At 74.8% G+C, this 228,389-nt stretch carries 201 protein-coding genes, 6 tRNA genes, 1 other RNA gene and 1 pseudogene (2 of these 209 cut by a window edge); 106 read left to right on the forward strand and 103 right to left on the reverse strand.

Annotated features, from left to right (window positions below; all coding sequences use genetic code 11):
• The 6 genes from mmsA to araA all read left to right on the forward strand — a co-directional run.
• Positions 1-243, forward strand: the 3' end of a protein-coding gene (gene mmsA, locus ACGBYP_RS14600; protein ID WP_411585302.1) for a multiple monosaccharide ABC transporter ATP-binding protein. 1,296 nt of this gene lie to the left of the window's left edge; only the last 243 of its 1,539 coding nucleotides appear in the window; its start codon lies beyond the left edge, outside the window; it ends in the stop codon at positions 241-243.
• The gene (mmsB, locus tag ACGBYP_RS14605) at positions 240-1,496 is read left to right on the forward strand and encodes a multiple monosaccharide ABC transporter permease (protein WP_411585304.1); all 1,257 of its coding nucleotides are present in this window, start codon (positions 240-242) and stop codon (positions 1,494-1,496) included. Before mmsA ends, mmsB begins: the two co-directional genes overlap by 4 nt.
• Before the next feature lie 91 nt (positions 1,497-1,587).
• On the forward strand, positions 1,588-2,625 hold the full coding sequence (locus tag ACGBYP_RS14610) for a LacI family DNA-binding transcriptional regulator (RefSeq protein WP_411585306.1): 1,038 nt from the start codon (positions 1,588-1,590) through the stop codon (positions 2,623-2,625).
• 114 nt (positions 2,626-2,739) lie between these two features.
• Positions 2,740-4,398 (forward strand): xylulokinase, encoded by a 1,659-nt coding sequence (locus tag ACGBYP_RS14615; RefSeq protein WP_411585308.1) that lies wholly within the window; start codon positions 2,740-2,742, stop codon positions 4,396-4,398.
• Positions 4,395-5,069 (forward strand): L-ribulose-5-phosphate 4-epimerase, encoded by a 675-nt coding sequence (locus ACGBYP_RS14620; protein ID WP_411585310.1) that lies wholly within the window; start codon positions 4,395-4,397, stop codon positions 5,067-5,069. The genes ACGBYP_RS14615 and ACGBYP_RS14620 overlap by 4 nt, the downstream gene beginning before the upstream one ends.
• An 11-nt stretch (positions 5,070-5,080) precedes the next feature.
• Complete coding sequence (gene araA, locus ACGBYP_RS14625; RefSeq protein ID WP_411585311.1) at positions 5,081-6,583, forward strand: L-arabinose isomerase; 1,503 nt, start codon at positions 5,081-5,083, stop codon at positions 6,581-6,583.
• Between the two features lie 135 nt (positions 6,584-6,718).
• Here araA and ACGBYP_RS14630 read toward each other — a convergent pair whose 3' ends face one another.
• Positions 6,719-7,930, reverse strand: coding sequence for a cytochrome P450 (locus ACGBYP_RS14630; protein ID WP_411585312.1), 1,212 nt, complete (start codon positions 7,928-7,930; stop codon positions 6,719-6,721).
• Between the two features lie 41 nt (positions 7,931-7,971).
• Between ACGBYP_RS14630 and ACGBYP_RS14635 the strand changes: the two genes are divergently transcribed.
• Both ACGBYP_RS14635 and ACGBYP_RS14640 read left to right on the forward strand, forming a co-directional pair.
• Entirely contained in the window at positions 7,972-8,907 is a 936-nt protein-coding gene (locus ACGBYP_RS14635) for a DUF5926 family protein (RefSeq protein ID WP_411585313.1), read from the forward strand.
• A gap of 199 nt (positions 8,908-9,106) precedes the next feature.
• Positions 9,107-10,111: a cytochrome c oxidase assembly protein gene (locus tag ACGBYP_RS14640; RefSeq protein WP_411585314.1), complete on the forward strand. Its 1,005-nt coding sequence runs from the start codon at positions 9,107-9,109 to the stop codon at positions 10,109-10,111.
• Positions 10,112-10,158: 47 nt separating this feature from the next.
• On the opposite strand, the gene ACGBYP_RS14645 is transcribed toward ACGBYP_RS14640, so the two are convergent.
• Positions 10,159-10,713: a sigma-70 family RNA polymerase sigma factor gene (locus tag ACGBYP_RS14645; RefSeq protein ID WP_411585315.1), complete on the reverse strand. Its 555-nt coding sequence runs from the start codon at positions 10,711-10,713 to the stop codon at positions 10,159-10,161.
• A gap of 48 nt (positions 10,714-10,761) precedes the next feature.
• On the opposite strand from ACGBYP_RS14645, the gene ACGBYP_RS14650 reads away from it, so the two are divergent.
• A complete protein-coding gene (locus ACGBYP_RS14650; RefSeq protein WP_411585316.1) occupies positions 10,762-11,553 on the forward strand; it encodes a zf-HC2 domain-containing protein in 792 nt (263 codons plus the stop codon).
• Positions 11,554-11,564: 11 nt separating this feature from the next.
• On the opposite strand, the gene ACGBYP_RS14655 is transcribed toward ACGBYP_RS14650, so the two are convergent.
• Both ACGBYP_RS14655 and ACGBYP_RS14660 read right to left on the reverse strand, forming a co-directional pair.
• Positions 11,565-12,806 carry an arginine deiminase gene (locus ACGBYP_RS14655; protein WP_411585317.1) on the reverse strand — a complete coding sequence of 414 codons (1,242 nt, stop codon included), beginning with the start codon at positions 12,804-12,806 and terminating at the stop codon, positions 11,565-11,567.
• Positions 12,807-12,901: 95 nt separating this feature from the next.
• Positions 12,902-14,404, reverse strand: a complete 1,503-nt coding sequence (locus tag ACGBYP_RS14660) for a DUF3352 domain-containing protein (protein ID WP_411585318.1) — start codon at positions 14,402-14,404, stop codon at positions 12,902-12,904.
• Positions 14,405-14,604: 200 nt separating this feature from the next.
• Between ACGBYP_RS14660 and ACGBYP_RS14665 the strand changes: the two genes are divergently transcribed.
• Positions 14,605-14,856, forward strand: a complete 252-nt coding sequence (locus ACGBYP_RS14665) for a hypothetical protein (protein WP_411585319.1) — start codon at positions 14,605-14,607, stop codon at positions 14,854-14,856.
• A gap of 6 nt (positions 14,857-14,862) precedes the next feature.
• Here ACGBYP_RS14665 and ACGBYP_RS14670 read toward each other — a convergent pair whose 3' ends face one another.
• Entirely contained in the window at positions 14,863-15,201 is a 339-nt protein-coding gene (locus tag ACGBYP_RS14670) for a lipid asymmetry maintenance protein MlaB (RefSeq protein ID WP_411585321.1), read from the reverse strand.
• A 37-nt stretch (positions 15,202-15,238) separates the two neighbouring features.
• On the reverse strand, positions 15,239-16,942 hold the full coding sequence (locus tag ACGBYP_RS14675; RefSeq protein ID WP_411585322.1) for an FAD-binding oxidoreductase: 1,704 nt from the start codon (positions 16,940-16,942) through the stop codon (positions 15,239-15,241).
• Between the two features lie 110 nt (positions 16,943-17,052).
• Here ACGBYP_RS14675 and ACGBYP_RS14680 point away from each other — a divergent pair, with 110 nt between their 5' ends.
• Positions 17,053-17,910: a class I SAM-dependent methyltransferase gene (locus tag ACGBYP_RS14680; RefSeq protein ID WP_411585324.1), complete on the forward strand. Its 858-nt coding sequence runs from the start codon at positions 17,053-17,055 to the stop codon at positions 17,908-17,910.
• Here the strand turns inward: ACGBYP_RS14680 and ACGBYP_RS14685 are convergent.
• From ACGBYP_RS14685 to ACGBYP_RS14700, 4 genes are all read right to left on the reverse strand, one after another.
• Positions 17,907-18,239 (reverse strand): TfoX/Sxy family protein, encoded by a 333-nt coding sequence (locus ACGBYP_RS14685; protein WP_411585326.1) that lies wholly within the window; start codon positions 18,237-18,239, stop codon positions 17,907-17,909. The genes ACGBYP_RS14680 and ACGBYP_RS14685 overlap by 4 nt on opposite strands.
• Before the next feature lie 39 nt (positions 18,240-18,278).
• Entirely contained in the window at positions 18,279-19,526 is a 1,248-nt protein-coding gene (locus tag ACGBYP_RS14690) for an MFS transporter (protein WP_411585327.1), read from the reverse strand.
• A 64-nt stretch (positions 19,527-19,590) separates the two neighbouring features.
• Positions 19,591-20,679 (reverse strand): FUSC family protein, encoded by a 1,089-nt coding sequence (locus ACGBYP_RS14695; RefSeq protein ID WP_411585329.1) that lies wholly within the window; start codon positions 20,677-20,679, stop codon positions 19,591-19,593.
• A gap of 141 nt (positions 20,680-20,820) precedes the next feature.
• Complete coding sequence (locus tag ACGBYP_RS14700; RefSeq protein ID WP_411585330.1) at positions 20,821-21,582, reverse strand: MerR family transcriptional regulator; 762 nt, start codon at positions 21,580-21,582, stop codon at positions 20,821-20,823.
• A 97-nt stretch (positions 21,583-21,679) separates the two neighbouring features.
• Between ACGBYP_RS14700 and ACGBYP_RS14705 the strand changes: the two genes are divergently transcribed.
• Positions 21,680-22,588, forward strand: coding sequence for a haloalkane dehalogenase (locus ACGBYP_RS14705; protein ID WP_411585332.1), 909 nt, complete (start codon positions 21,680-21,682; stop codon positions 22,586-22,588).
• 44 nt (positions 22,589-22,632) lie between these two features.
• On the opposite strand, the gene ACGBYP_RS14710 is transcribed toward ACGBYP_RS14705, so the two are convergent.
• From ACGBYP_RS14710 to ACGBYP_RS14730, 5 genes are all read right to left on the reverse strand, one after another.
• Positions 22,633-23,220 carry a diguanylate cyclase domain-containing protein gene (locus tag ACGBYP_RS14710; protein WP_411585333.1) on the reverse strand — a complete coding sequence of 196 codons (588 nt, stop codon included), beginning with the start codon at positions 23,218-23,220 and terminating at the stop codon, positions 22,633-22,635.
• Positions 23,221-23,336: 116 nt separating this feature from the next.
• Positions 23,337-23,600: a hypothetical protein gene (locus ACGBYP_RS14715; protein WP_411585334.1), complete on the reverse strand. Its 264-nt coding sequence runs from the start codon at positions 23,598-23,600 to the stop codon at positions 23,337-23,339.
• 27 nt (positions 23,601-23,627) lie between these two features.
• Positions 23,628-24,227: a TMEM165/GDT1 family protein gene (locus tag ACGBYP_RS14720; protein WP_411585336.1), complete on the reverse strand. Its 600-nt coding sequence runs from the start codon at positions 24,225-24,227 to the stop codon at positions 23,628-23,630.
• A gap of 217 nt (positions 24,228-24,444) precedes the next feature.
• Complete coding sequence (locus ACGBYP_RS14725; RefSeq protein ID WP_411585338.1) at positions 24,445-27,249, reverse strand: diguanylate cyclase domain-containing protein; 2,805 nt, start codon at positions 27,247-27,249, stop codon at positions 24,445-24,447.
• 104 nt (positions 27,250-27,353) lie between these two features.
• The gene (locus ACGBYP_RS14730) at positions 27,354-29,117 is read right to left on the reverse strand and encodes a diguanylate cyclase (RefSeq protein ID WP_411585340.1); all 1,764 of its coding nucleotides are present in this window, start codon (positions 29,115-29,117) and stop codon (positions 27,354-27,356) included.
• Positions 29,118-29,242: 125 nt separating this feature from the next.
• Here ACGBYP_RS14730 and pheA point away from each other — a divergent pair, with 125 nt between their 5' ends.
• Positions 29,243-30,211: a prephenate dehydratase gene (gene pheA / locus ACGBYP_RS14735; protein WP_411585341.1), complete on the forward strand. Its 969-nt coding sequence runs from the start codon at positions 29,243-29,245 to the stop codon at positions 30,209-30,211.
• A 143-nt stretch (positions 30,212-30,354) separates the two neighbouring features.
• The gene (locus ACGBYP_RS14740) at positions 30,355-31,290 is read left to right on the forward strand and encodes a quinone oxidoreductase family protein (protein WP_411585343.1); all 936 of its coding nucleotides are present in this window, start codon (positions 30,355-30,357) and stop codon (positions 31,288-31,290) included.
• A gap of 114 nt (positions 31,291-31,404) precedes the next feature.
• Here ACGBYP_RS14740 and ACGBYP_RS14745 read toward each other — a convergent pair whose 3' ends face one another.
• Complete coding sequence (locus ACGBYP_RS14745) at positions 31,405-31,758, reverse strand: hypothetical protein (RefSeq protein WP_411585345.1); 354 nt, start codon at positions 31,756-31,758, stop codon at positions 31,405-31,407.
• 272 nt (positions 31,759-32,030) lie between these two features.
• On the opposite strand from ACGBYP_RS14745, the gene ACGBYP_RS14750 reads away from it, so the two are divergent.
• The gene (locus tag ACGBYP_RS14750; RefSeq protein ID WP_411585347.1) at positions 32,031-33,053 is read left to right on the forward strand and encodes an NAD(P)-dependent alcohol dehydrogenase; all 1,023 of its coding nucleotides are present in this window, start codon (positions 32,031-32,033) and stop codon (positions 33,051-33,053) included.
• A 10-nt stretch (positions 33,054-33,063) separates the two neighbouring features.
• On the forward strand, positions 33,064-33,594 hold the full coding sequence (locus ACGBYP_RS14755; protein WP_411585349.1) for a MerR family transcriptional regulator: 531 nt from the start codon (positions 33,064-33,066) through the stop codon (positions 33,592-33,594).
• Here ACGBYP_RS14755 and ACGBYP_RS14760 read toward each other — a convergent pair.
• Genes ACGBYP_RS14760 through ACGBYP_RS14770 form a run of 3 tightly spaced genes read right to left on the reverse strand, consistent with a single transcriptional unit; the run spans position 33,585 to position 35,712 of the window.
• A complete protein-coding gene (locus tag ACGBYP_RS14760; RefSeq protein WP_411585351.1) occupies positions 33,585-33,923 on the reverse strand; it encodes a GroES family chaperonin in 339 nt (112 codons plus the stop codon). The two genes, ACGBYP_RS14755 and ACGBYP_RS14760, sit on opposite strands and share 10 nt — an antisense overlap.
• Before the next feature lie 14 nt (positions 33,924-33,937).
• On the reverse strand, positions 33,938-34,285 hold the full coding sequence (locus ACGBYP_RS14765; RefSeq protein ID WP_411585353.1) for a metallopeptidase family protein: 348 nt from the start codon (positions 34,283-34,285) through the stop codon (positions 33,938-33,940).
• Positions 34,282-35,712 carry a GuaB1 family IMP dehydrogenase-related protein gene (locus ACGBYP_RS14770; protein ID WP_411585354.1) on the reverse strand — a complete coding sequence of 477 codons (1,431 nt, stop codon included), beginning with the start codon at positions 35,710-35,712 and terminating at the stop codon, positions 34,282-34,284. The genes ACGBYP_RS14765 and ACGBYP_RS14770 overlap by 4 nt, the downstream gene beginning before the upstream one ends.
• Before the next feature lie 193 nt (positions 35,713-35,905).
• Between ACGBYP_RS14770 and serS the strand changes: the two genes are divergently transcribed.
• From serS to ACGBYP_RS14800, 6 genes are all read left to right on the forward strand, one after another.
• Positions 35,906-37,210, forward strand: a complete 1,305-nt coding sequence (gene serS, locus ACGBYP_RS14775; RefSeq protein ID WP_411585356.1) for a serine--tRNA ligase — start codon at positions 35,906-35,908, stop codon at positions 37,208-37,210.
• Entirely contained in the window at positions 37,207-38,190 is a 984-nt protein-coding gene (locus tag ACGBYP_RS14780) for an HAD family hydrolase (RefSeq protein WP_411585357.1), read from the forward strand. The genes serS and ACGBYP_RS14780 overlap by 4 nt, the downstream gene beginning before the upstream one ends.
• Positions 38,183-38,992, forward strand: a complete 810-nt coding sequence (locus ACGBYP_RS14785; protein ID WP_411585358.1) for an HAD family hydrolase — start codon at positions 38,183-38,185, stop codon at positions 38,990-38,992. Before ACGBYP_RS14780 ends, ACGBYP_RS14785 begins: the two co-directional genes overlap by 8 nt.
• A 120-nt stretch (positions 38,993-39,112) precedes the next feature.
• On the forward strand, positions 39,113-40,762 hold the full coding sequence (locus tag ACGBYP_RS14790) for a methyl-accepting chemotaxis protein (RefSeq protein ID WP_411585360.1): 1,650 nt from the start codon (positions 39,113-39,115) through the stop codon (positions 40,760-40,762).
• Positions 40,763-40,947: 185 nt separating this feature from the next.
• Positions 40,948-43,773, forward strand: a complete 2,826-nt coding sequence (locus ACGBYP_RS14795; protein ID WP_411585362.1) for a PAS domain S-box protein — start codon at positions 40,948-40,950, stop codon at positions 43,771-43,773.
• 2 nt (positions 43,774-43,775) lie between these two features.
• The gene (locus ACGBYP_RS14800; protein WP_411585363.1) at positions 43,776-45,311 is read left to right on the forward strand and encodes a chemotaxis protein CheW; all 1,536 of its coding nucleotides are present in this window, start codon (positions 43,776-43,778) and stop codon (positions 45,309-45,311) included.
• A 43-nt stretch (positions 45,312-45,354) separates the two neighbouring features.
• Here ACGBYP_RS14800 and ACGBYP_RS14805 read toward each other — a convergent pair whose 3' ends face one another.
• Positions 45,355-45,633 (reverse strand): hypothetical protein, encoded by a 279-nt coding sequence (locus ACGBYP_RS14805; protein WP_411585364.1) that lies wholly within the window; start codon positions 45,631-45,633, stop codon positions 45,355-45,357.
• Between the two features lie 123 nt (positions 45,634-45,756).
• Complete coding sequence (locus tag ACGBYP_RS14810; protein WP_411585365.1) at positions 45,757-46,293, reverse strand: bacterial proteasome activator family protein; 537 nt, start codon at positions 46,291-46,293, stop codon at positions 45,757-45,759.
• Positions 46,294-46,370: 77 nt separating this feature from the next.
• On the opposite strand from ACGBYP_RS14810, the gene ACGBYP_RS14815 reads away from it, so the two are divergent.
• Positions 46,371-47,588, forward strand: coding sequence for a cysteine desulfurase-like protein (locus tag ACGBYP_RS14815; RefSeq protein ID WP_411585366.1), 1,218 nt, complete (start codon positions 46,371-46,373; stop codon positions 47,586-47,588).
• A gap of 40 nt (positions 47,589-47,628) precedes the next feature.
• Here ACGBYP_RS14815 and ACGBYP_RS14820 read toward each other — a convergent pair whose 3' ends face one another.
• The gene (locus tag ACGBYP_RS14820; RefSeq protein ID WP_411585367.1) at positions 47,629-48,615 is read right to left on the reverse strand and encodes an NAD(P)H-quinone oxidoreductase; all 987 of its coding nucleotides are present in this window, start codon (positions 48,613-48,615) and stop codon (positions 47,629-47,631) included.
• A gap of 10 nt (positions 48,616-48,625) precedes the next feature.
• Positions 48,626-49,588, reverse strand: a complete 963-nt coding sequence (locus tag ACGBYP_RS14825; RefSeq protein ID WP_411585368.1) for an alpha/beta hydrolase — start codon at positions 49,586-49,588, stop codon at positions 48,626-48,628.
• Positions 49,589-49,683: 95 nt separating this feature from the next.
• On the opposite strand from ACGBYP_RS14825, the gene ACGBYP_RS14830 reads away from it, so the two are divergent.
• The gene (locus ACGBYP_RS14830) at positions 49,684-50,259 is read left to right on the forward strand and encodes a DinB family protein (RefSeq protein WP_411585370.1); all 576 of its coding nucleotides are present in this window, start codon (positions 49,684-49,686) and stop codon (positions 50,257-50,259) included.
• Here ACGBYP_RS14830 and folP read toward each other — a convergent pair.
• A complete protein-coding gene (gene folP / locus ACGBYP_RS14835) occupies positions 50,256-51,116 on the reverse strand; it encodes a dihydropteroate synthase (protein WP_411585371.1) in 861 nt (286 codons plus the stop codon). The genes ACGBYP_RS14830 and folP overlap by 4 nt on opposite strands.
• A gap of 25 nt (positions 51,117-51,141) precedes the next feature.
• Between folP and ACGBYP_RS14840 the strand changes: the two genes are divergently transcribed.
• Entirely contained in the window at positions 51,142-51,681 is a 540-nt protein-coding gene (locus ACGBYP_RS14840) for a DinB family protein (RefSeq protein WP_411585372.1), read from the forward strand.
• A 119-nt stretch (positions 51,682-51,800) separates the two neighbouring features.
• Here the strand turns inward: ACGBYP_RS14840 and ACGBYP_RS14845 are convergent, their stop codons facing one another.
• Positions 51,801-52,754, reverse strand: a complete 954-nt coding sequence (locus ACGBYP_RS14845; protein ID WP_411585373.1) for an acetamidase/formamidase family protein — start codon at positions 52,752-52,754, stop codon at positions 51,801-51,803.
• Positions 52,755-52,905: 151 nt separating this feature from the next.
• Positions 52,906-53,193: an HU family DNA-binding protein gene (locus tag ACGBYP_RS14850; RefSeq protein WP_237492505.1), complete on the reverse strand. Its 288-nt coding sequence runs from the start codon at positions 53,191-53,193 to the stop codon at positions 52,906-52,908.
• A 345-nt stretch (positions 53,194-53,538) separates the two neighbouring features.
• On the opposite strand from ACGBYP_RS14850, the gene ACGBYP_RS14855 reads away from it, so the two are divergent.
• Positions 53,539-54,462 carry an aldo/keto reductase gene (locus tag ACGBYP_RS14855; RefSeq protein ID WP_411585375.1) on the forward strand — a complete coding sequence of 308 codons (924 nt, stop codon included), beginning with the start codon at positions 53,539-53,541 and terminating at the stop codon, positions 54,460-54,462.
• Positions 54,463-54,517: 55 nt separating this feature from the next.
• Here the strand turns inward: ACGBYP_RS14855 and ACGBYP_RS14860 are convergent, their stop codons facing one another.
• Together ACGBYP_RS14860 and ACGBYP_RS14865 are read right to left on the reverse strand one after the other, a co-directional pair.
• Positions 54,518-54,691 carry a DUF1059 domain-containing protein gene (locus ACGBYP_RS14860; RefSeq protein ID WP_411585377.1) on the reverse strand — a complete coding sequence of 58 codons (174 nt, stop codon included), beginning with the start codon at positions 54,689-54,691 and terminating at the stop codon, positions 54,518-54,520.
• Positions 54,692-54,750: 59 nt separating this feature from the next.
• Entirely contained in the window at positions 54,751-55,845 is a 1,095-nt protein-coding gene (locus ACGBYP_RS14865) for an EAL domain-containing protein (protein WP_411585379.1), read from the reverse strand.
• A 146-nt stretch (positions 55,846-55,991) separates the two neighbouring features.
• Here ACGBYP_RS14865 and ACGBYP_RS14870 point away from each other — a divergent pair, with 146 nt between their 5' ends.
• Positions 55,992-58,832 (forward strand): SpoIIE family protein phosphatase, encoded by a 2,841-nt coding sequence (locus ACGBYP_RS14870; protein ID WP_411585381.1) that lies wholly within the window; start codon positions 55,992-55,994, stop codon positions 58,830-58,832.
• Positions 58,833-58,838: 6 nt separating this feature from the next.
• Here ACGBYP_RS14870 and ACGBYP_RS14875 read toward each other — a convergent pair whose 3' ends face one another.
• The gene (locus tag ACGBYP_RS14875; protein ID WP_411585382.1) at positions 58,839-59,546 is read right to left on the reverse strand and encodes a trimeric intracellular cation channel family protein; all 708 of its coding nucleotides are present in this window, start codon (positions 59,544-59,546) and stop codon (positions 58,839-58,841) included.
• A 319-nt stretch (positions 59,547-59,865) separates the two neighbouring features.
• Between ACGBYP_RS14875 and ACGBYP_RS14880 the strand changes: the two genes are divergently transcribed.
• Positions 59,866-63,285: a glycoside hydrolase family 3 N-terminal domain-containing protein gene (locus ACGBYP_RS14880; RefSeq protein WP_411585383.1), complete on the forward strand. Its 3,420-nt coding sequence runs from the start codon at positions 59,866-59,868 to the stop codon at positions 63,283-63,285.
• Positions 63,286-63,520: 235 nt separating this feature from the next.
• Here ACGBYP_RS14880 and ACGBYP_RS14885 read toward each other — a convergent pair whose 3' ends face one another.
• Together ACGBYP_RS14885 and ACGBYP_RS14890 are read right to left on the reverse strand one after the other, a co-directional pair.
• On the reverse strand, positions 63,521-65,563 hold the full coding sequence (locus ACGBYP_RS14885; RefSeq protein ID WP_411585384.1) for an acyl-CoA dehydrogenase: 2,043 nt from the start codon (positions 65,561-65,563) through the stop codon (positions 63,521-63,523).
• Positions 65,564-65,572: 9 nt separating this feature from the next.
• Positions 65,573-66,211, reverse strand: a complete 639-nt coding sequence (locus ACGBYP_RS14890; RefSeq protein ID WP_411585385.1) for a TetR/AcrR family transcriptional regulator — start codon at positions 66,209-66,211, stop codon at positions 65,573-65,575.
• A 90-nt stretch (positions 66,212-66,301) separates the two neighbouring features.
• On the opposite strand from ACGBYP_RS14890, the gene ACGBYP_RS14895 reads away from it, so the two are divergent.
• The 5 genes from ACGBYP_RS14895 (at position 66,302) to ACGBYP_RS14915 (ending at position 71,181) form a co-directional block, all read left to right on the forward strand.
• Positions 66,302-67,585 carry an acetyl-CoA C-acetyltransferase gene (locus ACGBYP_RS14895; protein ID WP_411585386.1) on the forward strand — a complete coding sequence of 428 codons (1,284 nt, stop codon included), beginning with the start codon at positions 66,302-66,304 and terminating at the stop codon, positions 67,583-67,585.
• Positions 67,586-67,698: 113 nt separating this feature from the next.
• Entirely contained in the window at positions 67,699-69,039 is a 1,341-nt protein-coding gene (locus tag ACGBYP_RS14900) for a 3-oxoacyl-ACP reductase (RefSeq protein ID WP_411585388.1), read from the forward strand.
• Positions 69,036-69,869, forward strand: a complete 834-nt coding sequence (locus ACGBYP_RS14905) for a MaoC family dehydratase (protein WP_411585390.1) — start codon at positions 69,036-69,038, stop codon at positions 69,867-69,869. Before ACGBYP_RS14900 ends, ACGBYP_RS14905 begins: the two co-directional genes overlap by 4 nt.
• A 104-nt stretch (positions 69,870-69,973) precedes the next feature.
• The gene (locus tag ACGBYP_RS14910; protein ID WP_411585391.1) at positions 69,974-71,020 is read left to right on the forward strand and encodes a class E sortase; all 1,047 of its coding nucleotides are present in this window, start codon (positions 69,974-69,976) and stop codon (positions 71,018-71,020) included.
• A gap of 2 nt (positions 71,021-71,022) precedes the next feature.
• Complete coding sequence (locus ACGBYP_RS14915) at positions 71,023-71,181, forward strand: hypothetical protein (RefSeq protein ID WP_269177671.1); 159 nt, start codon at positions 71,023-71,025, stop codon at positions 71,179-71,181.
• 90 nt (positions 71,182-71,271) lie between these two features.
• Here ACGBYP_RS14915 and ACGBYP_RS14920 read toward each other — a convergent pair whose 3' ends face one another.
• On the reverse strand, positions 71,272-73,065 hold the full coding sequence (locus ACGBYP_RS14920; protein WP_411585393.1) for a helicase-related protein: 1,794 nt from the start codon (positions 73,063-73,065) through the stop codon (positions 71,272-71,274).
• Between the two features lie 370 nt (positions 73,066-73,435).
• Here ACGBYP_RS14920 and ACGBYP_RS14925 point away from each other — a divergent pair, with 370 nt between their 5' ends.
• The 4 genes from ACGBYP_RS14925 to ACGBYP_RS14940 all read left to right on the forward strand — a co-directional run bounded on the left by ACGBYP_RS14925 (position 73,436) and on the right by ACGBYP_RS14940 (position 78,099).
• Positions 73,436-75,259: a hypothetical protein gene (locus tag ACGBYP_RS14925; protein WP_411585394.1), complete on the forward strand. Its 1,824-nt coding sequence runs from the start codon at positions 73,436-73,438 to the stop codon at positions 75,257-75,259.
• 316 nt (positions 75,260-75,575) lie between these two features.
• Positions 75,576-75,662 (forward strand) — tRNA-Ser (locus ACGBYP_RS14930).
• 402 nt (positions 75,663-76,064) lie between these two features.
• Positions 76,065-76,967, forward strand: coding sequence for a hypothetical protein (locus ACGBYP_RS14935; RefSeq protein WP_411585395.1), 903 nt, complete (start codon positions 76,065-76,067; stop codon positions 76,965-76,967).
• A 106-nt stretch (positions 76,968-77,073) separates the two neighbouring features.
• Positions 77,074-78,099: a GGDEF domain-containing protein gene (locus tag ACGBYP_RS14940; protein ID WP_411585396.1), complete on the forward strand. Its 1,026-nt coding sequence runs from the start codon at positions 77,074-77,076 to the stop codon at positions 78,097-78,099.
• Positions 78,100-78,215: 116 nt separating this feature from the next.
• Here ACGBYP_RS14940 and ACGBYP_RS14945 read toward each other — a convergent pair whose 3' ends face one another.
• Genes ACGBYP_RS14945 through ACGBYP_RS14955 form a run of 3 tightly spaced genes read right to left on the reverse strand, consistent with a single transcriptional unit; the run spans position 78,216 to position 80,135 of the window.
• Positions 78,216-79,334, reverse strand: a complete 1,119-nt coding sequence (locus tag ACGBYP_RS14945; protein ID WP_411585397.1) for an NAD(P)/FAD-dependent oxidoreductase — start codon at positions 79,332-79,334, stop codon at positions 78,216-78,218.
• An 11-nt stretch (positions 79,335-79,345) separates the two neighbouring features.
• Positions 79,346-79,525: a hypothetical protein gene (locus ACGBYP_RS14950; protein ID WP_411585399.1), complete on the reverse strand. Its 180-nt coding sequence runs from the start codon at positions 79,523-79,525 to the stop codon at positions 79,346-79,348.
• Positions 79,526-79,565: 40 nt separating this feature from the next.
• Positions 79,566-80,135 (reverse strand): TIGR00730 family Rossman fold protein, encoded by a 570-nt coding sequence (locus ACGBYP_RS14955; protein ID WP_411585400.1) that lies wholly within the window; start codon positions 80,133-80,135, stop codon positions 79,566-79,568.
• A 208-nt stretch (positions 80,136-80,343) separates the two neighbouring features.
• On the opposite strand from ACGBYP_RS14955, the gene ACGBYP_RS14960 reads away from it, so the two are divergent.
• Both ACGBYP_RS14960 and ACGBYP_RS14965 read left to right on the forward strand, forming a co-directional pair.
• Entirely contained in the window at positions 80,344-82,044 is a 1,701-nt protein-coding gene (locus tag ACGBYP_RS14960) for a PHP domain-containing protein (protein ID WP_411585401.1), read from the forward strand.
• Positions 82,044-82,652 carry a hypothetical protein gene (locus tag ACGBYP_RS14965; RefSeq protein WP_411585402.1) on the forward strand — a complete coding sequence of 203 codons (609 nt, stop codon included), beginning with the start codon at positions 82,044-82,046 and terminating at the stop codon, positions 82,650-82,652. Before ACGBYP_RS14960 ends, ACGBYP_RS14965 begins: the two co-directional genes overlap by 1 nt.
• A 55-nt stretch (positions 82,653-82,707) precedes the next feature.
• On the opposite strand, the gene ACGBYP_RS14970 is transcribed toward ACGBYP_RS14965, so the two are convergent.
• Positions 82,708-83,001: a hypothetical protein gene (locus tag ACGBYP_RS14970; protein ID WP_411585403.1), complete on the reverse strand. Its 294-nt coding sequence runs from the start codon at positions 82,999-83,001 to the stop codon at positions 82,708-82,710.
• Positions 83,002-83,065: 64 nt separating this feature from the next.
• Entirely contained in the window at positions 83,066-83,422 is a 357-nt protein-coding gene (locus tag ACGBYP_RS14975) for a VOC family protein (RefSeq protein ID WP_411585404.1), read from the reverse strand.
• Positions 83,423-83,511: 89 nt separating this feature from the next.
• Between ACGBYP_RS14975 and ACGBYP_RS14980 the strand changes: the two genes are divergently transcribed.
• On the forward strand, positions 83,512-83,973 hold the full coding sequence (locus tag ACGBYP_RS14980; protein WP_411585405.1) for an NUDIX domain-containing protein: 462 nt from the start codon (positions 83,512-83,514) through the stop codon (positions 83,971-83,973).
• A 9-nt stretch (positions 83,974-83,982) separates the two neighbouring features.
• Here ACGBYP_RS14980 and ACGBYP_RS14985 read toward each other — a convergent pair whose 3' ends face one another.
• A complete protein-coding gene (locus tag ACGBYP_RS14985) occupies positions 83,983-84,777 on the reverse strand; it encodes an endonuclease/exonuclease/phosphatase family protein (RefSeq protein ID WP_411585406.1) in 795 nt (264 codons plus the stop codon).
• 106 nt (positions 84,778-84,883) lie between these two features.
• On the opposite strand from ACGBYP_RS14985, the gene ACGBYP_RS14990 reads away from it, so the two are divergent.
• From ACGBYP_RS14990 to ACGBYP_RS15000, 3 genes are all read left to right on the forward strand, one after another.
• Positions 84,884-85,774: a 1,4-dihydroxy-2-naphthoyl-CoA synthase gene (locus tag ACGBYP_RS14990; RefSeq protein ID WP_411585407.1), complete on the forward strand. Its 891-nt coding sequence runs from the start codon at positions 84,884-84,886 to the stop codon at positions 85,772-85,774.
• Positions 85,775-85,787: 13 nt separating this feature from the next.
• Positions 85,788-86,120 (forward strand): hypothetical protein, encoded by a 333-nt coding sequence (locus ACGBYP_RS14995; protein WP_411585408.1) that lies wholly within the window; start codon positions 85,788-85,790, stop codon positions 86,118-86,120.
• Between the two features lie 114 nt (positions 86,121-86,234).
• A complete protein-coding gene (locus ACGBYP_RS15000) occupies positions 86,235-86,864 on the forward strand; it encodes a TetR-like C-terminal domain-containing protein (RefSeq protein WP_411585409.1) in 630 nt (209 codons plus the stop codon).
• A gap of 11 nt (positions 86,865-86,875) precedes the next feature.
• Here ACGBYP_RS15000 and ACGBYP_RS15005 read toward each other — a convergent pair whose 3' ends face one another.
• On the reverse strand, positions 86,876-87,418 hold the full coding sequence (locus tag ACGBYP_RS15005) for a DUF5946 family protein (protein WP_411585410.1): 543 nt from the start codon (positions 87,416-87,418) through the stop codon (positions 86,876-86,878).
• A 92-nt stretch (positions 87,419-87,510) separates the two neighbouring features.
• On the opposite strand from ACGBYP_RS15005, the gene ACGBYP_RS15010 reads away from it, so the two are divergent.
• Positions 87,511-88,176, forward strand: a complete 666-nt coding sequence (locus tag ACGBYP_RS15010) for an HAD family hydrolase (protein WP_411585412.1) — start codon at positions 87,511-87,513, stop codon at positions 88,174-88,176.
• A 51-nt stretch (positions 88,177-88,227) separates the two neighbouring features.
• Here the strand turns inward: ACGBYP_RS15010 and ACGBYP_RS15015 are convergent, their stop codons facing one another.
• From ACGBYP_RS15015 to ACGBYP_RS15055, 9 genes are all read right to left on the reverse strand, one after another.
• Positions 88,228-89,220 carry a glucosyl-3-phosphoglycerate synthase gene (locus tag ACGBYP_RS15015; protein WP_411585413.1) on the reverse strand — a complete coding sequence of 331 codons (993 nt, stop codon included), beginning with the start codon at positions 89,218-89,220 and terminating at the stop codon, positions 88,228-88,230.
• A 166-nt stretch (positions 89,221-89,386) separates the two neighbouring features.
• The gene (locus ACGBYP_RS15020; protein WP_411585414.1) at positions 89,387-91,525 is read right to left on the reverse strand and encodes a phage holin family protein; all 2,139 of its coding nucleotides are present in this window, start codon (positions 91,523-91,525) and stop codon (positions 89,387-89,389) included.
• Positions 91,522-92,151 (reverse strand): DedA family protein, encoded by a 630-nt coding sequence (locus tag ACGBYP_RS15025; protein ID WP_411585415.1) that lies wholly within the window; start codon positions 92,149-92,151, stop codon positions 91,522-91,524. Before ACGBYP_RS15025 ends, ACGBYP_RS15020 begins: the two co-directional genes overlap by 4 nt.
• Positions 92,148-92,975, reverse strand: coding sequence for an MBL fold metallo-hydrolase (locus ACGBYP_RS15030; protein WP_411585416.1), 828 nt, complete (start codon positions 92,973-92,975; stop codon positions 92,148-92,150). Before ACGBYP_RS15030 ends, ACGBYP_RS15025 begins: the two co-directional genes overlap by 4 nt.
• Positions 92,976-93,047: 72 nt before the next feature.
• On the reverse strand, positions 93,048-94,610 hold the full coding sequence (locus ACGBYP_RS15035) for a LamG-like jellyroll fold domain-containing protein (protein WP_411585418.1): 1,563 nt from the start codon (positions 94,608-94,610) through the stop codon (positions 93,048-93,050).
• A 52-nt stretch (positions 94,611-94,662) separates the two neighbouring features.
• Positions 94,663-95,286 (reverse strand): hypothetical protein, encoded by a 624-nt coding sequence (locus ACGBYP_RS15040; RefSeq protein ID WP_411585420.1) that lies wholly within the window; start codon positions 95,284-95,286, stop codon positions 94,663-94,665.
• A gap of 124 nt (positions 95,287-95,410) precedes the next feature.
• Positions 95,411-98,017, reverse strand: coding sequence for a diguanylate cyclase domain-containing protein (locus ACGBYP_RS15045; protein ID WP_411585421.1), 2,607 nt, complete (start codon positions 98,015-98,017; stop codon positions 95,411-95,413).
• Positions 98,014-100,677, reverse strand: coding sequence for a putative bifunctional diguanylate cyclase/phosphodiesterase (locus ACGBYP_RS15050; protein ID WP_411585423.1), 2,664 nt, complete (start codon positions 100,675-100,677; stop codon positions 98,014-98,016). Before ACGBYP_RS15050 ends, ACGBYP_RS15045 begins: the two co-directional genes overlap by 4 nt.
• A gap of 92 nt (positions 100,678-100,769) precedes the next feature.
• A complete protein-coding gene (locus ACGBYP_RS15055) occupies positions 100,770-100,898 on the reverse strand; it encodes a hypothetical protein (protein ID WP_411585424.1) in 129 nt (42 codons plus the stop codon).
• 345 nt (positions 100,899-101,243) lie between these two features.
• Here ACGBYP_RS15055 and fdh point away from each other — a divergent pair.
• The 4 genes and pseudogenes from fdh (at position 101,244) to ACGBYP_RS15075 (ending at position 107,975) form a co-directional block, all read left to right on the forward strand.
• Positions 101,244-104,546 (forward strand): annotated as a pseudogene (fdh, locus tag ACGBYP_RS15060) (formate dehydrogenase).
• Positions 104,547-104,598: 52 nt separating this feature from the next.
• Positions 104,599-105,669 carry a 4Fe-4S dicluster domain-containing protein gene (locus ACGBYP_RS15065; protein WP_411585426.1) on the forward strand — a complete coding sequence of 357 codons (1,071 nt, stop codon included), beginning with the start codon at positions 104,599-104,601 and terminating at the stop codon, positions 105,667-105,669.
• A 42-nt stretch (positions 105,670-105,711) separates the two neighbouring features.
• Positions 105,712-106,932 (forward strand): NrfD/PsrC family molybdoenzyme membrane anchor subunit, encoded by a 1,221-nt coding sequence (gene nrfD / locus ACGBYP_RS15070; RefSeq protein ID WP_411585428.1) that lies wholly within the window; start codon positions 105,712-105,714, stop codon positions 106,930-106,932.
• 62 nt (positions 106,933-106,994) lie between these two features.
• Positions 106,995-107,975 carry a D-alanine--D-alanine ligase gene (locus ACGBYP_RS15075; protein ID WP_411585430.1) on the forward strand — a complete coding sequence of 327 codons (981 nt, stop codon included), beginning with the start codon at positions 106,995-106,997 and terminating at the stop codon, positions 107,973-107,975.
• 18 nt (positions 107,976-107,993) lie between these two features.
• On the opposite strand, the gene ACGBYP_RS15080 is transcribed toward ACGBYP_RS15075, so the two are convergent.
• The 7 genes from ACGBYP_RS15080 to ACGBYP_RS15110 form a co-directional block, all read right to left on the reverse strand.
• Positions 107,994-108,203 (reverse strand): hypothetical protein, encoded by a 210-nt coding sequence (locus tag ACGBYP_RS15080; protein ID WP_411585432.1) that lies wholly within the window; start codon positions 108,201-108,203, stop codon positions 107,994-107,996.
• Between the two features lie 202 nt (positions 108,204-108,405).
• Positions 108,406-108,918 carry a diguanylate cyclase domain-containing protein gene (locus tag ACGBYP_RS15085; protein WP_411585433.1) on the reverse strand — a complete coding sequence of 171 codons (513 nt, stop codon included), beginning with the start codon at positions 108,916-108,918 and terminating at the stop codon, positions 108,406-108,408.
• Positions 108,919-109,149: 231 nt separating this feature from the next.
• A complete protein-coding gene (locus ACGBYP_RS15090) occupies positions 109,150-110,268 on the reverse strand; it encodes a hypothetical protein (RefSeq protein WP_411585435.1) in 1,119 nt (372 codons plus the stop codon).
• A gap of 55 nt (positions 110,269-110,323) precedes the next feature.
• Positions 110,324-111,847: a Mur ligase family protein gene (locus ACGBYP_RS15095; RefSeq protein ID WP_411585436.1), complete on the reverse strand. Its 1,524-nt coding sequence runs from the start codon at positions 111,845-111,847 to the stop codon at positions 110,324-110,326.
• Positions 111,844-112,590, reverse strand: a complete 747-nt coding sequence (locus ACGBYP_RS15100) for an alpha/beta fold hydrolase (RefSeq protein ID WP_411585437.1) — start codon at positions 112,588-112,590, stop codon at positions 111,844-111,846. Before ACGBYP_RS15100 ends, ACGBYP_RS15095 begins: the two co-directional genes overlap by 4 nt.
• A gap of 107 nt (positions 112,591-112,697) precedes the next feature.
• Positions 112,698-112,874, reverse strand: a complete 177-nt coding sequence (locus ACGBYP_RS15105; RefSeq protein ID WP_411585438.1) for a hypothetical protein — start codon at positions 112,872-112,874, stop codon at positions 112,698-112,700.
• Positions 112,875-112,980: 106 nt separating this feature from the next.
• Positions 112,981-114,063 (reverse strand): LCP family protein, encoded by a 1,083-nt coding sequence (locus ACGBYP_RS15110; RefSeq protein ID WP_411585440.1) that lies wholly within the window; start codon positions 114,061-114,063, stop codon positions 112,981-112,983.
• 296 nt (positions 114,064-114,359) lie between these two features.
• On the opposite strand from ACGBYP_RS15110, the gene ACGBYP_RS15115 reads away from it, so the two are divergent.
• Together ACGBYP_RS15115 and ACGBYP_RS15120 are read left to right on the forward strand one after the other, a co-directional pair.
• Positions 114,360-115,679, forward strand: coding sequence for a UDP-glucose dehydrogenase family protein (locus ACGBYP_RS15115; RefSeq protein ID WP_411585442.1), 1,320 nt, complete (start codon positions 114,360-114,362; stop codon positions 115,677-115,679).
• A gap of 36 nt (positions 115,680-115,715) precedes the next feature.
• Positions 115,716-115,991 carry a hypothetical protein gene (locus ACGBYP_RS15120; RefSeq protein ID WP_411585443.1) on the forward strand — a complete coding sequence of 92 codons (276 nt, stop codon included), beginning with the start codon at positions 115,716-115,718 and terminating at the stop codon, positions 115,989-115,991.
• A 243-nt stretch (positions 115,992-116,234) separates the two neighbouring features.
• Here ACGBYP_RS15120 and ACGBYP_RS15125 read toward each other — a convergent pair whose 3' ends face one another.
• On the reverse strand, positions 116,235-117,116 hold the full coding sequence (locus ACGBYP_RS15125; RefSeq protein WP_411585445.1) for a hypothetical protein: 882 nt from the start codon (positions 117,114-117,116) through the stop codon (positions 116,235-116,237).
• 763 nt (positions 117,117-117,879) lie between these two features.
• Here ACGBYP_RS15125 and ACGBYP_RS15130 point away from each other — a divergent pair.
• From ACGBYP_RS15130 to ACGBYP_RS15150, 5 genes are all read left to right on the forward strand, one after another.
• Positions 117,880-118,719: a hypothetical protein gene (locus tag ACGBYP_RS15130; protein ID WP_411585447.1), complete on the forward strand. Its 840-nt coding sequence runs from the start codon at positions 117,880-117,882 to the stop codon at positions 118,717-118,719.
• Positions 118,720-118,938: 219 nt separating this feature from the next.
• Positions 118,939-119,691, forward strand: coding sequence for a phytanoyl-CoA dioxygenase family protein (locus ACGBYP_RS15135; protein ID WP_411585448.1), 753 nt, complete (start codon positions 118,939-118,941; stop codon positions 119,689-119,691).
• 184 nt (positions 119,692-119,875) lie between these two features.
• The gene (locus ACGBYP_RS15140) at positions 119,876-120,862 is read left to right on the forward strand and encodes a glycosyltransferase family 2 protein (RefSeq protein ID WP_411585449.1); all 987 of its coding nucleotides are present in this window, start codon (positions 119,876-119,878) and stop codon (positions 120,860-120,862) included.
• Between the two features lie 392 nt (positions 120,863-121,254).
• On the forward strand, positions 121,255-122,442 hold the full coding sequence (locus tag ACGBYP_RS15145; protein ID WP_411585450.1) for a hypothetical protein: 1,188 nt from the start codon (positions 121,255-121,257) through the stop codon (positions 122,440-122,442).
• Between the two features lie 43 nt (positions 122,443-122,485).
• On the forward strand, positions 122,486-123,631 hold the full coding sequence (locus ACGBYP_RS15150) for a glycosyltransferase family 4 protein (protein ID WP_411585451.1): 1,146 nt from the start codon (positions 122,486-122,488) through the stop codon (positions 123,629-123,631).
• A gap of 51 nt (positions 123,632-123,682) precedes the next feature.
• Here the strand turns inward: ACGBYP_RS15150 and ACGBYP_RS15155 are convergent, their stop codons facing one another.
• From ACGBYP_RS15155 to ACGBYP_RS15170, 4 genes are all read right to left on the reverse strand, one after another.
• Positions 123,683-124,582, reverse strand: coding sequence for a glycosyltransferase (locus ACGBYP_RS15155; RefSeq protein WP_411585452.1), 900 nt, complete (start codon positions 124,580-124,582; stop codon positions 123,683-123,685).
• A 3-nt stretch (positions 124,583-124,585) separates the two neighbouring features.
• Entirely contained in the window at positions 124,586-126,451 is a 1,866-nt protein-coding gene (locus ACGBYP_RS15160; protein ID WP_411585453.1) for a glycosyltransferase, read from the reverse strand.
• Positions 126,441-127,931, reverse strand: a complete 1,491-nt coding sequence (locus tag ACGBYP_RS15165; protein WP_411585454.1) for a lipopolysaccharide biosynthesis protein — start codon at positions 127,929-127,931, stop codon at positions 126,441-126,443. Before ACGBYP_RS15165 ends, ACGBYP_RS15160 begins: the two co-directional genes overlap by 11 nt.
• A 295-nt stretch (positions 127,932-128,226) precedes the next feature.
• Positions 128,227-129,096, reverse strand: coding sequence for a glycosyl hydrolase (locus ACGBYP_RS15170; RefSeq protein ID WP_411585455.1), 870 nt, complete (start codon positions 129,094-129,096; stop codon positions 128,227-128,229).
• A 353-nt stretch (positions 129,097-129,449) separates the two neighbouring features.
• Between ACGBYP_RS15170 and ACGBYP_RS15175 the strand changes: the two genes are divergently transcribed.
• Genes ACGBYP_RS15175 through ACGBYP_RS15190 form a run of 4 tightly spaced genes read left to right on the forward strand, consistent with a single transcriptional unit; the run spans position 129,450 to position 133,736 of the window.
• Entirely contained in the window at positions 129,450-130,472 is a 1,023-nt protein-coding gene (locus ACGBYP_RS15175) for a glycosyltransferase family 2 protein (RefSeq protein WP_411585457.1), read from the forward strand.
• A gap of 34 nt (positions 130,473-130,506) precedes the next feature.
• Positions 130,507-131,481 (forward strand): hypothetical protein, encoded by a 975-nt coding sequence (locus tag ACGBYP_RS15180; protein WP_411585458.1) that lies wholly within the window; start codon positions 130,507-130,509, stop codon positions 131,479-131,481.
• Positions 131,482-131,495: 14 nt separating this feature from the next.
• Complete coding sequence (locus ACGBYP_RS15185; protein WP_411585459.1) at positions 131,496-132,797, forward strand: hypothetical protein; 1,302 nt, start codon at positions 131,496-131,498, stop codon at positions 132,795-132,797.
• 60 nt (positions 132,798-132,857) lie between these two features.
• Positions 132,858-133,736, forward strand: a complete 879-nt coding sequence (locus tag ACGBYP_RS15190; protein ID WP_411585460.1) for a hypothetical protein — start codon at positions 132,858-132,860, stop codon at positions 133,734-133,736.
• Between the two features lie 11 nt (positions 133,737-133,747).
• On the opposite strand, the gene ACGBYP_RS15195 is transcribed toward ACGBYP_RS15190, so the two are convergent.
• Positions 133,748-134,899, reverse strand: coding sequence for a glycosyltransferase (locus tag ACGBYP_RS15195; protein WP_411585461.1), 1,152 nt, complete (start codon positions 134,897-134,899; stop codon positions 133,748-133,750).
• Between the two features lie 747 nt (positions 134,900-135,646).
• On the opposite strand from ACGBYP_RS15195, the gene ACGBYP_RS15200 reads away from it, so the two are divergent.
• Positions 135,647-136,642 (forward strand): glycosyl hydrolase, encoded by a 996-nt coding sequence (locus ACGBYP_RS15200; RefSeq protein ID WP_411585463.1) that lies wholly within the window; start codon positions 135,647-135,649, stop codon positions 136,640-136,642.
• 172 nt (positions 136,643-136,814) lie between these two features.
• Here the strand turns inward: ACGBYP_RS15200 and ACGBYP_RS15205 are convergent, their stop codons facing one another.
• Entirely contained in the window at positions 136,815-137,945 is a 1,131-nt protein-coding gene (locus tag ACGBYP_RS15205) for an acyltransferase family protein (protein WP_411585464.1), read from the reverse strand.
• Between the two features lie 198 nt (positions 137,946-138,143).
• On the opposite strand from ACGBYP_RS15205, the gene ACGBYP_RS15210 reads away from it, so the two are divergent.
• Genes ACGBYP_RS15210 through ACGBYP_RS15230 form a run of 5 tightly spaced genes read left to right on the forward strand, consistent with a single transcriptional unit; the run spans position 138,144 to position 144,108 of the window.
• The gene (locus ACGBYP_RS15210) at positions 138,144-139,673 is read left to right on the forward strand and encodes a hypothetical protein (protein ID WP_411585466.1); all 1,530 of its coding nucleotides are present in this window, start codon (positions 138,144-138,146) and stop codon (positions 139,671-139,673) included.
• A 2-nt stretch (positions 139,674-139,675) separates the two neighbouring features.
• Positions 139,676-141,187, forward strand: a complete 1,512-nt coding sequence (locus ACGBYP_RS15215) for a lipopolysaccharide biosynthesis protein (RefSeq protein WP_411585468.1) — start codon at positions 139,676-139,678, stop codon at positions 141,185-141,187.
• Complete coding sequence (locus ACGBYP_RS15220; RefSeq protein ID WP_411585470.1) at positions 141,184-142,512, forward strand: O-antigen polymerase; 1,329 nt, start codon at positions 141,184-141,186, stop codon at positions 142,510-142,512. Before ACGBYP_RS15215 ends, ACGBYP_RS15220 begins: the two co-directional genes overlap by 4 nt.
• Positions 142,512-143,600 (forward strand): glycosyltransferase family 4 protein, encoded by a 1,089-nt coding sequence (locus ACGBYP_RS15225; protein ID WP_411585472.1) that lies wholly within the window; start codon positions 142,512-142,514, stop codon positions 143,598-143,600. Before ACGBYP_RS15220 ends, ACGBYP_RS15225 begins: the two co-directional genes overlap by 1 nt.
• The gene (locus tag ACGBYP_RS15230) at positions 143,587-144,108 is read left to right on the forward strand and encodes a hypothetical protein (RefSeq protein ID WP_411585473.1); all 522 of its coding nucleotides are present in this window, start codon (positions 143,587-143,589) and stop codon (positions 144,106-144,108) included. Before ACGBYP_RS15225 ends, ACGBYP_RS15230 begins: the two co-directional genes overlap by 14 nt.
• Positions 144,109-144,112: 4 nt before the next feature.
• On the opposite strand, the gene ACGBYP_RS15235 is transcribed toward ACGBYP_RS15230, so the two are convergent.
• From ACGBYP_RS15235 to ACGBYP_RS15245, 3 genes are all read right to left on the reverse strand, one after another.
• Positions 144,113-145,729 carry a glycosyl hydrolase family 28-related protein gene (locus ACGBYP_RS15235; RefSeq protein WP_411585475.1) on the reverse strand — a complete coding sequence of 539 codons (1,617 nt, stop codon included), beginning with the start codon at positions 145,727-145,729 and terminating at the stop codon, positions 144,113-144,115.
• 417 nt (positions 145,730-146,146) lie between these two features.
• The gene (locus ACGBYP_RS15240) at positions 146,147-147,262 is read right to left on the reverse strand and encodes a right-handed parallel beta-helix repeat-containing protein (RefSeq protein WP_411585476.1); all 1,116 of its coding nucleotides are present in this window, start codon (positions 147,260-147,262) and stop codon (positions 146,147-146,149) included.
• Between the two features lie 233 nt (positions 147,263-147,495).
• A complete protein-coding gene (locus ACGBYP_RS15245; RefSeq protein WP_411585477.1) occupies positions 147,496-148,608 on the reverse strand; it encodes a glycosyltransferase in 1,113 nt (370 codons plus the stop codon).
• A 396-nt stretch (positions 148,609-149,004) separates the two neighbouring features.
• Between ACGBYP_RS15245 and ACGBYP_RS15250 the strand changes: the two genes are divergently transcribed.
• From ACGBYP_RS15250 to ACGBYP_RS15260, 3 genes are all read left to right on the forward strand, one after another.
• Positions 149,005-150,459 (forward strand): sugar transferase, encoded by a 1,455-nt coding sequence (locus ACGBYP_RS15250; RefSeq protein ID WP_411585478.1) that lies wholly within the window; start codon positions 149,005-149,007, stop codon positions 150,457-150,459.
• A gap of 258 nt (positions 150,460-150,717) precedes the next feature.
• Positions 150,718-151,008, forward strand: coding sequence for a hypothetical protein (locus ACGBYP_RS15255; protein WP_411585480.1), 291 nt, complete (start codon positions 150,718-150,720; stop codon positions 151,006-151,008).
• Positions 150,995-151,756, forward strand: coding sequence for a 3'(2'),5'-bisphosphate nucleotidase CysQ (locus tag ACGBYP_RS15260; RefSeq protein WP_411585482.1), 762 nt, complete (start codon positions 150,995-150,997; stop codon positions 151,754-151,756). Before ACGBYP_RS15255 ends, ACGBYP_RS15260 begins: the two co-directional genes overlap by 14 nt.
• Here ACGBYP_RS15260 and cysC read toward each other — a convergent pair.
• The 3 genes from cysC to ACGBYP_RS15275 form a co-directional block, all read right to left on the reverse strand.
• Positions 151,715-152,743: an adenylyl-sulfate kinase gene (cysC, locus tag ACGBYP_RS15265; RefSeq protein ID WP_411585483.1), complete on the reverse strand. Its 1,029-nt coding sequence runs from the start codon at positions 152,741-152,743 to the stop codon at positions 151,715-151,717. The genes ACGBYP_RS15260 and cysC overlap by 42 nt on opposite strands.
• A 57-nt stretch (positions 152,744-152,800) precedes the next feature.
• Positions 152,801-152,944, reverse strand: coding sequence for a hypothetical protein (locus tag ACGBYP_RS15270; RefSeq protein ID WP_411585484.1), 144 nt, complete (start codon positions 152,942-152,944; stop codon positions 152,801-152,803).
• 125 nt (positions 152,945-153,069) lie between these two features.
• Positions 153,070-153,234 carry a hypothetical protein gene (locus ACGBYP_RS15275; RefSeq protein WP_411585486.1) on the reverse strand — a complete coding sequence of 55 codons (165 nt, stop codon included), beginning with the start codon at positions 153,232-153,234 and terminating at the stop codon, positions 153,070-153,072.
• 140 nt (positions 153,235-153,374) lie between these two features.
• Here ACGBYP_RS15275 and ACGBYP_RS15280 point away from each other — a divergent pair, with 140 nt between their 5' ends.
• Entirely contained in the window at positions 153,375-154,088 is a 714-nt protein-coding gene (locus tag ACGBYP_RS15280; protein WP_411585487.1) for a hypothetical protein, read from the forward strand.
• An 18-nt stretch (positions 154,089-154,106) separates the two neighbouring features.
• On the opposite strand, the gene ACGBYP_RS15285 is transcribed toward ACGBYP_RS15280, so the two are convergent.
• Together ACGBYP_RS15285 and ACGBYP_RS15290 are read right to left on the reverse strand one after the other, a co-directional pair.
• Positions 154,107-154,238 (reverse strand): hypothetical protein, encoded by a 132-nt coding sequence (locus ACGBYP_RS15285; RefSeq protein WP_411585489.1) that lies wholly within the window; start codon positions 154,236-154,238, stop codon positions 154,107-154,109.
• 47 nt (positions 154,239-154,285) lie between these two features.
• Positions 154,286-155,389 (reverse strand): hypothetical protein, encoded by a 1,104-nt coding sequence (locus ACGBYP_RS15290; RefSeq protein ID WP_411585490.1) that lies wholly within the window; start codon positions 155,387-155,389, stop codon positions 154,286-154,288.
• A 151-nt stretch (positions 155,390-155,540) separates the two neighbouring features.
• Between ACGBYP_RS15290 and ACGBYP_RS15295 the strand changes: the two genes are divergently transcribed.
• Positions 155,541-156,419, forward strand: a complete 879-nt coding sequence (locus ACGBYP_RS15295; RefSeq protein ID WP_411585491.1) for an ATP-grasp fold amidoligase family protein — start codon at positions 155,541-155,543, stop codon at positions 156,417-156,419.
• Here ACGBYP_RS15295 and ACGBYP_RS15300 read toward each other — a convergent pair.
• The 8 genes from ACGBYP_RS15300 to ACGBYP_RS15335 all read right to left on the reverse strand — a co-directional run bounded on the left by ACGBYP_RS15300 (position 156,384) and on the right by ACGBYP_RS15335 (position 162,310).
• Positions 156,384-157,436: a PHP domain-containing protein gene (locus ACGBYP_RS15300; RefSeq protein ID WP_411586057.1), complete on the reverse strand. Its 1,053-nt coding sequence runs from the start codon at positions 157,434-157,436 to the stop codon at positions 156,384-156,386. The two genes, ACGBYP_RS15295 and ACGBYP_RS15300, sit on opposite strands and share 36 nt — an antisense overlap.
• Positions 157,433-157,981: a DoxX family protein gene (locus ACGBYP_RS15305; RefSeq protein WP_411585493.1), complete on the reverse strand. Its 549-nt coding sequence runs from the start codon at positions 157,979-157,981 to the stop codon at positions 157,433-157,435. Before ACGBYP_RS15305 ends, ACGBYP_RS15300 begins: the two co-directional genes overlap by 4 nt.
• Positions 157,982-158,093: 112 nt before the next feature.
• On the reverse strand, positions 158,094-158,282 hold the full coding sequence (locus ACGBYP_RS15310) for a hypothetical protein (RefSeq protein ID WP_411585495.1): 189 nt from the start codon (positions 158,280-158,282) through the stop codon (positions 158,094-158,096).
• Positions 158,283-158,337: 55 nt separating this feature from the next.
• Positions 158,338-158,520, reverse strand: a complete 183-nt coding sequence (locus ACGBYP_RS15315) for a hypothetical protein (RefSeq protein ID WP_411585497.1) — start codon at positions 158,518-158,520, stop codon at positions 158,338-158,340.
• A 146-nt stretch (positions 158,521-158,666) separates the two neighbouring features.
• Complete coding sequence (locus tag ACGBYP_RS15320; protein ID WP_411585498.1) at positions 158,667-159,155, reverse strand: hypothetical protein; 489 nt, start codon at positions 159,153-159,155, stop codon at positions 158,667-158,669.
• 416 nt (positions 159,156-159,571) lie between these two features.
• Entirely contained in the window at positions 159,572-160,111 is a 540-nt protein-coding gene (locus ACGBYP_RS15325; RefSeq protein ID WP_411585500.1) for a hypothetical protein, read from the reverse strand.
• A gap of 164 nt (positions 160,112-160,275) precedes the next feature.
• Positions 160,276-161,706, reverse strand: a complete 1,431-nt coding sequence (locus ACGBYP_RS15330) for a bifunctional phosphatase PAP2/diacylglycerol kinase family protein (RefSeq protein ID WP_411585501.1) — start codon at positions 161,704-161,706, stop codon at positions 160,276-160,278.
• Between the two features lie 73 nt (positions 161,707-161,779).
• A complete protein-coding gene (locus ACGBYP_RS15335) occupies positions 161,780-162,310 on the reverse strand; it encodes a CGNR zinc finger domain-containing protein (protein ID WP_411585503.1) in 531 nt (176 codons plus the stop codon).
• A 90-nt stretch (positions 162,311-162,400) separates the two neighbouring features.
• Between ACGBYP_RS15335 and ACGBYP_RS15340 the strand changes: the two genes are divergently transcribed.
• From ACGBYP_RS15340 to ACGBYP_RS15350, 3 genes are all read left to right on the forward strand, one after another.
• Positions 162,401-163,621, forward strand: a complete 1,221-nt coding sequence (locus ACGBYP_RS15340) for an MFS transporter (RefSeq protein ID WP_411585505.1) — start codon at positions 162,401-162,403, stop codon at positions 163,619-163,621.
• A gap of 98 nt (positions 163,622-163,719) precedes the next feature.
• Positions 163,720-163,808, forward strand: a tRNA-Ser gene (locus tag ACGBYP_RS15345).
• Between the two features lie 22 nt (positions 163,809-163,830).
• Positions 163,831-163,903 (forward strand) — tRNA-Arg (locus ACGBYP_RS15350).
• Between the two features lie 73 nt (positions 163,904-163,976).
• On the opposite strand, the gene ACGBYP_RS15355 is transcribed toward ACGBYP_RS15350, so the two are convergent.
• Together ACGBYP_RS15355 and ACGBYP_RS15360 are read right to left on the reverse strand one after the other, a co-directional pair.
• Entirely contained in the window at positions 163,977-164,255 is a 279-nt protein-coding gene (locus ACGBYP_RS15355) for an MSMEG_0570 family nitrogen starvation response protein (protein ID WP_411585507.1), read from the reverse strand.
• 175 nt (positions 164,256-164,430) lie between these two features.
• Entirely contained in the window at positions 164,431-165,720 is a 1,290-nt protein-coding gene (locus ACGBYP_RS15360) for an alpha-hydroxy-acid oxidizing protein (protein ID WP_411585508.1), read from the reverse strand.
• 198 nt (positions 165,721-165,918) lie between these two features.
• Here ACGBYP_RS15360 and ACGBYP_RS15365 point away from each other — a divergent pair, with 198 nt between their 5' ends.
• From ACGBYP_RS15365 to ACGBYP_RS15405, 9 genes are all read left to right on the forward strand, one after another.
• Positions 165,919-167,016: a hypothetical protein gene (locus ACGBYP_RS15365; protein ID WP_411585509.1), complete on the forward strand. Its 1,098-nt coding sequence runs from the start codon at positions 165,919-165,921 to the stop codon at positions 167,014-167,016.
• 95 nt (positions 167,017-167,111) lie between these two features.
• Entirely contained in the window at positions 167,112-167,618 is a 507-nt protein-coding gene (locus ACGBYP_RS15370; protein WP_411585510.1) for a MarR family winged helix-turn-helix transcriptional regulator, read from the forward strand.
• Between the two features lie 209 nt (positions 167,619-167,827).
• Entirely contained in the window at positions 167,828-169,327 is a 1,500-nt protein-coding gene (locus ACGBYP_RS15375) for an HAD-IIIA family hydrolase (RefSeq protein ID WP_411585511.1), read from the forward strand.
• A complete protein-coding gene (locus tag ACGBYP_RS15380) occupies positions 169,324-170,322 on the forward strand; it encodes a glycosyltransferase family 9 protein (RefSeq protein ID WP_411585513.1) in 999 nt (332 codons plus the stop codon). Before ACGBYP_RS15375 ends, ACGBYP_RS15380 begins: the two co-directional genes overlap by 4 nt.
• Positions 170,319-171,284, forward strand: a complete 966-nt coding sequence (locus ACGBYP_RS15385; protein WP_411585514.1) for a glycosyltransferase — start codon at positions 170,319-170,321, stop codon at positions 171,282-171,284. Before ACGBYP_RS15380 ends, ACGBYP_RS15385 begins: the two co-directional genes overlap by 4 nt.
• A complete protein-coding gene (locus ACGBYP_RS15390; RefSeq protein ID WP_411585516.1) occupies positions 171,281-172,519 on the forward strand; it encodes a glycosyltransferase in 1,239 nt (412 codons plus the stop codon). The genes ACGBYP_RS15385 and ACGBYP_RS15390 overlap by 4 nt, the downstream gene beginning before the upstream one ends.
• Positions 172,516-173,184 carry an SIS domain-containing protein gene (locus ACGBYP_RS15395; RefSeq protein WP_411585517.1) on the forward strand — a complete coding sequence of 223 codons (669 nt, stop codon included), beginning with the start codon at positions 172,516-172,518 and terminating at the stop codon, positions 173,182-173,184. Before ACGBYP_RS15390 ends, ACGBYP_RS15395 begins: the two co-directional genes overlap by 4 nt.
• Positions 173,181-174,584 (forward strand): D-glycero-beta-D-manno-heptose 1-phosphate adenylyltransferase, encoded by a 1,404-nt coding sequence (gene rfaE2, locus ACGBYP_RS15400; RefSeq protein ID WP_411585519.1) that lies wholly within the window; start codon positions 173,181-173,183, stop codon positions 174,582-174,584. The genes ACGBYP_RS15395 and rfaE2 overlap by 4 nt, the downstream gene beginning before the upstream one ends.
• Complete coding sequence (locus ACGBYP_RS15405; protein WP_411585521.1) at positions 174,581-175,504, forward strand: glycosyltransferase family 9 protein; 924 nt, start codon at positions 174,581-174,583, stop codon at positions 175,502-175,504. Before rfaE2 ends, ACGBYP_RS15405 begins: the two co-directional genes overlap by 4 nt.
• A 46-nt stretch (positions 175,505-175,550) precedes the next feature.
• Here ACGBYP_RS15405 and ACGBYP_RS15410 read toward each other — a convergent pair whose 3' ends face one another.
• The 4 genes from ACGBYP_RS15410 to ACGBYP_RS15425 all read right to left on the reverse strand — a co-directional run bounded on the left by ACGBYP_RS15410 (position 175,551) and on the right by ACGBYP_RS15425 (position 179,742).
• The gene (locus ACGBYP_RS15410; protein WP_411585523.1) at positions 175,551-177,227 is read right to left on the reverse strand and encodes a VWA domain-containing protein; all 1,677 of its coding nucleotides are present in this window, start codon (positions 177,225-177,227) and stop codon (positions 175,551-175,553) included.
• Positions 177,228-177,372: 145 nt separating this feature from the next.
• Positions 177,373-178,365 carry a UDP-glucuronic acid decarboxylase family protein gene (locus ACGBYP_RS15415; protein ID WP_411585525.1) on the reverse strand — a complete coding sequence of 331 codons (993 nt, stop codon included), beginning with the start codon at positions 178,363-178,365 and terminating at the stop codon, positions 177,373-177,375.
• 163 nt (positions 178,366-178,528) lie between these two features.
• On the reverse strand, positions 178,529-178,765 hold the full coding sequence (locus ACGBYP_RS15420) for a DUF2630 family protein (protein ID WP_411585526.1): 237 nt from the start codon (positions 178,763-178,765) through the stop codon (positions 178,529-178,531).
• A gap of 29 nt (positions 178,766-178,794) precedes the next feature.
• The gene (locus tag ACGBYP_RS15425) at positions 178,795-179,742 is read right to left on the reverse strand and encodes a prephenate dehydrogenase (RefSeq protein WP_411585527.1); all 948 of its coding nucleotides are present in this window, start codon (positions 179,740-179,742) and stop codon (positions 178,795-178,797) included.
• Between the two features lie 12 nt (positions 179,743-179,754).
• Here ACGBYP_RS15425 and ACGBYP_RS15430 point away from each other — a divergent pair, with 12 nt between their 5' ends.
• The 3 genes from ACGBYP_RS15430 (at position 179,755) to ACGBYP_RS15440 (ending at position 180,903) form a co-directional block, all read left to right on the forward strand.
• Positions 179,755-180,279, forward strand: coding sequence for a tRNA adenosine deaminase-associated protein (locus ACGBYP_RS15430; protein ID WP_411585528.1), 525 nt, complete (start codon positions 179,755-179,757; stop codon positions 180,277-180,279).
• Positions 180,280-180,348: 69 nt separating this feature from the next.
• Entirely contained in the window at positions 180,349-180,807 is a 459-nt protein-coding gene (locus tag ACGBYP_RS15435; protein ID WP_411585529.1) for a nucleoside deaminase, read from the forward strand.
• A gap of 10 nt (positions 180,808-180,817) precedes the next feature.
• Positions 180,818-180,903, forward strand: a tRNA-Ser gene (locus tag ACGBYP_RS15440).
• A 78-nt stretch (positions 180,904-180,981) separates the two neighbouring features.
• Here ACGBYP_RS15440 and ACGBYP_RS15445 read toward each other — a convergent pair.
• Complete coding sequence (locus tag ACGBYP_RS15445; protein ID WP_411585530.1) at positions 180,982-182,703, reverse strand: serine/threonine-protein kinase; 1,722 nt, start codon at positions 182,701-182,703, stop codon at positions 180,982-180,984.
• Between the two features lie 34 nt (positions 182,704-182,737).
• Positions 182,738-183,085, reverse strand: a complete 348-nt coding sequence (locus tag ACGBYP_RS15450) for a hypothetical protein (protein ID WP_411585531.1) — start codon at positions 183,083-183,085, stop codon at positions 182,738-182,740.
• Positions 183,086-183,228: 143 nt separating this feature from the next.
• Between ACGBYP_RS15450 and ACGBYP_RS15455 the strand changes: the two genes are divergently transcribed.
• The 10 genes from ACGBYP_RS15455 (at position 183,229) to ACGBYP_RS15500 (ending at position 193,726) form a co-directional block, all read left to right on the forward strand.
• A tRNA-Ser gene (locus ACGBYP_RS15455) sits at positions 183,229-183,313 on the forward strand.
• Between the two features lie 66 nt (positions 183,314-183,379).
• Positions 183,380-183,475, forward strand: an RNA gene (gene ffs, locus ACGBYP_RS15460) — signal recognition particle sRNA small type.
• Positions 183,476-183,542: 67 nt separating this feature from the next.
• Positions 183,543-184,268 (forward strand): YceI family protein, encoded by a 726-nt coding sequence (locus tag ACGBYP_RS15465; protein ID WP_411585532.1) that lies wholly within the window; start codon positions 183,543-183,545, stop codon positions 184,266-184,268.
• Between the two features lie 91 nt (positions 184,269-184,359).
• Positions 184,360-186,624, forward strand: coding sequence for a DNA polymerase III subunit gamma and tau (locus ACGBYP_RS15470; RefSeq protein ID WP_411585533.1), 2,265 nt, complete (start codon positions 184,360-184,362; stop codon positions 186,622-186,624).
• 255 nt (positions 186,625-186,879) lie between these two features.
• Positions 186,880-187,215 (forward strand): YbaB/EbfC family nucleoid-associated protein, encoded by a 336-nt coding sequence (locus ACGBYP_RS15475; protein WP_411585535.1) that lies wholly within the window; start codon positions 186,880-186,882, stop codon positions 187,213-187,215.
• A gap of 57 nt (positions 187,216-187,272) precedes the next feature.
• On the forward strand, positions 187,273-187,872 hold the full coding sequence (recR, locus tag ACGBYP_RS15480) for a recombination mediator RecR (RefSeq protein WP_411585536.1): 600 nt from the start codon (positions 187,273-187,275) through the stop codon (positions 187,870-187,872).
• A 259-nt stretch (positions 187,873-188,131) separates the two neighbouring features.
• A complete protein-coding gene (locus ACGBYP_RS15485) occupies positions 188,132-189,757 on the forward strand; it encodes an ABC transporter substrate-binding protein (protein ID WP_411585538.1) in 1,626 nt (541 codons plus the stop codon).
• 129 nt (positions 189,758-189,886) lie between these two features.
• Entirely contained in the window at positions 189,887-190,987 is a 1,101-nt protein-coding gene (locus tag ACGBYP_RS15490) for an ABC transporter permease (RefSeq protein ID WP_411585540.1), read from the forward strand.
• Between the two features lies 1 nt (position 190,988).
• The gene (locus ACGBYP_RS15495; protein ID WP_411585541.1) at positions 190,989-192,008 is read left to right on the forward strand and encodes an ABC transporter permease; all 1,020 of its coding nucleotides are present in this window, start codon (positions 190,989-190,991) and stop codon (positions 192,006-192,008) included.
• The gene (locus ACGBYP_RS15500; protein WP_411585543.1) at positions 192,005-193,726 is read left to right on the forward strand and encodes a dipeptide ABC transporter ATP-binding protein; all 1,722 of its coding nucleotides are present in this window, start codon (positions 192,005-192,007) and stop codon (positions 193,724-193,726) included. The genes ACGBYP_RS15495 and ACGBYP_RS15500 overlap by 4 nt, the downstream gene beginning before the upstream one ends.
• A gap of 34 nt (positions 193,727-193,760) precedes the next feature.
• On the opposite strand, the gene ACGBYP_RS15505 is transcribed toward ACGBYP_RS15500, so the two are convergent.
• Complete coding sequence (locus ACGBYP_RS15505; protein ID WP_411585544.1) at positions 193,761-194,117, reverse strand: Rieske (2Fe-2S) protein; 357 nt, start codon at positions 194,115-194,117, stop codon at positions 193,761-193,763.
• Between the two features lie 138 nt (positions 194,118-194,255).
• Here ACGBYP_RS15505 and ACGBYP_RS15510 point away from each other — a divergent pair, with 138 nt between their 5' ends.
• Both ACGBYP_RS15510 and ACGBYP_RS15515 read left to right on the forward strand, forming a co-directional pair.
• Positions 194,256-196,376, forward strand: a complete 2,121-nt coding sequence (locus ACGBYP_RS15510) for a TPM domain-containing protein (protein ID WP_411585545.1) — start codon at positions 194,256-194,258, stop codon at positions 196,374-196,376.
• Positions 196,377-196,595: 219 nt separating this feature from the next.
• The gene (locus ACGBYP_RS15515) at positions 196,596-197,945 is read left to right on the forward strand and encodes a glycoside hydrolase family 6 protein (RefSeq protein WP_411585546.1); all 1,350 of its coding nucleotides are present in this window, start codon (positions 196,596-196,598) and stop codon (positions 197,943-197,945) included.
• A 37-nt stretch (positions 197,946-197,982) separates the two neighbouring features.
• Here ACGBYP_RS15515 and ACGBYP_RS15520 read toward each other — a convergent pair whose 3' ends face one another.
• The 6 genes from ACGBYP_RS15520 to ACGBYP_RS15545 all read right to left on the reverse strand — a co-directional run bounded on the left by ACGBYP_RS15520 (position 197,983) and on the right by ACGBYP_RS15545 (position 204,643).
• Entirely contained in the window at positions 197,983-198,978 is a 996-nt protein-coding gene (locus ACGBYP_RS15520) for a glycoside hydrolase family 88 protein (RefSeq protein ID WP_411585547.1), read from the reverse strand.
• 2 nt (positions 198,979-198,980) lie between these two features.
• The gene (locus ACGBYP_RS15525; protein WP_411585548.1) at positions 198,981-199,691 is read right to left on the reverse strand and encodes an SDR family NAD(P)-dependent oxidoreductase; all 711 of its coding nucleotides are present in this window, start codon (positions 199,689-199,691) and stop codon (positions 198,981-198,983) included.
• On the reverse strand, positions 199,688-201,079 hold the full coding sequence (locus tag ACGBYP_RS15530) for a GH1 family beta-glucosidase (RefSeq protein WP_411585549.1): 1,392 nt from the start codon (positions 201,077-201,079) through the stop codon (positions 199,688-199,690). Before ACGBYP_RS15530 ends, ACGBYP_RS15525 begins: the two co-directional genes overlap by 4 nt.
• Positions 201,080-201,274: 195 nt before the next feature.
• Positions 201,275-202,177, reverse strand: a complete 903-nt coding sequence (locus ACGBYP_RS15535; RefSeq protein WP_411585550.1) for a carbohydrate ABC transporter permease — start codon at positions 202,175-202,177, stop codon at positions 201,275-201,277.
• 8 nt (positions 202,178-202,185) lie between these two features.
• Positions 202,186-203,172, reverse strand: a complete 987-nt coding sequence (locus tag ACGBYP_RS15540) for a carbohydrate ABC transporter permease (RefSeq protein WP_411585551.1) — start codon at positions 203,170-203,172, stop codon at positions 202,186-202,188.
• Positions 203,173-203,317: 145 nt separating this feature from the next.
• Positions 203,318-204,643, reverse strand: coding sequence for an ABC transporter substrate-binding protein (locus tag ACGBYP_RS15545; RefSeq protein WP_411585552.1), 1,326 nt, complete (start codon positions 204,641-204,643; stop codon positions 203,318-203,320).
• A 200-nt stretch (positions 204,644-204,843) separates the two neighbouring features.
• On the opposite strand from ACGBYP_RS15545, the gene ACGBYP_RS15550 reads away from it, so the two are divergent.
• The 4 genes from ACGBYP_RS15550 to ACGBYP_RS15565 all read left to right on the forward strand — a co-directional run bounded on the left by ACGBYP_RS15550 (position 204,844) and on the right by ACGBYP_RS15565 (position 209,512).
• Positions 204,844-205,872, forward strand: a complete 1,029-nt coding sequence (locus ACGBYP_RS15550; RefSeq protein WP_411585553.1) for a LacI family DNA-binding transcriptional regulator — start codon at positions 204,844-204,846, stop codon at positions 205,870-205,872.
• A gap of 87 nt (positions 205,873-205,959) precedes the next feature.
• A complete protein-coding gene (locus ACGBYP_RS15555; protein WP_411585555.1) occupies positions 205,960-207,627 on the forward strand; it encodes a circularly permuted type 2 ATP-grasp protein in 1,668 nt (555 codons plus the stop codon).
• The gene (locus ACGBYP_RS15560; RefSeq protein WP_411585557.1) at positions 207,621-208,571 is read left to right on the forward strand and encodes an alpha-E domain-containing protein; all 951 of its coding nucleotides are present in this window, start codon (positions 207,621-207,623) and stop codon (positions 208,569-208,571) included. Before ACGBYP_RS15555 ends, ACGBYP_RS15560 begins: the two co-directional genes overlap by 7 nt.
• Before the next feature lie 2 nt (positions 208,572-208,573).
• Positions 208,574-209,512 (forward strand): transglutaminase family protein, encoded by a 939-nt coding sequence (locus ACGBYP_RS15565; RefSeq protein WP_411585558.1) that lies wholly within the window; start codon positions 208,574-208,576, stop codon positions 209,510-209,512.
• On the opposite strand, the gene ACGBYP_RS15570 is transcribed toward ACGBYP_RS15565, so the two are convergent.
• Together ACGBYP_RS15570 and ACGBYP_RS15575 are read right to left on the reverse strand one after the other, a co-directional pair.
• A complete protein-coding gene (locus tag ACGBYP_RS15570; RefSeq protein WP_411585560.1) occupies positions 209,509-210,198 on the reverse strand; it encodes a hypothetical protein in 690 nt (229 codons plus the stop codon). The genes ACGBYP_RS15565 and ACGBYP_RS15570 overlap by 4 nt on opposite strands.
• Positions 210,195-211,601, reverse strand: a complete 1,407-nt coding sequence (locus ACGBYP_RS15575; protein WP_411585561.1) for a hypothetical protein — start codon at positions 211,599-211,601, stop codon at positions 210,195-210,197. The genes ACGBYP_RS15570 and ACGBYP_RS15575 overlap by 4 nt, the downstream gene beginning before the upstream one ends.
• 257 nt (positions 211,602-211,858) lie before the next feature.
• Between ACGBYP_RS15575 and ACGBYP_RS15580 the strand changes: the two genes are divergently transcribed.
• Positions 211,859-213,712 carry an ABC-F family ATP-binding cassette domain-containing protein gene (locus tag ACGBYP_RS15580; protein ID WP_411585562.1) on the forward strand — a complete coding sequence of 618 codons (1,854 nt, stop codon included), beginning with the start codon at positions 211,859-211,861 and terminating at the stop codon, positions 213,710-213,712.
• A 40-nt stretch (positions 213,713-213,752) separates the two neighbouring features.
• Positions 213,753-214,691, forward strand: coding sequence for a serine hydrolase (locus tag ACGBYP_RS15585; protein ID WP_411585563.1), 939 nt, complete (start codon positions 213,753-213,755; stop codon positions 214,689-214,691).
• A gap of 18 nt (positions 214,692-214,709) precedes the next feature.
• Here ACGBYP_RS15585 and leuA read toward each other — a convergent pair whose 3' ends face one another.
• Together leuA and ACGBYP_RS15595 are read right to left on the reverse strand one after the other, a co-directional pair.
• The gene (gene leuA / locus ACGBYP_RS15590; protein ID WP_411585565.1) at positions 214,710-216,443 is read right to left on the reverse strand and encodes a 2-isopropylmalate synthase; all 1,734 of its coding nucleotides are present in this window, start codon (positions 216,441-216,443) and stop codon (positions 214,710-214,712) included.
• Positions 216,444-216,657: 214 nt separating this feature from the next.
• Positions 216,658-218,262, reverse strand: coding sequence for a phospholipase D family protein (locus ACGBYP_RS15595; protein WP_411585566.1), 1,605 nt, complete (start codon positions 218,260-218,262; stop codon positions 216,658-216,660).
• A gap of 131 nt (positions 218,263-218,393) precedes the next feature.
• Between ACGBYP_RS15595 and ACGBYP_RS15600 the strand changes: the two genes are divergently transcribed.
• Positions 218,394-219,656, forward strand: coding sequence for an aspartate kinase (locus tag ACGBYP_RS15600; protein WP_411585567.1), 1,263 nt, complete (start codon positions 218,394-218,396; stop codon positions 219,654-219,656).
• Complete coding sequence (locus tag ACGBYP_RS15605; RefSeq protein WP_411585568.1) at positions 219,653-220,720, forward strand: aspartate-semialdehyde dehydrogenase; 1,068 nt, start codon at positions 219,653-219,655, stop codon at positions 220,718-220,720. The genes ACGBYP_RS15600 and ACGBYP_RS15605 overlap by 4 nt, the downstream gene beginning before the upstream one ends.
• Before the next feature lie 95 nt (positions 220,721-220,815).
• Here ACGBYP_RS15605 and ACGBYP_RS15610 read toward each other — a convergent pair whose 3' ends face one another.
• The 5 genes from ACGBYP_RS15610 to ACGBYP_RS15630 all read right to left on the reverse strand — a co-directional run bounded on the left by ACGBYP_RS15610 (position 220,816) and on the right by ACGBYP_RS15630 (position 226,292).
• Positions 220,816-222,627 (reverse strand): prolyl oligopeptidase family serine peptidase, encoded by a 1,812-nt coding sequence (locus ACGBYP_RS15610; protein ID WP_411585569.1) that lies wholly within the window; start codon positions 222,625-222,627, stop codon positions 220,816-220,818.
• A 61-nt stretch (positions 222,628-222,688) separates the two neighbouring features.
• Entirely contained in the window at positions 222,689-223,783 is a 1,095-nt protein-coding gene (locus ACGBYP_RS15615; RefSeq protein WP_411585570.1) for a hemolysin family protein, read from the reverse strand.
• Complete coding sequence (locus ACGBYP_RS15620; protein WP_411585571.1) at positions 223,780-225,150, reverse strand: hemolysin family protein; 1,371 nt, start codon at positions 225,148-225,150, stop codon at positions 223,780-223,782. Before ACGBYP_RS15620 ends, ACGBYP_RS15615 begins: the two co-directional genes overlap by 4 nt.
• 85 nt (positions 225,151-225,235) lie before the next feature.
• Positions 225,236-225,312, reverse strand: a tRNA-Pro gene (locus tag ACGBYP_RS15625).
• Between the two features lie 71 nt (positions 225,313-225,383).
• On the reverse strand, positions 225,384-226,292 hold the full coding sequence (locus ACGBYP_RS15630) for a metallophosphoesterase (protein WP_411585572.1): 909 nt from the start codon (positions 226,290-226,292) through the stop codon (positions 225,384-225,386).
• Positions 226,293-226,360: 68 nt separating this feature from the next.
• Between ACGBYP_RS15630 and ACGBYP_RS15635 the strand changes: the two genes are divergently transcribed.
• Positions 226,361-226,813, forward strand: a complete 453-nt coding sequence (locus ACGBYP_RS15635; RefSeq protein ID WP_411585574.1) for a GatB/YqeY domain-containing protein — start codon at positions 226,361-226,363, stop codon at positions 226,811-226,813.
• 89 nt (positions 226,814-226,902) lie between these two features.
• On the opposite strand, the gene ACGBYP_RS15640 is transcribed toward ACGBYP_RS15635, so the two are convergent.
• Positions 226,903-228,389, reverse strand: the 3' portion of a protein-coding gene (locus tag ACGBYP_RS15640) for a penicillin-binding protein (protein WP_411585576.1). Its footprint extends 913 nt past the window's final position; 1,487 of the gene's 2,400 nt are visible here — the last part of the coding sequence; the start codon falls outside the window, past its right edge — the gene reads right to left on this strand; it ends in the stop codon at positions 226,903-226,905.

The following is a 228,389-nucleotide window of genomic DNA, read 5'->3' on the forward strand; positions in this document are numbered from 1 at the left end:
GACGAGCCCACCCGCGGCATCGACGTCGGCGCCAAGTACGAGATCTACACGATCATCAACCAGCTGGTGGCGGCCGGGAAGGCCGTCATCATCATCTCGTCCGAGCTCCCCGAGCTGCTCGGCACGTGTGACCGCATCTACACGCTGTCGGCCGGCCGCATCACCGGCGAGCAGTCGGTGCACGAGGCCACCCAGGAGAGCCTCATGAAGCTGATGACCAAGGAGAGGGAGCTCGCAGCATGAGCACGTCCGTGGGTTCCACCCAGACCAACAACACCCCGCCCGAGGTCCCCGACGCCTCGGCCAAGGCGCTGAAGACCGGGACGAGCGACCTGCGCGACCTGCTCACCCGCAACCTGCGGCAGAGCGGCATCTACATCGCGTTCTTCGCGGTCGTCGTGCTGTTCGCGGTGCTCACCGGCGGGACGTCGCTGAGCCCGGGCAACATCACCAACATCATCCTGCAGTACTCCTACGTGCTGGTGCTGGCCATCGGCATGGTCATCGTGATCATCGCCGGCCACATCGACCTCTCGGTCGGCTCGGTCGTCGCCCTCTCGGGCGCGGTCTCGGCCGTCCTGGTGATCAAGAACGGTGCCCCCTGGTGGGTCGGCATCCTCGCCGCGCTGGCCGTCGGCATCGCGGTGGGCATGTGGCAGGGCTTCTGGGTCGCCTACGTCGGCATCCCCGCGTTCATCGTGACCCTCGCCGGCATGCTGATCTTCCGCGGCGCCACCCAGCAGGTCCTGAACAACACCTCGCTGTCGCCCTTCCCGGCGGAGTACCAGAAGGTGGCCAGCGGCTTCCTCAACGGCCTGCTCGGCGGCAACGGCTACGACGCGTTCACGCTGCTCATCGGTGCCCTCGCGGTCGCCGGCTACGCGGTGAGCGGCTTCCGCACCCGCGTCGCCCGGATCCGCTACAAGCAGCCGGTCGAGAGCTTCCCGCTCTTCGTCGCCCGGGTTGTGCTCGTCGCCGTCGTCGTCATGGCCTTCGCCTGGCAGCTGGCCCACGCCCGTGGCCTGCCGATCGTGCTGATCATCCTCGGCGTGCTGATCCTGGCCTACTCGACGATCACCAAGCGCTCGGTCTTCGGGCGCCAGGTCTACGCCATCGGCGGCAACCTGGCGGCGGCGACGCTGTCCGGCGTCAAGGTGAAGGTCGTCAACTTCTGGATCTTCGTCAACATGGGCTTCCTGGCCGCGGTCGCGGGGATCATCTTCTCCTCGCGCTCCAACGGTGCCCAGCCCGGCGCGGGCAACAGCTTCGAGCTCGACGCCATCGCGGCGGCCTTCATCGGTGGCGCTGCCGTCACCGGTGGTGTCGGCACCGTGGTCGGCGCGATGGTCGGTGGTCTGCTCGTCGGCGTCATGAGCAACGGCATGCAGCTCATGGGCGTCGAGCAGCAGATCCAGTCGGTCGTGAAGGGGCTCGTGCTGCTGCTGGCCGTGGCCTTCGACGTCTACAACAAGCGGCGCGCCGGCTCCTCCCGCTGAGGCAGTCAGCAGTTCCACCGGCGGGGGGCGGCACCGACGCCGCCCCCCACACCGGGGGCGGCAACGGTGCCGCCCCCTCGGAGGGAGAACCGTGCTGCCCGAGAGTGTGCCGCGCGCGCTGGGCCTGTCCGACGTCGCTGCGCGCGCCGGTGTCTCGCACCAGACGGTGTCGCGAGTGGTCAACGGCCACCCGAACGTCGCACCGTCGACCAGGGAGCGCGTGCAGCGAGCCATCGCCGAGCTGGGCTACCGGCCCAACGCGGCCGCCCGCGCCCTGGTCACCGGGTCCACCCGCACGCTCGGGCTGGTGACCTCGCACATCAACCAGTACGGCCCGGCGCAGACCCTGCTCGGCCTGGAGAAGGCCGCGCGGGCGGCCGGGTACTCGCTCAGCGTCGCCGTCCTCGACGAGGACAGCGAGGTGGCGATGCGCGAGGCGGTGGACCGGTTCGTGGCCCAGTCGGTCGACGCGGTCATCGCTCTGTCCACCTACGGCCAGGCGGTCGAGGCGCTGCGGCGCTTCGAGTCGCCGGTGCCGCTGATCGCGGTCCAGGTGGGCCGCGACGAGGCCCGGCCCACCGTCTGGGTCGACCAGGAGGTCGGCGCCGCGCTGGCGACCCGGCACCTGCTCGAGCTCGGGCACCGCACGGTCCACCACGTCACCGGGCCCACCGACTCCATGGAGGCCCGCGGCCGACTGGTGGGGTGGCGGTCGGAGCTGCTGGCCGCCGGCGCGCCCGTGCCGGAGGTGGTCTGCGGCGACTGGTGGCCGCAGTCCGGGCACGACGCCGGCCGTGAGCTGGTCGCCCGGATGCAGCACGGCGTGGGGCCGGAGGTCACCGCCGTGTTCGTGGCCAACGACCAGATGGCGCTGGGGCTGCTCAACGCCCTGCACGACGCGGGGCTGTCGGTGCCCGGCGACATCAGCGTGGTCGGCTTCGACGACGTCCCGGAGGCCGGGTACTTCACCCCGCCGCTGACCACCGTGCGCCAGGACTTCGCCGAGCTGGGCCGCCGCGGCGTGCAATTGGTGCTGGCCCGGCTGAGCGGTCAGGCCGCCGAGGCCGAGCCGGTCCTGCCGCGGCTGGTGGTCCGCAGCACGACGGGTCCGGTCCACCCGCGAGGGTGACCGGGGCGTTTGACGGGCCTCTTGTTAGCGCTAACAATCGACCACCGTGCCGCGCCCGCGGCCTCCCCGATCGCTGAGACAGCCCATCCACGATGGGCGGAAGGAGCGCCGCACATGGCAGGCGTCGACACGGTGGGGGACGCTGCGGCGGCGATCACCGCGGGCCGCACGGCCCTGGGCATCGAGCTCGGCTCGACCCGGATCAAGGCCGTCCTGATCGGGCCCGACCACGCCCCGCTGGCGGTGGGCAGCTCCGACTGGGAGAACCAGCTCGTCGACCGGGTGTGGACCTACTCGCTGGAGGCCGTCTGGGCCGGCGTGCAGGAGAGCGTCGCGGCCCTGGCCGCGGACGTGCAGCGCCGCCACGGGGTCGAGCTGACCGGCGTCGGCGCGCTCGGGGTCTCGGCGATGATGCACGGCTACCTGGCCCTCGACGCCGACGGTGAGCTGCTGACGCCGTTCCGCACCTGGCGCAACACCAACACCGGCCGGGCGACCGAGCGGCTGAGCGCCGAGTTCGGGGTCAACATCCCGCACCGGTGGAGCGTCGCGCACCTGTTCCAGGCCGTGCTCGACGGCGAGGAGCACGTCGGCCGGATCGACCACCTGACCACCCTCGCCGGCTACGTGCACTGGCAGCTCACCGGCGAGAAGGTGCTCGGCGTCGGCGACGCCAGCGGCATGTTCCCGATCGACCCCGCGACCGGCGCCTACGACGCCACGATGCTGGCCCGCTTCGACGAGCTGGCCGCCGAGGCGGGCGCCGAGCTGGGCCTGGCCGGGCTGCTCCCGGCCATCGCCGTCGCCGGCGAGCCGGCGGGCACGCTCACCGACGCCGGCGCGCGGCTGCTGGACCCCAGCGGCCGGCTGCGCCCGGGCGCGCTGCTGTGCCCGCCCGAGGGCGACGCCGGCACCGGCATGGTGGCCACGAACTCCGTGGCGCCCCGCACCGGCAACGTCTCCGCCGGCACGTCGATCTTCGCGATGGTCGTGCTCGAGGGCGGGCTCGGCGCCGTGCACCGCGAGCTGGACATGGTGACCACGCCCGCCGGCGACCCGGTGGCGATGGTGCACTGCAACAACGGCGCCAGCGAGCTCGACGCCTGGGCGGGGCTGTTCGGCCAGTTCGCCCGCGCGCTGGGCGCCGAGGCCGACTCCGCGACGGTGTTCCGCACCCTGTTCACCGCCGCGCTCGACGGGGCCGGCGACGGCGGCGGGATGCTCGCCTACAACTACCTCTCCGGCGAGCCGATCACCGAGCTCGAGGAGGGCCGCCCGCTGTTCCTCCGGTCCCCGGACAGCCCGCTGGACCTCGGTGCCTTCATGCGCACGCACCTGTACTCGTCGCTGGCCACGCTGCGCATCGGCATGGACGTGCTGCAGAAGGCCGAAGGCGTGCGGCTGGACCGGATGTTCGCCCACGGCGGCCTGTTCAAGACCGAGGGCGTGGCGCAGCGGTTCCTCGCGGCCGCGATCGACACCCCGGTCTCGGTCGGGGACGTCGCCGCCGAGGGCGGTGCCTGGGGCATCGCCGTCCTGGCCGCCTTCGCCGCCGCCGGGCGCACACCGGAGCAGGGCCTGGCCGACTACCTCGGCACGACGGTCTTCACCGGCGCGAGCCTGCAGACCGTCGAGCCCGACCCCGCCGACGTCGCGGGCTTCGACGCCTTCATGCAGCGGTACCTGGCCGGCTTCCCGGTCGAGCGGGCCGCCGTGGAGCACGTGGCCGTGGGCGCCCCGACCACCCCCGAGACCCAGGAGCAGCCGGCATGACCGCCCCCACCGAGAACGGCACGCACCAGGCGCAGCGCGAGCACGTCGCCCACCTGCACTCGTACCTGACCCGCTACGAGCTGGTCACCTGGACCTCGGGCAACGTGTCCGAGCGGGTGCCCGGCGAGGACCTGTTCGTCATCAAGGGCAGCGGCGTCGAGTACGACCAGCTGACCTGGGAGGGCATCACCGTCTGCGACCTCGACGGCAACGCCGTCGACGGCGTCCGGGCACCGTCGTCCGACACCGCCGCGCACGCCTACGTCTACCGGAACATGCCCGAGGTCAACGGCCAGGTGCACACGCACAGCACCTACGCCGCCGCCTGGGCGGCCCGGCACGAGGAGATCCCCTGCGTGCTGACGGCGATGGCCGACGAGTTCGGCGGGCCGGTCCCGGTGGGGCCGTTCGCGCTGATCGGCGACGACTCCATCGGCCAGGGCATCGTGGCGACGCTGCAGGGCCACCGCTCCCCGGCCGTGCTGATGAAGAACCACGGCGTCTTCACCATCGGGCCCTCGGCCAAGGCCGCGGTCAAGGCCGCCGTCATGACCGAGGACGTCGCCCGCACCGTGCACCTCTCCCGCCAGCTGGGGGAGCCCGTCCCGATCGCGCAGGCGGACATCGACTCCCTGTACGAGCGCTACCAGAACGTCTACGGACAGCGATGAAGGAGCACCGAGTGGCATTCGAAGGCCAGGAGATCTGGTTCCTCACCGGCAGCCAGGGGCTGTACGGCGAGGAGACCCTCCAGCAGGTGGCGGAGCAGTCCCAGCGGGTCGCCGAGACCCTCGACGGGGCCTCCGACGTCTCGGTCCGCATCGTCTGGAAGCCGGTGCTCACCGACTCCGGTGCGATCCGGTCGATGATGGGCGCGGCGAACGAGGACCCCCACTGCCTGGGCGTCATCACCTGGATGCACACCTTCTCCCCGGCGAAGATGTGGATCAGCGGGCTGGACGCGCTGCGCAAGCCGCTGCTGCACCTGCACACCCAGGCCGACGCGGCGCTGCCGTGGTCGACCATCGACATGGACTTCATGAACCTCAACCAGGCCGCCCACGGCGACCGGGAGTACGGGTTCATGCTCACCCGGCTGCGCACCCCGCGCACCACCGTCGCCGGCCACGCGGCCAGCCCGCGGGTGCAGGCCCGGGTCGGGTCCTGGGCCCGCGCCGCCGCCGGTGCCGCCGCCGCCCGCGGCCTCAAGCTGGCCCGGTTCGGCGACAACATGCGCAACGTCGCGGTGACCGAGGGCGACAAGGTCGAGGCCGAGATCCGCTTCGGCATGTCGGTCAACACCTGGGGCGTCAACGACCTCGTCGAGGTCGTCGACCGCGTGGGCGACTCCGCCGTCGACGCCGTGATCGCCGAGTACGGCGACCTCTACGACATGGACGACGACCTGCGTCCCGGCGGCGCGCGGCACGACAGCGTCCGCTACCAGGCGCGGATCGAGGTGGCGCTGCGCTCGTTCCTGACCGACGGCGGCTTCGGTGCTTTCACCACGAACTTCGAGGACCTCGGCGGGCTGCGCCAGCTGCCCGGCCTCGCCGTCCAGCGGCTGATGGCCGACGGCTACGGCTTCGGCGGTGAGGGCGACTGGAAGACCTCGGCGCTGCTGCGGGTGCTCAAGGTCGCCGCCCAGGGCCTGCCCGGTGGCACCTCCTTCATGGAGGACTACACCTACGACCTGGCCAGCGACACCCCGAAGATCCTCGGCGCCCACATGCTCGAGGTGTGCCCGTCGATCGCGGGGGAGCGCCCGCGCCTGGAGGTGCACCCGCTGGGCATCGGCGGCCGCGAGGACCCGGCCCGCCTGGTCTTCACCGCCGCGCCGGCCGAGGGCATCACCATCGGCTGGTCGGACCTGGGCGACCGGTTCCGCTGGGTGGCCAACGAGATCGACGTCGTCGAGCCCTCCGAGCCGCTGCCGAACCTGCCGGTGGCCCGGGCCGTCTGGGAGCCCCGGCCGGACTTCGAGACCGCCACCGAGGGCTGGCTGACCGCCGGCGGGCCGCACCACACGGTGCTGTCCACCCAGCTGGGTGCCGAGGAGCTCACCGACCTGGCCGAGGTCTTCCAGACCGAGCTGGTCGTCATCGACGCCGACACCACCCGGCGCTCGCTCGCCAAGGAGCTGCGCTGGAGCGCGGCCTACCACCGGCTGGCCGCGCGTCTCTGAACCCCGGTCACCCGCGGCGGCACCCCCCGAGTCGCCGCGGGTGACCGGACCCCACCTCGAGGCCCCGACCAGGACCCCCTGGCCGGGGCGTCGTCGTCTGCGGGGGCCATGTCCGCGACCAGGGCCCCGGGACGGTCAGCGGGCGGTCAGCACCACGGGCAGGTCGGCCAGGCCGCGGATGACGAACTCGGGACGGCGCACGGCCGGGGCGCCCAGCTCGAGGGACGACGTCCGGCCCAGCAGCGCGCCGAAGGAGGCCTGCAGCTCGACCCGGGCCAGCGGTGCCCCGATGCAGAAGTGCACCCCGGCGCCGAAGGTGATGTGCGGGTTGTCGGTGCGGCCGACGTCGAGGGTGTCCGGGTCGGTGAACACCTGCGGGTCCCGGTTGCCCGCGCCCAGCAGCGCGGCGATCTTCTGCCCGCGCTCCACGGTGATGCCGCCGATCGCGACGTCCTCGGTCGCGGTGCGCTCGAACAGCTGCAGCGGCGAGTCGTAGCGCATCAGCTCCTCGATCGCCGTGGGCAGCAGCGCCGGGTCCTCGCGGAGCCGCTGCAGCTGGTCGGGGTTCTCCAGCAGCGCGAGCAGCCCGTTGCCGCTGACGTTCACCGTCGCCTCGTGGCCGGCGTTGAGCAGCAGGATGCAGGTCGTGACCAGCTCGTCCTCGGTCAGCTTGTCGCCGTCGGAGTCGCGCACGGTGACCAGGTGGCTGAGCAGGTCCTCGCCCGGGGCGGTGCGCCGCTCGGCGGCCAGCCCGCGCAGGTAGGCCACGAACTCCGCGGCCGCGCGTTCGGCGTCGTCCTCGGTCTCCGTCGTCCGGCCGTACTCGTACATCTTCACGATCGCGTTGGACCACGGCCGCAGCAGCGGCCGGTCGGCGGCCGGGACACCGAGCAGCTCGGCGATCACCGCGACGGGCAGCTCCTCGGCCATCCCGGACAGGACGTCGACCGGCGTCTGCCCGGCCGACCGCTCCACCAGCCCGTCGACGAGGGAGTCGGCCAGCTCCTGCACCCACGGCCGCAGCCGCTCCACGTGCCCCCGGGCGAAGGCGGCGCTGATCAGCCGCCGCAGCCGGGTGTGCGTGGGCGGCTCCATCTCCAGGATGGCGTTGCGGTGGATCAGGTTGAAGCTCTCGAACCGCTGCGCCGGTTCCTTGTCCGACCAGATGCGCCCCAGCCGCCGGTCCCGCAGCACGGCGTTGGACTCGGCGTGGGTGAACGCCAGCCAGAGGCCCATCTCCTCCGACCACTGCACCGGCGCCTGCGCGCGGGCGGCGGCGAAGGCGGGGTAGGGGTCGGCCACGACGGCCGGGTCGGCGAGGTCCAGCGGCGGGGGCACGAGCGTCACCTCCGGAGGGTACGAGCCGCGCGCCGCATAACCTGGGGCGCATGGCCCGCACTGCTACCCGCCGTCCCGCCGCTGCGCCCGCGGCCGAGGGTGAGATCAACCCCAAGGCGCCCTGCCCCTGCGGCTCCGGCCGCCGCTACAAGCACTGCCACGGCTCGGGCTACGCCCAGCCGGTGCTGCGCCCGTTCGAGGGCCTGCCCGGCGAGCCCGACTGGGTGGCGATGCGCGAGCTGGTCCCGGCGGCCACGGCGACGCTGACCACCACCGAGGGCCGCGCGGTCACCCTGGCCAGCGTGCTGCCCGGCGCCGTCCCGGCGCTCGTCCGCGCCGGCGGCGAGATCCTGCTCGGCGTCCAGCTCCCCACCTCCTCCGACGACGTCAGCCGCGACCTCGGGACGGCGCTGGCCGCCGCCCTGCAGGCCCCCGCCGGCGCCCCGGTCGACCCGGGCCCGATCGGCGGCGCGGGCTCGGCCGGCCCCCGGCTGCAGGAGCTGCTCGACCTCTCCGCGCCCTTCGAGGTCACCGTGCACGACGACTTCGGCTTCTGGCTGGAGGGCGCCGAGCTCGACGCCGCCACCCGGGCCGGGCTCGAGCAGGCCAACGAGATGGTCATGCCGACCGTCCGGCTCGCCGGCCTGGAGGCCGCCTACTGGTGCCGCCCGAGCACCGACCGCGCGCACGTGCGGTGGGCCCGCCCCGAGCCGGAGGAGGCGCTGCTCGACGCGCTGGCCCGGCTCTCCGCGGCCGAGCAGCTCACCCTGGGCGAGGGCACCCGGTACGCCGGCGCCTTCCGCGCGCTGGGCCTCGTCGTCCCGGTGTGGGACGTCCCGGCCGAGGCGCCGGGCGCCGACTGGGCCGGTCCGTCGTCCGAGCTGGACGCCCGGCTGGCCGACGCGCTGGCCGTGACCGACCCCCTGACCAGCGACGAGCGCCGCGCCCGCGCAGGACTGCTCTCCCGCCAGGTCACCCTGCGCTGACCCCAGACGGTGATCAGGTCCCCTGATCACCGTCTGTCCCCCTGCACCAGCGTTGGTGCAGGGGGACAGATTTCGATCAGGGGACCTGATCCAACCCGCGGGAACCCGGGACCGACGGCGGACGACTGTCCGGGCGTGCGGCGGCGGTCCGGTCACCGGCCTACCGTGGTGGCGGCACGCAGGACTGAGGAGGACGACGGTGGGCGAGCACGACATGGGCGGCATGGACGGCATGGGCGGGATGCACATGCACGTCCCGGAGCTGCCGCCCACCCTGGGCCGTGTCCTGGCCCTGGACCTGGGCGCCGCCTCGCCGGTCGCCTGGCTCGCCGTCCTGATGGCCCTCGGCTACGGGGTGGGGCTGCTGCGCCTGCGGCAGCGGGGCGTGCACTGGTCGGCGCTGCGCACCGTGACCTGGATGCTCGGCTGCGCGAGCCTGTTCTTCGTCACCGCCAGCGGCCTGCAGACCTACGGCATGGCGCTGTTCAGCCTGCACATGGTCCAGCACATGGTGCTGACGATGATCACGCCGCTGCTGCTGCTCATGGGCGCCCCGGTCACGCTGGCGCTGCGCGCGCTCCCGGCCGACCAGGGCCCGGCGGGCATGCCCCGGCGGTTGCTGCTGACCGGGCTGCACAGCCGGCTCGGGCAGGCGGTCTCCTCACCGCTGTTCACCGTGCCGCTGTTCATCGCCAGCCTCTACGGCGTCTACTTCACCCCGCTGTTCGACGACCTGATGTCGACCACGCCCGGCCACACGTTCATGCTGCTGCACTTCCTGGCCACCGGGATGCTGTTCTTCGGCCCGATCCTGGCGATCGACCCGTGGCCGCGCCGGTCCGGGCACGGCGGCCGGATGCTCGAGCTGCTGCTGCCCGCGCCGTTCCACGCCTTCTTCGGCGTCATCGTGATGATGAGCAACACCGAGTTGCTCACCAGCTTCGCCGCCCCGCCGGCGTCCTGGGGCATCGACCCGCTGTTCGACCAGGGTGCGGCCGGTGGCATCGCGTGGTCGTTCGGTGAGTTCCCGACGGTGCTGGTGCTCGCGGTGGTGTTCTTCCAGTGGGCCAGGTCCGAGGAGCGGTCGAACAAGGCCGCCGACCGCGCCCGCGACCGGGCCATCGCCCGCGGCGAGAGCGGCGACGACCCGGCCCTGGTCGCCTACAACGAGCGCCTGCGCCGGCTGGCCGCCCAGAACGGCTGACGCACCCCCGAGGGCGGGAGTGGCCACTTCCGCCCTCCCCGGGACACTCAGGACGGACGGCGGCTGCGCGGGTGGTCGGCGGCCTGCAGGGCCTCGACCAGGTCGGCGCGGGCGCGGGCCACGCGGGAGCGGATGGTGCCGATCGGGCAGCCGACCACCTCGGCCGCCTCGGCGTAGGGCAGCCCGATCAGCTGGGTGAGCACGAAGGCCTCGCGCCGCTCGGGGTCGAGCCGGTCGAGGGCGTCCTGCGCCGCGACCGTGCCGCCGACCTCGTCGACGGGGACGTCCCGTTCGAGCGCGGCCAGGTCGGTGTCGTCGGAGACCAGCACCAGCCCGCGGCGCTTGCGGCTGCGCAGGTGGTCGGCGCAGACCCGGCGGGCGATCGACAGCAGCCAGGTGCGCAGCGACGAGCGGCCCTCGAAGCGGGCCAGCGCCGGCAGCGCCCGCAGGTAGGTCTCCTGGGTGAGGTCCTCGGCCACCTGGCGGTCGGCGAGGTGGACGCACAGCCGCCACACGTCGGCCTGCGTCTCCCGGATCAGCGCCGCCTGCGCGGCCGGGTCGCCCTGGGCAGCACGGGCCGCCAGGTCCTCCAGCTGCCCCACCCACGGCCTCCCGGGAACTCATCGCCTGTCGTGGGCGACTATGCCAGCGTGCACTGTGCTCCCTTTCGAGAGGCCGTCTCGGCCGGCCTGGACGGCGAGCCCCTCGGCATGCCCCAGGAACGGCTCGACGAGCACCTCGCCGGCTGCCTGACCTGCCGGAACTGGGCCGACGCCGCCGCCGAGGTGACCCGTCGTGCCCGGCTGGCCCCGGCCGCCGCCGTGCCCGACGTCACGGCCGCGGTGCTCGCCCGGCTGCCCGAGGGCGGCCGGGCGGTGGGCCGGCGGGGACGCGTGACCGGCCTCGCTCTCCGGGCGGCCCTGCTGGTCGTCGGCGTCGCGCAGCTCGCCGTCGGGTGGCCGGCGCTGACCGGCGCCATGGACGCCGCGGGCTCGGTGCACCTGGCGCACGAGACCGGCGCGTGGAACCTCGGGCTGGCCGTGTGCTTCCTCGGCGTCGCCGCGCTGCCCCGGTTGGCCCCCGGGTCGCTGCCGTTCCTGCTGTCCTTCACCGCGCTGCTCAGCTGGGTGACGCTGCACGACCTGGGTGCGGGGCACGTGCACGGTTCCCGGGCCACCGGGCACCTGCTGCTGCTCGCCGGCGCGGTGCTGGTGAGCCTGCTGGCGTTCCGGGGCCGCGCCGCCCGCACCGGTCCGCGGCCGACCGGGACGGCGTGGCCGGCGCGCCGGCGCCATGCGCCCGGCGGCGCCGCGCCCGCCCCGGTGAGCCGGACCGGGCCGTGGCCGGGCGACGCGGTCGCCTCCGTCGGCCCGGGCCAGGCTGCTGCGGCCGCCGGCGACGGTCACGCGGTCGCCGCCGGTGGGGAGCAGCAGGCGGCCTGACCCGCGACGGGTCAGGCCGGCAGGGGGTCCCGCAGCACCGGGCAGGACATGCAGCGCGGTCCGCCGCGGCCGCTGCCCAGCTCCGACCCGGCGATGGCCAGCACCTCGATCCCGGCGGCCTCGAGTGCGGCGTTGGTGACCGTGTTGCGCTCGTAGGCCACCGCCAGCCGGGGCGCCAGCGCGAGGGTGTTGTTGCCGTCGTCCCACTGCTCGCGCTCGGCGGTCACCGGGTCCAGGCCGGTGTCGATCACCCGCAGTCGGTCGATGCCCATGGCCGCGGCGGCCGCGACCAGGAACGGCTGCGGCCCGGTGACCGACAGCTCGGTGGTGTCGGCGTCGTCGGGCGGCTCGTCGCCGGCGGTCACCGTCCAGGCCTGGAGGGAGTCGGCGACGGCGGGGTACATGACCAGCGCATCGGCGTCGACCATCGTGGCGATGGTGTCCAGGTGCATGGTGGCCCGCTCCTGGGCGATCGGGACGACCAGCACCGTGGACGCCAGCCCGCGGGCGAACACCCGCCGGGCCAGCCGCTCGGCGCCACCGGCGGTCGTCCGCTCGCCCACGCCCACGGCCAGCACGCCCGGCGCCAGCAGCAGGACGTCGCCGCCCTCCAGGTGCTCCAGGTGCGGACCGTAGAGCTGCTCGACCCCGGCGAACCGCGGGTGGTGGGTGTACAGCGCCGCGGTGAGCGCGCTCTCCCGGTCGCGGGCCGGCATCGCCAGCGACGTGACGGCGACCTGCCCGCCCACCCAGACCGAGGAGTCGCGGGTGAACATCAGGTTGGGCAGCGGCGGGACGACGAACTCGCCCCGGCCCATCAGCTGGTAGGCCAGCCCGCGGCCGCCGCGCAGCTCGTCGTGGGCCACCCCCACGATCAGCGCCCGCGCGAGGTCCTCGGGGGCCAGGCCGGCCAGGTGTGCGGTGGTGGCGTGCCGCAGCGTGGCGCCCAGCCGCGGGTCGTCGACGGCGGCGGCGATCACCTCGTCCCGGGCCGGGGGCAGCGCCATGACCTCGGCCAGCAGCCGGTCCAGGTGCAGCACCTCGACCCCGCGCTCGGTCAGCGCGGCGGCGAACGCGTCGTGCTCCTCCTGGGCGCGGTCGACCCACGGGACCCCGTCGAAGAGCAGCTGGTCGTTGTTGCGCGGGGTCAGCCGGCGCAGCTCGTCGCCGGGGCGGTGCAGCAGCACGGTGCGCAGCCGGCCCACCTCGCTGCGGACGCCCACGGGAGCGGAGGTCGGGCTCGCGGCGGTCATGCCGTCGAGCCTCGCCGATCCCGATCGCCGGGGCCAGCCCGGCTCACCCGCCGGTGCCGGCGGGTGGGCCCGAGGGCCCACCCGCCCGCGGGGCGTCAGCGGGTGGTGACCCGCAGGACGAACCGGCCGCCGTCGTCGGTGGTCGAGGCGCTGAACCCGAGCGCGCCCAGCGCGGCGTACTCCTGGGCCTGGGCGGCGTCGTCGCCGCCCTGCGCGACGACCTCGTCGATCAGCTCCCCCAGGTCGACGAACCCGATGGCCCCGGCGTCGTCGGGGTCGGCGACGGCCGCCCGGAACGCCTCGGTGTCCCCGAGCCCGCCGTCCGCGGCGAGCGCGTCGGCGAGCGCCGGGTCGCTGGCCAGGACGTAGCCGTCGTCGAGCGGGGAGACGGCGACCGGCAGCTCGGCGTCCCCGGCCACGCGGTCGATCACCTCGGTGGCCCGCTGCGGGTCGTCGGTGCGGACCCGGGCGCCGAACTGCGGCGCCGCGAGGTCGCCGGTGACGGCCACCGCGAGGTCGGTGCCCAGGACGGCGCCCAGGTCGGCGGGCAGGTCGAGACCGAGCGCCTCGATCTGCTCCTCGAACTCCGGCGGGATGCCCGACTCCTGCAGGGTGGCCCAGGACGTCGTGAGCGCCTCGCCGAGACCGCTGACCGACAGCGCGGCCACCGTGTCCGCGGGCAGGTCGGCGGCCAGGCCGGTGGGCTCGGTGGCCGCCGTGGAGGTGGTGGGCGCGGTGCCGCGGGTCAGGCCGGTGACCTCGAGCGCGTCGTCCTCGGCGTGCACACCGAGCACCACCCGCCCGCTGAGCGCCTGGTCGCCGAGGCCGGCCCCGGCCTCGGCCAGCGGGACGACGTCCTGCAGCCCGGCGAGGTCGGCCCAGGCGACCGCGACCTGGTCGCCGTCGAGGGCGTCGACGTCCTCGGTGTACCCGGCGTCCTCGGCCAGCGTGCTGCCCCCGGCGGCCAGCCGGTCGACCAGCGCCTGGTCCTCGCCGAGCAGCACGAAGTCGTCGCGCACCGCGAAGGCGAAGGAGTCCGCCGGCACCGCCTCGAGGCGCTCGGTCATCGCGGCCTCGTCGGTCACCGCCAGGACGACGACGCCGGCCACCCCGGCCTCCGAGCCGGGGTCGGGGACCGCGGCCACGGCCATCCGGTTGCCCAGCCACGGCTCGACGTCCTGCTCGTAGGTCAGGCCCCACTCGTTGTCGGCCAGCAGCGGGGTGACCAGCGTGCTGCGGAGGTCGTCGTCGTCCTCGCCGGAGGTCAGGGACGGGAAGCGGTCCAGCAGCGAGGACACCGCCATCTTCTGGCCGGCGGCCGGGTCGAGGTCGAGCTTCACGACCGCGAGGGTGTCGGCCGGGAGCACCTCCTCGGGCTGGTTGCCGCCACCGGAGACGTACGTCGCGACGGCGTAGCCGGTCCCGCCGAGCACCAGGACGCCCGCGGTGGCGCCGGCCACCAGCAGGCCGCGCCGCAGGCCGCGCCCGCCGGCTCCGGGCTCGGCGGGGGCGGCCGGGAGCCCGTCGTGGATCTCGTCGGCGCCCGACCAGCCGGCGCCGGGGGGAGGGGTGGGTCCGGCCGCGGGCGGCTGGGTCACGAGGGGTCTCCAGGTCGTCAGGGCATCGGCCCCGGCTGCGGTCAGCCGGTGGTCCACCCGAGGCCGTGACCTGCGGTGTCGATGCCGGTGGCGTGGTTCTAGCACGCGCGGGACCGGATGTGGCCGTGATCGGCCGCAGGACCAGCAGGTCGGGGGACGGGGACGACGGTGGGGGCGCCCGGGCGTGGTCCACTACCGCGGTGAGCCCGACGTCGTCCCGCCGCCCCGACACCCCGGCCGGCCCGCCGCGCTGGCTGCTGGTCATGCTCGCCGCCGGCATCTCGCTCCTGGTGGCGGTCGTGTTCCTGCTCGTGCTGCAGGCCGTGGGGGTCGAGGCGATCAGCGCGCTCGGCTTCGTCCTGGTGGTGGTCGTCGCCGCGTTCGTGGGCGGCTGGCTCACCCGGCAGCTGGCGCCCCGGCTGCCCGCGGTGCGGCGCCCCCCGCGGAGCTGACCGCGCTCAGGACCCCGCGGGCCGGGGGAGCAGCTGCGACAGGCCGGCACGGTCGATCGCCGGGCGCAGCCGCTCCGGTACCTGCAGCAGCTCCAGCCGGGAGCCGGTGCGGGCGGGCTTGCGGGCCAGGTGCACCAGCAGCTCCAGCCCCGCGACGTCCAGGGCGGTCACCGCGGACAGGTCGGCCCGGGCCGGCCAGGACGCCGGCGGTACGAGCAGCCGGAACCGGCGCACGGTCTCGCGGTCGATCCGGCCGGTGAACGCCAGCAGCGGGCCGGCGTCGTCCTCGGTCCAGCGGACCTCGCCGGCAGCCGGTCCGTCGGCAGGGTCGGCGCCGGAGGACATGGTCCTGCCATACCCCTGCTGAGCTGCTCAAACGCGTTCAGTCGGGCAGCAGCACGCCCGGGTTGCAGATCCGGGCCGGGTCCAGCTGGGCCTTGACCGCCCGCAGCACGTCCACGCCCGGGGCGCCGGCCACCCCGGTCAGCCACGGCCGGTGGTCGGCGCCGATCCCGGAGTGGTGGGTCAGCGTGCCGCCGGCGGCCAGCACCGCGTCGGTGGCCGCGCGCTTGGCGGTGAGCCACTGCTGCAGCGGCAGGTCGTCGTCCCGGTCGGCCAGCACGGTGAGGGCCAGCGCGGCCCCGGTGGCCCAGGCGGAGGACACCGAGGTGAGCACCAGCGGCCGGCGTCCCGACGTCGACAGTGACCCGACCAGTGACCGGCGCGCCGCGTCGTAGACCGCCGGCAGCTGGGTCCAGGTCGCGGCGGTGTCCAGCTCGGCCACCAGCAGCCCGGCGTCCATCAGCCGGTCGCGCAGGTACGGCGCGGCCGTGCGCGAGCGCAGCCAGGCCTGCCCCGGCCGGCGGCCGAGCCGGGTCGCCCCGCCGTCGCGCAGCACGGAGGCCGCCGCCGAGCGGCGCGCCTGCACGATCGTCGGCAGCCCCGCCCAGCCCACGACCAGCAGACAGCCTCCGCCCTGCCGCCGGGTGCGTGACCGGGCCCGCAGCAGCCGGGCGCCGGGGCCGCGCCCCTGCAGCAGGGTGGCGCGGGTGTCGTCGGGGTCGCCGAGCCGGACGACGTCGGGCAGCAGGTCGTGCCGCGCGAGCCGCTGGAGCGCGGCCAGCCCGGCGGCCCAGGTGCGGAACGACCACCCCTCGTGCACGGTGCGCCGGGGCGCCGGGCGCACCCGCAGCCGCAGCTCGGTGATCACCCCGAGCGTGCCCTCGGAGCCCAGCGCCAGGCCCAGCAGGTCCGGCCCGGCCGTGGTGCCCGGCGTGGTGCCGAGGGTGAGCACGCCGGTCGGGGTGGCCAGGGTCAGTCCGGCGACGAGGTCGGTGAAGCGGCCGGGGCCGGTGGCCGACTGGCCGGCCGAACGGGTCGCCGCGCAGCCGCCCAGGGTGGCGAACTCCCAGCTCCGCGGCGTGTGGCCGAGGGTGAGGCCCTGGGCGGCCAGCGCGGTCTCCAGGTCCGGGCCGCGCAGCCCCGGGCCCACGGTGACCAGCGAGGAGGGGACGTCGACCGCGTGCACGTCGGCCATCCGGCGCAGGTCGACCGCGACCACGGCCCGGTCGTCGACGTCGGTGCCGGGCAGTCCGCCGACGCCGCTGGTGCCGCCCCCGTACGGGACGACGACCACGCCGAGCTGGCTGCAGGAGCGCAGCAGGGCCGCGACCTGGGCGGTGTCGGCGGGGAAGACGACGGCGTCCGGGGCGTCGGAGGCGTCGCCGGCGCGGCGGCGGACCAGGTCCAGGTAGCTGCGCCCGCCGGCGTGGGCCAGCCGCGTCGTGCGGTCGTCGGCCACGTGCTCGGCCCCCAGCAGCGCCACCAGGTGCACCCGGGCAGCCGGGTCGAGGCGGGACGGTGGCAGCTGCACCTCCGCCAGCGGGACCGGCGGGGTCGACCGCGGGGTCCAGCCCAGCTCGCGGGACAGGTGCCGGCGGGCACCCGCGGGCAGCGTCCGGCCGAGGTGGACGTCGGGGGCGAGCTCCAGGACGCCGTCGTCGGTGCCCTCGCGGGCGGCCACCGTGGCGACCCGGCCGGTCGGCGGCCCCCAGCCCTGGACGGTCAGTTCCGGACGCTCGGGCACCTCTGCAGTCTGCCGTGGCGGAGGGCCCCGGGCGGGGAGGTCGCCGTGGCGCCGTCCCACTGTGCGGGAAGGTGGTTCCACTGTTCGGGACGATGGTGCAGGGTGGCGGGGTGGACACCTACACGCACGGGCACGTCGACGCGGTGCTGCAGTCGCACCGCTGGCGCACGGTGGAGAACTCGGCGGCGTACCTGGCGCCGCACCTGCGGCCCGGGCTCGACGTCCTCGACGTCGGCTGCGGGCCCGGCACGATCACCGTCGACCTCGCCGCCCGGGTGGCCCCCGGCCGGGTCGTGGGGCTGGACGTCTCGCCCGCGCCGCTGGACGAGGCCCGTGCGCTGGCCGGGCAGGCGCAGGTGGCCGTCGAGTTCGCCGTCGGCGACGTGTACCGGCTCGCGGCCGACGACGCCTCCTTCGACGTCGTGCACGCCCACCAGGTGCTGCAGCACCTCACCGACCCGGTCGCGGCGCTGCGGGAGATGGCCCGCGTCTGCCGGCCCGGCGGCCTGGTGGCCGTGCGGGACGTCGACTACGCGGCCACCACCTGGTTCCCGGCGTCCGCGGGGCTCGACCGCTGGCTGGAGCTGTACCACCAGGTGGCCCGGCGCAACGGCGCCGAGCCCGACGCCGGCCGCCGGCTGCGGTCCTGGGCGCACGCCGCCGGGCTGCGGGACGTGGTCGCGACCACCGGCGCCTGGTGCTACGCCACGCCGGCCGAGCGCGCGTGGTGGGGGAGGTCGTGGGCCGGCCGGGCGACGGCCTCGGCGTTCGCCGAGCAGGCGGTGGCCTACGGCCTGGCCACCACCGCCGAGCTCGAGGACGTCGCCGCGGCCTGGCTGGACTGGGCGGACGCCGACGACGGCTGGCTCGGCATGCTGCACGGCGAGCTGCTGATCCGGACCGAGGACCCCGCCGCCCCCCACCACCCGCACGCTCGCGGCGGGACCCGGCAGCGGGGCCCGGCCTAGTCGTCCCGGACGCCGGCGGTGGCGGCCTGGCCGACGGCGACCCAGGAGCGCAGCGCGGCGTCGTCGTCCAGGACGCCGGGGTCGACCAGGAGCCAGCCGTCGAGCTCGCGGCCGCGCATCACCATCCGGTCGACACCGTCGGCGGCCACCAGTTCCGTCGCCCGGGCCGGGTCGCAGCGCACCATCAGCCCGCCCCGGCCGCTGACCGCCACCACCATCGCGCCGTCGACCAGGAACGCCAGGCCGCCGAACATCGCCTGCTCGGTGACCCGCGGGTCGGCGGCCAGCTCGGCCCGCAGCCGGTCGGCGAGCTCACGGTCGTACGCCATGCCCCAGCGTCCCGCCCCGCCGCCGTCGCGGGCAAGGGATCAGGCCGCGGCGGGCACCGGTTGCTCGTCGGTGTGCGCGATGTGCCGCAGCGAGCGCCAGATGAGCACCACGAACACCGCCGACCCGGCGAAGGCGAACCAGAACGGGGCGGTCACCCCGCCGTGCTGGGCCAGCACCCCGCCGATCCCGGAGCCGACCACCAGGCCGCCGAAGACGCCGACCTGGTTGACGCTGCCCACCCGACCCTGCAGCTCCAGCGGGACGGCGCGCTGGCGGACCGCGACCGACGTCGTCCCCCAGACGAAGGCGTGCGCGCCGAAGACGAAGAACACCGGCAGCGCCACCCACGGGCTGCGGGTGAGCGCCAGCGCGAGGTGGGTGAGCGTCTCGATGACCAGGCCGATGCGCATCAGGTCGCCCAGGCTCACCCGCCGGGTGATCCAGCCGTAGACCAGCCCGCCGGTGATGCCGCCGGCCGCGCCGACGGTGGTGACCAGCCCGAACCCGATCTCGCCCAGCCCCAGCCGCTCGGTGGCGTAGAGCACCAGCACCGACCAGGCGGCGCCGAAGGTCACGTTGAAGATGGCGATCGTGAGCACCAGCGTGCGCACGGCGGGGTGCGCCACCGCCCAGCGCAGGCCCTCGGCGATGTCGTGCCGCAGGGCGCGCCGCGGCCCGGCGACCGGCTCCCGCGCGGGCAGGACGACGCGGCTGACCAGCACCGCCCCGAGGGCGATGACCACCGCCTGCGCGCCCAGCGCCCAGGCGGCGCCGACGGTGAACAGCACCGCGCCCAGCGGGGGCCCGAGGAGCTGGTTGACGGTGATGAAGCCGGTCTGCAGCCGGGAATTGGCGACCGCGAGGTCCTCCCGCGCGACCAGCACCGCCACCAGGGTCTGGGAGCTGTTGTCGGCGAACACCTCGGCGGTGGCCAGCACGAACAGCGCGGCGAGCACCACGACGATCGACACCCGGTCGGTGGCCACGGCCAGGGTGAGCACGGCCAGCACCGCGGCGCGGGCGGTGTCGACGGTGACGACGATGAGCCGGCGGTCGAGCCGGTCGGTGAGGGCGCCGGCGAGCAGGGAGAACAGCAACGGCGGCAGCCACTGCACCGTCGCGGCGAGGGCGACCAGGAACGCGTCGCGGGTGAGCGAGGCGACCAGCAGCGGCCCGGCCGCCAGCGCGATCCCGTCGCCGAGGTTCGACGTCCAGGACGAGGCGAGCAGCCAGCGGAAGCTCCTGCCCAGGCGAGCCGGGACGACGACCTCAGCGATGCGGCTCACGAGGAGGAGACCCTAGCCGCGTCCCGGCACCGGGTCGTCCGCTTTCCGCTGAGGGCGCACCGGGTCAGGTGGCGACCGGGAAACGGACGTGGGCCTCGAGGGTCTGCAGCGAGCGGTGCATCCCGACGGTGACCGCGCCGAGGGCGAAGAACCCCTCGTCGTCGGCGATCTCCGAGGTGCGCAGCAGGGTGGTGAGCCGGTCCAGCGCGGCGACGGCGTCGGCGATGGCGGCGTCCCGCTCGTCGGGCTCGGTGTCGGTGGCGTGGTACGGGATCCGGACGACGCGGGCCAGCCCGGTCAGCGCGTCGGCGAGCACCCAGCCGGTGGCGCCGTCGACCCGGTCCAGCCCGCGCCGGTGCGGCTCGAACTCCACCACCAGGTCGGTGAGGTCGTCGACCAGGACCGCGACCCGGTCCAGCGCGCGGGACTGCTCGCGGATGCTGCCGGCGGTGCCCTGCCAGTGGCGGGCCCGCGGGTTCGCCCGCCGCGCCCGCTCGACCCGGGCCTCGGCGCTGCGCATCCGGTCCAGCGCGCCGCCGAGGACCTCGGTGCGCTGGGCCCAGGCATCCGGCGCCGGGATCCGGCCGGTGCGCAGCCCGGCGGCCATCTCCTCCAGGTGCCCGGCGAGCAGCTCCCGGGTCGTGGCGATCCGCTGGACCGCGGTGGTCAGCTGCAGCGGCGGGAACAGCACGGTGGTCACCAGCACGCCCACCGCGGCGCCGAGCAGGGTGAGCCCGGCGTAGCGGACGGCGTACTCGGTCGGGTCCGAGGTGCCCACGGTGATCATCAGGACGGCGGCGAAGCTGACCCAGCTGGCCTGCTCGCGCAGCAGCCGCCACTGCTCCACCGCGATGGCCAGCGCCACGATGAGCCCGATGGTGAGCGTGTCGGGCAGGGCGCGGGTCACCTCGTGCACGGCCACGGCCAGGCCGAAGCCGATCAGGATCGCCAGCACGCTGCGCCAGGCGGCCGACGCGGAGTCCGCGACGGTGGGGGAGACGGCGATGATCGCGCCCAGCGGGGCGTAGTAGGCGTAGGCCGACAGCGCGGGGGGCAGCAGCAGCGCCGCCTGCCAGGCCAGGGCCGCGGCCAGCGCCGCCCGGATGCCGCGCTGGACCCACGGCTGCTGCAGCACCCCGATCACCCGACCCATCCCGCCAGCATGCGTCCCCGGCCGGCCGGTCCGCCGCAGGACCGGCCGTGACGTCCGTCCCGGCGGGGTGGTGTCAGCGCCGGTCGGGCCCTGCCCCCAGGTGGGGGCAGGGCCCGACTCGCCCCGGGTGGGGCGGTGGCGTCAGCCGCCCTGGCGGGCGGCGTTGGCCTGGACGGCGGTGCTGACGTACCGGGCCAGGCCGGGAGCGACCTGCTCGTAGTGCGCGGTGAACCGCGGGTCCTCCACGTACATCCGGCCCAGGCCGGCGTGCACCTCGGGCGAGCAGTCGTAGAAGTGCCGGGTGATCTGCTGCCGGTGCTCCTCGGCGAGGTCCATGGCGGCGGCCGAGTCGGCGGCCACCCCGGCGGCGAGGGCGGCGGCGAAGCGGCGCTCGACGTCGTCGGTCTCGGCCTTGACCCGCAGCCAGTCCTCCTTGGCCATCGCCGCCGTCCGGCGCTGCGACTGCGCCCATGCCTCGGTCTCGCCCCACCGCTCCTCGGCCTCGGCGGCGTGCTCCTCCGGGAGCCGGTCGCCGAACACCTCGAACCGTTCCTCCGGGGTCAGGGAGATCCCCATCTGCCGTGCCTCCATCTCCTTCTCCACGGCGGCGACCATCGCCGCGGTGGCCTCGAGCCGGTCCCGCAGCAGCCGGTGCTGCCGGCGCAGGTGCTCCGCGGGGTCGGCGTCGGGGTCGTCCAGCAGGGTCGCGGCCTCCTCGAGGGGGAACCCGAGCCCGCGGTAGACCAGCACCTGGTGCAACCGGTCCAGGTCGTGGACGTCGTAGCGGCGGTGGCCCGCCGCCGTCCGTCCGCTGGGCCGCAGCAGCCCGATGCGGTCGTAGTGGTGCAGCGTGCGCACCGTGACCCCGGTCAGCCGGGCCAGCTCGCCCACCGTCCAGCTCATCGCCCCTCCTCTCCTGACGCCGACCAGGCAACAGCCTGACGTCGCGTCAGGGTCAAGCGCCGTTTCGGACGACGGGACGACGGGGCACCCCCGGGGCATGGCCGACCTCGCTCCCGTCCCCGCCGACGACCCCTTCCCCCGCCAGCGGGTGCGCCTGGGCCGCGAGGAGGACCACGAGCTGGAGCTCGCCTACGTCGACGTCGGGCACGGCGACCCGATCGTCTTCCTGCACGGCAACCCGACCTCGTCGTACCTGTGGCGCAACGTCGTCCCGCACGTGCAGCAGCTGGGCCGGTGCATCGCGGTCGACCTGATCGGCATGGGGGAGTCGAGCAGGCTGCCGCACCCGGGCCCGGGCAGCTACTCCTTCGACCGGCACGCGCAGCTGCTGGCCGCGTTCCTGGAGAAGATCGAGGTCACCGGCCGCGTCGTCCTCGTCGGGTCCGAGTGGGGGTCGGCGCTCGCCTTCGACTGGGCGCGCAGCAACCCCGGCGCGGTGCGCGGCATCGCGTTCATGGAGCCCGTCGTCCAGCCGGTCATCTGGGCCGACGTCCCCGACGACACCAAGCGGCTGTACCAGCAGCTGCGCGGGCCCGACGGCGAGCAGTACGCGCTGCAGGGCGACGTCGTGGTCGAGGAGCTGCTGCCGGCGTCCGTGCTGCGCGGGCTGTCCGCCCAGGCCCACGACCGGTACCGGCGGCCCTTCCTGGACCCCGCCGACCGCTGGCCGACGCTGGAGTGGGTCCGGCAGCTGCCGGTCGACCACGTGCCGCCGGGCGTGCACGACGTCGTCGACCGGGCCGGGCAGTGGCTGGCGCACAGCCCGGTGCCCAAGCTGTTCGTCGACACCGAGCCGCCCGCCCAGCGCTCCTACCGGATGCGCCGGGTGGTGCGCCGCTGGCCGGCGCTCACCGAGGTCGCCCTGCCGGCCGGTCGGCTGGTCGCCGAGGACGCCCCCGACGCGCTGGGCCGCGCGCTGGCCGACTGGATCCCGACCCTGGCCTGAGCGGGGTGGACCCGCCGCCGTCACGGCGGCGGGTCCACCCCGCGTCAGCCGTGGCGGCCGGAGCCCTGGCGCTCGTGTCGGATCTGGGTCATCGCCTCGTTGGCCGAGGCGATGAGCGACTCCGCGGTCGAGGCACGCCCGGACAGGGCCACCCCGACGCTGAGCCGGACCCGGTGCGCGACGTCCGGGCGGGGGCGCAGCGGCTCGTCGAAGGCCGAGGCGATCCGGCGTGCGATGCCCTGCGCGTCGTCGGCGTCGGTGATGCCGGGGCAGAGCACGACGAAGGTCTGGGCGCTGATCCGGGCGACCACGTCGCCCTGCCGCACCGCGGTGACCAGCCGGCCGGCGGCCTCGGCGCGCGCGGCGTCGGCGACCGCCCGGCCGCGGACGTCCTCCAGGGCGGTGATGCCGTCGAGGTTGCAGGAGAGCACGCCCAGCAGGCCGGTGGTCGGCCCGGACGCGGCGAGCGCGAGCTCGAGCCGGTCGATGAGCAGGCTGCGCACCGGCAGCCCGGTGAGCGGGTCCGGGACCGTCCGCTGCCGCAGCCGCTGTGCGAACTGACGCTGGGCGGCGATCACGGCCGCCGTCTGCACCAGCACGTCCTGCGACTCCTCGAGCCGAATGGTGTCCATGACCCCTCCTGTCCCGCGCGGCCGGGTCCCGGCCTCCTCACCTCCCAGGTCGGCAGGGTGGCGGGCGCACTTGAGGCACGCGGGGGCCGGTGACCCGAAGGAGGGTGGCCGCCGGCTCAGTCGGGCAGCGAGCGGGCCTGGGCGAGGGCGGCGTCCTCCGCGGCCACGACGGTCGCGGCGGTCGCGGCGCGCTCGGCGGACGTGCGCAGCCGCATCCAGGCGCGGAACGCCCGGCCGAAGGCCTCGACCTCCCGGCTGCGTCGCGGCTCGGGCGGCAGCGGCTCACCGGGGTGCAGCCGGGCGTGCACGGTCGCGTACCGCCGCCGGTCCTGCCGCGCGTGCGCGGCGGCCAGCATGCGGACGGCGTCGTCGCTGTCCATCGGGCTCCTCTCGCGTCGGGGCCGGCGTCAGCCTGCCAGCGCCCGGACGGTCTCGACCAGCGCGACCGCAGCGAACACCACGAACAGCCCCGCGGCGACCCGGTGCAGCAGCGCGAGCGGCAGCCGGTCGGCCAGCTTGCGGCCCAGGAAGGCGGCCAGCCCGGAGATCACCAGCAGCGCGGCCCAGGAACCGACGAACACCGACACCGGCTCGGCGTAGCGGGCCGCCAGCCCCGCGGTGGCCAGCTGGGACAGGTCGCCCCACTCGGCGGCGAACAGGACGCCGAAGGAGATCGCGGCCGCGCGCACGAACGAGGTGCGCTCCCGCGGCTGGACCGCCTCGCCGGCGTCCTCCCCACCGGACCGCGCCTCCCGCCACAGCAGCACCGCGCCGATGAGGAACAGCACCGCGACGACGCCGCTGACCAGCGCCCCCGGCAGCAGCGACAGCAGGCTGCCCGCGGTGACCGCGATGGCGGTCTGCAGGCCGAACGCCGCGCCGACGCCGACGAACACCGGCAGCGGTGGGAACCGGGTGGCCAGCACCAGGGTGGCGAAGAGCGTCTTGTCCGGCAGCTCGACGGGCAGGATCAGCACGAAGGCGGCCAGCACGACCGACAGGACCACGGGGAGCTCTTCTCTGTGCGCGCGCCACCGGGCGAGGGCACAGGGCTGCCTTCGACCGGCAGCACCGAGGGGTGTCTGCAGGGTCGAAGGTCTCGCCCACCCGCACCGGTGCGGGCCCGTTGACCGGGCGCGCGAGCGCGCCAGCATGTCGACCAACGGTCGGGGGGCTACTCCCCTTCTCGCCCGCGAGCCTACCCGACGTCGTCGGGCGCCCGGTTCAGCGCGCGGTGCGGCGGGCGATGCGGGCGGCGAACACCCCGGCCGACCAGCCGTTGTCGATGCTGCTGACGACCACGCCGGGGGCGGCGGAGTTGAGCATGGTCAGCAGCGCGCCGAACCCGCCGAAGGAGGCGCCGGCCCCCGCCGACGTCGGGACGGCGACCACCGGCACCTCGGTCAGCCCGCTGACCACGCTGGCCAGCGCGGCGTCCAGGCCCGCGACGACGACCAGGCAGTCGACGTCGGTGAGCAGCGCGGGGTCGGCCAGCAGCGGGCGGATGCGGCTGCCGCCGACGTCGTCCACCCGGACGACGTCGGCGCCGCTCACCCGGGCGACGAAGGCGGCCTCCGCGGCGATCGGGGTGTCGCCGCTGCTGGCGCACAGCACGCCGACCCGGCCGCGCGGCTCGGGCACCGGGCCGACCGCGGCCGACATCGCCGCGGCGTCCATGGTCGTGTACGCGTCGTGCTCGCTGGCCAGCGCGACGAGGGTGTCGGCGCTGGCGCGGACGACGACCGCCGGGTGGTCGGGGTGGTCGCGGCGCGCCTCGCGCACCAGCGCCAGGACCTGCTCGGTGCTGCGGCCGGTGCCCCAGATGACGTCCGGGCCGGCGGGCACGCCGAGCTCACGGGCCACCGGCGCGGGCGGGGTGACCGGCGGGCCCACGGGTGCGGCGGGCACCGGCTCGGCAGCCGCGGGAGCCGGCTCGGCCGGACCGATCCGTCGCCCGGCGGGGCGGCGCAGCGGCCCACCGAACAGCTCGTCGAGCGGGGTGCGGGTGCGGGCCTGCCCGTCGACGGGCGCGGGACCGGTCGCCTCGGCGGGGGACTCGTCGTCGGGCTCGACCAGCAGGCCGGCGAAGCCACCGGCCGCGTCGGCGGGGTCGCCGTCGTGCTCGTCGGGGCCGTCGAACCGCGGGGAGACCGTCACGCCGCCGACGATAGGCGCCGCGACCGCCTCCACCGCCGCCTCGATCGGCGTGTCGACGGCCGCGCCCGCGGTGCCCTCGATCGTGGCCGCGGTGTCCTCGGCGGCCCGGGTCTGGGTGACCCCCGACAGTCGGACGACGCGGTCGCGGCCGGCCCGCTTGGCGTCGTAGAGGACGCCGTCGGCGGCGGCGAACAGGGTGCGCCGGTCGTCGCCGCGCGCGGCCTGGGCGATGCCGACGCTGATCCGCACCGGCACGCTCACGCCCAGCGCCGACCAGTCGTGCGCGGCGATGGAGCGGCGGATGCGCTCCATCGCCCGCTCGGCCTGCTCGGCGGTGGTGTCGGGCAGCAGGATGACGAACTCGTCGCCGGCCCAGCGGCACACCTCGTCGTTGCCGCGGCAGCCCTCGACCAGCAGCTGGCCGACCGCGCGCAGCACCGCGTCACCGCCCGGGTGGCCGGCGGCGTCGTTGATCGCCTTGAACCGGTCGATGTCGACGACCGCGAGCGCCGGGGCGGACCCGGCCGACAGCAGGCCGTCGAGGCGCGCCTCGGCGTAGCGGCGGTTGGGCAGGTGGGTCAGCGGGTCCTCGTAGGCCTGCCGGCGCAGCTGCCCGGCGGCCCGCTCGGTCTCCAGCAGGCTCTTGCGCCGGCCGAACAGCTCGACCCAGCGGGTGCGCCGCTCGTCGACCCGGTCCAGCTCGTCGGCGAGGTAGGCCTGCAGGTAGGGCAGTGCCCGGGCGGCGTCGTCGAGGTCGGCGTGCAGCGTGCACAGCTCGCGCAGCGCGGCCCGGCGCAGCCGCGGCAGGCCGTGCTCGGTGGCGAGCGTGAGGGCGGTGGCCAGGTGGTCGTCGGCGGCCCGGGGGTCGCCGCCCCGGCGCAGCGCGCGCCCGAGGCCGAGCTCGGCGGAGGCCAGCAGCGCCCGGTCCTCGCCCGTGCGCCCGACGACCGTGCGCAGCACCGACGCCGCGGCGTCGTGCTCGCCCAGCCCGACCAGCGCCCAGCCGTGCACGACCCGGGCGTCGAGCACGCCGGCGTCGGTGGGCGGCAGCTGGTCCAGCGCCCGGACGGCGAGGTCGCGGGCCTCGGCGAAGTGCGGGGCGGCGGCCTCGGTGCCGCCGTCCTCCAGGAGGCCCTCGCCGACCTCGGCGCACAGCGCGGCCAGCCGGGTGGAGGTCTCCCCGGCCAGCGCCGCGAGCAGCTCCCGGTCGGCGGGGTCGTCGTCGTCGGTCGCGCGGCCGGCCAGGCCGGCGGCGACGTCGGCGGCGCGGCGCTGGTAGTCCAGGGCCAGCGGCATGAGTTCGAGGTCGGCCAGGACGGCGGCCAGCGAGCCCAGCGTGTGCACCAGCAGCGGGCTGGGCGGCAGGCCCGGGTCGAGCAGGCTGGCGGCCTCGACCGCCTCGTCCATCGCGGCGTCGACGCGGCGGGACAGCAGCTCGATGCGCGCGTGCCGGGCCAGGCCGGCGGCGCGCTGCAGGTCGTCGTCCTGGGCGTCGAAGGCCGCGCGGGCCGAACGCACCAGCGAGATCGCCAGCGCGGCGTGGGTGGCCGACTCGGACCGGGTGTCGCGGTCGACGGGCACGTCGGAGAGCGGGCCGGTGTCGCCGTGCAGGTCGAGCGGGCCCTCCTGCTCGGGGCCGCCGTCGACGAGCGGGTCGCCGAGCAGTGAGTAGCCGGCCAGCCGCAGCCGGCGCACCAGCAGCTCGGCGCGCAGGGTGTCGGCCCAGGCGCGGGCCAGCGACGTCAGCGGGGCGGCGGCCCGGTCGGCGGCGGTGACCTCGCCCTCGACCTCGCGGAGCAGCGCCTCGGCGCTGTCGAGCTGCCAGCTGGCCAGGGCTGAGCTCACCTGCTGGTGCAGGGGACCGGGTGGCACGAGGGCACTCTGCCCGGTGAGCGGCGCGCTGTCACGCCCCGGGGTCGGACCGCTACGGCGCCGCCGCACACCCGCCTCACCCGCCCCACGAGGGCGCAGCAGGCTCACGAGGCGACCTCGCCGTCCTCGAAGGCCCAGCCGGGCCGGCGGGCCGAGGTGCTGAGCACCTCGGCGACCAGCTCGTCGATCGACCCGGCCGGCCGCGCCACCGCCGCCGGGGGGCGGGTGCCGCCGAGCGCGGCGCGCACCCGGTTGCGGCCGCTGCTCTTGGCGCCGAACAGGTGCAGGTCGGCGTTCTCGAACAGCTCGCGCCACGACCGCGGGCCGGTCGCGCCGTCGGGGCTGGCGCTGGCCACGCCGATGCTCACCGTCACCCGCACCGGGACGCCCATGTCGCCCCAGTCGGCGTCGGCGATGGCGGTGCGCAGCCGCTCCATGGCGACGACGGCCTGCGCCTGGGTGGTGTCGGGCAGGACGACGACGAACTCGTCACCGGCCCAGCGGAAGACCTCGTCACCGGTGCGGCTGTGCCGGCGCAGCAGCTCGGCCACCCGGCGCAGCACCTCGTCGCCGTGCTGGTGGGAGTTCTCGTCGTTGACCGACTTGAACCCGTCGACGTCGACCACGGCCAGCGACACCGGCTCCCGGCCGATCCTGAGGTCGTCCATCCGGTGCTCGGCGCTGCGCCGGTTGCCCAGCCCGGTGAGGGTGTCCTCGAGGGCGTGCCGGCGGAGCACCGCGGTCTGCCGCTCGGCCTCGCGCAGCCGGCTGCGCCGCACGAACATCTCCGCCCACAGCTCGCGCCCGTACAGGTGCGTGCGGCTGGTCTCGGCCCGGTAGGCCTCCAGCCAGTGCAGCGCCTCGGTGGTGTGGCCCAGCGCGGCGCTGGCCTGGCCGAGCTCGAGCAGGCACTGCCGGTACCGCCGCCGGTCGCCGACCGCGGCGAAGGCGCCGGAGGCCGTCACCAGCCGCTGCACCGCCTCGTCGCCCTGCGGGTGGTCGGGGTCCAGGTCGACCGCGCACCGCTTCGACAGCAGCCGGGCCAGCACCAGGTCGGTGTAGCCGGTGAGCCAGGTGCGCACCTCGCCGGTGGTCAGGTGCCGCTGCACCCGCCGCAGCGGGGGGAGGGCGTCGTCGAGCCGGCCGGCCAGGGTCAGCGCCCAGGCCTGGACGACGTCGAGCAGGTCCAGGTCGTCGTCGGAGGGCTCCCACGCCAGCTCGCGGGCCGCGGTCGCGCAGCGCAGGGCGACCGCGGCGAGCTCGCGGGAGCGCGGCAGGTCGCCGCGACGGTGCACGGTCTGGGCCAGCTCGGCGTGCTGCTGGGCGGCCAGCCGCAACAGCTGCCACCGGTCGCCGAGGTCGGGCAGGGCGGCCGCGACCCGGGCGCCGGCCAGCGCCTGGTCGATCGCGAGCTCCTCGAGGTCGAGCCGGGTCAGCGCCATCGACAGCCACAGGTGCGCCTGGTGCAGCTGCCGGCTGGGCGCCTCGGGGGCGACCTGGTCGGCGAGCAGGCTGGCGTCGACGGCCAGGTGCAGGGCGGCGTCGAAGCGGTCCGCGACCGCCTCCAGGTGCGCCAGGTAGGCCAGTCCCAGGGCGTGCTCGGCGGTGGGCAGGCAGCGCTCCAGCTCCGCCCGCGCCACGGTGACGCACTCGCCGGCGCCGTCCCGGTCGCCGGACAGCAGCGCGGCGCGCCCGCTGAAGGCCGCCGACCAGGCCCGCCAGCAGGGCTCGTCGGCGCCGGCCAGGACGCCGCCGGAGGCGGCCAGCTCGGCGGCGAAGACGTGCGCGTGCTCGGTGCCGCTGGCGGCCAGCAGCCGCCAGCGGGCGGTGGCGAGGTCCTCGTCGACGGTCCGGGTTCCCGGGGTCACGCGTCCCTCCACTCAGCGATCACGGGCCGCGACGCACACGTGCCCTGCCGGTGACGAGGCAGCTCCCCCCGCAACGGGCGCCCGGCAGGAGCCGGGACCCGGTACGGCCGCACTACCCTCACCGGATGCCGAGTGCAGTTCGCAGCACAGCGCCGACGAGGTTCGCCTATCTGGGGCCCGAGGGTACCTTCGCCGAGGCCGCGCTCCGCATCCTCGTGGCCGCGCTGGGGACGGCCGCCCCGGCCGAGGGGGAGGACCGCCCGGCGGCGAGCATCCCCGCGGCGCTGGAGTCCGTCCGGGCCGGCGAGTGCGCCGCGGCCCTGGTGCCGCTGGAGAACTCGGTCGAGGGCTCGGTCCCGGCCACCATGGACGGCCTGGTCGACGGCGCCCCCCTGGTGGTCACTCGCGAGGTGTTCCTGGAGGTGGGCTTCGTGCTCGCCGTCCGGCCCGGGGTGGCGCTGGCCGACGTGCGCACCGTGGCCAGCCACCCGCACGCGCTGGCGCAGACCCGCGGCCGGCTCGCCGGGCTGCTCCCCGGCGCCGACGTCCTCCCGACGTCCTCGACCGCCGACGCCGCCCGCCGGGTCGCCGCCGGTGAGCACGACGCCGCCGTCTGCGCGGCCATCGCCGCCGAGCGGTACGGCCTGACGGCGCTGGCGACCGACCTGGCCGACCACCCCGGCGCGGTCACCCGCTTCGTGCTCGTCGAGCGCCCGGGGGCGCTGCCGCCGTCCACCGGCGCGGACAAGACGACCGTCACCGCCGTCGTGCCCGACCGCACCGGCGCCCTGCTCGACCTGCTCACCGAGTTCGCCGTGCGGGGGATCAGCCTCACCCGGATCGAGTCCCGGCCGACCCGCGAGCGGCTGGGCGTCTACTCGTTCTCCATCGACTGCGAGGGCCACGTGGCCGACGCCCGGGTGGGCGACGCGCTGGCGGCGCTGCACCGGCTGTCGGCGGAGGTGCGCTTCCTGGGCTCCTACCCGCGGGCCGACGCGCTGGCCGGCAAGCCGGTCGCCGAGCGGGTCGGCGACGCCGCCTTCGCCGATGCGCAGGCCTGGCTGGCCCGGGTGCGCGAGGGTGCGGCGGGCTGACGCCCGCTCCTCACCTGTGCTGATCACCGCCACGGTCACCCAGTGTGCCGCCCCGAGGACGCTGGGCAAACCCCCTGGCGGACCGATCCGTCACGTCGACAGCGAGGGGTTCGCCCGGTCGCCGTCCCGGGCACGGGGAGCGCATGGCGCAGCACTGGGTGGCGACGGACTTCGGCGGGCTCGACGTGTTCCGGCTGGTGGACGTCGACGTCCCGGCGCCCGGCCCCGGTGAGGTGACGATCGCGGTGACCGCCGCGGGCATGAACCCCGCCGACTCCAAGCACGTCGCCCGGCCCGGTGACCGCGACCAGCTGCCGATCGCGATCGGCTACGAGGTGGCCGGGCGGGTCACCGCGCTCGGCCCGGACACCGAGATCGCCTCCGGCGGCGGCGAGGTCGGCGACGAGGTGCTCGCCTTCCGGATCAGCGGCGGCTACGCCACCGAGGTCACTGTGCCGGCGTCCGCGGTCTTCGCCCGGCCGCCGGCGCTCGCTCCCGAGGAGGCGGCGAACCTGCTGCTCGCCGGGACGACGGCGGCGGAGATGCTGCACGTGTCAGGCGTGCGGGAGGGTGACACGGTGCTGCTGCACGGCGCGTCGGGCGCGGTCGGGGTGAGCGTGCTCCAGCAGGCGGCGCTGCTCGGCGCCCGGGTGGTCGGCACGGCGGGGGAGGGCAGCGCCGACGTCGTCCGCCGGTTCGGGGGCGAACCGGTGCGCTACGGCGACGGGCTGGCCGACCGGGTGCGCGCGCTGGCGCCCGAGGGGGTGGCCGCCGCGCTGGACGCCGTGGGCACCGACGAGGCCGTCGACGTCTCGCTGGAGCTGGTCGCCGACCGGCAGCGGATCGTCACCATCGCCGCGATGGGCCGGGCCGAGCGCGACGGCATCCGGGCCATCCGCGGCGCGATGCCGGCCAGCAAGGCGTTCCGGGACTCCGTGCGGGCCCGGCTGGTCGAGCTGGCCGCGGACGGGGAGCTGGTGGTGCCGGTCGCGCGCACCTTCCCGCTGACCGAGGCGCGGGCCGCCCTGGAGCTGCTGGCCGGTGGCCACCCCGGCGGGAAGCTCGCGCTGCTGCCCTGACGGCCGCGCCGGGTCGGTCGCCGGGTCGGACGAGGCCCGCGCCGTCGCCCGCCTCCGCCGAGGCCGCGGGCCACCTCTGGCTCCACGACCGGGCAACCCGGGCGGGTCCGCCGATCAGCCCACCGGGTCGAGGACCACGTCGGTGTCCTCCGGCGACTCCTCTCCCCAGTCGAGCACCGCGATGACCGGGCGGGTGGGGTCGAGCCCGTCGGGCACCTCGACGATGGTCACGTGGGGCGCCAGGTCGGCGGTGCACGCTCCCTGGCCAGGGCGCAGCTCCACCATCTCCACGGTCAGGCGCTGCGGCGCGGTCACCGTCAGGGAGCCCGGTCCGTGCGGGCAGCTGGAGCTGCCGCTGGTGGTGACCGCCAGGTACCCGCCCCCGTCGACCCAGGCGAGTGGTGCGTGGGTGTCCCCGGCGACCTCGACGCGGTACTCGCGCAGGTCGTCCTGGCCCGTCTCGGCCACGGGACGGACCCGGTCGACGGGAGCGGGGGAGCACGACACCAGGGCACCCAGCGCCAGGAGGACCAGGGGCGCTGCTGTCGCTCCGCCCTGACGCACGTGGGCCTCCTCGATGCTCGTGCCCGGCCGGGTCCGGACACTGTGTCATCACCGGGGAGCAGCCGGGGCGCCCGACGACGTCGACCGGCCCGGGGCCACCTGGCACCGGACCTCGCCGCGGCGCAGCCCCCGCCGAGCTTGCGCTGGAGTGCACTCCAGCTCCTAGCGTCGCGGCCATGAGGACAGTCACCGGCTTCGCCGCGTACGCACCGGCCGAGCCCCTGCGGCCCATCGTGTTCACCCGCCGCGACCTGCGGGCCGACGACGTCGCCGTCCGGGTGACCCACGTCGGCGTCTGCCACAGCGACCTGCACGCCGTCGACGGACTGCCCGCCGGTGCGCCGCCGCTGGTGCCCGGGCACGAGTTCACCGGCGAGGTCACCGCGGTCGGGGCCGACGTCACCCGCTTCGCCGTGGGTGACGCGGTCGCCGTCGGCAACATCGTCGACTCGTGCGGCGAGTGCGACAACTGCCTGGCCCACCGCGAGCCCTACTGCCGTCAGTTCCCGGCCACCACCTACGGCGGGCGCGACCTGCGCGACGGCAGCCCGACCCGGGGCGCGTACTCGACCGAGTACGTCGTCCGGGACTCCTTCGTCTACGCGCTGCCCGCCGGGCTCGACCCGGCCGCGGCCGCACCGCTGATGTGTGCCGGGGTCACCACCTGGTCACCGCTCCGCCGCGCCGGGGTGGGGCGAGGCACGGAGGTGGGCGTCGTCGGGCTCGGTGGGCTGGGTCACCTCGCGGTGGTGTTCGCCGTCGCGCTGGGCGCGCGGGTCACGGTGTTCACCACCTCGGCGGCCAAGGCGGACGACGCCCGGGCGCTGGGCGCGCACGACGTCGTCCTGTCCACCGACGCGGAGGCGATGGCCGCGGTCGCCGGGCGGCTGGACTTCGTGCTCGACACCGCCTCCGGCGCGCACGACCTCGGCCCCTACCTGGGCGTGCTCCGGCTGGACGGGACGCTGTGCGTGCTCGGCCTGCCGGAGAGCTACACGGTCTCCCCGATGGGCCTGCTCGGCCGCTCGCTCACCGTCTCCGGCTCCGGCGGCACCGCCGAGACGCAGGCGATGCTCGACTTCTGCGGCGAGCACGGCCTGACCGCCGACGTCGAGGTGCTGCCGTTCGACCAGGTGAACACCGCGTTCGAGCGGCTGGCCCGCAACGACGTCCGGTACCGGTTCGTGCTGGCGCTCTAGCGTGAGGGGCATGGTCGCGTCCCCGGACACCCTCGGCATCCGGCAGGTCTCCGAGGAGACCGGGCTGAGCATCGACACGCTGCGCTGGTACGAGCGCGAGGGGCTGCTGCCGCTGGTCGAGCGCAACGCCGGCGGCCAGCGTCGCTACCCGCCGGGGGCGCTGCGGTTCATCCGGCTCGTGCAGGCGCTGCGCCGCACCGGGATGCCGGTGGCCGAGGTGCGGCAGTTCATCGAGGCCGGCGGCGGCGAGCTGGCCCACCACCCCGAGCGGATGGCGCTGCTGGAGCGGCAGTGCGGGGCGATCGAGCAGCGGCTGGCCGAGCTGCAGGACGACCTGGCGGTGGTGCGGGCCAAGATCGCGACCTACCGCCGGCTCATCGCGCGCGGCCTGGACTGCGAGGACGAGCTGTCCCCGGACCTGGTCGACCAGGTGCGCGCCGACGGCCTGCTGACCGGGCTGCTGCCCCCGTCGGCCCCCTCGCAGGGGCCCGCCGCGAGCTTGCGAGTGGTGGGGGGCGAGGGGGTCCTTCGTCAGAGGTAGAGGCCGGTCGACTCCTCGATCCGCTCGGCGGCGACGGCGTGCACGTCGCGCTCGCGCAGGATCACCAGGTCCTCGCCGTGCACCTCGACCTCGTGCTGGTCCTCCGGGGAGAACAGCACCCGGTCGCCGACCTTGACCTGCCGGACGTTGGGGCCGACCCCGCGGGCCTCGCCCCAGACCAGGCGCTTGGCGACCTGCGCGGTGGCCGGGATCAGGATGCCGCCACTGGACCGGCGGTCTCCGTCCTCCTTGCGCAGGGAGACCAGCAGGCGGTCGTGCAGCATCTTGATCGGCAGCGAGCCGGTCGTCCGGGCGGCGTCCTCACTCACGTCCACGACGCTACTCATCCCCAGCCGAGGGCGTGGAGCTTGTCCTCGTCGATGCCGAAGTGGTGCGCGATCTCGTGGACGACGGTGATGGTGACCTCCTCGGCGACCTCGTCCTCGTCCTCGCAGATCTCGCAGATGGCCTCGCGGTAGACCATGATCCGGTCCGGCAGCGTGCCGCCGTAGTCGGCGCCGCGCTCGGTCAGCGCGAAGCCCTCGTAGACGCCCAGCAGGTCCGGCTCCTCGGGGTGCCGGTCCTCGACCAGGACGACGACGTTGTCGAGCAGGGCCATCAGCTGCGGCGGCACCTCGTCGAGGGCGTCGGCGACCAGCTCCTCGAAGCGGGCCAGCGGGAGGGCGTTCACCAGCTGGTGGGCATCGGGCGGCCCTCCTCGTAGCCGGCCGCGCTCTGCACCCCCAGCACCGCGCGCTCGTGCAGCTCGTCGATGGTGCGCGCGCCGGCGTAGGTCGCCGAGGACCGCACCCCGGCCACGATCCCGTCGACGAGGTCCTCGACGCCCGGGCGGGCCGGGTCGAGGTACATCCGCGAGGAGCTGATGCCCTCCTCGAACAGCCCGGCGCGGGCCCGGTCGAAGCCGCTCTGCGACGAGGTGCGGGCCTTCACCGCGCGGGCCGAGGCCATGCCGAAGCTCTCCTTGTAGCGCCGCCCGCCGTCCTCGTAGAGGTCGCCGGCGCTCTCGTAGGTGCCAGCGAACCAGGAGCCGACCATCACGTTCGCCGCGCCCGCGGCCAGCGCCAGCGCCACGTCGCGGGGGTGCCGGACCCCGCCGTCGGCCCAGACGTGCCTGCCCAGCTCGCGGGCGGCGGCGGCGCACTCCTCGACGGCGGAGAACTGCGGCCGGCCGACGCCGGTCATCATCCGGGTGGTGCACATCGCGCCCGGGCCGACCCCGACCTTCACGACGTCCGCGCCGGCCTCGACCAGGTCGCGGGTGCCCTCGGCGGTGACCACGTTGCCGGCCACCACCGGCACCGACCCGGCCACGGCACGGACGGCGCGCACGGCCTCGATCGCCTTGTCCTGGTGGCCGTGGGCGGTGTCGACCACGAGGACGTCGACCCCGTGCGCCAGCAGCGCCTCGGCCTTGCCCGCCACGTCGCCGTTGATGCCGACGGCGGCGGAGGTGAGCAGCCGGCCGCCGGCGTCGAGCGCCGGGGCGTAGATCGCCGAGCGCAGCGCGCCCTTGCGGGTGATGAGGCCGACCAGCTGGTCGCCGTCGACCACGGGTGCGGCCTGGACCCGCTCCTCGGACAGCACGTCGAAGACCTTGGGCAGGTCGGTGCCCGCGGGGATGGTCAGCGGATCGGGGGTCATGACCTCCGACAGCTGGGTGAACCGGTCGACGTCCTGGCAGGCGCCGTCGGTGACGACGCCGACCGGGCGCCCGCCGTCGACGACGACCACCACGCCGTGCGCGCGCTTGCCCATCAGCGACAGCGCCTCGGACACCGTGGCGGTGCGGCCCAGGGTGATCGGGGTGTCGTAGACCGGGTGCCGGTCCTTGATCCAGGAGACGACCTCGCCGATCACGTCGACCGGGATGTCCTGCGGCAGCACCGCGACGCCGCCGCGCCGGGCGACGGTCTCGGCCATCCGGCGTCCCGAGATCGCCGTCATGTTGGCCACCACGACCGGGATCGTGGTGCCCACCCGGTCCGGCGTGGTCAGGTCGACCTCGAGCCGGGACCCGACCGTCGAGTGCCCCGGCACCATGAAGACGTCGGCGTAGGTCAGGTCGTGGTCGGGACGGCGGTCACCGAGGAAGCGCATGGCCCCAGTGTCCCAGGCGCCCGGTGGCCGGGGGACCCCGTCGTCCCCCGGCGCCGTGGTCCGGGTCGAGCCGCCCGGCCGGACGTGGAGCCGGGCCACGGCGCGGCTCCACGTCCGGCGAGGGGGGTCGACCCGCGCGGCCGACGGGTCCGTGGCCGGGGCGCGGGACGCGGGGCCACCTACGATCACAGGCGTGATCGACCTGCGCCTCGTCCGCGAGAACCCCGACCTCGTCCGCGCCAGCCAGCGTGCCCGGGGCGCCGACGAGTCCCTGGTCGACGCCCTGCTGTCCGCCGACGCCGATCGGCGGGCCGCGGTCAAGGCCGCCGACGACCTCCGCGGCGAGCAGAAGGCCGCCTCGCTGGCCGTCCGCGGCGCCTCGAAGGAGGAGCGGCCCGCGATCCTGGAGAAGGCGAAGGCGCTGGCCGCCGCGGTGAAGGAGGCCGAGGAGGCCGAGCGCGCTGCTGACGAGGTCCTGCGCCAGGCGCACCTGCGCATCCCCAACGTCGTCCACCCCGACGTGCCGCCGGGCGGTGAGGACGACGCGGTCACGCTGCGCACCGTGGGCGAGGTGCCCACCTACGACTTCGAGGTGCGCGACCACCTGCAGATCGGTGAGGCCCTCGGCGCGATCGACATGGAGCGCGGCGCGAAGGTCTCCGGCGCCCGCTTCTACTTCCTCACCGGCCCCGGCGCGCTGCTGGAGTTCGCCCTCGCCCAGTTGGCGATCACCCGCGCGGTGGCCGCCGGCTTCACCCCCGTGATCGCCCCGGCGCTGGTCAAGCCCGAGGCGATGGAGGGCACCGGCTTCACCGGCGAGCACGACGAGGAGATCTACCGGGTCGAGCGCGACGACCTTTACCTGGTCGGGACGTCGGAGGTGGCGCTGGCCGGGATGCACAGCAAGGAGGTGCTCGACCTCTCCGCCGGGCCCCGCCGCTACGCCGGCTGGTCGTCCTGCTTCCGCCGCGAGGCCGGCTCCTACGGCAAGGACACCCGCGGCATCATCCGCGTGCACTGGTTCGACAAGGTCGAGATGTTCAGCTTCTGCGCTCCCGAGGACGCCGAGGCCGAGCACCGCCGGCTGCTGCAGTGGGAGGAGGAGTTCCTCCAGCTGCTCGAGCTGCCCTACCGGGTGGTCGACATCGCCGCCGGCGACCTGGGCACCAGCGCGGCCCGCAAGTTCGACATCGAGGCGTGGTTCCCCAGCCAGGGCGCCTACCGCGAGCTGACCAGCACCTCGGACTGCACCACCTTCCAGTCCCGCCGGCTGGCCATCCGCTCGCGCGACGCCGACGGCAAGCCGCAGCCGCTGGCCACGCTCAACGGCACGCTGTGCGCCATCGCCCGCACCATCGCCTGCCTGCTCGAGGTGCACCAGCAGGCCGACGGCTCGGTGCACGTGCCCGCCGCGCTGCGCCCCTGGCTGGGCGGGCACGCCGTGCTCACCCCCGGCATGTCGCTGGCCGCGGTCGCCGCGCCGGGCCTGCCCGCGTGAGCGGTCCCCGGCCGGACGGCGGCGCCCCGGTGCGTGGTGTCCCGACCGGCGGCGGCCTGACCGCGCCGGCGGGAGCGGCCCTGGCCCGGGAGGTCGTCGACCTGGGCGACCTCGGCGCCCGGCTGGACGGCTGGCGGCCCCGGGTCGTGATCAGCGACATGGACGGGACCCTGCTGGACGCCACGGGTGCGGTCAGCCCGCGCACGCACGCGGCCGTCGCCGCCTGCCGCGCCGCCGGGCTGCCGGTGACCGGCGCCACCGGTCGCGGGCCCCGGCTGCTGGAGAGCGTCCGGGAGGCGCTGGGCGGTCAGGGCACGGCCGTCCTGGCCCAGGGCGGGTACGTCGTCCGGTTCGGCACCGGCGGCGCGCCCGACGAGGTGCTGCGCACGGTGGGCATGCCGCGCGAGGTGGCGACCCGGGTCATCGACGCCATCGAGGAGGTCACCGGCGAACTGGTCGTGGCCGTCGAGGACGCCGCCGAGCAGACCGAGGCGCTGCGTCCGCTGCGCGTGCAGCACGGCTTCGACTGGCCCTACCCCGAGCCCGCCCACCTGCTGCCGCGGCACGAGGTGCTCCCCGTCGGCGCGGTGCTCAAGGTCTTCCTGCGCTCGCCCCGGCTGGCCGAGGACGAACTGGTCGCCCTGGCCCGCACCGTCGTCGACCCGCAGGACGCCGAGCTGACCCACGCCGGGCTGGGCTTCATCGAGGTGCTGCCTCCCGGGGTCACCAAGGCCACCGGCATCGCCGTCGTCCTCGACGACCTGGGCCTGGGGTTCGGCGACGTGCTGGTCTTCGGCGACATGCCCAACGACCTGCCGATGATCGAGGCGGTCACCGCCGCCGGAGGGCGCGCGGTGGCGATGGCCAACGCGCACCCCGCCGTCCTGGCCGCGGCCGACGACCGCACCAGCGGTCACGACGCCGACGGCGTCGCCCGCTACCTGGAGGCCCTCCTCGCCCTGGGCGGCGTCCGTGGCTGACTGGCGCCCGTCGCTGATCGTCAGCGACATCGACGGCACACTGCTGGGCCCGGACGAGGTCATCACCGACGCGACGCTGGCCGAGCTGGGCCGCTGGGCCGAGGCCGGCGTGCCGCTGCTGCTCGCGACCGGCCGCCCGCCGCGCTGGATGCTGGGCATCCGCGAGCAGCTGGGCAGCGGCCTGGCGGTGTGCTGCAACGGTGCGGTGCTGCTGGACCTCGAGCCGTTCACCGTCCTGGACGAGCACCCGGTGGGCACCGACGTGCTCCGCGAGGTCACCGGCGAGCTCCGGCGCCGCGAGCCGGGCACCTGGTTCGCCGTCGAGTACGGCGACCAGTTCCGGCACGAGCCGGTCTACCAGCCGCGCTGGGACGTCGACGCCCCTGGCGTCTCGGTCGCCACGCTGGAGGAGATGGTCGCCCAGCCGGTGGCCAAGCTGCTGGCCCGGCACGAGGACGTGCCCCGGGACGTGTTCGTCGAGATGGTCGCCGAGATCGTCGGCGACACGGCCACCGTCACCAACTCCTCCACCGACGCGCTGGCCGAGATCTCCGCCCGCGGCGTCACCAAGGCGACCGGGCTGGCCCGGGTCGCCGCCGAGCGGGGGCTCGGCCCGGCCGACGTCGTCTACTTCGGCGACATGCCCAACGACCTGGCCGCCTTCGACTGGGTGCGCGAGGGCGGGGGCCGCGCGGTGGCGATGGCCAACGCCCACCCGGACGTGCTGGCCGCGGCCACCGACGTCACCGACGCGCACACCGCCGACGGAGTCGCGGTCTTCCTGGCGTCGCTGCACCGCTGAGCCGGGTGGGACGCCGCAGCACTCGTGGGGGTGTTGCGGCTCCACTCCGTCCGCGGCCTGCCGATCCCTGGGGGCACGTGGGCGCAGCGTGCGCCCGTCGCCACGAAGGGCACTCGCTTGATGGACGCCGCGCGGACCGAGGTCCCCAGCACGCACCCCCAGGACCCGGCGGGTGCACCCGGGGTCAGCATCGTCGACCGGATCGGCCTGCGTGGCCGGCTGCTGGCCGCCTTCCTGACGGTGGCCCTGGCCACGCTCGGGGTCGGCGCCTTCGGGATCTCCCGGATGTCGGCGCTGAGCGACCGGGCGGAGAGCGTCTACACCGAAGGCGCCGTCCCGCTGCGGGACGTGCTCACGGTCCGTTCGCTGTACTGGGAGTGGCAGGCCGCCACGTCCCGGGCCCGGTCGGCCGGGCTGGCGCCGGAGGTCGTGGCCTCGGCGACCGAGCAGGGCAACGCCGCCCGGGCGGCGATGGACGCCCTGGTGGGCGACCTCGCGGACGAGCCGCTGGCCGCGGACACCCGCCTCGCCTACGAGGCGTTCGTCGCGGCGGTCACGACCTTCGACGACACGTCCGCGACCATGGCCACCGCCGCGCAGAGCGGGGACATGAGCGCCTTCGGCCGGCTGCTCCCCGACCTGCAGCGGGCCGAGGCCGACGCGGTCGCCGCCCTCAACACCGCCAGCGAGGCGCAGGGCGCCCTGACCTCGGCCACCGCGGAGAGCGCGCGGGACGCCTACTCCTCCGCCCGAACGGTCACCCTCGTCGTCGTGGCCCTCGGCCTGGCCCTGTCGATCGCGCTGGCCGTGCTGGTCGCCCGCAGCGTGACCGGGCCGGTCGAGCGCATCCGCGAGGTGCTCGCGCAGGTGACCGCCGGGGACCTGCGGGTCCGGGCCGGCCGGACCGGCGGCGCCGAGCTCGGGCAGGTCGCGGAGTCCCTCGACGAGACGCTGGACGCCCTCGGGGGCGTGCTGACCCTGGTCAACGACTCCGCCGGCCGCCTGGCGACCGCCTCCCTCCAGCTCAACGCGGGTGCGGAGTCGATGGCGCAGAACGCGCGCAGCGCCGCCGGCCAGGCCGATGTGGTCGTCGCCTCCGCCGGTGAGGTCGCCTCCAGCGTCGACACGGTCGCGACGGGGTCGCAGCAGATGGAGGCCGCGATCCGGGAGATCTCCCAGAACGCCAGCGAGGCCAGCCGGGTGGCCGGCCAGGCGGTGAGCGTCGCGGAGACGACGACCCGCACGGTCGGCAAGCTCGGTGACTCCTCGCAGGAGATCGCCACGGTGGTGAAGCTGATCAACGGCATCGCCGAGCAGACCAACCTGCTGGCGCTCAACGCCACGATCGAGGCCGCGCGGGCCGGGGAGGCCGGCAAGGGCTTCGCGGTCGTGGCCAGCGAGGTCAAGGAGCTGGCGCAGGAGACCGCCCGGGCGACCGAGGACATCTCCCGCCGGGTCGAGGCGATCCAGGCCGACACCGCCGGCGCGGTCGCAGCGATCGGGGAGATCAGCACCGTGATCGGCCAGATCAACGACTACCAGGCGACCATCGCCGCGGCGGTCGAGGAGCAGACGGCGACCACCAACGAGATGAACCGCAACGTCGCCGAGGCGGCCGGCAGCTCCCGCAGCATCGCCACCGCCATCACCGGGCTCGCCGCCGGGTCGGCCGAGACCACCCAGCGGGTCACCGAGGCCCAGCGGTCGGCCGCCGAGCTGTCCCGGATGAGCGACGAGCTCCAGTCGGCGGTGAGCCGCTTCACCGTGTGACCCCCCCCCGCCCCGGCGGCGGGCACGGACGGGCCCCGGCGCACTGCGCCGGGGCCCGTTCCCGTTGTGCGCGACGGGAACACCCCGGAACCGGTCATCCGCCCCGCGGGACTGCCGATGAGGAGGACGAACACCGGTCGACGACGCGGCCGGACGTCGTCACCCGTGCCCGCCCGGAGGTTCCCATGCCCGATCGACCCGTCCCGGCCCCCACGCCGGCCGCGGCCGCGCCCGACGACGTCGCCGAGCTGCGGCGCATCGCGGTCGCCATGCGCGACTCGTCCGCGATGGTCGAGCTCGCGCTCGACGGCACCGTGCTGATGGCCAACCAGCAGTACCTCGACATCATGGGGTACTCCGCCGAGGAGCTGGTCGGCCGGCACCACCGGATGGTCTGCGAGCCGGCGCACGCCGCGTCGGCCGAGTACGCCGCCTTCTGGGAGCGGATGGCCGCCGGCGAGGTCGACGCGGGCGTGGTCGTCAAGCGGATGGCCAAGGGCGGCCGCGAGGTCTGGCTGCGCGGCTCCTACATCCCGGTCCCGGACTCCTCCGGCCGGCCGGTGAAGGTCGTCGTGCTGGCCACCGACATCACCGAGGGGAAGGTCGCCGCGCTCGAGCGGCAGAGCCAGGCCGTCGCGCTGGACCGCTCGCAGGCGGTCATCGAGTTCGCCCTCGACGGCACCGTGCTCACCGCCAACCGCAACTTCCTCGACGCGATGGGCTACACGCTGGCCGAGGTGCGGGGCAAGCACCACCGCATGTTCGTCGAGCCGGCCGTGGCCGCCACCGTCGAGTACGCCGACTTCTGGCAGCGGCTGGGGTCGGGCCAGTTCGAGGGCGGGGTCTACAAGCGGCTGGCCAAGGGCGGCCGCGAGGTGTGGCTGCAGGCGACCTACAACCCGATCCTCGACGACGACGGCCACCCGCTGAAGGTGGTCAAGTTCGCCAGCGACATCACCGTCGCGCGGCTGGCCGACGTGGAGTCCCGGGGCAAGGTCGCCGCCATCGACCGGGCGCAGGCCGTCATCGAGTTCAAGACCGACGGCACCGTGCTGAGCGCGAACGCCAACTTCCTGGAGACGATGGGCTACGCCCTGCACGAGGTCGTGGGCCGGCACCACCGCGTCTTCTGCGAGCCCACCCTGGCCAGCAGCGCCGAGTACGAGGAGTTCTGGGCGCGGCTGGCCAGCGGCGCCTACGAGGCCGGGGAGTTCAAGCGGCTGGCCAAGGACGGCCGCGAGGTGTGGCTGCAGGCCACCTACAACCCGATCCTCGACGACACCGGCAAGCCGATCAAGATCGTCAAGTTCGCTAGCGACATCACCGACGCGAAGTTCGCCGGCGCGGAGGCCCGCGGCAAGGTCGCGGCCATCGAGCGTGCCCAGGCGGTCATCGAGTTCGACCTGTCCGGCCGGGTGCTCACGGCCAACCAGAACTTCGTCGACACGATGGGGTACCCGCTGTCGGAGATCCGGGGCAAGCACCACCGGATGTTCTGCGAGCCCGGCTACGCCGCCTCCGGCGAGTACGCCGAGTTCTGGGAGCGCCTGGGCCAGGGCCACTACGAGTCCGGGGAGTTCCGGCGCCGGGACAGGGAGGGGCGCGAGGTGTGGCTGCAGGCCACCTACAACCCGATCCTCGACGACTCCGGCCGGGTCGTGAAGGTGGTCGAGTTCGCCACCGACGTCACCCGGGTGAAGCGGCAGAACGCCGAGTTCACCGGCAAGGTGACGGCGATCGAGCGCGCCCAGGCGGTGATCGAGTTCAGCCTGGACGGCACGATCATCACCGCCAACAGCAACTTCCTCGACGCGCTGGGCTACACGCTCGCCGAGGTGCAGGGCAAGCACCACCGGATCTTCTGCGACCCCGTCTACACCGGCACCGAGGCCTACCGGGAGTTCTGGGAGAAGCTGTCCAGCGGCGACTTCCACACCGGCGAGTACCGCCGCATCCACAAGAACGGCCGCGACGTGTGGATCCAGGCCACCTACAACCCGATCCTGGACGACCAGGGCCGGCCCTTCAAGGTGGTCAAGTTCGCCTTCGACGTCACCGCGGCCAAGCTGCGCAGCGCCGAGATCGAGGCGCGGGTCAACGCGGTGGACCGCGCCCAGGCGGTCATCGAGTTCGACCTCGAGGGCAACGTCCTGGCCGCCAACGACAACTTCCTGCGCACCATGGGCTACTCGCGGCGCGAGGTCGTCGGCCACCACCACAGCGAGTTCTGCGACGACGACTACATCCGCTCGCCCGAGTACCGCGACTTCTGGATCCGGCTCGGCGCGGGCGAGGTGCTGGCCGGCCGTTTCCACCGCAAGGGCAAGTACGGCCGCGACGTGCACATCCAGGCCACCTACAACCCGATCCTCGACCTGACCGGCCAGCCCTTCAAGGTCGTCAAGTTCGCCTACGACGTCACCGCGGACGTCGAGCGGGAACGGCGGATCGCGCTGGGCACCAAGGAGATGACCGCCTCCGTGCGCCACCTGTCGGCGTCCATCGAGGACATCGCCCGCAGCTCCCAGACCGCGACCGGGCTGGCCGCGGAGACCCAGGACAACGCCCGGCAGGGCGTGGAGGCGCTGCGCGCCTCGCTGGAGGCCATCGCGCTGATCCAGAAGTCGTCCAACTCGATCACCGAGATCGTCCGGGTCATGGGCGAGATCGCCAACCAGACCAACCTGCTGGCCTTCAACGCCTCGATCGAGGCAGCCCGGGCCGGGGAGCACGGCGTCGGCTTCTCCATCGTCGCCGGGGAGGTGCGCAAGCTGGCCGAGCGCTCGTTCACCGCCTCCCAGCAGATCGGCAAGCTGATCGAGGAGTCGGCCGAGCGGGTGTCCCAGGGGTCGGAGGTGTCCAAGCGGGCGGAGAACGCCTTCGAGCGGATCGTCAGCAGCGTCACCCGCACCAACGAGACGATCCTGTCCATCTCGGAGTCCACCCACCAGCAGCAGGCGGCCTCCCGCGAGGTCGACGAGCTCATCGCCCAGCTCGCCGCCGCGGACTGATCGTGACCACCTCGCTGCAGGACCCGCCCCCCGCACCCGGCGAGGACGGCGGCCGGGACGTCGTCTACGGCCTGCTGCGCCTGGCGGGCATGGACGTCGCCCTGCCGCTGTCCGCGCTGCGGGAGGTCGTGCCCTGCCCGGCCGAGCTGGCCGGGCTGCCCGCGGTGGCGCCCGGCCTGCTCGGCGCGATCGAGCTGCGCCGGCTGGTGCTGCCCGTGCTGGACCTGCAGGCGGTCACCGGCCGCCCGCAGCACCGGCGGGCCGACCAGGTCGTCGTGGTCGTGGCCTCGGGCGACCGGGTGCTCGGGCTGCTGGCCGACCAGGTGCAGGGCATCTGCGAGGTCGCCGCCGACGTCCTGGTGACCGCCTCCGCGCACGGGGGCGGGCTGCTGTTCTCGCACACCTTCCGCCACCCCGGGACCGGCCGCGCCTACAGCGTGCTGGACGCCGCGGCGGTGCTCCAGCTGCCGGGCGTCCCCACGGTCACCGACGTCACCCGGGCCTCCGCCGCCGTGCGCGACGGCGGGCCGGTGGCCGGTCGCCGCACGCTCACCGTGCTGCGCTGCGGGGAGTACCGGCTGGCCGTCGACGCCGCCCACGTGCACACCACGATCCCGACGCCGGACCTGCGTCCGTCGGTGATCACCAGCCGGATGTGCCCGGGGACGGTCGTGTTCGACGACCGGGAGGTGCCCGTCGTGGACCCGCTGGTCCTGCTCGGGCTCGGCGAGCTCGCCCGCGCCGACACCGGTGCGGGCCTGGTGCTCGACCTCGGGCACGGCTACGTCGTGCTGGCGCTCAGCGAGCTGCTGGACCTGGCCCACGTCGACCAGGACGACGTCCTGCCGACCCCGTCGTTCGCCCTGCCCCGGCCCGACCTGCTCGACGGCATGGTCCAGGTGGACGCCGTCGGTGACTGCCTGGTGCTGGACGGCCCGGCGCTGCTGGCCGACGCCCAGCTGTCGGGCTTCGCGTCGGTGAACACCGCGCTGGAGCCCACGCACGGTGGCGACGCGTCGACGGTGGCCGCTGCGGCCGCCGCAGCCAGCGGGGCGCCGGCGTACCTGACGTACTCGATCGGCCGGGACGTCGCCACGCCGCTGGAGCAGGTCAGCGAGATCCTGCCGTTCCCGGACACGCTCACCCGGACGTCGGTGCCGGGGCTGCTCGGGTTGGTCACGCACCGGCGGACGGTGGTGCCGGTGCTCTGCCTGGCGTCGCTGATCGGGCTGCCCAGCCTGCCCGTCACCGCGTCGACCTGCCTGCTGCTGGTGGACGTCGACGGGACGTCGGTCGCGTTCGCCGTCGACACGCTGCGCAGCATCGACCCGCTGACCTGGACCGACCCCGAGCAGGTGCGCGACCGCGGCGCCGACCAGCTCGAGCGGGTGCTGCAGACCTCCCCGCTGGTGCAGGTGGGCGGCGAGACCCGGCTGCTGCCCGGCCTGGACCTGCAGCGGGTGGCCCGCGCCGTACAGGGGCCGGTCGCCGTCCCGGCGCCCCGTTCGTCCTGGTCGGAGGAGCTGGTCGCCGGCTGAGTCCGCCGGCCGGCGAGCGCGGGCTCCCGGCCGGCGGACTGGGTCAGCTGTTGACGACCGCGACCGCCGCGACGACCAGGACGACCGCCAGCACGATGCCGACCGCGCCGAGCACGACGCCGGCGGTGGCCAGCCCGGTCGAGGTGCCCTGCTTGCGGCCGCGCAGGCCGAGCACGATGCCCAGGACGCCGAGCACGATGCCGACGATCGGGATGAAGAGCGCGGCGATCGGGCTGAGCAGGCCGGTGACGAACCCGGCGGTGGCCAGGCCGTTGGAGCCGGGCGTCCGGCCGATCGTGCCGGGCTGGTGTGCTGCGGTCATGCTGGTCCTCCCGTGGACGGGGGCCGGTGTCTCCAGCCTCCGGTCACCGACGGTGACGACCGGCACAGTGCTCGGCAACGCGGGACACCCGGGACCACCCGATCGGGTGAACCGGGTGGTTGCTCAGAGGTACTGACCGCCGCCGGGCCGCACGTCCGGGCCGGTCGCGCCGCCGGGCAGCGCCTTGCGGCGCATCTCCTCCAGCTGCGCGCGGGCGGCCATCTGCTGGGCGAACAGCGCGGTCTGGATGCCGTGGAAGACCCCCTCCAGCCAGCCGACCAGCTGGGCCTGGGCGATCCGCAGCTCGGCGTCCGAGGGGGTCTCGTCCTCGTTGAACGGCAGGGCGATGCGCTCCAGCTCCTCGCGCAGCTCCGGGGCCAGGCCCTGCTCGAGCTCGCGGATCGAGGAGGCGTGGATGTCGCGCAGCCGGTTGCGGCTGGCGTCGTCCAAGGGCGCGGCGCGCACCTCCTCGAGCAGCTGCTTGATCATCGTGCCGATCCGCATGACCTTGGCCGGCTGCTCGACCAGGTCGCCGATGCCGCCCGCGCCGTCGCCGTCGACGTCCTCGTGCTGCGCGGGCAGCGCCCCGACCGGCTGGCCGTCCGGCCCGACGACGAGGACCTGCTGCGAGCGGGGGTCACCGCTGCCTGGTGCTGTCATGCCCCCATCCTGCCCCGGCGCCGGACGGACACGCCGAGGCGCCCGGTGCGGTCGCCGCCCGAACTACGCTCCGGTGCATGGCGTCGGGGGAGGGCCGGCTGGACGTGGCCCGGGTCCGGGGGCTGTTCCCGGGACTGTCCGACGGCCTGGTGCACGCCGACGGGCCCGGGGGCTCGCTGGTGCCCGAGAGCGTGGTGCGCGCGGTGTCCCAGGCGATGCGGGTGCCGATCGCCGACCGCGGCGGGGTGTTCGCCCCCTCGGCCCGGGCCGAGCAGCTGGTCGCCGGCGCCCGCACGGCCGTCGCGGACCTCGTCGGCGGCCTGCCGGCCGGCGTGGTCCTGGGGCCGAACATGACCACGCTGACCTACGCGGTGGCCCGGGCGCTGGCCAAGCACTGGCGGCCGGGCGACGAGATCGTGGTCAGCCGGCTCGACCACGACGCCAACGTCCGCCCGTGGCTGCAGATCGCCGCCGAGTTCGGCCTGGTGGTGCGGTGGGCCGAGGTCGACATCGAGACCGGCGAGCTGCCGGACTGGCAGTACGACGAGCTGCTCACCGGCCGCACCCGGCTGGTCGCGGTGACCGCGGCCAGCAACGCCATCGGCACCTGCCCGGACGTCGCCGCGATCGCCCTGCGCGCGCACCGGGTCGGGGCGCTGGTGTACCTCGACGGTGCGCACGCCGCTCCGCACGCGCTGCTGGACGTCGACGTCCTGGGCGCGGACTTCCTGGCGCTGTCGGCCTACAAGTGGGGCGGGCCGCACGTGGGCGCGGTGGTCGCCCACCCCGGCCTGCTCGAGGAGCTGCGGCCGGACAAGCTCGTCCCCGCCCCCGACCGGGTGCCCGACCGGTTCGAGCTGGGCGCCCCGCCCTACGAGCTCTACGCCGGGGTCGCCGCGTCCGTCGACCACCTGGCCGGCCTCTGCCCGGAGGCCGAGGGCACCCGGCGCGAGCGGCTGGCCACCGCGATGACCGCGGTGAGCGCCTACGAGAGCGCGCTGTTCGCCCGGCTGGACCGCGGGCTGCGCTCGATGGGGCACGTGCAGGTGCTCGGCGAGCCCCGGTACGCCACGCCCACGCTGTCGTTCACGGTGTCCCGGATGCGCCCGCGCGCGGTCGCCCGCGAGCTCGCCCGCCGCGGCGTCTGCGCCTGGGACGGCGACTTCTACTGCCGCGAGCTCTTCGACGCCATCGGGGTCAACGAGTCCGGCGGTGCCGTGCGGCTGGGGTTGATGCACTACAACACCGTCGAGGAGGTCGAGCACCTGCTCGACTCGGTCGCCTCGTTGCGCTGATGGAGTCCCAGGGGTGCGTTTTCCGCGCCCTGGGACTCCATCAGGGCACCAGCAGGACCTTGCCGATGTGGGTGCTGGCCTCCAGCAGGGCGTGCGCCTCGCCGGCGCGGGACATCGGCAGCCGGCGGTCGACGACCGGCCGGACGACGCCGCGCTCGACGTCGGGCCACACCTCGCGCCGCACGGCCGCCACGATCTCGGCCTTGCCCCCCGGCCCGGTCGCCGGCCGGGACCGCAGCGCGGTCGCCGTCACGCTGCCCCGCTTGGCGAGCAGTCTGGCCAGGTCCAGCTCGGCCCGCGCGCCGCCCTGCAGGCCGATGACCACCAGCCGCCCGCCGTCGGCCAGGACGTCGACGTTGCGGGCCAGGTAGGCCGCGCCCATGTTGTCCAGGACGACGTCCGCGCCGTGCCCGCCGGTCGCCGTCCGGACCGCCTCGACGAAGTCCTCGTCCCGGTAGGCGACGGTGATGTCGGCGCCGAGCTCGCGGCAGAAGGCCAGCTTCTCCGGGCTGCCGGCGGTGACCGCGACCCGTGCGCCGGCCCGGGCCGCGAGCTGGATCGCCATGGTGCCGATGCCGCTGGAGCCGCCGTGCACGAGGAACACGTCGCCGGCGCGCAGCCCGGCCAGCATGAACACGTTGGACCAGACGGTGCAGGTGACCTCGGGCAGCGCGGCGGCGGTGGCCAGCTCGACCCCGGCCGGGCGGGGGAGCAGCTGACCGGCCGGGACGGCGACCCGCTCGGCGTACCCGCCGCCGGACAGCAGCGCGCACACCTCGTCGCCGACCGCCCAGCCGGTGACCTCGGCGCCGACCTCGCTGATCACGCCGCTGCACTCCAGGCCCAGGACGTCGCTCGCGCCTGGCGGCGGCGGGTAGTTGCCCTGCCGCTGCATCAGGTCGGCGCGGTTGACCGCCGCGGCTGCGACGTCGACGACCACCTCGCCGGGGCCGCAGACCGGGTCGGGCACCTCGCCCCAGCCGAGCACCTCGGGGCCACCGGGCTCGGAGATCGTGACAGCGCGCATGGCGCCGACGCTATGCCGCGGCCGGTCGGGCGGCCAGGGCGGTCCGCAGCTCGGTGACCAGCTCGGCGACCGCCTGGGGCGCCGACCGGCACAGCCGCGGGAAGCTGAGGTAGCCGTGCGGCATCCCGACGTACTCGGTGAGCCGCACCGGCACGCCGGCGGCCCGCAGCACCTCGGCGTACCGCCGTCCGTCGTCGCGCAGCGGGTCGTGCTCGGCGACCTGCACCAGCGCCGGCGGCAGCCCGGAGTGGTCGGCGGCCAGCAGCGGGGAGGCGTACGGCTCGACCGGGTCGGCGCCGCCCAGGTAGTGGGCGCGGAAGGCCAGCATGTCGGCGCGGGTCAGGATCGGGGCGTCGGCGTTCTCCGCGATCGAGGCGCTGGCCATCGTGAGGTCGGTCGCCGGGTAGAGCAGCCCCTGGAACGCGATCGCCGGGCCGCCGCGGTCGCGGGCCATCAGGCTCACCACCGCTGCCAGGTTGCCGCCGGCGCTGTCGCCCATGACCGCGAGCCGGTCGGCGTCGGCGCCGAGCTCCCCGGCCCGCGCCGCCAGGTCGACGGTGGCGGCGTAGCAGTCCTCGGCGGCGGCGGGCCAGCGGTCGGCCGGGGCCAGCCGGTAGTCGACCGAGACGACGACGGCGCCCAGCTGCACGGCCACGGTGCTGCACAGCCAGTCGGACTGGTCGAGCGAGCCCAGCACCCAGCCGCCGCCGTGGAACACCACGACCAGCGGCAGCGTGCCGGCGACGCCGGTGGGCCGGTAGGTGCGCACCGGCCGCAGGCCGACCTGCCCCGCCGCCGTCCCGTCGGTCACGGTGACGCCGCGGGCGACCGCCCCGAGGAGCAGGTCGGTGACCGGGTTGTGCCCGATGCCGCGCCCGCCGGCGGAGGCCAGCCGTTCCTCCGACATCCGGGTGACCGAGGCCAGCCGCAGCAGCCGGCCGAACACCTGCACCCGCGCGTCCAGCCCGGCCATGTGCGTCCCCTCGTCGTCCCTGGTGGCAGATCGTGCCACCGGGAGCGCGGTCCGGCCCGTCGGCGGCGGGCCCGGCCCGTGGCAGGGTCGCGGTCATGGGGGAGAGGGCCGACCTGCTGGAGTACCTGCAGCGCGGCCGCGACGCGGTCGTCTGGAAGCTCGAGGGCGCCTCCGAGCTGGACGTGCGTCGCCCGTTGACCCCGACCGGCACCAACCTGCTCGGCCTGGTCAAGCACCTGACCGCGGTGGACGCCGGCCACCTCGGCGAGGTCTTCGGCCGGCCGTTCCCGGAGACGGTGCCCTGGGCCGCGGACGACGCCGAGCCCGGGTCGGACATGTGGGCCACGGCCGACGAGTCCCGCGGGGAGGTCGTCGACCTCTACCGCCGGGTCTGGGCGCACGGCGACGAGACCGTGGCCGCGCTGGACCTGGACGCGACCGGGCTCGTGCCCTGGTGGCCGGAGGAGCGCCGGCGGCCGACGCTGCGCCGCGTGCTGGTGCACCTGGTCGCCGAGACCTCGCGGCACGCCGGGCACGCCGACGTCGTCCGGGAGCTGGCCGACGGCGCGCTCGGCGACCTCCCGCGCTACGCCGAGCGCGTCGCCGACGACCCCGACCGCTGGGCCGCCCACCGCGCCCGCGTCCAGGCGGCCGCCGAGGCCGCGCGCTAGGCCAGGCCGCGGGTGGTGCGCACCGGCGGCCGGTCGCCGCGGATCGCGGCCACCATGTCCAGCGTCTGCCGGGTCGCAGCCACGTCGTGCGCCCGGAACACCCGGGCGCCCAGCCACGCGCTGACCGCCGTCGCCGCCAGCGTGCCGGTGAGCCGCTCCCCGACCGGGACGTCGAGGGTCTCGCCGACGAAGTCCTTGTTCGACAGCGCCACCAGCACCGGCCAGCCCGTCGCGACCAGCTCGTCGAGCCGCCGGGTGGCCTCCAGCGAGTGCCGGGTGTTCTTGCCGAAGTCGTGCCCCGGGTCGACCAGCACCCGCTCGGGGTCGACCCCCGCGGCCACGGCGGCCTCGGCCAGCGCCGTCGTCCGGCGCACCACGTCGGCGACCACGTCGTCGTAGGTGACCCGGTGCGGCCTCGTGCGCGGCGGCAGCCCGCCGGCGTGGGTGCACACGATGCCGGCGCCGGCCTGCGCGGCGACCACCGCCAGCTGCGGGTCGACCCCGCCCCAGGCGTCGTTGACGACGTCGGCGCCGGCGGCCAGCGCCTCGCGGGCGACCTCGGCCCGCCAGGTGTCGATGGAGATCGGCAGCGCGGGGTGCGCGGCCCGGATCCGCGCGACCAGGTCGACGGTGCGGCGGATCTCCTCGGCCGGGTCGACCTCCGCGCCCGGCGCGGCCTTCACCCCGCCGACGTCGACCATGTCCGCGCCCTCGGCGACCACCTGGTCGACCCGGGCCAGCGCGGCGTCGAGTCCGTAGGTGGCGCCGCGGTCGTAGAAGGAGTCGGGGGTGCGGTTGACGATGGCCATCACGACCAGCCCGCCGTCGGGGACGTCCGTGGAGCCGATGCGCAGCACCGGGTCATCCCACCAGACTGCCTCCGTGACCGAGTTCCCCGACGTCCCCGACCGCGTCGATCCGCCCTACCGCGACGGTGAGCGGGCGGCGGTGGAGGCCTGGCTGGAGTTCCACCGGGCCACGCTGCTGACCAAGTGCGCGGGGCTGACCCCGGAGCAGCTGGGGGAGCGGTCGGTGCCGCCGTCCGAGCTGAGCCTGCGCGGGCTGGTGCGGCACCTGACCGACGTCGAGCGGCACTGGTTCGCCCGCACCGTCGCCGGGCAGGACGCGCCGCCGCTGTACTGGGGCGAGCACGAGGACGTCGACTTCAGCGGCGTCGGCGCGGACGGCGACGACCCGGCCCGCGCCGTCCCGCACGAGCTGGCCGCCTTCGCCGCCGAGCTGGACGCCAGCCGCGCCGTGGCCGCCGCGCACGACTCGCTGGACGACCTGGGCGCGGGGCTGCGGTACGGCGAGCGGGTGTCGCTGCGCTGGGTGTTCCTGCACATGATCGAGGAGTACGCCCGGCACAACGGCCACGCCGACCTGCTCCGCGAGCGCATCGACGGCGCCACCGGCGACTGAGGCGGCCGCCGCCGTCCAGCTCGCTCCGGGATCAGGTGAGCTCACCGCGCTTGCTCCTGGCTCACCGCAGGAGGTGAGCCAGGAGCAAGGACGATCAGGTCACCTGATCCCGGCAGAGGTCAGCGGACGGCGCCCCAGGGGAGGACGGCGTGGACGCCGACCACCTGGTTCACCACCTGGGTGACGCGCAGGTCGACGACCACGCTGGCCAGCGCCAGGGCGTCGGAGCGGCCGATGCCGTGGACGGCGGCCATCACGTCGAGCATGGCGTCCAGGGCGGTCGCCATCGCCTCGTCGAGGTCGTCGGCCACGCCCATGGTCACCCAGCCGGCCGGGGTGCGGGCCACGGGTGTGCGCACCGGGGCGCCGAAGAGGTCGGGCAGCACGTCGAGGTGCAGGTCGACGGCGTCCATCGGGCACTCGATCGCCGTCCCGGCCACCTCGCCGTCGCCCTGCGCGGCGTGCCCGTCGCCGACCGACAGCAGCCCGCCGGGCACGGTCACCGGGAGGTACAGCGTGGAACCGGCCACCAGCTCGCGGCAGTCGATGTTCCCGCCGTGCCAGTACGGGGGGATGGTCGAGTGCTGTCCCGGCTCGGCCGGCGGCACGCCCATCACGCCCAGGAACGGTCGCAGCGCGACCGAGTGCCCGGCGTGGTTGCGGCCGACCCCGGCGGTGGCGTCGAGGGTCCAGCGGTGCACCTTCGGGTCGGCGGTCACACCCAGCCGCTCGTTGAGCGCCGTCGACCGCAGCCCCACGTAGGTGGTGCCGAACGCGCCCGGGACGACGCCGTCGATCCGGACGGCGAGCACCTGCCCGACCTCGGCGCCGGCGACCGCGACCGGGCCGGTGAGCGCGTGCCCGGCCGCGGGGTCGTGCGCCGGGTGCCGGGGGCGGACGGCGAGGCCCGCGACGGTGTCCGGGCCGGTGTAGGGGCCGCTGTTCCAGCCGGAGTCCAGGGTGCCGATGCGCACCGTCGTCCCGGGCTCGACGGTCAGCGCGGGCGGGAGCGAGGGGTCCCAGTGCCCGTGCAGGGTGCGCTCGTCGGGCAGCAGGACGTGGCGGGGCTCCATGCCCCCATCCTGGTGGAGGGGTCCGACAGCGGTGCCGGCGGCGGAGCCACCCGCCCGGACGCGCGACGCCCCCGCCAGCACGCCGACCGGGTGGTCGGCGGCTGACGGGGGCGTCGTCAGTGCTGGTGCGGCCCGGATGCCGGGCCCCGTGTCACTTGACCGGGACGGCGGCAGCGGCCTTCTTGAGGTTGGAGCCGGCGGTCACCTTGGCGGTGTGGGCCGCGGCGATCTCGATCGACTCACCGGTCTGCGGGTTGCGGCCGGTGCGGGCCGAACGCTGCGAGCGCTCGACGGTCAGCAGACCCGGCAGGGCGACCTTGTCGCCGCGGGTGATGGCCTCGACGAGCTCCTCCTGCAGGCCGTTGATCACGGAGTCGACCGTGGCGGTGGGGACGTCGGCGCGCTTGGCGATGGCAGAGACGAGTTCGGCCTTGTTCATCGTGGTTCCTCTCGAAGTGGGTTCTCGCGGCCGGCCCCGGTGGAGCGGTCGCAGCTCGTGTCGCGCCCGGTCCGACCGGTCGCGTCCCGGGGTCCGCGCGGACGTCCGGGTCCTCCACGGTGCCCTGCCGCCCTGCACCGGGTGCGCGGCGGGGGTCCCGTGGGCGGGTCCGGCCGTCCCCGTCGTCGTCCGGGAACGGCGGGCACGTTGCCACGTGACGGCCCGTCCTGCCAGCGCTGGGCCCGGATTCCCGCGGATTTCCCGCTCATCCGCCCCTCTCGTCACGTCTCCGGGGCCGCTCCGCCCCGTCGCGCGACCTCCCGCGGGCGGACATAACGTGGGGGCATGCCTCAGCTCCCCAGGACCGACCTGACCGTCAGCGACCTCTGCCTGGGCGGCAACGTCTTCGGGTGGACCGCCGACGAGGCGACGTCCTTCGCCCTGCTCGACCGCTTCCTCGACGCCGTCCCGAGCACCCAGTCACCGTTCGTCGACACCGCCGAGATGTACGGCAACGGGGTGTCGGAGACGATCCTGGGCAACTGGATGGCCGAGCGCGGCGTGCGCGACCGGATGGTCGTGGCCACCAAGGCCAGCCCGGGCGAGAAGGAGCACCCGCTGTCGGCGGGCGAGATCCGCGACGCGTGCGAGCGGTCGCTGCGCAACCTGCAGGTCGACACGATCGACCTCTACTACGCGCACTACGACGACGGGACGACGCCGCTGGAGGAGACCCTCACCGCCTTCGACGCGCTGGTGCAGGCGGGCAAGGTCCGCTACGTGGCGGCGTCCAACTACACCGCCGAGCGGCTGACCGAGGCCCTCGACACGGCCGACCGGCTGGGCGTCACCGGCTACGTGGCGCTGCAGCCGCACTACAACCTGATGGAGCGCCCGGTCTACGAGGACGCGCTGGCCGGCGTCGTGACCGAGCGCGGGCTGGGCTCGATGCCCTACTTCGGGCTGGCCCGCGGCTTCCTGACCGGCAAGTACGCCGCCGGGGAGACCATCGACTCGCCGCGGGCCAAGGGCGCGGCGCAGTACGTGGGGGAGAAGGGCGACCGGGTGCTGGCGGCCCTGGCCGAGGTCGCCGAGGCGCACGCCGTCACCGGCGCGGCGGTCGCGCTGCGCTGGCTGGCCGACCAGCCCGCCGTCACCGCGCCCATCGCCAGCGGCCGCTCGGTCGAGCAGCTCGCCGACCTGCTGCCGATGCAGGACCTGGTGCTCACCGACGACGAGCGCCAGCGCCTCACCGACGCCAGCTCCTGACGCGGATGGAGTCCCAGCGCGCCGAGAACGCAGCGCTGGGACTCCATCACGCGCCTCAGGCGTAGACGATCGCGGCGCGGACCTGCTCGACCAGCTCGGGCGGGACGGTGGTCAGCCCGTGGTCGGCCGAGGCGTGCACCGCGACCTGGGAGAGCACGGCGCCGTCGTCCGGGCCGGTGAACGTCTGGGTGCAGCCGGGGACGACGTCCCCGCAGGCAAAGCTCTTCATCGCGACTCCGTGTGATCGGGAGGGCCCGGCCGCCGGACGGCGGGCGGGAGCAGGGAGGGTCAGGTGCCGGCCGCAGCGGCGGCGGCCAGGTCCTCGACGCGCAGCAGGCCGACGACGACGCCGGCGCGGTCGGTGCACAGCACCGGGTCGAAGCGGTGCACCGGCGAGCGGGTGAGCGCCCGCTGCAGCGTCTCGGTGACCGGCGCGGACGGCGGCACCCGCAGCGACACCGGCGCCCGGTAGGCGACGTTGGTGCGCGGATCGGCCAGCACCAGCTCGACCGGCGCCCCCGCGTCGTCCATCAGCACGTAGGGCGGCGGGGAGACGGTGTCGTCCGCGGCCTCGTGCTGGCGGACCGGGCGCAGCAGGCTGGCCACGCTCTCGACGAGCTGGGCGCGGGCGACCTGGGCGCGGACGAGCTGCACGACCTCGGGCGCGAGCGGGGCGAAGTGCGGCGTGGGCCGGCCCAGCAGCCAGCCCTGCGCCAGCGGGACGCCGAGCCGGGCGAAGACGGCGAGCTCCCCGGGGGTCTCGATGCCCTCGGCGAGCAGCCAGGCGTCGATCCGGCTGGTGAACGTGCCGACCATCTCCGCCAGCGCGGCCTTGACCGGGTCGGTGTCGGCGCCGGCGACCAGCGCCCGGTCCAGCTTGACCAGCTGGGGCCGCACCTCGGCCAGCTGCTGCAGTCCGGCGTAGCCGGAGCCCGCGTCGTCGATCGCGATGAGGGCACCGCGGCCCCGCAGCAGGGCGGTCTCCTCGCGCAGCGCGGCCAGGTCGGGGGTGGGCATGTGCTCGGTCAGCTCGACCACGACCCGGCGCAGCGTGGGCGGGGCGGCGAGGGCGGCGGCCACCGGCGGGGTGCCGAGCAGGTGCGGGCTGACGTTGACGGTCAGGAAGGTGTTGGGCGGCAGGTCGGGCAGGGCGGCCAGCGCCTTGCGCAGCGCGAGCGCCTCCAGCTCCGCGCCCAGCCCGGCCTCGTGGGCGGCGGCGAACCACACGTCGGGCGCGGCGGTCCCCGGGAAGCGGGCCAGCGCCTCGTAGCCGGCGACCGTGGCCCCGGCGAGGTCGACGATCGGCTGGAAGACGACCGACAGGTCGTCCTCGCCGGCCAGCAGCGGGCGGCAGTCCCAACGGGCGGGCAGCGTCGACGTCACCTCCTCCAGATCGGACGCCGCCGACGGGTGCTTGAGCGCGGGGTCCGGGGAACGGACCGCCGATCTGCCAGCATGGGGGCGTCCGGCACCTGGACGGCGGTGAGCGGGGGAGTTCCCGCCGGGAGCACAGGGGGAGGTCGACGGTGGTGGACGCACCCGGTCCGGCGGCAGCGCCCGACCCGCTGACCGACCCGCACCGCGTGGCCGCGGCCCGCCGTCTGCTCGAGGAGACCGCCGGCCCGGCCGCCTTCGACCGGCTGTCGGCGCTCGCCGCACGCCTGGTCGGCGCCGCGCACGCGAAGGTCACCCTCTTCACCGACGCCGACGTGGTCGTCGGTGGCCACGGGCTCCCGGCCGGGGTGGTCGGCGGGCCCGCCCCGCTGACCGGCGCCTTCTCCGCCCTCGTCGTCCGCACGGGCGCACCGCTGCACGTGCCGGCCACCGCGGCCGACGCGCGCGTCGCCCACCTGCCGGGGGTGGTGTCCGGGCAGGTGCGGTCCTACCTCGGGGTGCCGCTGGTGGCGGCGTCCGGGCACGTCGTCGGGGTGCTGGCGGTCTACGCCCCGCAGCCGCGCGACTGGTCGGCCGACGCCGCCGAGCTGCTCGAGCAGCTGGCCGCCTCGGTCGTCGCCGAGCTGGAGCTCTCGTCGGCCCGCTCAGCGGTCGGGGCCTCCCTCGCCCGGCTCGACGTCGCCCTTGAGGCCGCCTCCGTGGGCACCTGGGACCGCGACCTGCGCACCGGCGTCGTGCACTGGGACGAGCGCAACGCCGCCATCTTCGGGCTGGACGGCGCCCGCACGATCCAGGACGGCGACGAGGTGCTGGTCACCAGCATCCACCCCGACGACCACGGGCCGGTGCGCGAAGCGATGGCGGCCGCGCTCGCCGGCGGCGGGGAGTTCACCGTCGAGATGCGGGTGCTGCGGCCCGACGGCAGCGAGCGCTGGACGGTGTCCCGGGGCCGGGTCGTGCGCGACCCGCGGGGTGAGCCGGTGCGGTTGATCGGCACCACCGTCGACGTCACCGACGCCCGCGAGGCCTCGGCGCGGCGGCTGTCGGCGGTCCAGCGCGCGGCGGCGATCGCCGAGGTGGCCGCCGACCTGGCCAACGCCCAGCGCATGGAGCAGCTCGCCGAGGTGGCGCTGCGCGGCTGCGCGGCCGTGCTCGGCGCCGACGCCAGCGCGCTGGCCGCCTTCGACACCGGCGGCGGCCCGCTGCGGCTGCACCTGACCAGCCGCCTGGTCGACGCCGTCGAGTCCGGTGCCGCCGTCGACCTGCCCGCCGGGGGTGTGGAGATCGCGCTGGACGACGAGCTGCCCACCCAGTGGGTGGCCCGCCACGGCGAGCGGGTGCTGCTGGCCGACCGGGCGAGTGCGGTGGCCCGGTTCCCCCGGATGGCCGAGATCGGCGACCTGGTCGGTGTCCGCGCCGTGGCCGCCCTGCCGCTGCGGGTCGAGGGTCGGCTGCTGGGCAGCTTCGTCGCGGTCTGGGGCCAGGACCGCACCTTCGCCGACGAGGACGTCGAGCTGCTGGAGGCGCTGACCGCGCAGATCGGGCTGAGCGTCTCCCGGTTGCAGGCCGACGCCGAGCGCGACGCCGCGGTCGAGGCGCTGCGGGTGGCCAACGCCCGGCTGGAGCTGCTCGCCGAGGCCGGGCGGGTGCTGTCGGACACCCTCGAGATCACCGAGCAGCTGGGCCGGCTCGCCGGACTGGTCGTGCCCGCCCTCGGTGACTGGTGCTGGGTCGTGGTGCCCGACGAGCACGGCCGGATGCGCCAGCTGGCCTCGGCCCACCGCGACCCGGCCCGCAACGCCGAGCTGGCCGCCTACGTGCGCGCCATGGTCGCCGGCATCACCGACCAGGCGGCCGCGCGGGTGGTCACCCGCACCGGGCGCCCGATGGTGGTCGGCGCGATCGACCCCGAGTACGTGCAGCGGGCGCTGCCCGACCGGGCGGCCCGGGAGATGCTCGCCCGGCTGGCCCCGGGCTCGGGCATCGTCGTCCCGCTGGCCGCCCGGGGGCGGACGCTCGGCGCACTGGGCATCTACCGCGACGCCGAGCGCGGCCCGCACACCGACGCCGAGCTCGACACCGCGCTGGAGGTGGGCCGGCGCGCCGGGGTGGCGGTGCAGCAGGCCCAGCTGTTCGGCCAGCAGCGGCAGCTCGCCGAGGTGCTCCAGCGCAGCATGCTCACCGCGCCGCCGGCGCCCGACCACTGCGAGATCGCCGTCCGGTACGTGCCGGCCGCGGCCGGGGCGGAGGTGGGCGGCGACTGGTACGACGCGTTCGTGCAGCCCGACGGGGCGACGATGCTGGTCATCGGCGACGTCGTCGGCCACGACAGCGGCGCCGCGGCGGCGATGGGCCAGCTGCGCGGGCTGCTGCGCGGCATCGGCCACCACACCGGCGGCACCCCCGCCGAGGTGCTCACCGGCCTCGACCGGGCCGGCATCGGGCTGGACCTGGACACCCTGGCCACCGCGCTGGTCGCCCGGCTGGAGCAGGACGCCCCCGAGCTCGCCCGGGACGAGACCCGCGTGCGCTGGTCGACCGCCGGCCACCCGCCGCCGGTGCTGATCGACGTCGACGGCACGGTGACGCTGCTCGACTGCCAGGACCCCGACCTGCTGCTGGGCGTCGACCCCGCCAGCCCGCGCAGCGACCGGGTGGCCACCATCGGCCGTGGCGGCACCCTGCTGCTCTACACCGACGGCCTGGTCGAGCGGCGCGACCGCGACCTCGACGCCGGGATCGCCGAGCTGTGCCGGGTGCTCGGCGGGCTGGCGCACCTGCCGCTGCAGCAGCTGTGCGACCGGCTGCTGGAGCAGATGTACCTGCCCGACACCGAGGACGACGTCGCGCTGCTGGCCGTCCGGGTGCACCCGCAGGACGAGCCCCGCCCGTCGGAGGCGGGGCCGCAGGTCGTGCCGCCGGGCATCCCGGTCGCGCCGCCCGTCGTCCCGGGGGCGGGCACCGACCTGGGCTGAGCCGGCTCAGCCCCGGCGGCGGCGTCGCCGGGCGCGGGTGGCCCGCTGCTCCCGCCGGGCCCGGGCCCGCTCGGCCAGGTCGACCGCCACCGGGGCCTCCCAGCCCCGCTCCACCGACAGCACCCGCAGCCCGGCGACCAGCACGATCACCACGGCGGCCACCGGCAGCGGCGGCAGCCCGGCCGGCCCGGCCAGCACGGTGAGGGCGGTGGCGCCCAGCAGCGCGGCGACGGCGTTGTAGGGGCCGGGCTGGACGATGTCGGCTCGCTGGGCGAGCAGCACGTCCCGGATCACCGCCCCGCCGACGGCGGTGAGCGTGCCGATGAACACCACCGAGGCGCTGGGCAGCCCGGCCAGCTGCGCCTTCTGCGCCCCGATCACGGTGAAGAACCCGAGCGTGATCGCGTCGAGCCCGACCAGCAGCCGGTTGAACCGCGACAGCCAGCCGGAGAACCAGAACGTCACCGCGGCGGTGATCGCGACGGTGGGCAGGTAGGCGGTGTTGGTCAGCGCGACCGGCGGGCCCGACGCCAGCAGGACGTCACGGATCAGCCCGCCGCCGAGGCCGGTGCTGACCGCCAGCAGCAGGACGCCGGAGACGGCGAACCCCTCGCGTGCGGCCAGCAGCCCGCCGGTCAGCGCCCCGATGACGATCGCGATGAGGTCGACCGCCGCGGGGACGTGCAGCTCCTCGGCCGCTGCCACCAGTTCCACAGCGAGCCATCATCCCGGTCGCCGGCGCGCGCCCCGCCGGCCGTCCCGGGTGACGGCTGCGATCCCGGGGTCGCCGGGGCCGGGGAGGGGCAGTGGTGGGCGTCGTCGCTGGTCAGCGGGCCGTCCCGACCGGAACTTCTCGGTTGCAGGATGAAACGCTAGTGTGACTCACAGCACGCGCCCAGTCACTCCACACCCGAGAGCACCAGGTGGCCGCCCGACCGGGCCACCGCACCACCGCGACCACGCCACCGCCCCCGGGCACCGGCGCGGTCCCCCCGCTCTGGCCTGCACGTTCCCCGAACGAGATGGACTGACGATGAAGTCACCTGTCACCCGCCGCCGCGCCCACGTCGGCGCGCTCGTCACCACGGCGGTGTTGTCCGCCGGCCTGGTGGCGCCCGCCGTCGCCGCCGCGGCACCGGCACCGGCGGCCCCAGCCGCCACCCCGCAGCTCGCCGCCTTCCGGAACACGTCACTGCCCTTCGACGTGCGGGCCGCGGACCTGGTCGCGCGGATGACCCGGGCGGAGAAGATCCAGCAGTTCCGCGCCGAGCGGCAGCACAACGCCGGCGTCGCCCCCGCGATCCCGCGCCTGGGCGTCGCCGCCTACGACTACTGGAACGAGGCGCTGCACGGCGTCGCCCGCGCGGCGGAGGACCAGAAGCGGGAGCTCAACCAGGGCGGCGAGGCCACCGAGTTCCCCACGGGCCTCGGCATCGCGGCCACCTGGAACCCGGAGCTGGTGAAGCGGATGGCGGCGGCGACCTCGGACGAGGCGCGCGCCATGAACAACTTCGCCTCCCCGGGCGTGGCCGCGGCCAACAAGGGCCTGACCTACTGGTCGCCGACGATCAACATGGACCGCGACCCGCGCTGGGGCCGCGCCGAGGAGACCTACGGCGAGGACCCGTTCCTCACCTCCGCGATCGGCGGGCAGTTCGTCGTCGGCATGCAGGGCGAGGACGAGAAGTACCTCAAGACGGTCGCGACGCCCAAGCACTACCTGGCCAACAACTCCGAGAACAACCGGCACACCGGCAGCTCGAACGTCAGCGAGGCGGAGCTGCGCGAGTACTACACGCCGGCCTTCGCCGCGCTGGTCGGCGAGTACGGCGCCGGGTCGCTGATGACCTCCTACAACGAGGTCAACGGCACCCCGGTCTCGGCCAGCAAGGAGCTGGTGGAGGACCTCGCCCGGCGCACGTTCGGTTTCGACGGCGCGGTGGTCTCCGACTGCGACGCCATCCGGGACGTGTGGCAGACCTCCAACCACAACTGGACGCCGCCCGGCTTCTCCGCACCGCTCACCGCGCCCCAGGCCGTGGCCTGGACGCTCAAGACCGGCGTCGACCTGGACTGCATGGACCAGGACTACCCGACCCACCTGGAGCAGTCCTACGCCGAGGGCAACGTCACCGAGGCCGACATGGACGTCTCGCTGACCCGCACCTTCACCCTGCGCATGCGCACCGGCGAGTTCGACCCCGCCGACCAGGTGCCGTGGCGCAACGGCGAGTACACGATCGAGAACCAGGTCTCCAGCCCCGAGCACCTGGCGATCTCCCGGCAGATGAGCGACGAGGCCGTCGTGCTGCTGAAGAACGACGCCCCGGCGCAGGGGGCGGCTCCGGCGCTGCCGCTCACCACCGAGGACGCGGACAACGTGGTCGTCGTCGGCCCGCTGGCCACCACCGAGGTGCACGGCGACTACTCGCCCACCCGCATCGCGGAGAACTCCAACGCGCTGCAGGGCATCGAGAAGGCGGTGCAGGCGAGCAACCCCGGCGCCGAGGTCACCTACATCTCGGGCATGAACAAGACCGGCCTGGAGAACAAGCGCAAGCCGTCGGTCGGCTCGCCGGTCGCGCCGGCCGCCGGCCAGGCGGCCACGCCCGCCGCGGTGCGGTTCCTCGACGCTGCGGGCAACGAGCTGGGCCGGGTCAGCCCGGAGACGATCCTGCGCAGCCACATGTTCTCCGGCTGGCGCGGGGTGCAGCCGTGGAGCAACCCGGCGACGGCCTACAACAGCATGCAGACCCTCGGGGCATGGAACGGCTGGTTCGGCGCCGACGTCGACGTCCCGGCCGGCACGGCCAGCGTCGAGGTCCGGCAGGGCAGCGCCAACTCCACCCTCGAGGGCGGTCGCTTCGACGTCCGCATCGGCTCGCGGGACGGCGAGGTCGCCGGTTCCGTGCCCGCCGCCGGCGCCACGGCGTCGACGGCGTACGCGGGCCCGACCGGCGCGCAGACGCTGTACTTCGTCTACGAGAACGACTCCTTCCAGCCCCAGCTGACGCCGGCGGAGGAGCAGACCATCCGCGACGCGGACGCGGTCGTGACCTACGTGGGCACCATCGCGGGCAACAACTCGACCACCCCGGCGATCCAGGGCAACCCCTCGGACTCCTCCGAGGACGAGGACCGGCCCGACATCGAGCTGCCCCGCGGCCAGGCCGACCTGGTCAGCACCGTCGCCGGGCTCAACCCGCGCACCGTGGCCTGGATCCAGTCGGTGAGCACCGTAGACATCGAGCCCTTCAAGGACTCCGCCGCGGCGATCGTCTGGTCGACCTACAACGGCATGTACCAGGGCGACACGGTGGGCCGGGTGCTGTTCGGCACCGTCAACCCCAGCGGGAAGCTGCCGTTCACGCAGTACTCGGACATCGAGCAGCTCGCGGACGCCCGCGACTACGTGATGACCCCGACCGAGGGCCGCAACGGCCGCAGCTACCAGTACTTCACCGGCGACGTCACCTACCCGTTCGGGCACGGGCTCTCGTACTCGCAGTTCGAGTACTCGAACCTGCAGGTCGGCAAGCACTACGACCCGGACGACACCGTCGAGGTGACCGTCGACGTGCGCAACACCTCCGACGTCGACGGCTCCGAGGTGGTGCAGGCCTACGTGTCCTCGCCGAAGGCCGGGGACGCGATGCGGCCCGACCAGCAGCTGAAGAGCTTCGAGAAGGTCTCCGTCCCGGCGGGTGAGACGCGCACCGTCACGCTGGAGATCGAGGCGGAGGACCTCTGGTTCTGGGACACCAAGGCCGACCGGAAGACCTACGACCTGGGCCGCTGGACGCTGCGGGTGGGGGCCTCCTCGGACGCCGCCACGGCGCTCACCGGCACCTTCACCCTCGGTGGGGCGCTCAAGCCCGGCATCGGTGTGGTGGCCGCGATCCCCGACGGCGTGGTGCTCAACACCGCGACGCCGGACAACGCGATCCACGCCAACCTCTCCGCGACGCGGGACGACGACTCGTTCTACGACCTGTCCAAGTTCAACGTCCGGTACGAGAGCTCGGACCCGAAGGTGGCGAAGGTCGACCGGACCGGTGCGGTGAAGCCGGTCGGTGCCGGCGTCGCGACGATCACCGCCACGGTGGTCGCCGAGGGCGACACGCAGTCGACGACCTTCCCGGTCGTCGTGCGCAACGGTGCCCTGGTGGACGGCGACGTCACGGTCGGCGACCGGCTGGTGTCCTTCGCGGACACCCGGGCCCGGCTGGCCGACGCCAAGCGCGGGGTGGCCCTGAAGGCGGCGCTCACCCCGGCTGCCGAGGGCGTGACCTACACCTACCGGGTGGCGCTGAACGAGGACAACACCGCGGGGGCGACGGTGACCGCCGACGGGCGGCTGACCGCCACCCAGCGCGGTGAGGTGCGGGTGACCGTGGTGGCCGACGTGGCCGGCACGAAGTACTCGCGGACGGCGACCGTGACGGTCGACTAGCCGTTCCCGACCAGCTGAGGGCCACCGGCCCGGCGCCTCCACGGGCGTCGGGTCGGTGGCCCTCGGTGCGTCCGGGTGCCTCGTGAGCTGTCCGGAGGTCGGCGCCGCCGAGGGCGGCCACCGCCCGGGTCGACCCGCGTCACCGGACGTCGAGCCGCGCTGTGACGCGGCTCGACGTCCGGTGGACCGGGTCGACCCGGCTGGCAGCCTGTGGCCCCCGCTCGCTCCCACGACGTCACTGGGCGGGGGCGACCGCCAGGTCGGTGGCGGTGGCCGCCTGCTGGGGCTCGTCGCCGGCGCGGCGCAGGGCGGCGTCGTGCGCGGCCATCTCCGCCTGCCGGACCGGCTCCTCGTCCAACAGCGCGGCGTTGAGCCAGGCCTCCGGGGTGCCGAACGCGTCGACCAGCGTGCGCATGTGCGGCCGCAGCTCGCGCAGCAGGTCGTTGACCACGCTGGTCAGGGTCTTGGCCCGGGCCGGGGTGAGCCGGCCGTGCTGCAGGAACCAGCCCTTCTCCGCCTCGATGGTGGTCAGCGCGTAGAGGTCGCACACCCGCCCGAGCAGCGCCTTCGCGGCCGCGTCGGGGGTGCGCTCGATGCCGGCGACGAACGCCTCGAGCACGATCCGGTCGACGTGCGCCTGCGCGGCGGCCAGCACGTGGTCCTGCACGTCGTTGAAGACGTCGAACGGGCGGTCGCGCTTGGTGGCGGCGTTCTTCCGCAGCCGCTTCACGGCGCCGTCCAGCACGTGCTGCTCGCGGTCCTCGAACGCCCGCAGCTGCCAGCCGCGGTCGAGCACCGACACCTCCTCGTCCCGCCCGGGGACGGCGTCGACCAGCCGCTGGATCAGCCCGCGGGCGGCGGTGCGCTCCAGCACGGTCTCCCGCACCTGGTCGGCGACGAACTGCGCGCGGCCCCAGCCGTCGAGCGAGCCGAAGGCGTCCCGGTAACCGGTGAGCAGGCCCTTGGCGACCAGCTGCATGAGCACCGTGTTGTCGCCCTCGAAGGTGGTGAAGACGTCGACGTCGGCCCGCAGGCCCGGCAGCCGGTTCTCCGCCAGGTAGCCCGCGCCCCCGCACGCCTCGCGGCACAGCTGGACGGTGGCCGTGGCGTGCCAGGTCTGCGCCGCCTTGAGCCCGGCGGCCCGGGACTCCAGCTCCCGCTGCACGGACTCGTCGGCGGGCTCGGGTGCTGAGAGCACGTCGTGCATCGTGCAGATCAGCTCCTCCTGCGCGAAGGCCAGCGCGTACGTGCGGGCCAGCGCCGGCAGCAGCTTGCGCTGGTGCACGAGGTAGTCGTTGACCACGACCTCGCGGTCCTCGCCGGGGGCGGCGAACTGCCGGCGCACGTCGCCGTACCGGACGGCGATCTCCAGGGCCACCTTCGCCGCCGAGGACGCCGAGCCGCCGACGCTGACCCGTCCGCGCACCAGCGTGCCGAGCATGGTGAAGAAGCGCCGGGTCTCGTTCTCGATCGAGGAGCTGTAGGTGCCGTCGGGGGCGACCTGGCCGTAGCGGTCCAGCAGCATGTCCCGCGGCACCGTGACGTGGTCGAAGCCCAGCCGGCCGTTGTCGACCCCGAGCAGCCCGGCCTTGGAGCCGTCGTCGCCGATGGTCACGCCCGGCGCGGGGGAGCCGTCGGCGTCCCGGATCGGCACCAGGAAGGCGTGCACGCCCCGCCCCTGCCCCTGGGTGACCAGCTGGGCGAACACGACCGCCATCCGGCCGTCCTGGGCGGCGTTGCCGATGTAGTCCTTGCGCGCCGCGGCGTGCGGGGTGTGCAGGTCGAAGGTCTGCGTCGCGGGGTCGTAGGTGGCTGTCGTGCGCAGCTGCTGGACGTCGGAGCCGTGGCCGGTCTCGGTCATCGCGAAGCAGCCGGGCAGGTCGAAGGACAGGATCGCCGGCAGGTACGCCTCGTGCTGGCGGGCGTTGCCCAGCGCCTGCACCGCGCCGCCGAACAGCCCCCACTGCACGCCGGCCTTGACCATCAGCGACAGGTCGGCGAAGGCGAGCATCTCGATCGCGGCGACCGAGCCGCCGGCGTCGTCCGAGCCGCCGTACGCGGCCGGGAAGGCCAGCCCCACCTGGCCGGTGGCGGCCAGCTTCGCGGCCAGGCCGGTGACCCGGGCCCGCGCCTCGGCCATCGACTCCCCGTGGACGACGGCGTACTCGGCGGTGCCCAGCTGGTCGCGGGCGTCCTGGCGCACGTGCGCCCAGCGGCCGTCGAGCACCTGCTGGACCACACGCGGGTCGACGGGCTGGAGTGCGGGGCTGCCGGTCATCTCTCCTCCTCAGGGTGTGCGCGGGGTGACGACGCCGCCGAGCCCGGCCCAGGCCAGGTCGGTCAGCGAGGCGGCGAGCTGGGTGCGGGGCATCGGGCGGTCGGCGCGCAGCCACCAGTCGGCGGCGGCCCGGACACCGCCGATGACGCTGTGCCCCCACGGGACGGCGGCGGCGGTGTCCTGCCCGGCGTTGCGCAGGGCGGCGGCCACCAGCGCGCCCAGCTCGTCGCCGACGAGGTCGGAGAGGCTGGTCAGCGGGTCGTCGCCGTCGGTGGGGAGCTGGTGGGAGACCACGAAGCGGTACACCTCGGGGTCGGCCTCCAGGAAGTGCAGGTAGGTCTCGACGGCGGCGGCGACCATCTCGCGCGGGTGGTCGCTGCTGCCGATGGCCTCGCGCAGCTTGCGGGTCAGCTGCTCGGCGACCCGGGTGCAGACGGCGACGTACAGCTCGTTGCGGTCGGTGAAGTGCCGGTAGACGACGGTCTTGCTGGTGCCCGCCTCGGCCGCGATCTCGTCCATGCCGACGCCGGCGCCGTGCTTGCCGACGGCGGTGAGCGTGGCCTGCACCAGCTGCTCGCGCCGGGCGCGGCGGTGCTCGTCCCAGCGCGAGCTGCGCCGGTCGCGCGGCTGCGTCGTCGGAGCGTCCACGGCACGAACGGTACCTGGTACTTTGAGTACCGCCCACCACCCGTGAGGGCCATGTTCGCGAAGATGGCCGGAGACCAACGGAGGTCCTCGATGGCAGCGCAGACCCGCCAGGCCGCGATCGTGGGGGGCAACCGCACCCCGTTCGCCCGCGCCAACTCCACCTACGCCCGGGCGAGCAACCAGGACATGCTCACCGCGGCCCTCGACGGGCTGGTCGCCCGCTTCGGGCTGCAGGACCAGCAGGTCGGCGAGGTCGTCGCCGGTGCGGTGCTCAAGCACTCCCGCGACTTCAACCTCACCCGCGAGGCCGTGCTCGGCTCCCGGCTGTCGGCAGCCACCCCGGCCTACGACGTCCAGCAGGCGTGCGGCACCGGGCTGGAGGCGGCCGTGCTGGTCGCCAACAAGATCGCCCTCGGCCAGGTCGAGTCGGGCATCGCCGGCGGCGTGGACACCGCCTCCGACGCCCCGGTCGCGGTGAACGAGGACCTGCGCCGGGTGCTCATGGAGCTCAACCGCGCGAAGACGGTGCAGCAGCGGCTCAAGGCGCTCACCGGGCTGCGGCCCGGGCACCTGTCGCCGTCCGTGCCGAGCACCTCCGAGCCGCGCACCGGGCTGTCGATGGGCGAGCACGCCGCGGTCACCGCCGCGCAGTGGGAGATCGGCCGCACCGAGCAGGACGAGCTGGCGCTGGCCTCGCACCGCAACCTGGCCGCCGCCTACGAGCGCGGCTTCTTCGACGACCTGGTCACCCCGTACCTGGGCCTGGCGCGCGACAACAACCTGCGCCCGGACACCTCGATGGAGAAGCTGGCCAAGCTCAAGCCGGTGTTCGGCACGGGCGCCGACGCCACGATGACGGCGGGCAACTCCACGCCGCTCACCGACGGGGCCTCGGCCGTCCTGCTGGCCAGCGACGAGTGGGCCGCCGAGCGCGGGCTGCCGGTGCTCGCCCACCTGGTCGACGCGCAGACCGCGGCGGTCGACCACGTGCACGGCGGTGAGGGGCTGCTGATGGCTCCCGTGCACGCCGTCCCGGTGCTGCTGGCCCGCAACGGCCTGACGCTGCAGGACTTCGACTTCTACGAGGTCCACGAGGCCTTCGCCTCCACGGTGCTGGCCACGCTCAAGGCGTGGGAGGACGCCGCCTACTGCAAGGACACGCTCGGCCTGGACGCCCCGCTGGGCGCGATCGACCGGTCGAAGCTCAACGTCGCAGGGTCCTCGCTGGCCGCCGGGCACCCGTTCGCCGCGACCGGCGGGCGGATCGTGGCCACGCTGGCCAAGCTGCTCGCCGAGGCCGGGCCCGGCAAGCGCGGGCTGATCAGCATTTGCGCCGCCGGCGGCCAGGGCGTCGTCGCGATCCTCGAGTCCTGATCCTCCTGGCTCACCGTGCGTGCTCCGGGCTCACCTCCTGCCGTGAGCTCGGAGCACGCACGATCAGGTGACCTGATCCCGGCCCGCGCACCCACCGACGCAAGGACGACGACATGAGCGACTGGTACCGCGACTTCGCCAACTCCGGCCTCGGCGCGACGATCACCAAGCAGCTGGGCCTGCCCCGGCCGGTGGAGCTGCGCCGGTACTCCCCGGGTCAGCCGCTGCTGCCCGGCCCCGCGGTGGTCGGCGCGGCCGGGCAGGGCCGGCTGCAGGAGCAGCTCGCCGGGTTGCTGATCGACGCCGGGGTCACCGTGAGCAGCCCCGAGGCGGAGGGCGAGCGGCTGTCGGCCGTGCTGCTCGACGCCACCGGGCTCACCGGCCCCGCCGACCTGGCCGCGGCGCACGCGCTGCTCGGCCCGGCGGTGAAGCGGCTCGCGCCCAGCGGCCGGGTGCTGGTGCTCGCCGACCCGCCGGCCGAGGCCGACAGCCCCGCGCAGGCCGCGGCCCGGCAGGCGCTGGAGGGTCTGGTCCGTTCGCTGGCCAAGGAGCTGCGGGCCGGCGCGACCGCGAACCTGGTGCTGGTCCCCGCCGGCGCCGAGCACGGCCTGGCCGGCCCGGTGCGGTTCTTCCTCTCCGGCCGGTCGGCCTACGTCGACGGGCAGGTGCTCACCCTCACCGCGGCCGACGTCCCGAGCGCGCAGGACGACGACCGCCCGCTGGCCGGGCGCACCGCGGTGGTCACCGGCGCCGCCCGCGGCATCGGCGCGGCCATCGCCCGGGTGCTGTCCCGCGACGGTGCGCACGTGGTGCTGGTCGACGTCCCGGCGGCGGGGGAGTCCCTCGCCGCGGTGGCCAACGAGGTCGGCGGGACGGCGGTCGCCATGGACATCACCGCCCCCGACGCCGGCCCCCGGCTGGCCCGCCAGCTCGTCGCCCGGCACGGCGGCGCCGACGTGGTCGTGCACAACGCCGGCATCACCCGCGACAAGCTGCTGGTCAACATGGACGCCGACCGCTGGAACGCGGTGCTCGCGGTGAACCTGCAGGCCCAGCTCGACCTGACCCAGGCGCTGCTCGACACCGAGGGCGCGCTGAAGGCCGGCGCCCGGGTGGTCAGCGTCAGCTCGCAGTCGGGCATCGCCGGCAACCGCGGGCAGACCAACTACGCGGCGTCCAAGGCCGGGATCATCGGCATGGTGCGCGCCTGGGCGCCCGCCTTCGCCGCCCGCGGGGCCACCGTCAACGCCGTCGCGCCCGGGTTCATCGTCACCGAGATGACCGCGAAGATGCCGCTGGGCACCCGGGAGGTCGGTGCGCGGCTGAACTCGCTGCAGCAGGGCGGGCTGCCGGTCGACGTCGCCGAGACCATCGCCTGGCTGGCCCAGCCGGCCAGTGCCGGGGTCAACGGCCAGGTCGTGCGGGTCTGCGGCCAGTCGCTGGTCGGCGCATGACGACGGCGTCGCTGCCCCGGCTGTTCGTCACGGCGGCGCTCACCGCGCGCGGCCGGGGCGGCGAGCTGCCCGGCACCCGGCTGGCCCGGGAAGGGGTGACCGTCGACCCGGCGCGGCTGGCCGCCTACTCCGCCGTCTGCGGCTTCCCGCTCACCGGCGCGCTGCCGGTGACCTTCCCGCACCTGCTGGCCTTCCCGCTGCAGACCGCCCTGATGACCGAGCGGGCGTTCCCGCTGGCGCTGCCCGGGCTGGTGCACGTGCGGCAGCAGATCGCGACGACCGGGCCGATCGCCACCGGTGAGCCGCTGGACGTCGAGGTGTGGGCCGAGCGGTTCGCCACCCACCGGCGGGGCGCGACCGTCGACCTGTGCGCGGCGGTCTCGGCCGGTGGCACCGAGGTGTGGCGGGGGCGCTCGACCTACCTGGCCCGCGGGGCGAGCGCGCCCGACGGCGCCCCCGAGTCCGACGTCGACGTGCGCGTGGGCGCGCTGGAGCGGACGAGCGCGCGGTGGCGGGTGCCCGCCGACGCCGGACGGCGCTACGCCCGGGTCTCCGGCGACGTGAACCCGATCCACCTGTCGGCGCTGACCGCGCGGGCGTTCGGGTTCCCGCGGGCGATCGCGCACGGCCTGTGGGTCGAGGCCCGCGCGCTGGCGGCGCTGTCCGGGCGGCTGCCCGACGCGCTCACCGTGGACGTCGCCTTCCGCAAGCCCCTGCTGCTGCCCTCGACGGTCGAGCTGGCCACCGCCCGCGCCGGCGCCGGCTGGGACCTCGCCGTCCGGGGCCGGGAGGGTGTCGAGCACCTGGTGGGCACCGTCCGTCCCACCTGACCCGTCCCGCGTGGTGCAGCCGGACGGACTCCTCCGCCTCGCCTAGGCTCCTCTCCGGCGTGCAGCCGTCACCGTGCGGCGCGGACAACCGGGGGAGGGGCACCGTGGACCCGATCCGTGGTCGGCGCGAGGACGAGGACCGCACCCAGAGCTGGGACCTGGTGTCCGAGCCGGGCCGGCCGCTGCGGCGGGGGCTGCCCCCGGTGCCGGGCCGGGCGCCCGCCGCGCGCCCGGTGACCCGCGGTGCGGCCGACACCGACCAGCGCTGGGACGCGACCGCGACCGACGTCCGGCTCGAGCACGTCGACCCGTACGGCGCCCACCCGTACGGCGCCCACCCGTACGAGGACGACCGGTACACCGACCGCTGGGACGACGACCGCTGGGACGACGTCCCCGAGGACGACGGCAGGCGGCCGCGCGACCCGCTGTGGCAGGTCGCGGTGCGCGGCGTCGGCCAGCTGCTGGTGACCGCCGGCCTGGTGGTGATGCTGTTCGTGTTCTACGAGGTCTACGTGACCGACTTCCTCAACGACCGGACGCAGGGACAGCTCAGCGCCCAGATCCACGAGCAGTGGGACGCCGCACCGGCCGACCCCGCCGCGGACCAGGTGGCTCCGCCGGTGGGGCAGCCGGTAGCCGTCGTGCACATCCCGCGGCTGGGCGAGGACTACGAGAAGGTCGTCCTGGAGGGCACCACCGAGGACGAGCTGTCCCAGGGGCCGGGCCACTACGTGGGCAGCGCGCTGCCCGGGCAGCAGGGCAACCTGGCCCTGGCCGGGCACCGGGTGGGCAAGGGGTCGCCGTTCCTCGACGCCGACAAGCTGCTGCCCGGCGATCCGATCGTGGTCGAGACCGCCTCGAGCTGGTACGTCTACCGGGTCCTCGGCACGCCGGGCACCACCGACTACGGCGTCGACGCCAACGGCGTGCCCGGCCAGCAGATCGTCACCCCGGACCGGGTCGACGTGATCGCCCCGGTGCCCGGCGGCAACGAGGCGTCCGCACCGGCAGGCGCGTACCTGACCCTGACCACCTGCCACCCCAAGTACTCCGCGCGGCAGCGGCTCATCGTGCACGCCGTCCTCGAGGGTGGCGCCATCAGCAAGGCCGAGGCGCCCGACGGCCCGCCGGCACTCCAGGAGGGCTGACCGTGTACGGCTGGATCTGGCGGCACCTGCCCGGCCCGACGGCGAGCAAGGCGGTGCTGGCCCTGGTGCTCGTGCTCGCCGTGGTGGCGCTCCTGCTGTTCGTCGTCTTCCCGTACGTCGAGCCCCGGCTGCCCTTCAACGACGTCACCGTCGACCAGTAGAAGGACCCCGTCGCCCCCCACGCCACGCTCCGCGTGGCGCGGGCCCCTGCGACGGGGCCGGGGGACGGCGGGGTCCTGGGGCTGCTGAGGTCAGCGGCCGCTGCGGCTGGGGCGGCGTCCCTGGCGGGAGCCCGAGCGTGAGCCGGGGCGGGACTTCCGGCCGGCGCCCTCGCGGGGAGCGCCCTCGCGGCCCGGGCCGCGGCCCTTGGCCGGGCCGGCGCTGCACGGGCGGCAGGTGCTGAACCACGGCGCGATGGACGTGCCGCACTCGACGCACTTGCCGGAGCGGCCGATGGCGATCGCGTCGGGCAGCAGCTCGGTGATCGTCTCGGCGCAGGCGTCCTCGAGGTCGGCGGCGTCGTCGCTGTCCAGACCGGCGACGCCGGGGAACTGGCGCAGCAGGGTCTGGGCGTCACGGGCCGCGGCCGCGGTCTGCTCGTAGTCCTCGACGGTGCCCTTGACCGGGTACTCCGGCAGGATCGTCTCGACCGGCACCGGCAGGCCGATGGCGTGCTGCAGGGCGGCGCGGGCCAGCACCAGCCAGCGGGTGCGCCGCGGCGGGTTGTAGTCGATCGCCAGGTTGACCAGGCGCCAGACGGTCTGCAGGTCGCCGGCCTCACCGAGCGGCCCCTTGAGCATGGGCAGCAGGGCGTGCACGCGCAGCACCAGGCTGGTGACGTCGTCGGCGGTCATGCCCTCGTCGCGGGTCGCGGCGCGGGCCCAGGCCGACCAGCGCATGAGCGCCTCGGGCAGGTCGACGGCCTCGTGCGCGCCGAGGTCCTCGAGCTCGGGGCGCAGTCGCGGCATGCGCTTGGGCAGGTCGCTCATCTCGTCGCCGCGGGCGACGGCGGCGCCGGCCCCGACCAGGGCGCCGACCGGCTTGAGCCCGGCCACCCCGATCAGGATGCCGACCTGACCGTGACCGGTGAGGCCGTAGCGGCCCGCGCGCCCGGCGATCTGGGCGACCTCCCAGGTGCGCAGCGGGCGCAGCTCCTGGCCGTCGAACTTGGTGGTGTCGGCGAAGAGCACCGTCGTGGCCGGCACGTTGATGCCGTGGCCGATGACGTCGGTGGTGACCAGGACGTCGAGCTCGCCCTTGGTGAACCGGTCGATCACGTCGCGCCGGGTGGCCGGGGGCAGCGCGCCGTACAGGACGCCGACCTTGCCCGGCCGGTGCTGGTCGAGCTCGGCGGCGACGGCGTAGACGGTCTTGCGGGAGAAGGCCACGACCAGCGTCTGCGGCTTCACGCCCTCGGCGCGCACGGGGGAGCGCAGGACGTCGAGGCGGGACAGCCGCTTGTGGTTGACGACCTGCACCTGCTGGGCGTCGGTCACCAGCGGCTTGAGCACCAGGTAGGCCTCGGCGGCGGAGATCAGGTGCATCTCGCGGTACTCGCCGGTGAGCAGCAGCCGCGCCCAGTGGTGGCCACGGTCGGGGTCGGTGACCCAGTGCGACTCGTCGAGCACGAGCATCTCGCCGCGGTCGGGGGCCTTCTCCACGGTGCAGCAGACGATCGGCGCGAAGGGGTCGATCTCCTCCTCACCGGTGGACAGGCCCACGGTGCCGGCGGGCAGCTGGGCGGAGAGCTTGGCGTAGGCCTCGTGCGCGAGCTGGCGCAGCGGGGCCGCGTAGACGCCCGAGCCGGTGGCGGCCAGCGCCTGCAGCGACTCGTAGGTCTTGCCGGAGTTCGTGGGGCCGAGGTGGAAGACGACCTTCTCGGGCCGGGTGGCGCGGGTGGGCAGCTCGGGGGCGGCGCCGTCGACCCAGATCTGCTGGGCGCGCTTCTCGTCGCGCGCGGCGGTGCGGTCGGCGTCACGGGCCGCGGTCTGGCGGGCGGCGGAGCGCTCGCGGCGGCGAGCGGGGGCGTGCGGGGGGACGGTCACAGGCAGGCAGGTCCATTCGAGGCTGGGGCAGGCGGGAGGAGGTCGACGCGCGTGGGCGCGGACCTACACGGAGTGGAACGCCGCCGTCCTCGTCATCATGCCCTACCTGACGACCAGACGGCTCCCAGCGGGATTTTAGGAAGAATCTGCCCGGCGATCAAGGCCAAAGATCCGGACTGGTCTCGTTTCGTAGTCACATCCTGCCCGTGATCTGCACGGATGTGCACACATCACGTTTCGATAACGCGACGCACCATCGGCTCGGCGGCGCGCGGCGGGGTGGTCGTGCGGTGGTCGAGTGCCCCCAGCGCCCGGACCTCCGGGTGACGAGCCCGGCGTTCCGGGCACCATCTCCCCAAGGGAGTTCGACGTGCGCTTCTCCTCCCCGACCCGTCGTGCCGCCGGCCTGCTGGCCGTCACGACCATCGGCCTGTCCACCGCTGTCCTCAGCGTCACCGGCGTCGCCTCGGCCGCCGACTTCCAGCCCGACGGTGGCAGCTACACCTTCACCAGCAGCGCCCCGTACGACGGCGAGGACACCTCCTACGACGTCTTCGACGCGACCGGCCTGGTCATCCCGACCGGGTACTGCGGCGTCGAGTGGGACGTCAACGCCGCGGTCGGGGGCAGCTCGAGCATGGGCGTCAAGGTCCCGGGCCACAGCCGGTCGGGGACCACCCTCGTCGAGGCCGGTCAGGAGTACGTCTTCGCCATCGGGGCCGACGGCGGCAACGCCACGGCGCCCCGTGAGGAGGTCGTGGCCGACCCCGCGGACGAGTCGGTCGTCCCCGCGCCCGCCGTCGCGGGTGCCGGCGGCACCGGCGGCGCCGAGGGCGGGCAGCCCGGTATCGGCAACGAGGTCGACGGCTGGGGCGGCGGTGGCGGCGGTGTCACCTCGATCAGCCTGGACGGTGAGATCATGGTCTCGGTGCACGGCGGCAGGGGTGGCTCGAACCAGGAGGAGCCCGACACCGGTGGCTCCGGCGGCGGCGTCGACGTCGCGCCGGACGGCTTCGACCTGGGCGGCCCGCTCGCCGACGGCGCGCGCGTCTCCGGCACGGTCGTCCCCTGCGAGACGCCGCTCCCCGAGCCCACCGACCCGGGCACGACCGACCCCGGCACCGAGACCCCCGGCACCGAGACCCCCGGCGACTCCGGCAACGGCGACTCCGACGGGGACCACGAGTACGTCACCGGCGCGCCGCAGGCGAACTGGGTCTCCGGCGTGGAGAACGGCCTGGAGTTCCAGCTCTGGATCACCACGCTGGACGCCGAGAACCCGGTGACCGGCGTCGAGTACACCCTCGACGGCGGCGCGACCTGGCAGGGCGTCGCCACCGAGAACATGCAGGACTTCCAGTACTCCGGCACGATCACCGGCCTCGAGGCGGGCGCGACCTACTCGGTCTCCTTCCGCTTCACGACGAAGAACGGCGTGACCGAGGCCTCGGAGACCCTCACCGGCCGCACCGCCGTCCCCGGCCCGCGGGACGTCAAGGCCGTCGCCGGCCCGGCCTCCATCAAGGTGAGCTGGACGCCCCCGGCCATCACGGACGAGGTCGCCGGCTACGTCGTCGTCGGCGCCCCCGAGGGCGCGCAGAGCAGCGCCGGCTCGATCGAGTGCCAGCCCACCGCTGCGCTGGGCACCTCCTGCGCCATGCCCGCCGTCCCCGGCACCACCTACTCCCTGAGCGTGCACTCCCTGGACGCCACCGGTGACAAGCTCGGCAGCTCCGACTGGATCACCGTCGGGCCGGTCCTCGCCTCGTCCGTCGCCTCCTCGCTCCCCAAGGCCGATGGCACGCTGACCAGCAGTGACGCTGACGGCAAGGTCGTCGCCGGTGAGCAGATCACCATCAGCGGCAAGGACTTCCTGCCCGGCTCCACCGTCGACCTGGTCGTCTACTCCACGCCGGTCAAGCTCGGCACCGCCACCGTGCTCGCCGACGGCACCTTCAGCGCCACGGTCACCCTGCCCAAGGACCTCGCCAACGGCACCCACCACCTGGTGGCCTCCGGCGTCGACGTCAACGGCAACCCGCGGGTCCTGGTCGTCGAGGTCACCGTCTCCGGTGGCACCGCCGTGCTGGCCATGACCGGCTTCTCGGCGCTGCCCTTCGCCGGCGCCGGTGCGCTGGCCCTGATCGCCGGTGGCGGCCTGCTGGTCGTCTCCCGTCGTCGTCAGGCCGCCTGACCCACCAGCACCACCTGCTCGCCGCTCCGGCCCCGTCCCGCATCCGCGGGGCGGGGCCGGAGCCCGTTGCGGGCAGGTGCCTCGCCGCGTGACCCCCGGGCCGTCGTCTCGGGCGCGTGTGCGGGGGCGTCGCGCCGCGGGGCTCGCGGCCGGCCGGTAGATCCGCCGCGCCGGCCTCGCTGCGGAGGTCTCCGCGGACCGTCGCCCGGTCGTGACGCGGGCAACAGCCAACTGCGGCCCGCAGGGCGCCGCCCGGACCCCGGTCCGTAGCATCAGCCGGCAGCGGCACGGGGGCGGCGACGCGTCCGTGCAGCCAGGAGGGCTCGCCTAGTGGCCGATGGCGGCGGTCTTGAAAACCGCTATGGGGTTACACCCATCGTGGGTTCGAATCCCACGCCCTCCGCTCCCGCGCACGTCGCCCGGCACACCGGCCCGCGCGCCACGCCGACCGCGCCCCGGGCTCCGGAGGTCATCGACCGCCGCAGCCGCTCAGATCGCACGGTCACCGTGAAAGCCCAGGTCACCCGGGTCGTCCTGTCGACTCGTTGACCTCCGGCAGGGCGGTCACCGGCTGCGGGGAGGCGTCCCGCAACGATTGGGTGACGCGAGGGTCCGGGGTGTCGTCCGGAGGTCCTCGTCGCACCCGGCGCCGCCCTACCTTTCGGCTGTCCGCGGCACTTCCCGCCGCGGCGGACACCGAGGAGAGCCGCGTGCCCCAGCCCGCACCGCGCACCCGCCCGGCCCCGGACGACGCCGACCGGTCGCTGGTCCAGCCGCCCCTGCCCGCGCGGGCGGGTGGGCGGTGATGCTGTTGTGGCCCGCCGTCGCGGGACTCGGCTTCCTCCTCCTCGCCGGTCTGGTGGTCGCGCTCGGCCGCAGCTCGACCGCGCGGTACGAGAGCGAGCGCAACCGCGTGCAGCAGCCGCTCCCGCAGGTCCCCGAGCCGGCGTCCGCCGTCGTCCCCGCCACCGTCCCGGCCGCCGCAGCGCCGTCCGCCGGGGACGGCGCGCCCGCCCCGGCCGGTCGCGTGCCGGAGCTCACCGACCCGGCGCCCGCCGGTCGCGCCCTGGAGGCCATGGGGAGCGTGGCCACGCTGCCGCAGGCCCGCCCGGCCGGCCTGCCCCTCGGTGAGGGTGCGGCCCCGGCGTGGTGGCTGGTGACCGAAGGGGAGCACCGGGTGCTCTCCGGGCCCTTCGCCGACCGCGTGGCGGCCGAGTGGGCCCTGGTCTGCGAGTCGGCCGGCGCACCGGTGCACGCGCTGTACGGCGTGCGCCGTCCGGACGGCGGGGTGGCGCGGCGCCAGACCCCCGAGGAGCTGGCCTGGCTGGCCGAGCTCGGCGACCAGCTCGACCGGCTGCCGCAGGAGTGGGACGAGCGGATGGACGACGACGACCCGATGGTGACCCTGGTGGTGGAGGTCGCCGCGGCGCTGGTCGAGTCCGGCCTCCCGGTGCACGACTGCGCCGGCGACGGTGCGGCCGGCGGCGTGTGCCTGACCCCGGAACCGGGGTGCGACGGCGTCCTGGTCAGCTGGCACCAGCACGACCGGATGAGCCGCGACCAGGTGCGCGGTGCCGACGCGGTGACCGCCGTGCAGCGGACGATGAACGCCGCGGTCGCCCAGTGCCTCGAGACGCTGGGCTTCCTGGTCGCCCCGGTCGGCTCGGCGGGCTGCTCGCTGGTGATCGACGCGCGGCCCGCGCGCTGACGCGGCCGGCCGCCGGGGCCTCACCCGCACGGGGTGGCCCGCCGGCCGCAACCGCGCAGTTCCGCCACCGGGAGGCCGATCAGGGGGTGTGCAGCTGCTGCAGTCGATGAGGGCCCGGGACCCGCGGGCCGCAGCCCGGACCGCCGTCCTGGTGCTGCTGGTCAGCGCTGTCACCATGCTGGTCTTCTCGCTGTTCGGCCCCAACGCGACGACCACCGCCGGGATCGTCGCCTCCTGGGTGACCGCGGTGCTGCTGACCGGGCTGGCCGTCACCTACCGGTTCGCCACGCCCGAGGAGATCGACCGCCGCGGCGGCTACCTGCTGATCGCGCTGATCGGCGTGGTGCTGTGCTGCGGGATGAACTGGATCACCAGCGACCCCTCGGCCGGCGGGCAGGCGTTCCTCGCCTTCCCGGTGCTGTGGGCCGGGGTGCACCTGCGCCGGGCCGCCGTCCGGGTGGTCACCGTGGCCGCCCTCGTCGGTGACGCGGTCGTGCTGTTCCACCTGGAGCCGGTCGGTCACGCGGTGAGCGACCTGAGCTTCTTCGGGGCGGTGCTCATCGTCATGGCGCAGATGCTGGTGCGCTCCGGGGAGACCCAGGACCGGCTGGTCACGATGCTGCAGGAGCAGGCCACCGTCGACTCGCTCACCGGGCTGGTCAACCGCCGGGTGCTCGACGAGGCGCTGACCCACGCGCTGGTCACGCAGACCCGGCCGCAGGGCACCGCCCTGGTGCTGGTCGACATCGACTCGTTCAAGTCCATCAACGACCGGTACGGCCACCCCGTCGGCGACGACGCGCTGGTGCACATCGCCGGCGTGCTGCGCTCGGTGGTCCGCCCCGGGGACGCCGTCCTCAGCCGGATGGGCGGCGACGAGCTCGCCGTCCTGCTGCCCGACTGCCCGGCCGACGTCGCCGCCCGGCGCGCCACCGAGGTGCTCGACGCCGTCCGCGCGGCGCCGCTCCAGCTGCGCGACGGCACCCTGCTGGCGGTGTCGGTCAGCCTCGGCGTGGCCCACGCGCCCTCGCACGCCGAGCAGCTCGAGGAGCTCTACGCCGCCGCCGACTCCGCGCTGTACGCCGCGAAGCGGGCCGGCCGCGACCAGGTCCGCGTCGCCGAGGTCCTCTGACGGCTCCGCGACGGTGATCAGGTCCCCTGATCAGAAGCTGTCCTCCACCACCAGCATTGGTGCAGGGGGACAGACGTTGATCAGGGAACCTGATCCAGATCTGGACGGCGGACCGGTCACCGCCGCAGGCCGCGGACGGCGCCGGCCAGGGTGCGGGCGGTGAGCCGCCCGTCGGCCAGACCCAGGGCGACGACGTCGTCGAAGGCCCGCTGGTCGGCGGCGGCCGCGCGCACCACGGCCGCCATCAGCGCGGGCCACCGGCTCAGCTGCGAGGCGATCCCGGACGAGCGCAGGTGGGCGCCCAGCCGCCGGCGCAGCAGCTGCCGGTGCACCTGGCCGGCCTGCGCTCCGTGCCCGGCGGCCTCCCCGGCCAGCGCCCCGGACAGCACCGCGTAGAAGATGCCCTCCCCGGTCAGCGGGTTGATCAGTGACTGCGCGTCGCCGGCCAGCAGCACCCGGCCGTCGGGCAGCCGGGGACGCCCGGTCGACAGCGGCAGCCGGTGCGCGCGCAGCCCCTCGGGCTCGACCCCGGGCAGCATCCGGTGCAGGCCGGCGACCAGCTCCGCGCGGGTGACCCCGCCCGACACCAGCTCGCCGTAGCCGACGTTGGCCCGGCCGTCGCCGAGCGGGAACGACCACGAGTACGCCGGCCAGCGCTGCTCGGTCGTGGCCACCACCTGCACGCCCTCGCTGCCGGGCAGCACCGGCGCGTAGCCGCGGATGGCGATCGCCAGCCGGTCCGGCGGGTTGCCGGCCAGGCCCAGCGCCCGCCGGACGACGGACTCCGCGCCGTCCGCGCCGACCAGCACCCCGGCCCGGATGGCGCCGTCGACCAGCACGTGGTCGGGGTGCACGGTCACCTCGCGCACCGTGTGCCGCCGGAACCGGACGCCGGTGTCGAGCACCTGCGCCAGCAGCCGGCCGTCGAGCACCGCGCGCGGCACCACGGACGAGGGCCGGTGCAGCGCGCGCTCGACCGTCGTCCCGCCCGGGGCGTGCAGCCGCAGCCGCGGGACGGTCGGGTACCCGGCGGTCAGTGCCCCGACGTCGAGGCCGAGGCCGGCGAGGACGTCGAGGGCCTCGGGCGCGATGCCGTCACCGCAGACCTTGTCCCGCGGGAACGCCGACCGGTCCAGCACGAGCACGTCGGCGTCCGGACGGGCCCGGCGCACCGCGGCCGCGCAGGCCGCACCGGCCGGGCCGCCCCCGACGACGACGACGTCGGCTGCGTCCACCGCGGCGGGGCTCAGGTGTTGTTGGCCGGCGTCGAGGTGCCCGGGTTGCAGTTCTGGTCCTGGCTGTTGGTGTCGTTGCCGGCGTCGCAGTTGGTCTCGCCGCGCTGGAGGTCGGTGTTGGAGCCGCCGCAGCCGGTGAGCACGGTGCTGCCGGCGATGGCGAGCGCCACGAGGGTCCGCTTGAGTCGCATGGGAGGGGCCGTGCCCAGGAAGCCCGGTGTGCAACCGGCCTCAGCCGCGGGGCGCGGTCCACTTCCGGGCCGGGTGGACGTAGCCGGCCACGAAGTCCAGCAGCCCGGCCGCGTCCTGCACCACGCCGAGGGCCTCGAGCCGGGCGGCGTCGAGGTAGCCGTCCTCGACCATCCGGCGCAGCTGGGCCAGCTGCGGCTGCCAGAAGCCGTCGACGTCGAGCAGCGCGACCGGCTTGGCGTGCAGCCCGAGCATCCCCCAGGTCCACGCCTCGAACAGCTCCTCCAGGGTGCCGGCCGCGCCGGGCAGCGCGACGAAGGCGTCGGAGAGGTCGGCCATGACCGCCTTGCGCTCGTGCATCGTCTGCACGACCTCCAGCCGGGGCAGCCCGCGGTGGGCCACCTCGTCGTCGACCAGGTGCTGCGGGATCACCCCGACCACCTCCCCGCCGGCGGCCAGCGCGGCGTCGGCGACCACGCCCATCAGGCCGACGTCCCCGCCGCCGTAGACGATGCCGACGCCGGCGCGGGCGAGGTCGCCGGCGAACGTCGCGGCCGCCTGCTGGTGGGCGGGCGGGCCGGCGTGCGAACCGGTGAAGACGGCGATGCGCATGGCCCGACCCTAGGGCGAGCGGTCCGCGCGCCCCGGCGGCGCGGCGGGGCGCCGTACCCCGCGTCCGTCGCTCCCAGAGTCGTGTGCGATGGCGGGCCGGGGGCACCCGGCTGTTCGCCTGATGCTCTCCTCAGGGTCACCCGTTGGTGGGACCTGCACCGCAGAGTCGGCGCGACAGATGCACGGACGACGATGCGGGAGCGAGTCGATGAGCCACGACCACGACCACGACCACGGTCACCACCACCACGAGCACGACCACGGGCACGTCCACGGCGCCGAGGGCACCTGGGCCGACCCGGACGCCGACGACCCGTTGTCAGTCTCGCGTCGCGGGTTCCTCGCCACCGCGGCCGTCGTCGCCGGTGCCGCCGCCGGCATCGGGGCCACCGCCTCCGGCCTCGGTCAGGGCGTCGCGGCCGCCGCGGGCACCAACGCCGCCGCCGGCACGTCGGTCAACCCGTGGACCCCGGGCGCCAAGTACCTCTCCGGCGACCACCACATCCACACCAAGTACTCCTCGGACGCGCAGTACGAGGTCGCCGAGCAGATCCGCCGGGGCCGTCAGTACGGCCTGGACTGGATGGTCATCACCGACCACGGTGGTGTCGCCCACCAGAAGCTCTCGATCGACAAGATCACCCCGGAGATCGCCCAGGCGCGCAAGGTCTTCTCCGACACCCTGATCTACCAGGGCCTCGAGTGGAACATCCCGAACGCCGAGCACGCCACGGTGATGCTGCCCCCGGGCAACTCCACCGTCGACATCCTCAAGGCCTTCGAGGCCGGCTACGACGGCAGCGTGCTCTCGGCCAACGGGGTCACCGGCAACGTCGAGCCCTACGCCGTCGAGGCGCTGAAGTACCTGGACAACCAGGTCCGCAACAAGCGCACCGAGATCGCGCTGATGTTCGCCAACCACCCGGCTCGCCAGGGCATCGACAGCCCGCACGAGATCCGCAACTGGCGCGACGCGGCCCCCTCGGTCGCCGTCGGCATGGAGGGCGCCCCCGGTCACCAGGCCGCCGGCATCCCGACCTCGCAGGGCGGCCCCGGCGGTGGCCGTGGCTACTACGACAACGCCGGCACCCGCGCCGACCGGTTCGCGCCGTACCCGCCGGAGTCCTACCGCACCTTCGGTGGCTTCGACTGGATGACCGCCACCGTCGGTGGGCTCTGGGACTCCCTGCTCGCCGAGGGCAAGCCGTGGTGGGTCACCGCCACCTCCGACTCGCACCGCGTCTTCCGGGACACCCGCGTGCAGGGCCCGCTGGACTACAACGCCAACGGCACCCGCGGCAACGCGGTCGACACCGGCCGCCCGATCACCGAGTACGGCGACTTCTGGCCCGGCCAGTACAGCAACACGATGGTCATGGCCGGCCAGCGCAGCTACGTCGACGTCATGCGCGGCCTGCAGGCCGGCAAGATCGTCGCCGTGCACGGCCGGCTCATCGAGGGCCTGGACGTGCGGGTCCGCTCGGCCGAGCAGGGCGACCCGCAGGGCGTCACCCTCGGTGGCCGGACCTGGGTCCGCCGCGGTGGCGACGTCACGGTGACCATCACGGTCAAGGTGGCCGGTGGCGCCAACGCCAACGGCGACGTGCCGAAGCTCGCCAAGATCGACGTCATCACCGGCGCGGTCACCGGCCCGGTGGCCGACCGGGACGTCTTCCGCGCCCCGGAGACCGCCGTCGCCAAGACCTTCGAGGTCGGCACCGGCCGGGCGACGTTCACGTTCGAGCACACCTTCAAGAACGTGGAGCGCTCGTTCTACCTGCGGCTGCGCGGCAGCGACGGCAAGCAGCTGGACGCGAACGGCAACCCGCCGATCGACGTCATCGGCGACGCCAACCCGTGGGAGGACCTCTGGTTCTACGCGAACCCGGTCTTCGTCGACGCGATCTGATGACGGCGTCTCCGGCAACGGCGACCTGGTGGGGCGGGGTGCCGGCGGCCGACCTGGTCACCGACGCCCACCTGCTGGCCGCCGTCGACGAGGCGCTCGCCGGCTCGGGCACCGGGGCGGAGCTGGTCTGTCTCCACGAGGACCGGCCCGCCCCGGGCTCCCGGACCGGCGTCAGGATCGGGGTGGCGCTGCGGCTGACCGGGGAGCCGGCCGACCCGGCGGCGACCCGGGCGGCGCTCGCCGCGGCGCTGTCGGGGCCGGTGCTCACCCCGGGCGACGAGGCCGACGACGCCTCGGCGCCGGCGCGCACGGCGCTGACCGAGGCCGGTGCGGGATCGGCCGGTCGGGCGGTCCGTTTCCCGGGGTTGGCCTCGGTGCGCGGGCGGCTCACGGTGGCCGACCTGGTCGCGACCACCGGCATCGACCGGGTCCGCGGGCTCTACGGCCCGGTGGCGGACACCGCGGTCGTCGAGACCGGCCCCCACGGCTTCGTCCGCCCGCGCTGGGAGGACGGCGAGCTGACGCTCCTGGTCGAACCGGTCGCCGGGGGGCTGCTGCAGCCCTTCGAGATCGAGTCGCCCCACCAGTGCTGCGGTGGCGAGCACTGAGCAGTCGAGCACGACCCGCCGGGGCCGACGTCACCGACGTCGGCCCCGGCGGCGTTCACACCACCGGGGTGGCGAAGCCGATCTCCTTGCCGGCGATGCAGGCCGGGAAGGTCTCGAACACCGCCGCCCGCTCGGGGGAGGCGTTGTAGCGATCCTCGACCTCGAGGAAGTCGGCCTCGGTGCCGTCGTGGGCCACCGCCCAGGTGAAGGTGGAGTGCTCCTCCTCCGCCACGGCGAACAGCACCCGGAAGCCGAACTGCTCCCGCACCGGGACGATGGACGGGAACCACGCCAGGAAGTCGGCCATCCGGCCCGGTTCGATCTCGTAACGACGCAGCTGCACGGTCATGCGCCCAGTCTGATGGAGCCCCAGGGGCGCGGAAACGGTGCCCTGGGACTCCATCACGGACGGGTCAGGACGACGGCGGCACGTAGAACTGCAGGTCGTTGCCCTCGGAGTCCTTGAACGGCGCGATCCGGCCCCACGGGTGGTCGCTGATGCCGCCGGTGAACTCCACGCCCTTGCCCTGCAGCTCCGCCACCTCAGCGTCGAGGTCGCCGTCGGGCTGGAAGGTGATGACGGCGCCGCCGTCGGCGTGCTGCGCCGTCCCCTCCCGCGCGTTCAGCCCGATCATCAGGCCGTTGGAGTCGAACTCGCTCCAGTCCTCGGTGACCTTCTTCTCGGTCAGCCCGAGGGTGTCCCGGTAGAAGGCCCGGGCCCGGTCCATGTCGTCGACCGGCACCCACACGCTCGCCACACCACTCGCCACGTCAGATCTCCTCCGTCGGTAGGTCGTGCACGACCCGTGCCCACCCGGGCGGCGCGGCAACCGCGGCGCGGCCACGGCAGACTGAGCCGGTGCGCCCCTCGACCGACGGCTGGACGACGTGCGCGCTGGGGCACCGGCACTGGGGGCTGGCCGGCGCGGCGGGGCTGCTGCTGCACCGCCCCGGGGCCGACGGCGTCGAGGTCCTGCTGCACCTGCGGGTGGGCTGGTCGCACCACGGCGGCACCTGGGGCACGCCCGGCGGCGCACTGCTGGCGGGTGAGGCGCCGGCCGACGGCGCGCTGCGCGAGGCGGGGGAGGAGCTCGGCCTGCGCCGCGCCGACGTCGTCCTCGGGACGGCGTCGGTCGACGACCACGGCGGCTGGAGCTACACGACCGTGCTGGCCGAGCCGGCCGGACGGCTCGAGGTGGCCGACCTGGTACTCAACGAGGAGAGCACCGACGTGGGCTGGTTCGCCCTCGGCGCGCTGCCGCTGCTGCACCCCGGGCTGGCCGGCTCGCTGCCCACGATCCTGCCGCTGCTGGCCGCCTGACCCCCGCCCTCAGGGGACGGTGACCGGGACGACGACGAGCCGGTGGTCGCCGAAGCCGAGCGCCCGCACCTCCGCCGGCCCTGCCGTGACGGGGTCGAGGGCGAGCACGTGGTCGAACTGCACCCGCGGCGCCGGCGCGGGGTAGGTGGGGGCGGTCGCCAGCCGCTGGGCGCGGGCCAGCCGCGCCGGCAGCGGGCCGATCAGGTTGAGGTCGCCGGCGACGAGCACCGGGCCGGGCAGCGAGCGGGCCCAGCGGCGCAGTCGCAGCAGCTGCCGGGCCGCGGTGTGCGGGGCGAAGGACAGGTGTGTGCCGATGACGGTGACCCCGTCCAGCTCGGCGGCGACGGTCAGCCGCGGCTCGTCGGGGAACCACCAGGTGCGGCTCTCGCCGGTGCGCGGGTCGGGAGCCCGGATCGGCAGCCGCGCCCGGCCGGCGCCCAGGCCCAGGACCGACCAGCGCCGCACCGGCAGCCGGCTGAACAGCGCGATCCCGTAGAGCGGGTCGGTGGGCACCTCCCACGACGCGCGGAGCACCGGCGGGTCGACCGGTGTCCAGCTGCGGAAGGGGTCGGGGGTGCCGGCGACCGCGGCGGCGAAGCGCCAGTCGGGGGTCCCGAGCGCGGCGGCCACCTCGGCCGGCTGGTCGACCGTGTGCGAGCGCGGCTGGGCGACGTCGACCTCCTGGACGGCGAGGACGTCGACGTCCAGCCCGGCCAGCGCGGACCGCAGCCCGGCGGCGTCGAGCGAGCGGCCCCGGGAGTCCCGGGCAGAGGCGAGGTTGAGCGTGCCGACCCGGAGTTCCACCCGGTCATCAGACCAGGACCGCGGTGCTCGTGCTCTGCTGCCGGTCCGGCAGCAGAGCACGAGCGCCCGCAGAGCACCCTCCGGGGACGGCGGCTAGGTTCGGCCCGTGAGTGCACGCGCGGACGTCTCGGAGATCTTCGACGCCTCGGCCTGGGAGCAGGTGCCCGGCTTCGAGGCCCTCACCGACGTGACCTACCACCGGGCGGTCGACGCCGGGGTGGTGCGGGTGGCCCTGGACCGGCCCGAGGTGCGCAACGCCTTCCGGCCGCAGACGGTCGACCAGCTGCTCGCCGTCCTCGAGCACGCCCGGCTGTCCACCGACGTCGGCTGCGTGCTGCTCACCGGCAACGGCCCCAGCGAGAAGGACGGCGGCTGGGCGTTCTGCTCCGGCGGCGACCAGCGGGTGCGCGGCAGGTACGGCTACGAGGCCGGCGACGGCGTCAGCGGTCGGCTGCACATCCTGGAGGTGCAGCGGCTGATCCGCTTCATGCCCAAGATCGTCGTCTGCGTGGTGCCGGGGTGGGCGGCCGGCGGCGGGCACAGCCTGCACGTGGTCGCCGACCTCACGCTGGCCAGCGCCGAGCACGCCCGGTTCAAGCAGACCGACGCCGACGTGGGCAGCTTCGACGGCGGGTTCGGGTCGGCGTACCTCGCCCGGCAGGTGGGCCAGAAGTTCGCCCGCGAGGTCTTCTTCCTGGGCGAGGAGTACTCGGCGGCCGACGCGCACGCCATGGGCATGGTCAACCGGGTGGTGCCGCACGCCGAGCTGGAGGCCACCGCCCTGGACTGGGGGCGCCGGATCGTGGCCAAGAGCCCCACCGCCCAGCGGATGCTCAAGTACTCGTTCAACCTGATCGACGACGGCCTGGTCGGCCAGCAGCTGTTCGCCGGGGAGACGACCCGGCTGGCCTACATGGCCGAGGAGGCGGTCGAGGGCCGCGACTCCTTCCTGGAGAAGCGCCCCGCGGACTTCTCCCGGTTCCCCTGGCACGTGTGACGAGGAGGACGACGTGATCATCGAGGTGATCGGTGGTGCCGACGAGCGGCCCGAGGTGCGGGTGGCCGACGTCGACGACCTGACCCGGCTGCACCTGGCCCTGGGCGCGGTGACCGACGACGAGGCCGACGCCGCGCTGCAGGCGGCCGGGATGGGCCGGCTCACCGGCGGCGACACCGGCGTGGTGTCCGTCGCGGCGCTGCGCTCCGCCGCCGAACCGCAGGCCGGCAGCGCCGACTGGGGCGACCGCTTCGACGCGATGGTGATCTTCGCCGCGGACAAGGGATGGACCGCCGACGACGGAGCTGGTCTGCAGGTGCACGTGGAGCCTGCGGCGTCCGCCTGACCTGCGGTTCCACCTCTACGGCCACGGGCCGTGACGGACCGGGCACACCTGTGTCCTGGATGTGTCGTGCGCGAGTTGTTGTGGTGGGTCCACGTTCTTGGGCACGATTGCACGGTGGCGACGACAGACCTTCCCCAGCGACCCGCCGGCTCACGTCCCCCGGGCCGGCCGCTGTCCGCGGAGCTCTCCGACCAGCTCGTCGCCGTGGCGATGGACATCCTGGCCGACGAGGGCTGGGGGCGGCTGAACAGCGACCGCGTCGCCGCCCGGGCCAAGGCGGGCAAGGCCGGCATCTACCGCCGGTGGCCCACGATGGCCGCCCTCGCCCGCCACGCCCTCACGACCACGTCGCTGGTCGAGGTCCCGGCCGACACCGGCTCGCTCGACGCCGACCTCTGCGGGCTGCTGGTGCGCTGGACGCGGCCGCTGGACCGGTCCGAGCGTGCGGCGGCCAGCCTGGTCGGCGCCGCCCGGCACGACGAGGAGCTGCGCGCCGGCCTGGACGAGGCGCTGCTGCGCCCGCTGGGTGCCGCGGTCCGCGAGATCACCGCCCGCGAGGCCGCCCGCGGACGTGAGCTGCCGGCCGAGCGCGTGGCGTTGCTCGGCTCGGTGCTCGAGGCGCTGTGGTGGCAGCGGTACACGTCCTTCGCCGCGGCGCCGCGCAGCACCGCCGAGGTCGAGCAGCTCGTCGCCGACGTGCTGGTGCCCATCGTCGAGCCGGAGCACCTGCCCGGCGCCGGCTGAGCCCGCGCGGCTCAGGCCTCCAGCGCGGCGGCGGCGGCCCGACGGAGCGCGCCGGCGGCCGGCGCCCAGTCGGCGCGGGTGGCCTCGGCCCAGGCGCGCACCAGCGCCGGCAGGTCGACCACGTCGAGGTCGGCGGCGAGGTCGGCCACCGTCGTCGTCCAGCGGGCCGGCGGCTGCAGCGTGCGCGGGGCGACGTCGTCCACCCGGGCGACGTCGTCCACCCGGGCGGCGGGCGCACCCGGCCGGCGGTCGAGCGCCAGGTACAGCCGGACGGCGGCCGACGCCGGCTGCCCGGGCAGCAGGTGCTGCGCGTCGTAGGTGTCGACCGCCAGCTGCAGCAGCGCCGCCGTCTGCAGGTCCTGCGCCGCCTCGTCGCGCAGCCCGCGCACCGTGACCTGGAACAGCCGCCAGCAGCTGGGGGAGGCGCCGGGGTGCTGGCCGGCGGCCCCGGGCGTGGCCACCAGGACCGCGCCACAGCCGGGGCAGACCGTCGTCCGGAGCTGGTCGGCGGCCGCGGGGCCGGGGGTGTCGGACGAGGTGTCGGCGGCGGTCACGACGGTCGATCGTGCCGCACCCGGCGGGTGGCCGCCGAGCGGGCGGCGCGGATCCCGGTTGGCCCGTGCGCCGGAGGGGAAGCTCCCGGGGCATGCCCGAACCAACGATCGCGGTCCTGGACGTCGACGGCACGCTCGTCGACTCGAACTACCAGCACGCCCTGGCCTGGTACCGGGCGTTGCGCTCGCTCGGGGAGACCTTCCCCGTCTGGCGCATCCACCGCCTGATCGGCATGGGCGGTGACCAGCTCGTCGGCGCCCTCGGCGGGGACGAGGTGGAGGGGCGGATCGGCGACGAGGCCCGGGACAGGTGGGTCGAGGAGGTCGACGGGCTCATCGACGAGATCGCCCCCCTGCCCGGCGCCCGCGACCTGCTCGTGGCGATCAAGGAGCGCGGGCACCGGCTGGTGCTCGCCAGCTCGGGCAAGCCGCAGCACGTCGACCGGTTCGTCGACCTGCTGGGGGTGCGGGACCTCGCCGACGCGATCACCTCCTCCGAGGACGCCGAGGCATCCAAGCCCGCGCCGGACCTCCTGCAGGTGGCGCTGCAGAAGCTCGGTGCGGCCCCGGATGCCGACAGCGTGATGATCGGCGACTCGGTCTGGGACGTGGAGGCCGCGAAGAAGGCCGGCATGCCCGCGATCGTCGTCCGCTCCGGTGGCTTCGGGGACGACGAGCTGCGCGAGGCCGGCGCCGTGGGCATCTACGACACCCCGGCCGACCTGGCCGCGGCCCTGGACGACACCCCGCTGGCCTGAGCAGAGGAGGACCGTCGGTGGACCGCCGACGGTCCTCCTCCGCCCGGCGGGTCAGCCGACGACGCCCGCCCGCAGGACCGTGTACTCCTCGACGGCGGCCATCGGCGGGCGCTCGTCGACGGCCACGGTGTGGCTGGTCGGCACGAAGCCGGTGCCGTCGTGGGCGAACTGGGTGAGCAGGCCGCCGGGCTCGAGCCGGCTGCGGCCCGGGCGGCCCCGCTCGGCGCGGGAGAGCACCGTCGACACGATCTGGCCGGCCATCTTGCCCAGCGCGGCGTCGGTCTGGTGGGAGTGCGTGCGGGTGCCGAGGTCGACCTGGGCCAGCCCGCTGAGGCCGCAGACCTGGAGCAGGTCGACCAGCAGGCCCACCTCCACGCCGTAGCCGGAGACGAACGGCACCTGCTCGAGCACCGAGCGGCGTCCGGCGTACTCGCCACCGAGGGGCTGGACGAAGCCGGCCAGCTCAGGCCACAGCGCGTTGAGCAGCGGCCGGGCGGTGAGCTCGGTGACCCGGCCACCGCCGACCGGGCGGTGCTCGCCGTCGACGGTGAGCGGCCGGGTGTAGCAGCCCTTGACGTACTCGACCCGCGGGTCGAGCAGCAGCGGGGTGAGCAGCCCGGGCACGTAGTGGCTCACGTCGCCGAGCAGGTCGGAGTCCATGAAGACGACGAGGTCGCCGGTGGTGGCGGCCAGCGACTTCCACAGCGCCTCGCCCTTGCCGGGGCGGTCGCCGTGCGAGGGGAGCACCTCCCCGGCCGCGACGACGTCGGCGCCGGCGGCGCGGGCCACCTCGGCGGTGGCGTCGGTGGAGTTGGAGTCGATGACGAGCACCTCGTCGACCAGCGGGACGTCCTCGACCCAGCGGGCCACGAGATCTCGCACCAGGACGCCGACCGTCGTCTCCTCGTTGCGGGCGGGGAGGACGACGCTGATCCGGTGGCCGCCGCGGCGCTTGGCCAGCAGGAGGGCGTCGACGTCGATCTCGGCCAGTGAGGTGGCCGACGTGGTGCGGTGCTCGAACCAGGCGCGGGCGTCAGGTCGCATCCGCCCACTGTCGAGCACGGCCGTCTCCCTCCGCACGCCGGCGGGACCTCGTTCACACGAACTTCACGTTCCGGGCCGCCAGTGTGACGATCCCGCCTCGGCCGGGCAACCAGCGGACGGACCGCCGGGGAACGGCCGCTGAACGGGACGCCCCGCGGCGGGCAGCTCAGGTGCGCGCCACCAGCACGGCGCCGTCGGCGGGGGCGTCGGCGACCGGTTCGGGGTGCCCGAGGTCGGTGAGCCACCCGCGCAGCACCCGGTGCAGGTGCTCGGCGCCGACGACCTCGCCGGGGTCGGCCCACGCCCGGGGCGCGAGGAGGAAGCCGTGCTGCTGCGGGCCGCCGAGCGCGCCGTGCGAGCCGACGTGCGGCTCGAAGGGGGAGGCCTCGTCGGTCACCGGGTCGTAGGCGCTGTTGACCACGACGTCGGGGCAGTGCGCGAACCCCGAGGCGCGGGCGACCAGGGCGGCGGCGTGCGGGCCGTAGGGGCCCAGCGGGTCGGTGCCGATCACGACGCCGGTGCGCAGCCGGTGCAGCCCCTCGCGGCCGAGCACGACGGGGCCGAACTCCTCGGAGTGCACCAGCATGAAGCCGATGCCGGCGTGGTCGACCAGGCTGGGCAGCAGGTCGGGCCAGTGCCGCTCGATGGTCTCCAGCGGCACCCGGCCGGGGTGGTCGGTGAAGGACACCATCGCCATGTGGCCGCTGACGGTGACCACCACGCCGGGGGCGACCCGGGTGACCGCGCCCGGCTCGCCGGGCGGGGTGGGCGCCTCGCGGGCGCTGGTGCGCTCGACCCGCGCACGCAGCCGTCGGGCGACCAGGCCGCCTCCCGACGCCGCCTCGGCCAGCGCACTCGTCATCTGCCAGCCCGGCGTGGTCCGCGCGCCGGCGGGCGGCAGGAGGCCCAGCAGCCGGCGGCGCGGTGCCGGCGGCTCGGCGCCGGCCAGCCGCCCGACCAGCTCCTCGACCGTCTCGCCGAACCGGTCGGCGAACGCCTCGCCCTGGGTCTGCCCGTGGTCGGAGAGGCAGACCAGGTGGTAACGCCGCGGCGCCAGCTGGCTGGCCCGCCACAGCCGCCCGACCTGCTGGTCGATGTGCCGCAGCACCTCCAGGGCGTCGAACCGCTCGATGCCGGAGTGGTGGGCGACCTCGTCGTAGCCGACGAAGTCCGCGTAGACGACCGGGCGCCCGGCCAGCATGTCCTCGACGAGGGCGTTGACCACGACGTCGCGGGTCAGCACGGTGGTCGCCGGCCGGGCCAGCGGGTAGAGCCCACCACGCCTGACCCGCGGCCGGACGTCGGCCCGCCGTTGCGCCGCGGCCGCCGACAGCTCCCGGACGACGTCCACGGCGTAGACGCCGAGGGTGCGCAGCGCGTTGACCGGGTTGGCGAAGTAGCCGTAGTAGCCGGCGCCGATCCGGTCGCGGGTGCGCCGCTCCCGCCGCGACCGCCGGCCGACCACGGCCAGCGAGCTCATGGTCAGCGACACGTGCGGGGCGTCGCCGGTGAACAGGTTGCCGCGGCCGGCGCCGTCGCCGGCGAGCAGCCCGCGGCCGTCGGAGTGCCGGCGCTCGATCTCCGCCGCGTCGCCGGGGGAGGAGACGGTGACGACCCGGTCGTGCTCCTTCTCGTACCAGCGGAAGCCCAGGACGTCGTCGTTGGAGCCCTGCAGGATCCCGCACTGGCTGGCGCCGGTCTGCGAGCTCCAGTCGGTGTGCCAGGCGCGCAGCTCGTGGGTGCCGGCGCGCAGCCAGGCGGCCAGCGTCGGCATCGAGCCGTCCCGGACGGCGCGGCGGGCGACCTCGTGGCCGAGCCCGTCGATCTGCAGGAACACCACGCCCGGCGGCTCCTCGCCGGCGTCGGTGGCGCCCCGGCCGCGACGGCGGGCGCGGCGGAAGAAGACCTCGTCCTCGTTGACCGCCAGCACGCTGCTGATCACCCCGGCGGTGCCGGCCATCGTCACGGCCACCACGAGGGAGGTGGCGAAGCTGCGCACCTCGACGCCGGGGATCGCGTGGAAGACCGCCAGCACGCCGCCGCCGAGCAGCAGGAAGCTGCCCAGCCCGAACGTGAACACCGCGACCGGCAGCGCGATCCGCATGACCAGCGGCCAGACCAGCGCGGCGAGCAGGCCGAACACCAGCGCGGCGACCGGCGGCTGCCACCACGAGCTCATCGCGAAGCCGGTCAGCCAGGAGTCCAGGACCACCAGCACGCCGGTGACGGTGGCCCAGACCAGCAGCAGCCGGGCCAGCGTCCGGCCGCCGCGCAGCACCCGCCCCGGACGGGTCGGCCCGCTCACGACGTCAGGTCGGCGGTCGGCGTGACGTCGGACGTGCGGTGCCGGCGGCGGCGTGCGGCGACCAGGTTGAGCACCACGCCGACCAGCAGCACCAGCACGGTGGCGATGAGGGTGGCGACCAGCGGGGAGTCGAAGACGCCGCCGCTGACCACGCCGAGCAGCGCGTAGGCGACCGCCCACAGCAGGGCCGCGACGAAGGAGGCCGGCAGCAGCCGGCGCCACGGGTAGGCCAGCGCGCCGGCGGCCAGCAGCACCGGGATGCGCCCGGCGGGCAGCAGCCGGCCGATGACGATCAGCTGCCAGCCGTGCCGGCGGAACTGCTCGCGCACCTCGTCGACCCGGTCGGCCTGCTGCCGCCGGGCCACCCAGCGCACCGCGGCCGGGCCACCGGACCGGCAGACGGCGAAGGTGAGGACGTCGCCGCTGAAGGCGCCCAGGGTCGACAGCAGCACGACCAGCGGCAGGGACAGCTGCCCACCGCTGACGGCGAAGGCCGCGGCCGCCCCGACCACGGCGCCGGTGGGCACGACCGGCACCACCGAGCCCAGCAGCACCCCGCCGAAGACCAGTGGGTAGCCCAGTGAGCTGCCGTCGGTCCAGCTGACCGCCAGCACGTCACCGGTCATGGCGAGCCCTCGACCGGCGCGGGCAGCACGACGGGGGAGCCGGGGGCGGTGAGCGCCACCTGCGTCCTCGCCCCACCGACGGCGGCCAGCGCGGCGACGTCCATGGCGAACCGGCGCGGCGGGTCGAGCAGCAGGTCGCGCATCCTGGCCCGCCACGGGCTGGGCACCGAGCACAGCCCGGCGATCGCGAAGGTGCCCCAGTGCACCGGGACGGCGACCTGCGGCCGCAGCTGCTGCACCGCCGCCGCGGCACCGGCCGGGTCGAGGTGGCCGGGGCCGAGGCTGGGACCCCAGCCCCAGACGGGCACCAGGGCGACGTCCACGCCGTCGTCACCGAGGTCGGTCATGCCGGGGAAGGCGTCGGTGTCGCCGGCGGCGTAGACGGTGACGCCGTCGCCCTGGACCAGGTGACCCACGGCCGGGGCGTGCGGGCCGTGGGTCAGCCGCGGCCCCCAGCGGTGGGCGGCGTGGTCGGCGTAGGTGGCGGTGACGGTCAGCCCGCCGTCGGTGCGGCTCTCGCCCGGGCCGAGCTCCTCGACGGCGGTGAAGCCGTGCCGGGTCAGCCACCGGCCGGCCCCGCGCGGGACGACGATCGGGGTGCTGCGGCCCAGCAGCCGCAGCGAGGGCAGGTGCAGGTGGTCGTTGTGCAGGTGCGAGACGAGCACCAGGTCGACGCCGGCCCAGCTCTCCGGCGGCAGCGGGGCGACCATCCGGCGCAGCGGGCCCAGCGTGGGGGTGAGCAGCGGGTCGGTGAGCACGGTGCGGCCGGCGAGCTCCAGCCGGACGGTCGAGTGGCCGAGGAAGTGCAGCGACGGCGTGCTCACCCGGCCAGTATCGGGCGTCCGGCCGTGCTGGTGGTGTGACCTGGACCCGGTGGCGGCCTGGCCGGGGTCCGGTCACCGACCGGCGTGGTAGTGCCCCTTGACGTCGTCGAGGCTGAGCGCCGTCGTGTACACCGCGGCGTGGGCCAGCAGGCCGGTGTAATAGCGGTTGGTCGGCTCGCTCGGCCAGCCGGCGGTCTGACCGCGGCCCATCCGCCAGGTCCCGCTGGCGTTGAAGCCGGTCGTCATCGCGGAGTCGCTGTCGACCAGCACGCCGTCGACGTAGAGCGCGGCCCCGCCACTGCCCTGGGTGGCCACCACGTGGTGCCAGGCGTTGTCGGCGTACCCGGTCGTGCTGTTCACCGTCCGGTAGGCACCGGTGACCGGCTCCTGCCCGAAGAACAGCCGGCCGCCGTTGCTCATGTAGATCATCCGGTCGTTGTCGTTGCCGGAGCCGCCGTCCCGGCGGAAACCGAGGACCAGCCCACCGGGGGTGCCGGTCCTCAGCCAGATCTCGAGGGAGAACGTGTTCGGGTTGGTGACCGGGAACGGCGAGGTGATGTAGGTCGTCGAGCCGTCCAGCCTGACCGCGTCGTCGGCGCCGCGGCAGTTCGGTCCCGGCTGGCCGAGCACGATCGCGCCCTCGTAGGTGCCGTTGTTCGCGGTGCCTGCGGTCCCGGCGTTGGCGGCCACCGTGCCGGCGGTCTCCTGCAGCGGGTAGTACAGCTGCGCTGCGGGGGAGGCGGCCGCCTCGGCGCAGGTGTAGTGGTCGTTGGCGACCCAGGTGTCGGGGCCCTGGGTGGTCGTCGTCGTGTACTTGGCGTCCGCGGTGCTCGTGGTCACCACGGTGAGCACGGCGGTGAGCAGTCCGGTCAGGGCCACGACGGCCCGGGACCGGGCGCGCGGCGGCCGGTGCCGGTGGCGGGTGGCGGTGCGCCGCTCGGGCAGGGAGCCGAGCAGTGCGCCGCCGGACCGGGGGGCGCGGTGGGCGCGCCGGCCGGCGCGCACCGGGGCCAGGGAGCCCCCCGGGTGCCGGTGGAGCGTCGCCGCGCCGACGAGCAGCGTCAGGGCCGTCCCCGCGGTCAGCAGCGCCGGCAGGTCCCGCTCGGACCACCAGACCACCGGCCGGCCGATGGCGGGCAGGCGCAGTGCGCCGGTGCCGTGCACGGCGGACGGGGCGACGAGGGCGGAGTCGTCCTGCGGGTTGGCGTCACCGCGCAGGCGCAGCATGCCGTTCTCGATGCCGACGAGCCGGTGTACCCGGAGCCGCCCGGGGTGGTCGGGGTCGTCGACGAGCAGGACCATGCCGGTGCGCAGCTGGTCGGACGCGACGGGCCGGGCGACCACCACGTCCCCCACCTGCAGCCGGGGGGCCATGGAGCCGGAGACGACCACCGTCGACTCCCAGCCGGCTGCGGCCGGCAGCAGTGACCAGCCGACCAGCCACAGCACGGTGATGAGCACCGCCCGGGCGGCGCAGCTGAGCACGAAGGCCGGCCAGCGGGAGCGCCACGAGCTGGGCAGCGTGCGCCGGTCCCGGCCGGGCAGGGCGCGAGCCGCGGCCTCCAGCGCCCGGGCGGACGGGACGCCGTCCCGACCGGCTCCCCGGGCACGGAGCAGCGCTGCTGGCGAGATCACCGGGTCCTCCGTCGAGTGGGTCGAGGTCAGCCAGGACGAACGGGCCGGCGGATCAGGTGTTCTGCGACTCCCAGGTGAAGGTCATCGACGCGGAACCGTTCTGACTGGTGTTCGTCGCGTTGGGGTCCAAGGTGTAGCTGAACTGGAACGTTCGGCTCGACGAGGCCGTCGACGTGGTCGTCCAGCCCGTGGCGCCGGTGGCGTAGCTGCCCCGGTTGGCCCGGAAGTCGGCGAGGTTGCCGGAGTAGACGTTCCCCGCGGCGCCGTCGGCGGCGAAGCCGGTGCAGTTCCCGTAGGTGCCGCCGGTGCCCCGGGTGACGGTCAGCTGCAGCGCCGAGGCCAGCGCGTTGTTGGCGGTGGTGCTGGCGGTGGTGCTCGTGCCGTACAGCCGGATCTCCGAGGGGAGCCCGCTGGCCGTCACCGTGATGCAGCTCGTGCCGGTCGAGCCGGGCTTGAGGCCGGTGACGTTGAACATGACCGCGGCGTTGTCGTTGTCGGTGAGCGTGACGCTGCCGGCCTGCCAGTTGTTGACGCCGTTGTCCGTCGTCGCCGAGAAGGCCGCGTAGGAGGTCTGCCAGATGACCGACGTGCCGACGGCGACGGCGAGGACGGGGGTGAGGACGAGCCCGAGGCGGACAGCGCGCCGCTTGGGCAGGGAGGGAGCGAGGTGCTTCATCGTCGCGGGGGCTTCCTGTGTCTGAGGTGCGCCGCTGACGTACCGGCGTAACCCCTACTACGGCCGGCCCCGGCCAGTGCTTGAGCACGTGACCGCACACGATTCGTCGGGCCCCGGTACGGCCTCAGGCGTCCGCGTGCGCGCGCTCCCCCGGGTGCGGGGTGAGCGTCGAGGACGGGTGCCGCAGCAGGGCGGCGACCTGGCCGGCGGTGAGCCCGCTGGGCAGCACCGGGCCGGTGACCGCCATCCGGCACTGCGCCCGGATCGCCCCGTACAGCTCCGGGCTGCCCACCCCGCTGGCCAGCGTGTAGACGTCGAACGCGGCGGCGCTGGACTCGATCGCCGACAGCACCCGCATCGCCCGGTCGTGGTCGCCGGGGGCGGCCAGGCCGCGGACGTCGACCCGCACGGTGTCCAGCGGCACGCGGGCCAGCTGCGACCACAGCGTGGAGCCCATCCCGAAGTCGTTGAGGCACAGGTGCACCCCGGCGGCGCGGACGGTGTGCAGCGCGGGGATGAGCCCGGCCGAGGACGTCTGCAGCACCTCCTCGTCGAAGGCCAGCACGAGCCGGCGCGGGGCCATGCCCGAGCCGGCCAGCGCCGCGGCCACCTCGCCGGCGAGCTCGTCGGCGTGCACCTGGCCGGCCGGCAGGTCGAAGCCCACCTGCAGCCCGCCGTCCAGCGCGGCCACCTCCGTGCAGGCCTGGTGCAGCAGCCACTGCTGCAGCGCGCCGTTGCTGCCCTGCCGCTCGGCGGCGGCCCAGAGCTCGGGGGCCGGGAGCAGCCCCAGCTCGGGGTGGGCCCACACCGGGGTGGCGTGCACGCCGGTGACCTGCCCGGTGTGGCTGGTGGCGACCACGTCGTAGCGCAGCTGGACCTCCCCGGTGGTCATCGCCGCGGCCACGTCACCGCTGACCTGGGCGACCCGGTCGTCGGTGTGCACCCGCCAGCAGCCCTTGCCGGCCTGCTTGGCCGCACCGAGCGCGGCGTCGGCCTGGCGGAAGGCGACCTGGCCGCCGCCGGGGTTGAGCCGGGCCAGCCCGACGCTCGCGCCGACGGTGAAGCTGCGGTTGCCGACCCGGTAGGGGTGGGCGAGGACGTCGACGACCCGCTGGGCCGCCTCCACGGCGTCCTCCTCGGCGCCGGCCACGAGGACGGCGAACTCGTCCCCGCCCAGGCGGGCGACCAGGTCGTCGGCGCGCAGCAGGCTCTGCAGTCGCCGGGCGACCTCGACCAGCAGCAGGTCGCCGGCCTCGTGCCCGGCGGAGTCGTTGACCGACTTGAAGCCGTCGAGGTCGAGCACCAGCAGGCACCGTTGGGCACCCGGGGCCGTGGCGGCGCCCATCTCCTGGAACAGCATCGCCCGGTTGGGCAGCCGGGTGAGGTGGTCGGTGAAGGCCATCCGCTCCAGCTCGCGCTCGCGGCGCCGGCGGGTCGTGACGTCGCGCAGGTGCAGCACCCGCCGGCCGCTGCCGGGGCGCTCGTGGTGGGTGACCTCGAGCTCGCGGGGCTCGCCGCCGGCGTCCTGCACGCGCAGGTGCAGGGCGGGGGCCACGTCGCCGGTGCCGACGGTCAGCTCCCGGCGCACCCGGACGCGGTCCTCGGCGTGCAGCAGGTCCAGCAGGCAGGGGTGCAGGTCGGAGTCGAGGACGCCGAGCAGCGTGCGCGCGGCGGGGGAGGTGAACTCCAGGCGCAGCTGGGCGTCGACGATCGCCACGCCGTCGGAGCTGGCCTCGACCAGGCCGCGGAAGTCCTCCTCGCTGCGGAGCAGGTCGGCGTGCACGCGCCCGCTCTCCCGGATGCGCAGCACGATCCGCACCAGCAGCATCGTGATGACGACCGCCAGGCAGGCGATCGCCCCGTCCTGCAGCGGCATGTCCAGCACGATCGCGGTGAGCAGGGTGGTCGGCACGCCCACCAGGGCGACCACCTGGACGGCGACCCCGGCGGCGTTGACCACCGGGACGGCGTCGGCCGGCGACGGGGCCGCGGCCGTCTCCGCGGCGAGCTGGACGGCCCGGACGCCGACGACCAGCGCGGCGACGACGGCCACGTCGGCGACGTCGGCCCACAGGCCCGCCGGCGCCAGGACGTGCACGGCCAGCAGCGCCGAGGCCAGGCCGAACAGCCCGGTCATCGCGACCATCGCCGTGGCCGGCCGGCGGACGGCGGCGGTGGAGACGGTGCACAGGGCGCCCACGATGCCGATCGCCAGCGCCGGGTGGACGCCGTAGCCGATCACGACGGGGAACAGGTCGTGGGGCACGGCGCCGGGGGACAGCGCGGGGGAGAGGACCAGGACGTCGGCGACCAGGACGAGGGCGAAGGCGACCATCACCCCGTCGATGACCAGCAGCGGCCAGTTGGTGCCGCGGACACGACCGCCGAGCAGCACCGCGCTGACCGGCGGGCCGGACGCGGCCACCATGACCAGCAGGTCCCCTCCGCCCAGGCCGCCGAGCACGCCGCCGACGCCCAGGCCGGTGAGGGTGTTGGCGACGCCGAACACCAGCGCGCCACCGCCCAGGACCTGCCAGGGCAGCCGGTCGCGGCGGCCCATCCGCCGGGTCAGCCGACGGCACCGCCAGGCGGCCCAGCCACCGACCGCGGCCAGCACGAGGTCGTCCCACTGCGGCAGGGAGCCGGGCGGGCTGAGGGGCTGGGTGCACACCAGCGCCACGAGCGCGGTCAGCAGGACCACGGTCAGCGGGGTGGGGCGCACCCGGTTCACGACGACGTCCTGCGAGCGGCGGTGGAGGTGACGCCGGTGGCCGTGCCGGGCCCGGCGATGCCGGGCAGGCCGGCCGGCAGCGCCGCGACGTCCATCGGGCGGGCGAGCAGGAAGCCCTGGATGTAGCGGTGGCCCATGTCGCGCAGCAGCTGCAGCTCGGGCTCGGTCTCCACGCCCTCGACGACCACCGACAGGCCCAGGCTGCTGCCCAGGTGCAGCACCGAGGCGCACAGCGCCCGGCGCTGCGGGTCGGTCTCGACGTCGGAGAGGAACTGCCGGTCCATCTTCAGCACGTCGATGGGCAGCCCCACCAGGTAGGCCAGCGACGACCAGCCGGTGCCGAAGTCGTCGACGGCGATCCGGACGCCGAGCTGGCGGAGGGCGGCCAGGTCGTCCACGACGTGGGCGTCGTCGAGCAGCACCGACTCGGTGATCTCCAGGACCAGCCGGGTGGCGGGCAGGCCGCTGGTCTCCAGGGCCCGGAGGACGTCGGCCACCAGCTCGCCGCTGCGGACGTGCCGCGCGGAGATGTTGACGGCCACGCCGAGGTCGCGGTGCGGCAGGGCGGCGATCGTGGTCATGGCCTCGGTGAGCACCCACCGGCTGAGCTCGGTGATGAGCGCCGACTCCTCGGCCAGCGGCACGAACTCGGCGGGGGAGACCTCGCCGTACACGGGGTGCCGCCAGCGCAGCAGCGCCTCGACCGACACGGTGCGGTGCAGGGCCAGGTCGACGACGGGCTGGTAGACCAGCCGCAGCTGACCGTCGGCCAGGGCACGGTCCAGGTCGGCGCGCAGCGACTCCTGGCGGTCCTGGGTGATGCGCAGGGCGTCGGAGTGCCGGCGCACCCGGCCCGGGCCCGCGGCACGGGCGCTGCGCAGCGCCAGGTCGCCGCGGCGCAGCCCCTCGCCGGCGTCGACGTCGGCACCGAGGGGGGCGATGCCGGCGACCGCGGTCAGCCGCAGCGTGCCGGTGCCGGTGGCCACCGGCTCGACGGCGGCGACGAGCCGGGTGGCGACCACCTCGGCGTCGGCGATCGTGCCGTCGACCAGCACCGCGAACTCTGCGCTGCCGGAGCGGGCCAGCCAGTCGTCGCCGCGCAGCACCCGGGTGAACCGGGTGGTGAGCTCGCGCAGCACCGTGGGGTCGTCGGTCCCGGGCAGCCCGTCGACCGCGACGAGCACCAGCGAGGTGGTGGGCACGGCCGGGTCGCGCAGCAGCGCGCCGAGCCGGGTGGTGAGCGCCGAGCGGTTGGGCAGCCCGGTGGCCGGGTCGGAGGTGCTGAGGGCCAGGTCGGGCTCGACCGCCGCCCGGGCGGTGGCCGTGACGTCACGGCAGTAGAGCACCAGACCGCCGACGTCCGGGTCGCTGCGCAGGTCGCGCACCTGGGCCTGGATGAGCCGCCAGCGGCCGTCGACGTGCCGCACCCGGGCGGAGCGCGTCTTGGTCGCGCCGGCCTCGCCGGCCGAGGCCAGGGCGCCGGTCACGCCGGCGGCGTCCTCGGGGTGGACGACGTCGGTCATCCGGCCGCCGACGATGCGGGCGGGGTCCAGGCCCAGCAGGTCGGTGATGGAGGGGGAGACCCAGCGGACGGTCAGCTGGTCGTCGAGGATGACCACGGGGTCGGCGCTGCTGCGGACCAGCGCCCGGAAGTACGCCTCGCTGTGCTGGAGCCGGGTGGTCAGTTGGTCCTGGGCGCGCCAGCTGGCGGTCTGGTGGGCGAAGAGCAGGCAGAGGCCCACGGCGCCCAGCCCGGTGCCGAAGACGGTGACCTCGCCGGTGATCCAGACGCTGGACAGCAGCATGACGCCGCCGACGGTGGCGGTCGCGTGCGGCAGCAGCGAGCCCAGGCGGGAGCTGTAGGCGACCGGGTCGGGACGACGGGCCCCGGCGGCCGGGACGTCGTGCCGGCAGGCGACGAGGACCAGCGCCAGGCCCAGCACGCTGGCGCCGCAGGCGACGTACTGCAGCGGCTGCGGCCCGGTCGTGACCGCGGAGGCGGTGGAGGCGACCGAGGCCGCGCACTGGCCGGCGAAGACCAGCCCGGCGACCCGGCGTCCGGCCGTGCCGCTGACCGACATCGCCAGCAGCGAGACCCCGGTGCACAGCGCCGTGCAGAACAGGAGGGCGAACAGCGTCACGGTGGCCGACAGCGCCGGCTCGCCGGTCACCGGGACGAACAGGTGGTAAGTGGTGTGGACGACCAGCAGGTCGGCGACCACGAAGAGTGCGAAGGACGTCGCCAGCTGGGCGCGGGCGGCGCGCAGCGCCCGCCGGTCGATCATCTGGCCGATCGCGGCGACGACGAGCAGCTGCCCGGGGACGCTGCCCAGCGCGGTCTGGCCCCAGGGCAGCAGCATGCTGGCCACCACGGCACCCGCGCCGCCGGCGAGGACCGCCGCCGAATAGCAGCGCCAGGCGCGGGGGTGGGCGGTGCGGGACGCCGAGCGGGCCAGCAGCACCGCGACCACGACGACCGCGGACAGGTTCAGCGTGACCGACGGGCCGTCCTCGACACCGGGCACGAAGCCGGCCGCGGTCGTCAGCAGGGCCGCCGCGAGGGCGAGCAGCAGGTGCCGGGCGAGCGGCGGGGCGGCCGGGCCACCCCGGGCAGGGGCGGCCACGGCCCGCGCCGGTGCGGCGAGGACTCCAGAGGTCACAGGAGGGTGTTCGGGACGACCGGTGCGGCTCTGCAGCGCTGGTGGTGCCCGATCACCCGCAGGGGGGACGGGTCGGGCGGGCGGTGTGCCGGCTACCAGCGCAGCGGCTGGATGGAGCGGGAGTCGGCGGTGCGGCAGGCGCGGCAGTGGCCCCAGGTGGCGATGCGCGCGGGGCTGCTGGGCGCGCCGCACTCGGGGCACTCGACGGTCGCCTCGGACACGGCGTCCGCGACCTCCTCGGACCGGGCGGTGTGGACCGCCGGGTCGCCGGGGCGTGCGTCCGTGCGGGCTGCGGGGTCGATCGCGATGGTGCGCCTCCTGGGGTGTCGGTGGTCACGGTACTGGCCCGCCCCAGCCCCTCGGCCCGTTGCTGCCCGCTCCCGTCCGGTCGCCTCGCCGGCGACGTCGCACCGTGATCGGTCGACTCCGGAGAGCGCTCTCCCGTGGTCGAGGTCGGCACCGCCCGGCACGGCGTCCGAATCGTCACTCCGGAACCCGCCGGTCCGCTCCGGGCCGACCCGCCGAGGGGTGGGGTGGACGAGCGTGGTGCCCGACCAGGTGGCAACATCCCCGTCGTGAAGACGTGGCTCGACGCGTGGCCGGTGTTCCGGCAGCTCACTGGGAACGACCCGCTGGGTCGCGGCGTGGCCGCGCGCAGCAAGGCCACGGAGAAGGTGGTCAGCCGCACGGCGACCGCCGACCGGGTGGTCAAGTCGGTCTGCCCGTACTGCGCCGTCGGCTGCGCGCAGCGGGTGTTCGTGAAGGACGAGCAGATCGTCCAGATCGAGGGCGACCCCGACTCCCCGATCAGCCGCGGCCGGCTGTGCCCCAAGGGCAGTGCCAGCAAGGGCCTGGTCAACAGCCCGTCGCGCGTCACGACGGTCAAGTACCGCCGTCCGTACGCCACGGACTGGGAGGACCTCGACCTCGACACGGCGATGGAGATGATCGCCGACCGCGTCCTCGACGCCCGTGAGAAGGGCTGGCAGACCGAGGACGCCGGCAAGCGCGTCAACCGCACCATGGGCTTCGCGAGCCTCGGCGGCGCGACGCTGGACAACGAAGAGAACTACCTGATGAAGAAGCTGTACAGCGCCCTGGGCGCTGTGCAGATCGAGAACCAGGCCCGCATATAGCACTCTTCGACGGTTCCCGGTCTGGGAGCCTCGTTCGGCCGTGGTGGCGCAACCAACTTCCTCGAGGACCTCGCGAACAGCGACTGCATCGTCATCGAGGGCTCGAACATGGCCGAGTGCCATCCGGTCGGGTTCCAGTGGGTGTCCGAGGCGAAGGCCCGCGGCGCCAAGATCATCCACATCGACCCGCGGTTCACGCGCACGTCGGCCATCGCCGACCTGCACGTGCCGATCCGGCTCGGCACCGACATCGCGTTCCTCGGTGCGCTGATCAAGTACGTGCTCGACAACGACCTGTACTTCCGTGAGTACGTCGTGGCCTACACCAACGCCGCGGCGCTGGTGGGCGAGGACTTCGTCGACACCGAGGACCTCGACGGCCTCTTCTCCGGCTTCGACCCGGACAAGAGCCAGTACGACGAGCGCACCTGGCAGTACGAGTTCGCCGAGGAGCCGCACGCCAGCTCCGACGACCCGGCCGGGGCCGCCGCGCAGGAGGCCGGCACCCAGGCCGACGACGTCGAGGCCAGCGACCAGGCGCAGACGCACGGCAGCGGTGGCCCGACCATCGCGGCCAAGCCCAAGCGCGACGAGACGCTGGAGCACCCGCGCACCGTCTTCCAGGTGCTGAAGCGGCACTTCGCCCGCTACACGCCCGAGATGGTCAAGGACGTCTGCGGCATCGAGCCCGAGGTCTTCGAGCAGGTCGCGAAGTGGGTCACCGCGAACAGCAACCGCGACCGGACGACGGCGTGGGTCTACTCGGTGGGCTGGACGCAGCACAGCGTCGGCGCGCAGTACATCCGCACCGCCTCGATCCTGCAGCTGCTGCTGGGCAACATCGGCCGTCCCGGCGGCGGGATCATGGCGCTGCGCGGCCACGCCAGCATCCAGGGCTCGACCGACGTCCCGACGCTATACAACCTGCTGCCGGGCTACCTGCCGATGCCGCACGCCTCGCAGCACCAGACGCTGGCCGACTACGTCGCCGACGCGGCGGGCAAGGGCGGCTTCTGGGGCAACAAGCCCGCCTACATCACCAGCATGCTCAAGGCCTGGTGGGGCGACGAGGCGACGGCGGACAACGACTTCGCCTTCGACTACATCCCCAAGATCAACGGCGACCACAGCTCCTACCGCACGATCGCGGACATGATCGCCGGCAAGGTGCACGGCTACTTCCTGGTCGGCGAGAACCCCTCCGTCGGGCACCCCAACGGCAAGATGAACCGGTTCGGCCTGGCCAACCTCGACTGGCTGGTCGTCCGCGACCTGCAGATGATCGAGTCGGCCACCTTCTGGCAGCAGGGCCCGGAGATCGAGACCGGCGAGATGGCGCCGGAGACGATCGGCACCGAGGTCTTCTTCATGCCCGCGGCGACGCACGTGGAGAAGGAGGGCACCTTCACCCAGACGCAGCGGCTGCTGCAGTGGCGGGAGAAGGCCGTCGAGCCGCCGATGGACGCCCGCAGCGACCTGTGGTTCTACTTCCACCTGGGTCGCATCATCCGCGAGCGGCTGGCCTCCTCGACCGACCCGCGTGACCGTCCGATCCAGACGCTGACCTGGGACTACCCGACGCTCGGCCACACGGCCGACCCGGACGCCGAGGCGGTGCTGCGCGAGATCAACGGCGTGGGCCCCGACGGGAAGGCGCTGTCGACCTACATCGACATGAAGGACGACGGGTCGACCTCGGGCGGGTGCTGGATCTACACCGGCGTCTACGCCGACGAGGTCAACCAGGCCGCCCGGCGCAAGCCCGCCCGCGAGCAGGGCCCGGTGGCCTCCGAGTGGGGCTGGGCGTGGCCGCTCAACCGCCGCATGCTCTACAACCGCGCATCGGCCGACCCCGAGGGCAACCCGTGGAGCGAGCGCAAGAAGTACGTGTACTGGGACGAGGCCGCCGGTCGCTGGACCGGTGACGACGTCCCCGACTTCGAGGCCACCAAGCGGCCGGACTACGTGCCGCCGGAGGGCGCGAAGGCGCAGGCCGCGATCGGCGGCGCCGACCCGTTCGTCATGCAGGGCGACGGCAAGGGCTGGCTGTACGCGCCGGCCGGGCTGGTCGACGGCCCGATGCCGACGCACTACGAGCCCTCGGAGTCGGTGGCGGAGAACCACCTCTACGAGCAGCAGTCCAGCCCGACGATCGAGCGGATCGCCGGGCCGTGGAACCGGGAGAACCCCTCGCGCAGCGAGGTCTACCCGTTCCAGGTGACCACCTACCGGCTGACCGAGCACCACACGGCCGGTGGCATGAGCCGCACCCTGCCCTACCTGTCCGAGCTCCAGCCGGAGTTCTTCGTCGAGGTCAGCCCGGAGCTCGCCGAGCTGCGCGGTCTGACCAACGGCGAGTTCGCCACGCTGATCAGCGCCCGGACGGCGATCGAGGCCAAGGTGCTGGTCACCGAGCGGATGCAGCCGATCAGGCTGAAGGGCGGCCAGGTCGTCCACCAGATCGGGATGCCCTACCACTGGTCCTACGCGGGTCTGTCCACCGGCGACAACGCCAACGACCTGCTCGGGATCATCCTGGACGCGAACACGCACATCCAGGAGGACAAGGTCAGCACCGCCGACATCCGGCCCGGACGACGGCCCCGTGGGCCCGAGCTGCTGGACTTCGTCGAGGAGTACCGCATGCGGGCCGGCGTGAAGTCCGGCCGCGTGGGTCTCAACGGCCGCGACCCCGACGAGGACCCCAGCAGGATGGAGGCCTCCGGCGCATGACCGTCCCGGGCACGACCACACAGCGCACGACCACAGAGAACGGTGACCGGCGATGACCGCCATCAGCTCGGCGAGCCCGTCCCTGGGTGGCGCCGACTCGAAGAACCGGCTGTTCGGGCCGCTGCCCGACGTGTCGGCCGAGGCCGGGTACGAGGAGGACCACCCGCGCCGGGTGGGCTTCTTCACCGACACGTCGGTCTGCATCGGCTGCAAGGCGTGCGAGGTGGCCTGCAAGGAGTGGAACACGCTCCCGATGGACGACTCGCACGGCGTGAAGGACCAGATGGGCCTGTCCGGGATGTCCTACGACAACACCGGCATGCTCGGCGCCAACTCCTGGCGGCACGTCTCCTTCATCGAGCAGAGCCGCGCGGTCGACCTGCCGATGCCCACGTTCGGGCGCCCCGGCGACGACCGGCACGACCACGGCCAGCCCACCAACCCGGTGACCCCGCACGCCGACAGCGTGCTGAACGCGCAGACCAGCGTGCTCAACGCCGAGGCGCTCAGCGAGTTCGACCCGCAGACCGGTGTGACCGGCGGCGGTGGCGACAAGCAGATCCGCTGGCTGATGTCCTCCGACGTCTGCAAGCACTGCACGCACGCCGGCTGCCTGGACGTCTGCCCCACCGGTGCGCTCTTCCGCACCGAGTTCGGCACCGTCGTGGTGCAGGGCGACATCTGCAACGGCTGCGGCTACTGCGTCTCGGCCTGCCCCTACGGCGTCATCGACGTCCGCAAGGACGACGGCCGGGCCTTCAAGTGCACGATGTGCTACGACCGGTTGACCGACGGGCTGCAGCCCGCCTGCGCGACCGCCTGCCCGACCCAGTCGATCCAGTTCGGCGACCTCGACGAGCTGCAGGCCCGGGCCGACGCCCGGCTGGCCACGCTCAAGGGCCAGGGCGTCGAGACCGCCCGCCTCTACGGGCGCGACGAGAGCGACGGCGTCGGTGGCGTCGGCGCGTTCTTCCTGCTGCTGGACGAGCCGGAGGTCTACGGGCTGCCGCCGGACCCGATCGTCACCACCCGCGACCTGCCCGCCATGTGGAAGGCGGCGGCCACCGGCGCGGCGATGATCGTCGGCGTCGTCGCCTCCTCCTTCCTCGGGCGGAAGCGCTGACATGAGGGCCAAAATCGCGACTTTGGCCCTGGGAGGCCTGGCATGACCACCCCGAGCGGCAACGGCCACCCGGCCGACGACGCGGAGCACCTCAACGGCCGGTCGGTCGACGCCGGCCCCAGCGGCAACGAGCCGGCCGGCGAGGCGCCGCTGGTCGCCGCGGCCGGCGGCTGGCACCGCGCGGGCGGGGAGGACCTCACCCGGCGCAAGCGCAAGCGCCGCAAGGGCGGCGGCGGATGGGGCAGTGGCAACCGCGAGGCGGCCATGGTCCCCGAGGCGGAGTTCAGCTCCTACTACGGCCGGCAGATCGTCAAGACGCCGACGTGGAAGAACCCCGAGGTCCCGCTGTACCTGTTCCTCGGTGGCGCCGCGGGTACGTCGTCGGTGCTGGGCGCGCTCGCCGAGTTCACCGGCCGGCCGACGCTGGCCCGCAACGCGGAGTACGTGGCCGCGGGTGCGGCGCTGGGCTCGGTCGTGCTGCTGATCGACGACCTGGGCCGGCCCAAGCGCTTCCTGCACATGCTGCGGGTGTTCAAGCCGACCTCGCCGCTGTCGGTGGGCTCCTACATCCTGTCGCCGTTCAGCGCGTTCACCTCCGCCGCGGCCGGCTTCCGGCTGCTGGAGCTGGCGCCGGTGCTCGAGCTCGGCACCAAGGTGCTGCCCTTCCTGCCGGCGCTCGCCCGGTTCTTCCCGGGTGCCCGCAAGGCGTCGGCGATCGGAGCCGCGGCCTTCGGTGGGCCGATGGCCACCTACACCGCGGTGCTGCTGGCCAACACGGCCGCGCCGAGCTGGCACGAGGTGCACTCCGAGCTGCCCTACGTCTTCGCCGGGTCGGCGATGGCGGCCGGCGGCGGCATCACGATGGCGCTGTCCCCGGTCGCCGAGGCCGGACCCTCGCGCAAGACCGCGCTCACCGGGGTGGCCCTCGAGCTGTTCATGATCAACAAGGTGGAGAACGGGCACGGGCTGCTGTCCGAGCCGTACCACGAGGGCAAGGCCGGGAAGCTGCTGCGCGCGGCGAAGAAGTCCACCGTCACCGGCGCCGCGCTCACCGCGCTGCTGGGCCGCACCCGGGTCGGCGCCGTCCTGGGCGGCACGCTGCTGGCCGCGGGCTCGGTGATGACCCGCATGGGCGTCTTCGAGGCCGGCATCGCCAGCACGAAGGACCCGAAGTACATCGTCATCCCGCAGAAGGAGCGGATGGCGGCACGCAAGGCCGGCGAGACCGTCGCCGAGGACGAGGCGCGCTCCGTCGTCCGCTGATCCCCGTCGGGCCGGACCGAGTCCGGCCCGACGGGGCAGCCCGGAGTTGCTAGCGTCAGGGCATGGCCGTCAGCCCGCACCCAGACCTGCACGGACCGGTGGCGATCGTCGCCGGAGGGCTCTCACACGAGCGGGCGGTGTCGCTGCTGTCCGGCGAGCGGATCCAGCGCGAGCTGCAGTCGGTGGGCGTGGACGCGCACGTGGTCGACGCCGACCAGTCGCTGCTGGCCTCGCTGCGCAGCGGTGGCTACACCGCGGTGATCCCCACGATCCACGGCGACATCGGCGAGGACGGCACGCTGCAGACGGTGCTGGAGATGGCCGGGGTGCCCTACACGGGGTCGCCGTCCCAGGCGTGCCGGCTGGCCTGGGACAAGACGGTGGGGCGCACCCTCACCGAGCGGGCCGGGCTGAAGGCGCCGCCGTGGGTCGCGCTGACCAGTTCGTCGTTCAAGGAGCTGGGCAGCAGCGAGGTCGTGCGGTTCCTGGTCGAGGACATGAGCTGGCCGCTGGTGGTCAAGCCCAACCGCGGCGGCAGCGTGCTGGGCGTCAACGGCGTCGAGAGCGTCGACGCCCTGGTCGACGCCCTGATGCAGGCCTTCGCCTACGGCGAGACGGTGCTGGTGGAGAGCTTCACCGAGGGCATGGACGTCAGCGTCGCGGTGCTCGACCTCGACGGGCAGCCGCGCGCCGGGGTGCCGGTGGGCCTGGACTACGACCGCACGGACCGCTTCGACTTCGTGGCCCGCTACGACCCGGCGCGGGTGCAGGTCAACACCCCGGCCGAACTGCCCGAGGAGACGCTCGCGGCGCTGCGCACGGCCGCGGAGACCGCGCACACCGCGCTGGGCATGCGCGACCTGTCCCGGGTGGACTTCCTGGTCGCCCCGGACGGCGACTTCGTGGTGCTCGAGGTCTCGGCGATCCCCGGCATGACGGCGACCTCGCTGTTCCCGTTCAGCGTGCAGGCCGACGGCAGGTCGTTCAGCTCGGTGCTGGTCTCGCTGCTGCAGGCCGCGGTCGCCCGGACGTCGACGCCGTAGCGCGTCCGGGCGGTGCGCTCAGATGAGCGCGTCCTCCTGGTCGGCGGCGGCGTGCTCGGAGGAGCAGAAGACCATCCCGTTGCGGCGCCAGCCCTCGTGGGCCGGCACCCAGCGGGTGCAGTTGGACGACGCGGTGGCCGTCTTGCCGTACATGCACTCGTGCGCCTCGTCGGCCGGTACCCAGCCGGCCAGGCGGGTGAGCGCGCGGACCACCGTCGCCATGGACATGGCCGTACCGTCCGCTCTTGTTCCGCAGAGTTCAAGTACTTGACGCGCGGAGATCGCCCTTTCGTGTGAAAGACGTCTTCTGGTGTTCACCTCGTCACCGAGAGTCGAGCCGCCTTCCGCGCCGCCGGATCCAGGCTGCACGTGGGGCTGCCCCGCGCCGCCGGGACGCGGCGGCACGGGGCAGGTCTGAGGGGACTGCGCGTCAGGCGCGGCTGCCGCTGTAGCGGATGACGCGGCCGGCGCCCACGCTGCGGGCAGCGGTGAGGCAGAGGGTGGCGCGGCGGTGGACCTCGCTGGGCGAGGCGTCGGCGGCGAGCCCGGCGATCCCGACGCAGGCGGTGACGCCCGCGACCCCGGCGCCGGCGACGGTGGAGACCAGCCGGTTGGCGGCGGTCTCGGCATCGGGGGCGGCGCCGTCGAGCAGGACGGCGAACTCGGTGGGGCCGGAGCGGGCCAGCCAGTCGGTGCCGCGCAGGTCGGCGGACAGGGCACCGGCGATCCGGTCGAGGTCGCTGCCGGGCATCGGCCAGCCGGTGTCGCGGCGCAGCAGCCCGATGAGCAGGAGCGCTGCGGGGGCGGCGTCCGCTGTCGCGGCACGTTCGGTGATGCGGTCGAGCAGCACAGCACGGGTGGGGAGCAGGGTCAGCGCATCGACGTGGTGGAGGTCGGGCTGTGCCGGGACCTCCCACTCGGTGGCGTAGGAGGCGGAGGGCATGAGGAGATGTCGGCCCGCCGGGCGGTCCTGTTGAGCTCCGTGTCCCGGCCCTCCCCCAGGGGGATGAGTCGGGGCGGAGCTCAGGTGTGGCCGTCGTGGGCCACGGTCGGCGGGACTCCGGCACCGTGGGAGCCGGGGGGACGCGCCGTCCGCTCACGGAAACGGCCACGCCGCCTCCGGAGGCCACGGAGGCCCCGGAGGCGGCGTGGCCGTCTCAGGTGCGGAGCGGGCTCAGCGGGTGGGGCCGCCCAGGTTGGCCAGCTTGCCGGCGATGCCACCGGCGGCGCGGAGCGCCTCGCCGCGGGCGAAGACGGTCGGCGCCTCGTTGGAGCTGCGGCCGCGCACCGCCTGCTCCAGGGCGTTCTTCAGCAGGTCGGCCGGCCGGTCGTCGGGCCACAGGTACAGCGACATGGCGCCGGGGATGTTGTTGACCTCGTTGACGAACACCTCGGTGCCGTCGCTGAGGAAGTCCAGGCGGGCGAGGCTGCCCAGCCCGACGAGGCCCGCCACCTGCTCGGCCAGCGCGCGGATCCGGGCGGCGAGCTCGTCGGAGATCGGCGCCGGCATCTCACGGGGGGCCTGGCTCAGGCCGGACGTGTGCAGGTACTTGTCCGAGTAGCTGTAGATCGAGTCCGAGCCGGGGCGGATCGGCTTCTCGATCAGCGAGGCCCGGAAGGTCGGGTGGGTGATCACCGCGACGTTGAGGTCGTACAGGTCGGGCCGGTAGGGCTCGAGGACGGCACCGTCGGCCAGGTGCACGTTCTGCTTGGCCAGGCCCTTGGCCGCGGCCAGGTCCTGGACGACCTCGATGCCGATGCTGGAGCCACCGAAGCGAGGCTTGACGATGTAGGGGCCGTCGAAGTCGGGGTCGGCGTGGCCGTCGCCGACGATCAGCCGGGGCAGGGTCGGCAGCCCGGCCTGGGCGATGACCGAGCCGAAGGCGAGCTTGTCGACCGACAGGGCGCCGGCGAACAGCGAGCCGCCGGTGGAGGGCAGGCCCATCCAGTCGAAGAGCGCGCGGGCGCCGCCGGCCTCGGCGTAGCCGCCGTGGAAGCAGCTGAGCACGGCCTCGGGGCGGTAGGTCTTGGGGCGCAGGCCCTTGACCGGGCGCCAGCCACCGTTGCGGCCGAGCACCGGCTCCACCTGCGTGGCCCGGGCGGGGGCGCCGTCGATGAAGTCACGCGCCTCGCTGTCGACCGGGACGGTGTGCCAGTTGCCGCCGCGGTCCCAGTAGACGGCGAGGACGTCGAGCCCGCCCTGGTTCAGCAGCCGCGCGGCCTGCAGGCCGGTCAGGATGCTGATGTCGTGCTCGGCCGAGGGACCACCGAATGCGACGGCGACCTGCTTCATCGTTCCTCCTGCTGCCTGGGGGGCGTGGCTGACCAGCTGTCGGGGGCGCTACCGGTCACGGGTAGTGATCAGGCAGGTCGTTCTCGAACAGTACGACGTCCCCTGGCTCGGCCTTGCCGGAGATGTGGGCCATCGCGGCCTGCCTGCTGTTCACCAGCACGGTGCGGTCGGGCGTCGACCCGGCCACCAGCGGACGGCGGTTGGTGCCGCCGACGACGACCAGCGTCGCGCCCGGGGTGGCCATGACCTGCTCGGCGAACTCGCGGTTGCGCTGGTCCTGCGACGACCCCAGCTCGACCATGCCCGGCGTCACGACCCAGACCCGGTGGCCCTCGCCGAGCGAGCGGGCGAGCTGCAGCGCCTGGGCGGCGCCGTCGGGGTTGGCGTTGTACGTGTCGTCGATGACGTGGATGCCGGCCTCGTTGACCGAGGCCTCGGCGCGGTGCGCGACGCCGGGGAGCTTGCGCGCCACGGTCGCCTCGATGCTGGCCCAGGAGACGCCCAGCACCCGGGCGATGCCGGTGGCGATGGCCAGGTTGACCGGGTGCCCGCCGCCCGGGGGCTGCGCGATGCGCGCCGTCCCGCGGCCCTCGTCGGTGAGCACCCACGCGCCGCCGTCGGGCACGACGCGCACGTCGGCGACGGTGTCGGGCCGGGTGGAGACCCGGACGACGGTCTTCGACGACTGCAGCCGGTCGGCGGCCTCGGCGAGCTCGGGGACGTCGACGTTGAGGACGACGATCTCGGCGCGCTCGGTGATCTCGAGCTTGGCGGTGACGATGGCCGCCCGGGAGCCCATCCGCTCCAGGTGCGCCTCGCCGATGGTGGTGATGGCGGCGATGCGGGGCGGGAAGGTCTCGGTGAGCCGGCGGATCTCACCGGGGCCGTAGGTGCCCATCTCGGCGACGAACACCTCGGTGGAGCCGGACAGCCCGTCGTTGATGCTGCGGGACAGCCCCATCATGTTGTTGAAGCTGGCCGGGCTGGCGAAGACGTTCTTCTCCGGCGCCAGCAGGGCCTCGACGTAGGCCTTGGTCGAGGTCTTGCCGTAGGAGCCGGTGATGGCGACGACGTCGGGGGCGACCTGGGTCAGCCGCGCGCGGGCGCTGGTCACGAACTTCGCGCCCAGCTTCGCCTCGACCGGCTTGAGCGCAGCCAGGACGGCGTCGGTGACCGGTGCGGTGAACAGCACCAGGGCGGCGCTGACGGCGGGGGAGCGGAAGGCGACCGCGGCGGCCACCTGCACGGCCACGGTGCCGCCGGCGAGCCGGCGCAGCCGCTGGGTGAACGCCGGGCGGGGGAACGGCTTGCGGAAGACCAGCCCGACCGGCGCCGCCGCGGCGGCCAGGGCGGCCGGGATGCCGAGCACCGGGTAGCGGAAGGCTGCGGCCGCGCAGACGGCGCCCACGGCGTACGGCACCACCGAGACCGGGGTGCGGGTGGCCCACATGCGCAGCATCGCGGTGTTGCGACCGGGCTCGTAGTGCTCGCGCTGGGCGACGCGCCACCAGGTGAGGTCAGCCGCGGCGGTGCCGGCCGCGATGGCCATCCACTCGGCGGCGGTGAGGCCGGCGCTCACGCGTCGGTCCCGGTGGCGAGCAGGGCGCGCAGCCGCTGGTCGATCGCGGCGTCGAGCGAGGGCTGCAGCAGGTGCGCGGCGTCGTCGACGACGGTCAGCGTGCCGCCGGTGCGCTCGGCGATCTGGCGGGCGGTGGACAGCGGCGCAGCCGTGTCACCGGCGCCCCAGACCAGCTCGATCGGGCCGTCGTACCGGGCGAGTGCATCGAGCACGCTGCTGTACTCCTCGTTGACGGTGCGGACCAGGACCTCGCGCAGAACGCCCTCGGCGTTGCGGTAGTCGGCGGAGCCGTACTTCCGGCGGGCTGCCTCGACCTGCTTCTCGGGCAGGATGCCCAGCTTCCCGGCCTTGCGGAGGGCTCGGTAGGCCAGCGGCGCCTTCGGCGGGTTGCCGGCGCGCAGCAGGGGAGTGCCGGTGAGCAGCAGGCCGCCGACGGACTCGGGGCGCATCGCGGTCAGCTGCGCGGCGACCCGGCCGCCGAAGGAGTGGCCGACCAGCACGGGGCGGTCGAGGAACTCGACCAGCGGGAGCAGCCAGCGCGCGTAGTCGTCGGAGCCCCAGCCCGCCGGCGGGGGTGGGGCGGAGCCGAATCCGGGCTGGTCGAGGGCCAGGCCGCCGACGCCGGCGAGCGCGCCGGCCCAGTCCTGGCGGGTGCGTCCCCAGCCGTGCAGGGCGACCACGCGGTCGGGCTCGCCCCCGAATCGCTCGGCCAGGAACTGACCATCCAGGAGGCTGACGAGCACCGCGGAAGTCTAGCCCAGCACCCCCTCGTACCTGGATCGATCGCCGGGACGGGCCGGGCGGTCCGCCGTTCGCGTCGGTACCGACGGGTCGTCGACCGGGCTGTCGGTCAGCCGTGGAGGAGCGTGTGTGCCGGCAGGTCGTGCCGGTGTGCCGGGACGCCGCAGGACCGCGGTGCGCTGGTGCGGGGCACGATCGTCATCGCCAGGGCCAGCCCCAGGAGAGCCGCGTGGTCGGTCGCCCAGATCGAGAGGGCCAACCAGGTCGCGCCGAGGACGAAGCTCACCCGCGCATCGTCTGCGAGCGACTCCCTCAGGGACGGGAGGTCGCGAGGTGTCCGTGGCCCGTGGGACGGGAGGGGCGGCAGCCCAGGCGATGGGCCGGCGGCCGCGTCACCGGGGGGTCTCGGGCAGGGCCTCGTCGGCGAACTCGGCGGCGTTCTGGCCGAGGGAGTCGGTCTGCAGGTAGCCCCACATCCGCTGGCCGGTGTTCGCGTCGAGGTGGACGACGCTGGCGGACCCCTCGGTCCCTGTGCCGAGCACGGGAGCGGTGAAGAACTGGACGTCGGCCGGCGTCAGACCGCGCAGTGAGTACGCCAGCTCCAGCAGCTCGCCGTTGCCCAGGCCGTCGTCCACCGCGACGGCGTTGGTCACCGCCAGCAGGCTGGCGTCCAGCTTGCCCGGCGAGGTGAAGACGTCCTGGCTGAAGAGCTTGGAGAACATCGCCCGCAGGTAGTTCTGCTGACGCTTGACGCGGTCGAAGTCCCCGCCGGGGAGGTCGTAGCGCTGGCCCACGTACCAGCGGGCCTGGTCGCCGTCGAGGTGGTTCGGCCCGGCGGTGAAGGTGTACGGCCCGTTGCTCGTCGTCTCGGGCACGGTGACGTCGATGCCGCCGAGGTCGTCCGTCACCTGGATCAGGCCGGCGAAGTCGATCGCGGCGTAGTGGTCGATCCGGACGCCGGTCAGCTGCTCGACGGTCTGGATGAGCAGGGTCGGACCGCCGAGGGCGTACGCCGCGTTGACCTTGTTGCGGCCGTGGCCGGGGATGTCGACCCAGGAGTCGCGCGGGATCGAGATGACCTGGGCGTGCTGCCGGTCGGCTGCGAACCGGGCGATCATGACGGCGTCGGACCGGGCGTCCGGCAGCTCGCCGGGCGCCACCTCCGCCCGGGTGTCCGAGCCGACCAGCAGGAAGGTGACCGGGTCCGCCGTATCCTGGGCCTGGTCGACCGCCGAGGCGGGAGCCGGGCGTGCGGCCTCGCTCAGGCCGTCGAAGACGTCCCCGACCCGGTCGATGTTGCTCCCGTAGCGGTCGGTGACGAACCACAGCCCGCCGCCGACGACGACGGCGAGGAGCAGGCCCAGTGTCCCCAGCGCGATGAGCACCCGTCGCCAGGGACGCCGGGGCGGCGCGGTCACGTCGCTGGCGGCTGTCGGCGGGTCGGCCAGCGCGGCGTGCGTGCTCGGCGCGGTCATCGGTCTCCTCTGGTGGCGGCTGTCGTCACTGACGGTGCGCGACCACCGGTGGGATGTCGTGCTCGGACCGTTCGGACGACCTGTTCGGGCGACGGCCCGTCACTCTTCGGGACCGCGCACTCAGGACGGTCACCCGATCGAGGTCAGGCGGCTGCTCGTCGCCACCACCGGGAGGAGCCCACCGACCCAGCTCCATGGGTGTCCCGGCCCGCACCCGCTGGTGGGGGCACGACGGCCCTCTCTACTTTCTAGGTGAGCTGGTGCCCGTAGGGGCCCGCGCGAGTGGAGGACGGTCCATGAAGATCTCGGTCATCGGTTGCGGGTACCTGGGTGCGGTCCACGCCGCCTCGATGGCCGAGCTCGGGCACGACGTGGTGGGCATCGACGTCGACCGCGCCAAGGTCGAGTCGCTGCAGAACGCGAAGGCGCCGTTCTACGAGCCCGGGTTCGAGGAGCTGCTGGGCACCTCCCTGGCCTCGGGCCGGCTCCGGTTCAGCGCCGACATGGCCGACGCGCGGGACTCCGTCGTCCACTTCCTCTGCGTCGGGACGCCGCAGAAGCGCGGCGAGTACGCCGCCGACCTCCGGTACGTCGAGTCCGCCGTCGAGTCGCTGCTCGAGGCGCTCAAGCCCGGCGACCTGGTCGCCGGCAAGTCGACCGTGCCCGTCGGCACCGCCGCGCGGCTGGCCGAGCTGGTGGAGGGCAAGGTGCCCGGCGCGATGCTGGCCTGGAACCCGGAGTTCCTGCGCGAGGGCTTCGCCGTCGAGGACACCCTGCACCCCGACCGGCTGGTCTACGGCATCGCCGCCGGACCGGACGGCGAGCGGGCCCGCGCCGTCCTGGACGAGGTCTACGCCTCGATCGTCGCCGCCGGCACCCCGCAGGTCGTCACCGACTACCCGACCGCGGAGATGGTGAAGACCGCGGCCAACTCCTTCCTGGCCACCAAGATCTCCTTCATCAACGCGATGGCCGAGCTGTGCGAGGCCACGGGCGCGGACGTCAAGCAGCTCGCCGACGCCATCGGCCACGACGACCGGATCGGCCGCAAGTTCCTCAACGCCGGGCTCGGCTTCGGCGGTGGCTGCCTGCCCAAGGACATCCGCGCCTTCATGGCCCGCGCGGGCGAGCTGGGCGCCGATCAGGCGCTCACCTTCCTGCGCGAGGTCGACAACATCAACATGCGCCGGCGCATCCGGATGGTCGAGCTGGCCCGCGAGGTCTGCGACGGTTCGCTGCTCGGCAAGCGGGTGGCCGTGCTCGGTGCGGCGTTCAAGCCCGACAGCGACGACATCCGCGACTCCCCGGCGCTCAACGTCGCCGCCCAGCTGCAGCTGCAGGGCGCCGTCGTCCGGGTCACCGACCCCGCAGCGGTGGAGAACAGCCGCCGGCTCTGGCCGCAGCTCGACTACGCCGCCACCGCGGAGGAGGCCGCCGAGCGGGCCGACGCCGTGCTCGTGCTGACCGAGTGGAAGGAGTACCGCGACCTCGACCCCGCGGCCTTCGGCGAGGTCGTCGCCCAGAAGCGTGTGCTCGACGGGCGCAACGCCCTGGACATGGACCGCTGGGTGGCCGCCGGCTGGAGCTACCGCGCACTGGGACGCCGCGCCGGCTGAGCCTGGCGACTGTCCGGGACGGCGTACGGTCCGACGATGCTGCGTTGGGCCGGTGCGCTCCTGGCGACGGCGGCCCTGTCGCTGTTCGCCGTCCTGCTGCTGACCGGTCAGTACCTGCGTGAGGGTCCGGTGCTCGTCACGCTCTCCGCAGGGCACGGCATCCACCGCGGCGACGTGGGCATCGTCGCGATCTGGCTGCTCGGTGTGATCGGCGTGCTCACCTGCGCGCTCAGTGGTCCGAGGGTCGGTCGGGACTCCGCCCCGACCGACGGCGGTCGATCCGGGGTCGATCAACCGCGCACCCAGCGGTGACCCGCACTGTTCCTGCGGGTCATCTCGTGGGTCGTGCTCGGTGCCGTCACCGTGGTGCTGGTCGCCGCCCGCGGTCGGGCCGGGCACGTGCGGGACGAGCGGCGGACGTCAGCTGCCGGGCGCACGCAGCTGCAGGCCGAGGCCGGGCAGTCGGCCGAGCGCTGCGCTGTTCGGGGCCGTCGTCCTGAGTGTGATCGACGTCTCGCCCGACCGGTGAGTGCCGTCGGGCGCCGTCGCCCCGGGTCAGTCGTCGCCGAGCGGGGGCCCGGACGGGGCCGTCGACCCACTGCCGGCCACGGCGCTGGGGGTGGGCGCGACCGGTGCCGAATCGGTCGGCGTCGGCGTCGGCTTGGTCGGGGCCGGTGTCGTCGGGGTGGGCTCGACCGGGCTCGGCGTCGGCCGGGGAGTGGGCGTCGGCGTCGGGCTGGGCGTCGGCGTCGGGCTGGGCGTCGGCGTCGGGCTGGGCGTCGGCTCGACCGGGCTCGGCGTCGGGGTGGGCGTCGGGGTGGGCTGAGCCGGGCTGGGCTGGACCGGGCCGGGCGTGACCGGGCTGGGCGTGGGAGCGGCCAGGCTCGACGGGAGCGGGGTGACCTGGGGGTCGCTCGACGGCGGCACGGTGCCGGGGACCGGGCCGGTCGCCGGGGACCCGGTCTCGGTACCGGGCGCCGGCAGGGTGGGACGACGCGTCGGCTCGCTGGTCGTGGCGGGGGCGCCCGTGCCGGAGGTGCTCGACGGGCCGGCCGGCGCGGGGGTGCGGGCCGGCGGGGTGGTCACGTCCGGCTCGTCGTCGCCCGGGAACACCGGGGCCTGCGTCTCCGCCGGCGGGGCGGTGACAGGGGTGGAGAGCCCGGCCAGCAGTCGACCGCGGTCGAGGGCGGCGATCAGCTGGTCGGCCTGGTCGGGGTTGGCGTAGACCTCGGCGGCGAGGGCCGTGCGCATGCCCAGCGAGCTGGTCGAGCCGGCGAGCAGCGGGCCCAGCGCGATCACCGGCAGGCAGGTCAGCAGGGCGACGCGCCGCGCGCGGGGGCTGTCGAGCCGGGGCAGGCGGGACGCGGGCGGGGGTGGTGGTGTGCGCACCCGACGGCTGGCGCCGGCGATCACCACCGACGCCGGGGAGCGGTCCATGGACGGCGTCGCGCGCAGGCGGCGCCGCTGCGCCAGCTCGTCGCGGCTCGGCGCGAGAGGCCGCCGGGCCGTCGGTCGGTGCTGGGTGAGGGAACGGCTGCCGTGTCCGCTGCGGCCCGGCTGCGCCGCCGTCGGGGGAGTCGAGACACCGGGGCGCCGGGCCAGCTGGTGCCGCTGGAGGGAGGCGGTCGGGCGGCTCGTCCACCCCCGGCCGTGCACCGGCCGGGCCGGGGGTCCACCGGCACACGGGCGGGAGGGTCGGCGCCGGACGTCGCCGCCGACGGCCACGACCCCGGGACGGGACCGGAGGGGCACGGCAGAGTCGGCCAGCTCGGCGTCGTCCGGCGCGAAGGCGGCCAGGTCACGCGTTGCCGCCGCGCGAGGCTCGCGGCGGGAGATCTCGGCGCTGGCCGTCCCCATGACCAGGGCAGCGGCGAGGGAGGCCAGGCACCAGCCGGCCACCACCCACGCCCACCAAGCCACGGAACGCCTCGTCTCGACCACCGCTGCGGACAACGACCCGTCCGATGGAGCGCAGGCTGCCTGTGCTGGTGCAGCCCGTCAACCCCGGACGTGACACCAGTGTCCGCCCTGGTGGGCGCACCGCGCACGGAGACGTCCACACCGTGACCGGACCGCCACCGACGGCCGGAGCGGCCCGTCCGGCCGGCAGGTCGGCAGATGCGGCCAGATCCGTCGGTCCTGAGGTGTCAAGCTCTCCGGCCGCCGTACCGATGACTGCTGCATGCCGTGGTGGGGATGGGTGCTGATCGGGTGGTTCGGTCTCTCGCTGGTGCTCGCGCCGGTCGTGGGCCGGGCGATCCGGGAGGCCGAGCGCCGGGAGGGGCCGGCCGCGCTGCTGCCGGTCCCCGCACCGCGTGCCCCCCGCCGCCGCATCCCCATGCCGCCCGTCGCAGCGGTGCTGCTGTTGGTGAGCGCGGGTCTCGAGGCCGTCGGCTTCGTCATCCGGGCGACGGGCAACGAGCGGGGCGCCGCCCGGCTCTGGGCCATGGACCTCCCGCTCTCGGTCCCGCGCATGTTCGTCGCCGCGCTCTTCGCGGCCGCTGCGGTCGTCGCCGTCATCGGCGCCGCCCGGGGCACCGGCCGCCGTCCGTGGTGGCTGGCCGTCGCCGGTGTCACCGCGGCCATCGCGCAGGTCAAGGCCGGTGGCACGGTGCACGTCCGGGCGCTGGAGGTCACCGGGGTGGCCCACCGCCCGGTCCTGGCCGCGGTGGGCAGCGCGGCCGTGGTGGCCGTCGTCGTCGCCGGGCTGTGGTGGCTCAGCCGCACCGAGCGCCGCGACCGGCGCCGGGTCCTCACCGCCCTGTCCCTCTACTCCTCGGCGGCGGTCGGCCTCTCCGCCGTGTCCTCGCTCGCCGCCCGCGCCGGCGACCCCTTCTGGTCAGCGGCGGCCACCTTCGTGGAGGAGACCGGCGAGGCCTTCGGCGGCGTCGCCGTCCTGGTCGCGGTCCTCGTCGGGGTGGCACCGAGGCTCGTGCTGCCGGCCGACTGGGTGCTGCGGCGCACCGCCGACGCCGAGACCGTCGACGCCCCCGGCGCCCTGCCGTCCTGGCAGACGGCCCGCGACCACCGGCTGTACTGACCTGAGACGCTCACCCGATCGGGTGAGCGCGTCTCGCCTTGGGTCGCGGTGTTCTCAACGCAGAGTCACCCCACTCCGGAAATCGGGGGACAGTGAGCACGGTGGGTGACGGGTACGAGTGGTGTGGGGCTGCAACCACATGATCGAATGCGCGCAACGTTCTTCTCCCCGTCACCTGTCAGGCGGCGGGCAGTGTGCAGCGACCCTTGTGAGGCCAGCATGACCATCGACCACGCGGCTCCGTCCGTGATCAACGAGCAGTTCGCCCGGCAGGGCTGGGTCCACGTCCCCTCGCTGGGTGTCGACTCCGCAGAGCTCTCCCGGGCCCGGGCGGTCCTCGACCAGCTCTTCGACCGCTTCGTCGACGTGCCGAAGCAGTTCGCGCACGACCTGGCCGGCGGCGCCGACCCGGCGAAGCCGATCCTCCCGGAGATCAACGCCGTCTCCACGCTCGCTCCCGAGCTGCGCAAGACGGCCGTCTTCCACGCCGCCCACCAGCTGGCCAAGCAGCTGCTCGGCCAGAACGCCTACGTGCTCTACGACCACGCGATCTACAAGCCCCCGGGCCTCGCGGGCACCACGTCGTGGCACCAGGACTCCGGCTACGACCCGGACAGGACCAACCGCCTGGCGATCTGGATCCCCTTCCAGGACACCAGCGTCGAGGACGGCGCCATGCGCTATGTCACGCGCAGCCACCTGGGCGGCCGCCAGCAGCACCTCGAGCGCACCACGGCCGATGGCAAGACGGTCAAGTACCTCGAGGTCGACGAGGCCACCGTGGCCGAGGCGCCGTGCCAGCTCGGTGGGGCCACTGCGCACGACTTCCACACGGTGCACGGCGCCGGTCCCAACCTGGGCACGAACACCCGACGCGCCTGGATCCTGGACTTCACGACCGGTTCGATCGCCGAGCGCGCGATCGAGGCCGCGAAGGAGAAGGTGCGGGTCCGGCGGTACCGGGTCCTCTGACCGCGCGACCTCCCGGCACGAGCCGGGCTCCGGAGCCGGTGGCATCGTCGCCACGCTGGTCGAGGAGCGGTCCCCGAGACGCGACCGCTACGGTCGCATCTCGGGGTCGTTCCGTGCGTCCAGCGGGCGTCGGCGCGTGAGGAAGCTCCTCCACCGTGCTCACGAAGAAGGGCAGTTCGGTCCCATGCTCAGCAGCGCCCCGGCTCCGCCGCACCCCCGGGTGTCGGTCGTCATGCCGGTGTACAACGGCGCGCGCTTCCTCGAAGCCGCGGTCAGCAGTGTCCTCGCCCAGAGCATGGCGGACCTGGAACTGGTCGTCGTGGACGACGGGTCCACCGACGAGACCCCGGCCGTCCTGGCCCGGTTCGCCGCGCAGGACCCGCGGGTCGTCCTCGTCACGCGACAGCGCGGCGGCATCGTGGCCGCTCTCAACGCGGGCCTCGCCCGGGCCACCGCGCCGCTCATCGCGCGCATGGACGCGGACGACGTCATGACGCCTGACCGGCTCAGTCGGCAGCTCGCCTTCCTCGACGAGCACCCCGAGCTGGTCGGTGTGGCCAGCGACTACGAGCTGATCGACGAGAAGGGCGCCTCGCGCGGCGCCGTCCGGTCCCCGCTCCGTTCGGTGGACGCGGTCGAGGCGTACATGCGTCGAGGCCTGCCGGTCGTCTTCGCCCACCCGACGGTGCTAGTGCAGAAGGCGGCCGTCGAGCAGGTGGGTGGCTACCGGGCGGACTACCGGGACAGCGAGGACGTCGACCTGTTCACCCGGTTGATCGACTCCGGCCGGCACATCGTCGTGCAGCCCGAGGAGCTCCTCAGGCTCCGGGTGCACGGGCACTCCATCTCGGCCGGTGCCACTCGCCGGCAGCTGATGCTCAACGACCTGATCGTGCTCAACTCGGCCCGCCGGCGCTCGGCGGAGCCCGAGATGAGCGTCGACGAGTACGCCGCGGGCCACCTGTCGTCGCCCTCGGAGAAGCTGGACTTCGAGCGTCGGCTGCTCCGGGCCAAGCTGCTCAGGCAGGCGACCGTCCACCGGCGGGAGGGGCGGCGCGTCGCCCAGGTCATGGTGCTGGGCCTGGTGCTCCTCATCGGTCCGGGCCGGACGGTGTCGGCAGCGGTCCGGCGTGTGCGGTCGTGGTCGTCCCGGCGCCGGGTGACCGTCTAGACGGTGCCGGACCCCGCCGTCCACCAGGCTCCGCCACGGGGTCTCGGACGAGGTGGGGCAGCAGTGGGGGCCCGCCGTCCGGCGGGGTGACGAAGGACGCGGACCACGGTGGTCCGGTGGTGACAGGACGGGTGCAGTGCACGCACGAGGAACGAACGGGGCGCCGGCGAGGCGGTCGCCGGTAGAGGGCTGCGCCCTGCGTGGTCGGTCCTGCGGGCCGGGCTCGCCTGCCGGTCCGCGCGCCGTCAGGCCAGGACACCGGCTCCATGACTGACCCCGTGGCACCAGGACCGGCTGCGGCGCAGGGAGCGGCCGCGGCGGCGCCACCGGCTGTGGCGGCGGGCAGGTCGGGTCTGGGGGGCCGGGCCCTCTGGATCGTCGCCGACCAGGCCGTGTCGAGCCTGGCCAACGCCGGGCTGACGTTCGTCATCGCCGGCGTCGTCTCCTCCGCGGAGTACGGCGCCTTCGCGCTGGCCTTCTCGGTCTACACCTTGGTGATCGCGCTGACCCAGGGCCTGTGCGGCCAGGTCCTGGTGATCCGGTACTCGGGTGCCGAGCCCGCCCGGCAGACCTGGGCCGCAGCCGCCGCCGGTGGCGCCGCCGTGCTGCTGGGCGCCGTCTCCGGCCTGATCACCCTGGCCATCGCCCTGTTCACCGGCATGCCGCTGCGGGGGGTGCTGGTGGCGGTCGCCGTCCTCCTGCCGGCCCTGGCGTTGCAGGACACCTGGCGCACCGCGTTCGTCTCCCGGGGCAGCCCGGCGGCGGCGTTCGTGAACGACCTCGTGTGGACCCTGCTCCAGGCCGTCGCCGTGGGGGTGCTGCTGCTGTTCGGCACCGACCGGGCCATCCCGTTCGTGCTCGCCTGGGCCGGCGCCGCGCTGGTGGCAGCCCTGTTCGGCGCGCGGCAGAACCGGCAGGCGCCCACGTACGCCACGACCCGAGCCTGGGTGGTCGACCACCGCGACGTCAGCTACCCGTCGCTGGCCAACGCCGTCGTCAACCTGGGCACGATCCAGATCGCCTTCGTGGTCATCGCCGTCATCGGCGCCGTGGACGACGTCGGTGCCCTGCGCGCGGCTCAGACGCTGCTCGGGCCGCTGAACATCGTCGGGTTCGCCGTCGGGTCCTTCGTGATCCCCGAGGTGGTCCGCCGGAGCCCGTCGAAGAAGGGCCTGGTGCAGATCGCGCTGGCGGTCAGCGGCCTGCTCGTGGCCGTCGACGCCCTCTGGGGTCTGGTCCTGCTGCTCATCCCCGAGTCGGTGGGCATCGCGCTGCTCGGGGAGACCTGGACCAGCGCCCGCGAGGCACTGCCGGCCATGATCGCCTTCACCTGCCTGACCGGGGCCTCCGTCGGCGCGACGGCGATCATGCGCGCGCTCAACCGGGTCGCCTACAACGTGTGGATCAACGCGCTGCTCGGCCCGCTGATCCTGGTGCTGTCCGCGATCGGCGTGCGGATGGCCGGGGCGAGCGGAGCGGCCGCCGGCTTCATGTTCGCCGGTCTGCTGGTGCTCCCGCCGTGCTGGTGGCTCCTCGGCCGGGCCGTGTCGCTCGGTCGGCGTGAGGTGGCCACCCCGTGACCGTTCCCGACCGTGCCCCAGCCCCCATCGACGAGGAGCACTCGTGCGCATCCTGATGCTGTCCCACTCGCCCAACGACCCCGACGGCGGCGCGTCGCGGATCTACCACGTGCTGTCCGAGGGCCTCGCCGCCCGGGGGCACGAGGTCGACGTCCGGCACCAGGAGGACTACGGCCTGCCGACCGGCCGACTGCCGCGCCTGGTGGTCGAGCGGGTCGGCCTCCCGCAGTGGATCAGCCGCGCGGCGCTCAGCAGCACCAGCCCCGGGGACCACGACGTCGTCATGGCGTCGGGCGGGACGATGTACCCGCTGTTCCGCCGGCTGCGCGCCAGCGGCGGACCGCGTCCCCTGCTGGTCAGCCACGCCCACGGCATGTCGGTCTACGACCGGATCGTGAACCTCGGGGAGTCGCGCCTCGGCCACTTCCCGGCCTCGCCGGCCTACCGGGCGGTCTCCGCACCGTTCTCCGACTGGTGGGAGTACCGCGGGGTCGCCGCGGCCGACGTCTCGGTGGTGCAGAACCTCCGGGACCTCGACCAGCTGCGGACCCGCGGCACGATCGTGCACATCCCCCCGGCGGTCCACCCGGAGCTGCTGGTCGGCAGTGAGACCATCACCCCGCTGGACCAGCGGGTCCCGGGGCAGGTCCTGTGGTTCGGCACGTGGGAGTCCCGCAAGGGTGCCTGGTACGTGCCGCGCGCCCTCCGGCTGCTCCGCCAGGCGTTCCCGGCGGCGCGGCTGGTCATCGGCGGCACGGGCAAGAGCCACGAGGAGCTGGCCGCCCACTTCGACCCCGCGGACCGTGATGCGCTGACCGTGCTCCCCCGGGTCACCCGGGCCGAGCAGATGCGGCTGATGAACGAGAGCCAGGTCTTCCTCTTCCCCTCGCTGTCGGAGGGGTTCGGCCTGGCGCTGCCCGAGGCGATGGCCTTCGGCCTGGCCGCGGTGACCTCGCCGGTGGGGTTCGCCGCCGACCACCTGACCGACGGCCTGAACGCCCGGGTGGTGCCGGCGACGGGGGAGCACGTCGGTGCCGCACTGGTCCAGCTGGTGACCGACGACGACCTCCGGCAGCGCATCGCGGCGCGGGGCCGGGAGACGGCGCGCTCCTTCACCCCGGAGCGCATGGTCGACGGCTACGACCGGTTGTTCACCGAGTACGCGGGACGCCCGGTCCACGTGCCCTGACCGGGCTCGACCCCGGTACGGCGGACCGGCCGCCGTACCGGGGTGCCGGTGTCACCAGGGCAGGTAGGGCCACGGGGCGCGGTGCAGACCGTGGGCGGCCAACAGCTCGCCCAGCTGCACCTCGGGGAGCGGGCGGGCCCGGCGACCGCCCAGCCAGCTGCCGAGGAGCTCGGCCAGCCGCAGCGGGCTGGCCCGGCGCACCCAGCGCGGGCGCGGGCCCGTGGTCGGGAACGACGACCAGCAGGCCTGCAGGAACTCCGCGGTCGAGAGCGGGTCGGCGGCGCCCATGGACACCATGGCCTCGGCCTCCCGGCCGACCCGTTCGACGAGCGCGCTGAACCCGGCCGCCCGACGGTGCACGGTGCCCACGAACAGGTCGGGGCCGTAGGCGATCGTCCGCCCGCTGGCCAGGACCTGCCACGACCACTCCTTGTCCTCGCAGGCGAGCAGGTCCTCCCGGAAGGGCTGTTCCTTCCAGACGTCGGCCCGCCAGGTCGAGGCGTGGTTGGAGAAGCCCCAGCCAGGACGGGCGGCGGCGTCGGCGAGGGTCTGCCAGTAGGTGTCGAGGATGGGCTGCCCGGTGGGCGTGTGCTCCCGCTGGTTGGTCGCGGCCACGTCGAAGCGCTCGTACCGCCGCAGGCTGTCCGCCACCCAGGTGTCGGTCGGCAGGACGCAGTGGGCCGAGAGCGACGCGTGGACGTCGCACGATGCGGCGGCAGCCCCGGTGTTGAGCGCGCCGCCGTAGGTGAACTCGGCCGGGGGGATCTCGATCACCTGGTCGGCCCAGCGGTTCGCCAGCTCGAGGGTGCCGTCGGTCGACCCCGAGTCGACGACGATGATCTCGGCCGGCACGGTCTGGCGGCGCAGTGACTCCAGCGTCGCGCCGATCGTGCCCACCTTGTCCCGGGCACGGACGATCACGCTGATCTGAGCAGCTGCTGTTGACGGCATCGGTCACCCCTCCCTCGACGGGACAGGATCGCCCGTTCCCGAGGGGCCGGACAACGGCCCGGCGGCGGCGTCACCCCTCCGAGGGGCGTTCGCACCACGGCGCCCCCGCGGATGGCCCCAGCCGGGGATCCGGCGGAGCCGCCGGGCCACCGCACGCGCCACCGCACGCGCCACCTGTCGGCCGGCGGCGTGCGGCGCCACCAGGGGTCGGTCGACCAGGGCGAGGAGCTCGGGCACGGTCGTGTCCCGCTGGACCTCGATCCGCGGGACGGCGTGCCGGTCGGCCCGGCGCGCTCTCGCCCGCCCGGTCACGAGGGCGAAGGAGGCGTCGTACCCCGCTGCCGCGGCTGCCGCGCGCACCCGGCGGTCGTGCTCCCCGAACGGGTGGGCGGAGAACCGGGGGGTGCCCAGGCCGAGCGCGGCCAGTTCCTGCCGGGCGCCGGCGAGCTCGTCGGCCAGCGCGTCGTCCGCCAGGTGGGGGAGGTGGGCGTGGGAGCGCGAGTGGGCGCCCAGCTCCCAGCCCGCCCCCGCCAGCTCCTGCAGCCCAGCGACGTCGAGCAGCGGCAGCGGCCGCGCCCCGGTCGCGGCGTCCCAGGCGTTGTGCTCGCCGACGAGCGAGGAGACCACGAACGCGACGCCGACTGCACCCAGCTCGCGCATCACCGGCACCGCGCTCTCCAGCACGCTGACGTAGCCGTCGTCGAAGGTCAGCAGCACACCGTTGCCCGTCACGGGGGTGTGCCCCTCGAGGTGGTCGAGGAACTGCTGGCCGGTCAGGAACCGCCAACCGGCCGCTCGCAGCGCCGTCAGCTGGGCGCGCAGGGCCTCCGGGGGGACGGCGTACTGGCCGGTGCGGGGATCGTCGACGTCCTCGATCGCGTGGTAGGCGAGGACGGCGAGCGTCGGCTGCCCCCGGTGGAGACCGCCGCCGAGCTGCACACCCCGCCAGTAGTGCAGGTCGCGCAGCGCGGTGTAGGACCGGGCGGTGACGGCGTCCAGGTGGCCGGCGGTGACCCGGCCGGCGGCCCAGCGGTCCACGACGGAGAGCAGGCCGCCGGGCAGCCGGGGCCCCACCCAGCGCGCCGTCCGGGCGGTGCGGCCGTTGCCGGCGTGCTGCACCCAGGTCTCCCCGCCCAACCCCGGGTGCCGGCGCGCCAGGACGGTGTCGGTGCGGCCGGCCTCCTCCCACTGGCCCAGGTACCGCAGGGCGTCGACCTCGTACTGCTGCGCGCTGACCGCGTCCGGGGCGAACACCACCTCGCGCCCCGAGCGGGACAGCCGGACCAGGAAGTCGGTGTCCTCACCCCCGAAGCGCCCGTCAGCGGTGAGCGTCTCGTCGAAGCCGCCGAGCTCGGTGAACAGGTCGGCGGCCAGCGACAGCTGCCCGGTGAGGAGGTCCGCGACGGTCACCGCCCCGCCGGAGGCCGCCAGCCTCGCGGCCCGCCCGTCCGCCCACTGCGCGTATCCACGGGTGAGGTGGGTCCGGGGTGCGCCGGGGGCCAGCGGGATGTGCCCGACCACCGCACCGGCGCCGGCCCGGTGTCGCGCATCGTGGGCCACCAGGAGGCCGGGGTCGGCGAGCATGTCGTCGTCGAGGAACAGCAGCAGGTCGCCGCGGGCCTCGCGGGCGCCCCGGTTGCGGGCGGCAGCGGCTCCCGAGTTCGGCTGGACGACGACCCGGGTCAGCAGCGGGCCGCCCACCGCGGCGGCCGCCTCGGCGCTGCCGTCGGTGGACCCGTCGACGACGACGAGCACCTCGACCGGCCACGGCGCGTGCAGTCCGGACAGGCTCCGCAGGGTGGCGAGGAGCGCGTCCCCGCCCTGGTAGGTGGGGACGATGATGCTGAAGCGGGGTCGGTCACCCGTCATGGCGAGCCTCCTGGGGATCGGGGTTCCGGCCGGCGAGGCGTCGGACGTCACCGACGACCTCCCCGACGAGCGAACGGTTGAGCAGCCACACGAGGGCCAGGTAGGCGACCGCGCCCGCAGCGACGGCGAGCACCTGTCCGCCGGTGCCGGCGACGGTCTCCCGCAGCCCGGCCGCCACCGCCACCGCGACGCCGCCGGCGACCAGCACGCGCACCGACCGCAGGTAGACCGACCAGCCGACCTGGATGCACCGACGCTGCACGGCGGCCCGGACGGCGACCATCAGGACCGCCTCGCCGGTGACGACCCAGGCCAGCACGATCAGGCCGTGGGGTGCGGCGAGCACCACCGCGGCGACGTGCACCCCGAGACCGAGCAGGGTGACCGCGAACTCGACCCCGGAGCGTCCCGCCGCGAGCAGCGCCGGGCGGCTGAACCACGAGAGGCCGCCCACGGCGTAGGTCAGGCAGAGGACCTGGATCAGGGCGACGGACGGCGTCCAGCCCGGTCCGAAGACCAGCGGGATGACCCACCCGGCCGTGAACCACACGACGAGGAGCACCGGCACGAGCAGGAGCAGCCCACCGGCGGTGGCGCTGTCCAGGGTCTTCGCCAGGCGCTGGCGGTCCGCGCTCACCCGCGACATCACCGGCAGGGCGACCATGTCGAGCACGGCCATCGACACGTCGTAGACCAGGTTGAGCAACCGGGTGCCGATGGCCCAGTACGCGAGCACCTCGACACCGGCCACGGCGCCGAGGACGAACTGCTCCGTGCGGTCGTGCAGGGCCTGGACGAGGTTGCTGCCGCTCACCCCGCTGCCGTAGCGAGCCATCTCCCTCGCCGCGGGCGGGTGGAACTCGCGGGTGGGACGCCACGTCGTTGCCCTCCAGACGACGACGATGCCGGCGACCGCCTGCGCCAGCGCCTGCGCCACCAGGGCCCACACCCCGGCGCCGGCGAAGGCGGCGGACAGGCCGACGGCCGCACCGAACAGCGCGGCGATCATCTCCCGGAAGGCCAGCGGTCTCATGTCCAGCTCGCGGGTGAGCAGGGCGACCGGGGTGGTGGCCAGTGCGCTCAGCGGCAGCAGCAGCGCGGCCACCTGGAGCACGGGACCGAGCCGGGGCTCGCCGAGCACGGCCGCCAGCGGGTGTGCGACCCCCGCCACCAGCAGCCCGGCGCCGCAGGCCAGGGCGAGGTTGGTCCAGAAGACGGTGCTCAGCGCGCGGCGGTCCAGCCGGGGGGCCCGCACGACGTAGGCCGAGGCGCCGAGGTCGGCGATGACGGTGAGGAGCCCGATGACGGCGGTGGCCAGCGTGGCCAGGCCGATGTCCGCGGGGCCGACCAGCCGGCCGAGGACGGCGAAGGTCGCCAGGCTGGCGAACCGGACCGCCCACTTCTGCAGCGCCGTCCAGCCGACGCCGACCAGGACGCGTCGGCGGTAGTCCGCCGTCCCGGGCGTCCGCGGGGCGGTCATCGTGAGGCCACCGGACGGGTGGGCCGCCCCGACGGGGCGCCCCTGCCGGGTGCACGGGCTGCCGCTGCACGCCCTGGGGTGCCCACACCTGCTCCTCGCTGTCGCTCACCAGCGGCCAGAGCCCGGCCCGCCGAGGCCGCTCGCGAGGCGTGCAGGTGGTTCCACGCCGGGGCCGTCCGGTCCCAGTCGTCGACCACCGACCGTAGCGGCCTCGGTCGTCGTCGAGCCCCGTCGCGACCCGGACGGGTGGTGTGACCGGCCGGCGCCACCCGTCCGGGTGACGCCGGCAGACGTGTCAGCTCGGGGGGACCGTCCATGCCTGCTGCAGCATCGACAGCGAGTCGGGGGTGTCCGTCAGCGTCTGCCCGACGCCACCCTCGGCCGAGTTGAAGTAGATGAGGTACGCCGCGTCCTCCCTGGCTGCCCAGTCCAGCACGAGTGCCACGTAGGGCGGGAAGTCGCCGCGGCCCTGCATCTGGTCGGCCTGACCAGCCTCCTTGACGGCCACGTTGCCCCACTCGGCCATGGCCACCGGCTTGCCGTGCGACCGCGCGAAGTCGGCGAAGCGGGTGAGCTGCTCGTCCAGCAAGCTCAGCAGCTCCTCGGCGTCCGGGGTGTCGTTGCCCCACCGCTGGCCGTAGGCGTCCAGGGCCATGAGGTCGACCTGCTCGTCGCCGGGGTAGAACTCCTCGTAGTCGGCTCCGTCGGCGTTCGGGGAGAACACGACCTGCATCGTCTGCCCGGGGCGGGCCCCGGACTCGAAGCCCTCGCGGATCAGCGGTACGGCGTGCACCCAGGCCGCCTTGAACAGCTCGCGGTCGATGTCGTCGGCCAGGGGTCGCAGGTTCATCTCCCACCACACCCGGGCGTAGACCGTGGCCGGGGAGCTCTCGGCGATCTCGGCGCCCAGGGAGCGGTAGAGGTCGTCCCGGGCGCCGGAGGCGGCCTCGCGGAGCAGGTCGTCCAGGTCGGCCCCGGACTCGTAGGGCACGAGGGGCACCCCGATGTCAGCGGCGCCCTCGGGGTTGTCGGCGACGTACTGGACGAAGGTCGGGTTGTCCGCGAGCCACTGGCCCTGCTCCAGGTTCTCCCAGGACTTGCGGTCCATCCAGGTGCCGATGATCGCCTGCTGCTGCCCGGCGACCGGGTCGGCGCTCCAGCCCATGGCCGTACCCGCCAGCTCGTCGGCGGACGGGGCCCGGACGTCGCCGGGGGCCCCGGAGTCGGTCGACGACTGGGCTGCCGGTTCCGACGGCGCGCCGTCGGAGGTACAGCCGGCGAGGGTCAGAACGGCTACGGTGAGCGACGCGCCGGCCCAGCGCCGTGGCCGTGCGGTCGGCCGGTGCCGCGCAGGGACAGGTCGGGTGAGGGGCGGTGAGGGCATGAGCTCCAGTATCCCGGCGCAGCCTGTGACGGCCAGCTCGAACGGGTGACGTGGCCGTGGAAGGGCGTCGTTCACGCTCCGGACGGTTACGCTACGTCGTCGTGACCGCTGATCCGATCCACGATCCGACACCCGTGCCCGCAGGCGTGCGGCCGTCCCGGCGCGTCTCGGTCATCGTGCCCTCACGTGACGAGGTCCACAACCTGCCGCGCGTGCTGGCGATGATCGCCGCGCAGACGCTCCAGCCCGACGAGGTGGTCGTCGCCGACGGCATGTCCACCGACGGCAGTCGTGAACTGCTCGCGGCGGCCTCGGACGTGGGTTTCGTCCTGCGGGTGGTCGACAACCCCGACCGCATCGTCTCCGCCGGGCTCAACCGGGCCCTGGAGGCCGCGACCGGTGAGATCGTGGCCCGGATGGACACCCACGCGGACTACGCGCCCGACTACCTGGAGCAGGTCGTCGGGTTCCTCGACGACCACCCGGAGGTGGACGCCGTGGGCGGGTCGATGGCGACCGCGGGCCGCGGGCCCTGGGGGACCGCGATCGCGGCGACCCTGTCCCGGTCCTTCGGGCTGGGCGGTGCCCGGCACCGGGTCGGGGGTGAGCCGGGTGAGATCCAGCACGTCTTCTCCGGGTGCTACCGGCGGGCCGCACTGGTCCGGGCCGGGGGCTGGGACGAACGGTTCGAGGCGAACGAGGACTTCGAGGCCGACCTGAGGGTCGCCGCCACCGGCGGTGCGGTCTGGCTGCACCCCGACGCGCAGTCCACCTGGTACGTCCGGGACTCCTTGCGCACGCTGGCCACGCAGATGTGGCGCTACGGCTACTACAAGGGCCTCACCCTGCACCTGCACCCCTCCTCCCTCCGTTCCCGCCAGCTCGTCCCGCCGGCGCTGGTGCTCGGCCTCGCAGCCGGGCTCGTGGCCCGACCGCGCCTCGGTGCGCTGGCCACCGCCGGGTACCTCGCAGCCGCCGGCGCGCTGGGTGCCCGGGCGGCGGCGACCGACGGAGCCTCGGCGGCGCGGGGCGCGTGCGTGCCCCCCGTCGTCCACCTGTCCTGGGGTGCCGGCCTGATCGCCGGTGCCGTGCGCTTCACCGGTGCTGCGGGATCCGCCGCCGGTTCGACGAGAGAAGGCGGCCATGGCCCACACTGAGACCGGACCCGTTCCGGCTGCTCCCACCGACGCCGTGAGCCGACGCGACCAGCCGACGCCGCCCGATCGGGGCGGCGACCAGCCCACCGCCGCTGCGGTCGAGCCCACGCAGCCCGCTGCCCGTCCCGACCCCGCCCCGCGCAGCGCCGCGACCCGGGCGGTCGTGGCTGACGACGGGGGGCGGTTCGACCCGATCTCGGCGCTGCTGCGCTCCTGGGCACTGCTGCTGGTCTGCGCGCTCCTGGGTGCCGGCCTGCTCGCCGCGGCGGCCAGCGTGCGCCCGGTCGTGTACACGAGCGAGGCCAAGGTGCTGTTCCAGTCCGACGTGTCGCAGTTCCTGCCGGCCGGGACCGTCGGCGCGGGTGCCGGCGACGCCGACCGGGCGCTCAGCACCCAGGCCGACGTGATCGTCGGGGACACCGTGATGGCGGCCGCTGCCCAGGGGCTCGCCGTGGACGTCGACGACCTGCGTGACCGCACCCTGATCGAGGTGCGCGCCTCCAGCGACGTGATCGGTGTGCAGGTGACCAACACCGACGCTGCCCAGGCCCAGCGTGAGGCGCAGACCCTGGTGGACAGCTACCTCACCGGCAACCAGGTGCAGGGGAGGGCCGCGCTGACCTCGCAGGCCGATGCGCTGCAGCCCTCCATCGACACCCTGCAGCAGCAGCTGGACGCGCTCAACGCGCAGGTGCCGCCGGTGGCCGTGACGCCGGCCCAGATCGCCAACGCCAACGCCGCGGCCGCGGCCACGGCGGCCAGCCGGGACGCCGTCATCGGGCGGCTCTCGGACCTGACCACCCAGCAGGACCAGCTGCGGGCGGCGGCCACCATCTACCCGGGCCAGGTCCGGGTGCTGGCCGGTGCCGACCTGCCCACCGAGCCGTCCTCGCTCAGCCGGCCCGTCGCGATCGCCCTGGGGGCCGCGCTCGGCCTGGTCCTGGGCATCCTGCTGGCCCTCCTGCTCGCCGCGCGCCGCGCCGCCCGGCCGGCTGCGACGGCTGTCTGACCGGCGTGCTGGACGTGGCCGCCCGGCCTGCCGACGCGCGGGCCGCCGAGGAACCGGCCACCCGGCGTGCGCGCCGGGTGGTCGTGGCCCTGCTCCTGGTCACGCTGCTGACCCAGCGGATCGCGATCCCCTTCGGGGGCGACCAGCTGCCGGTCTCCCTGCCGTTGGTCGTGCTGCTGCTCGTGGCCGCCCTGGTCTCGGGCGCGCTGGAGTTCGACCCGCCCCGACTGCGGCTCTACGTCCTGGCCATGGGGGCGGCCGTGGCGTGCACGATCGTGGCCATCGCGACGGGGCGCTCGCCGTCGGTGCTGTCCCTGGTCTTCCTGATCGGCATCTACCTGATCGCCGTCGTCCGGTCGCCGGTCAGCCCGGAGACGCTGGCGGACCCGGTCCACCGGGTGTTCCTGCGGTTCATGTCGTGGGCGGCTGCGGTGAGCCTGCTCCAGTTCGGCGTCCAGTACCTCGGCGTCCCCTACGAGGACTACCTGGCCCGGCTGGTGCCCGAGGCCTTCCTCCAGCAGGGCTACAACACCGGCGACCCCCTGGCCTACGGCTCGCCGATCTACCGCTCGAACGCCGTGGTCTTCCTGGAGCCGTCCTTCCTCGGCTACTTCCTCGGGGTCGCCGTCGTGCTGGCGCTGGGGCGGGGAGTCGCCACCTGGCGGGTCTGCCTCCTCGTGGCCGGCGCGATCCCACCACTGGCCGGCAACGCGATCGCGGTCCTCGTCCCCGGGCTGATCGTGCTGGCCCTGGGGCAGCGCCGGGCGGTCCTGCGCAAGCTGGTCCCCGCGCTCGTCCTCGGTCTGGTCGTGGCGGTGGCCACCCCGCTGGGGAGCCTGTACATCGGCCGCAGCACGGAGATCACCGGTGGCGACACGAGCGCCAACCTGCGGCTGGTCCAGCCCTACGAGTTGCTGGTGCCGGTCTGGACCGCGTCGCCGGCGTCCGTGCTCGTGGGCGAGGGGGCCGGGGCGGCCACCACCGTGATCCAGCAGGCGACGCGCGAGGCGGTGACCACCCCGGCGGTGCCCAAGCTGCTGGTCGAGTACGGGGCACTGGGCGGGATCCCGGTGCTGCTCTTCCTCGGTTGGGTGCTCCTGGGCGACCTCCGCGGACGGCCCTGGGCGATCGGGCTCTTCTTCGGCTACCTGGTGCTCAACGCCGCGCTGCTGCAGGTGACCTTCGCCATCGCCACCATCCTGCTCGTCCGGCTGGTCCCCGGGCTGCCGCCGGGGCCCGTGCGCCGGCTCGCCATGCGGGGGCGGCCCCGTCCGGCGCCCCGATCGGACCCGCTGCCCGAACCGGCCGCACCCTGAGCCACCCGCCCGGGGGAGCGCCGGTCGTGGGGGGCCCGTGACCTCACTAGGGTCGGTCCCGTGCGCCTCCACGTCCTGTACCGGACCCATGCCGGGTCCAACAGCAAGCCCCGCCCGTCCTGGTACGACCGGCGGACCGCCTGGGAGTCGCTGCGAGCCAGTCTCGCGGAGGTGCCCGACCGGGCGGTGACGGTCGTCGTCGACGGTCAGCTGCCGCCGGAGCTGGTGGGAGCCTTCGACCCGCAGGACCGGCAGGTGACGGTGCAGGGCGGGCACGCGTCCTCGTCCTTCCGCCGCGCGCTCGCGGTGGGTGCGGACCTGGCCGCCGAGGCGCCGGAGGACACGTTGTTCTGGTTCGCCGAGGACGACTACCTGTACCGGCCGGATGCCATGCCGGCCCTGATGGCCGCTGCGGCGGCGGTGCCCGCGGCCGACTACCTCACGCTGCACACCCCGGACGACTCGGCCTGGCACGCCACGCACCCCAGCCAGCCCGACCAGCAGGTGCCCTCACTGCCGGGCGGCGCGGTCCCCGCCGGTCCCGCCACCTGGCAGCGGATCGCCAAGACGACCTCCACCTTCGGCGTCCGCTCGGCAGCCCTGCGCGCCGACCGCCGGCTGCTCGACCTCGGCAGCCGGGTCGGTGCGCCCTTCGACACGGCCACCTGGCACACCCTGCAGGGCCTGCAGCCCTTCCCCTGGCGGCACGTCCTGTCCGACCTGGACCCTGCTCCCAGCCTCCGGGGGTCGGTGAAGGTGGTGGCCAAGCCGGTCATGCGGTCGGTGCTCAACGTGGTGGGCCGGCGGCTGGACCGCCGGCGCCTGCTCATCGCCCCGACGGCGGACCTCGCCGTGCACATGGAGCTGGACCAGGTCGGCGACGACTCCGACTGGGCCGCGCTGGCCCGGGCGATCGCGGGGCGCACCCAGCGGCCCTGACCCGCGGGTGCTCAGCGCCGGTCTGACCCCGGCAGCTGGGCGACCAGGGGGCGGACGGCCGCCTGCCAGGAGTGGTCGCTGCCGACGGCCTCGGCCCCGAGGTGCCCCAGCCGTTCGCTCTCCGCCGGGTCCTGGAGCAGCGCGGCCACGGCCCGGGCCATCGACGCCGGGTCGTCGGCCACCACGACCCCGCGGCCGATCAGGTCCTCGAGGCCCTCGACGCCGATCGTGGTCGACACGACCGGCCGGGCTGCGGCCAGCGCCTCCAGGATCTTCAGCCGGGACCCACCGCCGGCCAGCAGCGGTGCCAGGGCCACCCGTGAGCGGGCGTACCAGGGGTCCAGGTCCGGGACCGTGCCGGTCACCTCGACGGTGGAGCCGGCCAGGCCGCGCACCTCGTCGGTCGGGTTCCTGCCCACCAGCTGCAGTCGCGCACCGGGCACCTCGGCGACGACCCGCGGCCACACCTCGCGGCAGAACCACGTCGCGGCCTGGACGTTCGGCGTCCAGGACAGCAGTGCCACGAAGCTCGCCACCGGCCCCTCGGCCGGCGGGAGGGGGGCTGGGGCGTCCCAGGCGTTGGGCACCACCACGACGCGCGGGTGGTCCACCAGCTCCTGCAGGCCCAGGCGGTCACCCTCGCTGACGACGGCGATGACGTCGACGTCCTGCACCCGCCGCTCCATGGCCCGCAGGGCCCGCGCCTCGGCGGCGAGCACCACCCGCCGCAGACCGGAGGAGGTCGCGGCGGTCCGGGCGGTCAGGGAGGACTCGATGTTGTGCATGTCCAGCACCCGAGCCCCGGCGCGCAGGCCGCGTGCGTAGGGCAGCAGCTGCACGTGCTCCACCACCAGGACGTCGGTGTCCTCGCCCACCGCATCGGCGACCGACCGGGCCAGCGCGCCGTCCCAGAACCGGGCCGAGGTCAGCGAGCGCGAGCGCGCCAGACCGCCCACGAGGTCGACGGGGCGACGGCGCAGCGGGCTGGCGCGGACCTCGATGCCCTCGGCCTCGAGCGCGGCCACGTCCTCATCTGCGCCGGCGAAGGCGCACAGGGTCACCGGCCCCAGTTCCCGGAGCGCACGCACGATGCCGAGCGTCCGTCGCTTGTCACCGCTGTTGGGTGGGGTCGGGACGAACTTGGCGACGACGACGCTGCGCACGGGACACCTTCGGTTCAGGAGCGGGGGATCTCGGGCAACCTAACTGCTCGCTCCCCGAGTGTCGTGTGTGACGTCTGGGACGACCCGGTGAGGGGGATCACGTTTCGTATCGGATCCGTCATCGGCCCAGGTCACAGGTGTGCAACGACGCGGCCTCTCGGCTTGAGCACATCCGGCTCTCCTCGGCTGCCCTTGTGGAGCGCTTCACGACAGGCTGTCATGTGGCGGTCGCTGTCCGCTCAGGCCAGTGCGCAACACCCCCGACGTACGGACCCGGTTGCAACGCCGGCCCTCCGGAGGAGTCCTGGTGAACCACCCACGCCCGGTGCGACCCCGCACGACCACTGCCGCCGCCGTGCCGGAGGTGTGGTCCTGATGCGCCACGGCCCCGCCCCGCGCGGCGAGCAGCGTCCGTCCGGCCGGCGCGCCGTCGCCGGCGTCGTCGTGGGGGTCACCGCAGTGGCCTCCCTCGCCTTCGCCGTCACGGCGAGCCGCCCGGCCGATGCCGCCTCTGCGGCCCACGATGGCGCGTCCGTCTCCCCGTTCAGCGCCGCGGCCACCTCCGTCCCGCAGGCAACGACGTCCGCCCTGCCGCCGACCGCTGCGGCGTCGGCTCCGGCGACCGCTTCCCCGGTCGCGGGGACCCGGTCGGTGACAGCGGCCGCGACGGTCGACGCCCGGCCCCGGAAGCCGAGGCCGACCGCGACGGCCTCCCCGACCGCAGCGGCTCCCACGACGGGGTCCCCGGTGACCGCCAGTCCGTCGGTCAGTTCCCAGCCGTCGCCGTCGCCGTCGCCGTCGCCGTCGCCGTCGCCGTCCGCTCCCGCGTCCACGCCGCCGCCCGTCGCCATCGCTCCCTCCATCCCGTCCGGCACCTGGCTCTCCGGCGCCGCGGGCATCGGCGCCGCCGACGGCACGCTCGCCGCATGGCGGGGGACGCCGCTGGCGATCAGCAGCACCTGGGCGGACAACAACACCGCCCAGGTCGAGATCTGGCAGCTCCAGCCCGGCGGGGAGTTCAGCTCCTGGAACCAGCCCCTCGACCTGGCCATCGGTGCGATCAGCGAGCAGGAGACCTGGTCGGCGGCCGCCGCCGGCCGCTACGACGCTCGCTGGCGGACGTCGCTGACGAAGATGCGTGACCTGTGGGGCGCACGGCAGTCCACGCTGTACATCCGCTTCGCGCACGAGATGAACAGCAACTGGTACCCGTGGTCGGTGGACGCCAGCGAGGCCGGTGACTTCGTCACGGCATGGAAGCGGTTCCGGGCGCTGCAGCAGGAGGTGTTCCCGGCGTCGAAGCTGGTCTTCAACGTCAACCGGGAGAGTGTCGGGAACGGCATGGACTGGCGGAAGCTCTTCCCGGGAAGCCAGTACGTCGACGTCATGGGGGTCGACTACTACAACCAGTACCCCTACGTCGCCACGCAGGCCGAGTGGCAGGCGTCCCTCAGCACGACCGACCAGTACGGCGCACCCAAGGGGATCCAGGCGCACCTGGACTTCGCCCGTAGCGTCGGACTGCCCCTGTCGGTGTCCGAGTGGAACGGCAAGGCACGGGAGGGCGACTCCCCGGTCTTCATCTCCGGGATGCGCGACTTCTTCGCCGCCAACGCCGGCGGGGGAGCGGGTCAGCTCCTCTACGAGGTGCTCTTCAACATCGACATGAACGACCGTGACTACGTCCTCTTCGGCGACACCAAGATGCCGGCGTCGGCAGCCCGGTACCGCGAGGCCTTCTGACCGGCTTGCATGACCGGTCCACCGGGGCGGCGTCGGGAGGTCCCGACGCCGCCCCGGTGGCGTTCCGCCGCGGTGTCGGGCGCGGCTGTCTGCGGCGGCGTGGGTGACCTGGCGCGGGAGCAGGTGCGGCTCGAGACCGCGGAGTCGGCCCGCCCTGTCGGGGGACGGGTGCCTAGCGGCGTCGCGGAAGGGAGGGTGTCGATCCGGTGGCCGGTACCACCGTGCCGGGGGCCGGCTGAGCGGGCGTCGAGGCGTACGGCTTGCGCTTGAGACCCGCGGGCAGGTCGAAGACCCAGTTCGCCCACGGGTGGCTCTCGGCGAACGACGCTGCGGCCAGCGGGAGCCCCACGCCCAGCAGGACCGCCGTCACCACGATGAGCCAGGGGTCGTCGACCCCGGCCCGGGTCAGCACGACCCGCACACCGGCCACCACGATGACGTGCGCCAGGTAGATGGGCAGCGTCCGTCGCCCGACCGCCGCCAGCAGCGTCTGCGCGCCGCGGACCCGGGAGAGCAGGACGGCCACCGCGAGCAGCGCGACGGTGCCTGCCACGGCGGCGCACAGGCTCAGCGCCCGCTCGGCGAGGCCGACGTCGACCGGGACGGTGGCCGGGACGAGGTCCAGCCGGAGGAGCAGGGCGAGGGCGAGGGAGGCGAGCAGTCCGACGGCGGCCCAGCCGGCGACCGACCGCTCCAGCAGCCGGGCCAGGCGGGGCAGGCCGACCATGCTGCCGACGGCTGCGAACGCCAGCAGGGACAGCCCGGTCAGCCCGACGACCTCGGAGTTCCAGCCCCAGGTGAGCAAGCTCACCGTGACGAGGGTGACACCGACGACGAGACGGCGGACCGGGCTGCGCCAGGGCTGTGACAGCGCCAGGACGACCGACGTCACGACGAGGAACGGCAGGAACCACAGGTGGGCGAAGGTGATCCAGACCGTCCACACCGAGTTGGTGTCCCGCGGCATGTTCTTGAGCCCGCTGGTCGCCGTCTCGGCGATGTTCTGCAGGACGAACCAGAGCAGGTACAGGTAGAGCATCAAGGTGACCCGCTCGCGCAGGTAGCCGGCGACCCCACGCTTGGTCACGGCGCGCGGGATGAAGAGGCCCAGCAGGAACGCCAGCGCCGGCATCCGGAACAGGTAGAGCGCGTCGTTGACCGTCTCGAGCGGGTGGTCGAACGGGATGAGACCGGCGTTGAGGAGGCCGTCGATCGAGTGGTTCGCGGCCACACCGATGATCGCCAGGGCCCGCGCGACGTCGATGGACGGCGACCGGCGCGGAGGTGCGGCGGCCGTGGTCACGCCCCCGACCCTAGGTGTTGATCTTGCTCGGCGCAGATGGGACCTGTGTCACGAGAGGCACGCCCCGGGACGTTGCCCGGCGGTCCCGAGCGGTTCACCCGTAGGTGGTGGAGCCAGCTCCGACCCCGGTCCCACCGCTATCGTTCGGGTGCTCCAGGCGGTGGCCGCCGCTGAAGGCACCGAGGAGGACGCACGCTGATGAGCAGCACGACGAGCCGGGGGACCGGCGCCCTGTCCGACGGGCAGGGGCGTCACGGCACCGGCGGGCACGACGCCAACCGGGCCGACACGTGGCCCGGTCCGGCGGCGCCGCTGTCGTGGCTGGCGCGGCTCGCACTGACCGGTGCGGTCATCGGCGGCCTGCTCGGGCTGCTCCTCGGTGCGACCGCCGCCGAGACCTCCTCGGCCTCGGCCACGGTCGAGGTCGTGCCCGACTCCCAGGTGCTCAACGGGCCGCTCGCCACGGTCACCCAGAGCTTCAGCAACGACACCCTGGTGACCGGTGAGCTCGAGGCGCTGGACGCCCTCCGCCTCGCCCAGGAGCAGACCGCCGACGACGCGGTCGCCCTCACCGTGACCCAGGTGGGCACCTCCGACGCGCTGCGGATCGCCGCCACCGCGCCGACCCCCGAGGTGGCCACCGCTCAGGTGCAGAGCCTCCTCGACGCCTACGTCGCCAGCCGCCGGGCCACCGCCGAGGCCTCGGTCAACGGCTCGCTCACCGCCGTGCAGCAGCGGCTCGACGCACTGGACGTCCTCGACAGCTCCGAGAGCAGCCCGCTGACCACCGAGGCCCAGCGGCTGCTCGCCCAGCAGAGCGACCTGCAGGCCGCCGCCACCCGCATCGACGCCGTCGTCCCGGTGCTGCGCGCGCCCACCGTCGACCAGGCCTCCGGTGCCTCGCCGGTCGTGCTCGACACCATCCTCGGTGCCGTGCTCGGCGCCGTCCTCGCCCTCGCCGCCGGTGCCATCTGGCGAGCCACCTCCGGCCGGCTCTTCGACGCCCGGACGCTCGTCGCCGCCGGTGTCCCGGTGATGCTGCCGCGCCTGCCCGCCGGCCGCGTCCGTGGCCGCAGCCAGCAGCTGCCCGCCCGCATGCCCACCCCGAAGACGCTGGCCTCGGCCCGGCTGCTCGTGCCGCAGGTGCTCGACGTGAGCACCGCCCCGGCCAGCCTCGCGGTGCTCGGCGCCGACGAGCGCTCCGGTGCCGCCGAGGTCGCGTGGGAGCTCGCCTGGGCCATGTCCTCCAGCGGCGCCCCGGTCGCGCTGCTCACCACCACCGCCGCCTCCTCGGCCCGGCACCGCACCGGTGACCAGCCGGTGGGCGAGGCCGTCGGCAGCGAGCACCCGCTGGCGCCCACGCTCACCGTCGTCGAGCTGCCCGCCAACGCCGACGCCGAGAGCGTCGCCGCCGCGGTCCGCCGCCAGGCCACCGCCGGCCGGCACGTCCTGCTGCACACCCCCGCGCTCACCGCCGGCGTCCTCTTCTCCGACGTGGCCCGCTTCGCCGACCAGGCCGTGGTCGTGGTCGGCGAGGGCGTCTCCACCCTCGAGGGCTCGCTGGCCGCCGTCCGGGACGTCGCGTCCTCGGGCACCCGGCTGTGCGGCGTCGTCGTGACCACCAACCGGTCCCACCTGGGGCGGGCGCGGGCCGGTGCACCGTCGCCGCGGCCCGCCGCCGAGGAGGCGCCGGCCCCTCGGCAGGAGCCCGTCCGCAGCGAGGCCTGACCTTGCACAGGGCGGCTGAGGAGACGCAGCCCGGCGCGGCCGCGCACGTGCAGCCGGCCGCGGCCGCGCAGGACACGCACGTCGAGGCGGAGCAGGCCCGGGAGGTGCGGCGCAGCTTCGCGCTGCGGATGGCCGTCGCCGTCCTGGGGTTGCTCGCCACGCTGCTCACCTCGGTGCTGGCCGTCCGCACCCTGGACGCACGCTCGGCCACCGGTTTCCTGGCCATCCTCGGCGCGCTCATGCTCGGGCCGCTGTTCGGCCGGCTCGGCCTGGGGCAGAACGCCATCCGGACGATCGCCGCGGCCACCACCCCGGCCGAGGTGTCCGCCCAGGTGCTCGCCCACCTGCGGGCGGTGGCGCTGCTCAGCCTGGTCACCGCCCCGTTCGTGGCGTGGGTGGCGACCGTGGTCGTGCAGGAGGACCGCGCGCTGGTCGTCGGGCTCGTCGTCGCGATGATCCTGCTGGAGGCGCTCCGGCTCACCGTCAGCGACGTCCACGCCGCGCTCGGCCGCATCACCTGGTCGGTCGCGGCCACCCACCACAGCCGGTCGATCCTCGCGCTGCTGGTGATGGGCGTCGTCGTCCTGGTGCAGGGCGGGGACACCACGCTGGTCACGCTGCTCGGCGTCTACGCCGCGACGTCGCTGGTGCTGCTCGCCGTCACGTCCGTGCGCCTGCCGCTGCGCGACCGGGAGCGGGGTGCCCGCTGGTGGGCGCCGATGCTCGTCGCGGTCGCCGCCGGCGCGTGGCTGGCCACCGTCGAGCTCGGCGCCTTCCTCGTCGGCCGCGGCAACGTCTGGATCGCCGGCTGGGTCCTGCCCACCGACCAGGCGCTGCTCTTCTCCACCGCCAGCGTGCTGGCCATGCAGGTCACCGTGCTGGAGGGGCTGGCCAACATCGCGCTCACCCCCGTGGCCGCACGGCTCTGGGCCGCCGGCCAGCGCGACCGGGTGTTCGCCCTGCTGTCGGCCAGCGCCACCGTGTCGACGACGATCACCCTGGTGCTCTCGGCGGCCACCTGGCTGCTCGCCCCCCAGGTGCTGAGCATCTACGGCGAGGGGCTCGACGACGCCGCCCCCTACCTGGCGATCATGGCCACCGGGGCGCTGGGCATGTCGCTGTTCGGCTCCTGCGCGGTGCTCCTCGTGGTCACCGGCAACGGGCGCATCGCGGCCGGCTCGGTCACCGTCGCCACGCTCATCACCGTGCCCGGCGCCATCCTGGCCGCGCAACTGGGCGGTCCGCTGGCGCTGTCGATCGCCAGCGCCGCGGCCATGGTGGTCCTGTTCGGCTCGTACACGATCGCCTGCCGCCGGGCGTTCGGCCGGGTGCCGCTGCCCGGCTTCCACCTGCGCCGCAGCCTGCTGGTGCTGGCCGGCCGCGGTCCCGCCGCCGGCCCGGACGCCACCGGCCCGGACGACGCCCGCACCACCGACCTCGACACCGCAGCCGCCACCGACGCCGGCGTCATCACCGGCAGCCCCGCCGGCCCCGGCCTGGAGTCGCCGCGATGAGCCTCCTGACCAGCGTCCGTGCCGAGAAGGTGCGGGCCGTCGACCTCGGCGGCAAGCCCGGTGGCGTCTGGTGGCTCTCACCGCTGGGCCTCATCGGCCTGATCGCGCTGCCCACCACGTGGCTCAGCCTGGCCATCGCCGACGAGCGCTACCGCGCGCTGTGGAAGACCCCGAAGTCGATCGACCTGGAGTGGACCCTGTGGTTCACCCTCGGGCTGCTGCTCTTCATGGGTGGCGCCCTCCTCCCGCAGCTGCGCGGGGTGCGGCACGTCCCGCAGTGGCCGGGGCTCAGCACCGGTGACGTGCGGGTCCTCGAGCGCTCCGCGACCGTGCTGTTCCGGCTCACCATCGTCGGCTACGTCGCCTTCCTCGTCGCCGGCGCCCGCGCCGGCCTGGACCCGGTGCTGCTGTTCAACTCCCTGGTCAACCAGGAGCTGTACGGCCTGGGCATCCGCGACCAGCTCGGCACCGTGCCCGGCGTCACGACGATGACCCAGTTCGGCGTCGCCTTCGTCGTGGTCACCGGCGTGCTGATGATCGTCAACGGCCGGCAGCGCCGCTACGTCCGCCGGATCGCCATCGTGTTCCTGCTGGCGCTGGTGCGGGCCTTCTTCGTCACCGAGCGGCTCGCCCTGCTCGAGCTGATCGTCCCGCTGCTGGTGCTCGGGGTGGCCGGGATGTCCCGGACGACGCGCGGCGCACGGCGCGCGTCCTTCCTGCCGCTCGTGCTGCTGCCGGTCGTCGTCCTGATCTTCGCCGCCTTCGAGTACTCGCGCAGCTGGGTGTTCTACAAGGCGCAGGGCGGGCAGTCGTTCCCGACGTTCATCGTCGAGCGGTTCGCCGGCTACTACGTGACCGCGTACAACAACGGGGCCATCCGGCTGCTGCACGGTGAGGACGCCGGGCTGCCCTACGACCTGTGGTCGGCCTTCTGGACCGCCCCGGGCATCGGCAACCTGGACCTGTTCGAGCGGCTCACCGGGGTCGACGCCGACGCCTCCTACACGATGTCGCTGACCCAGTTCGGCAACCCCGAGTTCAACAACTACGGCGGCGTGGCCAGCCCGTTCGTCGACCTGGGCATCATGGGCGGGCTGCTGTTCTTCCTCCTCGCCGGGATGCTCAGCGGGGTGCTCTACCGCTCGCTGCGCGAGGCGCGGATCTGGGGCCTGCTGCTCTACCCGCTCTTCGTGCTCACGATGATGGAGATCCCGCGGTACTTCTACATCGGCCAGGGGCGGGCGACCCCCGGCCTGCTGGCCCTGGTGGTGGTGGCCCTGCTGGTCAACCGCTCGAGACGACGCCGAACCGGAGCCCAGGTCTGATGCCCTCCCCGCTGCGCTACCTCCTGGTCGGCACGCACGTGCCGGCGTCCGGCCAGGGCGGTGGCATGGTCCGCTACGTCATGGAGATGGCCCGCGGTCTCGCCGCCCGGGACGACGTCGAGCTGCACGTGCTCGCCGGTGCGGGGGCCGAGGCCGCGTTCACCGGCCTGGTCACCCCCGACCGCGTGCACACGCTGCCCGGCCGCGGCCCGCTGGTCTCCGCCGTCGAGCGGCTCGCTGGCGCCCGCGTCGGCGGCCGGATGGACGTCGTCCACGGCACCAAGCACCTGCTGCCCCGCGGCGTGCCCGGCGTCGGGGTGCTCACCGTGCACGACATGCTCGCCCTCGACCGCCCGCACGACTTCGGGCTGGCCAAGCGGGTGCTCGTGCGCGCCCCGTACCTCGCCTCGCTGCGTGCCGCCGACGCCCTCGTGTGCGTCAGCGCCGCGACCCGCGACCGGGTCACCAGCTACCTGCCCTCGGTGGCGTCCCGCACCACCGTCGTCCACCACCCCGACGGCTCCTCGCTGACCTCCGTGGCCGCCGAGGAGGTGCCCGAGCTCGCCGGCCGGCCGTTCGCGCTGGTCGTGGGCGACCCCTCGCCGCGCAAGAACGTCGGCCTGGTCGTCGACGCCTGGGCCGCGGTGCGCGCCGCGGTGCCCGACGCCGTGCTGGTCGTCGTCGGCCCCGACAGCTGGGGCCCCACCGACCGGGGCGCGGCGTTCAGTGCCATGGCCGCCGAGGGCGCCGTCGCCGCGATGGGCCACGTGTCCGACCCCCGGCTGCGCTGGCTGTACGAGCACGCCCGGGTCGTGCTGTGCCCCAGTCTCGCCGAGGGCTTCGGGCTGCCGGCCGCCGAGGGGCTCACCTTCGGCGCCCCGGTGCTGACCTCGGAGGACCCGGCCCTGGCCGAGGCCTCCCCGGTCGGCGCCCAGCGGCTGCCCGGCCGCCGTCCCGAGGTGTGGGCGGCCGCGATCACCGAACACCTGCGCCGTCCACGCCCGGACGTCGCCGGCCGGCCCGCCCGGCGGGGCTGGGACGACGTCGTCGAGGAGACCCTGGAGGCGGTGCGGCGTGTCCAGCGCTGACGTGAGCGGGATCCTGTCCACCCCGGTCTACGGGGAGGTGCTGACGGTGCGGCACGTGGCCGCCGGCGCCGAGCTGGCGACCGCCCGCGCGGTCGCGGCCGTGCAGACCGCGGCGGGCTGGTCCAGCACCGCGCACGAGGTCGCCGAGCTGCCCGGCCTCGCCCTGGACGACGTCGACACCGTCGTGCTCTGGGGCGCCGGGGCCGCCGCCGGCCGGGACGTCGTCGCGGGCCGGCGGGCCACCGTCGTCGTCCTCGACGTCGCCGACACCCGCGCGGTGCTCACCCGCCCCGCCCGGTGGACCGCCGAGCTGCGCCGGGCCGCGGGCACCAACCTGCTGCTGGTGCCCGCCGGCCTGGCCGAGCGCTACACCCGCTGGGGGCCGCCCGTGCCGCTGGCGCACCGCCCCGAGGGCCTGCCCGGCGAGGACGCCGTCACGGTGCTGTCGGCGTGGACCGCCCGGGCCTACGCGTTCGGACGCCGTCCGGCCGCGCAGCCCGCGGGCTGACCGGTCACCAGCCGCTGCGGTAGGCGAACGGCGCGCCGTCGTCGACCAGCCCGGTGACCCGGACGGCCGACGGCGTGCTCGTGTAGACCGGCAGGGCCGGCCCGCCGACGAGCGTGAGCCCCGACAGGCTGATCCGGTTCAGGTACGCGCCCGGGTCGGCGAGGACGCCGGCGTTCCAGGTCGCGCTCGTACGGGTGTCGCGGAGCGTGAGGTCCTGCAGCGTGACGTCGCTGGTCTGGGTGCCGACGTTGCCGGAGTAGACCATCAGCGCGCCGTGGTCCTTCTGCACGTTGGCGTTCGCGCCGGTCACCGTGCCGCCGCGGACCAGGACCCGGCGCGAGGGGAAGGTCCAGTACGGGTCGCCCTCGCTGCCGATGTAGACCGCCGCCGCGTCGGTGTCCCGGATCGTGACGTCGGTGTAGCTGATGTCGTCCCCGCCCACCACGGAGATGCCGCGGCCCCAGGTGGTGCCGTTGACCGTGGGCGAGGTGATCTGGATCCGGGCGCTCACCACGCCGTCGGACCGGTAGGACACCACCGCGACGCCGTCGTCCCCGGTGCGGTTGGTGACGGGGGAGACCACCCGGCCGTCGCGCGCCCCGCGGCTCATGTGGATGCCGTCGGCGCGGCTGTCGGACACGGTGACCCGGTCGAGCAGGAAGCGCGCGGCGCCGTCCATGAAGATGCCGGCCGCGGCAGCGCCCTGCACGTGCACGTCGCGCAGGACGACGTCGCTGGCCCAGACCCGGACCTTGTCCTGGGCGGGGGCGTCCCAGCGCCGGGTGGAGGCGGTGAGGCCGAAGGTGACCCCGGTGACCTGGGCCCGCGAGGCGGAGGCGGTGACGTGGAACGCCGACCGGGCCTCGTTGGTGGCCAGGAGCGTGGCGCCGGTGCCGGCGATGGCGACGTCGGGCCGGGTCAGGCGCAGCACGTCGGAGTGCAGGTAGGTCGCCCCGGCGCGCAGCTGCAGGACGCTGTTGGCCGGCACGCTGTCCAGGGCCTTCTGCAGCGCCGCGGTGTCGTCGCGGACGCCGTCGCCGGCGGCCCCGAACCTCTCGACGGGCACGAGGGGCCGGGTGGCGTACACCGAGGCCGCCATCGGTTGGGCGGGCGGGGCCGGCAGCGTTGCCGTGCCGATGGCGGTGGCGGCCGGGGCCTTGGTCGTCGTCGTCGTCGCTGCGGCGGGCTGGGGGGCCGGCTTCGCGGCGGTGGACGCGCTCACCGAGGCCGGGGCGGTGCTCGTGGAGGCCGTGACAGTGCTCGTGGAGGCCGTGGCGGTGGTGGCGGCGGCGCGGGGGGCCGGGGAAGCCGGCGCCGAGGACGCGGCCGTGGTCGCCCGGGCCGGTGCGGCCGCCGTCGAGCTCTCCGGGAACGCCGTGGAGGACGCGGCGGCCATCGCGCGGGACGTCGTCGGGGCGGCGGCCTGCAGCGCGGCGATGCTCGGCGAGGCGGACAGCAGGTCATGCGCCGGGGCCTCCGGCTCCCGGACGCCCTGGACGGACAGCACGCCGGCGGCGGTGAGGCACACGGCGACCGTGGCGCCCAGAACCGCCACCCGGCGGCTGCGACCGCGGGGCGCCCGCCCGTCAGCGTCGGTCCCGGCGTGCTGGCGTGAGGTCATCGGATCTCCAGGGGCAGTGCGCGCGGCGGAGAGCTGTGCCGGCGGTGCGTCGGGGTGGCGCGGTCCCGTCCCGGTCGGCGCGAGGCGCCCCGGTCCGGTCGACCGCGGAGGAGCCGACAACGCTGTGCGGCGTCCCCTCGCACCCAGGATGGATGGCGCACGGAGACAGCCCGTGAACGACGCGCTACCGTCCGAACACGGTTGGCTCACTCGTCCCAGGGGCCGCAACAGCCCCTCGTGCAGGCTCCTCGGTCTCTCCATCGGCAGCCCGGACGCACTGCTCGACCACTGGTGCGGAAAGAACCCGATCCGTGTCCTCCTCCAGCGAAGGCCGTCCTCCCGCAGCGACGTACGTGCGGGAGGACGGCCTTCGATCAGGTCACCTGGTCCACGCTCGCGACGGCGGTGCGCCCCGGGTCACCAGCCGCCCTGGTCGGGCACCGCGGTGCCGTCGTCCTCGAGCCCGGCGAGCCGCACCGCGGCGGGCTCGTTCGTGTAGAACGGCGCGGTCGCGCCGTCGCTCATCCGGAACCCCTCGAAGGTCACCCGCTCCACCCCGGCGGCGGGGTCGGCCAGGACGCCGACGTCCCACGGCGAGTCGGCGCGGGTGCCGGCGATGGTCAGGCCGCGGACGGTGACGTCGCTGGTGGTGGTGTCGGCGTTGCCGGCGTAGACCAGGACGGCGCCGTGGTCCTTGTCGGCGTTGGTGTTCGCGCCGGTGACGGTGCCGCCCTCGACGAGCACACCGACCGAGGGGTAGGTGAAGTAGGGGTCGCCCTCGCTGCCGACGTAGATGCCGGCCGCATCGGTGTCGCGCACCGTCACGTCGCGGTAGGTGATGTCGTTGCCGCCCACCACGGACACGCCCCGGCCCCACGTCGTCCCGTTCACGGTGGGGGACTCGATGGTGATCCGCTCGGAGGGGCCGCCGTCCTTCACGTACGACACGACCGCGACGCCGTCGTCGCCGGTGCCGGTGGTGACCGGGGAGATCACCTGGCCGTCGTGGGCCTGGTCGGTGATGTGGATGCCGTCGGCCCGGCTGTCGGTCACGGTCACGTGGTCGAGCACGAACTCGCCCGCGCCGTCGGTGACCGCGATGCCGGCGCCGCCGGCGCCCAGCACGTGCACGTCCCGCAGGACGGCGGAGTCGGCGGCGACCCAGACCATCGTGGACTCGAAGGGGTCCCACCGCTGCGTGATGGTCGGTGTGGTGAGGGTGAGTCCGGTGACCGTGACGTCGTCGGCGACGACCTTCAGCGCGGAGGCGGTCTCGTCGGCGGCCTGCAGCGTCGCGCCCGTGCCCTCGATCGTCAGGCCGGGGGTGTCCACGGTCAGGACCTGCGAGTAGAGGTAGGTGGCGCCGGCGGGGAGGACCAGGGTGCCCCCCTCGGGCGCGGCGTCCAGCGCCTGCTGCAGGGCCGCGCCGTCGTCGGTGACCCCGTCACCCACCGCCCCGGAGTCCGCCACCGAGACCTCCTGGTCGCCGCGACCGGTGAGGGCCAGCACCCCGACCAGGACGGCGATGGCCACGGCGACGGCACCCAGGACGAGCCCGAGCCGGCCGCGTCCGGATCGACCGCCCGGGCCCTCGCTCGTCGCACCGGCGCCCGCTCGGATCGGTGGCGGCCTCCCGGCGTCGGTGCCCGTGGTGGCCATCGCCAGCCGCACGACGCCGGCGACGGCGTCCCGCCCTGCGCCGCACGGTCGGGGGAGGCGCCACCCAGGGGTGACGGCGGGTGCCGGCGGGCCGGCGGGCAGCAAGGTCATCCGGGCTCCATGAGGTTCAGCAGCGCAGTGGCGGTGGTCTCGTGGGAGGTGGCCGCGGCGAACCGGGTGGAGGCAACGGTACGGCCGGTCGCGGCCTCGTGGGCGGCCAGCGTCGGGTCGAGCAGCCGCGCGGTGAGCTCCCGGGCGAGCCCGGCGACGTCGAACGGCGGCACCGCGGTGCCCGATCCGCCCAGGTAGGTGCCGATGCCGGCGACGTCGAAGGCGACGACGCTGCGCTCGCTCGCCATCGCCTCCATGGCCACCAGCGGCAGTCCCGCCTCCCACCGCGAGGGGACCGCGACGACGTCGGCGGCGGCGTACCACTCGGCGAGTCGCTCGCCGGGCACGAAGGACACCGACCCGTCGGCCTGTGCGCGCAGCTCGGCCTCGTCGGGCCCGCCGCCGACCAGCGCGAGCCGGGCGTCGGGTACCGCGCGGCGGACCGCCGGCCACGCCTCGAGCAGCAGGTCCTGACCCTTCTGCCGCGCGAGCCGGCCCACGCAGACGACGGTGGGTGCCCTGGTGGCGGTCATGCCCAGAGCGCTGCGGGCGGCCGCCCGGTCGCGGGGTGCCCAGGCCTGCGGGTCGATGCCGTTGGGGATCACGACCGCCCGGCCGGTGATGCCCGAGGCCGCGCCGGTGGCCCGCTCGGCCTCGCTGACGTTGATCGTGAGGTCCGTCCAGCGCTGCGCGGTGCGCTCCCACAGCCGGGTCGCCGTCTGCACCCGGCCGGTCACCGCCTCGAAGGACCACGCATGGGGCTGGAAGACGGTGGGCCGGCTGCCGCGCACGGCCAGCCGCCCGGTCAGCCCGGCCTTGGCGCTGTGCAGGTGCAGGACCTGGGGGTCTGCCCGCGCCACCAGGCGCCGCAGGGCCAGGGTCTCACCGGGGACCGAGGGCCCGGGGCTGCGGCTGGCCGTCCACGGCAGCAGGCGCGCGCCGGACTCCCGCACGGTCTCGGCGAGCCACCCTCGGTCGGGGCAGGCGACGAGCACGTCCCACCCCCGGGCGCTCTGGTCCCGTACGAGACCGGCCACCACCCTGGCCACGCCGGCCTCCACCGGCTGGCTCACGTGCAGTACCCGCGGTGCGCGCCGCTGTCCGTCCACGACTCCAGGATGTACACCGATCGGGCGAACCTAGAAACGGGATCCATATCAGGACTCCGGTGACTCATGTCACCGGACCCCCGAAATCTCCGATCAACGTCCCGAACCGCCCCCTCCGGCGCCGCGTGCCGTCACTCTGAGTAGTTGATCTTACGCGAAGCGGTGAATCGAGCGGTGAGCGTGGTGAGCCGTGGCGACAGGAGGGCGACTGTCGTCCTCACGTCCGACCAGGCGAGCGAGCCCAGTTCTCCGCTACGTTCTGGCTGGTCGGTCGAACAAAGGCGTTCCCGGCGACGACAGGCCGCTGCTCAGACGCGGTCTCCGCCGAGCACAACCGGGGGCTACACAGTGTCACTGCTCGATTCCGACCGCGAGGTCGTCACGCGTCTGGCTGACGTGCAGACGCGACGTCGCTTCTGGTCCGCCTCCCGCCTGCGCGGCGAGGGCACCGTGGCCCGCCGTGCCTGGCGGCGCACCTACGTCCGCCGCATCGTCCTCGGTGACGCGCTCGTCGCCGTCGTCGCGGCGCTGGTCGGCCGGCTCCTGCCCGACTACGGCCCGCTCGCGGTCACCGGCTCGCTGTGGCCGGTCATCGCGATGCCGCTGGTCTGGGTCGCGGCCATGGCCGTCGCCCGCACCTACGAGGAGCGGTTCCTCTGGGTCGGCCCCGAGGAGTTCCGCCGGGTCTTCACCGCCTCGGTGCTGCTGCTCGCCGCGGTCGGCACCATCTCCTGGGCCTTCAAGCTCGAGGTCGCCCGCTCCTTCGTCGTGGTCGCCCTGCCGCTCGCCGCGGTGCTGACCCTGGCCCAGCGCATCGCCCAGCGGGTGTGGCTGCACCGCCAGCGGGCGCACGGCCGCTTCCAGCAGACCGCGATCCTGGTCGGGCACCGCAACGGCACCGCCGAGCTGCACGCCCAGCTCGACCGCCAGGCCCGCCACGGTCTGCGCGTCATCGGCGTCTGCCTGCCCGCTCCCGAGCCCGCCGGTGCGGTGTTCGACGGCCTGCCCGTGCTCGGCAGCTTCACCGACATCGCCGACGTCGTCCGCCGCTACGAGGTCGACACCGTCGCGGTCCTGCCCTCTCCCGAGCTCGACGGTGCCGCGCTGCGCCGCCTCGGCTGGGACCTCGAGACCACCGAGGCCGAGCTGCTGCTCGCCCCGGCCGTCACCGAGTTCGCCGGCCCCCGGGTCGCCATCCGGCCGGTCAACGGCCTGCCGCTGCTGCACCTGGAGCGCCCCGAGTTCCGCGGTCTGCGCCGCGTGACCAAGGACGTCTTCGACCGCACCGTCGCCCTGGTCGCCGTCATCGTGCTGCTGCCGGTCCTGCTGGGCCTGGCCCTCGCGGTCAAGGCCACCAGCCGCGGGCCGGTGTTCTTCATGCACGAGCGCATCGGCCGGGCCGGCGTCCCGTTCAAGGTCTTCAAGTTCCGCAGCATGAAGCCCAACTCGGACAAGCTGATCGCCGAGCTCATGGCGCAGAACGAGGGCAACGCCGTCCAGTTCAAGATGAAGCGCGACCCCCGGGTCACCCGCGTGGGCGCCGTGATGCGCCGCTTCTCGCTCGACGAGCTGCCCCAGCTGTTCAACGTCATCCTCGGCACCATGTCCCTGGTGGGCCCGCGGCCGCACGTCACCCGCGAGGTCGAGCAGTACGGCTTCGACATGCGCCGCCGGCTGCTGGTCAAGCCGGGCATCACCGGTCTGTGGCAGGTCAGCGGGCGGTCCAACCTCTCCTGGGACGACTCGGTGCGCATCGACGTCCGCTACGTGGAGAACTGGTCGCTCGCCTTCGACCTGATGATCCTGTGGAAGACCCTGGGCGCGGTCGTCCGCGGCTCCGGCGCCTACTGACCGACCCGCAGGACGGGCGGTCAGCACGTAGCGCAGGGCAGTAGAGCACCACCGTGGCCGCGAGCCACGCAGCAGCAGCGCGGGCGCGTGCCCGCACCGTCCCGGCGGTCCGGTGAGAGTCGGACCGCCGGGTGTACGAACCGGGGCGCGCGCCCCAGGGACGACGGTCGCTCGGCCGGCACCACCCGTCGGCGCACCGCGTCGCGTCCCGCTCTCCCGCTCCGGGTCGGCATCGCTGGTCTGCACAGGGAGCACTTCATGAGCTGGTGGGCGTGGCTGGGGCTGGTGCTCCTGGCCTGGACGCTGCTGGGCGTCGGGTTGTCGCTGTGGCTGGGCCTCGGCATCGGTGAGGCCGACCGCCGCCGCCCCCGCCGCGGCGAGCTCACGCCCGAGGACATCACCGACCCCGGGACGTCGCCGGGGCTGCGCGTCCCCGGCGAGGGCGACCGCCGGCGCCGGGGAGGCGCACCCGGGTGGGCAGCCGTCGGGCGGGGGGCGAGGATGGGCAGCCCCCTCCTCCGACGGAAGACCGGCCGTGACCTCTCCTGACCACGCCACCGCGGCCCAACTGGCCACCGCGGCCGGCGAGCTGCTGCTGCAGGTGCGCGCCCGGCCCCACCCGGACGCCGACGCCCGCAAGGCCGCCGGCGACGGCGAGGCGCACCGCTTCCTCGTCGGGCGGCTCGCGCAGTTGCGGCCCGACGACGCCGTGCTGTCCGAGGAGGGCGCCGACGACCCGGTCCGCCTGGTCAGCGACCGGGTCTGGATCGTCGACCCGCTCGACGGCACCCGCGAGTTCTCCGAGCCCGGCCGCGCCGACTGGGCGGTGCACGTCGCACTGTGGGAGCGCGGTGAGCTGGTCGCCGGTGCCGTGGCGCTGCCGGCCGCGGGCCTGACCCTGGCCACCGACGGCGGCCACCGGGTGCCGGCCGCGGTGGACGGCCCGGTCCGGCTGGCGGTCAGCCGCAGCCGGCCGCCGTCCCTGGTGCAGGCCCTCGCCGGCCGACTGGGTGCCCGGCTGGTGCCGATGGGCTCGGCCGGGGCCAAGGCGATGTCGGTCGTCCGCGGCGAGACCGACGCCTACGTGCACGGCGGTGGTCAGTACGAGTGGGACTCCGCGGCCCCGGTGGCCGTCGCGCGCGCGGCCGGGCTGCACGCCAGCCGGCTCGACGGCTCGGCGCTGCGCTACAACCGGCCCGACCCGTACCTGCCCGACCTGCTCATCTGCCGGCCGGAGCTGGCCGACGGGATGCTGTCAGCCCTCGCCGAGCAGGCGGGCGAGCACCAGCCGGGCTGACTCGTCGACGCTGTTGGACCGCGTGTCGATGGTGATCTCGGCGTCCGTCGGCGCCTCGTAGGGGTCGCTGATGCCGGTGAACTCGGCGATCTCGCCGCGGCGGGCGCGCGCGTAGAGGCCCTTGCGGTCGCGGGCCTCGCACTCCTCCAGCGGCGTGGCCACGTGCACCAGGACGAACGAGCCCGGGCCGGCCTGCTCCTCGACCAGGCGCCGGGCGTCGGTGCGGGTGGCGGCGTAGGGCGCGATCGGCGCGCACACGGCCAGCCCGCCGTGCTTGGCGATCTGCGCGGCGACCCAGCCGATCCGGCGCACGTTGGTGTCCCGGTCGGCCCGGGAGAACCCCAGCCCGGCCGACAGGTGGGTGCGCACGTCGTCGCCGTCGAGCAGGGTCACCGTGCGCCCGGACTCCAGCAGCAGCTCCACCAGCCGGCTCGCGATGGTCGACTTCCCCGCGCCGGACAGCCCGGTGAACATCACCGCCCGCCCCCCGGTGGACGCCGGCGTCGGCGCGACCCGGCTCGCGACCGGTCCGGCGCCGTACGCGGTGGCCAGCTCGGTCCAGCTGACCTCGGGGTCGGCCGCGCTGACCGGCACCGGGACGACGAACAGCTCCACCCCGGGTGCGCGGGAGGCCCACGCCGCCGCGCCCAGCGAGATGACCGCCGAGTCGGGAGCGGTGCCGGCCACCGGCAGCAGCACGAGCAGCTGCGGGGGCAGGCCCGCGGCGTCCTCCGGCGGTGCGCCCACCCAGGCGGCCGGCTGGACCCAGCCGCGCTCCTCGAGCTCGGCCCGGACGGCGGTCGGCGAGCGCCAGCGCGGGATCTCGCGCACGGTCAGGCCGCCGTCGTCCGCGGTGGCGACCAGGACCCCCTCGGCGTCCTCGAGGTCGGTCCGCGGCAGGTCGGGGGCGGCCGCGGAGAGACCGAAGGCGTGCCGGGCCAGGTCGGCGAGCTGGGCGTGCGTCAGCCGGGTGCGGGTCGGCGCCATGGCAGCAGTCTGGCAAGCCCGTCGTCCGGGCGGGGGAGCAGGTGCGGCGGGATCAGGTCACAGCGCGGGGCGGACGACGCCGCAGCGGCAGGCGTAGAGGCTGCTGCCGCTGAACGGGTCGTCGCCGGCACGGCGGAAGCGGTGGAGGTGGACCGTCGGCAGCAGTCGGCGGGCGACCGCGACCGTCGTCGAGTTCGGCACGCCCCCAGGGTGCGGGGAGCGCGGGCCGGGCGGGGCGACGGTGGGCAGACGGAGGGTGAACGGTCGACGACGACTCACCCGTCCGGGGGGTCGCTCGGGGCGGGGGCTCCGCCCACGTGCCGGGCCTACAGGCCGGGGCGCACGACCCCGCAGCGGCAGCGGTACAGCGAGGAGCCGCTGAACGGGTCGTCGCCCGACCGGGTGTAGCGGTGCAGGTGCAGGGCGGTCCCGGCGGTGGCGCCCGGGGCGGCCCCGGCGCCGGTCACCCGCGCGGCGAGGGTTCTGATCACGCGACGATCATGCAGGGCCGGTGGTGGGCGCGGGACGCCGAGGTGCCCGGGAACGCCTCATGTGCCGCATCACTCACCCGGGTGACGCCACCCTGGGGCGCTGTGATCACGCTCGGTCATTCGGCCAGACACACTGGGTCATGAAGCGGGGACCGTGCAGCGCCCGACGCCGGGTGCTCGTGCCGACCGCGGCCGTCGTCCTCGCCGCGCTCGCGGTCACGCTCGAGTTCGTCGGCCACCTGCTGCGGATCACCGGCGCACCCACCACGATCGCCCGCCCGCTGTCGATGGACGCGCCGTTCTCGCCGGCCCGGATGTTCGTCACCGCCCACTTCACCGCCGCCGCCGTGGCCGCCCTCCTCGGCAGCCGCCGCACCCCCGGACGGCGCACGTGGTGGACCGCGGGGGCGGTGCTCGCCGCCGGGATCGCCTCGGTCGAGGCCGGCGGTGAGGTGCACGTGCGGTTCGTGCGCGCGGTCGCCGCGGGCGACCCGGTGTGCGGCCTGCTGATCCCCGCGCCGATCGCGCTGGCCGCCGTGGCCTGGCTGTGGTGGCTCAGCCACGACGAGCGGCGCGACCGCCGGCGCGTCCTGAGCTGCGTGGGCGCCTGCGCCGTCGCCTCGGTGGGGCTGTCGTTCGTCTCGTCGGTGGTGCCGGGCGCGTGGACCGCGACCGCGACCTTCGTCGAGGAGAACGGTGAGGCGCTCACCGGCGTGGACTTCCTCGTCGCCGTCCTGCTCGGCGTCGCACCGCGGCTCGTGCTGGACGGCAGCAGGCCGCTGGTCCGCACCTCCGACGCGCACGACCTCGCCGTCCCGGCCGTACTGCCGGCGCGGGCCGAGGCCGGTTCCTGACCTGCCGGCCCCGCGGGGTCAGCGGCTCGCGGGGCGGCTCTCGGGCAGCTTCACGCGCTGGTGACCGGCCCGCTGGGCGGCGAAACCGGACTGCAGGGCGTCGGCCAGCGCGAGAGCGGGGTCGACCGGGGCGGGCGCGGTGCTCGTCATGGCGGCACGTTAGAGCCGCGGCGCCGTCCCGCACGGGCGACACCCGGTCACTGCACGTTGCGACCTGATGACGGGTGCACTCCTGTCACAGCGGCCGGACGATCGCCCAGCGCGGCGTCCAGCCACGCGTCGGTGCGGCGGTCCCAGGTGCGGTCGGCCGCCCAGCCGACCCGGTCCTCGGCCCAGCCGGCCGGCTCGTCGGCGGCGGCCTGCACGGCCTCGGCCATGGCTGCCGCGCCGTCCACCACGTAGGTGTGCGGCGGGACGTCGCTGGAGTGCTCGAGGTGGCCCGCGGTCGCGACCACCGGCACACCGCGGGAGCAGTAGTCGTAGGTCTTCATCGACGACTGGCCCAGCGCCCGGCTGGCCACGTCGGGGATCAGGCCGACGGCGGCGGCGTCCAGCACCTCGGGGAGCCGGTCGCGCGCGAGCAGCCCGGCGTACCGGAACCGGCCGGGGAACTCGCGCTCCAGCGCCAGGAACCGGTCGGCCGCGGCCTGCGCGCGCAGCGGGAAGACCAGCTGGCCGTGCACGGTGAGCGTCCAGTCCGGCAGGGAGGTGAGCACCGCGCGCACTAGGTCGACGTCGAACCGCTCGGCGATGCTGCCCACGTAGACCGCCGACCGCGGCACCCGCTCGACGGTGCGCGGCGCGGTCAGCAGCGCCTCGTCGGTGCCGTTGGGGACCACGACCGGCGTCCGGCCGGGGAAGAGTTCGGCGAGCACCTGGTTGACCACCACCACCTCGTCGGCCTCGGCGGCGATCCGGCGCAGCTGCTCGCGCAGCCCGCGGGCCTGGGGCAGCAGCCGTGCCCAGTCGTCGGTGCAGTCGAAGACGACCCGGCCACCGACGTCGCGGGCGGCCCGCCACTCCCACGGGAACATGACGACGGTCAGCTCCTCGGACCACCCGGAGCGGCGCAGGAACCGGCGGTACAGGGCCGCGTCGACCCGCTCGGCGACCGGACCGCGCAGCCCCGGCCGCAGGGTCGAGCGCTCGGAGACCTCGATGCCCGGCGCGACCGGGAGGAAGTGGCCGCGCCCGACGTGCCGGGTCCAGTTGCCCGGATCGGTGGTCAGCCGGCGCCAGTCGCTGGGTGCCTGGACGAAGCGCACCGGCAGGCCGCGGCGGACCAGCTGCGCGGCGATCATGTGCTCGCGCCGGATGGCGGGGTTCCACGGGTCCTTGGCCAGGAAGCCGACACCGGGGCGGGGGTCCGACGGGGTGTTCAGCGCAGGCCTCCGGTGGTCACCGCTGCACCCTAGAAGGCGTCGTCGGAGTGTGTCCGGTCAGACTGGTCGCGTGCGTCCGATCGTCGCGTCGTTGCCGGACGCCGTCGTCCTCCGGCTGCCGCTGCGCGCGAAGCGGGCCGTGCTGTACCGCCGCGCGCACGGGCGGTGGCCGGCCCGCCGGCCACGGACGTTCACCGAGAAGGTGAACTGGCGGGTGGTGCACGACCGCCGGCCGCTGATCGGGCAGCTGGGCGACAAGCTGGCGATGAAGGCCTACGCCGCCGACGTGTTCCCGGCCGTGCAGGTGCCGCGCGTGCTGTGGACCGGCACGGACGTCGCGGAGCTGCCCGGCGCCGGGCTGCCGGGGCGCTGGGTGCTCAAGTCCAACCACGGCACCATGCGCGTGCACATCGGCACCGGGGCGCCCGACGTCGCGGAGCTGCGGCGCATCACGGCCGGCTGGCTGGACGAGCCGCTGTTCCGCGACCGCGGCGAGTGGGTCTACAGCCAGGCGCGGCGGCTGCTGCTCGTCGAGGAGTTCATCGGTGAGGACGGCGCCGTGCCGGCCGACCACAAGTTCCTCGTCTTCGGCGGTCGCGTGCGGCTGGTGCAGGTGGACACCGGGCGGTTCGGTGCGCACCGGCGGCGGCTGTACGACCCGGACTGGCGGCCGGTGACGGTCGCCGAGGCGGTGGCGCCCGGGCCGGTCACCCCACCGCCGGCGGCGCTGGCGGAGATGACCAAGGTGGCCGAGGCGCTGGGCGCGGCCTTCGACTTCGTGCGCGTCGACCTCTTCGACGTCGACGGCGCGGTGTGGTTCGGCGAGCTCACGCCCTACCCGGGCGGCGGGTTGGACGCCTTCGACCCCGTGCTCGACGAGCAGCTGGGGCGGTGGTGGCAGCTGCCGCCGCGCTCAGCCGTGCGTGCGGGCCAGCAGGTCGTCGGCTGAGGCGGTGTTGATCACCCGGTCGGCCGGGACGCCGCACTCGACGGCGCGGGTGCAGCCGTTGTCCTGCCAGTCGAGCTGACCGGGGGCGTGCGCGTCGGTGTCGATGGCGAAGTCGCAGCCCAGCTCGACGGCGAGGGTCAGCAGGCGCCGGGGCGGGTCGAGCCGCTCGGGGCGGGAGTTGATCTCCACCGCCGTCCCGTGCTCGACGCAGGCCCGGAAGACGGCGTCGGCGTCGAACTGGCTCTCCGGGCGGGGCTTCTGGCTGCCGTTGCGCTGCCGGCGGCCGATGACCAGTCGGCCGGTGCAGTGCCCGAGGACGTCGGTGTGCGGGTTCTCGACCGCGGCCAGCATGCGCTCGGTCATCTGGGCGCTGGCGGCCCGCAGGTCGGAATGGACGCTGGCGACGACGACGTCCAGGCGGCCCAGCAGCTCGTCGACCTGGTCGAGGGTGCCGTCGACGTTGATGTCGCACTCGATGCCGGTCAGGATCCGGAACGGGGCGAGCTCGGCGTTCAGCTCCGCGACGACGTCGAGCTGCTGCTCCAGCCGCTGGGGGCTCAGCCCGTTGGCGACCGTGAGCCGGGGGGAGTGGTCGGTGAGGGCGAGGTACTCGTGCCCGATCGAGATCGCCGCCTCGGCCATCTCGCGGATCGGGCTGCCGCCGTCGGACCAGTCGGAGTGGGCGTGCAGGTCGCCCTTGAGCGCGGCGCGCAGCGCCGCGGCGCCGTCGGCCAGCGGGGCGAGCTCGGCGTACGTCTCCTCGAGGCCGCGCAGGTAGGCCGGGACCTCACCGCGGTGCGCCTCGACGACGACGGCGGCGGTCTTGTCGCCGATGCCCTTGAGGTCGGTGAGCGTGCGGGTACGGACCCGCCGGTCGAGCTCGGCGTCGTCCAGACCGGCGACCACCGCGGCCGCGGTGCGGAACGCGTTCACCCGGTAGGACGGCTCGCGGGCGCGCTCCAGGAGGAAGGCGATCCTCCGGAGCGCGCCCGCGGGCGGCAGTGGTGCAGTGCTCAGCGGCCGACCTTCTTCACCTGCTTGGCGGCCCTCTTCTGGGCCTTGCTGGCCTTCTTGCTGGCCTTCTCGTAGCTGGCCTCGGCGGCAGCGGCGGCCGCGCTGGCGCTGCGGCGGGCCCACCAGCCGACCGACGGCTTGCCCTCGGTGTCGACGGCGGCGAGCAGCAGGCCGCCGAGCATCGAGGTGTTCTTCAGGAAGTTGCTGGTCTGCCCGAAGCGCTCCTTGGGGTCCTCGTGCTCCCAGAAGCGGTGGCCGGCCAGGGTGGTGGGCACCAGCGAGGTGGCCAGCACGAGGGCGGAGAAGCGGGGGAAACGACCCAGCGCGAACAGGGACCCGGCGCCGACCTGGGCGGCGGCGTTGATCTTGACCCACTGCTCCACGTCGTGGGAGACCTGGACGGGCAGCTGCTTGTCGGCGATCTCGGTGAGCTGCTCCACGATGGGGGCGGCACCGGGCACGCGGCTCTGCGGGTGCCGGAGGGTGTCGATGCCCCCGTAGATGAAGGTGCCGGCGAGCAAGGGCCGGGCGATCCGGCGGACCAACATGGAGAGACCTCTTCCCATCGGTGACGTCAGCAGTGCGGTGCCCTGGCGGGAGCCGGGGCAACCTCCTGATCAGTGACCGTAGTGAGAAGTGACGATCATCGCTGGGCGAGCGTCAGGCGCTGCGGCGGTCGTCCTGGTCGGTTCGTCGGCGTTCGACCTCGAGCGGCGGCTCGAGGACGTGCTCACGGGCGAACCTGCAGGCCTCGTCCTGGTCGGCGCGGCGCATGGCGACACCGAGCACGAGGCCGGCGACGAGGGTGGCGACCAGCCAGACCCCGGCTATGACCAGCAGAGTCGTCACGCGGACCTCATCGGCCTGCGGCCGGTGGTGCTTGAGGGCAGTGGGACGACGGAGGTCAGTGGCTGGGCTGGGTGGCGCGAGCGCCGAGCACGTCGGCGACCGTGAGCTCGGCCGGGAGGCCGGCGAGGTGGTCGGTGAACGGTGCGCGCTCGTCTGCCTGGCGGATGCTCCGCCCGACCACCAGCGCGAGCCCGGCAGAGGCGGTGACCCAGACGGCGGAGATGACGGCGATGACCACGGGTCATGTCTAGTGGCCCAGCATTGCGGTCGGACAGGAGATCGTCCGGCAAGTCCTGCCAAAGTTGCCGCCGCCGGATTGGGCTCCGGGGTGGTCGTCGTACCGAGCAGTGGCCTGCCGGGCGCAGATGTTGCTAGTGTGACTGCTCAGTCGTAGGGGTTGGTGAGGACGGCGCGCGCCTGTCGGACGGTGAAGGTCGTCGGGGCGCCCTCGGTCGTGGTCGTGCCCGGGACGTCGGCCGCGGCGCCGCCGTCGACGGAGAAGGTGCCGCCCCACGTGGTGGTGAGCCCGGCGGTGTACGTGCCCGAGGAGTAGTCGTGGGTGATCGTCTGGTCGGGGTGGGGTGCACCCGGGTCTGTGGTGGTGAGGGTGGTGCCGTCGCCGGTCGTCCAGGTGAAGGACGTCGCCCGGGCCGTGATGGTCACGGCGAAGCCGCGGATGTCGACGGTGAACGTCTGCGTCGTGGGGCTGTCGGTGAAGAAGATGACCGGCAGGCCGACGAGCGCCTCGCCCGGTGGCTGCTGGCGGGTGGTCAGCTGGGGCAGAGGGAGGGTCTGGAAGTAGCGGAACACCTCTTCCGGCGACGGCGGCGGATTGAGGTCGGTGATGTCGACGCAACTAGGGCCTTCGTTCATTATTGGCCCGTATGTCTCGCCTACGACATCCCCTTCCAGGGGAGCCAGCCCGCCAATTTCTCGCCGGTCAGCTTGGGCGATTCGCTCGCTCAAGACGAAGTAGTACGCGACGACACGTCCGGGTATCGGTTCGCACTCGTAGTCACCCGGCTCGCAGGCTCCTTGCCGAGGGTCCGTGTACTCGCAAGGTGTCACGAGGCTGTAGAGAAACTCGGGCGCGGGGTTGACCGTCGCTACTCGAGCGGTGTCGCCAGCGACACCGCTGAGGGCGCTCACCTGTAGGGCGCCAGGCTGAACAGTCACTTCGGGCTTTGGGTCCTCGCATACAACGCCCTCGCACGCATGTGCGGTGCTGTGTGGCCCAAAGATCAGGGCACCAACCAATGCCGCAACGGCGAGCGCCGCTCGCCTACTCGTCATTCGAACGTCAGTTGGGTCATCAGCCATGCTTGCGCCAATGGATCCCACTGCATAGCAGCGGCAGCGCTAAGTCCCGATACGGCGGACTGTCCGCGGCCTTCGACGGGTTGACCGTCCGCTCCGACTATCTCGACCGCGCTTTGGCTGGCAGAAAAGACGAATTCGGCGATAGAGCCTCGGAGGGCCGGTGAACTGAGCTCGCTAGCCGCAATCTGTCCGCCGCGATAAGTCAAACCAGCGGCCGCATTCTCGTCCGCGCGGTCGGCCAAAAAGTCACAGAATGAGCACTGGTTACTCAAGTCGCGAAGCGGTTCCCCATCCCTTGCGCTTTGCCGTGGGATCAACTCAAGGTAGTACTTGAGCGCAGCCGTCGCGGCCTCGGGCGTATTGCGACGCGCCTCGTCGGGCACTGGGAAGTCTGCCGGGCCGAGGGGCTTTAGTGCTTCGCTCGTCGGGGCGGCCGACGATGACACCGGCGGCAGGGTCTCGTTCGTGGTCTCGCCGTCCGAACAGCTCGTGAGCACCGCGATCCCCACGGCCGCCGTTGCGACCGCTCGCCCCCACCGCATCCGTCGTCCTCCTGCGTGTCGCGCGTCCCGAGAGCAACGGACTTTACGCAGCTCAGCGGCCCGCCGCGTCGCCCGAAAGGCCGAACTGTGGACAGTCGAGCCCTGCCCCAGTGCGGGGCAGGGCTCGACTGTCAGCGGGAGCAGTAGACGGTCAGCCGCTCGCGCTTGCGGAAGACGAACTCGGTCGCGAGCTCCCCGGTCTCACCGTCGTAGGCGACCTGCTGCGGCCCGGACAGTGAGCGCACCCGCAGCTCCCGTACCTGGAACTGCGCGTAGGTGCGGCTGTGCTCGCTCACCCCGAACAGTGTGGCCAGCACCGCCCGGGTGCGGCCGAAGCGCAGGTCGGCGCGGAGGTACTGCACGTCCAGCAGTCCGTCCTCCAGCCGCGGGCGCCAGGCCGGCGACAACCCGCGCGGCACGTACACGCCGTTGCCCACGAACAGGATCCACGCCGAGATCCGCCGTCCGTCGACCTCGAGCTCCACCGGTGACCCGTGCCGCAGCACCTGCGCCGCTGCCACGCTCAGCGCGGCCCACTTGCCCAGCCGCCCGGACAGCGCGTCGCGCCGCTCGACCATCTCCGGGTACGACCCGATCGAGGCGGTGTTGAGGAACGGCACCCCGTTGACCTCCGCGACGTCGACCTGCACCGCCGACCCGTGCACCACCGCGGCCGCAGCCTCGCGGGGCGTCGCCACACCGAGGTCGCGGGCGAAGTGGTTGAGCGTCCCGGCCGGCACGACCGCCAGCGGCAGCCCGAACTCCAGCGCCACCGCCGCGGCGGCCGCGACGCTGCCGTCGCCGCCGGCCACGCCCAGCGCCGTCGCCCGACCCGAGCGCGCTGCCTCGCCCAGCAGTTTGCTCACCCCGGCGTCCTCGGTGAGCTCCAGCACCTCGGCCTTCGGCAGCAGCTCGGCGATGTCGGCGGCAGGGGAGTAGTCCTCGCGCCCGGACCGCGGGTTCACCGCGATCACCAGCCCCTCGCCCTCGGGCAGCGCCGGGGCGTTCCACGCCGTCCAGACGCGGGCCGGTTCGGTCGGGCGCACCCGCCACCAGTGCTGCGTCGCCGCGGCCACGGCGCCGCCGACCGCCATGCCGGCCAGCACGTCGCCGGGGTAGTGGACGCCGACGTGCACCCGCGAGTAGCCGACGCCGAGCGCCACCGGCGCGATCAGCGCGCCGGCCAGCGGGCTCTCCAGCGCGACGCCGGTGGCGAAGGCCGCGGCCGACGCCGAGTGCCCGCTGGGGAAGGACAGCGTGTGCGGCGCCCGGCGCAGCGACCGGTCGGCCGACACGTTCGCCAGGTCCGGGCGCACCCGCCCGAAGACCCGCTTGAGGACGACGTTGACCAGGGCGCTGGAGAAGGCCAGCGAACCGAGCCCCCGGACGGCGCCGCGGCGCTGCTGGCCGCGCTGCAGACCGAGCAGCGCGGCGATGACCAGCCACAACGTGCCGTGGTCGGCGAACGTCGACAGCCGCCGCAGCCAGCGGTCGACCCGCGTCGTGGGCAGCCGGCCGACACGCTCCAGCAGTGCGGCGTCCCAGCGACGCGGTGAGGCCATGGGCGGACGCTAGTGGGCCCCGTTCAGGGACCCGGCGCGAGCTCGCTCGTGTCGGGGGGAACGGGGTGTTCTCTCAGGTGCGCTGGCGGGCCCGGTAGGCGGCCACGGTCGAGCGGCTGGAGCAGGTGTTGGAGCAGTACCGGCGGCTGGCGTTGCGCGAGGTGTCGACGTAGACGTTCCCGCAGCCCTCGGCCGAGCAGACCCCGAGCCGCTGCCAGCCGTGCTGCACGACCACCTGCGACAGCCCCATCGCCACGGTCGTCGTCAGCTGCTCGACCGCGCCGGCGTCGGGCCGGGCGTAGTGCAGGTGCAGCTCGCCGTCGTGGTCGGTGGCGTACGGCTTGGGGGAGGCGAGGGCCAGCAGGGCGTTGAGCCGGGCCATCACCTCGTCCTGGCTGGCGGCCAGCGCCACCTCGCGCACCAGCGCCGACGTCTGCCCGACCGCCTCGGCCTCGGGCGCCGACAGCTCCATCGCCGTCCCGTCGGTGAACCACTCGTCGTGGGCCTCGAGGAAGGCGCGCACCCACCCCTCATCGGTCACGTCGACGTTCGCCAGGTCGATCGCCAGCTCGACGGCATTCGACCCGTAGGTGTCATAGTCCATTTGACTCCCTACCCTCGTGCTACCGTCGGGATGATGTAGGGGGTCAACCGGTGTTGGGCCCCTACGATTCCCCGTCTCGACCGTGCTGAAGTGAGTCTCGTCATGCGTTCCTACCTCGCCGTGTGGCAGCTGCCGTCTGCCCCGGTGCTGCTGCTGTCCGCCTTCGCCGGCCGGCTGCCGTCCGCGATGGTGCCGCTGGCACTGCTGCTCATGGTGCAGGAACAGACCGGCTCGTACGCGATCGCCGGCGGGATCTCGGCCACCTTCGGCATCGCGACCGCGCTGGTCGCGCCCGTGCTGGGCCGGCTCGCCGACCGGCGCAGCCCCCGCCCGGTGCTCGTCGCCCAGGCGCTGGCCTACCCGCTGCTGCTGGCGGCCGTGGCCCTCGCCGTCCTCGGCGGCGCCCCGGTCCCGGTGATGTTCGCCGCGGCGGCCGCCGTCGGCATGAGCACCCCGCTGGTCTCGGGCACCGTCCGCGCGCTGTGGTCGCGGGTCGACCCGCGCGTGCGGCCCACCGCCTACGCGCTGGACGCCACCTCCACCGAGCTGGTCTTCGTCACCGGCCCCACGCTCGTCGCCGCCCTCACCTTCCTGGCCAGCCCCGGCATCGCGCTGGCGGTGGCGGGCGTGCTCGGCGTCGGCGGCGCCTTCGGCATCGTGATGAGCGCCCCGATGCGGGCCTGGCAGCCGGTCGTCGCGCCCCGTCGCCGGCTCCTCGCGACCGTGACCCTGCCCGGCATGCCGCGGGTCCTGCTCAGCGGGACGGCGCTGATGCTCGCCGTCGGCGGGCTCGAGGTCGCCGTCCCGGCGTTCGCCGACGCCGCCGGGTCGCCGGGCATCTCCGGGCTGCTGCTGGCCGTCTGGGCGCTGGGCTCCACGCTGGGTGGGCTCTGGTTCGGCGCCCGCGTGATCAGCGCCTCGCTGCCGCGGCAGTACCGCTGGGGGCTGCTCGGCGTGGCCATCGGCCTCGCTCCGCTGGCCGCCGTCTCCAGCCCCTGGGTCCTGGGGGCGCTGCTCTTCCTCGGCGGGACGGCGATCGCGCCGACGCTGACCGTGCAGAGCTCCCTGGTGGGCTCCATCGCCCCGGCGTCGGCGGTCACCGAGGCCTTCACCTGGCTGTCGACGGTGGCCTTCGGCGCCTCGGCGGTCGGCGCGGCGGTGGGTGGTGCGCTCATCGAGGGCCCGTACGGCGTGGCCGGCGCCCTGGTCATGGCCACCGGCGCCGCGGCCCTCGCGGTGGCGGTGACGCTGCTGCCCGGGCGTCGTCCGGACCTCCCGGTGGCGCCCCGGCGGGACGTCGTCCACGCCTGAGCCGGCGCTCCGGCGCCCGGTCCGCCACCCCCGTGGAACCCGGGCGCCGGACACTGGTAACCTTCGTCCTCGGTGGTTCCGGGGCGACTCGGGACCCGGGAGGCTTCGCCTAGTCCGGTCTATGGCGCCGCACTGCTAATGCGGTTTGGGTTAATCCCCATCCCGGGTTCAAATCCCGGAGCCTCCGCGCAACAACTGAACAGGTACACGCACCCGTAGCTCAACGGATAGAGCATCTGACTACGGATCAGAAGGTTAGGGGTTCGAGTCCCTTCGGGTGCACGTCTGGTTGAGACAGCGAACGGCCCCGTTCCTCTTCGTGAGGAGCGGGGCCGTTCGTGTTGTCGAGGGCCTGTCAATGGCGGAACCCGGCCACCTGCACCTCGCCGGCGGCGAAGCGGGCCGCGGTGGCCTCGACCGAGGCGAGCGTGGCGGCGGCGCGCGAGCACGGGAAGCCGTACCGCTCCTGCACCCGCCGGCTGGCCTCGCCCATCGCCTCCCGGGTGAGCGCGACAAACTCGGCCACCGGGTATGCCGCGCCGGCGGTGAAGACGTCCTCCACCACGGTCGAGGGCGAGTACACCCACTCCTGCGCGCCGTCGGGCCACCGGACGTCGAACTCCACCTCGGGCACGAGCCCAGTGTGCGGCAGAGGAGTCGTGGCGGGCGGGGGCCGGCCCTGACGGTCTGGCCGCGTTGGTCGGTCCATCCCCAGGAGCTGGATGGCCATGAGTACCGGCTCTCCCGCCCGCATCCCTACTGTGACTCAGCCCACACGACGGCGTCAAGGCCTCGTCGGCGTGCCGTGTTCACGGGCGGCGGACGAGGACCTCCCGGGACAGCTGGCCGACCGTGGTGTGCCCGGTCAGCCCCAGGGTCAGGTCGAACTCGGCGAGCACGTCCTCCACCACCTGCCGGACGCCGTCCTCGCCGGCCACCCCCAGGCCCCAGACGAACGGCCGGCCCAGCAGCACCGCCCGCGCCCCGAGCGCCAGCGCGACCAGCACGTCGGCCCCGCTGCGCACCCCGCTGTCGAGGAGCACCGGCACCCGGTCGGCGACGGCGTCCACCACGCCGGGCAGGGCGTCCAGCGCGGCGATCGAGCGGTCGACCTGGCGCCCGCCGTGGGTGCTGACCACCAGCCCGTCGACCCCCTCGTCGACCGCGCGCCGGGCGTCGTCGGGGTGCAGGACGCCCTTGAGCACGATCGGCAGCCGGGTGTGCGCGCGCAGGAAGGGCAGGTCGTCCCAGGTGATCGAGGGCCGGGAGTAGATGGCCAGGAAGGTCTCGACGGCGGCCCGGGGGAGCGGGGACCGCAGGTTCTCCAGCAGCGGCCCCGGCCAGGCGCGAGCCATCCCGACCAGGGCGCGCACCGCCGCGGGCGTGGGCCGCGGCTGCGGGTCCCGGGGTGCGCCGGCCGCGGCCTCGACCCGCTCGGCCACCAGCCGGCGGAACACCGGGTCGGAGGTGTACTGCGCGATCCCCTTGCCCAGGGCGAAGGGCAGGTGGCCCAGGTCCAGGTCGCGCGGGCGCCAGCCGAGCATCGTGGTGTCCAGCGTGACGACGACGGCCTCGCAGCCGCTGGCCTCCGCCCGGCCCAGCAGGCTGGCGACCAGCTCGTCGGAGCTCGACCAGTACAGCTGCATCCAGCGCGGCGCGTCGCCCATCGCCGCGGCCGTGGTCTCCATCGGCACCGAGGCCTGGTTGGAGAAGACCATCGGCACGCCCACCGTGGCGGCGGCCCGGGCCACGGCCAGGTCGGCCGCGGGGTGCACCAGCTCGAGGGCGCCCACCGGGCCCAGCAGCACCGGGGCGGGCAGCCGCCGTCCGAACAGCTCGACCGAGGTGTCCCGGACGCTGACGTCGCGCAGCACCCGCGGCACCACCGACCATCGGTCGAAGGCCGCCCGGTCGGCGCGCTGGGTGTCCTCGTCGCCCGCCCCGCCGGCGACGTAGTCGTGCGCGCGGTCGCCCAGTCGGCGCCGCGCCTCACGGGCCAGGGCGCGGTAGGCGGTGGGCACCCGCGGGGTGCGGCCGTACACCCCGGCCCGGTAGACCGCGTCCTGCCGCCGTCGCCCCGCGCCTGCAGCTGAGCTCATCGGGCCACCGTAGTGACGTGCGTCTCGACGTCCCGATGCACCCATCCGCACGACACGCCCGTTGCGACACGCGCACGACACGGAAGTGACGGGAGTGACGGAGCGGCCACCGAGCGCATGGCCCGGCGATGATCGGGGCAGTGCAGCCAGCGTGCCGGGGCGGTCGCCCCCCGGCTGGTGAGAACGGGGGGGTCCACCGTGCCGACGTCGTACGCGCCCGCCCGCACCCTGGCCGCCGCCGTCCTCTCGCTGCTCGCCGGCGGGGTCGCCCTGGCCGCGCCCGCCGCGGCGATGGAGGACCCGCGCCGCCCCACCGCCACGGTCACCCATGGCCCCAGCTGCGGCCCCGACGTCGTGCGCGCGCTGGTCACCAACGGCACCCAGCCGCACCGGGTCGCGCTGGTGTTCGACGGCGCCGCCGAGCAGGACACCGCCGAGCTGGCCGCCGGCGAGCAGGTCGAGCTGGTCAGCGCCGGCATCGCCTGGGGCGTCACCGTCGACGTCTCGGTCGCCGTCACCGCGGCCGACGGCACCCCGGAGGCCCCGCTGGAGCTGGAGACCTACACCCGGCCCAGCGCCGAGGACTGCTCGGCCGTGACCGCACCCCCGGCCGGCACCTCCCCGCCGGCCACCCCGCCCGGGACCCCGACGGCGGTCCTGCCGGAGACCGCCCCGCCGAGCACCGGCGAGCCCACCACCCCCGCGCCGAGCGTCCCCGCGAGCACGGTGCCGGGCACCGCGCAGCCGACCGAGCCGGTCGGCTCCGCGCCCGGGACGACGACCGCCACCCCGGCCGGGGCGCCCGACCCCGGTGCCCCGCCGCGCACCAGCGGCCCCGCCCCGGCCGGCACCGCCCCGGACGGCACTGCCCCGGCCGGCACCGCTGCGGCCGGCAGCGCCCCGGCCGCCAGCAGCTCGGCGGCCGCCGTCTCGCCGGGTGGCGTGGTGACCGTGCGCGCCACCGGGTTCACCGCCGGGGAGCCGGTCACGGTGACCATCCCCGGCGTCGACGAGCCGCTGGCCACCGTCACCGCCGCCGCCGACGGCAGCGTGCAGACGGTGGTGCAGATCCCTCGCGAGGCGGTGCTGGGCTCGACCACGGTGACGTTCACCGGCACCAGCTCGTCGGCCACCGCCGGGCTCGACCTCGACGTGGCCGCCCGCGACCGGGTGGTCCCGGAGAGCACCGGCTCACCGGTCGCGCTCGCCACGGGACTGGCGCTGGCCGGAGCGGCGGGGACGCTCGGGTTGATGGGCGCACGGCGCTCCCGGGGCCGGCACGCCGCGGACCGCTGACCCGGCGGACCGCGCCGGCACACCCCCGGCCGCACCGGCCGGACACCCTGCACCGACACCCCGACGGAGACGTGGACCCGCTCATGGACCAGCACATGGACCGCCTGCACGACGGCGCGCCGCCCCGAGGCGTGCCCCGTGACGTGCGTGGCCTGGCTGCCGCCGGGCCCAGCGCGACCGAGACCTGGCTGCGGATCGTCCAGGTGCACGACCGCATCACCCACCGCGTCGACTCCGCCCTGCACCGCCAGCACGGGTTGTCGCTGACCGGCTTCGAGGTGCTGCGCCGGGTGGCCGAGTCGCCGGAGGAGTGGGCGTCGATGGGCGACCTGGCCGAGGCGGTCGGGCTCAGCCGCCCGGGCATCACCAGCACGGTCAACCGCCTCGTGGACGACGGGCTGGTGACCCGCGAGCGACTGGGGGAGGACCGGCGGCTGCTGCACGCCCGGCTCACCGACGCCGGCCGGGAGCGGGTGCGGGCGGCCACGGCCACCCACGACGACCTGGTCGCCCACCTGCTCACCCTGCTCGGTGACGACGCGCCGGTGGTCACCGACGCCCTGGCGCGGGTCTCCGCCGCCACCCGCCGTCCCCGGGCCTGACGTCCGCCGTCCGTCCGGCCGAGGGACCGCTGCGCCCGGTCCCGGCGGCGGACCCGGCGCGACGGTCCTCCTCCCGACGTGACCGGGACCGCGATCCGGAGCCGAACCGACGCGTGGGCGTCCCTCGATCGGGGTAAACCCACGTCTGCCCGCGGAAAACTTAAAGCCCGTAGTGTTTCCGCAGTGGATCTCCAGGGGATCGTGAGGGCATGACGGGTGACCTGAGCGGCTGCACGGTGGTCGTGCCGACCATCGGCCGCCCGTCCCTCGACGTCCTGCTGGACGCGCTGGCCAGCAGCACCGGCCCGCGACCGGCCGAGCTGGTGCTGGTCGACGACCGCCCCACCGGCGAGCCGCTGCGACCCGAGCGCCCCGGCCTGCCCCCGGTCCGGGTGGTGCGCACCGGCGGCGGTGGTCCGGCCCGCGCCCGCAACCTGGGCTGGCGCACGGCGCGCACCGAGTGGATCGCCTTCCTCGACGACGACGTCGTCCCCGACCCCGACTGGTACGAGCGGCTGGCCGCCGACCTGGCGGCGCTGCCGGACGACGTCGCCGGCACGCAGGGCCGGGTGCGCGTCCCGCTGCCCGAGGACCGGAAGCCCACCGACTGGGAGCGTGGCACCGCGGGCCTGGCCACCAGCAGCTGGATCACCGCCGACCTCGCCTACCGCCGGTCGGCGCTGGCCGCGGTCGGTGGCTTCGACGAGCGCTTCCCGCGCGCCTTCCGCGAGGACTCCGACCTCGCGCTGCGGGTCATGGACACCGGCTCCTCGCTGTCCCGCGGCCAGCGGTGGATCACCCACCCGGTGCGCCCCGTCGACCGCTGGGTCTCCGCCCGCGTGCAGGCCGGCAACGCCGACGACGTGCTGATGCGCCGCCTGCACGGTCCCACCTGGCGCGACCGCGCCGACGCCGCCCTCGGCCGCCGCCCCCGCCACCTCGCGGTGACCGGTGCCGCGCTCGCCGCCGTCGGCCTGCTCGCCGCCGGCAAGCCGAAGGCCGCCGGTCTGGCCGCGCTCGGCTGGCTCGCCGGGACGGCGGAGTTCGCCTGGGCCCGCATCGCGCCCGGCCCACGCACCAGGGCAGAAGTCGCGACGATGGCCCTGACCAGCGCGGTCATCCCGCCGCTGGCCACCTGGCACTTCCTGCGCGGCGCCGTCGTCCACCGCGACGTCCCGGCCTGGCGGGGGCTGCCCGACCTGGTGCTCTTCGACCGCGACGGCACGCTCGTCCACGACGTCCCCTACAACGGCGACCCCGCGCTGGTCGCCCCGGTCGACGGCGCCCGCGAGGCGCTCGACGCGCTGCGCGCCCGCGGCGTGCGGATCGGGCTGGTCACCAACCAGTCCGGGGTCGGCCGCGGGCTGATCACCCGCGCGCAGGCCGACGCGGTCAACGCCCGGGTCGCCGAGCTGCTGGGCCCCTTCGACACCGTGCAGGTCTGCCCGCACGCCCCCGAGGACGGCTGCGACTGCCGCAAGCCCGCCCCCGGCATGGTCCTCGCGGCCTGCGCCGAGCTCGGCGTCGAGCCGGCCCGTTGCGTGGTCGTCGGCGACATCGCCGCCGACCTGGGTGCGGCCGCGGCGGCCGGCGCGCACGGGATCCTCGTCCCCACGCCGGTGACGCTGCCGGCCGAGGTCACCGCCGCCCGGCACCGGGCGCCCACGCTGACCGAGGCGGTCGACGACGTCCTGGCGGGCGCCTGGTGACGCGGGTCGTCCTGGTCGCGCGGCTCGACAACGCCGGTGACGTGCTGCTGCAGGGCCCGCTGGTGCGCGCGGTCGCGGCCGGCGCCGACCGGGTGGTGTTCCTGGCCAGCCCACAGGGCACCGCGGCCGCCGCGCTGCTGCCCGGCGTCGACGACGTCCTGACCTGGCACTGCCCCTGGATCGACGGCTCCCCGCAGCCGGTCGACGCCGCCGACCTGGCCGCGCTGGCCGACCGGGTCCGGGCTGCGGGTGTGACCGAGGCGGTCGTCAGCACGTCGTTCCACCAGTCGCCGCTGCCCCTGGCGCTGGTGCTGCGCACCGCCGGGGTGGGGCGGATCAGCGCGATCAGCGTCGACTACCCGGGCTCGCTGCTCGACGTCCGGCACCGGGTCGACGACGACCTGCCCGAGCCCGAGCGGGCGCTGTCCCTGGCCCGCGCGGCCGGGTTCGAGCTGCCCGCCGGCGACGACGGCCGGCTCGCCGTCCGGCGCCCGCTGCCGACCACCGACCAGACCCCCGGCTACGTCGTCCTGCACCCCGGCGCCTCCGTGCCGGCGCGGGCCTGGCCGGCCGAGCGCTGCGCCGAGGCCGTCGAGGCGCTCGCCGACGCCGGGTACCGGGTGCTGGTCACCGGCGGGCCGGGGGAACGCCGGCTCACCGCGACCGTCGCCGGCACCCGCGGGGTCGACCTCGGCGGGGCCACCACGCTGGCCGAGATGGCCGCGCTGCTCGACGGCGCCGCCGCGGTCGTGGTCGGCAACACCGGCCCCGCACACCTGGCCGCCGCCGTCGGCACGCCCGTCGTCTCGCTGTTCTCCCCGGTCGTGCCGGCCGTGCGGTGGGCGCCCTACGGGGTCCCGGCCGTGCTGCTCGGCGACCAGTCCGCCCCCTGCCGCGACACCCGGGCCCGCGAGTGCCCCGTGCCCGGTCACCCCTGCCTGACGTCGGTCACCGCCGCCGACGTCGTCGCCGCCGTCGGGAAGGTCGCCGCGTGAAGGTCCTGCTCTGGCACGTGCACGGCTCCTGGACGACGTCGTTCGTCCAGGGCCCCCACGAGTACCTGCTGCCGATCGTCCCCGATCGCGGACCCGACGGGCTCGGCCGCGCCCGCACCTGGGACTGGCCGGCATCGGTCCGCGAGGTGACGCCCGAGCAGCTCCGCGAGGAGCAGCCCGACGTCGTCCTCCTGCAGCGCACCCGCGACCTGGAGCTCGTGCGCGAGTGGCTGGGCCGCGAGCCCGGCCGCGACCTGCCCGCGGTCTTCCTCGAGCACAACGCCCCCGACGGTGCCGTGCCGGACACCCGGCACCCGCTGGCCGACCAGCGCTCCGTAGCCATCGTCCACGTCACGTACTTCAACCAGCTCTTCTACGACAACGGCTCCGCGCCGACCACGGTCATCGAGCACGGCATCGTCGACCCCGGCGAGCGCTACACCGGTGAGCTCGCCCGGGCCGGCGTCGTGGTCAACGAGCCGGTGCGCCGCGGCCGGTACACCGGCGGCGACCTGCTGCCGCTGCTGTCGGCGGCCGCACCGCTGGACGTGTTCGGCATGGGGCTGACCGGCCTGCACGAGCGCTACGACCTCGACCCCGCCCGCGTCGGGCTGTACGACGACCCGCCGCAGCACGCCATGCACGGCGAGCTGGCCCGCCGCCGCGTCTACGTGCACCCGGTGCGCTGGACGTCGCTGGGCCTCTCGCTGCTGGAGGCCATGCACCTGGGCATGCCGGTCGTCGGGCTGGCCACCACCGAGGCCGTCGAGGCGGTGCCGGCCGAGGCCGGGGTGCTCTCCACCAACCCGGCGGTGCTGGCCGACGCGCTGCGCCACTTCGTGAACGAGCCGGACGCCGCCCGGCTGGCCGGCAAGGCCGCCCGCGCCGCCGCCCTCGGGCGCTACGGCCTCGACCGCTTCCTCGCCGACTGGGACGCCCTCCTCGCCGAGGTGACCCGGTGACCGCCGACCTGCTCGACGCCTACCAGCTGCGGATCGCGCTGGTCAGCGAGCACGCCAGCCCGCTCGCCGCCATCGGCGGGGTCGACGCCGGCGGGCAGAACGTGCACGTCGCCGCGCTCGCCGCGGGCCTGGCCACCCGCGGCCACGAGGTCACCGTCTACACCCGCCGCGACGACGCCGCGCTGCCCGAGCGGGTGCGCACCGCCGACGGCTACGACGTCGTGCACGTGACGGCCGGCCCGGCCACCGTGCTGCCCAAGGACGACCTGCTCCAGCACATGGGCACCTTCGCCGACGTCCTGCGCGCGGCCTGGGTGCTCCAGCCGCCGGACCTGGTGCACGCCCACTTCTGGATGAGCGGCCTGGCCTCGGTCCAGGCCGCCGCCGGTCTCGGCATCCCGGTGCTGCAGACCTTCCACGCCCTCGGCTCGGTCAAGCGCCGGCACCAGGGCGACGCCGACACCTCGCCCGAGCAGCGCATCGAGCTCGAGCGCGGGCTCTGCGCCGAGGTCGACCACGTCGTGGCCACCTGCACCGACGAGGTCGTCGAGCTCACCCGGCTCGGGCTGACCGGCGACCGGGTCTCGATCGTGCCGTGCGGCGTCGACACCGCCGAGTTCACCCCGCGCGGGCCGGTCGCCGAGCGCTCCGGCCGCCCGCGGCTGCTCGTCCTGGGCCGGCTGGTCGAGCGCAAGGGCCAGGAGGACGCCGTCCGGGCGCTCCCCGCCGTCCCCGACGCCGAGCTGGTCGTCGTCGGCGGGCCGCAGGCCGCCCTGCTGGACGCCGACCCGGAGGTGCAGCGGCTGCGCGCCATCGCCGACGAGCTCGGGGTCGGCGACCGCCTGGTGTTCACCGGCGCGGTGTCCCGGGCCGACGTCCCGGGCTGGATCCGCTCGGCCGACGTCGTGCTCGCGGTGCCCTGGTACGAGCCGTTCGGCATCACCCCGCTGGAGGCCATGGCCTGCGGCCGCCCGGTGGTCGCGACCGCCGTCGGCGGGCTGGCCGACTCCGTCGCCGACGGCGTCACCGGCGACCTGGTGCCCCCGCGCGACCCGGCCGCCCTCGGCGCGACGCTCGCCGCGCTGCTCGCCGACGACGAGCGCCGGGCCGGCTACGGCGCCGCCGGGGTGAAGCGCGCCCGCACCCGCTACCGCTGGTCCCGCGTCGTGGCCGACACCGACGCCGTCTACCGCCAGGTCCTGGCTGCCCGCTCTCCCATGGAGGTCGCTCGATGAGCATCACCCCGCAGTCGGCCCGCGAGGTCGTCTCGCCCGACACGTGCACGCACCTCACCGGCCACGACCACGTCGCGTCGCTGACCGCGGCGCTGGGCAGCCTCACCGCGCAGGTCGACGTCCTGGACCGCTGGGGCCGGCTGCTGGCCGACGTCCTCACCGGGCCGTCGCGGGGCCGGCTGCTCGCCGCGGGCAACGGCGGCAGCGCCGCCCAGGCCCAGCACCTCACCGCCGAGCTCGTGGGCCGCTACCGCGCCGACCGGCCGCCGTTCTCCGCGATCTGCCTGACCGCCGAGACCTCCTCGCTGACCGCGATCGCCAACGACTACCCGGCCGACGAGCTGTTCGCCCGCCAGGTCGAGGCGCACGGCCGCCCCGGCGACGTGCTGGTCCTGCTGTCGACGTCGGGCCGCAGCCCCAACGCCGTCGCCGCCGCCCGACGCGCCCGCGACTGCGGCATCACCGTGCTGGCGATGACCGGCCCGGGGCCGAACCCGCTGGCCGCGGCCGCCGACGACGCCGTCTGCATCGACTCCGAGTGGACCGCCACCGTGCAGGAGTGCCACCTGGTCGCCCTGCACCTGCTCTGCGCGGCCTTCGACGAGGCGGTCCTGGCCGAGTCGCCGCGGGTCTCGACCAGCAACCACGTCGAGGTGGTCAAGTGATCGTCGTCGTCGGGGACGCCCTGCTGGACGTCGACCTGGTCGGCACCGCCTCCCGGCTCACCCCCGACGCCCCGGTGCCGGTGATCGACGACGCCGTGACCCACGAGCGCCCCGGTGGCGCCGCGCTGGCCGCCGTCCTCGCCGCCTCCTCGGGTGCGGAGGTCACCCTGGTCGCGCCGTTCGGCGACGACGAGGGCGCCGGCCGGCTGCGGGCGCTGCTCGCCGGGCGCGTCGAGCTGATCGAGATCCCGGCGACCAGCCCCACCGCGGTCAAGCAGCGCATCCGGGTCGGCGACCACTCCGTCGCCCGGCTCGACACCGGGGGAGCGACGACGACCTTCGGCGCCCTGCCGGCCGCCGCGGCCGAGGCCATCGCGACCGCGTCCGCCGTGCTCGTCGCCGACTACGGCCGCGGGACGACGTCGGCGCCGGACGTGCGCGCCGCGCTGTCCGCCGCCCGCGGCCCGGTGGTCTGGGACCCGCACCCCCGCGGCGCCGATCCGGTGCCCTCGACCCGGCTGGTCACCCCCAACGGTTCCGAGGCAGCCCGGGTGGTGCCCGAGGTCAGCGGCAGCGGCCTGGCCGCCGTCGGGGCACGGGCCGAGGCGCTGATCCGCACCTGGGGCGTCGGCGCGGTCGCGGTGACCCTCGGCGCCCGCGGTGCGCTGCTGTCCTACGGCGAGGGCGCGCCGATGGTCGTGCCGGCCACCCCGGTCACCGGCGGCGACCCGTGCGGCGCCGGCGACTCCTTCGCCGCCGCGGTCACCGTCGCGCTCGCCGGGGGCGCGGTGACCGGCGAGGCCGTGACCGCGGCCGTCGCGGCCGCCGGCGCCTTCGTCGGCCGCGGCGGGGCGACCAACTGGGACGCCGTGCCGGCTGCTGCCGAGCCCACCGCCTCCGACGTCGACGCGCTGCTGGCCGGGGTGCGCGCCGCCGGCGGCACGGTCGTGGCCACCGGTGGCTGCTTCGACCTGCTGCACGCCGGGCACGTGGCCACGCTGCGGGCCGCCCGCGGGCTGGGCGACTGCCTGGTCGTCTGCATCAACTCCGACGACTCGGTGCGCCGGCTCAAGGGCCCCACCCGCCCGCTGGTCAGCGCCCCCGACCGCGCCCGCGTGCTGGAGGCGCTGGAGTTCGTCGACGCCGTCGTCGTCTTCGGCGAGGACACCCCGGCCACCGTGCTCGAGCGGATCCGCCCCGACGTCTGGGCCAAGGGCGGCGACTACGCCGGCGCGGACCTCCCCGAGGCCGCCGTGCTGCGCAACTGGGGCGGCCAGGCGGTCGTCCTGCCCTACCTGGACGGCCACTCGACCACCGCCCTGGTCGAGCGCTCCCGCACGAAGGACCCCGTTCTCCCCACGACTCGCAGGCTCGCCGCGGGCCCCGGAACGGGGCCGTGACGGCGCAGCCGACGGCGGTGGTGCTGCGGCCGCTGGGGCTCGGTGACCTGCTCACCGGGGTCCCGGCGATCCGCGGGGTCCGGGCCGCGGTGCCCGGGCACCGGCTGGTGCTGGCGACGACGCGGGCGCTGGAGCCGCTCGCCGCGCTGATCGACGCCGTCGACGAGGTGCTGCCCGCCGTCGAGCTGCAGCCGCTGGACTGGTCCGGCCCGCCGCCGGAGCTCGCCGTCGACCTGCACGGGAAGGGCCCGGCCTCGCACGTGGTGGTCGCCGGCCTGCACCCGCAGCGGCTGCTCACCTTCGACAGCCCCGGCTACCCCGGACCCACCTGGTACGCCGACGAGCACGAGGTCCGGCGGTGGTGCCGGCTGGTCGCCGAGGGCCTGGACGTCGCCTGCGATCCCGACGCCCTCGACCTGCGCGTCCCCGACGTGCCGCCCCCGGTGCGCGGCGCTGCCGTCGTCCACCCCGGCGCGGCCTTCCCCGGACGGCGCTGGCCGGCCGAGCGGTTCGCCGCGGTCGCCACGCACCTGCGCGCGCAGGGCCACGACGTGCGGGTCACCGGCGGGCCGGCCGAGGTCGAGCTGGCCCGGTCGGTGGCCGCCGCCGCGGGGCTCCCCGACGACGCGGTGCTGGCCGGGCGCACCACCTCCCTCGAGCTCGCCGCGGTCATCGCCGCCGCGAGCGTCGTCGTCTGCGGCGACACCGGGGTGGCCCACCTCGCCACGGCCTACCGGCGTCCCTCGGTGGTGCTCTTCGGGCCGGTGTCACCGGCGCACTGGGGTCCGCCGCCGCGGCCGCAGCACGTCGTCCTGTGGCACGGCGACGGCACCGGCGACCCGCACGGCACCGAGCTCGACCCCGCCCTCGCGCGGATCACCGTCGCCGAGGTCACCGCCGCCCTCGACGCGCTGCTCTAGCGGAGTCCCAGCGCCGCAAGAACCGAGCGCTGGGACTCCGTCACCGTCAGCCGCGGCGGCGGATGGCGTCGAACAGGACGCCCTGCAGGTCCTCGGGGTCCAGGCACGGGTAGGCGGCGCCACCGGTCGCGGCGCCGATCTGCTCCAGCGCGGCCAGGTCGGCCTCCGGGCCCAGCGCGATGCCGATGACCTTCACCGGACGCGCCGGGTCGGCCTCGGCGCGCAGCGTCTCCAGCAGCACGGGCAGGTCGACGCCGGCCTCGTCGTCGTCGTCCTCGCCGTCGGTGATGAGCACGACGCTGTTGACCGACTTGGGGTCGTAGGCCTCCCGGGCGGCCCGCACCGCGGCCAGGGTCGTGTCGTACAGGCCGGTGCCGCCGGGGGAGAGCAGGCTCGGCAGGGTGTCGAACTGCTCGTCGATCAGCTGGCGCTGGGTCTTCCCACCGCCGGCGTCGGCGGCGAAGGTGCGCAGCGGGGCCAGCTCGACCCAGTCGCGGTCGCCGTCGAGCCGGTGGGCGAAGGCCCAGACACCGCCGGAGTAGTTGTCCGGCAGCAGGGTCAGCGCGCTCTTGCCGGCGTCGCGGGCCAGCGTCGCGCGGGTGCCGTCGCCGGCCGCGGCCTCCATCGAGGTGGAGACGTCCATGACCGTGAGCAGCCGGGACGGCGTGGCCAGGCTGGAGAGCCGGCCGAGCAGGGCCTGGACGGCGGCCGGGTCGAGGGCGACCTGCTGGGGTGCGGCCTCCTGGACGCCGGTGCCGGTGCCGGCGCCGGTGGGGGAGCCGCCCTGCTGGTCGCGGAACCCGGCGGCGCGCGCCTGCTCACCGGCCGTGGCCGTGGTCAGCGCCTGGACGACGGCGTCGACCGCGCGGCGCTGCACGTCGTCGTCCCCGGCCGGCAGCCGCAGCACCGGGTAGTCCAGCGACGGCGAGCCCTCGCGCGGATAGACCGCGACCAGGGCGTCGGAACCAGCGGCCTGGTTGGCGGCGAGCACCTCCTGCTCGCTGACCGGGACCAGGGGTGCGTCGGCGCCCCCGGCGGTGCCCGCGGCCAGCGCGTCGGCGACGGTCGGGACGCCGCCGCGGCCGGCGGCCAGCACGGCCTCCACGACGGCGTTGTCGGCGGCCTCACCGCCGCCCAGGGACTGCCGGACGGCGGCCAGCACCGAGACGCCCTCCGCGCTGGCGGCCAGGTCGGGCACCGCGAGCGGGCGGTCGGTGGTCAGCGCCTCGCCCCAGCTCGGCGGGGTCGTCGTCCAGCCGAGCTGCTCGGCGGCGGCGCGGCTGGTGGCCAGCACGAGCGGGGAGGTGGCGAGCGAGCCGGCCGCCTCGACGCCGCTGCCGCCGGCGCGGGCGGCCCACAGCGAGGAGTCGGGGACCCACACCTGCGGCAGGGCGTCGGGGTCCAGCGACCCGAGGTCGGCCAGGGTCTGCAGCGGCTCGGTGGCGGTGACCTCGGCGACCGCGCAGGCGCCGCCGCCCAGGTCGAGGGGCTGCCCCAGCAGCGTCCCGGCGAGCGCGCCGAGCTCGGGGGCGACGGTCACCGGCACCGTGCGGCGGTCGGTGCAGCTCCCGGCCTGGGCCGTCGGGGTGGCCGCGTCGTCGCCGGAGGTCCACCAGACCAGCCCGGCCACGACCACGGCGACGACGAGCGCGGCCAGGCCTGCGAGCAGTGCGGGGCGGGTGCGGCGGTCGGAACGGGCGCGGGTGTGGGCGTGGCGCCCCATCAGGGTTCTCCGGTCGTGTTCGCAGGCCCCGTACGGGTGCCCGGCGCCCAGGGGGCGTGCGGCCATCGGTCGGTGCGCCACTGTACCCACCGGAACGGCGCCCGTCAGGGCCCGCGAGGCGCTGCGGCCCGGCCCGGTCCGGCGATCAGCCCACCTCGGCCAGGGCCGCCTCGCGCTGGCCGGCGAACCACGCGACCGTGCGCCGCAGGCCCTCCTCGGAGGTGACCGCCGGGGCCCAGCCGAGCGCCTCGGTGGCCAGCGTGGTGTCGGGGCGGCGCACCTTCGGGTCGTCGACCGGCAGGTCGATGAAGCCGATCTCGGACTGCGAGCCGGTCAGCTCGACGATCCAGCGGGCCAGGTCGAGCATCGACAGCTCGTCGGGGTTGCCGATGTTCATCGGGCCGGTCTCGTCGGAGAAGGCCAGCGCGAGGATGCCGCGGACGGTGTCGTCGACGTAGCAGATGGAGCGGGTCTGCGACCCGTCGCCGGCCACGGTCAGCGGCCGGCCGGACAGCGCCTGGCCCACGAAGGCCGGGATGGCGCGGCCGTCGTCGGCGCGCATCCGCGGGCCGTAGGTGTTGAAGATGCGCACGATCGCGGTGTCGATGCCCTGCGAGGTGCGGTAGGCGGTGGTCAGCGCCTCGCTGAACCGCTTCGCCTCGTCGTAGACCCCGCGCGGGCCGACCGGGTTGACGTTGCCCCAGTAGTCCTCGCGCTGGGGGTGCTGCAGCGGGTCGCCGTAGACCTCCGAGGTCGACGCCAGCAGGAACCGGGCGTCCTTCTCCTTGGCCAGGCCCAGCGCGTGCAGGGTGCCCAGGCTGCCGACCTTGAGCGTCTCGATCGGCATCTTCAGGTAGTCGAGCGGGCTGGCCGGCGAGGCGAAGTGCAGCACCAGGTCGACCGGGCCGGGCACGTGCACGTAGTCGGTGACGTCGCAGCGGACCAGCCGGAAGCCGGGGTGCTCCATCAGGTGCGCCACGTTCTCCGGGGCGCCGGTGAGGAAGTTGTCCAGACAGACGACCTCGACGCCGCGCTCGAGCAGCTGCTCGCACAGGTGGGAGCCCAGGAACCCGGCGCCGCCCGTCACCACCGCCCGGCGGATCTCACGGGTGCCGCGCACTGCGTCCTGGACTGCCATCGACCTTGCTCCTGTCTGCCGCACCCGTGCGTCGCCCACACGGTCTGCGTCCGTCCGCCTACCCGGGAGATCAACTTCGCACACACTTCGATCCCGAAGTGTTCCAGGGGCAGCGGCGCCACCGATCGGGGGACGGCGACCAGGGCGGCCGCCGTCCGACCGGCTACTGCAGGTAGTTCTCGACCTGCGGCTCGGGGCGGGGCTGCGCCTCGTCGGGGTCCTCGCCGTACTGGCGCTTGGCGTCGCGCTGGCGGAGCAGGTCCCAGAGCTGGTCGCGGTCCTCCTCGATCTGGCGGAGGCGGGCGCGCTGCTCCTCGGTGTGCTCGCTCGCGTTGCGGAGCGTGTGCTCCTCCTCGACCAGCGCCTCGATCTGGGCGCGGATGTCCTTGTCGTCTGCCATGTGCCCAGCTTGCCCCCTCGGGGACGGGCTCATGCCTGCTCGGGCACCCAGCCCTCGACGAAGGCGGCCAGCCGCCGGGTCACCGCGCCCCCGGACCGGCCCAGCGACAGCAGCGCCGCCCGCTCCAGCGGCACCCGCACCGGACGCCGTCCGGCGGTGGCGGTGCGCACGGCGTGCCCGTCGGCGACCAGGTCGGGCCAGGGGCGGTCGAGCTGGTCGCGCACCCGCGCCAGAGCGGCGGCGGCGGGTGCGGCGTTGCCCTCGACGAGCGCGGTGACGAACGCCGGGTCGCTGGCGATGACCCGGGTCGCGTCGCGGTAGCTCCCGGCCGCCAGCGACAGCGCGAGCGGCCCGGCCTGCCCCGCGGCCGCAGCCAGCGCGGCCGCCAGCAGGTGCGGGACGGCGCTGATCGCGGCGACCGCGTCGTCGTGCTCGGCCGCGGTGACCGGCACGACCTCCGCGCCCACGGCCAGCGCGATCTCCGCGACCCGCAGCCAGCGGCGCAGGTCGGTGCCCGGTTCGAGGCAGAGCGCCCACCGGGCGCCGGTGAACAGCGCGGGGTCGACCGACTCCGGGCCGGACCGTTCCGTCCCGCACATCGGGTGCCCGCCGACGTACCGGTCGCCGAGCGCCGCGCCCAGCGCGTCGAGCACCGGCACCTTGACCGACCCGAGGTCGGTGACCGTGGCCCCCGGGTCGACCCGCAGCCCCTCGAGCGCCCCGGCCATCACCGGCAGCGGGACGGCGAGGACGACGACCCCGGTGAGCTCCCGGGTGACGCGGACGCCGTGGTCCGCGGCGGCGTCGCGGGCCGCGGGGTCGACGTCCCAGCCCGACACCGGGCGGCCACCGGCGGCCAGGGCGGCGGCGAGCGACCCGCCGAGCTGGCCGAGCCCCACGACCGAGACCGGTGGGACCGGCATCGTCGGCACCGGGAAGGCCGGTGGCCCGCTGTCGTCGGGAGCAGGGTCGGCCATGATCTACAGGCTATGACCACCCCGCCGGACCCCGGGACCGCACTGCGGCCGAGCTTCGCCGTCCGGGCCGCCCGGATCGACGGGCGCTGGCAGTGCGAGCTGCTGGCCGCCGACGCCGACAGCGAGCTCCCGGCGCTGGAGCGGGCGCTCGGTGAGCCCGGGTCGCCCGGCTGGCCCGGCCCGCTGGTGGTGGTCGTCGACAGCCGGCTCTACTTCGTGGTGCTGCGGCACGGGCCCGGCGGCATGGTGCGCGCGCTGATCTCCGACGCCACCTTCCAGGAGGGGCTGCTGGCCGCCGAGGTGGTCGAGCGCTACGGCATCCCGGTCGACGCCGGCACCACGGTCGAGGACGCCTTCGACGACGGCGAGCAGGGCTGGCCCGGGGGCGACCTCGACGTCCTCGCCGACGCCGGGCTGCCCGCCGCCGAGCTCACCGCGCTGCTGGAGTCCGGCGAGATGTGGGCCGACGAGCTCGTGCTGGCCATCGCCGCACGGATCGGCTTCGCCGACGAGCTGCGGGCCGCCGCCACCGCCTGAGGTGTCCCGCGGACGGTCGAGCCCTGCCCCCAGCGGGGGGCAGCTCCCGACCGTCCGCACCATGTACCCGTGACCGACGACGAGGCGATGCTGCGGGCGCTGGAGCTGGCCGCCGCGGCCCAGGAGTGGGGTGACACGCCGATCGGCGCCGTCGTCCTCGGGCCGGACGGCGCGGTGCTGGCCGAGGCCGCCAACGAGCGCGAGAAGCGCGGTGACCCGACCGCGCACGCCGAGGTGCTGGCCCTGCGCGAGGCGGCCCGGCGGCACGGCGACGGCTGGCGGCTGACCGGCGCGACGCTGGTGGTCACCCTCGAGCCCTGCACGATGTGCGCCGGCGCGAGCGTGCTGGCCCGCGTCGCCCGGGTCGTCTACGCCGCGGACGACCCCAAGGCCGGCGCCGCGGGCTCGCTGTGGGACGTCGTCCGGGACCGCCGGCTCAACCACCGGCCCGAGGTCGTGGGCGGTCTGCGCGCCGAGGAGTCCGGCGCGCTGCTACGTGCCTTCTTCCGCGCGAAGCGGGGCCTGTAGTCTCTCCGGCGGTGGCGTGTCCGAGCGGCCGAAGGAGCACGCCTCGAAAGCGTGTGAGGTTCACAGCCTCCGTGGGTTCAAATCCCACCGCCACCGCAGCCGACGGCGGCGCCCGATCCACACCGGATCGGGCGCCGCCGTCGTCGTTCCCGGCCCCGTCACCCGGCGCGCGCCCTACTGGGCCCGGTCGGAGTCCACGAGCAGTCGGCCGTCGTCCCCGCGGACGAAGGTGAACGTGTGCTGCTCGGGCTCGCTGCTCCCGTTCTCCACGTACGTGACCGGCGCGGTGGCCGTCAGGGAGCCGTCGGCGGCCGAGACCGGCCCCAGCGTCACGGAGCTGAAGCGGTTCCAGAACCGGATGTAGCCCTCGCGGGAGATCGACCCGCGCAGCGTCGGACCGGTGCGCTCCCAGGCGGCCGCCGGGTCGCCGGGCAGCAGCGCGTAGTAGCTGGTCAGCGTCTGCTGCACCTCCGCCGCCGAGCCCGGCGCGGGTCCCGTGGGCGTGGTCGGGGTGGGGGCGGCGGAGGTCGTCTCGGTCGGGGCCGCGCTGGTCGGCGCGGCCGACGACGACGTCGCCGGGGTCTCCGACGGCTCGGGGGTGTCGGAGGGGGTGGGCGTCGACGTGGGCGTCGGCGTGGGCGCAGCGGACGACGGCGAGGGGGTGGGCGTGCCGGTCTGTGCGGCGGTCGAGCGCCCGTCGCCGTCCTGGCCGAGCAGGAACAGGACGACGCCGGCCGCCACCAGGACCGCGGTCAGTGCGGCGAGGAGCAGCACCCCGCGGCGCCGGCGCGGCGCGCGGGCGGGCGCCGGGGCAGGCGTGGGCGGCTGCGCCGGGGGCGCCGCCACCGGCTCGACCGCCGTCGGCGGCGGGTCAGGGGTCGCCGGCGCCGGCTCGTCGGGCGTCTCGACCAGCGGGGGAGGCGTGACGGGCACCGGTGCCACGACCGACCGCTCGGCCGGCGGCGGCACGGCCGGCATGGCACGGTCGCCCACCGCGCGGGCGTCGGTGAGCGTCGGCGGGATCGGGGTGCGCGCGGTCAGCACGTCGGTGACGTCGCGGCCCCGGCCGGCGGCCAGGCCGGCCAGCTGGTCGCGGACCTCGGTCATCGACGGGCGCCTGCCCGGGTCGGAGTCCAGCATCCGCATCAGCGGCCGGGTGAGCGCCCCGGCGTTGCGCGGCCGGGTGAAGTCGCCACCGGCGACCCGGTAGAGCATCTCCAGCGGGTTCTCGGTCATGCCGAACGGCGGTGTCCCCTCGAGGGCGGCGTAGACCGTCGCCCCCAGCGAGTAGACGTCGCTGGCCTCGTCGGGCTCCTGCCCGCGGGCGACCTCGGGGGCCAGGTAGGCCGGCGTCCCCTTGACCACGCCGGTCTGGGTGAGCGAGACGTCGCCGCGAGCCCGGGAGATGCCGAAGTCGGTGATCTTCACCAGCCCCTCGGCGCGGCCGCCCTCGCCGATGAGGATGTTGCCCGGTTTCACGTCGCGGTGGACGACGCCGGCGGCGTGCGTGGCGACCAGCGCGTCGGCCACCTGTGCGCCGATGGTGGCGACCTGCTGCACCGGCAGCGTGCCCTGCTCGGCCAGCACCTGCGCCAGGCTGCGCGAGGGCAGGTACTCCATGACCAGCCACGGCGTCCCGCCGTCGTCGACCATGTCGTAGACGGAGACCGCGTGCGGATGGGTGAGCCGGGCGGCGATGCGGCCCTCGCGCATGGCCGCCTCGCGGTGGCCGGCAGTGGCCTCGGGGTCGCTGCCGACCGGGATGAGCACCTGCTTGACCGCGACGTCGCGACCCAGCAGCTCGTCGCGGGCCAGCCAGACGGCGCCCATCGCGCCGCCGCCGAGCCGGGAGCGCACGAGGTAGCGCCCGGCCACCCGGGATCCCGGCGCCGTCACCCCTGGCCTGCCCGCACGCCCACCGGTCCGCCGGTCAGGCGGAGACCGGGGCGCCGTAACGGCGCGCGTACTCCGTCTGTGCTCCCTCGGGCAGGGCGTCGTAGAGCTCGGCCAGCTCGGCCAGCGAGCTCTCCGGCAGCTCGTCGAACAGCGACTCCCAGCTCGGCGGCTCGTCGTGCCCGCGGGTCAGCAGCAGCTCCCACGCCCGCGTCTGCCGGTCGCGCTGGGCCCGCTCGGCGACCATGCCGGACAGGTACTGGTCCTTGGCGGCGTCCTTCTCCGCGCGGGTGGCGTCGGCCGGGAGGTCGCTGGGGTCGGTGTTCTGCAGTGCGGTGACGATGGCCGCGACCACCTCGGGCCGCACCTGCTCGGTACTGCTCATGTCCTGTCCCTCCGGTCGTCGTGTGCGCGGCGGTCGCCGGCTGTCGTCGATCACTCAACCACCCCGGGGGCCTGCGGGCGCCCCGGGCGAGGGGGGAGCGGCGCGCGTCGGAGGAGCGGACCGGTACAGTGACCGACGCACTTGGAGGATTCGCCTAGTGGCCTATGGCGCTCGCTTGGAAAGCGGGTTGGGTGCAAGCCCTCGGGAGTTCGAATCTCCCATCCTCCGCAACAGGTCGTCGTCCCGGCGGCCGCCCCCTGTCCCACCGGGCGCCGGTCGTCCTCTACAGTGGTGGACGACCCCTCGTGCGGCGTCACCCTGTGAACCTCCCCAGGGCCGGAAGGCAGCAAGGATAAGCGGGCTCTGACGGGTGTGCGAGGGGTCCCTTGCGTCCTCCCACAGCTTCCTCCCAGGTTCGTGCGGTTCGATCCATGAACCGTCAACCTCGGGAGTGGACATGGCCGGTCGTCGCGTCTGGTGGATCACGGGTGGCGTGCTGGCGGTGGTCGCCGCCGGGGCCATCGGCGGGCCCCTCGTCTACGCCGCGCTGGAGGAGGACGCCGCGCCGGCGCGCACGGTGCAGGCCCAGCCCGAGGCCGCTGCCGCCACGACCAGCGCGCCCGCCTCGGGGGCGCCCAGCAGCGCCGTCCCGCCGACGCCCGACGTGGCCGCGCTCGACGGGACCTGGACCATCGCCGCCGACTCGTCGGCCGGCTACCGCGTGGACGAGGTCCTCAACGGCGCCGACGTCACCGTCGCCGGCACGACCGACCAGGTCACCGGCTCGGTGGTCATCGCCGGTGGCGACCTCACCGAGGCGGACGTGACCGTCGACGTCGCCTCGATCACCACCGACTCGGACCGGCGGGACGGCTACTTCCGCGATAACGTCATGGACGTGGCGGCCAACCCCACGGCCGTCTTCTCGGTGACCGAGCCCGCCGACCTGCCCGAGCTCACCGGCACCCCGGTGACCGTGCCGGTGACCGGGGAGCTGACCCTCGCCGGCGTCACCCGGCCGGTGCAGACCGAGATCGCCGTCGTGCGCACCGCCGAGGGCGTCGACGTCTCGGGCGCGGTGCCGGTCGTCTTCGGCGACTTCGGCATCGAGCCGCCGAACTTGGGCTTCGTCCGGGTGGAGGACCGGGGCCAGGTCGAGTTCTTCCTGCACCTGGCGAAGTGACGCGGCGCCCGTCCGTGCCGGGTCGGTGACGCACCGGCACGGACGGGCGAGGTGCGCCGGGACCGTCGGCACGGCCACGTAGATTCGGGGCGTGGCTCTGGCGCTCTACCGCAAGTACCGCCCGGCGACCTTTGCCGAGGTGGTCGGTCAGGAGCACGTCACCACGCCCCTGATGAACGCCATCGACAGCGGGCGCATCAACCACGCCTACCTGTTCAGCGGCCCGCGGGGCTGCGGCAAGACGTCGTCGGCGCGGATCCTGGCCCGCTCGCTCAACTGCGAGCAGGGCCCGACGTCGACCCCGTGCGGCGTGTGCGGGTCCTGCGTCGCGCTGGCCCCCGACGGCCCGGGCTCGATCGACGTCATGGAGATCGACGCGGCCAGCCACGGTGGTGTCGACGACGCCCGCGACCTGCGCGAGAAGGCGTTCTTCGCCCCGGTCAACAGCCGGTACAAGGTCTACATCGTCGACGAGGCGCACATGGTCACCACGCAGGGCTTCAACGCCCTGCTGAAGGTGGTCGAGGAGCCGCCGGAGTTCCTCGTCTTCGTCTTCGCCACCACCGAGCCGGAGAAGGTCCTCCCGACCATCCGCTCGCGCACCCACCACTACCCGTTCCGGCTGGTCCCGCCGAGCACGCTGCGCGGCCTGCTCGAGCGCACCTGCGAGGCCGAGGGCGTCACGGTCGAGCCCACCGTCTTCCCGCTGGTGGTGCGCGCCGGTGGCGGCTCGGTCCGCGACTCGCTGTCGATCCTCGACCAGCTGCTGGCCGGCGCCGGGCCCGAGGGGGTCACCTACCGCTCGGCGGTCGGCCTGCTCGGCGTCACCGACGAGGCGCTGCTCGACGAGGCCGTCGACGCCCTCGCCGCCTCCGACGCCCCCGGGGTCTTCCAGGCCGTCGACCGGGTGGTCGAGGCCGGCCACGACCCGCGCCGGTTCGCCACCGACCTGCTCGACCGGCTGCGCGACCTCATCGTGCTGGAGGCCGTCCCCGAGGCCAGCGGCAACGGGCTGCTCGACTGCCCGCCCGACCGGCTCGACCTGATGACCCGCCAGGCGCAGGCGCTGGGCGCGGCCACGCTGTCCCGGCTGGCCGACACGGTGCACGAGGGCCTCACGGAGATGCGCGGGACGACGGCGCCCCGGCTGCTGCTGGAGCTGGTCTGCGCCCGCATGCTGCTGCCGGCCACCGACGGCTCGGCCGCGGCGACCCTGCAGCGCCTGGAGCGGCTCGAACGGCGGATGTCGATCGCCGGTGAGCACGCCGGCCGCCCCGAGGTCGCCGGCGCACCGGGCCGCGAGCCGGTGCGCGAGGCGCCCCGGCCCGCCCCGGTGGCCGCCCGCGCCGCCGAGCCGGCGCCTGCGGCCGCACCCCCCGCGGCTCCGGCCGCCCCGGTGCCGGCCGCCGCAGCAGCCGCGGCACCCAGCCGGCCGGCCTACGTCCGGCCGTCCCAGGCCCGCGCGGCCGCGGCCGCCCCCGCCGCACCGGCCCGGCAGGCGCCGGCCGCGTCGGCCCCCGAGGGGGACGACGGCTGGCCGGTGACCGCACGCCCCGGCGCCATGGCGGCGTCCACCCCCGCCGCGCCGCCGGCGTCCCCGCCCGTCACCCCGCCGGCCGCGCCGGATCCGCGGACACGTCCGGCGGTCACCGACGCCGAGCCCGACGTCCCGCTGCCGCCCGAGCCCACCGACGACGAGGACTGGCCGCAGCCGGCCCGGGCCGCGGCGCCCCGGCCCGCGCCCGCCGCCCCGGCGCCGCGCGAGCCCGCCCGTCCGGCCGCCGATCACGCCCCGGCCCCCCGGGCCGCCGCGGAGTCCGCGCCCTCGCCGCGCGGTGGGGAGCCCACACCGCTGGTGTCGGCCACCCCGCCCGAGCCGGCCGGGGGCGACACCGCGCTGACCACCGCCGACGTCCGGCGGATCTGGCCCGAGCTGCTGAAGGTGGTCCGCGGGCACAAGCGCACCACCGAGGGGCTGATGAAGAGCGCCCAGGTGCACGACCTGGCCAACGGCACGCTCACGTTGTCGTTCACCTCGCCGGCGCTGGCCAAGATGATGGGCGACGACCTGAACCGGGAGATCGTCCGGCAGTCGGTCGAGGAGCTGCTCGGCGTCCGGTGGAAGGTCCAGACGATCGTCGACGTGCCGGGGCAGGCCCCGGCCGGCCCGGCGGCCACGCCCGAGGCCGCCCGCGCCGCCGCCGAGGCGGCGCAGACCGCCGAGGCCGACGAGCTCATGGCCGAGCGGGCCGCCGAGCCCGTGGCCGGCAGCGCGGACGCCCCCGAGCAGGACCCGCACGCCGCGGCCCTGCTGCTGCTGCGCACACAGCTCGGCGCCCGCCCGATCGAGGACTGACGAAGGACCCCCTCGCCCCCCACCGCACGCTCCGCGCGCGGCGGGCCCCTGCGAGGGGGCCTGACCCTCGCCGCACGGCACGCTCCGCGCGCGGCGGGCCCCTGCCTGCGAGGGGGCCTGACACTCGCCGCACGGCACGCTCCGCGCGCGGCGGGTCCCTGCGAGGGGGCCTGACCGTCGTGCCTCCGTGCGGTCGGGGTGGGTGCTGCGCCCGGCGGCGGCGGAGTGTCGGGGGCAGCACCTACTCTCGGTGCCATGGGACCCGGAGGACAGCCCGACATGTCGGCCCTGCTCGCGCAGGCGCAGCAGATGCAGCAGGCGCTCGCCGCCGCGCAGCAGCAACTGGCCGCCACGGAGGTGACCGGGTCGGCCGGCGGTGAGCTGGTCACGGTGACCATGACCGGCGACGGCGACATCACCGCGCTGACCATCGCCCCGGCCGCCGTCGACCCCGACGACGTCGAGACGCTGCAGGACCTGGTGATCGCGGCCGTCCGCGACGCGCAGCGCGCCGTCAACGAGCTCGCCGCCAGCACGATGGGCCCGCTGACCGGCGGCCTCGGCGGCGGCCTGGGTCTGCCCGGCTTCTGACCCACCGGGGTGCGCGGGCACCACCGCCCGCGCACCCCACCCCAGACGAGGAGAACCGTGTACGAGGGCGCTGTCCAGGACCTGATCGACGAGCTCGGGCGGCTGCCCGGGGTCGGTCCCAAGAGCGCGCAGCGCATCGCCTTCCACCTGCTGGCCGCCGAGTCCACCGACGTCGGCCGGCTGGTCGCCGCTCTCCAGCGCGTGCAGGCCGAGGTCCGCTTCTGCGTGACCTGCTTCAACGTCGCCGAGGGCGAGCAGTGCCGCATCTGCCGCGACCCCCGCCGCTCCCTCGACGTCATCTGCGTCGTCGAGGAGCCCAAGGACGTCGTGGCCATCGAGCGCACCCGTGAGTTCAAGGGCCGCTACCACGTGCTCGGCGGGGCGATCAGCCCGATCGAGGGCATCGGCCCCGACGACCTGCGGGTCAAGGAGCTGATGACCCGGCTGATGGACGGCCAGGTCACCGAGCTGATCATCGCCACCGACCCGAACCTCGAGGGCGAGGCCACCGCGGCCTACCTGGCCCGGCTGGTCGGGCCGCTGGGTCTGGCGGTCTCCCGGCTGGCCAGTGGGCTGCCGGTGGGCGGCGACCTCGAGTACGCCGACGAGGTCACCCTGGGCCGCGCCTTCGAGGGCCGCCGCCGCATCGACGCCTGATCGGCGTCCTCCGGCGGGTCGGGGGAGTGCCGCGCCGGTGAACACCCGGCGAGCGCCCCACGTCACACCGGCGAACGGCCGTGGTCACAAGACGATCACAGCCTCCCCGACGGTTCCGTCACGCACCGCTGGGTGTGTTACTCATGGCCGACCAACGGCCACAGGCGGCCCCGGCGGCGCGCCTGCGCGCGCCCGCGGGCCGTCTCCCCATGTAGAACGAGGTGGCGGATTGAACTCCGTGTCCAGGACTGGCCGGCGCATGCTGGCCACGACGGCGGGCATCACGGCGGCGGCGCTCGTGCTGTCGGCGTGCGGCGGCAGCGATGACAGCGGTGACGGCGGCGCGACCGGCGGCGGCGGTGGCGGTGGCGAGGCGCTGACCCTCGGCACCAGCGACAAGGTCACCACGATCGACCCGGCCGGCTCGTACGACAACGGCTCGTTCGCCGTCATGAACCAGGTCTACCCGTTCCTGATGAACACCCCGCTGGGCAGCCCCGACGTCGAGCCCGACATCGCGGAGTCGGCCGAGTTCACCGCGCCCACTGAGTACACGGTGAAGCTCAAGAGCGGGCTGACCTTCGCCAACGGCCACACGCTGACCTCTTCGGACGTCAAGTTCTCCTTCGACCGCATGGTCGCGATCAACGACGAGAACGGCCCGGCGTCGCTGCTCTACAACCTCGACAGCGTCGCGGCGCCCGACGAGACCACCGTCGTCTTCACGCTGAAGAGCCCCGACGACCAGGTCTTCCCGCAGATCCTGTCGAGCCCGGCCGGTCCGATCGTCGACGAGGAGGTCTTCTCGGCCGACGCGCTGACCCCGGATCAGACGATCGTCGACGGCGAGGCCTTCGCCGGCCCGTACTCCCTGACCGGCTACAAGCTCAACGACCTGCTGTCCTACGAGGCCAACCCCGAGTACAAGGGGCTGCTGGGCGCGCCGAAGACCGCCGAGGTCAACGTCAAGTACTACAGCGACGCCTCGAACCTGAAGCTGGACGTGCAGGAGGGCAACATCGACGTCGCCTTCCGCAGCCTGACCGCGACCGATGTCGAGGACCTCCGCGGCAACAGCGAGGTCAAGGTCGTCGACGGCCCCGGCGGCGAGATCCGCTACATCACGTTCAACTTCGACACCCAGCCCTTCGGTGCGACGACCCCCGAGGCCGACCCGGCCAAGGCGCTCGCCGTCCGCCAGGCGGTGGCCGACCTGATCAACCGCGAGGAGATCGCCGACCAGGTCTACAAGGGCACCTACACGCCCCTGTACTCCTTCGTCCCCGACGGCCTGACCGGCGCGACCACGCCGCTGCAGGACAAGTACGGCGACGGCGCCGGTGGCCCGGACGCCGACAAGGCGGCTCAGCGGCTGCAGGCGGCCGGCGTGCAGACGCCGGTCACGCTCAACCTGCAGTACTCGAACGACCACTACGGGCCGTCCTCGGGTGACGAGTACGCGCTGATCAAGGACCAGTTGGAGGCCACCGGCCTCTTCGCGGTGAACCTGCAGACCACCGAGTGGGTGCAGTACTCCAAGGACCGCACGACCGACGTGTACCCGGCCTACCAGCTCGGCTGGTTCCCGGACTACTCCGACGCCGACAACTACCTGACGCCGTTCTTCCTCACGGAGAACTTCCTCAGCAACCACTACAGCGACCAGCAGGTCAACGACCTGATCCTGCAGCAGGCCAGCACCCCCGACCCCGCCGCCCGCCAGGCCCTGATCGAGCAGATCCAGGACCTCGTGGCCGACGACCTGTCGACGGTGCCCTACCTGCAGGGCGCCCAGGTCGCCGTCACCGGGACCGACGTCTCGGGCGTCGAGGACACCCTCGACGCCTCGTTCAAGTTCCGCTACGGCGCCCTCTCGAAGGGCTGATCAGCTCCCGCTGATCGATCGACACACCGCACACGGCCCCGGGCGACCCGCGAACAGCGGGCCGCCCGGGGCTCCGCACGTCCGGACCTGCCCGCCGCGGGCAGGCGCGGTACTGATGGACTGGGAGAGATGACCACCACCACGACGGAGCCGGCCACCGAGGCCGGTGACCCCGCGGCCCCTGCGGCACGCCGGAAGCGCGGCGGAGGCGGTGGCCTCGGCGGCTACCTCCTGGTCCGCTTCCTGCTGATCTTCCCGACGATCTTCATCCTGGTGACGACCGTCTTCTTCCTCATGCGGTCCACCGGCGACCCGATCACCGCCGCCCTCGGCGGCCGGCTGCCGGCCGACCAGCTCGCCCAGCGGATCAGCGAGGCCGGCTACGACCGCCCGCTGCTCAGCCAGTACTGGGACTACCTCGGCGGCATCCTGCGCGGCGACTTCGGCACCACGATCAGCGACCGCACGCCGGTCACCGACGTGCTGAAGACCTTCGGTGCGGCCACCCTCGAGCTGAGCGTCTACGCGTTGATCGTCGCCTTCATCGTCGGCATCCCGCTGGGCATGGTCGCGGCCTACTTCCGCGACCGCACTCCCGACGCGCTGCTGCGGGTGTTCGCGATCCTCTGCTATGCCACGCCGGTCTTCTTCGCCGGCCTGCTGCTCAAGCTGGTGTTCTCCGTCTGGCTGGACTGGCTGCCGGTCGCCGGCCGCGCCTCCACCGGGGCCGAGATCCAGATGCAGCGGCTGGACAGCCCCACGAACATCGCGATCATCGACGCCCTCCGCACCGGCGACGGCGAGGTCGTCGGCGACGTCCTCCAGCATGCCGTCCTGCCCGCGATCGCGCTGGGGCTGCTCACCGCCGGGGTCTTCCTGCGGCTGGTGCGCACCAACGTCATCGGCACCCTGGGCACCGGGTACGTCGAGGCGGCCCGATCGCGCGGGGTCAGCGAGTCACGGCTGCTGCGCAAGCACGCCTACCGGCCCGCGCTCATCCCGATCATCACCGTCATCGGCCTGCAGATCGCCCTGCTGCTCGTCGGCGCCGTCCTCACCGAGACCACGTTCGAGTGGAAGGGCCTGGGCTTCCAGCTGGCCGAGTACCTGCAGGCGCGCGACTTCGTCGCCGTCCAGGGGATCGTCGCCCTGCTCGCCGTCATCGTCGCCGTCACGAACTTCATCGTCGACGTCATCGCCGCGCTCATCGACCCCCGAGTGAGGTACTGAGATGGCCACCGCCACCACCCCGCGCACCGGACGACGTCGCACCTGGCGCCAGCTGCCGGTCGTCTCGCAGCTCCGGCAGAGCGTCGGCCTCCAGCGCGGCATGCTCGTCGCCGGCCTGGTGCTGATGGGCGTCTTCGTCGTCACGGCCGTGTTCGCCCCGCTGCTGGCCCCCTACGAATACGGGCAGCTGCGCGACGCCGACGGCCCGTTCGGCGCCCAGGCCGCCCCCTCGGGTGACCACCTGCTCGGCACCACCGTCGGTGGCTACGACGTGCTCTCCCGGGTGATCTGGGGCTCACGCACCGCCCTGTACGTGATCGTCGTCGCGGTCCTGCTGTCGATCGTCATCGGCGTGCTGCTCGGCCTGGTGTCCGGCTACTTCGGTGGCTGGCTCGACCGCGTGCTGGTGGTCGTCGCCGACGCCGTCTACGCCTTCCCGACCCTGCTGCTGGCCATCGTCGTGGCGATCGTGATCAGCGGCGGGCAGTCGAGCATGTGGGGCGGCATCTTCGCCGCCGCCATCTCGATCACCGTGGTGTTCATCCCGCAGTACTTCCGGGTGGTGCGCGCTGAGACGGTGCGGGTCAAGTCCGAGGCGTTCGTCGAATCCGCCCGGGTGATCGGCGCCAGCAACTGGCGGATCATGACCCGCCACGTGCTGCGCAACGCCACCCGCACGCTGCCGCTGATCCTCACCCTCAACGCCTCCGAGGCGATCCTGACCCTCGCCGGGCTGGGCTTCCTCGGCTTCGGCATCGAGCCGACCAAGGCCGCCGAGTGGGGCTTCGACCTCAACCGGTCGCTGTCCGACGTCACCAGCGGTATCTGGTGGACCTCGGTCTTCCCGGGTGCGGCCATCGTGCTCACCGTGCTCGGCCTGACCCTGGTCGGGGAGAGCCTCAACGACCTCGCCGACCCCCGGCTGCGCAGCCGCCGCAAGGCCGCCGACACCACGCCCCCGCCGGCCGGCATCGTCGAGCCCGGCGGCGCCGTCGTCGCCACGGAAGGACAGCTGAAGTGAGCCACGCACAGGGGACGGACGAGCGGGGCACGGGCACCGTCGTCGACATCAAGGACCTGCAGATCTCCTTCGCCACCGACTCCGGGACGGTGGACGCCGTCACCGGCGTCACGCTGGAGGTGCGGGCCGGCGAGGTACTGGCCATCGTGGGGGAGAGCGGCAGCGGCAAGACCGTCACCGCGCGCAGCATCCTCGGGTTGCTCCCGGAGACCGCGCGGGTGCGCGGCGCCGTGGTGCTGTCCAGCAAGGACGGCGGGTCCTCCCAGGACGTCGTCCCGTTGCGCGGCGCGGCGCTGCGTGACGTGCGCGGCGAGGACGCCGCCATGGTCTTCCAGGAGCCGTCCACCTCGCTCAACCCGGTCTACCCCGTGGGCTGGCAGATCATCGAGGGGCTGCGCGCCCACGGGAAGCTCAGCAAGAGGGAGGCGCGGGCCAAGGCGGTCGACGTGCTGCGCCGGGTCGGCATCCCCGACCCCGAGGAGCGGATCGACCACTACCCGCACCAGTTCTCCGGCGGGCAGAAGCAGCGCATCGTCATCGCCCAGGCGCTCGTGCTCGACCCCGGCGTCATCATCGCCGACGAGCCGACCACCGCCCTCGACGTCACGGTGCAGGCCGAGATCCTCGAGCTGCTCCGCCGCTGCCGCGACGACTTCGGCGCCGCGATCGTGCTGATCACCCACAACATGGGCGTCGTCGCCGACCTGGCCGACCGGGTCGCGGTCATGTACCAGGGCGAGATCGTCGAGCAGGCCGACGTCCGCACCCTGTTCAGCGCCCCGGCGGATCCTTACACGCAGCGGCTGCTGGCGGCCGTCCCGCGGCTGGGGCAGGGCGTCGAGCTCACCCGGCAACGCGCGGCGCGCCGCGCGCCAGGATGGGCCGAGGCCGCGCCCGTGGTCGAGGCCCGCGACCTGCAGATCGTCTACCCGGGCCGGTTCCGGCGTCCGGACTTCACCGCGGTGGACGGCGTCAGCTTCGCCATCCGCCCGGGCGAGGTGCTCGGACTGGTGGGGGAGAGCGGCAGCGGCAAGACCACCATCGGCCGTGCCATGGCCGGACTGACCAAGGTCACCGGCGGGTCGCTGCAGGTGCTGGGCGCGGAGATGAACGGCTTCAAGGAGCGCGCGTTCCGGCCGGTGCGCGAGCGGATCGGCTTCGTCTTCCAGGACCCGGCGTCCAGCTTCAACCCGCTGCTCACCATCGCCGACGCGGTCGCCGAGCCCCTGGTCGTGCACAAGCGGGCGGACGACGCCCGGGACGCCCGGGCCCGGGTCGACGAGCTGCTGGAGGCGGTGCAGCTGCCGCGGGCCTTCGGGGACCGGTTCCCGCACGAGCTCTCCGGCGGGCAGCGCCAGCGGGCGAGCCTGGCCCGGGCCCTGGCGCTGCAGCCCGAGTTGCTCATCGCCGACGAGCCGACCTCGGCCCTCGACGTCTCGGTGCAGGCCCGGGTGCTCGAGCTGTTCGACGAGCTGCAGAAGAACCTCGGCTTCGCGGCGCTCTTCATCAGCCACGACCTCGCCGTGGTCGACCTGCTCGCCGACCGGATCGCCGTCCTCTACCGGGGGCGACTGGTCGAGGAGGGCACGGGCGCCGAGGTGCTGGGGGCGCCGCAGCACCCGTACACGCAACGGCTGCTGGCCTCGCTGCCGGTGCCCGACCCCGACGAGCAGGCCCGTCGCCGCGACACCTGGAACGCCCTCAGCGCGCAGGGCTGACGATCGGGGCCCTCTTCCGCGGGAGGGGCCCCGATCACTCCACGACGACGTCCGGGCCCTCGCGGTGGGCGCGGCGCACGCGCAGGCGCGCCACCTGCCCGAGGAGCTTGACCAGACCGGAGTAGCCCGGCGTCGGGCCGTGGTAGCCGAGGAAGCCGCGCGGCCCGGACACCATCTCGCCGGTGTGCAGGTCGTAGCGGGCCTGGTGCCACGGGCAGACCAGGCAGCCGTCGGCGTCCACGCTGCCCTGGGACAGGTCGGCCAGCTGGTGCCGGCAGCGGCGGGAGACCGCGGTGAGCCGGCCGTCGGCGTTGGCCACCGCCCACGGGCCGGCTGGGCGGACCGCGCCGGGGGGGAGCTCGGCGGCGGGGACGCGCTGGGGCTTCGGCACGGGTGCCTCCTGGTCTCGGTGGGAGCCCCCCTCCTACCCGGCGCAGGTACGGTCAGACGCCGATCGGTCGTGGACAACGGAACGCGGGCGCCGGGTCATGATCGCGCCTGCGGGCGCGTGATCGGCGACGATGGGCGCATGTCCCGCCTCGCCCGACTGCTCGCCGTCCTGCTCGCGCTGGCCGCCGCCCTGCTGATGACCGGCACCGCGCACGCCGAGCAGCCCGTCCGGCTCACCCAGCCGGTGACCGACCCGGCCGGGGTGGTGGGCGACACCGCGGCGGCGGAGGACGCGATCGAGCGGCTGCGCGCCCAGGAGGGCATCCGCCTCTACGCCGTCTTCGTCGACACCTTCGACGGCCTCGACCGGCAGGACTGGGCCGACGCGACCGCCGAGACGTCCGGCCTGGGGGCCGACGGCGTCGTCTTCGCGGTGGCCGTCGACCCCTCGGTCCGGTCGTACGCGGTCTCGCTCGACCAGCGGTCGCCGATCTCCGACGCGCAGCTGCGGGACGTGCTGGGCTCCGACGTGCAGCCCGCGCTGGAGAGCAGCGACTGGTCCGGTGCGGTGGTGGCGCTGGCCGACGGGCTCGCCGGCGGCGGCGGCTCGGCCACGGGCACCGGCTCGGCCGGTGCCAGCAGCAGCGGGGGCGGCGGCGGGGGAGCGGCGCTCGCCGTCGTCGCCGGCGTCGCGGTGGTCGGCGGCGGTGGGTACCTGCTCGTGCGCAACCGGCGCCGGCGCAGCGCCACCGCCGCGCAGGAGACCGCGGCCGCCCGGGCCGCCGACCCGTTCCCCGACGAGACGACCGAGCAGCTCACCTTCCGCGCCAGCGGCGCGCTGCTGGACCTCGACGAGGCGGCGCGCACGTCGTCGGTCGAGCTCGACCTCGCCCGCGCCCAGTACGGCGACGAGCCGGTGGCGGGCTTCGCCGAGGCGCTGGCCCAGTCGCAGACCGAGCTGCAGCAGGCGTTCGCGCTGCGCCAGCAGCTGGACGACGAGGTCCCGGAGGACGAGCCGACCACGCGCCGCATGCTGGCCGAGATCCTGCGGCTGACCGGCGCGGCCGACGCGCGGCTCGACGCCCAGGCCGAGGCCTTCGACCGGCTGCGCGACCTGGAGCGGAACGCCCCGCAGGCGCTGGACCAGCTCGCCCCGCAGGTCGGTGCTCTCGAGCAGCGGTTGCCGCAAGAGGAGCGCCGGCTGGCCGACCTGCGCAGCCGGTACGCCGACAGCGCCCTCGCCCCGGTGGCCGGCAACGTCGACCAGGCGCGCGCCCTGCTGGCCGCCGCCGGCGCCGAGATCGACGACGCCCGCGGCCAGCTGTCGGCCGGCACCCCCGGCATGGCGGTGGCCTCGCTGCGCACCGCCGAGGACGCCGTCGCCCAGACCGGCACCCTGCTCGACGCCATCGGCCGACTGGCCGCCGACCTCGACGCGGCGCCGGGCCGGCTGGCCACGGTCCGGGCGGAGACCCAGCAGGACCTCGCCGAGGCGCGCAGCCTGCTCGCCGGCCAGGGTGTGGACAGCGGCGAGCTGCCCGGGCTGGTCGCCCGCGCCGAGGCGGCGCTGGCCGCGGCCGACGCCGCGCCGGCCGGTCAGCGTTACGACCCGCTGGCCACGCTGCGGCAGCTCGAGGAGGCCGACATCGCGCTGGACCGGGCGCTGGGCACCGCCCGGGACGCCGCCACCCGCGCCCGCCGGGCCGCCGCCGCACTCGACCAGACGCTGCTCACCGCCCGGTCGGCGATCGACGCCGCGGGTGACTTCATCAGCACCCGGCGCGGCGCCGTCGGCCCGGAGGCCCGCACCCGGCTCGCCGAGGCCCAGCGCCGGCTGGACGCGGCCGTCACCGCCGGGCCGGCGGATCCGGAGGCCGCACTGGCCGAGGCCCAGCAGGCGGCCACGCTGGCCCAGCACGCGCTCGACCTGGCCCGCAGCGACGTCGACCAGTGGTCCGGTGGCGGGTACGGCGGCGGGCCCGGCTACGCGCCCGGTCCGGTGCAGCCCGGCTACGGCGGGCGCCCCGGGGTCGACCTGGGCAGCCTGGTCCTCGGCGGCATCCTGCTCGGCGGCGGGGGTCGCGGACGCGGGGGTGGCTTCAGCGGTGGCGGGTTCGGCGGCGGTGGCTTCGGCGGCGGTGGGTTCGGCGGCGGCGGCCTGGGTGGCGGCTTCGGCGGTGGAGGCGGCCGCCGGGGCTCCAGCGGCGGCTTCGGCGGCTCGGGCAGCCGTGGTCGGCGGGGCGCCGGCGGGGGCTTCTGACCCGGCCGGTCGCGAACCGATGGCGGGAGGGCTGGGGCGGGCCGGGCCGGTCGCCAGCCGCGATCGAAGAGTTCCGGAACTCTGTCTTGCCATCGGCGGCTTCCCGGGAGAAGCTGTGACCGCTCCCACACCCCTTCATCACGGGGATGCCACGACAGTGATGTGAGAGCGCTCCCACTGGGCGATGCGGCCCGTGGGTCCCCCGACGACAGGACGACGATGTTCTCGAATCACCTCTCGCGCAGGCGCGCCACGATCCTGGCCGTCTCGGCCGCCGTGGCGGTCGGCCAGCTGGCGATGAGCTCGCCGGCCTCGGCCAAGCCCGCCCCGACCCCGGCGCCCTCGCTCACCGCACCCGAGGCGGCCGTCCTCCCGGCCGACACGCGCTTCTACACCCCGCGACCCGACCCGGGCGCGCAGCAGCAGATCGCCGACCTCCAGAGGCAGGGGCGGTCGACTGACGCCGCCCTGATCGAGGCCGTGATCGAGACCCCGCAGGCGGTCTGGTTCACCGGCGGGACCCCGAAGGAGGTCCAGAAGGAGGTGCACCGCACGGTGACCCAGGCGCGTGCGCACAAGACCGTGCCGACGCTGGTCGCCTACAACGTGCCCGGCCGGGACTGCTCGCAGTACTCCTCCGGTGGAGCTGCGGACGATGCGGCCTACCGCGCCTGGGCCGACGGCTTCGCCGCCGGGCTGGCCAAGGCCGGCACCGTGACCGTGGTCATCGAGCCGGACGGGCTCCCGCTGATGCCCGGCGACTGTCCGGAGGGCACCTACGACGGTCAGTTCGTGCCGACCGACGAGGGTCGGCTGGCGGACATCAGGTACATCGGGGAGGCCATCGAGCGGGTGAACCCCGCCGCATTGGTCTACCTGGACGCCGGGCACACCGGCTGGCACAACGTCGCGAGCATCGCCGACCGACTGCAGGACGCCGGTGTCGAGCAGTTCCAGGGCTTCTCGCTGAACACCTCGAACTACCAGTACACGGCCAACCTGACGCAGTACGGCACCTGGATCTCCCAGTGCCTCGCGGTCCTGCCGGACGACTACACGCACGAGGTGGACCCGGACCCCTGCCCGAACCAGTACTGGAACGGCGGCCCGGCCAACGGCTACCAGGGTGTGGCGCTCGACCCCATGCTGGAGTGGAGCGACACCGCCACCGACCCGGCGGCCAACACCCTGGGCATCAACCAGCGGTTCGACGCACTGCTGGGTGACACCGTGCCGACCGAGCACTTCGTGATCGACACCAGCCGCAACGGGCAGGGCCCGTGGGAGCCGGCCGCGGATGCTGGCTACCCGGACCCGCAGACCTGGTGCAACCCGCCCGCCCGCGGTCTGGGTGCCCGCCCGCAGGCCCAGCCCGACGCCGACTTCCCGCTGCTGGACGCCTACCTCTGGGTGAAGACCCCGGGGCAGTCCGACGGTGAGTGCAACCGCGGGATCACCGGCAGCACCACCGACCCGGAGTGGGGCGGCATCACCGATCCCGCCGCCGGTGCCTGGTTCCCCGAGCAGGCCCTCGAGCTTGCCCAGCTGGCGGTGCCTGCCCTGCGCTGACCGCCAGCACCACCACCGAACGGCCCGGGGCGCCGCGTCACGACGACGCGGCGCCCCGGCGCGTCGAGGCCCGCCACCGCCGGGCGGCCGAGTCGGCCAGCAGCAGGAAGGCCTGGGCCTCGGGGGAGTGCCCGGGCCGGTCGAAGTGCGGCGCGGCGCTGGCGCCAGTGACCCGGCCGAGCTCGTCGAGCCGCTCGACCACCGAGCCCAGCAGCGACTCGCCCAGCTCACCGTCGGCGGCGGGCAGCCAGCCCTCGGCCGCGCCGGTCAGCGCGGCGTAGGCGACCATCGCGGCCACGTTCGTGTCCGCCGGGCCGTCCGGGTCGTCGAGGACGTCGCCGAAGAGCCCGTCGGGACGGCGGAGCGGGCGGCAGGCGGCCAGCAGCGCGCGCACCTCCGCGGCCAGCTCGGCGCCGGGAGCGCCCGGCAGCCGGTGCACCGCCCGGGCCGCGCCGGCCACCACCCAGCCGTTGCCGGTGCCCCAGGCGCGGGGGTCGGCCAGCCTGCCTGCGTCCTCGTCCCAGCGGGCCGCCCACAGCCCGGTGGCCCGGTCCCGCAGCCGCGACCGGTGGCCGCGGAACTGGGCCAGCGCCACGGCCGGCTCGCCCACGGCGACCAGGAACGGCACGACCATGAACACGCTGTCGGCCCACACCTGCCGGGAGCCGGTCAGGTGGAACAGCGTGCCGTCACCGGCGCGCGGTGCCCCGGTCAGCAGCCAGTCGCGCTGGCGCCCGGTGGCCGCGGCCAGGCCCGGGTCGCCGGTGCGCCCGGCGAGCAGTGCGACCAGCTCGCCGACCGCCCCGCTGTTCACCGCGCAGGCCGGGTCCAGCTCGGCCAGCCGGCCGTCGGGCAGCTGCCGGGCGACGGCGTCGTCGGCCAGCACGCGCAGCAGGTCCACCGCGCCGGCGTCCTCCAGTGCGGCGGCCGTGACCCCCTGGTCCCAGGAGTGGCGCTGCATCGTCAGCAGACACGACAGCACCCGCTGCCGGACGACGTCGTCCAGCAGCGGGTGCGGTGTGCCTCGGGACATGCTCAGAACGGGATCTCGGCGCCGTCCTTGAAGAACCGGCCGGTCACCGAGGCGGGCTCGGCGAGCAGCGCCAGGGCGCCGGCCGCGCTCTCCTCGACCGTGCCCGGCGCCTCGTCGCCGCCCAGGTCGGTCCTGACCCAGCCCGGGTCGAGCCCGTTGACGGCGACCTCGCCGCGGAGCTGGGCGGCCTGCACGATGATCAGCCCGTTGAGCGCGTACTTGCTCACCCGGTAGCTGGCGATGCCCGGCTCGGCGGCGCCGCTGATCGTGCCGGCGCCCGAGCCCACGTGCACGACCCGCGGCTCGGTGCCCGCCCGCAGCGCGGGGAGCAGCGCGACCACCAGCCGGTGCGGCGCCAGCAGGTTGACCTCGAGGGTCGCCTCCAGCGTGCCGGCCGGCTCGTCCTCGAACCGCTCGGCGTGCGACAGCATCACGCCGGCGTTGCTGAACAGGACGTCGAGGGCGCCCCAGCGCTGCGCCACCTCGGCGGCCAGCCGGGCGGGGGTGCCCGCGTCGGTCAGGTCGGCCACCACCGGGACGAAGGTGCCCGGCCCGCTGACCTCGGCGGCCACCTCGTCCAGCAGCGCGGCGTCCCGGGCGGTGCCCAGGACGTCGGCGCCGGCGGCGACCAGCCGCCGGGCCACCGCCCGGCCGACGCCCCGCGAGGCGCCGGTGAGCAGGACCCGGCGGCCGGTCAGGTCGACCTCCGTCACGCGCCGGCCTTGTGCTGGCGGATGACCTCGGCGTAGGCGTGCGCGCTGTCCTTGGGGGTGCGGACCTGGGTCTCGTAGTCCACGTGCACGATGCCGAAGCGCTGCGCGTACCCGCGGGCCCACTCGTAGTTGTCCAGCAGCGACCAGGCGAAGTAGCCGCGGACGTCGGCGCCGGCCTCGATCGCGGTGGCCATCGCCGCGAGGTGGCTGTGCAGGTAGTCGACCCGCTGCTGGTCGTGCACCACGCCGTCCTCGGCGACCTCGTCCGGCCACGCCGAGCCGTTCTCGGTGATGTACAGCGGCAGGCCCGGGGCGATCTCGGTGACCCGGCCGAGCAGCTCGGTGAAGCTCTCGGGGTTCAGGCTCCAGCCCATGGTCGTGGTCGGGCCGTCCTGCTTCTCCTCGCGCACGTCCTCGCAGCCGATGAACGTCGAGGGGCTCTTCGGCTCGTGGCCGCCGCTGACGACCGCCGCGTAGTAGTAGTTGATGCCCAGCCAGTCGATCGGGGTGTTGATGACCTCGAGGTCACCGTCCTGGACGGGCAGCGGCGCGCCGGCGGCGGCGAGGTCCTCGACGACGTCGGCCGGGTACTCGCCGGTGACGATGGGCGTGATGAACATGCGGTTCATCTGGCCGTCCTGCCGGCGGGCGGCGTCCACGTCGACGGCGGACTCGCTGGCCGCGTACATCGGCGTGAAGTTCAGCGTGATGCCCAGGTGGTCCGCGCCCTTGTCGCGCAGCACCCGGGTGGCCAGGCCGTGGCCGAGGAGCAGGTGGTGCACGGCCTTGGCGGCCGCGGCGGAGTCGGTGCGGCCGGGGGCGTGCGCGTCGGCGTTGTAGCCCAGCAGCGAGCTGCACATCGGCTCGTTGAGCGTCGACCAGTGCGGCACCCGGTCGCCCAGGGCGTCGTAGACGATCCCGGCGTAGTCGGCGAAGTACTTCGCGGTGTCCCGGTTGGCCCAGCCGTCCTCGTCCTCGAGGGCCTGGGGGAGGTCCCAGTGGTACAGCGTCAGCCACGGCGCGATCCCGGCCTCCAGGATCGTGTCGACCAGCCGGCGGTAGAAGTCCAGCCCGCGCTGCTCGATCGCGCCCTTGCCGGCGGGGAGGATGCGCGGCCAGGAGACGGAGAACCGGTAGGTGTCGAGCCCCAGCTCCTTCATCAGGGCGACGTCCTGGGGGTAGCGGGTGTAGTGCTCGACCGCGACGTCACCGGTGTCGCCGTTGAAGGTCTTGCCCGGGGTGTGGCTGTAGGTGTCCCAGATCGACGGGCCGCGGCCGTCGACGTCGTAGGCGCCCTCGATCTGGTACGCCGCGGTGGCGGCGCCGAACTCGAAGCCGGGCGGGAGGACGAGCCCGGAGGTGGCGGGACGCACGTCGGTGGAGGTCATGGCTGGTGGTGCTCCTCGCTGGTGGGTCGGTGGTACGGCACGCCGGGGGTGGCCGTGCCGGAGTCGTGGAGGTGGGGTGGGGGTGGGGGTCGATGCGCGGCGGGGTCGGCGGACCGGACACCAGCAGACTGCCCTGCCGCGCGCCGTCCCACAGCTCGTGGTCGACGGGACGCGGCAGGGCGTGCCCGCGCGGGGTCAGCCCTTGACTGCGCCCTGCATGATGCCGCCGACGATCTGCTTGCCCAGGATCGTGAAGACGATGAGCACCGGGAGCGTGCCCAGCAGCGTGCCGGCCATGATCACCGACTGCTGCGGGATGTAGCCCGAGCCCAGCCCGGCCAGCGCCACCTGCACGGTGGGGTTGGCGGTGGTCAGCGCGATCAGGGGCCAGAAGAACTCGTTCCAGGCGGTGAGGAACGTCAGCATCGCCAGCACGGCCATGGCCGGACGGGCGATGGGGATGACGATCGACCAGAAGATCCGGAAGGTCGACGCACCGTCGACCTTGCCGGCCTCCAGCAGCTCGTTGGGCAGCGAGGAGATCAGGTACTGGCGCATGAAGAAGACGCCGAACGCGCTGACCAGGGTCGGGAAGATGACCGCCTGCAGCTGGTTCACCCACTGCAGGTCCGCCACCATCATGAACAGCGGGATCACCGAGAGCTGGGTGGGCACCATCATCGTGCCGATCACCAGGGCCAGCAGCACGCCCTGGCCCTTGAACTGCAGCTTGGCGAAGGCGAACCCGGCCAGGGTGCAGAACAGCACGGTCCCCACGGTGATGGACCCGGAGACGATGACCGAGTTCAGGATCGCCTTGCCGATGGGTGCCTGCTCCAGCGCCTGCCTGAAGTTCTCGAACAGGCTGGCGTTGGGCAGGAACGGTGGCGGGGTCGCCGCGATGTCGGCGTTGGTGTGCGAGCCGGCGACGACGGTCCAGTACAGCGGGAAGATCGAGATCAGCGCGACCAGGGTGAGCAGCGTGTACGCCACCGGTCCGGGCTTGCCGGCTCGCGCGCCCTTGCCGCCCTTGCGGGTGACCGGCCGGTCGACCGGCTGGACGGAGGTGGTCTGGGTGCCTGGGAGGGCGATGGTCATGTCGGCTCCTACCGCTCGGCCCGGTTGCGGAAGCGGACGATGGCCGCGTTGATCCCCACGATGAGCAAGATGATCATGAACATCATCCAGGCGGTGGTGGCCGCCTGGCCGATGTGGAAGTTGCTCCAGCCCTGCTGGTACATCAGCAGACCGAGCGTCTGGTACTGCCCCGAGGAACCGCCGGAGGTCGAGTTGGTGGCCCCGAACAGCAGCGGCTCGCCGAACAGCTGGACGGCGCCGATGGTGGACACGACGACGGTGAACAGGATCGTGGGCCGCAGTGACGGGATGGTCACGTGCAGGAACTGCTTCCACTTGTTGGCGCCGTCGATCTCGGCGGCCTCGTACAGCTCGCCGGGGATCGACTGCATGGCGGCCAGGTAGATCAGCGCGTTGTACCCGGTCCAGCGCCACGTGACGATCGCGGCGATGGCGACCTGGCTGCTGACGGTGCCGCTCTGCCAGTCGATGCGGTCCAGGCCCACGGCCTCCAGCAGGGTGTTGATCAGGCCGTAGTCGCGGCCGAAGAGCTGGGAGAAGACGAGGGTGGCGGCGGCGATGCTGGTCGCGTAGGGCATCAGCATCACGGTGCGGAAGAAGGTGCGGCCGCGGAGCTTGTAGTTCAGCAGGTGCGCCAGCCCGATGGCCATGCACAGCTGCGGCACCGTGGCCAGGATGCCGATCGTGAAGGTGTTCCGGAGGGCGTTCCAGAAGAACTCGCTCTGCAGCAGGTTGCGGTAGTTCTCCAGGCCGACCCACGTGCCGCCGTCGATGTTGGACAGGCTGGTGCGGTGCAGGGACACCCAGGCGGTGTAGATGAACGGGTAGAGGCTGAAGGCCCCGAAGACGAGGAAGAACGGGGCGACGTAGGCGTAACCCCAGCGGTTCTCGGTGAGGCTCCTCCGGCGTCTGCGCGGTGCGGGGCTCGGGGCGGTCGACTTGGTGGCGGCGCTGGCTCCGGAGAGCTTCGCCGGGGCCTGGCTGGCGATGGTCATGCAGGACCTCGGGGTCATCGGTGACGGGCGGACCTGGGAGCGGGCCGTGGCCGGGGGCCGCGGACGGCTGGGGTGGCAACCGGCGCGGTGCCCGGGAGCGCACAGGCTCCCGGGCACCGCTGTCCTGGTGCTCGGTCGGGCTTGCTCAGCCGCCGATGGCCTGCTGCGCGGCCTTGATCGCGTTGGCGAAGCCGGCGTCCGGTGCCGTCCCGTTCGAGGCGACGTCCGTCAGCGCGGTGGTGAACGCCTCCTGGATCTGCGTGTCGTACGGACCGATGGGGGTGCGCTTGATGGCCTCGGCGGACTCGCCGAAGATCTGCCCGGTCGGCGCGTTGTTGAAGTACTCGTTGGTGGCGTCGACGACGGCCGGGTCAGCGGCGGCCTGCGGGCTCGAGGGGAAGTGCGCCGCCTCGACGAAGGTCTTCACCTGCTGCTCGGGAGCGGTCAGCCACTCGGCGAGGTCCTTGGCGGCCTCGACGTTCTTGCCGTCCTTGGGGACCCCGAGGAACGACCCACCCCAGTTGCTGGCGCCCGAGCTCTCGGTGCCCGGGAGCGCCGCGACGTCCCACAGGCCGGTGCCCGCGTCGCCCAGCTGGGACTTGATGTAGCCCAGCATCCAGGCGGGGCAGGCGATGGTGGCGAAGGCGCCGTTGCTGAACGCGGCGTTCCACTCCTTGCCGAACTGCTCCAGGTTGGCGGTCAGCCCCTCGGAGGCGGCCGTGCTGGCGTAGCCCCAGGCCCGCTTGACGCCCTCGCTCTCCTCCGGGATGGGGTTGCCCTCGGCGTCGTTGTAGGCGGTCTCGCCCTGGTAGACCGAGGAGGAGAAGATGCTGGCCGGGCTGTCGAGGAACTTGTTGGTGGACGTGCCCTGGTACTGGCGGGCGACGTCGAGGTAGGCCTCCCACGTCGGCCACAGCTCGCTGACCTGGTCACGCTCGGTGGGCAGGCCGGCCTGCTGGAAGAGGTCCTTGCGGTAGCACATGGCCTGCGGGCCGGTGTCGGTGCCCAGGCCGATGGTCTTGCCGTCCTCGGTGGAGGCCTGGCCCCACTTCCAGTCGTAGAAGTTGCCCTTGAGCTCCTCGGCGTTCTCCTCGGCGGCGAAGTCGACGAACGCGTCGCCGTGGTTGCGCACGACGTCGGCGATGAAGCCGATCTCGAGGCCCTGGATGTCGTCGAGGCCGGAGCCGGCGGCGAGGCGGGTCTGCAGCGACTTGTAGTACTCGGCCGACTCGGTGATGTTGTTCTGCTTGATCGTGACGTTCGGGTGGAGCTTCATGTACTCGTCGTAGAGACCCGCGTTGTCGAGGTCCATCGTCCCGAAGGTGCCGACCGTCAGGGTGACGGGGGCGTTCGGGTCGTAGGCTGCCGCGTCGGCGGCGGCGTCGCCGTCCGAGCCGCCGCAGCCGGCGGTGAGCAGCACGGTGGCGAGTGCCGCTCCCAGCGCCGCCTTGCCCTTCGTGGAGTGGATCAACTCTGACCTCCTGGATGGCCCCGGGACGACGCTCCGATGCACCGTCCGCCGGGGGCGTGAGAACGCTCTCACGGCCGTGACGGAGAGAGTGGTCTGTGCCACAACTGGGTGTCAAGTAACAGTTCGGCAACGTGCCGGGACCTGGTGCGGCGGGGGTCGTGTGCCCACAATGGGAGACCGCCGCCCGACCCAGGAGCCCCGTGACCGGACCCAGCACGCGCGTCTCCTCGCCCACCCTGGACGAGGTCGCCGTCCTCGCAGGCGTCTCGCGAGCGACGGTCTCCCGGGTCGTCAACGACTCCCCGCGGGTCAGCCCCGAGGCGCGCGAGGCGGTCATGGCCGCGGTCGCGGCGCTCAGCTACGTCCCGAACCGGATGGCCCGCAGCCTGGTCACGCGGCGCACCGACACGATCGCGCTGGTGCTGTCCGAGCCCGACGCCCGGATCTTCTCCGACCCCTTCTTCGCCAGCATCGTGCGCGGGCTCAACAGCGCGCTGGCCAGCACGGACATCAACCTGGTGCTGCTCACCGCCCGCGACGGGCGGGAGCAGGAGAAGGCCGGCCGCTTCGTGCGCCAGGGGCACGTGGACGGCGTGATCCTGATGTCGCTGCACAGTCACGACGTGCTGCCCGACGAGCTGATCTCCGCCGGGATGCCGCTGGTGCTCTGTGGCCGGCCGCTGGACGACCGGCCCGTCGCCTGGGTCGACGCCGACAACGCCGGTGGCGCGCGGCTGGCCACCGAGCACCTGCTCGCCGAGGGGCGCCGCACGGTCGCGACCATCTCCGGCCCGCGGGACATGGTCGCCGGGCTCGACCGGCTGACCGGGTACCGGGACGCACTCGCCCACGCCGGGCTCGCCCCCGACCCGCGGCTGGTCGTGGAGGGCGACTTCACCGAGGCCGGCGGCGCCCGGGCGATGGAGGAGCTGCTGGCGCGGGCCCCCGAGCTGGACGGGGTCTTCGTCGCCTCCGACCCGATGGCGGTCGGGGCGCTGCGGGCCCTGCGCGCGGCCGGGCGGAGCGTCCCCGGCGACGTCGCGGTGGTGGGCTTCGACGACGCGCCGGTGGCCCTGCGCAGCGACCCGCCGCTCACCACGGTCACCCAGCCGCTGGAGGAGATGACCCAGGTGATGATCGAGCTGCTGCTCGCCCAGGTCGACCGCACGACCGACGGCGTCCAGACCCGGGTCTGCCCCACCCGGCTGGTCCGGCGCGCGTCGGCCTGAGGAAGGCCCCCCGCCCCGCCGAGGGGTCCGACCGGGGGTCCGTGTCGCCGAAACGCGGGGGACACACGCCGTGTCTAGGTTCGTCGCATGGCGGACCTCTTCGACGGCTACCCGCTCGGGCAGGTCTGGGACGAGATGTTCTCGGCCCCCGGGCAGCCCCGGACGCCGTACACCGGGCTGTTCAGCTCCCTGCAGCCGATGTCGGGCGAGGAGCTGGCCGCCCGCGCCGACGTCCTCTCCCAGACCTACCGCGACGCCGGGGTCACCTTCGCCCACGCCGGGGAGGAGCAGCCCTTCCCGCTGGACATCGTCCCGCGGGTGATCGGCCACGAGGAGTGGTCGCTCATCGAGCGCGGGGTCGCCCAGCGGGTGCGCGCGCTGGAGGCCTTCCTCGCCGACGTCTACGGCGCGGGCGAGGTGTTCGCCGACCGGGTCGTGCCGCGCAGCGTCGTCACCACCAGCGCGCACTTCCACCGGGCCGCGCACGGTCTGGTGCCGCCCAACGGCGTCCGGGTGCACGTCAGCGGCATCGACCTGGTGCGCGACGAGGCCGGTGACTTCCGCGTGCTCGAGGACAACCTGCGCTCGCCCTCGGGGGTCAGCTACGTCATCACCAACCGGGCGGCGATGAGCTCGGTGCTGCCGGAGCTGTTCGGCGACCACCGGGTCCAGCCGGTCGCGGAGTACCCCGGCCGGCTGCTCGCCGCGCTCAAGGCCTCCGCGCCCGTCGGCGTCGCCGACCCGACCGTCGTCCTGCTCACCCCCGGGGTCTACAACTCCGCGTACTTCGAGCACGCCCTGCTCGCCCGGCAGATGGGCGTCGAGCTGGTCGAGGGGCGCGACCTGGTGTGCTCCGGCGGTCAGGTCAGCATGCGGACGACGGACGGCCAGCAGCGCGTCGACGTCATCTACCGCCGCATCGACGACGAGTTCCTCGACCCGGTGCACTTCCGCTCGGACTCGGTGATCGGCTGCGCCGGGGTGGTCAACGCCGCCCGCGCCGGCCGGGTCACCATCGCCAACGCCGTGGGCAACGGGGTGGCCGACGACAAGCTGCTCTACACCTGGGTGCCCGACCTGATCCGCTACCACCTGGGCGAGGAGCCCATCCTGCAGAACGCCGACACCTACCGGCTCGACGAGCCCGACACCGTCGAGTGGGTGCTGTCCTGCCTCGACGAGCTGGTGCTCAAGCCGGTCGACGGGTCCGGCGGCAAGGGCATCGTCATCGGCCCGCGCGCCGACGAGCGCACGCTGGAGGAGCTGGCGGTCAAGGTGCGCGCCGCGCCGCGCGACTGGATCGCGCAGAAGCCGATCGGGCTGTCGACGTCCCCGACGCTGATCAACGGCCGGATCGCCCCGCGGCACGTCGACCTGCGGCCCTTCGCGGTCAACGACGGCACCGACGTGTGGGTGCTGCCCGGTGGCCTGACCCGGGTGGCGCTGCCGGAGGGGGAGCTGGTGGTCAACTCCAGCCAGGGCGGCGGGTCCAAGGACACCTGGGTGATCACCCCGCCGCGGCCGGCGGTCGAGCCCGAGCCCGGGCACGACGTCACCCGGATCGAGTTCACCACCGCCGACCTGCCCGCCGAACCGCCCGGCCAGGACCCCGGCCCGCCCAACGACAACGCCCTCGCCCAGTCCCAGCAGCAGCAGCAGACGAAGGACCCCGTCCTCCTCACCCCTCGCGAGCCCGTGGCGAGCGTCTGGACGGGGCCCAGGGACGTCGAGGGCAGGGGGTCCTCCCAGTGCTGAGCCGGATCGCGGAGTCGCTGTTCTGGATCGGCCGCTACGTGGAGCGGGCCGACGACACCGCGCGCATCCTCGACGTGCACACCCAGCGGCTGGTCGAGGACCCCTGGATCGACGAGCAGCGGGCCTGCGCCAACCTGCTCGCGCTGATGGGGTCGCCGTGCGAGCCGGCCGACGCCGACACCGAGCGGGTGCTGGCCACCCTCGCCTTCGACCGCACCAGCCCCAGCTCGATCACCGGCGCGCTGTCGGCGGCCCGGGAGAACGCCCGCGGTGCCCGCGAGGTGCTGTCGGCGGAGATCTGGGAGTCGCTCAACGTCACCCACAACGCCCTGCCCCAGCAGCGCACCATGGCCCGCCGGTACGGGCCGCACTCGCTGTTCCGGTTCGTGCGTGAGCGCTCGGCGATGGTGTTCGGTCTCGCCGACGCCACGATGAGCCGCGACGAGAGCTGGCTGTTCCTGATCCTCGGCCGGTCGCTGGAGCGGGTCGACATGACCTCGCGGATGCTCTCGACCCGCGTGCTCGCCGGGGACGCGGCGCCGTCCTGGACGCTGGTGCTGCGCTCCACCGGCGCCTACGAGCCCTACCTGCGCACCTACCGCGGCGCGGTGAACTCCAGCCGGGCCGCGGAGTTCCTGCTGCTGGACCGGCTGTTCCCGCGGTCGGTGTTCGCCGCGCTGGAGCAGGCCGAGGGCTGCCTGGCCGAGCTCGAGCGGGCCAACGTCCGCGAGGGCCACCGGATCGGGGTCGCCGGCGAGGCGCACCGGATCGTGGGCCGGGCCCGCACGATGCTGGAGTTCATGCAGACCGACGAGATCCTGGCGAAGCTGCCCACCCGCCTCGACGAGCTGCAGCGCACCTGCTCGGCGGCCAGCGAGGCGGTCACCAACCGGTTCTTCACCGAGCAGGCGCCCCAGATCTGGGTGCCGGAAGGCGCGGTGTGAGCGTGCACCAGTCGCAGGGCCAGGGCGGGCGCGGGCAGTCCCAGACGCACGGCGTCCAGTCGCACATGCAGCAGGCGTCGCCGCTCCGCGCGCCGGGGGAGCGCTGGCGGCTGCAGATCGTGCACCGCAGCGCCTTCCGGTACGGCGGGCCGGTGCGGTCGTCCTACAACGAGGCGCGGATGACGCCGGAGAACAGCACCCGGCAGACGACGCTGCGCTCGCGGGTGGAGATCGAGCCCGGGGCCAGCGTGCACGCCTACCGCGACTACTGGGGCTCCACGGTCACCGCCTTCGACACCCACGGCCCGCACACCGAGCTGGTGGTGCAGGCGACGTCGGTGGTCGAGGCCGGGCCCGAGGCGCCCGTCGCCGACCCGGTCGACTGGGCCGGGCTGACCGTGCCCGACGTCCTCGACTCCTTCGGTGAGTTCCTGCGCCCGACGCCGCTGACCGCGATGGACGCCTCCGTCGTCACGGCCGTGCGGGAGGTCGTCGGTGACGCCGGGCCGCGGGAGGCCGCGCACCGGGTGTGCGGCTTCGTGCACGAGCACCTGGAGTACCTGACCGGCGCGACCAACGTGAAGTCCACCGCCATGCAGGCCTGGGCGACGGGCGCCGGTGTCTGCCAGGACATCTCGCACGTCTCGGTGGGGCTGCTCCGTGCCCTGGGCGTGCCGGCGCGCTACGTCTCCGGCTACCTGCACCCCCGGCGGGACGCCGCGATCGGGCAGTCGGTCACCGGCGAGAGCCACGCCTGGGTCGAGTGGTGGGACGGCGGGTGGTCCGGCTACGACCCGACCAACTCCGTGGAGATCGGCCCGCGGCACGTCACGCTGGCCCGCGGCCGCGACTACTCCGACGTCCCGCCGCTGAAGGGGATCTTCTCCGGCCCGAAGAGCGAGGGGTCCAAGGTCACCGTCGAGGTGACCCGGCTCGCCTAGGGCCGGTCGACGTCCGGCTCGAGGTTGCGCAGCGGGACGCCGACGGTGTCGGCGGGCGGCGTCATCGCGGGCAGGTGCTCGGTGCGGTCGGTCAGGCGCTCGTGCCACCAGCCGGCCGACCGCTGCAGCCACGCGTCACCGAGGTCGGTGAGCCGGCCGTCGCTGTGCAGCGCCGGCCAGCCGAGCGCCGTCTGCACGCCCAGCGCCATCACCGCGACCTTGGTGGCGACCCGGCGCCGGCGGTGCGCGGGGTGCACGTAGACCTGCCCGATCACGCCGGTGCGCCGGGTCCACCGCAGCGCGCCCACCTGGTCGCCCCAGCCGGTCGTGGTCGGGTCCAGCCGGCTGCGGTCGACGACGGCGCCGTCGGGGAAGGCCGTGCTGGAGAACGCGACCAGGTCGACCTGGTCGCCCTCGCCGGCGGGGAGGACCACCGCCCACAGGTGCGGGGCTCCTGGCGCGGCGGCCGGGGAGACCAGCACGCGGGACGGGGGGCGGCCGGTCACGGGGAGCTGCGCCTCCAGCTGCCAGCCGGCCGGCCGGGTGGCCGGGCCGGGCAGCTCGACCACCGTCCCGTCGGGGAAGTCGGGGCCCACGGTGCCGACGAGCACCGCCCCGCCCTCCGGCGCCGGGTACCGGGCGAACCAGATCGCCGCCCGGGCCGGTCCGGCGCCGGAGGTGGTCATGCGGTGCGACGCCGGCGGACCAGGCCGATCGCGGCGGCGCCGGCCAGGACCAGCGCCCCGCCGGTCGCGGCCATCGGCAGCACCTCGGTGCCGGTGTGGGCCAGGCCCGGGCCGGCCGCCGGGGCCGTCACCGCGAAGCTGGCCACGGCCTCGATGCCGCTGCTCAGGCCGGTCATGGTCACCGAGTGGGTGCCGGTCTCCAGTCCCGCCGGGACGGTGAAGGTGAAGGTGGCGACGCCGGCGGCGTCGGCCACGACGGTGCCCAGGTCGACCGGGGTCGAGCGCAGGACGCCCCGGACCACCTCGAACGGCTGGAAACCACCGAGCGAGATCGTCTGCGTGGCGCCGGGGGCGAGGGCCGCCTCGGCCACGACGCGGACGGCCGGCGGCGGGGTGGTCGCCGGAGCGCTGGTGGTCGGCGCGGGCGCGGGCGCGGGCGCCGGCGCCGGGGCCGGGGCCGGGGCGGGGGTGGTCGGCGTCGGCAGGGCCGGGCCCACTGCGCCGCCGACCTCGGCGAGGACGGGCGTGTCCCGCTCGGCGACGGTCTTCGCGATGGGGACCTCGAGGTCGACGGGCGCCGGGTCGAAGTCCGTCCCACCCGGGCCGCCGGTCTGCGCGACGCGGTAGTCGCCGGCCGGGAAGTGGTCGGGGAAGGTCGCGATGCCCCGGGCGTCGGTGGTCGAGGTCGCCAGGGGCTCGTCGCTCTCCTCGACCGGCGTCCCCGGCTCGCCGTCCGGGTCGGCCGCGATGATGATCGGACCGGTCGGGAGCCCGGGCCCGGGCTCGGGCTGTGCGAACAGCTCGAAGGTCGCACCCTCCAGGGAGCCGCTGCCGGTGAGGGCGACGCCGAGCGTGCGGTGGCCGCCGGGGGCGCTCAGCTCGACGCTGAGGGGTGCCCCCTCGATCCCGGCCGGGCCGGTGCGCCCGGAGACGCTGGCAGCCACGTCGGGGAGGACCACGTCCCCGCTGGTGGGTGGGGACACGAGGGAGACCGTGAAGTCCGTGTCGGGACCCAGGGACACCCAGTTGCCCAGCCCCTGGGCGGTCCCCTCGGGGTTGCAGCCCTGCCAGTGGTCCAGCACGCAGGTGAGGTCCGCCGCCGGAGCCGAGCCGGTGGCCGCCGCCTCCACACGGATCCGGGCGCCGACCGCGTCGACGCGGGCCGGTCCGCGGTCGTCACTCGCGGTGAGCTCCACGTGCAGCTTCCCGGTCCCGTAGTGCCCCCCGTCGGCGGCGGCGGCGGTGGTCGGCGCGACCGGGGGGAGGACCTCCGGGACGACCTCCTCGGTCGCCTCGGCGGGGGCCGTGGTGGGGGGCGTGGTGGGGGACTCGGGGGCCGCGGTCTCCTCGGCCAGGGCGGCGGGCGCCAGACCGGCGGACAGCGCCAGCAGACCCATCGTCACGGCTGCGGTCCGTCGGGCGGTCGGCTTGGAGAGATCGGCCAACGAAGGGCGGGTCATGGCGACACCTCATGTCGTCTTCCGCCGTCGGTCGGCGGGATCGAGGCGAGATGTTGCTCCCGGGCCTCGTCAAGCACCCGAGGGCGTCGGGCGTGTCGCACCGCGGAACGAGGAAGTACGCGTCACGCGGGACCGGTGGTGCCCGCGGGGCGGGGGAGGTGCACGGGGCGCGGCGCCGGGCCGTGGGATGCTGGTCGGCGATGAGCGCTCCGCTGAACCTGGTCAACATCGAGCGGGTGCACAAGGCACACGGCACGACCGTCATCCTCGACGACGTCTCCCTGGGCATCGCCGCCGGTGAGCGCATCGGCGTGGTCGGTCGCAACGGCGGGGGCAAGTCCACGCTGCTGGGCGTGCTCACCGGCACGCAGGAACCCGACTCCGGCCGGGTCACCCGCCGCGGCGACCTCGCGATGGGCGTGCTGGACCAGACCGGCACGCTGCCCGCCGGCACCACGGTGCGTGACGTCGTCCTCCCGACCTCCCGGTTCGCCCACGAGCACGAGTGGGCCGCCGACCCCGCCGTCCGCTCGGTGCTGACGGGGCTGGAGCTGGACCGGATGGGGCTGGACTCCCCGGTCGCCCCGATGTCCGGCGGTGAGCGGCGCCGCGTCGCGCTGGCCGCCCAGCTGATCCGCCCGCTCGACCTGCTCGTGCTCGACGAGCCCACCAACCACCTCGACGTCGAGGGCGTCGCGTGGCTGGCCGGCTACGTCAAGGCCCGGGCCGGTGGTCTGGTGGTGGTCACCCACGACCGCTGGTTCCTCGACGAGGTCTCCACGACCACGTGGGAGGTCGCCGACGGCCAGGTGCACGCCTACGAGGGCGGCTACTCCGCCTACACGCTGGCCCGCGCCGAGCGCGCCCGCATCGCCTCGGTCACCGAGGACCGCCGGATGAACCTCGTCCGCAAGGAGCTGGCCTGGCTGCGCCGTGGCCCGCCGGCCCGCACCAGCAAGCCGAAGTTCCGGATCGAGGCCGCCCAGGCGCTGATCGCCGACGAGCCCCCGGCCCGGGACAAGATGTCGCTGGCCAACTTCGCCGCCAAGCGGCTGGGCAAGACCGTGTACGACGTCGAGGACGTCACCTTCACCGTCCGCGGCCGCGGCGCGGTGGACGACGCCGACGACCCGGCCGGTCCCGCGCAGGCCGACGCCCCGGCGGAGCGCACCCTCTTCCGCGACCTGACCTGGCACGTCGGCCCGGGCGACCGGATCGGCATCGTCGGGGTCAACGGCGCGGGCAAGACGTCGCTGTTGAAGATGCTGGTCGGTGAGACGAAGCCCGACTCCGGGGAGATCGTCACCGGCCAGACGGTGTCCGCCGCCTACCTGTCCCAGCACGTCACCGAGCTGGACCGGAAGCAGCGGGTGCTCGAGGCGGTGCAGGACGTCGCCCGGATCGCCAAGATCGGCAACCAGGAGATCTCGGCGTCGACGCTGGCCGAGCGCTTCGGCTTCGCCGCCAACCGGCAGTGGACGCCGGTGGGCGACCTCTCCGGTGGCGAGCGGCGGCGGCTGCAGCTGCTCCGGCTGCTGATGGCCGAGCCGAACGTGCTGATCCTCGACGAGCCGACCAACGACCTGGACATCGACACCCTCACCGCGCTGGAGGACCTGCTCGACGGGTTCCCCGGCACGGTGCTGGTGGTCAGCCACGACCGGTACTTCGTCGACCGGGTCTGCGACACGGTCGTGGCCCTGATGGGCGACGGGTCGCTGGCACAGCTGCCCGGGGGCGTCGAGGAGTACCTGCGGCGGCGGGCGGCCGGTGAGGCGACGCTGCCCGGTGCCTCGACCGCGGCGGTGGGGAGCTCGTCGAAGCCGGCGGTCAGCGCGGCCGACGCGCGGGCGGCGCGCAAGGAGGTCTCCCGGCTGGAGCGCCGGATGCTCAAGCTGGACGGTGACGAGAAGAAGCTGCACCAGCAGCTGGCCGACGCCGCCACCGACTTCGCCCGGGCCGCCGAGCTGGACGCCCAGCTGCGTGCGGTGCAGGCCGAGAAGGAGCAGGTCGAGGACGACTGGCTCGCCGCGACCGAGATCGCCGAGGGGTGACCGGCTGGCGACGGTGCCCCCGCGCGGGGACCATCGCCCCATGACCGCGCCCGCGCCGCCCGCCTCCCGCGGGCGCCGCGGGCGGTGGCGGCGGCCCGGCGGTCTGGCGGTCAGCAGCGCGCTGGTCGCCACGCTGCTCGTGGGGCCGGTCGTCTGCCTCGGGGAGTCGGCGCCGGCCCGGGCGTCCGAGGTGGCCGCGCCGGTCCCGCGCGAGCTGCGGGAGTTCGTGGGCACCTGGGTCCCGCCGGTACGGGTCGACGCGCCCGCCCTGCTCGCCCAGGTGGCCGCCGCGGCCGGACCGGCGGAGGCGAGCGTGGAGGTCGTGGTGCTCGACGCCGCCGGGCGGACCCTGCTCGCGACCCCCACCGCCGACCGGCCGGTCCTCTCCGCCTCCCTGGTCAAGGTCCTCGTCGCCCAGCAGCTGCTGGCCCGCGAGGCCGCCGGCGTGGTCGAGCTGGGCCCCTCCGACGTCCCCCGGCTCGAGCGGGCGGTCACCGCGTCCGACGACCCCGCGACGAGCCAGCTGTGGGACCTCCACGACGGGGCGGCGCTGGTGACGTCCGCCGCGGCGTCGTTCGGGCTCACCGGCACGGCACCCCCGGACCGGGCGGGGCAGTGGGGGGAGTCCGTCACCACGGCCGCCGACGTGGCCCGGTTCCTGGCCGCACTCGCCGAGGACCCGGGGGCGCCGGGCGCGGCGGCCGTCCTGGACTGGATGCGGGCGGCGACCCCGGTCGCCGCCGACGGGTTCGACCAGCGCTTCGGCCTGCTCGCCGGCGGGACGCCGCCCGGGACCGCAGTCAAGCAGGGCTGGATGTGCTGCGTGGCCGGCCAGCGCCAGCTGCACTCCGCGGGGGTCCTGCCCGACGGCCGGGTGGTCGTCGTCCTCGCCGAGGCCCCGACCGCGACGTCCTGGGCGGCGCTGGTCCGGGCGGTCGACGAGGCCACCGCGGCGCTGGTGGCCGGCACGGCCGCTTGAGGCCGTGCCGGCCGACGGTCAGCGCTCGGCGCGGTTGACGGCCGAGACGATGGCGCGCAGCGAGGCGGTGAGGATGTTCTCGTCGATGCCGACGCCCCACAGCACCCGCTCGCCCACGGCGCACTCCACGTAGGAGGCGGCCCGGGCGTCGCCGCCGGCGGCCAGGGCGTGCTCGGCGTAGTCGAGCACCCGGACGTCGACGTCCACGCTGCGCAGTGCGTCGACGAAGGCCGCGATGGGGCCGTTGCCGCGGCCGGCCACGGTCACCGGCACCCCGCGGTCGACCAGCTCGACGCTGATCTGGTCCGGGCCGTTGCCCGAGGCGGTGTGCTCGTGCCCGGCGAGGGAGAACCGGCCCCAGGGTGCGGCCGCGTCGGGCAGGTACTCGGAGGAGAACGCCGTCCACATCTGCGCGGCGGTCACCTCGCCGCCCTCGTTCTCGGTGTGCCGCTGGACGACCGCGCTGAACTCGATCTGCAGCCGGCGGGGCAGGTCGAGGGAGTTCTCGGTCTTCATGATGTAGGCGACGCCGCCCTTGCCCGACTGGCTGTTCACCCGGATCACGGCCTCGTAGCTGCGGCCGACGTCCTTGGGGTCGATCGGCAGGTACGGCACCGCCCACGGGATGTCGTCCACCCCGACGCCGGCGGCCGCGGCGTCGGCCTTCATCGCCGCGAAGCCCTTGTTGATCGCGTCCTGGTGGCTGCCGGAGAAGGCGGTGTAGACCAGGTCGCCGCCGTAGGGGTGCCGCTCGTGCACGCCCAGCTGGTTGCAGTGCTCGACGGTGCGGCGGATCTCGTCGATGTCGGAGAAGTCGATCTGCGGGTCGATGCCCTGGCTGAACAGGTTCAGCCCCAGCGTGATCAGGTCGACGTTGCCGGTGCGCTCGCCGTTGCCGAACAGGCAGCCCTCGATGCGGTCGGCGCCGGCCCGGTAGCCCAGCTCGGCCGCGGCGACGGCGGTGCCGCGGTCGTTGTGCGGGTGCAGGGAGAGCACGACGGAGTCGCGGCGGGCCAGGTGGCGGTGCATGTACTCGATCTGGTCGGCGTAGACGGTCGGCTCGGCCATCTCCACCGTCGCCGGCAGGTTCAGGATGACCGGCTTGTCCGGCGTCGGCTCCCACACGTCGGTGACGGCGTTGCAGACCTCGACGGCGAAGTCGAGCTCGGTGCCGGTGAAGGACTCGGGGGAGTACTCGTAGCGGATCTCGGTGTCGCCGGCCTGCTCGGCCAGCTTGCGCACCAGCTGCGCGCCGTGGACGGCGATGTCGATGATGCCGGCGCGGTCGGCGTTGAACACGACCCGGCGCTGCAGCGTCGACGTCGAGTTGTAAAGGTGCACGATCGCCTGCTTGGCGCCGCGCAGCGACTCGTAGGTGCGCTCGATCAGCTCGTCGCGGGCCTGGGTCAGCACCTGCACGGTCACGTCGTCGGGGATCAGGTCCTCGTCGATCAGCAGCCGGATGAAGTCGAAGTCGGTCTGGCTGGCGGCCGGGAAGCCGACCTCGATCTCCTTGTAGCCCATCCGCACCAGCAGCTCGAACATGCGGCGCTTGCGGTCGGGGGTCATCGGGTCGATCAGCGCCTGGTTGCCGTCGCGCAGGTCGACCGCGCACCAGCGCGGGGCGACGGTGGTCACCTTCTCCGGCCAGGTGCGGTCGGGCAGCGGCACCGGCGTGAACGGCGCGTACTTGCCGATCGGCATCGGCGAGGGGCGCTGGGGGTTGCGGGCGTGCGGGTGGGACTCGTTCATGGGGGGCTCCTCTGGCGGGCTGCGAACAGCTCCTGGTGCGGTCAGCCAGCGCCCGGGGACGCGCGATCACCGCGGCGAGGGAGCCGACCTAGGAGAGGGCCTCGCCGCGGCTGATAAGCAGGAGGCTGCCGCGCATGCGGTCACGGTAGCAGCGGGGCGCGTCGACAGCAGGACGTCGGCGCCTGTGCCCCGGCCCCTGCCGGAGACGGCCGGGTCAGAACCCGCCGCTGCGGCGGAGGCGGATCGGGCGGCCGTCGGGGTCGTCGACCAGGCGGTACAGCGGGGTGGCCCACAGCCGGGTGGCCCGGGACAGCGTCTCGGGCCGGTGCGGCCGCAGCCGGCCCGGCGGCCGCGGACCCACCCGGCCGCCGTCGTGCCAGGCCTGCAGCGCGGCGGCGGACGCCTCGACGGCGGCGACGAAGTCGTCCGGGTCGAGCAGGTCGGCGTCCTGGGACCCGTCGGGGGCCCGGTCCAGGTGCTCGCGGGCCAGCGTGAGGCGCAGGTCCCGGGCGAGCACCCGGGCGCCGTCACCGAGCCCTCCCGGGTCGCGGGGCCCCCGCTCGTCGAGGGTGGCGTCCAGGACGCCGCTGGACAGCTCGCTGTCGTGGGTCCAGGAGCGCCGGTTGAAGTTGTCGCTGCCCACGCTGACCCACACGTCGTCGACGACGCACACCTTGGCGTGCACGTAGACCGGCGTGCCCTCGTGATTCTCCGGGTCGAACACGTGCACCCGACCGGGGCCTGCCCGGTGCACGGTGTCCAGCGCCTGCTGGCGGCCGACGTACTGCGGCCGCTCCGAGACCGCACCCTCCTGGTCGGGCACCCGCGGGACGACGACGACCAGCTGCAGCGCCGGGTTCTGCTGCAGGGCCGTGGCGAAGAGCTCGGCCACCTCCTTCGACCACAGGTACTGGTCCTCCAGGTAGACCAGCCGGCGGGCGCGGCGGATCGCCTTCGAGTAGCCGCGGGCGACCGACCGCTCGCCCTCCTTCGCGAAGTCGAACGCGGGCCAGACCTTGGGGTAGGTGCGCAGCGTCTGCACCTGGTGCGGCCCGCACTCCGGCGGCGGCGGGGGCTGGTCGGGCAGCGGGGTGGGGTCCATGTGCGACTTCCCGCGCAGCGCGAGCAGCTTGTCGTGCACCCAGGCGACCGGGTTCTCCGAGTCCGGGCTCGTGGGGTCGTCCCAACGCTCGCGGAACACGGTGTCCAGCACGCCCACGGCCGGCCCGCGCAGCTGCAGCTGGACGTCGTGCCACGGCGGCCGCTCCCCGTAGGCCGAGGACATCGACTGCGGCTGCGGGTCGCCCCGGTGCTCGCCGTCGTCCCGGCGGGAGTGGCACAGGTCGATGCCGCCGGCGAAGGCGACGTCGCGCTCGGGCCGGCCGACGTGCCGCAGGACGACGAACTTCTGGTGGTGGCTGCCCATCCGGCGCACCCGCTCGTCGAGGACGACGACGCCGCCGGCCTCCTCGATCGCCTGGTCCAGCGAGGCGTTCTCCTCCTTGCTGAAGCTGAGCCCGTCCCAGTGCGACCGCCAGACGAGGCCCCGCACGCAGACCCCGCGGCGGGCGGCGTCGGCGAACAGCTCGCCCACGGTCGGGCCGTCCTCGCGCAGCCGCTCGTCGGGGTCGCCGCGCCAGTCGGTGAAGAACAGGTGGTCGCCGGGCTCCAGGCCCTGGACCGCGGTGACCAGCCGGTCGAAGTAGGCCACGCCGTGGACCAGCGGCTCGACGAGGTTGCCCGCCGTCCACGCCGGGATGACGGTGTCGGGGTTGTCGCGTTCTGCGCCGGTGAGCAGCCAGTCCTCGGGGTCGGTCACGCGGTGATCCAACCGCGCCGGCCGCCGCAGGGGAACGGGACGTCACCCGCCCGCGCCCGACGGCGTCCCACCAGGTGAACGTGGGAGTGCCAGCGGTGAGACCGGTTGGTCGCCGCCGGTAGCCTGGGACCGTGGCCTTGGTCGTGCAGAAGTACGGCGGTTCCTCCGTCGCCAACCCCGAGCGTGTCAAGCGCGTCGCGGAGCGGATCGTCGAGGCGAAGAAGAACGGCGACGACGTGGTCGTCGTCGTCTCCGCGATGGGCGACACCACCGACGAGCTCCTCGACCAGGCGAGCCAGATCACCGCCGACCCGCCGGGGCGCGAGCTCGACATGCTGCTCACCGCGGGCGAGCGGATCTCGATGGCGCTGCTGGCCATCGCGATCTCCACCCACGGCTACGAGGCGCGGTCCTTCACCGGCTCCCAAGCCGGCGTGATCACCACGTCCAGCCACGGCAAGGCGCGGATCATCGACGTCACGCCCGGCCGGCTGCGCAGCGCGCTGGACGAGGGGTCGATCGTCATCGTCGCCGGCTTCCAGGGCGTCAGCCAGGACACCAAGGACGTCACCACGCTCGGCCGCGGCGGCTCCGACACCACCGCCGTCGCCGTCGCCGCGGCGCTGGACGCCGACGTGTGCGAGATCTACACCGACGTGGACGGCGTCTTCACCGCCGACCCGCGGATCGTCCCGAACGCCCGGCGGCTGGACACCATCACCTACGAGGAGATGCTGGAGATGGCGGCCTCGGGCGCCAAGGTCCTCATGCTCCGCTGCGTCGAGTACGCCCGCCGGTACGGCATCCCGGTGCACGTCCGCAGCTCCTACTCACAGCTCCCCGGCACGATCGTGGCCGGCTCGATGGAGGACCTCACCGTGGAACAGGCGATCATCACCGGCGTCGCGCACGACCGCAGCGAGGGGAAGATCACCGTCTCCGGTGTCCCCGACCGGCCGGGTGAGGCGGCGCAGATCTTCCGCGTGCTCGCCGACGCCGAGATCAACATCGACATGATCGTGCAGAACGTCTCCACCGAGGCGAAGCTGACCGACATCTCCTTCACGCTGCCCAAGAGCGACGGCCCGGCGGCCATCGCGGCGCTGGAGCGGGTCAAGCACACCGTCGGCTACACCGGGGTCAGCTTCGACCAGCACATCGGCAAGGTGTCGCTGGTGGGTGCCGGGATGCGCTCGCACCCGGGCGTCTCCGCCAAGTTCTTCGGCGCGCTCGCCGACGCCGGGGTCAACCTCGAGCTGATCAGCACCTCCGAGATCCGCATCTCGGTGGTCTGCCGCGACACCGAGGTGGACGTCGCCGTCCGCGCCGTGCACGACGCGTTCGACCTCGGCTCCGACGTCGAGGCCGTGGTCTACGGAGGTACCGGACGATGAGCACGCAGTTGAGTGGGCAGGGCACCTCCGACGGCCTGCGGGTCGGCGTCGTCGGCGCCACCGGGCAGGTCGGCGCCGTCGTGCGCCGGCTGCTCGCCGAGCGCGCCTTCCCCCTCGCCGAGCTGCGGTTCTTCGCCTCCGCCCGGTCCGCCGGCAGCACGCTGCCCTGGGCCGGTGGCGAGATCACCGTCGAGGACGCCGCCACCGCCGACCCCACCGGGCTCGACATCGCGATCTTCTCCGCCGGGGGCGCGACCTCCAAGGAGCAGGCGCCGCGGTTCGCCGCCGCCGGGGTCACCGTCATCGACAACAGCTCCGCCTGGCGCCGCGACCCCGACGTCCCGCTGGTGGTCAGCGAGGTCAACCCGCACGCGCTGGACTCGATCCCCAAGGGGATCATCGCCAACCCGAACTGCACCACGATGGCCGCGATGCCGGTGCTGCGGCCGCTGCACGACGAAGCGGGCCTGGTCCGCCTGGTCGCCAGCACCTACCAGGCGGTGTCCGGGGCCGGGCTGGCCGGCGTCGACGAGCTCGACGGCCAGGTCAAGGCGGTCGTCGACAAGGCTGCGGAGCTCACCCACGACGGGTCGGCGGTCAGCTTCCCCGAGCCGGTGAAGTTCGTGCGGCCGATCGCCTACAACGTGCTGCCGCTGGCCGGCTCGATCGTCGACGACGGCAGCTTCGAGACCGACGAGGAGCAGAAGCTCCGCAACGAGAGCCGCAAGATCCTCGGCATCCCGGAGCTGCGCGTCTCGGGCACCTGCGTCCGGGTGCCGGTCTTCACCGGGCACTCGCTGTCGCTGAACGTCGAGTTCGCCCGGCCGCTGTCGGTGGCCCGGGCGACCGAGCTGCTCGAGCGGGCGCCCGGCGTCCAGCTCACCGGCGTCCCCACCCCGCTGCAGGCCGCCGGCACCGACCCCAGCTACGTGGGCCGGATCCGGCAGGACGAGGGCGTCGACGGCGGCCGCGGCCTGGCGCTGTTCATCAGCAACGACAACCTGCGCAAGGGCGCGGCGCTGAACACCGTGCAGATCGCCGAGCTGCTGCTCGCCCGACGCTGACCGGTCCGGCCGTCCCCGGTCGTGCCCCGGTGCGCGTCGGGGTGCAGGTGACCGACGCCCTCGCCGTCGGCTGACGGCGAGGGCGGACCGGGGGGTCAGCCCGCCGGCGGCACGTGGCGCAGCGCGAACGACAGCGCCACCTCGACCTGGCGGATCGTCTCGGCGATCACCAGCGACCCGTGGCCGGCGTCGAAGCGGTAGACCTCGTGCGGCTTGCCCCGCTCCTCGAGCGCGGCCAGGTAGTTGTCGATCTGCCGGATCGGGCACCGCGGGTCGTTGGCCCCGGCCACCACGAGCACCGGCGCGGCGACGGCGTCCACGTAGGTCAGGGGCGAGCTGCGCACGTAGACGTCGCGGACCTCGTCGGGCGAGCCGCCGAACAGCGCCCGGTCGTAGGCCCGCAGACCCTCCATCTCGTCCTCGTAGGCGGCCAGGTAGTCGGCCACCGGCACCTCCGCGATGCCCGCCGTCCAGCGCCCGGGCTGGGTGCCCAGGCCCAGCAGCGTGAGGAAGCCGCCCCACGAGCCGCCGGACAGGATCGTGCGGGCCGGGTCGACCACGCCCTCGGCCACCAGGGCGTCGTACACCGCCGCGACGTCCTCGAGTTCGGTCAGGCCGGGACGGCCGGTGAGCGCGTCGCGCCATTCGCTGCCGTAACCGGTCGAGCCGCGGTAGTTCACGTGCACCACCGCGTAGCCGGCGTCGACGTAGGCCGCCCGCCGGGCGCGGTAGGAGTCGTCGTCCTGGGATTCGGGGCCGCCGTGCACCAGGAAGGCGGTCGCGTAGGGCGCCGGGCCGGCCGGGCGCACCAGCAGGGCGTGCACGTCGCCGCCGGGGCCGGGGACCCAGCGGTCCTCGACCGGGTACGCGGCCGGCGGCTCCTCGCCCGGGGCGGCCAGCACCACCGGGCCGTCGGCACGCCGGATCACCGGCGGCTCCTCGGCGTTGGACCAGGCCAGCTCGACGGTGCCGTCGGGGCGGGCGGTGGCCCCGCGGACGACGCCGCGCGGGGTCTCCAGCTGCTCGAGCCGAGCGCTGCCGAGGTCGTAGCGGTACAGCTCGCTGCGGGCGGCGTGGTCGTGGCCGACCAGCAGCGCCGAGCCGTCGGGGTACCAGCCGGCGGTGACGTCGCCGGGCAGGTCGAGCACCAGCTCGGTCTCCTCGCCGGTCGCGACGTCCCAGATCAGCAGCTCCTCGCGGCCGCGGCGCTCGTGGCCGACCAGCAGGCGCTGGTCGCCCTCGACGGGGGAGAAGCCCAGCGCGTGCAGGCCGCGGCCCTCGCCGTCCCACTTGTCGGCGACCAGGGACAGGTCGTCGGTGCGCAGCACCCGGAGTGCGGGGTAGCGGGGGTCACCGTGCTCGGAGTGGGAGAAGACCAGCAGCGTGTCGTCGCGGGACAGGGCGTCGACGCCGGCGGTGTCCGGGGTCGTGTAGAACGCCGCCGGGGCGCCGCCGACGGGCCCGAGCCACAGCTCGCTGCCGTCGTCGGTGGAACGGCCCACGGCCAGGTACCGGTGGCCGAGCTCGAGCCCGGCCGGGTACGCCGGGCCCACCGCGGGCAGCGCCACGGTGTCCGGGCCACCGGCGAAGGGCTGGGTCATCCAGACGCCGAACTCGTCGCCGTCGGTGTCGGCGAACCACCAGATCGTCTCGCCGTCCGGGCTCAGCGTGGCGATGCTCGTGCCGTTGGCGCGGTCGGTGACCCGCCGGTGCACATCGGTGTCGCGGTCCCAGACGTACTGCTCGACGACGCCGCTGACGTCGGAGGAGTAGAGGTTGCGCTGCGGGGCGTCCTCGGCCCACTCCGGCAGGCTGACCCGCGGGGCGCGGAAGCGGGCCTGCCAGCGGGCGGTGACCTCCTCGGGCAGGGCGGGCTGGTCGGGAGCGGGCGAGCTCGTCGCGGTCACCGCTGCATCCTCCCCCGCGGCCTGCCGGCCCTGCGCGCGGTGCCCCGGCGCCGGCCGGGGGTCACCTCCCGCCGGCGCCCGCTCCTGCCGGGGCCGTCGTCCGCCCGGCGGCCTTGGGGGGGACGGCGACGTCGGCGCTGCGGACGTCGCCGATCAGCTGCTCCAGCACGTCCTCCAGCGCGACCAGGCCGATGGTGCGGCCACCGTCGACCACCCGGCCCAGGTGCGACCCGGAACGGCGCATCTCCTGCAGCACCTCGGGCAGTGGCTCGCGGGGGGTGAGCTCGACGAAGGCCTTGACCGCCTGGTCGGGCACCGGCTGGTCCCGCGACGTCGGGCCGGTGCCCAGCACGTCCTTGACGTGCACGTACCCGGTGAGCTCACCGTCCTCGCCGCGCATCGGGTAGCGGCTGAAGCCGTGCTCGGCGACGACGCCCTCCAGCTGCCGGGGCGTGGAGGCCCGCGGGACGACGACCAGCGTCTCGACCGGTAGGAGCACCGAGCCGACGTCGTGCTGCTCGAAGGTGAGCGCGCCGGCGGCGAGCTCGCTGACCTCGGTGCCCAGCAGCCCCTCCTTGCGGGACTGGGTGATCATCGACTGGATCTCCGACCGGTCGAAGCTGGCCGAGATCTCGTCGGTGGGCGTCACGCCGAACAGCCGCACGAAGGCGTTGGCGACGACGTTGAAGAACCAGATGAACGGCTTGAGCACGCGCACCATGAAGGCCAGCGGCGGGCCGAGCACGATCGCGGCGTTGCTCGGGCCGGCGATGGTGATGTTCTTGGGCACCATCTCGCCGAGCACCATGTGCAGCACGGTGACAAGCGACAGCGCGATCACCAGCGCGATCGGGTGCAGGAGCCCCTCGGGGACGTGGACGGCGTGCAGCACCGGCTCGATCAGGTGCGCGACGGCCGGCTCGCCGACCGCGCCCAGACCCAGCGAGCACAGCGTGATGCCCAGCTGGGCGCCGGCCATCATCTGCGACACGTTGCGCATCGCGGCCAGCGTCTTCTGCGCCCGTACGGACCCGGCCTCGGCGCGCGGCTCGATCTGGTCGGCCCGTGCCGACACCAGCGCGAACTCCGAGGCCACGAAGAACGCGTTGCCCAGCAGCAGCGCCACCAGCACGAGCAGGCTCACGATGTCGCTCATGCCTGCGCCACCTCCCGCTCGCGGCTGGCGGTCGCGCCGGAGTGGCGCGACTCGTCGGTGAGGTCGGGGTCCTCCTCGACCGGCACCGGGGTGGCGCGCAGCCGGGACAGCCGACGGCCGTCGACCTCGGCGACGGTGAGCATCCAGCCCTCGATCGCCACCTGCTCGCCCACCTCGGGCAGTCGGCGCAGCCGCTCCACGGCGAACCCGGCGACGGTCTCGTAGCGGCCCTCGGGCACCGGGATGCCGGTGCGGTCGCGCACCTCGTCGGGCCGCAGCAGCCCGGACAGCACCCAGTCCTCGCCGTCGCGGCGCAGCTGGCGCAGCGGCCGGTCGGTCTCGTCGGTGATCTCGCCGACCAGCTCCTCGACGATGTCCTCCAGGGTCACGATGCCGTGGGTGGCGCCCCACTCGTCGACGACCAGGGCCAATTGCAGCCCCTGCTCGCGGAGCAGGTCCAGCAGCGGGTCCAGCCGCAGGGACGACGGGACGGCGAGCACGGGCGCGGCCAGCTCGCCCGCGGTGCGCTGCAGCCGTTGCTCCTCGGGGACGGCGACGGCATTCTTCACGTGCACGACCCCGGTGACCTCGTCGAGGTCGGCGCCGTAGACCGGGAAGCGGGAGTTGCCCGAGCGGATGGCGGCGTCGATGACGTCGGCGGCGGTGGCCGAGGCGCTGAGCGTCCAGAGCCGGGTGCGCGGGGTCATGACGTCGGTGGCGAACTTGTCGCGCAGGCCCAGCGAGCGGCCCAGCAGCCGGGCGGCGACGGGGGAGAGGTCGCCCTCCTCGGCCGAGCGGCGGGCGACCGCTGCCAGCTCCTCGGCGCCGCGGGTGTCGTCGAGCTCCTCCTTGGGCTCGAAGCCCAGCCGGCGCACGATCGCGTTGGCCAGCCGCTGCAGCGCGCGCACCAGCGGGCCGGTGACCGTGGTGAACAACCGCATGCCGGGCGCGACGAGCACCGCGGTGCCCAGCGGCCGGGCGATGGCCAGGTTCTTCGGGCCGAGCTCGCCCAGGATCATCTGCAGGAACGTCGCCAGCGCGATGCCCACGGCCACCGCGATCGGCGCGACGGCGCCCTCGGGCAGGCCGATCGAGGTGAGCACCGGCTCGAGCAGCCCGCCCAGGGCCGGCTCGGCGAGGAAGCCGACGATCAGCGTGGTGAGCGTGATGCCGAGCTGGGCGGCGGACAGCTGGGTGGACAGCCCGCGCAGCGCGGTGAGGACGCCGTCGGCGCCCTTGTCGCCGGCGGCGGCGGCCCGTTCGGCCTGCCCGCGGTCGACGGAGGTGAAGGAGAACTCGGCCGCGACGAAGAACCCGGTGAGCGCGGTCAGCAGCACGGCCGCGAGGAGGAGCAACCATTCGGTCATCAGGGACGCCAGTGCCCGCCGCCGGCTGTGCGGAAACTGTGCCGTGAACGACTCAGGGACCGCCCGGAGGCGGTCCCTGAGTGGCTGGTCGGGGTGACAGGATTTGAACCTGCGGCCTCGTCGTCCCGAACGACGCGCGCTACCAAGCTGCGCCACACCCCGAGGTGCGTCGACAACTGTAACCGACGCCCGCAGCGGGTTCGCAGGGGCCCGGCGCGGGCCCCTGGCCGGGGCTACCCGCGGGCGGTGAGCGTGAGCAGCGTGGCCTCCGGCGGGCAGGCGAGCCGGTAGGGGGCGTAGGGGCTGGTGCCCAGTCCGGCCGAGACGTGCAGCCAGGTGCCGGTGGGGTGACCGACCGTGGGCTCGGCCCAGCGGTGCAGCCAGCGCACGTACCGGCGGTCGATGCCGCAGTTGGTGACCAGCGCGCCGTAGAAGGGCACCCGCAGCTGGCCGCCGTGGGTGTGCCCGGCCAGCACCAGGTCGTAGCCGTCGCCGGCGAACCGGTCGAGGACCCGCGGCTCGGGGGAGTGCACCAGGCCGATCCGCACGTCGGCCGCCGGGTCAGCCGGACCGGCGACCTCGTCGTAGCGGTCCAGCTGCAGGTGTGGGTCGTCGACCCCGGCGAAGGCGATCCGGACGCCGGGCACGGTGAGCCCGCCGGTGGTGTTGGTCAGGTCCAGCCAGCCGCGGCTGGTCATCCCGTCGCGCAGCTCGTGCCAGGGCAGGGGCTCCCCGAACACCTTCCGGTGGTCCTTCTTGAAGTACTTCAGCGGGTTCTTCGGGGTGGGTCCGTAGTAGTCGTTGCTGGACAGCACGAAGGCACCGGGCAGGTCGAGCAGCGGCTCCAGCGCCCGCAGCGTCGGCGGGACGGCGTCCGCCCCGGCCAGGTTGTCCCCGGTCGTGACGACGAGGTCGGGCTCCAGCGCGGCCAGCCCGGCGACCCACTCCTGCTTGCTCGTCTGCCCGGCGGTCATGTGCAGGTCGGACAGCTGCAGCACCGTCAGCGGTGCCGAGCCCGGCGGGAGCACCGGCACCTGGAAGCGGCGCAGCGTCCAGCGGGTGCGCTCGACCAGGCTCGCGTAGGCGACCGTGGCGGCGCCGCTGGCCAGCACGGCGGCGGGGACGGCGGTGGTGGCACGCATCCGGTCAGCCTAGGGCGGGGCAGGAACTCCGTCGTCCCGCGCGCGGGTGAGGTGGCAGGCTGGCCGGCGTGAGCGAGCTCAAGGACCGACTGCGTACCGACCTGACCACCGCCATGAAGGGCCGCGACGAGCTGACCACCGCGACCCTGCGCATGGTGCTCTCCGCCGTGACCGCCGAGGAGGTGTCCGGCAAGGAGGCCCGCGAGCTGTCCGACGACGAGGTCCAGGCGGTGCTGCGCCGCGAGGCCAAGAAGCGCCGCGAGGCCGCCGAGGCGTTCGCCGGGGCCGGCCGCACCGAGCAGGCCGAGCGGGAGCGCGCCGAGGAGGGCGTGGTCGCCGCGTACCTGCCGGCCCAGCTCGAGGACGCCGACCTGACCGCGCTGGTCGCCGACGTGATCACCACGACCGGGGCCACCGGGATGAAGGACATGGGCAAGGTGATGGGGGCGGTCACCGGCCGGGTCGCCGGCCGGGCCGAGGGCGGCCGGGTGGCGGCCGAGGTCCGCCGCCAGCTCGCATAGCCCCCGGCCGGGCCGGACGCGACGTGGCCCGGACGCACGACGGCTCCCCGGTCGGGTGACCGGGGAGCCGTCGTGCGTGCAGGGCCGGATCAGCCGGGGAGGCCGTCACCGTTGGTGTCCGGGGGCTGGACCGAGTCCGCCGGCGGCGTGACCGGCGCGGGCTCCGGAGCCGGTGCCGGAGCCGGGGCGGGCGCCGGGGCCTGGGTGGTCGGCGGGGCCGGGGTCCGCGTGCGGCCGCCCGTCCCGTTGCTCACCCGGACCGTGACCACCTGGTTCGGCGCGACCTGGGTGCCGGCCGACGGGGAGGTGCCGAGGAAGCTCCCGGCCGGCTGGCGGCTGTCGACCCGCGAGACGACCGGACGCAGGCCGGCCTGCTGCAGCGCGGCCTGGCACTCGTCCACGGAGCCGCAGCCGGGGACGGTCTTGCGCTCGCCGACGGCGTACTTGTCCTCGCCCGGCGGGAACGGCACGGCCGGCTGGGCCTCCAGGATCGGGGCCATCGCGTCGTGCCAGATCTGCGCGGGCTTGCCGCCTCCGTAGCCACCGACCGACTCGATGCCCAGCGGCCGGAAGACCATGACCGTCCCGGTGTACTGCGGCGTGTACCCCACGAAGGTCACCGAGTCCTGGTTGTTCACCGTGCCGGTCTTGCCCGCGATCTGGTGTCCGGGGACGTAGGCGTTGCGGGCCGTGCCGGGGCTGCCCGGCTCGACGTCCCCGCGCAGGACCTGGTTGAGCGTGTTGGCCAGACCCGGCTCGACGACCTGCTCGCACCGGTCGCCCTGGAAGAGCGGCTGGCCGTCGTCGCCGGTGACCGGCTGCCCGGCGCTGGTGGTGATCGCCAGCAGCGGCGTCGGGGCGCACTTGACCCCGCCGGCCGCGATGGTCGCGTACGCCGTGGTCAGCTGCAGCGGGTTCACCGGCTCGGGGCTGTACGGGAAGGACCCGAGGTTGCCGTCGATCCACGTCTGCGCCGGGACCTGGTTGGGGGCGTCGAAGCTCATGCCCAGCCGCTCGGCCATCCGCACGGCCGGCTCCACGCTGCCCAGCTCGTCCTCGAGCGCCAGGAAGTAGGTGTTCGACGAGCGGACCAGGGCCTCGCCCATGCTGAGCGTCTGCGGGTAGTTGCTGCCCACGTTGCCGACCGAGTACGGCTCGCCCCGGGTCCCGCCATTCTTCTTGTACACCCGCGACACGTACGGCTCGGGGGTGGTGATGACGTGGTTGGCCGGGATGCCGGCCTCGAGCGCGGCCGCGGCCACGAACGTCTTGAACGTCGAGCCGGAGCCCTTGCTGGGGGTGATCCCGAAGTTGACCGACTCGCAGGTGCGGTCCTGGGTGCCGTCACAGCCGAAGCGGCGGTTGATGCTCATCGCCAGGACGTGGCCGGTGCCGGGCTCCACGACGTCGTAGACGCCGATCAGGTCGTTGTCCAGCGGGACGGTGTTGGCGACGGAGATGTCGCCGGCCTTCTGCATGTCCGGGCGCAGCGTCGTCTGGATGGTGTAGCCGCCGTTGGCCAGCTCGGAGTCGGTCAGGCCGAGCGCGCGGAGCTCGGTGTGGACGTAGTCGCAGA

Source organism: Modestobacter sp. SSW1-42 (assembly GCF_046635825.1).
GTDB lineage: Bacteria > Actinomycetota > Actinomycetes > Mycobacteriales > Geodermatophilaceae > Modestobacter.

Bases quoted from the DNA above. Each gene is read 5' to 3' on its own strand.
- mmsB (WP_411585304.1), top strand. From the start codon at position 240: ATGAGCACGTCCGTGGGTTCCACCCAGACCAACAACACCCCGCCCGAG.
- ACGBYP_RS14615 (WP_411585308.1), top strand. From the start codon at position 2,740: ATGGCAGGCGTCGACACGGTGGGGGACGCTGCGGCGGCGATCACCGCG.
- ACGBYP_RS14620 (WP_411585310.1), top strand. From the start codon at position 4,395: ATGACCGCCCCCACCGAGAACGGCACGCACCAGGCGCAGCGCGAGCAC.
- ACGBYP_RS14635 (WP_411585313.1), top strand. From the start codon at position 7,972: ATGGCCCGCACTGCTACCCGCCGTCCCGCCGCTGCGCCCGCGGCCGAG.
- ACGBYP_RS14655 (WP_411585317.1), bottom strand. From the start codon at position 12,806: ATGACCGCCGCGAGCCCGACCTCCGCTCCCGTGGGCGTCCGCAGCGAG.
- ACGBYP_RS14670 (WP_411585321.1), bottom strand. From the start codon at position 15,201: ATGTCCTCCGGCGCCGACCCTGCCGACGGACCGGCTGCCGGCGAGGTC.
- ACGBYP_RS14685 (WP_411585326.1), bottom strand. From the start codon at position 18,239: ATGGCGTACGACCGTGAGCTCGCCGACCGGCTGCGGGCCGAGCTGGCC.
- ACGBYP_RS14695 (WP_411585329.1), bottom strand. From the start codon at position 20,679: ATGGGTCGGGTGATCGGGGTGCTGCAGCAGCCGTGGGTCCAGCGCGGC.
- ACGBYP_RS14700 (WP_411585330.1), bottom strand. From the start codon at position 21,582: ATGAGCTGGACGGTGGGCGAGCTGGCCCGGCTGACCGGGGTCACGGTG.
- ACGBYP_RS14705 (WP_411585332.1), top strand. From the start codon at position 21,680: ATGGCCGACCTCGCTCCCGTCCCCGCCGACGACCCCTTCCCCCGCCAG.
- ACGBYP_RS14710 (WP_411585333.1), bottom strand. From the start codon at position 23,220: ATGGACACCATTCGGCTCGAGGAGTCGCAGGACGTGCTGGTGCAGACG.
- ACGBYP_RS14715 (WP_411585334.1), bottom strand. From the start codon at position 23,600: ATGGACAGCGACGACGCCGTCCGCATGCTGGCCGCCGCGCACGCGCGG.
- pheA (WP_411585341.1), top strand. From the start codon at position 29,243: ATGCCGAGTGCAGTTCGCAGCACAGCGCCGACGAGGTTCGCCTATCTG.
- ACGBYP_RS14740 (WP_411585343.1), top strand. From the start codon at position 30,355: ATGGCGCAGCACTGGGTGGCGACGGACTTCGGCGGGCTCGACGTGTTC.
- ACGBYP_RS14750 (WP_411585347.1), top strand. From the start codon at position 32,031: ATGAGGACAGTCACCGGCTTCGCCGCGTACGCACCGGCCGAGCCCCTG.
- ACGBYP_RS14755 (WP_411585349.1), top strand. From the start codon at position 33,064: ATGGTCGCGTCCCCGGACACCCTCGGCATCCGGCAGGTCTCCGAGGAG.
- ACGBYP_RS14770 (WP_411585354.1), bottom strand. From the start codon at position 35,712: ATGCGCTTCCTCGGTGACCGCCGTCCCGACCACGACCTGACCTACGCC.
- ACGBYP_RS14790 (WP_411585360.1), top strand. From the start codon at position 39,113: ATGGACGCCGCGCGGACCGAGGTCCCCAGCACGCACCCCCAGGACCCG.
- ACGBYP_RS14795 (WP_411585362.1), top strand. From the start codon at position 40,948: ATGCCCGATCGACCCGTCCCGGCCCCCACGCCGGCCGCGGCCGCGCCC.
- ACGBYP_RS14805 (WP_411585364.1), bottom strand. From the start codon at position 45,633: ATGACCGCAGCACACCAGCCCGGCACGATCGGCCGGACGCCCGGCTCC.
- ACGBYP_RS14810 (WP_411585365.1), bottom strand. From the start codon at position 46,293: ATGACAGCACCAGGCAGCGGTGACCCCCGCTCGCAGCAGGTCCTCGTC.
- ACGBYP_RS14815 (WP_411585366.1), top strand. From the start codon at position 46,371: ATGGCGTCGGGGGAGGGCCGGCTGGACGTGGCCCGGGTCCGGGGGCTG.
- ACGBYP_RS14820 (WP_411585367.1), bottom strand. From the start codon at position 48,615: ATGCGCGCTGTCACGATCTCCGAGCCCGGTGGCCCCGAGGTGCTCGGC.
- ACGBYP_RS14825 (WP_411585368.1), bottom strand. From the start codon at position 49,588: ATGGCCGGGCTGGACGCGCGGGTGCAGGTGTTCGGCCGGCTGCTGCGG.
- ACGBYP_RS14830 (WP_411585370.1), top strand. From the start codon at position 49,684: ATGGGGGAGAGGGCCGACCTGCTGGAGTACCTGCAGCGCGGCCGCGAC.
- ACGBYP_RS14845 (WP_411585373.1), bottom strand. From the start codon at position 52,754: ATGGAGCCCCGCCACGTCCTGCTGCCCGACGAGCGCACCCTGCACGGG.
- ACGBYP_RS14850 (WP_237492505.1), bottom strand. From the start codon at position 53,193: ATGAACAAGGCCGAACTCGTCTCTGCCATCGCCAAGCGCGCCGACGTC.
- ACGBYP_RS14855 (WP_411585375.1), top strand. From the start codon at position 53,539: ATGCCTCAGCTCCCCAGGACCGACCTGACCGTCAGCGACCTCTGCCTG.
- ACGBYP_RS14860 (WP_411585377.1), bottom strand. From the start codon at position 54,691: ATGAAGAGCTTTGCCTGCGGGGACGTCGTCCCCGGCTGCACCCAGACG.
- ACGBYP_RS14880 (WP_411585383.1), top strand. From the start codon at position 59,866: ATGAAGTCACCTGTCACCCGCCGCCGCGCCCACGTCGGCGCGCTCGTC.
- ACGBYP_RS14885 (WP_411585384.1), bottom strand. From the start codon at position 65,563: ATGACCGGCAGCCCCGCACTCCAGCCCGTCGACCCGCGTGTGGTCCAG.
- ACGBYP_RS14895 (WP_411585386.1), top strand. From the start codon at position 66,302: ATGGCAGCGCAGACCCGCCAGGCCGCGATCGTGGGGGGCAACCGCACC.
- ACGBYP_RS14900 (WP_411585388.1), top strand. From the start codon at position 67,699: ATGAGCGACTGGTACCGCGACTTCGCCAACTCCGGCCTCGGCGCGACG.
- ACGBYP_RS14905 (WP_411585390.1), top strand. From the start codon at position 69,036: ATGACGACGGCGTCGCTGCCCCGGCTGTTCGTCACGGCGGCGCTCACC.
- ACGBYP_RS14935 (WP_411585395.1), top strand. From the start codon at position 76,065: ATGCTGTTGTGGCCCGCCGTCGCGGGACTCGGCTTCCTCCTCCTCGCC.
- ACGBYP_RS14940 (WP_411585396.1), top strand. From the start codon at position 77,074: ATGAGGGCCCGGGACCCGCGGGCCGCAGCCCGGACCGCCGTCCTGGTG.
- ACGBYP_RS14950 (WP_411585399.1), bottom strand. From the start codon at position 79,525: ATGCGACTCAAGCGGACCCTCGTGGCGCTCGCCATCGCCGGCAGCACC.
- ACGBYP_RS14955 (WP_411585400.1), bottom strand. From the start codon at position 80,135: ATGCGCATCGCCGTCTTCACCGGTTCGCACGCCGGCCCGCCCGCCCAC.
- ACGBYP_RS14960 (WP_411585401.1), top strand. From the start codon at position 80,344: ATGAGCCACGACCACGACCACGACCACGGTCACCACCACCACGAGCAC.
- ACGBYP_RS14965 (WP_411585402.1), top strand. From the start codon at position 82,044: ATGACGGCGTCTCCGGCAACGGCGACCTGGTGGGGCGGGGTGCCGGCG.
- ACGBYP_RS14970 (WP_411585403.1), bottom strand. From the start codon at position 83,001: ATGACCGTGCAGCTGCGTCGTTACGAGATCGAACCGGGCCGGATGGCC.
- ACGBYP_RS15010 (WP_411585412.1), top strand. From the start codon at position 87,511: ATGCCCGAACCAACGATCGCGGTCCTGGACGTCGACGGCACGCTCGTC.
- ACGBYP_RS15015 (WP_411585413.1), bottom strand. From the start codon at position 89,220: ATGCGACCTGACGCCCGCGCCTGGTTCGAGCACCGCACCACGTCGGCC.
- ACGBYP_RS15025 (WP_411585415.1), bottom strand. From the start codon at position 92,151: ATGACCGGTGACGTGCTGGCGGTCAGCTGGACCGACGGCAGCTCACTG.
- ACGBYP_RS15040 (WP_411585420.1), bottom strand. From the start codon at position 95,286: ATGAAGCACCTCGCTCCCTCCCTGCCCAAGCGGCGCGCTGTCCGCCTC.
- ACGBYP_RS15065 (WP_411585426.1), top strand. From the start codon at position 104,599: ATGACCGCCATCAGCTCGGCGAGCCCGTCCCTGGGTGGCGCCGACTCG.
- nrfD (WP_411585428.1), top strand. From the start codon at position 105,712: ATGACCACCCCGAGCGGCAACGGCCACCCGGCCGACGACGCGGAGCAC.
- ACGBYP_RS15075 (WP_411585430.1), top strand. From the start codon at position 106,995: ATGGCCGTCAGCCCGCACCCAGACCTGCACGGACCGGTGGCGATCGTC.
- ACGBYP_RS15080 (WP_411585432.1), bottom strand. From the start codon at position 108,203: ATGTCCATGGCGACGGTGGTCCGCGCGCTCACCCGCCTGGCCGGCTGG.
- ACGBYP_RS15085 (WP_411585433.1), bottom strand. From the start codon at position 108,918: ATGCCCTCCGCCTCCTACGCCACCGAGTGGGAGGTCCCGGCACAGCCC.
- ACGBYP_RS15090 (WP_411585435.1), bottom strand. From the start codon at position 110,268: ATGAAGCAGGTCGCCGTCGCATTCGGTGGTCCCTCGGCCGAGCACGAC.
- ACGBYP_RS15110 (WP_411585440.1), bottom strand. From the start codon at position 114,063: ATGACCGCGCCGAGCACGCACGCCGCGCTGGCCGACCCGCCGACAGCC.
- ACGBYP_RS15115 (WP_411585442.1), top strand. From the start codon at position 114,360: ATGAAGATCTCGGTCATCGGTTGCGGGTACCTGGGTGCGGTCCACGCC.
- ACGBYP_RS15120 (WP_411585443.1), top strand. From the start codon at position 115,716: ATGCTGCGTTGGGCCGGTGCGCTCCTGGCGACGGCGGCCCTGTCGCTG.
- ACGBYP_RS15125 (WP_411585445.1), bottom strand. From the start codon at position 117,116: ATGGACCGCTCCCCGGCGTCGGTGGTGATCGCCGGCGCCAGCCGTCGG.
- ACGBYP_RS15135 (WP_411585448.1), top strand. From the start codon at position 118,939: ATGACCATCGACCACGCGGCTCCGTCCGTGATCAACGAGCAGTTCGCC.
- ACGBYP_RS15140 (WP_411585449.1), top strand. From the start codon at position 119,876: ATGCTCAGCAGCGCCCCGGCTCCGCCGCACCCCCGGGTGTCGGTCGTC.
- ACGBYP_RS15155 (WP_411585452.1), bottom strand. From the start codon at position 124,582: ATGCCGTCAACAGCAGCTGCTCAGATCAGCGTGATCGTCCGTGCCCGG.
- ACGBYP_RS15160 (WP_411585453.1), bottom strand. From the start codon at position 126,451: ATGACGGGTGACCGACCCCGCTTCAGCATCATCGTCCCCACCTACCAG.
- ACGBYP_RS15165 (WP_411585454.1), bottom strand. From the start codon at position 127,931: ATGACCGCCCCGCGGACGCCCGGGACGGCGGACTACCGCCGACGCGTC.
- ACGBYP_RS15170 (WP_411585455.1), bottom strand. From the start codon at position 129,096: ATGGGCTGGAGCGCCGACCCGGTCGCCGGGCAGCAGCAGGCGATCATC.
- ACGBYP_RS15210 (WP_411585466.1), top strand. From the start codon at position 138,144: ATGAGCAGCACGACGAGCCGGGGGACCGGCGCCCTGTCCGACGGGCAG.
- ACGBYP_RS15220 (WP_411585470.1), top strand. From the start codon at position 141,184: ATGAGCCTCCTGACCAGCGTCCGTGCCGAGAAGGTGCGGGCCGTCGAC.
- ACGBYP_RS15225 (WP_411585472.1), top strand. From the start codon at position 142,512: ATGCCCTCCCCGCTGCGCTACCTCCTGGTCGGCACGCACGTGCCGGCG.
- ACGBYP_RS15235 (WP_411585475.1), bottom strand. From the start codon at position 145,729: ATGACCTCACGCCAGCACGCCGGGACCGACGCTGACGGGCGGGCGCCC.
- ACGBYP_RS15255 (WP_411585480.1), top strand. From the start codon at position 150,718: ATGAGCTGGTGGGCGTGGCTGGGGCTGGTGCTCCTGGCCTGGACGCTG.
- cysC (WP_411585483.1), bottom strand. From the start codon at position 152,743: ATGGCGCCGACCCGCACCCGGCTGACGCACGCCCAGCTCGCCGACCTG.
- ACGBYP_RS15280 (WP_411585487.1), top strand. From the start codon at position 153,375: ATGAAGCGGGGACCGTGCAGCGCCCGACGCCGGGTGCTCGTGCCGACC.
- ACGBYP_RS15285 (WP_411585489.1), bottom strand. From the start codon at position 154,238: ATGACGAGCACCGCGCCCGCCCCGGTCGACCCCGCTCTCGCGCTGGCC.
- ACGBYP_RS15290 (WP_411585490.1), bottom strand. From the start codon at position 155,389: ATGATCGCCGCGCAGCTGGTCCGCCGCGGCCTGCCGGTGCGCTTCGTC.
- ACGBYP_RS15305 (WP_411585493.1), bottom strand. From the start codon at position 157,981: ATGTTGGTCCGCCGGATCGCCCGGCCCTTGCTCGCCGGCACCTTCATC.
- ACGBYP_RS15320 (WP_411585498.1), bottom strand. From the start codon at position 159,155: ATGAACGAAGGCCCTAGTTGCGTCGACATCACCGACCTCAATCCGCCG.
- ACGBYP_RS15330 (WP_411585501.1), bottom strand. From the start codon at position 161,706: ATGGCCTCACCGCGTCGCTGGGACGCCGCACTGCTGGAGCGTGTCGGC.
- ACGBYP_RS15335 (WP_411585503.1), bottom strand. From the start codon at position 162,310: ATGGACTATGACACCTACGGGTCGAATGCCGTCGAGCTGGCGATCGAC.
- ACGBYP_RS15360 (WP_411585508.1), bottom strand. From the start codon at position 165,720: ATGAGCTCAGCTGCAGGCGCGGGGCGACGGCGGCAGGACGCGGTCTAC.
- ACGBYP_RS15370 (WP_411585510.1), top strand. From the start codon at position 167,112: ATGGACCGCCTGCACGACGGCGCGCCGCCCCGAGGCGTGCCCCGTGAC.
- ACGBYP_RS15375 (WP_411585511.1), top strand. From the start codon at position 167,828: ATGACGGGTGACCTGAGCGGCTGCACGGTGGTCGTGCCGACCATCGGC.
- ACGBYP_RS15395 (WP_411585517.1), top strand. From the start codon at position 172,516: ATGAGCATCACCCCGCAGTCGGCCCGCGAGGTCGTCTCGCCCGACACG.
- ACGBYP_RS15410 (WP_411585523.1), bottom strand. From the start codon at position 177,227: ATGGGGCGCCACGCCCACACCCGCGCCCGTTCCGACCGCCGCACCCGC.
- ACGBYP_RS15415 (WP_411585525.1), bottom strand. From the start codon at position 178,365: ATGGCAGTCCAGGACGCAGTGCGCGGCACCCGTGAGATCCGCCGGGCG.
- ACGBYP_RS15420 (WP_411585526.1), bottom strand. From the start codon at position 178,765: ATGGCAGACGACAAGGACATCCGCGCCCAGATCGAGGCGCTGGTCGAG.
- ACGBYP_RS15425 (WP_411585527.1), bottom strand. From the start codon at position 179,742: ATGGCCGACCCTGCTCCCGACGACAGCGGGCCACCGGCCTTCCCGGTG.
- ACGBYP_RS15430 (WP_411585528.1), top strand. From the start codon at position 179,755: ATGACCACCCCGCCGGACCCCGGGACCGCACTGCGGCCGAGCTTCGCC.
- ACGBYP_RS15450 (WP_411585531.1), bottom strand. From the start codon at position 183,085: ATGAGCAGTACCGAGCAGGTGCGGCCCGAGGTGGTCGCGGCCATCGTC.
- ACGBYP_RS15465 (WP_411585532.1), top strand. From the start codon at position 183,543: ATGGCCGGTCGTCGCGTCTGGTGGATCACGGGTGGCGTGCTGGCGGTG.
- ACGBYP_RS15475 (WP_411585535.1), top strand. From the start codon at position 186,880: ATGGGACCCGGAGGACAGCCCGACATGTCGGCCCTGCTCGCGCAGGCG.
- ACGBYP_RS15485 (WP_411585538.1), top strand. From the start codon at position 188,132: ATGCTGGCCACGACGGCGGGCATCACGGCGGCGGCGCTCGTGCTGTCG.
- ACGBYP_RS15490 (WP_411585540.1), top strand. From the start codon at position 189,887: ATGACCACCACCACGACGGAGCCGGCCACCGAGGCCGGTGACCCCGCG.
- ACGBYP_RS15495 (WP_411585541.1), top strand. From the start codon at position 190,989: ATGGCCACCGCCACCACCCCGCGCACCGGACGACGTCGCACCTGGCGC.
- ACGBYP_RS15510 (WP_411585545.1), top strand. From the start codon at position 194,256: ATGTCCCGCCTCGCCCGACTGCTCGCCGTCCTGCTCGCGCTGGCCGCC.
- ACGBYP_RS15515 (WP_411585546.1), top strand. From the start codon at position 196,596: ATGTTCTCGAATCACCTCTCGCGCAGGCGCGCCACGATCCTGGCCGTC.
- ACGBYP_RS15520 (WP_411585547.1), bottom strand. From the start codon at position 198,978: ATGTCCCGAGGCACACCGCACCCGCTGCTGGACGACGTCGTCCGGCAG.
- ACGBYP_RS15530 (WP_411585549.1), bottom strand. From the start codon at position 201,079: ATGACCTCCACCGACGTGCGTCCCGCCACCTCCGGGCTCGTCCTCCCG.
- ACGBYP_RS15535 (WP_411585550.1), bottom strand. From the start codon at position 202,177: ATGACCATCGCCCTCCCAGGCACCCAGACCACCTCCGTCCAGCCGGTC.
- ACGBYP_RS15540 (WP_411585551.1), bottom strand. From the start codon at position 203,172: ATGACCATCGCCAGCCAGGCCCCGGCGAAGCTCTCCGGAGCCAGCGCC.
- ACGBYP_RS15555 (WP_411585555.1), top strand. From the start codon at position 205,960: ATGGCGGACCTCTTCGACGGCTACCCGCTCGGGCAGGTCTGGGACGAG.
- ACGBYP_RS15570 (WP_411585560.1), bottom strand. From the start codon at position 210,198: ATGACCACCTCCGGCGCCGGACCGGCCCGGGCGGCGATCTGGTTCGCC.
- ACGBYP_RS15580 (WP_411585562.1), top strand. From the start codon at position 211,859: ATGAGCGCTCCGCTGAACCTGGTCAACATCGAGCGGGTGCACAAGGCA.
- ACGBYP_RS15585 (WP_411585563.1), top strand. From the start codon at position 213,753: ATGACCGCGCCCGCGCCGCCCGCCTCCCGCGGGCGCCGCGGGCGGTGG.
- leuA (WP_411585565.1), bottom strand. From the start codon at position 216,443: ATGAACGAGTCCCACCCGCACGCCCGCAACCCCCAGCGCCCCTCGCCG.
- ACGBYP_RS15605 (WP_411585568.1), top strand. From the start codon at position 219,653: ATGAGCACGCAGTTGAGTGGGCAGGGCACCTCCGACGGCCTGCGGGTC.
- ACGBYP_RS15615 (WP_411585570.1), bottom strand. From the start codon at position 223,783: ATGAGCGACATCGTGAGCCTGCTCGTGCTGGTGGCGCTGCTGCTGGGC.
- ACGBYP_RS15620 (WP_411585571.1), bottom strand. From the start codon at position 225,150: ATGACCGAATGGTTGCTCCTCCTCGCGGCCGTGCTGCTGACCGCGCTC.
- ACGBYP_RS15630 (WP_411585572.1), bottom strand. From the start codon at position 226,292: ATGCGTGCCACCACCGCCGTCCCCGCCGCCGTGCTGGCCAGCGGCGCC.